The sequence below is a fragment of the Fenollaria massiliensis genome (assembly GCF_000312505.2).
GTDB lineage: Bacteria > Bacillota > Clostridia > Tissierellales > Peptoniphilaceae > Fenollaria > Fenollaria massiliensis.
In genome coordinates this window covers 191591-387835 of sequence record NZ_HG326225.1, presented here as the reverse complement: position 1 = coordinate 387835, position 196245 = coordinate 191591, and the positions used below count along the sequence as shown (strand labels likewise).

172 protein-coding genes, 5 pseudogenes, 1 CRISPR repeat array and 1 riboswitch (1 of these 179 running past the window's edge) are annotated in these 196245 nt (G+C 34.8%); of the genes and pseudogenes, 155 read left to right on the top strand and 22 right to left on the bottom strand.

Features of this window, described 5'->3' with window-relative positions:
• Window positions 1-67 precede the first annotated feature (67 nt).
• The gene (locus tag BN30_RS10010; protein ID WP_019214153.1) at window positions 68-1414 is read left to right on the top strand and encodes a primase; all 1347 of its coding nucleotides are present in this window, start codon (window positions 68-70) and stop codon (window positions 1412-1414) included.
• A gap of 117 nt (window positions 1415-1531) precedes the next feature.
• Here BN30_RS10010 and BN30_RS03625 read toward each other — a convergent pair whose 3' ends face one another.
• Entirely contained in the window at window positions 1532-2152 is a 621-nt protein-coding gene (locus tag BN30_RS03625; protein ID WP_019214152.1) for a DUF3841 domain-containing protein, read from the bottom strand.
• A gap of 221 nt (window positions 2153-2373) precedes the next feature.
• On the opposite strand from BN30_RS03625, the gene hutH reads away from it, so the two are divergent.
• From hutH to BN30_RS03575, 10 genes and pseudogenes are all read left to right on the top strand, one after another.
• Window positions 2374-3903 carry a histidine ammonia-lyase gene (gene hutH / locus BN30_RS03620; RefSeq protein ID WP_019214151.1) on the top strand — a complete coding sequence of 510 codons (1530 nt, stop codon included), beginning with the start codon at window positions 2374-2376 and terminating at the stop codon, window positions 3901-3903.
• A 22-nt stretch (window positions 3904-3925) separates the two neighbouring features.
• Complete coding sequence (locus tag BN30_RS03615; RefSeq protein WP_019214150.1) at window positions 3926-5965, top strand: urocanate hydratase; 2040 nt, start codon at window positions 3926-3928, stop codon at window positions 5963-5965.
• Window positions 5943-7205, top strand: a complete 1263-nt coding sequence (hutI, locus tag BN30_RS03610) for an imidazolonepropionase (protein WP_019214149.1) — start codon at window positions 5943-5945, stop codon at window positions 7203-7205. The genes BN30_RS03615 and hutI overlap by 23 nt, the downstream gene beginning before the upstream one ends.
• Window positions 7195-7833: a response regulator transcription factor gene (locus BN30_RS09580; protein WP_019214148.1), complete on the top strand. Its 639-nt coding sequence runs from the start codon at window positions 7195-7197 to the stop codon at window positions 7831-7833. The genes hutI and BN30_RS09580 overlap by 11 nt, the downstream gene beginning before the upstream one ends.
• A 993-nt stretch (window positions 7834-8826) precedes the next feature.
• Window positions 8827-9284, top strand: a pseudogene (gene tnpA, locus BN30_RS08910) (IS200/IS605 family transposase).
• 459 nt (window positions 9285-9743) lie between these two features.
• Window positions 9744-11300: an ABC transporter substrate-binding protein gene (locus BN30_RS03595; RefSeq protein ID WP_019214146.1), complete on the top strand. Its 1557-nt coding sequence runs from the start codon at window positions 9744-9746 to the stop codon at window positions 11298-11300.
• Window positions 11301-11381: 81 nt separating this feature from the next.
• On the top strand, window positions 11382-12311 hold the full coding sequence (locus BN30_RS03590) for an ABC transporter permease (RefSeq protein WP_019214145.1): 930 nt from the start codon (window positions 11382-11384) through the stop codon (window positions 12309-12311).
• A gap of 8 nt (window positions 12312-12319) precedes the next feature.
• A complete protein-coding gene (locus BN30_RS03585) occupies window positions 12320-13207 on the top strand; it encodes an ABC transporter permease (protein ID WP_019214144.1) in 888 nt (295 codons plus the stop codon).
• 9 nt (window positions 13208-13216) lie between these two features.
• On the top strand, window positions 13217-14239 hold the full coding sequence (locus BN30_RS03580) for an ABC transporter ATP-binding protein (protein ID WP_019214143.1): 1023 nt from the start codon (window positions 13217-13219) through the stop codon (window positions 14237-14239).
• Between the two features lie 12 nt (window positions 14240-14251).
• Complete coding sequence (locus BN30_RS03575; protein ID WP_019214142.1) at window positions 14252-15208, top strand: ABC transporter ATP-binding protein; 957 nt, start codon at window positions 14252-14254, stop codon at window positions 15206-15208.
• 492 nt (window positions 15209-15700) lie between these two features.
• On the opposite strand, the gene BN30_RS03570 is transcribed toward BN30_RS03575, so the two are convergent.
• Complete coding sequence (locus BN30_RS03570) at window positions 15701-16609, bottom strand: selenium metabolism-associated LysR family transcriptional regulator (RefSeq protein ID WP_019214141.1); 909 nt, start codon at window positions 16607-16609, stop codon at window positions 15701-15703.
• Window positions 16610-16788: 179 nt separating this feature from the next.
• Between BN30_RS03570 and BN30_RS03565 the strand changes: the two genes are divergently transcribed.
• The 10 genes and pseudogenes from BN30_RS03565 (at window position 16789) to gltX (ending at window position 31107) form a co-directional block, all read left to right on the top strand.
• Window positions 16789-18576 carry an ABC transporter ATP-binding protein gene (locus tag BN30_RS03565; RefSeq protein WP_019214140.1) on the top strand — a complete coding sequence of 596 codons (1788 nt, stop codon included), beginning with the start codon at window positions 16789-16791 and terminating at the stop codon, window positions 18574-18576.
• A complete protein-coding gene (locus BN30_RS03560; protein WP_019214139.1) occupies window positions 18557-20335 on the top strand; it encodes an ABC transporter ATP-binding protein in 1779 nt (592 codons plus the stop codon). The genes BN30_RS03565 and BN30_RS03560 overlap by 20 nt, the downstream gene beginning before the upstream one ends.
• A gap of 84 nt (window positions 20336-20419) precedes the next feature.
• Window positions 20420-21553 (top strand): cysteine desulfurase family protein, encoded by a 1134-nt coding sequence (locus BN30_RS03555; protein ID WP_019214138.1) that lies wholly within the window; start codon window positions 20420-20422, stop codon window positions 21551-21553.
• Entirely contained in the window at window positions 21550-21858 is a 309-nt protein-coding gene (locus BN30_RS10225) for a THUMP domain-containing protein (RefSeq protein ID WP_019214137.1), read from the top strand. The genes BN30_RS03555 and BN30_RS10225 overlap by 4 nt, the downstream gene beginning before the upstream one ends.
• An 11-nt stretch (window positions 21859-21869) precedes the next feature.
• A pseudogene (thiI, locus tag BN30_RS08905) lies at window positions 21870-22706 on the top strand (tRNA uracil 4-sulfurtransferase ThiI); the annotation flags it as partial.
• Complete coding sequence (locus tag BN30_RS03545) at window positions 22703-24316, top strand: MBL fold metallo-hydrolase RNA specificity domain-containing protein (RefSeq protein WP_019214135.1); 1614 nt, start codon at window positions 22703-22705, stop codon at window positions 24314-24316. The pseudogene thiI and the gene BN30_RS03545, both read left to right, overlap by 4 nt.
• Window positions 24317-24326: 10 nt before the next feature.
• The gene (locus BN30_RS03540; protein ID WP_019214134.1) at window positions 24327-26108 is read left to right on the top strand and encodes an ABC transporter ATP-binding protein; all 1782 of its coding nucleotides are present in this window, start codon (window positions 24327-24329) and stop codon (window positions 26106-26108) included.
• A 2-nt stretch (window positions 26109-26110) separates the two neighbouring features.
• Window positions 26111-27931 carry an ABC transporter ATP-binding protein gene (locus tag BN30_RS03535; protein WP_019214133.1) on the top strand — a complete coding sequence of 607 codons (1821 nt, stop codon included), beginning with the start codon at window positions 26111-26113 and terminating at the stop codon, window positions 27929-27931.
• Window positions 27918-29639 carry a proline--tRNA ligase gene (locus tag BN30_RS03530; RefSeq protein WP_019214132.1) on the top strand — a complete coding sequence of 574 codons (1722 nt, stop codon included), beginning with the start codon at window positions 27918-27920 and terminating at the stop codon, window positions 29637-29639. Before BN30_RS03535 ends, BN30_RS03530 begins: the two co-directional genes overlap by 14 nt.
• Complete coding sequence (gene gltX, locus BN30_RS03525; protein ID WP_019214131.1) at window positions 29632-31107, top strand: glutamate--tRNA ligase; 1476 nt, start codon at window positions 29632-29634, stop codon at window positions 31105-31107. Before BN30_RS03530 ends, gltX begins: the two co-directional genes overlap by 8 nt.
• Before the next feature lie 113 nt (window positions 31108-31220).
• On the opposite strand, the gene BN30_RS03520 is transcribed toward gltX, so the two are convergent.
• Entirely contained in the window at window positions 31221-31616 is a 396-nt protein-coding gene (locus BN30_RS03520; protein WP_019214130.1) for a hypothetical protein, read from the bottom strand.
• 237 nt (window positions 31617-31853) lie between these two features.
• Between BN30_RS03520 and BN30_RS03515 the strand changes: the two genes are divergently transcribed.
• The 13 genes from BN30_RS03515 to BN30_RS03460 all read left to right on the top strand — a co-directional run bounded on the left by BN30_RS03515 (window position 31854) and on the right by BN30_RS03460 (window position 44296).
• Window positions 31854-32072, top strand: a complete 219-nt coding sequence (locus BN30_RS03515; RefSeq protein ID WP_019214129.1) for a hypothetical protein — start codon at window positions 31854-31856, stop codon at window positions 32070-32072.
• 167 nt (window positions 32073-32239) lie between these two features.
• On the top strand, window positions 32240-32533 hold the full coding sequence (gene cas2, locus BN30_RS03510) for a CRISPR-associated endonuclease Cas2 (protein WP_019214128.1): 294 nt from the start codon (window positions 32240-32242) through the stop codon (window positions 32531-32533).
• A gap of 9 nt (window positions 32534-32542) precedes the next feature.
• Window positions 32543-34993, top strand: coding sequence for a CRISPR-associated helicase/endonuclease Cas3 (locus tag BN30_RS08900; RefSeq protein WP_019214127.1), 2451 nt, complete (start codon window positions 32543-32545; stop codon window positions 34991-34993).
• Between the two features lie 78 nt (window positions 34994-35071).
• Window positions 35072-35557, top strand: a complete 486-nt coding sequence (gene cas5c, locus BN30_RS08895; RefSeq protein ID WP_207636135.1) for a type I-C CRISPR-associated protein Cas5c — start codon at window positions 35072-35074, stop codon at window positions 35555-35557.
• 104 nt (window positions 35558-35661) lie between these two features.
• On the top strand, window positions 35662-35796 hold the full coding sequence (locus BN30_RS10390) for a hypothetical protein (RefSeq protein WP_278244158.1): 135 nt from the start codon (window positions 35662-35664) through the stop codon (window positions 35794-35796).
• Between the two features lie 4 nt (window positions 35797-35800).
• Window positions 35801-37747, top strand: a complete 1947-nt coding sequence (gene cas8c / locus BN30_RS03495; RefSeq protein WP_019214126.1) for a type I-C CRISPR-associated protein Cas8c/Csd1 — start codon at window positions 35801-35803, stop codon at window positions 37745-37747.
• 11 nt (window positions 37748-37758) lie between these two features.
• Window positions 37759-38613 carry a type I-C CRISPR-associated protein Cas7/Csd2 gene (cas7c, locus tag BN30_RS03490; RefSeq protein WP_019214125.1) on the top strand — a complete coding sequence of 285 codons (855 nt, stop codon included), beginning with the start codon at window positions 37759-37761 and terminating at the stop codon, window positions 38611-38613.
• Window positions 38614-38622: 9 nt separating this feature from the next.
• Window positions 38623-39279: a CRISPR-associated protein Cas4 gene (gene cas4 / locus BN30_RS03485; RefSeq protein WP_019214124.1), complete on the top strand. Its 657-nt coding sequence runs from the start codon at window positions 38623-38625 to the stop codon at window positions 39277-39279.
• Window positions 39276-40310, top strand: a complete 1035-nt coding sequence (gene cas1c, locus BN30_RS03480) for a type I-C CRISPR-associated endonuclease Cas1c (RefSeq protein ID WP_019214123.1) — start codon at window positions 39276-39278, stop codon at window positions 40308-40310. Before cas4 ends, cas1c begins: the two co-directional genes overlap by 4 nt.
• 145 nt (window positions 40311-40455) lie before the next feature.
• Window positions 40456-42715: direct repeats of the CRISPR family, unit length 32 nt; unit sequence GTCGCGCCCCTCATGGGCGCGTGGATTGAAAT.
• A 27-nt stretch (window positions 42716-42742) separates the two neighbouring features.
• The gene (locus tag BN30_RS10155) at window positions 42743-42916 is read left to right on the top strand and encodes a hypothetical protein (protein WP_195890967.1); all 174 of its coding nucleotides are present in this window, start codon (window positions 42743-42745) and stop codon (window positions 42914-42916) included.
• Window positions 42917-43045: 129 nt separating this feature from the next.
• The gene (locus BN30_RS03470) at window positions 43046-43609 is read left to right on the top strand and encodes a flavin reductase family protein (RefSeq protein WP_019214122.1); all 564 of its coding nucleotides are present in this window, start codon (window positions 43046-43048) and stop codon (window positions 43607-43609) included.
• A gap of 39 nt (window positions 43610-43648) precedes the next feature.
• Entirely contained in the window at window positions 43649-43825 is a 177-nt protein-coding gene (locus tag BN30_RS10005; RefSeq protein ID WP_019214121.1) for a hypothetical protein, read from the top strand.
• A gap of 123 nt (window positions 43826-43948) precedes the next feature.
• Complete coding sequence (locus tag BN30_RS03460; RefSeq protein ID WP_019214120.1) at window positions 43949-44296, top strand: Spx/MgsR family RNA polymerase-binding regulatory protein; 348 nt, start codon at window positions 43949-43951, stop codon at window positions 44294-44296.
• A gap of 45 nt (window positions 44297-44341) precedes the next feature.
• Here BN30_RS03460 and BN30_RS03455 read toward each other — a convergent pair whose 3' ends face one another.
• Window positions 44342-45511, bottom strand: coding sequence for a glycoside hydrolase family 3 N-terminal domain-containing protein (locus BN30_RS03455; protein WP_019214119.1), 1170 nt, complete (start codon window positions 45509-45511; stop codon window positions 44342-44344).
• Between the two features lies 1 nt (window position 45512).
• The gene (gene trmB / locus BN30_RS03450; RefSeq protein ID WP_019214118.1) at window positions 45513-46151 is read right to left on the bottom strand and encodes a tRNA (guanosine(46)-N7)-methyltransferase TrmB; all 639 of its coding nucleotides are present in this window, start codon (window positions 46149-46151) and stop codon (window positions 45513-45515) included.
• Window positions 46152-46233: 82 nt separating this feature from the next.
• Here trmB and ymfI point away from each other — a divergent pair, with 82 nt between their 5' ends.
• Window positions 46234-46959, top strand: coding sequence for an elongation factor P 5-aminopentanone reductase (gene ymfI / locus BN30_RS03445; RefSeq protein ID WP_019214117.1), 726 nt, complete (start codon window positions 46234-46236; stop codon window positions 46957-46959).
• 29 nt (window positions 46960-46988) lie between these two features.
• Here ymfI and BN30_RS03440 read toward each other — a convergent pair whose 3' ends face one another.
• On the bottom strand, window positions 46989-48623 hold the full coding sequence (locus BN30_RS03440) for a putative manganese-dependent inorganic diphosphatase (protein ID WP_019214116.1): 1635 nt from the start codon (window positions 48621-48623) through the stop codon (window positions 46989-46991).
• A gap of 146 nt (window positions 48624-48769) precedes the next feature.
• Here BN30_RS03440 and BN30_RS03435 point away from each other — a divergent pair, with 146 nt between their 5' ends.
• From BN30_RS03435 to BN30_RS03390, 10 genes are all read left to right on the top strand, one after another.
• Entirely contained in the window at window positions 48770-50128 is a 1359-nt protein-coding gene (locus tag BN30_RS03435; protein ID WP_019214115.1) for an MATE family efflux transporter, read from the top strand.
• Window positions 50129-50253: 125 nt separating this feature from the next.
• Window positions 50254-50347, top strand: a riboswitch (SAM riboswitch).
• Window positions 50348-50450: 103 nt separating this feature from the next.
• Window positions 50451-51641, top strand: coding sequence for a methionine adenosyltransferase (gene metK / locus BN30_RS03430; protein ID WP_019214114.1), 1191 nt, complete (start codon window positions 50451-50453; stop codon window positions 51639-51641).
• 338 nt (window positions 51642-51979) lie between these two features.
• On the top strand, window positions 51980-55822 hold the full coding sequence (gene rpoB, locus BN30_RS03425) for a DNA-directed RNA polymerase subunit beta (RefSeq protein WP_019214113.1): 3843 nt from the start codon (window positions 51980-51982) through the stop codon (window positions 55820-55822).
• A 21-nt stretch (window positions 55823-55843) separates the two neighbouring features.
• Window positions 55844-59563, top strand: a complete 3720-nt coding sequence (rpoC, locus tag BN30_RS03420) for a DNA-directed RNA polymerase subunit beta' (RefSeq protein WP_019214112.1) — start codon at window positions 55844-55846, stop codon at window positions 59561-59563.
• Between the two features lie 145 nt (window positions 59564-59708).
• The gene (locus BN30_RS03415; RefSeq protein WP_019214111.1) at window positions 59709-59951 is read left to right on the top strand and encodes a ribosomal L7Ae/L30e/S12e/Gadd45 family protein; all 243 of its coding nucleotides are present in this window, start codon (window positions 59709-59711) and stop codon (window positions 59949-59951) included.
• Window positions 59952-59974: 23 nt separating this feature from the next.
• A complete protein-coding gene (gene rpsL, locus BN30_RS03410; RefSeq protein WP_019214110.1) occupies window positions 59975-60397 on the top strand; it encodes a 30S ribosomal protein S12 in 423 nt (140 codons plus the stop codon).
• Between the two features lie 126 nt (window positions 60398-60523).
• Window positions 60524-60994: a 30S ribosomal protein S7 gene (rpsG, locus tag BN30_RS03405; RefSeq protein ID WP_019214109.1), complete on the top strand. Its 471-nt coding sequence runs from the start codon at window positions 60524-60526 to the stop codon at window positions 60992-60994.
• A gap of 18 nt (window positions 60995-61012) precedes the next feature.
• Window positions 61013-63079: an elongation factor G gene (gene fusA / locus BN30_RS03400; RefSeq protein WP_019214108.1), complete on the top strand. Its 2067-nt coding sequence runs from the start codon at window positions 61013-61015 to the stop codon at window positions 63077-63079.
• 20 nt (window positions 63080-63099) lie between these two features.
• Window positions 63100-64293 carry an elongation factor Tu gene (gene tuf / locus BN30_RS03395; protein ID WP_019214107.1) on the top strand — a complete coding sequence of 398 codons (1194 nt, stop codon included), beginning with the start codon at window positions 63100-63102 and terminating at the stop codon, window positions 64291-64293.
• Between the two features lie 229 nt (window positions 64294-64522).
• Entirely contained in the window at window positions 64523-64819 is a 297-nt protein-coding gene (locus BN30_RS03390) for a hypothetical protein (RefSeq protein ID WP_019214106.1), read from the top strand.
• Here BN30_RS03390 and BN30_RS10000 read toward each other — a convergent pair.
• Window positions 64767-65273: a hypothetical protein gene (locus BN30_RS10000; RefSeq protein WP_154648831.1), complete on the bottom strand. Its 507-nt coding sequence runs from the start codon at window positions 65271-65273 to the stop codon at window positions 64767-64769. The genes BN30_RS03390 and BN30_RS10000 overlap by 53 nt on opposite strands.
• 76 nt (window positions 65274-65349) lie before the next feature.
• Here BN30_RS10000 and BN30_RS09570 point away from each other — a divergent pair, with 76 nt between their 5' ends.
• Window positions 65350-69396: a Cna B-type domain-containing protein gene (locus BN30_RS09570; RefSeq protein ID WP_019214104.1), complete on the top strand. Its 4047-nt coding sequence runs from the start codon at window positions 65350-65352 to the stop codon at window positions 69394-69396.
• A gap of 98 nt (window positions 69397-69494) precedes the next feature.
• Here BN30_RS09570 and BN30_RS03375 read toward each other — a convergent pair whose 3' ends face one another.
• A complete protein-coding gene (locus BN30_RS03375) occupies window positions 69495-70292 on the bottom strand; it encodes a hypothetical protein (protein ID WP_019214103.1) in 798 nt (265 codons plus the stop codon).
• 100 nt (window positions 70293-70392) lie between these two features.
• Between BN30_RS03375 and BN30_RS03370 the strand changes: the two genes are divergently transcribed.
• The 27 genes from BN30_RS03370 (at window position 70393) to BN30_RS03240 (ending at window position 100863) form a co-directional block, all read left to right on the top strand.
• Window positions 70393-71556, top strand: a complete 1164-nt coding sequence (locus BN30_RS03370; protein ID WP_019214102.1) for an amidohydrolase — start codon at window positions 70393-70395, stop codon at window positions 71554-71556.
• A 189-nt stretch (window positions 71557-71745) separates the two neighbouring features.
• Window positions 71746-73815 carry an elongation factor G gene (gene fusA / locus BN30_RS03365; RefSeq protein ID WP_019214101.1) on the top strand — a complete coding sequence of 690 codons (2070 nt, stop codon included), beginning with the start codon at window positions 71746-71748 and terminating at the stop codon, window positions 73813-73815.
• 805 nt (window positions 73816-74620) lie between these two features.
• Window positions 74621-75079: a CtsR family transcriptional regulator gene (locus BN30_RS03360; RefSeq protein ID WP_019214100.1), complete on the top strand. Its 459-nt coding sequence runs from the start codon at window positions 74621-74623 to the stop codon at window positions 75077-75079.
• 4 nt (window positions 75080-75083) lie between these two features.
• Window positions 75084-75647 (top strand): UvrB/UvrC motif-containing protein, encoded by a 564-nt coding sequence (locus BN30_RS03355; RefSeq protein WP_019214099.1) that lies wholly within the window; start codon window positions 75084-75086, stop codon window positions 75645-75647.
• Complete coding sequence (locus BN30_RS03350; protein WP_019214098.1) at window positions 75631-76644, top strand: hypothetical protein; 1014 nt, start codon at window positions 75631-75633, stop codon at window positions 76642-76644. Before BN30_RS03355 ends, BN30_RS03350 begins: the two co-directional genes overlap by 17 nt.
• A gap of 43 nt (window positions 76645-76687) precedes the next feature.
• A complete protein-coding gene (locus BN30_RS03345) occupies window positions 76688-79162 on the top strand; it encodes an ATP-dependent Clp protease ATP-binding subunit (RefSeq protein ID WP_019214097.1) in 2475 nt (824 codons plus the stop codon).
• Window positions 79131-80492, top strand: a complete 1362-nt coding sequence (gene radA / locus BN30_RS03340; RefSeq protein ID WP_019214096.1) for a DNA repair protein RadA — start codon at window positions 79131-79133, stop codon at window positions 80490-80492. Before BN30_RS03345 ends, radA begins: the two co-directional genes overlap by 32 nt.
• Window positions 80493-80972: 480 nt before the next feature.
• Window positions 80973-81449 carry a CarD family transcriptional regulator gene (locus tag BN30_RS03335; RefSeq protein WP_019214095.1) on the top strand — a complete coding sequence of 159 codons (477 nt, stop codon included), beginning with the start codon at window positions 80973-80975 and terminating at the stop codon, window positions 81447-81449.
• Between the two features lie 8 nt (window positions 81450-81457).
• Complete coding sequence (locus BN30_RS03330; RefSeq protein ID WP_019214094.1) at window positions 81458-82522, top strand: PIN/TRAM domain-containing protein; 1065 nt, start codon at window positions 81458-81460, stop codon at window positions 82520-82522.
• Window positions 82523-82536: 14 nt separating this feature from the next.
• On the top strand, window positions 82537-83265 hold the full coding sequence (gene ispD / locus BN30_RS03325) for a 2-C-methyl-D-erythritol 4-phosphate cytidylyltransferase (protein ID WP_019214093.1): 729 nt from the start codon (window positions 82537-82539) through the stop codon (window positions 83263-83265).
• A complete protein-coding gene (ispF, locus tag BN30_RS03320) occupies window positions 83265-83741 on the top strand; it encodes a 2-C-methyl-D-erythritol 2,4-cyclodiphosphate synthase (RefSeq protein ID WP_019214092.1) in 477 nt (158 codons plus the stop codon). The genes ispD and ispF overlap by 1 nt, the downstream gene beginning before the upstream one ends.
• A 98-nt stretch (window positions 83742-83839) precedes the next feature.
• Entirely contained in the window at window positions 83840-84304 is a 465-nt protein-coding gene (locus BN30_RS08880) for a rhodanese-like domain-containing protein (protein WP_019214091.1), read from the top strand.
• A gap of 262 nt (window positions 84305-84566) precedes the next feature.
• On the top strand, window positions 84567-84707 hold the full coding sequence (locus BN30_RS09995; RefSeq protein ID WP_019214090.1) for a hypothetical protein: 141 nt from the start codon (window positions 84567-84569) through the stop codon (window positions 84705-84707).
• A 196-nt stretch (window positions 84708-84903) separates the two neighbouring features.
• On the top strand, window positions 84904-86046 hold the full coding sequence (locus tag BN30_RS03305) for a YibE/F family protein (RefSeq protein WP_019214089.1): 1143 nt from the start codon (window positions 84904-84906) through the stop codon (window positions 86044-86046).
• 44 nt (window positions 86047-86090) lie between these two features.
• The gene (locus BN30_RS09565) at window positions 86091-88898 is read left to right on the top strand and encodes an S-layer homology domain-containing protein (RefSeq protein WP_019214088.1); all 2808 of its coding nucleotides are present in this window, start codon (window positions 86091-86093) and stop codon (window positions 88896-88898) included.
• A gap of 171 nt (window positions 88899-89069) precedes the next feature.
• Window positions 89070-90182, top strand: a complete 1113-nt coding sequence (locus BN30_RS03295; RefSeq protein WP_341348921.1) for an ABC transporter ATP-binding protein — start codon at window positions 89070-89072, stop codon at window positions 90180-90182.
• Window positions 90169-91101 carry a carbohydrate ABC transporter permease gene (locus BN30_RS03290; protein WP_019214086.1) on the top strand — a complete coding sequence of 311 codons (933 nt, stop codon included), beginning with the start codon at window positions 90169-90171 and terminating at the stop codon, window positions 91099-91101. Before BN30_RS03295 ends, BN30_RS03290 begins: the two co-directional genes overlap by 14 nt.
• Before the next feature lie 5 nt (window positions 91102-91106).
• Entirely contained in the window at window positions 91107-91934 is an 828-nt protein-coding gene (locus BN30_RS03285; protein WP_019214085.1) for a carbohydrate ABC transporter permease, read from the top strand.
• Between the two features lie 24 nt (window positions 91935-91958).
• Complete coding sequence (locus BN30_RS03280) at window positions 91959-93314, top strand: ABC transporter substrate-binding protein (protein WP_019214084.1); 1356 nt, start codon at window positions 91959-91961, stop codon at window positions 93312-93314.
• A 55-nt stretch (window positions 93315-93369) separates the two neighbouring features.
• Window positions 93370-94776, top strand: a complete 1407-nt coding sequence (locus BN30_RS03275) for a CehA/McbA family metallohydrolase (RefSeq protein ID WP_019214083.1) — start codon at window positions 93370-93372, stop codon at window positions 94774-94776.
• Window positions 94766-95461: an HAD family hydrolase gene (locus tag BN30_RS03270; RefSeq protein ID WP_019214082.1), complete on the top strand. Its 696-nt coding sequence runs from the start codon at window positions 94766-94768 to the stop codon at window positions 95459-95461. The genes BN30_RS03275 and BN30_RS03270 overlap by 11 nt, the downstream gene beginning before the upstream one ends.
• A 77-nt stretch (window positions 95462-95538) precedes the next feature.
• Complete coding sequence (locus BN30_RS09560) at window positions 95539-96255, top strand: TIGR04282 family arsenosugar biosynthesis glycosyltransferase (RefSeq protein ID WP_019214081.1); 717 nt, start codon at window positions 95539-95541, stop codon at window positions 96253-96255.
• Entirely contained in the window at window positions 96233-96928 is a 696-nt protein-coding gene (locus BN30_RS03260; protein ID WP_019214080.1) for a TVP38/TMEM64 family protein, read from the top strand. Before BN30_RS09560 ends, BN30_RS03260 begins: the two co-directional genes overlap by 23 nt.
• The gene (locus tag BN30_RS03255; protein ID WP_019214079.1) at window positions 96897-97571 is read left to right on the top strand and encodes a TVP38/TMEM64 family protein; all 675 of its coding nucleotides are present in this window, start codon (window positions 96897-96899) and stop codon (window positions 97569-97571) included. The genes BN30_RS03260 and BN30_RS03255 overlap by 32 nt, the downstream gene beginning before the upstream one ends.
• A complete protein-coding gene (locus BN30_RS03250; RefSeq protein ID WP_019214078.1) occupies window positions 97543-98229 on the top strand; it encodes a TIGR04283 family arsenosugar biosynthesis glycosyltransferase in 687 nt (228 codons plus the stop codon). The genes BN30_RS03255 and BN30_RS03250 overlap by 29 nt, the downstream gene beginning before the upstream one ends.
• A complete protein-coding gene (locus BN30_RS03245; RefSeq protein WP_019214077.1) occupies window positions 98219-99175 on the top strand; it encodes a heterodisulfide reductase-related iron-sulfur binding cluster in 957 nt (318 codons plus the stop codon). The genes BN30_RS03250 and BN30_RS03245 overlap by 11 nt, the downstream gene beginning before the upstream one ends.
• 104 nt (window positions 99176-99279) lie before the next feature.
• Window positions 99280-100863, top strand: a complete 1584-nt coding sequence (locus BN30_RS03240) for an ATP-binding cassette domain-containing protein (protein ID WP_019214076.1) — start codon at window positions 99280-99282, stop codon at window positions 100861-100863.
• Window positions 100864-100925: 62 nt separating this feature from the next.
• Here BN30_RS03240 and BN30_RS08860 read toward each other — a convergent pair whose 3' ends face one another.
• Window positions 100926-102188 (bottom strand): DUF1576 domain-containing protein, encoded by a 1263-nt coding sequence (locus BN30_RS08860; RefSeq protein WP_019214075.1) that lies wholly within the window; start codon window positions 102186-102188, stop codon window positions 100926-100928.
• Window positions 102189-102324: 136 nt separating this feature from the next.
• Here BN30_RS08860 and BN30_RS03230 point away from each other — a divergent pair, with 136 nt between their 5' ends.
• The 8 genes from BN30_RS03230 (at window position 102325) to BN30_RS03200 (ending at window position 110914) form a co-directional block, all read left to right on the top strand.
• On the top strand, window positions 102325-102894 hold the full coding sequence (locus BN30_RS03230; RefSeq protein WP_019214074.1) for a redoxin domain-containing protein: 570 nt from the start codon (window positions 102325-102327) through the stop codon (window positions 102892-102894).
• A gap of 162 nt (window positions 102895-103056) precedes the next feature.
• On the top strand, window positions 103057-104472 hold the full coding sequence (locus BN30_RS03225) for a C69 family dipeptidase (RefSeq protein WP_019214073.1): 1416 nt from the start codon (window positions 103057-103059) through the stop codon (window positions 104470-104472).
• Window positions 104473-104654: 182 nt separating this feature from the next.
• Entirely contained in the window at window positions 104655-105317 is a 663-nt protein-coding gene (locus BN30_RS10220) for an ABC transporter ATP-binding protein (protein ID WP_207636134.1), read from the top strand.
• Entirely contained in the window at window positions 105265-106428 is a 1164-nt protein-coding gene (locus BN30_RS08855; protein WP_207636133.1) for an ABC transporter ATP-binding protein, read from the top strand. Before BN30_RS10220 ends, BN30_RS08855 begins: the two co-directional genes overlap by 53 nt.
• 109 nt (window positions 106429-106537) lie before the next feature.
• Window positions 106538-108016 carry an ABC transporter transmembrane domain-containing protein gene (locus BN30_RS03215; protein ID WP_019214072.1) on the top strand — a complete coding sequence of 493 codons (1479 nt, stop codon included), beginning with the start codon at window positions 106538-106540 and terminating at the stop codon, window positions 108014-108016.
• 78 nt (window positions 108017-108094) lie between these two features.
• Window positions 108095-108991, top strand: a complete 897-nt coding sequence (locus BN30_RS03210; protein ID WP_019214071.1) for a DUF7916 family protein — start codon at window positions 108095-108097, stop codon at window positions 108989-108991.
• Window positions 108991-110100: a M20 metallopeptidase family protein gene (locus BN30_RS03205; RefSeq protein ID WP_084691353.1), complete on the top strand. Its 1110-nt coding sequence runs from the start codon at window positions 108991-108993 to the stop codon at window positions 110098-110100. Before BN30_RS03210 ends, BN30_RS03205 begins: the two co-directional genes overlap by 1 nt.
• Window positions 110101-110110: 10 nt before the next feature.
• On the top strand, window positions 110111-110914 hold the full coding sequence (locus BN30_RS03200) for an Mrp/NBP35 family ATP-binding protein (protein ID WP_019214069.1): 804 nt from the start codon (window positions 110111-110113) through the stop codon (window positions 110912-110914).
• Between the two features lie 284 nt (window positions 110915-111198).
• Here the strand turns inward: BN30_RS03200 and BN30_RS03195 are convergent, their stop codons facing one another.
• The 3 genes from BN30_RS03195 to BN30_RS03185 form a co-directional block, all read right to left on the bottom strand.
• The gene (locus BN30_RS03195; protein ID WP_019214068.1) at window positions 111199-112407 is read right to left on the bottom strand and encodes a glycosyltransferase family 4 protein; all 1209 of its coding nucleotides are present in this window, start codon (window positions 112405-112407) and stop codon (window positions 111199-111201) included.
• Between the two features lie 124 nt (window positions 112408-112531).
• On the bottom strand, window positions 112532-113029 hold the full coding sequence (locus BN30_RS03190) for a GAF domain-containing protein (RefSeq protein WP_019214067.1): 498 nt from the start codon (window positions 113027-113029) through the stop codon (window positions 112532-112534).
• Window positions 113030-113160: 131 nt separating this feature from the next.
• Window positions 113161-114738: an ATP-binding cassette domain-containing protein gene (locus tag BN30_RS03185; RefSeq protein WP_019214066.1), complete on the bottom strand. Its 1578-nt coding sequence runs from the start codon at window positions 114736-114738 to the stop codon at window positions 113161-113163.
• A 113-nt stretch (window positions 114739-114851) separates the two neighbouring features.
• Between BN30_RS03185 and BN30_RS03180 the strand changes: the two genes are divergently transcribed.
• The 3 genes from BN30_RS03180 to BN30_RS03170 all read left to right on the top strand — a co-directional run bounded on the left by BN30_RS03180 (window position 114852) and on the right by BN30_RS03170 (window position 118525).
• Window positions 114852-115097 (top strand): GlsB/YeaQ/YmgE family stress response membrane protein, encoded by a 246-nt coding sequence (locus tag BN30_RS03180; protein ID WP_019214065.1) that lies wholly within the window; start codon window positions 114852-114854, stop codon window positions 115095-115097.
• A 190-nt stretch (window positions 115098-115287) separates the two neighbouring features.
• The gene (locus BN30_RS03175; RefSeq protein WP_019214064.1) at window positions 115288-116979 is read left to right on the top strand and encodes an ATP-binding cassette domain-containing protein; all 1692 of its coding nucleotides are present in this window, start codon (window positions 115288-115290) and stop codon (window positions 116977-116979) included.
• Window positions 116966-118525: an ABC transporter transmembrane domain-containing protein gene (locus tag BN30_RS03170; RefSeq protein ID WP_019214063.1), complete on the top strand. Its 1560-nt coding sequence runs from the start codon at window positions 116966-116968 to the stop codon at window positions 118523-118525. Before BN30_RS03175 ends, BN30_RS03170 begins: the two co-directional genes overlap by 14 nt.
• A 118-nt stretch (window positions 118526-118643) precedes the next feature.
• Here BN30_RS03170 and BN30_RS03165 read toward each other — a convergent pair whose 3' ends face one another.
• From BN30_RS03165 to BN30_RS03155, 3 genes and pseudogenes are all read right to left on the bottom strand, one after another.
• A complete protein-coding gene (locus BN30_RS03165) occupies window positions 118644-119216 on the bottom strand; it encodes a YdcF family protein (RefSeq protein WP_019214062.1) in 573 nt (190 codons plus the stop codon).
• Entirely contained in the window at window positions 119213-120046 is an 834-nt protein-coding gene (locus BN30_RS08850; protein ID WP_019214061.1) for a 3D domain-containing protein, read from the bottom strand. The genes BN30_RS03165 and BN30_RS08850 overlap by 4 nt, the downstream gene beginning before the upstream one ends.
• A 69-nt stretch (window positions 120047-120115) precedes the next feature.
• Window positions 120116-120870 (bottom strand): annotated as a pseudogene (locus tag BN30_RS03155) (exodeoxyribonuclease III).
• Window positions 120871-120965: 95 nt separating this feature from the next.
• On the opposite strand from BN30_RS03155, the gene BN30_RS09555 reads away from it, so the two are divergent.
• The 15 genes from BN30_RS09555 (at window position 120966) to BN30_RS03080 (ending at window position 132648) form a co-directional block, all read left to right on the top strand.
• Window positions 120966-122519 carry a S1C family serine protease gene (locus tag BN30_RS09555; RefSeq protein ID WP_019214059.1) on the top strand — a complete coding sequence of 518 codons (1554 nt, stop codon included), beginning with the start codon at window positions 120966-120968 and terminating at the stop codon, window positions 122517-122519.
• 130 nt (window positions 122520-122649) lie between these two features.
• Window positions 122650-122880: a Veg family protein gene (locus BN30_RS03145; protein WP_019214058.1), complete on the top strand. Its 231-nt coding sequence runs from the start codon at window positions 122650-122652 to the stop codon at window positions 122878-122880.
• Window positions 122881-123099: 219 nt separating this feature from the next.
• The gene (gene ispE / locus BN30_RS03140) at window positions 123100-123909 is read left to right on the top strand and encodes a 4-(cytidine 5'-diphospho)-2-C-methyl-D-erythritol kinase (protein WP_019214057.1); all 810 of its coding nucleotides are present in this window, start codon (window positions 123100-123102) and stop codon (window positions 123907-123909) included.
• A 9-nt stretch (window positions 123910-123918) separates the two neighbouring features.
• A complete protein-coding gene (locus BN30_RS03135) occupies window positions 123919-124596 on the top strand; it encodes a hypothetical protein (RefSeq protein WP_019214056.1) in 678 nt (225 codons plus the stop codon).
• A gap of 11 nt (window positions 124597-124607) precedes the next feature.
• Window positions 124608-126020, top strand: a complete 1413-nt coding sequence (locus BN30_RS03130; protein ID WP_019214055.1) for an aminotransferase class I/II-fold pyridoxal phosphate-dependent enzyme — start codon at window positions 124608-124610, stop codon at window positions 126018-126020.
• The gene (gene tmk, locus BN30_RS03125) at window positions 126020-126646 is read left to right on the top strand and encodes a dTMP kinase (RefSeq protein ID WP_019214054.1); all 627 of its coding nucleotides are present in this window, start codon (window positions 126020-126022) and stop codon (window positions 126644-126646) included. The genes BN30_RS03130 and tmk overlap by 1 nt, the downstream gene beginning before the upstream one ends.
• 1 nt (window position 126647) lies before the next feature.
• On the top strand, window positions 126648-126974 hold the full coding sequence (locus BN30_RS03120) for a cyclic-di-AMP receptor (RefSeq protein WP_019214053.1): 327 nt from the start codon (window positions 126648-126650) through the stop codon (window positions 126972-126974).
• 10 nt (window positions 126975-126984) lie between these two features.
• Window positions 126985-127902, top strand: coding sequence for a hypothetical protein (locus BN30_RS03115; RefSeq protein WP_019214052.1), 918 nt, complete (start codon window positions 126985-126987; stop codon window positions 127900-127902).
• Between the two features lie 4 nt (window positions 127903-127906).
• A complete protein-coding gene (locus tag BN30_RS10150; protein ID WP_019214051.1) occupies window positions 127907-128797 on the top strand; it encodes a PSP1 domain-containing protein in 891 nt (296 codons plus the stop codon).
• Complete coding sequence (locus tag BN30_RS10145; RefSeq protein ID WP_019214050.1) at window positions 128798-129439, top strand: class II aldolase/adducin family protein; 642 nt, start codon at window positions 128798-128800, stop codon at window positions 129437-129439.
• Window positions 129426-130484, top strand: coding sequence for an S-methyl-5-thioribose-1-phosphate isomerase (locus BN30_RS03100; RefSeq protein WP_019214049.1), 1059 nt, complete (start codon window positions 129426-129428; stop codon window positions 130482-130484). The genes BN30_RS10145 and BN30_RS03100 overlap by 14 nt, the downstream gene beginning before the upstream one ends.
• A gap of 1 nt (window position 130485) precedes the next feature.
• Entirely contained in the window at window positions 130486-131571 is a 1086-nt protein-coding gene (locus BN30_RS03095; protein WP_019214048.1) for a hypothetical protein, read from the top strand.
• A gap of 83 nt (window positions 131572-131654) precedes the next feature.
• Window positions 131655-132230 carry a sulfurtransferase-like selenium metabolism protein YedF gene (gene yedF, locus BN30_RS03090; protein ID WP_019214047.1) on the top strand — a complete coding sequence of 192 codons (576 nt, stop codon included), beginning with the start codon at window positions 131655-131657 and terminating at the stop codon, window positions 132228-132230.
• The gene (locus BN30_RS03085; protein WP_019214046.1) at window positions 132230-132445 is read left to right on the top strand and encodes a putative Se/S carrier protein; all 216 of its coding nucleotides are present in this window, start codon (window positions 132230-132232) and stop codon (window positions 132443-132445) included. The genes yedF and BN30_RS03085 overlap by 1 nt, the downstream gene beginning before the upstream one ends.
• The gene (locus BN30_RS03080) at window positions 132445-132648 is read left to right on the top strand and encodes a DUF951 family protein (RefSeq protein WP_019214045.1); all 204 of its coding nucleotides are present in this window, start codon (window positions 132445-132447) and stop codon (window positions 132646-132648) included. The genes BN30_RS03085 and BN30_RS03080 overlap by 1 nt, the downstream gene beginning before the upstream one ends.
• 83 nt (window positions 132649-132731) lie before the next feature.
• Here the strand turns inward: BN30_RS03080 and BN30_RS03075 are convergent, their stop codons facing one another.
• Window positions 132732-134378, bottom strand: a complete 1647-nt coding sequence (locus tag BN30_RS03075) for a tryptophanase (protein WP_019214044.1) — start codon at window positions 134376-134378, stop codon at window positions 132732-132734.
• 190 nt (window positions 134379-134568) lie between these two features.
• Between BN30_RS03075 and BN30_RS10140 the strand changes: the two genes are divergently transcribed.
• The 20 genes from BN30_RS10140 to BN30_RS02975 all read left to right on the top strand — a co-directional run bounded on the left by BN30_RS10140 (window position 134569) and on the right by BN30_RS02975 (window position 159732).
• Window positions 134569-135300 carry a DDE-type integrase/transposase/recombinase gene (locus BN30_RS10140; RefSeq protein ID WP_019214043.1) on the top strand — a complete coding sequence of 244 codons (732 nt, stop codon included), beginning with the start codon at window positions 134569-134571 and terminating at the stop codon, window positions 135298-135300.
• Window positions 135301-135605: 305 nt separating this feature from the next.
• Window positions 135606-136232 (top strand): TetR/AcrR family transcriptional regulator, encoded by a 627-nt coding sequence (locus BN30_RS03065; protein WP_019214042.1) that lies wholly within the window; start codon window positions 135606-135608, stop codon window positions 136230-136232.
• 4 nt (window positions 136233-136236) lie between these two features.
• The gene (locus BN30_RS03060; protein WP_019214041.1) at window positions 136237-138402 is read left to right on the top strand and encodes an ATP-binding cassette domain-containing protein; all 2166 of its coding nucleotides are present in this window, start codon (window positions 136237-136239) and stop codon (window positions 138400-138402) included.
• An 18-nt stretch (window positions 138403-138420) separates the two neighbouring features.
• Complete coding sequence (locus BN30_RS03055) at window positions 138421-139002, top strand: MptD family putative ECF transporter S component (RefSeq protein ID WP_019214040.1); 582 nt, start codon at window positions 138421-138423, stop codon at window positions 139000-139002.
• Between the two features lie 9 nt (window positions 139003-139011).
• On the top strand, window positions 139012-140733 hold the full coding sequence (locus BN30_RS03050; RefSeq protein ID WP_019214039.1) for an ABC transporter ATP-binding protein: 1722 nt from the start codon (window positions 139012-139014) through the stop codon (window positions 140731-140733).
• 14 nt (window positions 140734-140747) lie between these two features.
• A complete protein-coding gene (locus BN30_RS03045) occupies window positions 140748-142478 on the top strand; it encodes an ABC transporter ATP-binding protein (RefSeq protein WP_019214038.1) in 1731 nt (576 codons plus the stop codon).
• A gap of 234 nt (window positions 142479-142712) precedes the next feature.
• On the top strand, window positions 142713-142913 hold the full coding sequence (locus BN30_RS10570) for a hypothetical protein (protein WP_019214037.1): 201 nt from the start codon (window positions 142713-142715) through the stop codon (window positions 142911-142913).
• Window positions 142914-143174: 261 nt separating this feature from the next.
• A complete protein-coding gene (locus BN30_RS03035; RefSeq protein ID WP_019214036.1) occupies window positions 143175-143786 on the top strand; it encodes a class I SAM-dependent methyltransferase in 612 nt (203 codons plus the stop codon).
• Between the two features lie 237 nt (window positions 143787-144023).
• A complete protein-coding gene (locus BN30_RS03030; protein WP_019214035.1) occupies window positions 144024-145307 on the top strand; it encodes an L-cysteine desulfidase family protein in 1284 nt (427 codons plus the stop codon).
• Window positions 145308-145326: 19 nt separating this feature from the next.
• The gene (locus BN30_RS03025) at window positions 145327-146472 is read left to right on the top strand and encodes a CD0519/CD1768 family membrane protein (RefSeq protein WP_019214034.1); all 1146 of its coding nucleotides are present in this window, start codon (window positions 145327-145329) and stop codon (window positions 146470-146472) included.
• A 12-nt stretch (window positions 146473-146484) separates the two neighbouring features.
• Window positions 146485-150651: an AAA domain-containing protein gene (locus tag BN30_RS03020; RefSeq protein ID WP_019214033.1), complete on the top strand. Its 4167-nt coding sequence runs from the start codon at window positions 146485-146487 to the stop codon at window positions 150649-150651.
• Window positions 150652-150662: 11 nt separating this feature from the next.
• Entirely contained in the window at window positions 150663-152099 is a 1437-nt protein-coding gene (locus BN30_RS03015) for a 4-alpha-glucanotransferase (protein WP_019214032.1), read from the top strand.
• Window positions 152100-152291: 192 nt separating this feature from the next.
• The gene (locus BN30_RS03010; RefSeq protein WP_019214031.1) at window positions 152292-154076 is read left to right on the top strand and encodes a peptide ABC transporter substrate-binding protein; all 1785 of its coding nucleotides are present in this window, start codon (window positions 152292-152294) and stop codon (window positions 154074-154076) included.
• 76 nt (window positions 154077-154152) lie between these two features.
• Window positions 154153-155082, top strand: coding sequence for an ABC transporter permease (locus tag BN30_RS03005; protein ID WP_019214030.1), 930 nt, complete (start codon window positions 154153-154155; stop codon window positions 155080-155082).
• 13 nt (window positions 155083-155095) lie between these two features.
• Window positions 155096-156028, top strand: coding sequence for an ABC transporter permease (locus tag BN30_RS03000; RefSeq protein WP_019214029.1), 933 nt, complete (start codon window positions 155096-155098; stop codon window positions 156026-156028).
• Between the two features lie 10 nt (window positions 156029-156038).
• Complete coding sequence (locus tag BN30_RS02995) at window positions 156039-157064, top strand: ABC transporter ATP-binding protein (RefSeq protein ID WP_019214028.1); 1026 nt, start codon at window positions 156039-156041, stop codon at window positions 157062-157064.
• The gene (locus tag BN30_RS02990; protein WP_019214027.1) at window positions 157064-158083 is read left to right on the top strand and encodes an ABC transporter ATP-binding protein; all 1020 of its coding nucleotides are present in this window, start codon (window positions 157064-157066) and stop codon (window positions 158081-158083) included. Before BN30_RS02995 ends, BN30_RS02990 begins: the two co-directional genes overlap by 1 nt.
• Window positions 158084-158151: 68 nt before the next feature.
• A complete protein-coding gene (locus BN30_RS08830) occupies window positions 158152-158598 on the top strand; it encodes a VanZ family protein (RefSeq protein ID WP_019214026.1) in 447 nt (148 codons plus the stop codon).
• A gap of 261 nt (window positions 158599-158859) precedes the next feature.
• Window positions 158860-159294 (top strand): LytTR family DNA-binding domain-containing protein, encoded by a 435-nt coding sequence (locus tag BN30_RS02980; protein WP_019214025.1) that lies wholly within the window; start codon window positions 158860-158862, stop codon window positions 159292-159294.
• A 9-nt stretch (window positions 159295-159303) separates the two neighbouring features.
• Complete coding sequence (locus BN30_RS02975; RefSeq protein ID WP_019214024.1) at window positions 159304-159732, top strand: DUF3021 domain-containing protein; 429 nt, start codon at window positions 159304-159306, stop codon at window positions 159730-159732.
• Window positions 159733-159952: 220 nt separating this feature from the next.
• Here the strand turns inward: BN30_RS02975 and BN30_RS02970 are convergent, their stop codons facing one another.
• Together BN30_RS02970 and BN30_RS02965 are read right to left on the bottom strand one after the other, a co-directional pair.
• Window positions 159953-161149: a D-alanyl-D-alanine carboxypeptidase family protein gene (locus tag BN30_RS02970; RefSeq protein WP_019214023.1), complete on the bottom strand. Its 1197-nt coding sequence runs from the start codon at window positions 161147-161149 to the stop codon at window positions 159953-159955.
• Window positions 161142-162566, bottom strand: coding sequence for a UDP-N-acetylmuramoyl-L-alanyl-D-glutamate--2,6-diaminopimelate ligase (locus BN30_RS02965; RefSeq protein ID WP_019214022.1), 1425 nt, complete (start codon window positions 162564-162566; stop codon window positions 161142-161144). The genes BN30_RS02970 and BN30_RS02965 overlap by 8 nt, the downstream gene beginning before the upstream one ends.
• Window positions 162567-162709: 143 nt before the next feature.
• Between BN30_RS02965 and BN30_RS02960 the strand changes: the two genes are divergently transcribed.
• The 8 genes from BN30_RS02960 to dcm all read left to right on the top strand — a co-directional run bounded on the left by BN30_RS02960 (window position 162710) and on the right by dcm (window position 171338).
• Window positions 162710-163906: an FprA family A-type flavoprotein gene (locus BN30_RS02960; RefSeq protein ID WP_019214021.1), complete on the top strand. Its 1197-nt coding sequence runs from the start codon at window positions 162710-162712 to the stop codon at window positions 163904-163906.
• 34 nt (window positions 163907-163940) lie between these two features.
• Window positions 163941-164126, top strand: a complete 186-nt coding sequence (locus tag BN30_RS02955; protein WP_019214020.1) for a DUF1858 domain-containing protein — start codon at window positions 163941-163943, stop codon at window positions 164124-164126.
• A gap of 39 nt (window positions 164127-164165) precedes the next feature.
• A complete protein-coding gene (locus BN30_RS02950) occupies window positions 164166-164816 on the top strand; it encodes an acyl-ACP thioesterase domain-containing protein (protein ID WP_019214019.1) in 651 nt (216 codons plus the stop codon).
• Between the two features lie 10 nt (window positions 164817-164826).
• Entirely contained in the window at window positions 164827-165708 is an 882-nt protein-coding gene (gene ftcD / locus BN30_RS02945; protein ID WP_019214018.1) for a glutamate formimidoyltransferase, read from the top strand.
• A 33-nt stretch (window positions 165709-165741) separates the two neighbouring features.
• Entirely contained in the window at window positions 165742-167115 is a 1374-nt protein-coding gene (gene mgtE, locus BN30_RS02940) for a magnesium transporter (RefSeq protein WP_019214017.1), read from the top strand.
• Window positions 167116-167130: 15 nt separating this feature from the next.
• Window positions 167131-168246 carry an MGDG synthase family glycosyltransferase gene (locus BN30_RS08825; protein ID WP_019214016.1) on the top strand — a complete coding sequence of 372 codons (1116 nt, stop codon included), beginning with the start codon at window positions 167131-167133 and terminating at the stop codon, window positions 168244-168246.
• Complete coding sequence (gene rlmD, locus BN30_RS02930) at window positions 168236-169585, top strand: 23S rRNA (uracil(1939)-C(5))-methyltransferase RlmD (RefSeq protein WP_019214015.1); 1350 nt, start codon at window positions 168236-168238, stop codon at window positions 169583-169585. Before BN30_RS08825 ends, rlmD begins: the two co-directional genes overlap by 11 nt.
• Before the next feature lie 250 nt (window positions 169586-169835).
• Window positions 169836-171338: a DNA (cytosine-5-)-methyltransferase gene (dcm, locus tag BN30_RS08820; protein ID WP_019214013.1), complete on the top strand. Its 1503-nt coding sequence runs from the start codon at window positions 169836-169838 to the stop codon at window positions 171336-171338.
• A 21-nt stretch (window positions 171339-171359) separates the two neighbouring features.
• Here dcm and BN30_RS02915 read toward each other — a convergent pair whose 3' ends face one another.
• The 4 genes from BN30_RS02915 to BN30_RS02900 are packed head-to-tail and all read right to left on the bottom strand — an operon-like array spanning window position 171360 to window position 175043.
• A complete protein-coding gene (locus BN30_RS02915) occupies window positions 171360-172016 on the bottom strand; it encodes an NgoBV family restriction endonuclease (protein WP_019214012.1) in 657 nt (218 codons plus the stop codon).
• A gap of 33 nt (window positions 172017-172049) precedes the next feature.
• The gene (locus BN30_RS02910) at window positions 172050-173711 is read right to left on the bottom strand and encodes a DUF2326 domain-containing protein (RefSeq protein WP_019214011.1); all 1662 of its coding nucleotides are present in this window, start codon (window positions 173709-173711) and stop codon (window positions 172050-172052) included.
• Complete coding sequence (locus BN30_RS02905) at window positions 173702-173926, bottom strand: ABC-three component system middle component 7 (RefSeq protein ID WP_019214010.1); 225 nt, start codon at window positions 173924-173926, stop codon at window positions 173702-173704. The genes BN30_RS02910 and BN30_RS02905 overlap by 10 nt, the downstream gene beginning before the upstream one ends.
• Window positions 173913-175043: an ABC-three component system protein gene (locus tag BN30_RS02900; RefSeq protein WP_019214009.1), complete on the bottom strand. Its 1131-nt coding sequence runs from the start codon at window positions 175041-175043 to the stop codon at window positions 173913-173915. The genes BN30_RS02905 and BN30_RS02900 overlap by 14 nt, the downstream gene beginning before the upstream one ends.
• A gap of 408 nt (window positions 175044-175451) precedes the next feature.
• Here BN30_RS02900 and BN30_RS02895 point away from each other — a divergent pair, with 408 nt between their 5' ends.
• From BN30_RS02895 to BN30_RS02760, 28 genes and pseudogenes are all read left to right on the top strand, one after another.
• Window positions 175452-176039 carry an RNA polymerase sigma factor gene (locus tag BN30_RS02895; protein ID WP_019214008.1) on the top strand — a complete coding sequence of 196 codons (588 nt, stop codon included), beginning with the start codon at window positions 175452-175454 and terminating at the stop codon, window positions 176037-176039.
• An 85-nt stretch (window positions 176040-176124) separates the two neighbouring features.
• On the top strand, window positions 176125-176340 hold the full coding sequence (locus BN30_RS02890; RefSeq protein WP_019214007.1) for a hypothetical protein: 216 nt from the start codon (window positions 176125-176127) through the stop codon (window positions 176338-176340).
• Window positions 176319-176609 (top strand): hypothetical protein, encoded by a 291-nt coding sequence (locus tag BN30_RS02885; protein ID WP_026880634.1) that lies wholly within the window; start codon window positions 176319-176321, stop codon window positions 176607-176609. Before BN30_RS02890 ends, BN30_RS02885 begins: the two co-directional genes overlap by 22 nt.
• Window positions 176609-177721 (top strand): DUF2800 domain-containing protein, encoded by a 1113-nt coding sequence (locus tag BN30_RS02880; RefSeq protein WP_019214005.1) that lies wholly within the window; start codon window positions 176609-176611, stop codon window positions 177719-177721. The genes BN30_RS02885 and BN30_RS02880 overlap by 1 nt, the downstream gene beginning before the upstream one ends.
• Before the next feature lies 1 nt (window position 177722).
• Entirely contained in the window at window positions 177723-178271 is a 549-nt protein-coding gene (locus BN30_RS02875; RefSeq protein WP_019214004.1) for a DUF2815 family protein, read from the top strand.
• Window positions 178272-178282: 11 nt separating this feature from the next.
• Window positions 178283-178438, top strand: coding sequence for a hypothetical protein (locus BN30_RS09990; protein ID WP_019214003.1), 156 nt, complete (start codon window positions 178283-178285; stop codon window positions 178436-178438).
• A complete protein-coding gene (locus BN30_RS02865) occupies window positions 178419-180350 on the top strand; it encodes a DNA polymerase (protein ID WP_019214002.1) in 1932 nt (643 codons plus the stop codon). The genes BN30_RS09990 and BN30_RS02865 overlap by 20 nt, the downstream gene beginning before the upstream one ends.
• Window positions 180351-180362: 12 nt before the next feature.
• On the top strand, window positions 180363-180704 hold the full coding sequence (locus BN30_RS02860) for a DUF7768 domain-containing protein (protein WP_019214001.1): 342 nt from the start codon (window positions 180363-180365) through the stop codon (window positions 180702-180704).
• Entirely contained in the window at window positions 180705-181010 is a 306-nt protein-coding gene (locus BN30_RS02855) for a hypothetical protein (RefSeq protein WP_019214000.1), read from the top strand. It begins immediately after the preceding gene.
• The gene (locus tag BN30_RS02850) at window positions 181011-183239 is read left to right on the top strand and encodes a phage/plasmid primase, P4 family (protein ID WP_019213999.1); all 2229 of its coding nucleotides are present in this window, start codon (window positions 181011-181013) and stop codon (window positions 183237-183239) included. It abuts the gene before it with no gap.
• Between the two features lie 132 nt (window positions 183240-183371).
• Window positions 183372-183659, top strand: coding sequence for a PDDEXK family nuclease (locus tag BN30_RS02845; RefSeq protein WP_019213998.1), 288 nt, complete (start codon window positions 183372-183374; stop codon window positions 183657-183659).
• A pseudogene (locus tag BN30_RS08815) lies at window positions 183656-185004 on the top strand (SNF2-related protein). The gene BN30_RS02845 and the pseudogene BN30_RS08815 overlap by 4 nt, the downstream one beginning before the upstream one ends.
• 12 nt (window positions 185005-185016) lie before the next feature.
• Window positions 185017-185445 (top strand): DUF1492 domain-containing protein, encoded by a 429-nt coding sequence (locus tag BN30_RS02835; protein ID WP_019213995.1) that lies wholly within the window; start codon window positions 185017-185019, stop codon window positions 185443-185445.
• 100 nt (window positions 185446-185545) lie between these two features.
• Window positions 185546-185902, top strand: a complete 357-nt coding sequence (locus BN30_RS02830; RefSeq protein WP_019213994.1) for an HNH endonuclease — start codon at window positions 185546-185548, stop codon at window positions 185900-185902.
• A 133-nt stretch (window positions 185903-186035) separates the two neighbouring features.
• A complete protein-coding gene (locus tag BN30_RS02825) occupies window positions 186036-186608 on the top strand; it encodes a P27 family phage terminase small subunit (RefSeq protein ID WP_026880633.1) in 573 nt (190 codons plus the stop codon).
• 3 nt (window positions 186609-186611) lie between these two features.
• Window positions 186612-187394 carry an S-adenosylmethionine synthetase N-terminal domain-containing protein gene (locus tag BN30_RS02820; protein ID WP_019213992.1) on the top strand — a complete coding sequence of 261 codons (783 nt, stop codon included), beginning with the start codon at window positions 186612-186614 and terminating at the stop codon, window positions 187392-187394.
• Window positions 187391-188626 (top strand): site-specific DNA-methyltransferase, encoded by a 1236-nt coding sequence (locus BN30_RS02815; RefSeq protein WP_019213991.1) that lies wholly within the window; start codon window positions 187391-187393, stop codon window positions 188624-188626. The genes BN30_RS02820 and BN30_RS02815 overlap by 4 nt, the downstream gene beginning before the upstream one ends.
• A complete protein-coding gene (locus BN30_RS02810; protein ID WP_019213990.1) occupies window positions 188619-189902 on the top strand; it encodes a DNA cytosine methyltransferase in 1284 nt (427 codons plus the stop codon). The genes BN30_RS02815 and BN30_RS02810 overlap by 8 nt, the downstream gene beginning before the upstream one ends.
• 49 nt (window positions 189903-189951) lie before the next feature.
• Window positions 189952-190170 carry a DUF4314 domain-containing protein gene (locus tag BN30_RS02805; protein ID WP_019213989.1) on the top strand — a complete coding sequence of 73 codons (219 nt, stop codon included), beginning with the start codon at window positions 189952-189954 and terminating at the stop codon, window positions 190168-190170.
• A gap of 86 nt (window positions 190171-190256) precedes the next feature.
• A complete protein-coding gene (locus BN30_RS02800) occupies window positions 190257-190631 on the top strand; it encodes a DUF7698 family protein (RefSeq protein ID WP_019213988.1) in 375 nt (124 codons plus the stop codon).
• Window positions 190632-190717: 86 nt separating this feature from the next.
• Window positions 190718-190909: a DUF6900 domain-containing protein gene (locus BN30_RS02795; protein ID WP_019213987.1), complete on the top strand. Its 192-nt coding sequence runs from the start codon at window positions 190718-190720 to the stop codon at window positions 190907-190909.
• Window positions 190910-191010: 101 nt separating this feature from the next.
• The gene (locus BN30_RS02790; protein ID WP_019213986.1) at window positions 191011-191205 is read left to right on the top strand and encodes a hypothetical protein; all 195 of its coding nucleotides are present in this window, start codon (window positions 191011-191013) and stop codon (window positions 191203-191205) included.
• Between the two features lie 91 nt (window positions 191206-191296).
• Window positions 191297-192892 (top strand): terminase large subunit, encoded by a 1596-nt coding sequence (locus tag BN30_RS02785; RefSeq protein ID WP_019213985.1) that lies wholly within the window; start codon window positions 191297-191299, stop codon window positions 192890-192892.
• 45 nt (window positions 192893-192937) lie between these two features.
• Complete coding sequence (locus BN30_RS02780; RefSeq protein WP_019213984.1) at window positions 192938-193420, top strand: hypothetical protein; 483 nt, start codon at window positions 192938-192940, stop codon at window positions 193418-193420.
• 62 nt (window positions 193421-193482) lie between these two features.
• A complete protein-coding gene (locus BN30_RS10385) occupies window positions 193483-193617 on the top strand; it encodes a hypothetical protein (protein ID WP_019213983.1) in 135 nt (44 codons plus the stop codon).
• A 323-nt stretch (window positions 193618-193940) separates the two neighbouring features.
• Window positions 193941-195178, top strand: a pseudogene (locus BN30_RS08810) (phage portal protein).
• The gene (locus BN30_RS02765; protein ID WP_019213981.1) at window positions 195168-195851 is read left to right on the top strand and encodes a head maturation protease, ClpP-related; all 684 of its coding nucleotides are present in this window, start codon (window positions 195168-195170) and stop codon (window positions 195849-195851) included. Before BN30_RS08810 ends, BN30_RS02765 begins: the two are co-directional and overlap by 11 nt.
• 4 nt (window positions 195852-195855) lie before the next feature.
• Window positions 195856-196245, top strand: partial view of a phage major capsid protein gene (locus tag BN30_RS02760; RefSeq protein WP_019213980.1) — the start only. It continues 801 nt past the right edge of the window; only the first 390 of its 1191 coding nucleotides appear in the window; its start codon is at window positions 195856-195858; its stop codon lies beyond the right edge, outside the window.

The window sequence follows — 196245 nt, the reverse complement described above, 5'->3', positions numbered from 1 at the left end:
ATGTTGATTTTATATTTCTTTAGTAGTATAATGAAATTACTCAATCAAATTAAGGAGGAATAATATTATGAAGAAGAAAATTTCATTGTTATTAGCAATTTTAATGCTTGTAACACTTATCCCAACAGCATTTGCTGAGTCAAAAACAGTAGATGCAGTTAAAAACACTAAAAAAGTGACACTTGACGGAGAAGAAGTAATGGTTGGCGCATACGACGTAGAAGGATTCAACTACCTAAAATTAAGAGACGTAGCAGCAATTTTAAATGCTAAAAAATGTCAATTCAGCGTTGGATACGATGAGCCAACAAAGTTAATTTCAGTAGAACTAGCAAAGGCTTATGAAAAAGTTGAAGGCGACCTAGCTGAAATTAAAGACGAAAAAGCAAAAGCAATCGTATCAGTTAAGAATATTCTTGTTAATGGTGAAGAAAAAGAAATAAAAACAGCACTTATTAACGAGTATAACTACATGCAATTAAGAGACCTTGGTTCATTAGTAGGACTAGACGTTAAATATGACGCAAAGAACAAAGTTATCATGCTAAAGAGTGATGCAGAAGCAAAAGAAGAAGAAAAGAAAGAAGAAAAGAAAGACGAAAAAACTGATGATAAAAAAGAAGAAAAGAAAGACGAAAAAACTGATGATAAAAAAGATGAAAAGAAGGAAGAAAAAACTAAAAATGAGAAATCTGATGATAAAAAGTATTCTGAAGAAGAAAATAAAGTATTTAACTTTCTAATATCAATGATAAATCAAAGGATTGAGAAATTTAAAAATTTTGCTAATGTGCCTTTTACAGGAAACGAGGAAGATGATTTTCAAGCTCAATTAATTAACATGTCTATATTACACGGAAGAAGACTTTATATGGATGGAGCACGTATAGAAAAGAAGATCACTATGGAAGAAGGTAAAAAGTGCTATGTTGTTGAATTCACTTATCCTAGTGGTGGAAAAAATACTATCAAAGCTGCTATAGAAGAAGGCAAAGAAGGTGCAGTAATAACTGAAAGCCTTTCTTATTCTCCAATAATCGGTCTTATTGATAAAAGCAAAGATATACGTAAATTATCAAAAGATGAATTAAAAGAAAAGTTTACTAAGGTACATGATGCTTTTGGCGCTAATGATTACAAGAAGGCTGCAGAGTTATTAAGAGAGCTTAACTATGATGCTAATGAAGATAAAGTAAAAGAGCTTGTAGAATTAAAAAGAGCTGATGCAAAGAGATTTGGTAGAGAGATTTTCTCAAAGGATTACAAAGTAAGCGTTGAAACAAAGGATTTAAATGGAGCAGATTACGTGCTTGTAGTGTTTAGATACAACAACGGAATGGCTTTCAGATTCGATATATATCCTGAAGCAATTGAAGGCTTAGGAACTATGTTTTTATATACTGATCAATATTAGAATATGTATTTGCATTAGTGTAATTAAAGCTAATAAACAGTTCACAGATAAAGAAAGGGCCAAGCAGTATTGCTCGACCCTTTTCATGTTTATAGTATTTGCCAAATAGACACAAAATTAGTTTTTCCAAGTCTCTTCCATATCCTTAACTATTTCAAAAAAGTCATCGCCTGGATAAATTATGTGCTTAATCCATTCTTCCTTAATTTGCCAAAGATTTGCCTGAACAACAAATTCACTTTTATCAGTAATATCAAAGATTCTTTCCCAGCTAGTGACAATTTCTTCTCTTATGTCATCAAAAATACCGTTGTATTTTTTCTCAAACAAGTTATACACTTTATCTGCGCTGCATTTTTTTAGAGAATTTTCAAAGCGTTTCGCATCATTTTCATCAAGTGGCACATATTGATTGTTTAAAACTAGATCCCACTTTGCTCCATCGAAGTAAATAACTTCATCTTTTGGAACTGTGATTGCATAAACGACTTCTTTCTCGATTGGCTTTAAGCAGTTTCTCTTTGAGACGCTGCACCAAATTGGGTAGCTTATATCATCTGGCTTAGGAACTCTTTTCGATGCCATCTTAACGAAATAATCATATTTTTCTAAGAAAAAGTCTGAAATATCTCTCATATGTAAGCTTACATAGAGCCTTTTGTTTTGTATAATGCCTTTATTTTTTAATTCGTAGAGGCTATTCTCATGCTGTCTTGTATATAAATTTACATATTCCATAATATCACCTATTTATTCATACCCAATATTTCGGATTTGAAATTTTAATCCTTGACTATAAATTTTATCTATGGTATAATATCTATGGATGAGGTGAAAGGTATGATATTCATACATAATTATTTATTTACTCACAATTTTAATAAAAAATAGATTTAAGGAACGCCATGTGCGTTCCTTTTTACTTTATCAGAGTACTAACTTAGTAAAAGGAGGACATTATGGAAAAGATCGTAATCAATGGCAAAGATCTAACAATTGAAGATGTGGCAAAGGTAGCAAGATGCCACGCAGAGGTTGAAATTTCAAAGGATGCAAAGGAAAAAATCATTGCGTCAAGAAAACTTGTTGACAAGTTTGTTGAAGAAGAAAGGGTTATCTACGGAATCACAACTGGTTTTGGAAAATTCTCTGAAGTACATATCTCAAAGGATATGACTAAAAATTTACAAAAGAATTTAATTATGTCTCACTCATGTGGCGTTGGCGAGCTTTTTGACGAAGACATCGTTAGAGCCATCATCCTATTGAGAGCTAATTCATTATCTAAGGGCTATTCAGGTGCAAGACTTGAAACTATAGAAACACTTGTTGCTATGCTAAACAAAGGCGTTACACCATGTATTCCTGAAAAAGGTTCGCTAGGTGCATCAGGTGACTTAGCTCCTCTTGCTCACATGGTTCTACCTATGCTTGGTCTAGGCGAAGCTTTCTATGAAGGCAAGAAAATGACTGGCAAGGAAGCTATGGATAAGGCTGGTATCGAAACTATCGAATTAACTAGCAAGGAAGGTCTAGCTCTTATCAATGGTACTCAAGTTTTAACTGCTGTTGGCACATTAACTTTATATGATGCTATTAAGCTTTCAAAATTAGCTGACGTTGCTACATCTCTTACAATGGAAGCTATGGGCGGAATTATCGATGCATTCGATGAAAGAATCGCTGATGTTAGACGTCACCAAGGCATGTATGACACTGCATATAATGTTAGAGCGATTCTTGAAGGATCAAAAAATATTACTCGCCAAGGTGAATTAAGGGTACAAGACGCATACTCACTAAGATGTGTTCCGCAAATTCACTGCGCACCAAAGGATACACTAAATTATGTTAAGAGCAAAGTTGATATCGAAATCAACTCTGTTACTGACAACCCAATCATCTTCCCAGATGACGAAGCAGTTATCAGTGCTGGTAACTTCCACGGCGAACCAATGGCTCTACCATTTGACTTTTTAGGCATTGGTATCAGTGAGCTAGCTAACGTATCTGAAAGAAGACTAGAAAGACTTGTAAACCCAGCATTATCAGAAGGTCTACCAGCTTTCTTAGTTAAGGAAGGCGGAGTAAACTCTGGCTACATGATAGTTCAATACGCAGCTGCAGCTCTTGTTAGCGAAAACAAGGTGCTAGCTCATCCAGCAAGCGTTGACTCAATACCATCATCTGCTAACCAAGAAGATTTAGTATCTATGGGTACTATAGCTGCTAGAAAAGCTAGAGAAATTTATTTAAACGCAAGAAAAGTTATAGCTATGGAAATGTTTGCTGCATGCCAAGCTATTGATATAAGAGGAGATAAGGGTCTTGGTAAGGGAACTAAGGCTGCTTATGACGAAGTAAGAAAAGTAATAGACTACATTGACAAAGATAGGGTTATGTACTTTGAAATCAATAAAGCTGAAGAATTATTAGCTGATGACAAGGTTCTTAACGCTGTTGAAAAAGCTGTAGGAGCACTTAAATAGTTATTAAGTAGGGAGGTTAATTATGAAATTTGATCTTAAAGACGCTATGACAATCAAACTTGATCCGGTTTTACCACCGATGCACAAGATTGATCCAAAGGTTAGAAGAGCACCTGTCAGAGACTTAACTCTTTCAAAGCATGAGATAGAGCTAGCTTTAAGGAATGCACTTAGATATATTCCAGAAGAGCTTCACGCTGAACTAGCTCCTGAATTTATGGAAGAGCTTATGACTAGAGGAAGAATTTATGGCTATAGATTCAGACCTGAGGGTAATATCAAGGCTAAACCTATCGATGAATACAAGGGTAAATGCATCGAAGGTAAGGCTATACAACTAATGATTGACAATAACCTAGACTTCGACGTAGCACTATATCCTTATGAACTTGTTACTTACGGTGAAACAGGACAAGTTATGCAAAACTGGATGCAATACAGATTAGTTAAAAAATATCTTGAAAATTTAACTGATGAACAAACACTAGTTATGGAATCAGGTCACCCACTAGGCTTATTCAGAAGCCATAAGACTTCACCAAGAGTTATAATTACAAACTCATTAATGATAGGTGAGTTCGATAATCAAAAACATTGGCACAAAGCAGTTGCCATGGGCGTTGCAAACTATGGACAAATGACTGCTGGTGGCTGGATGTACATTGGACCACAAGGTATAGTTCACGGCACATACAATACAGTTCTTAACGCAGCTCGTCTAAAATTAGGTGTTCCACACGATGGCGACTTAAGAGGCCACATCTTCATTTCATCAGGATTAGGCGGAATGAGTGGTGCTCAAGGTAAGGCAGCTAAAATTGCAAACGGCGTTGGTATCATCGCAGAAGTTGATATTTCAAGAATCAATACAAGACTTGAACAAGGCTGGATCGATGAATGTTCAGACGACCTTGACCAAGTATTCAAATGGGCTAACGAAGCAAGAGACAGCAAAACTCCTAGAGCAATCGCTTATCATGGCAATATCGTAGACCTACTAGAATACTGCGTTAAAAATAACGTTCACGTAGAACTTCTTTCTGACCAAACATCATGCCACGCTCAATACGACGGAGGATATTGCCCACAAGGCTTAACATTTGAAGAAAGAACAAAGATGCTTGCTGAAGACAAAGAAGGCTTCTGCAAATTAGTTGATAAAACATTAAAGCATCATTTTGAATTAATAAAAACACTTGTAGATAGAGGAACATATTTCTTTGACTATGGTAACTCCTTCATGAAATCAGTTTTCGATGCAGGCGTTAAGGAAATAGCTAAGAACGGCGTTGACGAATCAGAAGGATTCATCTTCCCAAGCTATGTTGAAGATATCATGGGACCAATGCTATTTGACTATGGTTACGGACCATTCAGATGGGTTTGCTTATCAAATAAGGAAGAAGACCTAATCAAGACTGACCACGCAGCTATGGAATGCATTGACAAGGACAGAAGAGGCCAAGACCTTGATAACTACATCTGGATCAGAGATGCTGAAAAGAATAAATTAGTAGTTGGCTCACAAGCAAGAATACTTTACCAAGATGAAATCGGTAGATTAAAAATTGCTCTTAAATTCAACGACATGGTAAGAAAGGGAGAAGTAGGCCCAATCATGCTAGGCCGTGACCATCACGACGTATCAGGAACTGACTCACCATTTAGAGAAACATCAAACATCAAAGACGGATCAAACATCATGGCAGACATGGCTACACAATGTTTCGCAGGTAACTGCGCTAGAGGTATGTCCATGGTAGCTCTTCATAACGGAGGTGGCGTTGGTATAGGTAAATCAATCAACGGCGGCTTCGGTATGGTTCTAGACGGATCAGACAGAGTAGATACAATACTTAAGGCAGCTATGCCTTGGGACGTTATGAGCGGTGTAGCTAGAAGAAGCTGGGCTAGAAACGACCACTCAATCGAAACAGCAATACAATATAACAAGGATCACAAAGACACTGACCACATTACTATTCCTTATCTAGTAGACGACAAAATTATAGAAAAAGAAATGGCAAAGGTGGATGAATATGAAGCAAAGCGTCATAATTAAAAATATTTCTTCGCTTTTAGCAACAAAGGCCCACGGTAAAGTTAGAGCAGGTAAAGCGCAAGGCGAAGTAGAAATAATCAAAAACGCATATTTAATAACAGAAGACGATAAAATAAAAGCCTTAGGTACTATGGATGAGTATAAGGCCATGGGAGTAGATGAGAGTAAATCTACAGTCATCGATGCTACAGGCAAACTAGTTACACCAGGCCTAGTAGACTCACATACACACCTTGTTCATGGGGGCTCAAGAGAAAATGAGCTCTCCATGAAACTTCATGGCAAGACATACATGGACATAATGAACGCAGGTGGCGGTATACACGCAACACAAAGACATACTAAAGAAGCAAGCTTCGAAGAGCTTTATGAAAAGGCAAAAAAATCACTTGACATAATGCTAAGCTATGGCGTTACAACAGTTGAAGCAAAGTCAGGCTATGGTATAGAAGACTTCGATACAGAGCTTAAACAATTAGAAGTAGCTAAAAAATTAAACGAAGATCATCCAATCGATTTAGTATCAACATTTATGCCATGTCATGCTATGCCAGATGAGTACAAAAACGACAGAGAAGCCTTTATAAATAAGGTTATCAATGAATATAATCCAAAAGTTATGGAAAAAGGACTTGCAGAATTTGCCGACATCTTCTGTGAAGACGGCGTTTACACTATAGATGAGTCAAGAAGAGTGCTTGAAGCATCAAGAAAAACTGGCTTTAAGCTTAAAATACATGCAGACGAACTAATTAGCTTCGGCGGCGCAGAATTAAGTGCCGAGCTAAAATGCGTTTCAGCAGACCACTTGATAGGCGCATCAGATGAAGGTATTAAGGCCATGGCAGCTAATGGGGTTATAGCAAACGTGCTTCCATCAACAGCATTTAACCTAAACACAGGTAAATACGCTAGAGCTAGAAAGATGATAGAAGAGGGCTGCCCAGTAAGTATATCAACAGACTACAATCCAGGTTCATGCCCATCTGAAAATATTCAATTAGCAATGCAAATAGCTTCAATCAAAATGAGAATGACACCAGAAGAAGTATTTAATGCTGCTACCATAAACGCAGCAGCAAGCGTACTTAGAACACAATCCATAGGTTCGCTTGAAGTAGGTAAGAATGCCGATATCGCCATCTTTAACTGTGAAAATATCGATTACTTCATATATCACTTCGGTATAAACCACACATATAAAGTAATTAAGAACGGAACAATAGTTTATGGCGCTTAAATCATTTAGAGTATTAATAGTTGGCGGTTCAGAAATATACGCCCTAGGCATAAGAGCCTCTCTTTCAGCTTTTAACGATATGCACGTCGTTGAAAGCTTTAGAGATGCCTCAGATGCTCAAGAATATTTAAGAATAAAGAGCGTAGATTTTCTCATCTATGTAGATGATGAACTAAATGAAAGAAAAAAGATACCCGAGCTACAAATGATAGCAGTTAAAGACAGGCGCTATAGAATACTCTTTATGACTAACAAGCCAAACACAGAAATGATAATTTCGCCAAAAGACTTTTATCTCGACGGCATCATAGACAAAGAACTTAGCGGAGCAAGTCTCAGACAAGCTCTTCTCGACATGAGAAAGGGGATAGTAGTCGTATCAAAGCAAAGGAACTTCAGTATACAGACGGAACAAAAATTGGGGGACTTTTTGGACCGTAAGAAGATCTACGACTCACTAAGCTCACGAGAAAAGCAAATCCTTCTAAGCATAAAAGAAGGCCTAAGTAATCAAGAAATAGCCAACAGATTTTTCATCACACTATCTACATCCAAAACACACATCTATAGATTGTATAAGAAGTTGGGGGTTAAGTCGCGCTCTCAAGCAATCAACTTCCTCAATTAGTTTTGCATTCAAGCGAGCCCTTGAGCTCGTTCCTTCCTCAGCAATGCTCACGTACCATTAGTACGCTGCGCTTGCTTCGTCGGTCCACATCGCTCAATCATCTCGCTTGCTCTGCAAAACTAGTGAATAAAGATAATTTTATCTAATAAATTTGTGAATAAAGTTAATAAGATTTAATAAATACTTTTTTGGAAATGCTCGAGTACTTGTATGTACGCTCCGCTTGCCTCAAAGCTACACTTCGCCTAATCCATGCTGGTGTAAAGGTTCTCGGACGTACACGGACGAGGTTCTTCTTTTCTCTTCAAAATTTATGAATACAAATAATTTTATCTAATAAATTTGTGAATAAAAATAGTTTTATTATTAGTAAAATTTTAGCTATGCTTATTTACTATTAGTGAGAATCGCTTGCTTCGTCGGTCCACATCGCTCAATCTAGCTCAAGTGCGAAGCACCAAGGTTCTCGGGACCCATTCAAAGCGAAGCTTTGTAAATGGGTGAGGTTCTTCCTTGCTCTGCAAAACTAGTGAATAAAGATAATTTTATCTAATAAATTTGTGATAAAGATAATTTTATATAATAAATTTACGAAAAAAATGATTTTATCTAATAAATTAGAGAAAAAAGATAGTTTTATTTATTAAATTTATAAATAAAAATGAATTCATCTAATAATTTATCGAAAAAAATTGCTATGCAGACTGAAAATTACTTCATACAATCATTACACTTGAAAATAAAAAACAAAAAATCTTAATTAATTTACGCAAGGCAATATATGATCGGAAAGAGCTTTGCGTAAAGTCATTTCAAATCCTTTTTGATGCACCTAAATATTGGGTGCATCTTTTTGTATTAGAAAACCCCCAGTTAGACTGGGGGTTCAGTTTAGCTTTAGCGGTGATAAACAAACAAAAAACCTCCCTATTGATATAATATAATTGTAATCTGTCAATTGCAATATAAAATCAAATAAGGGAGGAATTAAAAATGTCATTGAATGACACACATAGTTTATCACATACTAAATGGAATTGCAAATACCACATAGTGTTTGCACCCAAGTATAGAAGGAAAGAATTTTTTGGAGATAAAAGACTTGAAATAGGACAAATTTTAAGAGAATTATGTAGTTGGAAAGAAGTTAATATAATAGAAGCAGAAGTTTGCCCAGATCATGTACACATGTTGGTAGAAATACCACCCAAATTAGCAGTATCAAGCTTCATGGGGATTTCTTTAAAGGAAAAAGCAGTATAATGATTTATGAAAAATGGGGCAATTTAAAATATAAGTACAGAGGACGTCAATTTTGGTGTAGAGGTTATTATGTAGATACAGCAGGAAAAAATACAAAAATCATACAAGAGTATATACAAAATCAATTGAAACAAGACCAGCTTAGTGAACAGCTGACATTCGATACAATAGACCCTTTTAAAGGGTAGCTAGTATAATTTGCAAGTGACAGATTAACCAACGTCCTTGAGGCGTGGCTAGTAATACAGGCCCTTTGGGCCGCATGAGAAAAACCCCCGGCTAGGCCGGGGGATATTTATTTATATTTTTTATTATCAAGTATATTTTTTATTATTAAGTATAATTAGGCTTTCATTTATAATATTAATATGATTAATAAGTATTAATTATTTCTATTTTCGAAAAAAGTTTTACGTGTAAAGTAGTATTTTGATCAAAATACTTGTAATCTTAAATAAGTAGTGGTATAATATATAAAAGAGCTTTAATTAGGTAGAGCATATCGCTGTTAACACGAGCTAATGAAGAATTAGTAGACCAATTCCGATTAGCAAGAACATAGCATTTGTACCATACATACGGGGCTCTTAGACTATAGCTAGGACCACTTAGGTCTTAAGCACACGCAGAAATGCAAGGAGGTTTTTATGAAGAAGTTTATTTCACTCATCTTGGCACTAGCGCTTGTTATGACAGTACTTACTGGTTGTAAGGGCGGCGGCAACAAGTCAACTGGAGAAAAGAAGGGCGACAAGGACACACTTGTAATCGCTAACGACTCAGATGCTATATCACTAGACCCTATGGGAACTAATGATAACGCATCTTCTAAAGTTTTAGTTCAAATCTATGAAGGTCTATTCGAACTAAACGACAAAGCAGAAGAAGTTCCTTTACTAGCTGAAAGCTATGACAAGGTATCTGATACTGAATACGTTTTCCACCTAAGAAAGGGCGTTAAGTTCCACAATGGTGACGAAATGAAGGCATCAGACGTTGTATTCTCATTAAAACGTGCTTGTGAAGCACCTAACGTTAAGCACTTGTTCAATACTATCGATGAAGATTCTATCAAGGCTGACGATGATTACACAGTAAGATTCAATCTTAAGTTCCCATATCCTGGTATCATTGCATCATTAATGCATCCAGGTGGAGCAATCCTTTGCCAAAAAGAAGTTGAAGCAGCTGGAGACAGCTACGGTACTTCTACTGATAAGGTTTGCGGTACTGGTCCTTTCAAGCTTGATGAATGGTCTAAAGCTAATGCTATCAAGTTAAGCAGATTCGAAGATTATTACGGAGAAAAAGCTAAGATGGCTAAGGTTGAATACAAGATTATCCCTGAACCAACTAACAGACTAGTTGAACTTCAAACTGGTGGAGCAGATATCATTTATGAACTACAACCACTTGATGTTGAAAAAGTTGAAAAAGATGAAAATCTTGTTATGTTAAGATCAGCTGACTATGGTACAACTTACCTAGGATTCAACACTCAAAAGGCACCTTTCGATAATCCAAAGGTTCGTCAAGCTGTAGCATACGCTATCGATATGGACGACTTAATTCCAAAGGTTTGGTTAGGTCTAGGAAAAACTGCATCTAACTCAATGCCACCATCATTAAAATATTCTATCGGTGGAGAAACTAAGGCTAGAGCAAGAGATGTTGAAAAGGCTAAGGCACTTCTTGCTGAAGCAGGATATCCTAACGGCTTTGATACAACTATCTCTACTAACGAAAGAAAACAACGTGTTGACATGGCAACTATCATCAAAGAACAACTTAAAGAAGTTGGTATCAACGTAACTATCAACGTTATGGAATGGTCTGCATTCAACGATGTATTAAAGAATGCTAAACAAGATATGTTTGAAATCGCTTGGAATTCTGATACACCAGACCCAGACGCATTCTTATTCCCTTGCTTCCACTCAAGTGCAAAGGGCGAAGGCGGTAACTACTGCTGGTTAGAAGACCCAGAAATGGATAAACTACTTGATGACGCTAGACAAGAACTTGACGAAACAAAGAGAGGCGAAATCTACAGAAAAGCTCAAGAGTACATTCTTGACAATCAAATTTGGATCCCTGAATACTGGTCAGAATTAACTGTAGCAACATCTAAGAATGTTGAAGGTTTTGAAATGAACTGCTTTGGTTACTACAAATTAAACAAAGTAGAAGTTAAGACAAAGTAGTAAAATATTAGAATATTACAAATAGTGAAGGGGGAGGAGGATATCTTCCCCCTAGCATAGTTCAATTATATCGGAGGCATTATGATAAAATACGTTATTAAGAGAATCCTCTATTTAATACCTGTTATCTTGCTTGTAAGTCTCTTCGTTTTCTGGTTATTATACATAACACCTGGAGACCCTGCTCGTAACATCTTGGGCCCATCAGCCACAGAAGAGCAAGTAGCAGAACTTAGAGAAGAACTTGGCTTAAACGATCCATTCTTCACGCAATTTGGTAGATACATATCTAACCTAGTGTTTAAAGGTGACTTAGGTCGTAGTTACAGAACAAGAATGCCTGTTGTGCAAGAAATTGGCAACAGAGCAGGCGCAACAATTAGACTAGCATTTTTAGCTATAACATTCGCAGTTTTACTAGGTATACCTATAGGTATCATATCAGCAGTAAAACAATATAGTATATTTGATAACTTGACAATGATATTTGCCCTAATTGGTATCTCGATGCCAGTATTCTGGTTAGGTTTACTACTAATCATGCTATTTAGTGTGCAACTAGGTTGGCTACCTGCATCAGGCTTTGATATGCCTAATCAATGGGTTCTACCAGCGATAGCATTAGGAGCTCAATCTGTTTCTGTTATCACAAGACAAACAAGAAGCTCTATGCTTGAAGTAATTAGACAAGACTACATCAGAACTGCTAAGGCAAAAGGTCAAGATCAAAAAGTTATCATCAGAAAGCATGCTCTTGCAAATGCCCTTATCCCTATCACAACAGTTATCGGTACACAATTCGGACAACTTATGGGTGGAGCGCTAATGACTGAAGTTATATTTAGTATTCCTGGCATAGGCAGACTTATGGTAGATTCAATCAAGATGAGAGACATACCTCTTGTTATGGGATGCGTATTGTTCGTTGCAGTTACATTTGCCCTTGTAAATCTAATTGTCGACATACTATATACATTCATAGATCCAAGAGTTAAGAGTCAATATATGTAGGTGATGATATGGCAGAAAAAAATATGAATAAAGAACAATCAGTTAAAAAATCAAAAAGACAAACAGGTCTTAGTGAAGTTTTAAAGAGAATGAAGAGAAACAAACTTGCTATGGTAGGTCTACTTATACTTATCATACTTGTTTTGGTTGCGATATTCGCAGACGTAGTTGCTCCATATACATTCAATGATATGGTTGGTCCAACATACCAAACACCTAACTCACAATTCATTTTCGGTACAGACCACTTGGGCCGTGATATATTCTCTCGTGTTGTTTACGGGTCTAGAATCAGTTTAAAGGTTGGATTCATATCAGTATCCATCGCCTTAGCACTAGGTGTAACACTAGGAGCTGTTACTGGTTACTACGGCGGTAAAGTCGACACACTAGTTATGAGATTTATAGACGTGCTTCAAGCTATACCAGATATACTTTTAGCTATCGCCATCATGAGTGCGCTAGGCACAGGCCTTGCAAACCTTATGATTGCCGTTGGTATAGCTTCGGTTCCAGCATATGCCAGAATCGTTAGAAGCTCGGTTTTAACAATAAAGGATAATGAATTTGTTGAAGCAGCTAAGGCCAATGGTTCAAGTGACCTTAGAATCATCTTCAAACACATAATTCCAAACTGTATGGCACCTATCATAGTTCAAGCAACTCTTGGTGTTGCCTATGCAATTATTAACGCGGCAGGTCTATCCTTCATAGGATTAGGACTTGAACCACCTACACCAGAGTGGGGCGCTATGCTTTCGGATGGTCGTTCATATATCATGGACTTCCCACACATTACATTGTTCCCAGGTTTAGCCATCGTTATTACCATCTTTGCTCTTAATGTTATGGGCGATGGTCTTAGAGATGCACTTGACCCTAAGCTTAAGAGGTAGGAGGTTACTATGGAAAAAGGAAATTTACTTAATATAAGAGACCTATCTGTTGAGTTCAATACAGATTCAGGTGTTGTTAAAGCCGTTAATGGCATGAACTTGTCTCTAAATAAGAAAGAGACACTTGGCCTTGTTGGAGAAACAGGTGCCGGCAAGACTACTACTGCTCTTGCAATACTTAACTTAGTTCCTGATCCACCTGGAATTATTACTTCAGGAGAGATTGAGTTCGAAGGTAATGACATATTACAAACTAAAGAAAAAGACATGAGAAAGATTAGAGGGGAAAAGATCTCCATGATCTTCCAAGACCCAATGACAAGTCTTAACCCTGTTATGACTATAGGTAAGCAAATCGAAGAAGTTCTTGCTCTTCACACTAAACTTGACAAGAACGGAAGAAGAGAAAAGACCCTTGAAATGCTTGATCTAGTTGGTATCAGACGTGAAAGAGTTAATGACTATCCTCATCAACTTTCTGGTGGTATGAAACAAAGAATAGTTATCGCCATGGCTCTTGCTTGTAACCCAGAGATAATCATTGCGGACGAGCCAACAACTGCTCTAGACGTTACTATACAAGCTCAAGTTATGGAGCTAATGAAGGAACTTAAGAGCAAGTTTGATACATCCATCATCATGATTACTCACGACTTAGGTGTTATCGCTGAAATAGCCGATAAAGTAGCGGTTGTTTATGCTGGAGAAGTTGTTGAAAGCGGTACTACTAAGGATATATACACAGACAAGAAGCATCCATATACAGTTGGACTTTTCTCGTCAATACCAAAATTAACTGGAGATGTTGAAAGACTTCAAGTTATTCCTGGTATGACACCAGACCCAACAGATTTACCATGTGGCTGTAAGTTCCACCCAAGATGCACTAAGTGCATGGAAATGTGCAAAACTGAAAATCCACCAGTATACGAAGTAAGCCCAGGTCACTATGTTAAATGCTTCTTATATAAAGACGCAGCCATGGGTGTAGAAGGCGAAGCTCATACAGAGAATGAGTCAGAAGAAAAGTAGAGGAGGAAAGTTATGAGCGATAATTTCATTGAAGTAAAACATTTATGTAAGTACTTTCCGACTAAGAAGGGCGTTCTACATGCAGTTGAAGACCTTAACTTTGAAATAAAGAAAGGCGAAACACTTGGCCTTGTAGGCGAATCAGGCTGTGGTAAGTCAACTGCTGGTCGTGCAATAATTAGATTACATGAGCCAACTAGTGGAGAAATATGGTTTAACGGTGAAAACATCATGAATCGTCACACTAAAAAGGAAATGCATCAATTAAGACGCGAAATGCAAATTGTTTTCCAAGACCCATATTCATCACTTAACCCAAGACTAAACACATTTGATTTAATTGCAGACGCACTTTATGTAAACAAAATTTACGATAGTAAGAAAGAAATAGAAAAAGTAGTTCTTGAAATGATGGAAACAGTAGGTCTTGAAAAAAGACTTATGAACTCCTACCCACATGAACTAGACGGAGGAAGAAGACAAAGAATTGGTATAGCTAGAGCCCTAGTAATGAGACCTGAGTTCATAGTACTTGATGAGCCAGTATCAGCACTTGACGTATCAATACAAGCTCAAGTACTAAACCTTCTTCAAGACATACAAAAGGAAAAAGGACTAACATACTTATTTATATCACATGACCTTTCAGTTGTTCGTCACCTTTCAGACAGAGTTGCAGTAATGTACCTTGGTCGTATGGTTGAACTAGCAGACTACAAGCAAATATTTGAAAACACATTGCATCCATACACAAAAGCACTTCTTTCAGCAATTCCAGTACCTGAATATGACTACAAACAAGAAAGAATTATACTTAAAGGCGACGTTCCAAGCCCAATCGATCCACCAGATAGATGCGTTTTCTATGGTAGATGCCCTATGAGAGACGAAGGCATTTGCAATGGTACACATCCTACGCTAAAGGAAGTGGAGCCGGGACACTATGTTGCCTGTCATTTAGTAAAATAAAATTTTTTGCTAAAACAAGCCCTTATGCTTGTTCGAATTTATCTTCGCTCCACGTACGATAAAGTACGTGATCGCTCGATAAATTCTCCACTTCGCATAATCATCTTGTTTTATCTAAAAAATTTATGAATAAAGAGAATTAAGATTATGCCTTGACTAAATATCGCCTAATCCATGCTGGCGTAAAGGTTCTCGGACGTACACGGACGAGGTTCTTCTTTTCTCTTCAAAATTAGTAAAAAACAATATGGTTCTGAAGGTTGATTTACTTTGCATAATCATCTTGTTTTATCTAAAAAATTAAAATTTAAGATCTAATTTAAATAAATTAGTGACTACAAAAGCAGATGCATAATACGTGCATCTGCTTTTACTTGTCTATAAAAAATGGAGCTACATAAGCGTAACTCCAAAATAAATTGTTAAATATATTTAAAATTTTTAATTTTATCTAAATCAAATTCTATGGATTTTATAGATTTAAAAAATAATTTATTTATGTTTCTTTACATAATCCAAAACAAAATCCTTAAATCTCTTGCCAAGTGGGCTAAGTGGCTTTTCTCTGTGGTATAAGAAATAAAAATCTCTTGAGAAGTCTACTCCCTTTATATTTAAGTACTTAAATCTATTTTCTTTAATATCTCTTTCAATCGCAATCTTGTTCATAAAACTTAGACCAACACCTTTACTTACCAAAGACTTGATCGATTCATTGTCATCACAAGTGCCAACTATCCTAAGTTTTCTAGCATCTTTAGAACTTTGGTAAATAGCGTTGATTATTGTTTCAAGCGAGGCAGAACCATATTCTCTTAAAATAAAATCTTCATCAAGAATATCTTCAAATTTAACTGAATCGCCATTTTTAAGATTTTCAAATTTTTCATTTGGAACTATAAGTACGCTGGTATCTTTAACAAGTTTAACAAAGTCAAGTTTTGGGTTACCAGTCATCTTTCCGACGATTGCAAAGTCATTTTCATAAGATATGATTTTCTTAATCGCTTCCTTTGAGTCACTTCCTTGAAGCGAAAAACTAATCTTTGGATGTTCATTTAAAAATGATTTTATAAGATCAGGAAGTATGTACTCTCTTGGGATGGAACTTGACAAAATGCTTATCTTGCCCTGAAGACCTTGGTCGTAGGCGTCAATCTCATACTTAGCGTTATTAATCTGGTCAATAATCTTCTCCGCATGCTCGTACAAAATTCGTCCAGTTGGCGTAACTCTAAAGAGTCTGCCGCTTCTGTCAATAAGCTCGCTACCGACTTCTTTTTCAAGAGCAGTTATGTGATTGGAGACTGTTGGTTGCGTGATAAACAGCTTTTCTGCAGCTTTCGAGAAACTTTCAAGTCTAACGACTTCAACAAAAGTTTCTATTTGTCTTATGTCCATATTCTTCCCTCCTCATATATAAAGATATTTTATCACAAGTATTGATTTTTTTCAAGCTAAATATATAAATATTATGATTATTAAAATAAAATTTACGCAAAACTTGACGTAAGAACAATTATGTTTTAAAATATCTTTGAAGAATAAAATTTATTGAATAAATATATAAGAGGATGTAAATGAAGCATAGTTTTTCTAGCAATATCAAATTTTTAATTAAAAATTGGTTTAAGAAAGATAGTTTTGGGACTATCCTTGTATTTTTGTCGGCTATTGTTACAATAATAATACCGCTTTTTGATGCATATATACTTAAAACTATAACAGCAGCGATTATCGAAGGTCTTGACGCTGAACAATTTATCTTAAGTTTAATCAGTCTATTTATTTTTTACATTTTATTAAAAATTTTAAACACCTGGATGGATACTAGAAATGATTTTTTCCAAACTAAGGTTAGTATGCTCTACGGTGTAGACCTTATCTCTGCTCTTATGGATAAGGATCTACTTGATTTTAAAACAGCAGAGCAAAAATCTTTATTCGAAAGATCGAAGTCCTTTGCTTTTGAAGGAGAACAAGCTGATGGCGCTTGGTCTGCGATTAGACTTTCTAAGCTTATCACATCTTTTTTAGGGTTTTTCGCTTATGCAATTATTTTTTCTTTTCTTAGCTATAAATTAGTTTTAATTATCTTAATTTCAGCACTTATTACAGCCTATTTCCAAGATAGGCTTATGCTTTATGGAGACGCAATCACTGATGAGATGGCTCAGGAAGAGTCAAGGCACTACTATATGTATAAAGTTTCTTTAGATGATGGTGCACAAAAAGAGATTCGCTTAAACAATGCTATTTCATGGCTAGTCTATCACGTAGATAAGATATCAAAAGCATATTACGCACTTCTTCGTGGATGGACTAAAAAAGCTAATCGAGTCTCTTTAGTCGAAGGCATCTTTGGCTTCATCAGAGACTTATTTACATACGTTTTACTTACAAAGAGCGTTCTTAATGGAGAGATAAGTGCAGCGAATTTTATCTTTTATCTAAGCTTAGTACTTGGTTTTTCAGAGTGGCTAAATAATTTCTCGGGTCATATAAGGTCGCTTAGGAGAATTTCTCTTGTTTGCGACAAGTACAGGACTTTTGTTCAAGACAAGGCAGATCTTAATACTGATAAAATTATTTTAAAGTCAATAGATGAGATAAAACTAGAAGATGTTTCTTTTGCATATGATGAGGATAACGAAATTTTAAAGAATATTAATCTTACTATCAAAAAAGGTGAGTCAATCGCCATAGTTGGGGAGAATGGCGCTGGCAAAACAACTCTTATTAAGCTTATTACAAAGCTTTTTGATGCTAGCAGCGGCAGGATTTTAATCAATGGCATCGATATTGATCTTTACGATAAAAAGTCTATTTACAAGAGGATAAGCGCTCTCTTCCAAGATTACTTTTTGATGCCGACTACGCTTATTAATAATTTGGACGATAAGCAGCAAGATATGCTTCAGGCAGAAAAGTTTATTGATGAGATGGGTTTAAGTAATAGAGTTACTTCACTAGAAAACGGCTTGGATACTGAGCTAATAAATATCGAAGATAATAAGATAGAAGGTTTTTCTGGCGGCGAAACACAAAAGCTTTTATTCATCAAATCTCTTATGAAAGATAGCGACTTATTGATACTTGATGAGCCAACATCAGCTTTAGATCCGATTGCTGAAGAAAAACTTTATCTAAAGTACAAAGACTTTACTAAGGACAAGATGGCGATATTTATCTCACACAGAATCACTTCAACGAGGTTCTGCGACAGAATTATTTACTTAGATGACAAAAGCATTGCCGAACTTGGAACTTATGATGAGCTTATGAACTTAGGTGGAAAATACAAAGCTATGTTTGATATGCAAGCTAAGTATTATAAGGAGAATAAAAATGAAGAAGCAAGTTTATAAAGACATCTGCAAAATTAAAAAAAGTATATTGCCAACAGTTTTTCTAAATGCTTTATTATGTGCAGCTGAGCCTTTTATCTTTGTCTACATCTCTGGCTACTTACTAAAATTTATAATCGAAGCTAGAGAAATTAGCTTTATAATAAAATTTTCTGTGGCAGCAGCGGCAATATCCTTTGCACTTCACTATATTAAAAACATCACTGAAAACTATAAGTTAGAGTATGGCGACTATTTAAATACTAATGAAAAAAATATTCTTATTAAAAAATTGTTTTCGCTAGATTTTAAGGACCTTGAAGCTAAAGATACAAAGGACAAAATTTTAAGACACAAAGAAGAAAGTGACGGCATGAGCACCATTTACATGGAAGCGATGTATCAATTTTATAATTTTACTGTTAATATAATTAGCATTATTATAGCAATAGTATCATTAATTAGCTTTTATCCAGCACTATCAAAATCTGTCGATATTAAAGTTTTTGGATCAAAATATTTTCCTTTACTAATAATATTTTTAATGCTAGCAGTTACTTATGCATTAATCAATTTTAGGAAGAGGGCAGAAGAAAAGAACGAAATCGATAGAGAGACCTATGCGAAAAAATATAAGATTTACGATTATTACATGAGGTTACTCTCTGATTATGAGTCGTTAAAGCAGATTAAAATTTATGACGAGAAGGCTTTTATACTTGACGATATAAACGAGAATTTTGTAAAGAGTGGTCTTGGATTAAGAAAGAAAATTGCAAGAAGAACAGGTTTTAGTGAAGGCATAGATGATCTTTTGCTATCGACGCTTGGAATCTTGTTCTTAATTATGCTTGCCATTAAGGCAAAAGGCGGTCTCTTTGGCGTAGACAAGATTATAATATACTATGGTGCTTTTAAAGCACTTTGTGAAGCAGCAAAGGAGCTTATCAAAACTATTGGCGAAGAAAAAGCACTTGAGCCTAAAATAGCGATTTTGTATGATATACTTAATTTGAAATCTGATAAAAATTTTGAAGTAAAGGAAAAAGATTTTACAGAGACTTTGATTAGTGTAAAGGATTTAAGCTTTTCCTATCCAGATTCAAAAATTACTCAGCTAAAAAATCTTAATCTTGAAATAAGGCGAGGCGAAAAAATTGCAATAGTTGGAGAAAATGGTTCAGGTAAAACGACTTTTGTAAATTTGCTAACAGGTTTATACAAAGCAAATGAAGGTAGCCTTCTTATTGATGGTGATGTACCTTCACTTGATTTTACTGCGAAAAATATTGGAGTAGTGAGTCAAGACTTTTATCTATTTTCATTTAAGCTTGGAGAAAATATTGCCACAAGTGAAAATTATAATGCTGATGAGTGCGAAAGAGTTTTAAAGCTCGCTAATTTTGAAAAAGCTTATGACTTAGAACAATATATATACACAGACATTGACGAAGATGGTGTGGATATCTCTGGCGGTGAAAGCCAAAAAATTGCACTTGCAAGAGCTCTTTACAATGATAAGGATATCTTGATATTTGACGAGCCGACATCGAAGCTTGATCCAAAGTCTGAGATGAAAATTTTCGAGAGCTTCAATGAGGCAGCTAAGGGTAAGACAGTCATATTCATTTCTCACAGGATGAGTGCTTGTAAATTTGCAGACAGAGTCATATTATTCCACGACGGCAAGATTATTGACAGTGCACCACATGACGAATTATTAAAACGAAATGAAAAGTACAAGGAAATGTGGAGTGCACAAGCAAAATATTTTAATTAATTTATATAAGTGATTAAGCAAGTCTTAGTCACTTTTTTATTGCTATTTACTCAGCTTTATAATATAATAGAATTGGTGAGGTTTATGATTTATTTAGATAATTGTGCAACAACAAAAGTATATAAAGAGGCGATGGAAGCGGCGCTTCATGCCTTTGAAGCGACTTATGCGAATCCATCGAGCATACATAAGGCTGGATTTTTACTAAGAAATGATTTTGAAGAGGCAAGGGAATGTATCAAAAAATTTCTTAATATCAAGTCTGGTGAGATAATTTTTACGTCTTGCGCGAGTGAAGCGGACAACATTATTGTAAATTCAATTAAGGATATAAAGAAGAAGAAAATTTTAACTACAGCGGTCGAGCATCAAGCGATGAACAAGCCTATTGACAATCTTGTGGCCAATGGCTTTGAGGTCGTAAAAATTCATCCACAAGATGGTCAAATCAATTTGGATGATGTTTTAGAAAATCTTGATGATAGTTTTGGCTTCGTTTCACTAATGTATGTTAATAACGAAGTGGGCAGCATCACCCGCGTAGAAGGCATTGCTCGTGAAGTAAAGAAGCTGTATCCCGATATAATTTTTGCGACTGATGCGGTTCAAGCCTTTGGCAAGCTTCGCATTGATTTAAGTGAAGGAAACATTGATTTCCTTTCTATGTCAGGTCACAAGGTTCACGCGCCTAAGGGCATTGGCTGCCTTTACGCACGCGATGTTAATTTAGTTAAGCCACTTATCTATGGAGGCGAGCAAGAATTTTCTCTAAGAGCAGGAACTGAGAATGTTCCGAGCGTTTTAGCTCTAGCTGAAGCGGTTAAAATTTTGGATAAAAATCTTGAAGATAATTATAAATATGTAAATAATTTAAAAAATAAAATGATAGAGAGCCTAAAAGAGCTTGATGGCGTTAACGTTCACTCAGAGGGTAAGGGCTATTCGCCATATGTCTTGTCAATTGCTTTTGACAATATCAAGGCAGAGGTACTAGTTCATATCTTGGAGCAAGATGAGGTCTACATTTCAACGTCTTCTGCTTGCTCATCGAAGCAAAAAAAGCACATGCGCGTACTTGAGGGCTATGGCTACAGCGAAAAAGAAGCTGAAGAGACGGTTAGAATTTCATTTTCTGAGATGAATACTGAAGAAGAGGTCTTAAAAGCGGCGGAACTTATTAAAAAAGCGGTTAAATTTATTAGGAGTGTTAAAAAATGATGATGGATAAAGTGTATTTAATCATAAGTGAGGGCGAGATGCACCTAAAGGGCGGCAACAGAAGGTACTTCGAGCAAAAACTTATTTCAAACATCGACAAAAACTTAAAAGATATCGGTTACGATAGCCTTTATAACGATATCGGCAAAATTATTATAGAAGTGGACGATGCAAAATCTGAAAAAGCAATTGAAGCACTAAAAAAAGTTTTTGGCATAGTTTGGATCAGAAAAGCTTATAGATGCGAAAAAGATATTGAAGTGATCAGGCGCCTTGCTATAGATCTAGTTAAAGAAAAAATTTAAAAGGCACTTTCAAAGCGTCATCCACAAGAGCGGACAAGAAATTCCCGCTTAACTCGATGGAGCTAGCAAGAGATATAGGCGCTGCCGTACTTACAAATACAGAAGGACTAAAAGTTGATGTGCATAGGCCTGAGCACGAGGTTTATGTCGATATCAGGAAGTTCGCCTACGTTTCAGTAGAAAAGCACAAGGCACTTGGCGGCATGCCAAAGGCGACTAACGGCAAGGCACTTTGCCTACTATCTGGCGGCATAGACAGTCCAGTCGCATTATACATGATGGCGAAGCGCGGCGTTAAGGTAGACGCAATACATTTTCACTCATATCCATTCACCTCGCTTCAAGCACTTGACAAGGTTAAAGGCCTCAGAGACATAGTCGCTGCCTATACTGGAGACATAAAATTATATTCATATAATATGCTTGACGCTTACACAGCCATCAATCAAAATATGAATGTTTCGTACACAACAGTCGTTTCAAGAAGGATAATGATGCGCGTTGCGAAAAAGCTTGCTCACGACAAGGGTTACGACGCCATCATCACAGGGGAGAATATCGGTCAAGTCGCATCTCAGACAATGTATGGTATTAAAGCGATAGAGGACGCGACAGACATGATTATCTTTAGACCGCTCATAGCCTTTGATAAGCTTGACATCATTGACATAGCTAAAAAAATAGGCACTTACGATAAGTCCATAGAGCCATTCGACGACTGCTGCTCAGTATTTTCGCCAGACCATCCACAAACGAGACCGCTTATAGCTGACGTTAAAAGAGAAGAAGAAAAGGTAGATATAGACGCAATTGTAGAGGATATTTATAAAAAAGGAGAATTACTATGAAACTAAGTTTTTTAGGCGCAGCACAAGAAGTAACTGGCTCCAACTATTTGCTTGAAGCCTGTGGTAAGAAGATAGTCATAGACTGTGGCATGTTTCAAGGCAGTAAGGACCTTGAAGAGCTGAACAAAAGGCCCTTTGACTACAATGTTGGGGACATTGACAAGGTGCTCATCACTCACGCACACATAGATCACATAGGAAGGCTACCTAAGATGGTTAAGGACGGCTACGACGGCGAAGTTATCATGACTAAGGCGACTATGGACCTAGCTCCAGTCATGCTCTACGACTCAGCCAAGATTGGTATGCAAGACGCCGAGACTGAGACTAAGAAGAATCTTCGCCAAGGACTTGACCCAGTTGAACCTCTTTACACAGATGTAGATGTTGATGAGACCCTTAAACTACTTGGGGGCTATGCTTATGGTGAAGAGATAGAACTCTTTGATGGCATCAAAATCATTTTCAGAGATGCAGGTCATATACTTGGCTCAGCCATTATAGAAATTTATATAAATGAAGATGGCAAAGAGACGAAACTTGTTTTTTCTGGTGACCTTGGTATGCCAGATAGGCCTCTACTGAAGGATCCGACATTCATCAAGGACGCGGACTACGTCATAATGGAGTCAACTTATGGTAATCGCAATCACGAAGAACTTACGGACAGCACTCAAAAACTTATTGATATTATAGATAAGACTGTTGCAAGAGGCGGAACCGTTCTAATACCAAGCTTTGCAGTTGGCAGGAGTCAAGAGCTTATATACTTATTAAACAAAGAGTTCGAGAAGAGAAAAAATAATAATATAAGAGTTTTTCTTGATTCGCCAATGGCGGTCGATGCGACAGAAGTTTTTATGCGTAACTACGATATTTTGGACGAAGAGACACAAAAGCTGCTTAAGTCGGGCGACGACCCACTTATGTTTAAGCACTTAAAGTACATCCGCGAGACAGAGGACTCAAAGGCGCTTAATGTGGACGAAGGACCAAAGGTTATCATCGCATCGTCAGGCATGATGACAGCAGGCAGAATAAGGCATCACTTAAAGAACTGTCTGTGGGATAAGAGAAACTCGCTTGTTATAGTTGGTTACCAAGCAGAAGGCTCTTTAGGTCGCATCATTCTCAGTGGCGTGAGAAGAGTTAAGCTCTTTGGTCAAATGGTGGACGTAGGTCTAGAAGTTTATGACTTACAAGGCTTTTCTGCACATGCCGATCAAAATATGCTATTAAAATGGCTAGATGCCTTTGAAAGAAAGCCTAAAAAAGTTTTCTTGGTTCATGGCGAGAGCGATGCACAAGAAATTTTAAAGCAAAAGATAATTAGAGACGAAGGCCTTGATGTCTACGCACCAAAGCTTGGCGAAACAATTGACCTAGTTACAGGTGAAAGCGCAAGGATAGAAGTTCATAAGAACAAGCTCGCTGGTGAAGAAGAGCTTAAGAAGAGTTTTGACAATCTATTAGCTGCTTTCTCAAACATAGTTATGAGTTCAAATAAATTATATACGAAGGAAAATTTAAAGAAGAGTAAAAAGCTTAAGGACGCACTTGACGAGGCGGAGCTTGTCTTAGTTAACGTTAATAAAGAGCTTAATTCGTAGGAGGAGAGAAATGAAGTACACAAAAACACTGAAGCGCCTGCTTGGGGACGCGATCAGAACAGACAGGAAGATGATTCTTTACATCTTATTCGCCTGCATCTTAGGGGCCTTTGCTCCACTAGTATTATCACTAATGCCTAAGCTAATAGTTGGAGTAGTAGAAAATCCCGGTACAGACGCGATTAGAAGGATTTTACTAATCTCACTTGGCTTTTTTGTCTTGGAGTTCTTAGTTGAGGGCGTGAGCCTTTACTGCTCAAATCAAGTACTAACAGTTGCCAATAAAACTAGGTTTGAGTTAATGCACGAGCAAAATAAAAAGATGGCGGCTGCCGACTTTAAATACATAAGTGATAGATCCATCTTTAAGATGTATGGTATGGCATTTGAAGCAACAAGCGGCGACTGGGGAGGTGTTACTGGTATGCTCAGAGCGTTTGCCAGCACCGCACCAATAATTTTATCACTAATAATTATTGGTGGAGTCATCACAGCACTATCACCATTAACAGGAGCTCTATTACTTTTATATGCAATTACTTATGCCTATGCACAAAGGCAAGCAAATAAAGAAGTGACAGACAACGATGCCGAGATAAATAAAATAACTGATGAGATCAGATATTACAATAAAACTGCTGGCGATTTCAAAGCTGGTAAAGAGATTAGGCTTTTTAACTTAAAAGACATGATACTTAATGCTTACAAAAACGTTATCAATAAGAGAAAGAGTTTTAGCCTAAGTGGCGTGCGTAAAACATTTAGAAAGAGCCTTTTATCAGTTTTAATCTTAATTCTTGCACAGGGCATTTTTGCTTACACACTTATACTTAGCTTTAAAAATGGCTCAGTTGATACTGGTAGCTTTTTAATGTATCTAACACTTATGCTACAATTTGTATTATTGGCCGACAGAGCCATAGAAGACTACGAGTTTTTTGTTGTTAATCAAACTATTTACGTAGAAAATCTATATGACTTACTTGAAACAGATAAGTTAAATTCAGACCATGGCACTAGAGATAGACTTAGTGGTGCTGTTGATATTGAGTTTAGAAATGTTAGCTTTGCTTATCCAAATACAGACAAGAAAGTGCTTGATAATCTAAGCTTTAAGATAGCTAAGAATGAAACCATCGCCCTAGTTGGTAACAATGGCGAGGGTAAGTCAACTATAATAAATTTATTAGTAAGATTATATAGACCGGACGAAGGCGAGATACTTCTTAATGGCGTAAACATCAATGAATTCAAGGAAGAAGAGCTATATAAGATGTTTGCCTGCATATTCCAACAAGTAAATATCTATCCATATACACTTGGTAATAATATATCGATGCATGAAACTTATGATTTAGAAAGAGCCAAGAGAGCAATTGAGGACGTTGGTCTTAAGGAGCGTATCGAAGAAGAGAAAAACGCTTACGAAAGAAACATGTCTCATGAAGTTACTAAGGACGCTCTTGAGCTATCGGGCGGACAAGAGCAAAAACTTGCCATCTCGAGAGCTGTGTACAAGGACTCACCTATACTTATACTAGATGAGCCAACAGCAAACCTCGATGCGCTTGCCGAGCACGAAATTTATTCCAAGCTAAATGACTTAAGAGAGGACAGAACCTCGATATACATCTCACACAGACTTTCATCGACAAAGTTTTGCGATAGAATCATCTTATTAAAGGGAGGAAAGATCTTCGAAGAGGGTACTCACGATGATCTTATGAAGAAGAAGGGTGAATATTACGAAATGTTCACTATACAAGGTAAATACTATACTAAGGAGGCCTAAATATGAAGAACTTTAAAGAACACATGAAGATATACGGCTTCATGATTAAATCAATTTGGGAATACTCCAAGAAAACAGTATTTTTAATCTTACTAGCCTCACTGTCATCAGCAGGACTTTTACTAATAAATGTATTCTTGCCAAAACTAGTTATTGACTCAATAATGAATGGCGGAGGTTTCGAGATAGTGACTTATGTAGTACTTATGGTGCTTGCAAACGTTGTCTTAGCGAAAATTCCTGGCTATGTCAACAACTACATCAACAACGTAGACCTTCCTGGCGTGCAACAAAGAATTCGTTACAATATATGCGAAAAGACTATGAAGCTTGATTATTCAATGCTTGAGAACAAAGACTATATGAATCTTAAGGACCAAGCGGACTTCATCATGAGCACTCAATCACCTCTAGCAAACTTCACTCAAGTAGCGGCGGAAGTCTTTGTTTCATTCGTTGTTGTAATCTTCTTAGCAGTCATTGCTTTTAGCTTCTCCTGGGTTTTAGGTCTAATACTTCTTCTAGTAGCTTGCCTAAACTTTGTCATAGGCGCTTGGGCTAACAAGAAGATGGGTGACTTCCTAGCTTCACTTGAAGATATAAACAGAAAATTTTCTGCTTACATGAATATTATTTATGACAATAGTAAGATGATGGATGTAAAGCTATTCTCCATGCATAACTTGGTCAATGGATCTATATATAAATTAATGAAGGACATAAGCGCAGGTATAGCGAATATGTATACCATAAACTCACTTTCATTCTTCTTTAGCGGTATCTTAGACGGCGTATCGAGAGCTTTAAGCTACATCTATATATCAGTAAGAGCCGTATCTAATGTTTTCGGCCCACAAATCTCAATCGGTTCCTTCGCTCTATACACATCGGCCTTTGTTAATTTTAACCAAAGAGTTAGAATCATCTCGCAAAACTATGTCAACATGATTATGATGAGAAACATGACAGAGCCGTACTATAGATTTATGATGCTACCTGAAGAAAAGGCGAAAGAATATGAATATGAAATGCCTAAGTCCATTGATACGATTGAGTTTAAAGATGTGTGGTTCAAGTACCCAAGCTCTGAAGACTACGTACTAAAGAATTTATCCTTTAATATTAATAAGGGCGAAAAGATTTCTATAGTAGGTCTTAATGGTGCTGGTAAGACTACCATCATCAAGTTAATGACTAGGCTATATGAGCCAACAAAGGGCGAGATACTGCTTAATGGCCTTGAGATAAATAAGATAAAGATGGATGAGTACCAAAAACTTATCTCAGTCGTATTTCAAGACTATAACATATACAATTTCCCTGTGGCAGAGACTGTTGCATCAACGACTGACTACGACAGAGAAAAAGTTACTAAAGTATTGAAAGATATTGACATATATGATAAAATAAATTCGTTAAGTAGCGGTATGGACACTAAGGTCTCCATGGGCTACTCTGAAACGGGAGAAAAACTATCGCAAGGACAGTTCCAAAAGCTAGCAATTGCAAGAAGCTTGTACAAGGACAGCGAGCTAGTTATACTTGACGAGCCAACATCGGCACTTGATCCGAAGAGCGAAGCGGAGATTTACGAGAACTTCAACTACCTTGTTAAAGAGAAGACATCGATATACATCTCACACAGAATGAGTTCGTCGATATTCTGCGATAGAATTTTGTTAATAAATAACGGTACTGTAGAAGATTTTGACACGCATCACAATCTAATGCAAAAGACAGACAGCCTTTACTATAAGATGTTCAACGCACAAAAAGAAAACTACGAGTACCAAGAGGAGGAAAAAAGCTATGAGAATGAGTAAAATGTTTTTTAAAACATTGAGAGAGGATCCTAGCGAAGCAGAGATTGCATCACACAAGTTACTATTAAGAGGCGGCTTTATCAAGAAGAGCGCCTCAGGAATTTATTCATACATGAACCTTGGCTACAGAGTAATTAGAAAGATCGAACAGATAGTTAGAGAAGAGATGGACTCACACGACGCTCAAGAGATCAACATGAGTGCTGTTCAGCCAAGAGAGCTTTGGGAAGAGTCAGGTAGATGGGATACCTTCGGACCAGAGATGTTCAAGCTAAAGGACAGAAACGACAGAGAATTTTGCCTTGCGCCAACAGCAGAAGAGTTTTTCACAGACCTTATAAGAAGCGATGTGAACTCATATAAAAAGCTGCCAATAAATATCTACCAAATCAAAACTAAGTACAGAGACGAGAAGAGACCGAGATTTGGTATCAATAGAGCGAGAGAGTTCCTTATGAAAGACGCTTACTCCTTTGACAAGACTCAAGAGGACATGGTAGCCAGCTACAAGAACATGTGGGAAGCGTACGAAAATATCTACGACAGACTTGAACTTGATTACAGGATAGTTAGAGGCGACTCAGGCGCCATCGGTGGTAATGAGTCACACGAGTTCACTGCTTTATCAGATGTTGGTGAAGGCGTGATCACATATTGCGATAGCTGCGATTTTTCAGCGACTGATGAAAAAGCTGAAGTAGCTTATAAATATGACAATAGCAGTGAAGATATAAAAGAGCTTGAAAAAGTTGAGACAAAGGGCTGTAAAACTATTGACGATTTAGCAAAACTACTAAAAGTTGATAAAGATAGATGCCTTAAGGCAGTTGACCTAATGGTTAAGGGAGAAAGAATCGTTGTATTCATACCAGGATCAAGAGAGCTAAACCTAACAAAATTAATAAAGCACCTTGGCTGCGCAGAGCATGAGATTGAGATGATGGGCGATGAAGACATCAAGTCCATGGGCTCCTTCCCAGGCTATACTGGTCCTATCGGTCTAAAAGCAGATAGACTTATAGCCGATGAAAGAATTAAAAATATTAAAAATGCTATTATAGGCGCTAACGAAGAAAATTATCACTATATGAACTATAATATTAGTGATAATGAAAAATTTGAATTCGTCGATGATTTACTAATGATAGCTGAGGGAGACCTATGTCCTAAGTGCAGCGGCAAACTTGAGTTCAAGAGAGGCATAGAAGTCGGAAACATCTTCCAACTTGGTCAAAAATATTCAAAATCGATGAAGGCAACATTCTTAGACGAGAATGGCAAGGACGAATACTTCTGGATGGGCTGCTACGGCGTTGGTATTTCAAGAACAGTATCTGCCATAGTTGAGCAAAACAATGACGAAAAGGGCATCATCTGGCCGATATCATCATGTCCATACGAAGCCATCGTAACAATAGTCAATGTAAAAGACGAAGAGCAAAATAAACTTGCTGAAGAAATTTATCAAAAACTATTGGCGGAGAAGGTCGAAGTGCTTCTTGATGATAGAGCAGAAAGAGCCGGCGTTAAGTTTAACGACAGAGACCTAATCGGTATACCTCTTAGAATTACAGTAGGTAAGCTTGCTAGCGAAGGCAAGGTTGAGTATTCAACTCGTCGTGAGATGGAAAATGAAGAGATAGATGCTAGCGAAGCTATTAACAAGATCATTGCATATATAAAGGAAAGGAAGAATAATCGTGGATAAAAAAGTTAGAGTAAGATTTGCACCGTCGCCAACAGGTTTTGTGCACATAGGCTCATTAAGAACAGCGCTATATAACTACTTATTCGCTGAAAAGATGGGTGGCGACTTCATCTTAAGAATTGAAGACACAGACAGAACACGTTATGTCGAAGGCGCTATAGAAAACTTGATAAACTCACTTCACTGGGCAGGCATACACTACAGCGAAGGCGTTTTTATTGAAGATGGCAAGGTAGTTCAAAAAGGTGACTACGGTCCATATATACAATCAGAAAGACTTGATATATATAGAAAATATGTTGATCAGCTAATCGAAGAAGGCAAGGCATACTACTGCTTCTGCGATAAGGAAAGACTTGACAGAATCAGAGAAGAAAGACAAATAAAGGGCTTAATACCAAAGTATGATGGCTTCTGTAGAAATATTCCTCTTGATGAAGCAAAGAAAAGAGTGGCAAATGGCGAGCCATATGTAGTTAGACTAAAATTACCAAAAGATACAGACATAACATTCCACGACGTAGTTAGAGGCGACATCACCATTAACACAGAAGATATAGATGATCAAGTACTATTAAAATCAGACGGCTTCCCAACATATCACATGGCAGTCGTAGTCGACGACCACCTAATGGGCATAACACACATTGTTAGAGGTGAAGAGTGGCTACCATCTACACCAAAGCACGTATTTTTATACGAGGCACTTGGCTGGGAAAAACCAGAGTACGTTCACTTACCAACAGTACTTAACAAAGACAGAAAGAAATTATCAAAGAGACAAGGTGACGTATCAGTAGAAGACTTCAAAGACAAAGGCTATTTGCCAGAAGCATTAAATAACTACTTAGCACTAGTTGGCTGGTCACCAGAAGATAATAAAGAAATATTTACCATGGATGAGCTAATCAAAGAATTCTCTTTCGAAAGAGTTTCTAAAACAGGCGGTATTTTTGATAAGGACAAACTTGATTGGGTAAACGCACAATTCTTAAGAAATCAAGATATAAATGTATTAAGAGAAGAAGCGAGCGAAGAACTAATCAAGGCAGGATTAATTACAGAAGATTTTGCAAAAAATAATAAAGAGTATATGGAAGTTTTAATCGATACACTTAAAGACTCCATCTCACTAATGACAGAATTGCCAGAAAAGGCAAAATTCATATTTGAAGAGCTTCCACTTGCAGATGAAACAAAAGAGTTCTTAGAAGGCGAAAACGCAGAGAACGCAAAAGTACTTGCTAACGCAATCGAAGAAGAGCTTTCATCAGTAGACGAAATCACACTTGATTATGCCAAAACATTCATGAAGAGCATACAAAAGAAGACAGGCATCAAAGGCAAAAACCTTTATATGCCAGTTAGAGCGATGATTTCCTTCTCAGTACACGGACCAGAAATGGATAGAATACTTTACTTATTAGGTAAGGAAAAAATATTCAAGAGATTAGATAAATTTAAATAATAGAATAGAAAAATGATTGTGGGCTTTGCGCAATGCAGAGCCCATTTGCATAAAAGAAAAAGTTTTAGCTGTGGATCAATTGACCCTAGGCTAAAACTTTTTTATTGCTTTATTTACTTTACTTCAAATTCAATGACGCCTTGAGCATCAACGGCTTTAATAATTACTTTGGTCTTAATACTTTGACCCTTTTCTACATATCCAATAATTGTTTCCTTATGTTCGTTGCCATCAAAGTCAGTGTATTTCATCATTAAACTTCCCTCATGAAATGTATCATTATAACTTATCTTTATAGTTTTCTTTTCATTAGCTTCTAAACTAACTTTATAAAATGACTCTTCATTTGATAAATATAAATTTAAATCATTTAGCTTTTCTGTACTTTCATTTTTGATTGTAAGTGTAATAAGTTCTTCATGTTTAGAATTCATTAAGTAATATGCTAGCAAAACTAAAACAATTAAGACTAGAATTAGTAAAATTTTGTACTTTGAATTTTTATTCATATAGCATCACTCATATTGATTTATTATATCATAGAATTGTTAATATAGAGTAAAGAAAGTATTACAATTTGTTAATTTTTAATATTTTAAGAGACCAAGAGTGATAAACGAAATAATTTAGGCGAATGGATGGGCTTGATAAATAAATATAAAACAATTATAATATAATTATATCCGCAAGAAAAGCTACAAAGAATGAACGAATGTTATATATCAATGGTATTTAGGAGGTATAAAATGAGAGAAGAATACGATATAAAGAATTTAAATCCAAGAGAAAACATTTATGCTGAGCAAATTGCAAAAAAGCAAATAACAATCAATCTTAATGAAACAGTTATATGTTATTTTAAAGGCCAAGCTAAAAGCACAGGTATACCATATCAAACTTTAATCAATTTATATCTTGAAGATTGTGTCGCAAATAATAAAAGCTTAAAAATGACTTGGAAGTAAAAATTAAATTATAGAAAGAAGTAGGAGAGACTCTACTTCTTTTTTTCTTTATACTACTATTTAATTTATTATAAAAATATTTGTATACATAGTTTCAATGAACAATCACTCTTTTAATGTGGTATAATATTATTAAGGATTTAATTTTAATATATAGAGGTGATTTTATGTTAATACTAGCCACTTATGATGTTGAAACTATGGATAGTGAAGGAAGAACTAGATTAAGAAGGGTAGCTAATGTATGTAAAGACTATGGACAAAGAGTTCAAAATTCAGTTTTCGAATGTATTGTGACACCTGCCGAGTTCGAAGAACTTAAGCATAAATTAAAGAAAGAGATAGATGAAGAAAATGATAGCATAAGATTTTATCATCTTGGAAGCAATTGGAAAGCAAAAGTAGAAATGATGGGCAAGAAAACAAGCTTCAATCCAGAAGAGGATACGTTTATATTTTAGGAGGAAGAAATGAAATACGCACATATTGACCATAGTGCTGATCAAATTAAAATGCAAGAGCTTATAGATCACTTAAGCAATACTGCAGATAAAGCTAAATCATTAGCTAGTGAAATAGGATTAGGCAATATTATGTATCTTGTAGGTATACTTCATGATGCTGGCAAAGCTAGCGAAGCGTTTCAGCATAAAATAATAAATAACACAGATGAGAGAGTAAATCACTCATCAGCAGGAGCATTGTATTTATTATCTTTATATAATAAATGCGCTAAGCAAAGCCTATTCGATACAGATATATTACAAGAGTACTTTTATATCATGGTTTATGTTATAAGTGCTCACCATGGTTTATATGATATTCCTTATTATGATAATATCGATAATAATTTGTCAAACAGATTGAAAGATAGAATTAGATTTGATAAAAACGAAATGGAGTGTTTTAAAAGAGAAGTAGTTCCTTACATTGAAGAGCTCGAAGAAAAACTAAATTTAGATTTATTAGATATATTCAAGAAAGGATATTTTGAATATAAAAATTCTAAAGATAAAATAAAATATATTGATGATAAAGCTAATTATTATTATTTATCTTTATATATGAGACTATTCTTATCAATACTAAAAAATGCAGATATTGTTGACACTATAAATGCATATGATTTAATCATAGACGATAGCGTTACTTATGACGCTCAGAAAAAAGCTACAGTATATAGCGCAAATTTAAAAGAAAAATATGATAGTTTTCCTAAGCCAAAAAATGAACTTGATAGAGTAAAAAACGAATTAAAGCACATTATTGATGATAGGGGGCGCGAAGATGAAAGCGGTATATACAAACTCGATCTTGCGACAGGAGCTGGAAAAACCTTATTAAGTATGCTATATGCTACAAATCAAATGAAGTTTAAATCAAAGAAGAGATTTTTCTACATAACTGCATTTTTATCCGTATTAGAACAAAATGCAAATGAGGTCAAGGAAGTGCTAAAAGATAAAAGTATACTAGAATACCACTCAAATATTGTTGATCAATCATCATTTAACAACGCTAATGATGAGAGCGCTGATGAGAGTAAAGATAAGATGTGTAGAGAATACTTAATACAGAGTTTTGATGCGCCTGTAGTTTTGACAACTTTAGTTCAATTTATAAACACTTTATTTAAAGGCAAGTCTGCAAATATCAGGAGATTCTCTTCGTTAATTAATTCTGTAATTATTCTTGATGAGGTTCAGTCTCTTCCTATAGAGATGACTTATTTATTTAATCTTGCGATGAACTTTATATCTTCAGTAATGAAGGCTAATATAGTTTTATCAACAGCTACTCAGCCTAAGTACGATGAAAATAACATAAAATATAGAATTAACTATGCAGATAAAGCCAATCTTGTAAAACTTAGTCAGAATCAAATAAAACCTTTTAAAAGAACTAAGGTATATAATTTTAATGAAGGTAAAAAAAGTAGTTTAAAAGATATTAAATTAGAAATATTGTCATATAAAAACGATTCATTTCTTACAATATTAAATACGAAAAAAGCAGCAAGAAATTTATACGAAATGCTAATTGAAGATATAGGAAATGCAAAAGACACATATTTATTAAATACAGATTTTTGTCCGGAGCATAGAAAAGACATACTCGAAGAAATAAAAATAAAGCTTTCAGAAGGAACTGCTGTGAAGCTAGTGGCTACACAGCTTATAGAGGCGGGAGTAAATGTTGATTTTAAAAGACTTATTAGGTCCTATGCAGGCATTGACTCCCTTATACAAGCAATCGGGAGATGCAATAGATATGGCTTGCAAAAAGAAGGCATAGTGAAGCTAGTAAACATGGGTTTTGAAGAAAATCTTAATTACTTGGAATCTATTGGCTATAAAAAAGACATCACTGAAATTATACTCAATAATAAATCTGGTGAAATTGATATAGATGAACTAAATGATGAGTTTTTTGCGCGTTATTACACAAAGTACGAAAACTTAATGACATATCCTCTTGAAAAAGATATGCCAAGTGCTTTTGATTTGTTAAGTGATAATCTTGATAATATCAGTGGTAAATCAGAAGTTTTCCCTGTTTTAAGACAAAGTTTTAAAACAGCAGCTGATGAGATAAATTTAATTAAAAATGATACAAAAACTATGATAGTATGCTATAAAAATCTTAAGACAGGCAAATCAAACGAAGCAAAGTATGATGAATTAAAAGAACTTTTAGATAATAAAGATAATATTGTTTACAATATATCAAAGATAAAAAAACTTTTAAAAGAAATGCAAAGCTACACAATAAATGTATATGAAAACGAAAAGCTAAATGATTTTGTTGATTTTTACATGGATGGAGATATACTTATGCTTAAGAAAGAATACTATGGTGATGATGGATTCAACATAAATCAAGAAAAAAATAAAGAGCAAATGCCCTTTATTATAATGTAATAGTAAGTTTTTCAATCCGCGTAGTTATCACTACGATAATATAATAATAAGTGAAGATAAAAAGAAGGAGGTAATACTATGGATGGTCCAAATGAAAAATCTAAATATTTTTACATTAGATTGACAGGAGATTATGGTTTAATAACATCACCCGAAACAAAGGGCGGTGGAGAAAAAGCGACATATCCAGTTATAACTAAGCAAGCTGTCTTAGGTATACTTGATGCATGCTACTTTAAACCTGTACTTAAAAATGTTGTGGACGAAGTAAAAGTAATTAATCCAATAAGGACTCATACTATGGGAGTTAGAGTACCGAAAGATGATTACAAACAAGACAGAAGCAACATAACATACTTAGTCAACCCAGAGTATTTAATTAAGTACCATTTTGAATGGAATTTATTTAGAGACGACTTGAAAAAAGACAGAAACATGAAAAAACATGAGGCAATTATGCAGCGCTCCATCGAAAGAGGAGGAAGGAGATCAATCTTTATTGGAGCAAGTGAGTGCCAAGGATATGTTAACGCTATTGCAGAAGAAGAGTACAAAAAAAGCTAAGTTACTATGAAGGACAAACACTATCCTTTGGTCTAATGTTTAACAGTTTTAAATATCCAAATAAGCCTGGAGATAAACTTTACTCTTACTTTGGAAGTGTAATTATGAAAGACGGTGTAATTAAGTTTAAAGAACAAGAAGATTGTGAGGTTAAAAACGAACTTTCAACATATGATTTCAAATATCCAGAGCAAGAGCTTTCAGTTGATGAAGAATATGCAAAATTAGAAGGGAGATGATTAAATGACACTGATTAATTCGCTTGTAAAGACATACGATAAATCCCTAGAGGCGGGTTTAGTTGATGACTACAATGGCAGTGATGCAGTTATACTTCCTTTATATCATAACTCAGTTACATCTACAGGAGATAATATATTAAAAATAAGCATAGATAAAGATTCTAACTTTGTTAAAAGCTCATTTCTAGCTAAAGATGATAAAATAATCTTTCCAGTTAGCTTGGACTCAGTCAATAGAACTAGTAACTCTATGCCACACATGTTAGTAGATAACTGCTCGTATATTGCTTCTTATAATGAAAAAAGACATAAAGATTATCTGGATGCATTAAAGATTTGGGCAGATGAAGAAAAAGATGTTGAGGTAAAAGATTTTATTTCAATTATATATAAGTATATTGAAAGTGGAGAAGTTATAAATGAAGCTCTAAGATACGCTTTAGGTATTGACATTTTAAAATTAACTGATAAGGCCTCTATACTAGAATATACAATTATTAATGATAAAAATAAGGAAATAACAAAGAAACTTGAATTAGACAAGATATACTTAGAATTTGAAATAGTAAACCTTAAAAATCATGAAGATTATTCGTTAACAAAATATAAAAAACTACATCAAGTTCATATTAATAACGTCAGAAAATCTATAACAAAAAACGGAGTTTGTAATATAACAGGAAAAGAAGATTATATTGTTTATAAACACCGTGGTATTTTAGGTAACTCTAAACTAATTTCTTCAGTTAAACAATCTTATATAGGAAGATTTAAAGAAGGCAGTGATGTAATTAGTATAGGATATGAAACATCAGAAAAAGCCCATTTAATGCTTAAATATTTAATGGATAATAAAAATTCATCCAAATGGCTTGGCGGTCAGCAGTATATAGTTAACTGGTTTTCAGATGATGTTAAGAATGAAAAGAAGCTTTTTATTACATCTGCAAATCCAAATTTAGCGGGTATAGACGAGGCTGATGAGTTTGATATTGACAAGATTGAAACAAAAAATGATACAAAGGATACTTATAGAGCAGTATATAGCGAAAATAAAAAAGTTGCAGATTCTTTTATAACTGGTGTAAATACAGTACCTAAAGATTCAATATATAGTGCTTTGATAGTAGAAAAAGTAAATGATGGAAGATCATCAATTAGATACTTTAAAGAGCTTCAAACATCACAGCTATATAAAAATCTTGAAAAGTGGTCAAACACATACTATTATTATACACTTAACAGTAATGATAATTTAATTAAGAAGACACCTAGTATATTTTCAATACTAGATGCTGCTTATGGAACAGAAAGAGATAAAAAACTAGTTAATGATAATGATAGTTTTAAAAAAGATCAATTGCAAAAAATGATTATTTCAATTATCGAAGGCAAAGAGATGCCTAAAAATATAGTGAAAGCAATCGATATGAACATTAGAAAAAAATTAAATTATAAAAACACATGGAATATTTTACAATCAATAGCCATTGCGGTTTTAAGAGATTCATCAAAGGAGGAGAATGAAGATATGTTAGATAGAGATAACTTAGATAGGTCCTACCTTTTTGGTAGACTTCTTGCCGTTTATGAAATGATTGAAAGATTAACTTTTGATGCGGACAAGAGCGGTAAAGATGAAGTTTCACTAAATAAAGACTCAATACGTATAACAAACTCAGATAGATACTGGACATCATTTACAAATAACCCAGCACATATCATGAAAGTATTAGATGATAAGACTAAAACTTACATGGATAAGCTAAAGACAAGTAAACCTGGCTTAGCGGTTTTGCTTGACAAAGAAAAAGCAGATATTATAATAAAACTGGCAGATAACCATATGAGCACAAAAAATGAAAACAAAACATTAAGCCACGAATTTTTATATGGTTACTACTTAGAAAAAAGTTATGGATTAAAAAATAAAGAAAATAATAATTAGGAGGAAGCAAAATGAGTAAGGTAATTGAAAAAAAGATTGACTTCATAATGACAATTGAAGTAAATAATGCAAATCCAAATGGAGACCCACTTGCGGGCAATATGCCAAGAACTGACTCTTTTGGATATGGAGAAATTTCAGACGTTTGTATAAAAAGAAAGATAAGAAATCGCATGCAAGACAAAGGATACAACATTTTTGTAAAGAGCAATGAAAAATCAGATGACGGATTTACGTCACTTGAAAAAAGATACAGCAGCGTTGTAGATAAAAAGGCTACAGATGAAGAAGCATATAATTTATGCTGCGAAACATGGTTAGACGTTAGAAGCTTTGGACAAGTTATCACATATGATAAAAAAGCTGTCGGCATAAGAGGACCAGTTAGTATATCCATCGCAAAATCACTTGAACCAGTTGATATTACAACAATGCAAATAACTAAAAGTGTAAATAGTATGGAAAAAGAAGGTGGCGGAAAATCTTCAGATACTATGGGATCAAAGCATTATGTTAATCATGCTATCTACGTGGTTAACGGCGCAGTAAATGTAAATTTTGCAAAGAAAAATAAATTTACCGATGATGATTTAGCCGTCCTAAAAGAATGTTTACAAGAGCTATTTATAAATGACTCTTCATCAGCTAGACCAGATGGATCAATGATAGTAAGAGATATTTACTGGTTTGTTCATGATTGCGAAATAGGCAATGTATCAAGCGGTAAAATAAAAGAATTACTAGAATTTGACATACCCGAGCTAGATAATCAAGATTATAAGTCATATAACATAAGATTAAACAAAGAAAAATTAAAAGAATATGAAGGAAAAGGCCTAAAAGTAGAATATTTAACAGGTATATAAATTAGATATATGGATGAAGAAGACTATTTAAGCTTAAGTAGAATACAGCACTTCGTATTTTGCAAGAGGCAGTGGGCCCTTCTAGAACTAGAACAAATTTGGCTTGAAAATAAAGACACAACACTTGGCAAACTTATACATGAAAACGTAGATGATCCATATTTTTTTGAAAAAAGAAAAGACAGAATATATGAAAGATCCTTACGTGTTAAGTCAGACGAACTAAAGATAGTTGGTGTCTGTGACCTGGTTATATATGAGAAAAATGAGAACGGAGTAGAAATAGAAAACTACAATGGATTGTGGCTACCTTATGTAGTTGAATATAAAAAAGGTAGAGCAAAAAAGACAAATGCAGATATTTATCAGCTAGTTGCAGAAATAATGTGTTTAGAAGAAATGCACAATATTAAACTAAAAAAGTCAGCACTTTACTATAAAAGCCCAAATAAAAGGTTGGAAATAGACATTACAGATGAGTTAAGGCAAGAAGTAAGAGATATAGTGGCACAAATGTATGAGATATATACTCAAAACAAGATTCCTAGAGCAAGTAAAAACATTAACTGCAAAAATTGTTCCTTATTTGATTATTGCATGCCAAAACTCACGAAAAAGAAAAAGAGTGTTATAAATTATATTGATAGGATAGTGATGGAAGAATGAGAAAGCTGTTAAACACACTATATATTACAAATGAAAATATTTATTTAGCGAAAGATGGAAGCAATATAATAGTTAAAGATGAGGATAATTGTAAAGTCTTTCAATCACCAATACAAAACTTTGAAAACATAGTTTGTTTTAATTATGTTGGAGCAAGCCCAAAACTATTAGACATGTGCATGAAAAACAACGTCGGTATAAGCTTTTTAACACCAGGAGGATATTTTTGCGCAAGAGTATCGGGAAGAATCAATGGAAACGTATTACTAAGAAAAGAACAGTTTAGAATATCTGAAAATCAAGATAGAGCACTTTCTTACGCAAAATCGTTTGTAATAGGAAAACTGTATAATTCAATAAAAGTATTAGATAGATACCTTAGAGATTATAAAGATACAATCTATAAAAAAGAAGTAGAGGAATCCATAAACAAGTTAAAAGAAAGCAAAATAAAAGCATTTAATGCAAAAGACTATACAGAACTCTTGGGCATAGAAGGAGATGCGGCAAGAGAATACTTTAAAAATTTTGACTACTTAATATTAAACAATAAAGATTACTTTAAGTTTACAGATAGAAACAGAAGACCACCAAAAGATCCTGTAAATGCAATGCTTTCATTTTCGTACGGAATGCTTAGAGTGCTTGCACAAAACGCTCTTGAAACAGTAGGTCTTGATCCATACGTCGGATTTTATCATAAAGATAGACCCGGAAGACAATCATTAGCTCTAGACCTATCAGAAGAGATGAGAGCATATATGGCAGATAGATTTGTATTAAGCTTAATAAACAAATCTCAAATCGAAGAAAAAGATTTTATTGCGAAAGATAATGCTTCATACGAATTTACAGAAGAAGGCAAAAAGAAATATTTAGATTTATGGAACAAAAGATTACAAGATACAATTACACACCCATTCTTAGAAGAAAAAATAGAAGTCGGATTGTTACCATATGTACAAGCTATGCTTTTAGCTAGAACTATAAGAGGAGACCTTGAGGCCTATCCTCCATTTATAATAAATTAGTGCGAACCTTAAATGAACATAAAATTCAATAAGATTCGCAGAAAAAAATGCTTAAATATAAGTAAAAAAAGTGCATAAAATAAAAATTATGCACATATAAACACTAAATGTATGACAAAGATAAAAAAATTTAGCACATTTAGCTGTCGCGCCCCTTATGGGCGCGTGGATTGAAATACAGGATAAGTGGCGAAACAATCTATATTCGTTGCGTCGCGCCCCTTATGGGCGCGTGGATTGAAATTTGCTAGGAGTAACAAGCTTCTTCCTTTTTATGCGTCGCGCCCCTTATGGGCGCGTGGATTGAAATAAGGCAAGCGCCGAACTATTGGATATGAACCACAAGTCGCGCCCCTTATGGGCGCGTGGATTGAAATTCTATCGTCCTTGCATACTGCCTTGACTAGCTCTGTCGCGCCCCTTATGGGCGCGTGGATTGAAATGCAGAAAAAACAGAAAAGGAGAATTAAAAAATGGTCGCGCCCCTTATGGGCGCGTGGATTGAAATAACTAGCACGCCGATAGGCACTTACGGATGGCAGTCGCGCCCCTTATGGGCGCGTGGATTGAAATGTTATGGATAAAACAAAGATGGCGCTTGGAACTACAGTCGCGCCCCTTATGGGCGCGTGGATTGAAATACTTGAGGCATTAGTTCTATCTGTCTCTCAAAGAGGTGTCGCGCCCCTTATGGGCGCGTGGATTGAAATATTTAGCCACCTACCTTTCAAATTCTCATATTTTTCAGTCGCGCCCCTCATGGGCGCGTGGATTGAAATCTTTACGTTTTGAAAATCAATTTAATTATGACATTGTCGCGCCCCTCATGGGCGCGTGGATTGAAATATCGCTTCCTATGCATGCGAGAGCGTCCATCTCTGTGTCGCGCCCCTCATGGGCGCGTGGATTGAAATTCAACTGCAGCACGTGATATAGTGTAAGTCCATTGCTGTCGCGCCCCTTATGGGCGCGTGGATTGAAATAAAGGTGATGGTGGTAATGGAAAAGGAACGTTATTGTCGCGCCCCTCATGGGCGCGTGGATTGAAATTCATCAATCGGCGACAATGCGATTGACATTGATTTGTCGCGCCCCTCATGGGCGCGTGGATTGAAATTTTTCAATGGCGGAAAACGAGCAACTTTTTCGCACATGTCGCGCCCCTCATGGGCGCGTGGATTGAAATACTTATAAGTGAGGGAGAACACACATTTAAAGTAGATGTCGCGCCCCTCATGGGCGCGTGGATTGAAATAAGCATGTCTACAACACTCTTCTTACTGTCAAAATGTCGCGCCCCTCATGGGCGCGTGGATTGAAATAAGCTATATACAATGATTTTACCGGGTGGAGTATGTCGCGCCCCTCATGGGCGCGTGGATTGAAATACGACTGCAGAATTGTGGAGTTTGGCTTTCATCAAGTCGCGCCCCTCATGGGCGCGTGGATTGAAATGATAATCTAACCTCTCCCACAATAAAGCCTACTCCGTCGCGCCCCTCATGGGCGCGTGGATTGAAATTTAAGATGCTAGAAAGAGTTAAAGATATTAGTGATTTAGTCGCGCCCCTCATGGGCGCGTGGATTGAAATTTCACCCCCTAACGTGCCTACTAGCAGCATTAAATGTCGCGCCCCTCATGGGCGCGTGGATTGAAATAAAGCGGAGATAATAAAAGTATTTAGAAGCGGAATGAGTCGCGCCCCTCATGGGCGCGTGGATTGAAATAAAGCGGAGATAATAAAAGTATTTAGAAGCGGAATGAGTCGCGCCCCTCATGGGCGCGTGGATTGAAATAAAGCTTGCACCTTCGCTTGCTAGATTGTTTAATTGTCGCGCCCCTCATGGGCGCGTGGATTGAAATTGCTTGCTACACACACTAGCAGAGGACAGCCTAGGTCGCGCCCCTCATGGGCGCGTGGATTGAAATACTCTTAAAAATAACAAGCTTTATCAAGCACTAAAACGTCGCGCCCCTCATGGGCGCGTGGATTGAAATCAAGTGAATTAAAATCTTTAAAGCGTTGGGGTGTGTCGCGCCCCTCATGGGCGCGTGGATTGAAATTCTTTTTTCTATAGGCGTTTGTGCAAATGCTACAGTCGCGCCCCTCATGGGCGCGTGGATTGAAATCAGTGGGCTACTTTGTCAATCCAGAGCCTGAAATAGGTCGCGCCCCTCATGGGCGCGTGGATTGAAATTTTGTCTTTGCCCTATAAAATAAGATAAAGACTAATGTCGCGCCCCTCATGGGCGCGTGGATTGAAATTGCTGAAGATGCTAACGTAAGATTGAATACTATCCATGTCGCGCCCCTCATGGGCGCGTGGATTGAAATTGCCATACCTTCAAGGACTGATTCTAAAATAATGCCCGTCGCGCCCCTCATGGGCGCGTGGATTGAAGAATAAGACTAAAGGTGTGTGATTTATTTATGAAAATAAAGTATATAGGAGTAAGCGATCCAGTTTATATGATTAATGGCAAAACATATGAAGTACTTAGCGTTGAGAATGGCTGGTATCGAATCATTGATGAAGAAGGGGAAGATTATTTATATCCGCCAGAATTGTTTGAAATAGTAAACGATGAAGATATTGAAGATTAATTATAAAATAAAGACTGTGATATATGATATGCACCCTCTTTACTGGATAAACCAGTGAGGAGGGTATTTTAATAATTAGACAAGTATTCTAAAAAATTTTGGGTATATATCTACTAAGGAGTTGATATTATGAGGAAAAACTTGGGTGTTAAACCATACTTCATGCCGCTTCCTGTCTTGCTTGTGGCGACTTACAACGAGGACGGCTCTGCGAACGCTATGAACGCGGCGTATGGTACTTTGGGTGATTTTACTAAGGTTTCCATTTACATTGGCAAGGGCAAGAGGACCATAATCAATGCTATGCGTGAAAAGGCTTTTACTGTGTCTTTTGCGGATGAGGCTCACATGGTCGATGCGGACTATGTTGGCATGACTAGCGGAAACAAGGTTCAAAACAAGCTTGCGAAGACTTCTTTTGAAACGGCTAAGTCTGAGTTTGTTAACGCGCCTATCATCACTAACTTACCTATGACTATTGAGTGCGAGCTTATTGAATACGATGAAGTGAGTGAGAATCTTATTGGCGAGATTAAAAATATATCTATTGATGAAAAATATCTTCGTGAAGATGGCTCTATTGACACTGCTAAGATGAATCTCATTTTTTACAACGCTTGCGAGAACACTTATAATTTGATTGGTGAAAAGCTTGCGAAGGCTTATGATATTGGCAAGAAGTACTTAGATTAGATCTTAAATCAAGTTCAAACAATAAAAGGAGTTGCTACAATGGAAAAGAGGATTTATTTTATTTTAGGCCTTATTTTAATTCTAGTTGGAAGAACACAGAAATTTATAAATTATAAAGAATTTATTTTAGCGGGGGAAATAATTCTAGCAATATTAAGTTTATTTTTCTTTGCTGATTTTATTAAATTTATCGATAAAAAATTTTTTAAAAAATAAAATTTATTGATGAGCAAAAAGTGTTTTCGAATTAGGATTTTTTAGGAGATAATACTATATATTAAAGTAGAGACTAGTGATTTATTAAATATTTGGGTATATATCAATCAAGGAGTTGATTATATGATTCTTATTGGATACAAAAAATGCACTACATGTAAGGGCATTGAAAAGATGCTTGACGAAAAGGGCATAAAATACACTTACAGGGAGATTGACAAGGATGTTCCGACTAAAGTGGAACTAAAGAAATGGCACAAGGCATCGGGTCTTGACATTAAGCGCTTCTTTAACACTTCTGGTCTTGTTTATAGGGATATGAATCTCAAGGACAAACTGGGCGAGATGAGTGACGATGAAAAATACAAACTTTTATCGACTAATGGCATGCTTGTGAAGAGACCGATACTTATCAAGGATGATGGCTCTTTCGTGGCTGTGGGTCCTGATGTGAAAAAATATTTAGCGTAAAAAAATAAAAGCGGACTGAGATAAAATCAGTCCGTTTTTATATGCTTATTTAATTATTTCTAAATTTATTTTTGCTCTTAATACGCGCAAAACGTGTTCGTCCAAATCATTTTCATTTATCTCGCCATTTGCCACAGCTGTTTTTATGGCTTTGATGTCATTAATAAAATCTGTAGAGCAGAGCATGTCGGCGCCTGATTTAATCGCAAGCACTGCGGCATTCTTCTTGCCAACAAATTTTTTCACGCCTTGCATTGCCAAATCATCTGTGATGATGACGCCATCAAAACCAAGTTTTTCTCTCAAAATTTTATGAACTGCTGGGGATATGGATGCCGGCGCATCTTTATCCATCGCCTCTACTATGTTGTGTGAGACAAGTACCACGGGCGCTTTTGCCTCAATACCTGCCTTGAATGGAATAAAATCTTCTTTTTCAAATTTTGCCATCGGTCTTTTGTCGCGAACAAGATTTGTGTGAGTGTCTTTGTTATTGCCATAGCCTGGGAAATGTTTTAGGACGCTGCCCATGTGTGCTTCGTTCATCACGTTTACAACGCTTTTTACATATTCTGCAGTTTCTTTTGGGCTCTTCGCAAAGCTTCTTTTGTATATAAAGTCATTTTTATTCGTGGAAATGTCTGCGATTGGCGCAAAATTTAGATTGATGCCTATGCTTTTTAATAAATTTGATTTTTCTTTTGTATCTTTCTTAATTCTCTCCATGCCGCCATGTTTATATAGATACTGCGGTGAGGCAAATGGATACTTTCTGAAATTTTTATTAGTGCTCACACGATTGACTGTGCCGCCTTCTTCGTCCACAGCAATGAACATAGCAATCTTAGAAGCGTTTTGGCACTCTTGAATATTTTTTATTACAGAATTTTTTGTTTTGCCCTTAAAATCCCTTCCAAATAATATATATCCGCCTAAATTATATTTTTTTGCAAGTGCAGCCGCATTTTTATCTGGGCAGCGCGCGATAAATATTTGTCCAATCTTTTCATCAAGAGACATATTTTCTAATATTTCTTCTTCTTTTGTTTTTTCTGGCACTTTTTTCTCTTCAGCTTGTTTTTTCTCGTCTATGCTTTTTGTTTCATCAGAAATTTTTGAATTATTTACTGAGTTTTCTTTAGTTTTTGATTTACACGCTATAAGCACAGCCAATGCCATAATAAAAACTAAGCTCATTAAAATTTTCTTTTTCATCTTATTTCACATTCCTTACAAGTATTGCCTTGATCTTCACATCTTGCGAACGCCACTTAGTCTCGTACTCGCTGATGAAGTCATCTTGGAACTCATCTACAGCCAAATCATCTGTCTTGAAAATTATCTCGAAGCCTTCGCTTTCAAAATATTTTAGCGATGACTCATAAAGTCCTTGATCATCAGTCTTGAGCCTAATCGTTCCATCACTCTTCAGAATTTTTTTATACATTTTTAATTGATCTGGATAAGTCAGTCTTCTTTTGTGCTGTTTGTTTTTTGGCCAAGGATTAGGAAAATTTATATAAATTTCCTCGACCTCGTTCTCTTGGAAGTACTCGTCCACGTTTCTGATGTCAGCAAGGACTAGTCTTACGTTTGATGCATCCTCTTCTTCAAGCATGCGCTTTGCATAAACGAGGCAGCCCTCTTCCATATCGATGCCGACGAAATTTTTATTTTTAAATGTATTTTTTAAATAATTAATAAAGCTGCCCATGCCTGAGCCAAGCTCTAAATAAATTGGATTGTCATTGCCAAAATCTTCATGCCACTTGCCCTTGTTCTCCATGGGTCTATATCTAAAGATGGGGCTCTCTTTAAGTTCAGGTAGCGCCCACCATTTTTTTCTCATTCTCATTTTATCACCAAGATAAGTTTAGCATATGATGGCTAAAATTGCAAGTTTGTGATATAATATTTATATAAGAGGAGGTATAATTATGTTAGCTCTTGTAAGTGGCGCATCTCGAGGCATTGGTAGGGCCATAGCGATTGAGTTTGCCAAAAAAGGTTATGATGTCTGTATCAATTACCATGAGCATGGCGATGAAGCGATGGAAATTTTAGAAGAAGTTAAAAAATATTCGAACGGCTTTGTTTATGGGGCAGATGTGTCAAAATATGAAGAAGTTTCTAAATTAAAGGAAGAAATTTTTAAAAGATATAAAAAGATTGATGTGCTTGTGAATAATGCGGGAGTGGCTCTGACTAAGCTTGTGCAAGAAACGAGTGAAGATGAATATGATTATGTATTTAACACGAATATGAAGGGCGTCTTCAACATGACCAAGGCTTTTATTAAGCCGATGATACATGAGAGCGCAGGGGTCATAATTAACGTAACTAGCATGTGGGGCGAGACTGGAGCCGCGATGGAGACTGTTTATAGCGCATCGAAGGGAGCTGTCATCGCTTTTACTAAGGCGGTCGCAAAAGAGGTAGCACCATCGGGCGTTAGAGTGAACGCAATAAGTTTGGGCTGCATAGCAACTGACATGATGAAAGTGTATTCAGAGGCTGAAATTGATATGCTTCGTGATGAAACGCCGCTTGAGATGATAGGAAGCGCAGAAGATGCAGCAAAGGCAGCAGTTTTTCTTGCATCACAGGACGCAAAATTCATTACAGGCGAAGTACTTCGTGTGAACGGGGGATTTTATATATAATTTTACGCATAAACTAAAAAAGATAGGGACTATAAAGTCTCTATCTTTTTTGATATAGCAGGTATCATTTGTTTTTTTCTTGAAAGAAGTCCATCGACTGTAAACTCATTATCCACAAGCTCCTTGTCAAATGCAGCTGCGATATTTTCTTTGTATGAGCCTTGCACTAAAACTAGTGAATACTCTTTAAGTATATCAGTTATCATCAAAACAAAAGTATCTTCTTGATTTTTATCAATTGTTTCTCTCATTAAATTTAATAAATTATCTTTTCTCTTTTTTACTTCATCCATATCCATGGTCATGACTTGTGCTACACGAATTTTTTTCTTCGCGATATTAAATGATTTCACGTCCATCTTAAGCAAATCTTCACTCGCCACGTCCTTGATGCTTGCCGCTTCAGTAAACATCTCTATGGCGTAGACGTCTGGATCTATGCCGGCTATCGGAGCAAGAAAGTCTATCATTTTCGCGTCTGTCTTTGTACTCGTTGGCGATTTTAATAAAAGTGTGTCTGAGATGATGGCTGAGATTAAAAGACCAGCGATGTGCTTTGGTATGGCAATACCATTCTCAATAAACATCTTTGTAATTATGGTTGCTGTTGAGCCTAATGGTTCGTTCCTAAAGTATAGTGGAAGTTTTGTCTCAACGTTGGCAACTCTGTGATGATCGATGATTTCAAGTATTTCAGCTTCTTCGATGTCATCGACGGACTGAGTTCTTTCGTTATGATCGACTAAAATTATATTTTTTCTCTTGTCGCTTAATAAGTGATAGCGGCTAACTGTGTTTATAACTTTACCGCCATTGTCCAAAACTGGATAACAGCGGAATCTGTTTTTATTCATCTCTGCTTTAACGTCTGAAACAAAATCTTGTATGTGGAAGGTTTTGATGCCATCCTTTGTCATTGCATACGATACGGGCACGCTTAGTGGAAGTACTCTCGATGCCATGAAAGAATCATACTCAGTCGATATGATGCTGATGCCTTTTTCCTTCGCCATATTTAATATTTTCTCGCTTATTTTGAAGCCGCCAGTCACTATCATGCAAGAAACATTTCTCTTGATAGCGTCTTCTTGAGCATCCTCTCTGTCGCCGAGTATAACAACATCGTCTTCTTCAATCCTATCTTCAATCATCTTTGGATCCATAGCGTAGATAGCCATGCGGCCAAGAGGTTTTCTGTAGCCATCGTTAATTACGGTTCCTTTTAAAACTTCAACAACATTTTTAAATGGTGTATCAGCTTTGCTTAAAACAGTGTCGTCAAAAATATTGGTGTAAATTTCTGTAATATCTTTTAAACCGATGATGCCACTCATCTTGCCACATTTATCAACGACTATGAGTACATAAGCGTTTTTCTCACGAAGTAAATTTATCGCTTCGTATAGTGAGGCATCCTCAGCTATAAGCACGGCGTCATCAAGATCAACGTCCTTTAATTTTATTTTCATCGTTGTTAATAGTTTTGGCTCGTCTACGCCAAAATATTTTAAAACGAATTTTGTTTCTTTATTTAAATCTCCAAGCCTAACTGGTCTTGCATCATATTTAGCGAGGCTATTGACAAGATAAGCGTAGGAGATGGCACTTGCAATTGAATCCGTATCGGGCACCTTGTGACCTGAGACGTAAACTTTTTTATTCATTAAATCACCTTCCATATTATATTCATATACTATAACACATTTGAAAGAAAAAATAAAGGATTATGTAAAATATTTTGAAAAAAGTCTTGAAAAAATATTTCGATTGTAGTACAATTGATTGATATACACATAGAAAAGAGGATAATATGTCAAAATCGTATCAAATAAATATGACTGAAGGAAATATACTTCTTAAAATAATAAAATTTTCAATACCTTTGATGCTCTCGGGCATGCTTCAACTGTTTTTTAACGCTGCCGATGTTATAGTTGTCGGTAGATATGCAGGTGATGAGGCCTTAGCCGCAGTTGGATCGACTGGCGCTTTGATAAATTTACTAATAAATTTATTCATAGGTATATCGATAGGCGCGAGCGTACTTATGGGTCAAGCGATAGGTGCAAGAGATTATAACGATGCACAAGACTCACTACATACAGCGATGCTAACTGGTCTTATAGGCGGCATCATCATGATTTTTGTCGGTCAAGTCGTGTCAAGACCTATGCTTGAACTAATGCAAACGCCAGATGATGTCATTGAGCTTTCATCACTTTACATGAAGATATATTTTATGGGTATGCCAGGCTTTATGCTATACAATTTTGGTGCAGCGATACTTAGAGCAGCTGGCGACACAAAAAGACCGCTATACTATCTATTTGTTTCTGGTATAATTAATGTCATTTTAAATTTATATTTTGTAATAGTTTTAAAAATGAGTGTAGATGGCGTTGCCTACGCTACAATTATTTCCGAAGCAATATCTGCCATACTTATAGTTATCTGTTTAATGAGAAGCGATGGCTATTTAAATTTAAGTTTGAGAAAGCTTAAAATAGACGGCAAAAAATTTATAGAGATGCTTAAGATAGGTATACCATCAGGTTTTACAGGGATAGTTTTTAGCGTATCAAACATGCTTATACAATCATCAATAAACTCTTTTGGCAAGCTTGTAATGGCTGCGAACACTGCAGCATCTAACTTAGAAGGCTTTGTGTATAATGCGATGAACTCCATCTATCAAACAGCTCTTGCCTTTGCCTCACAAAATATGGGCGCGAAAAAACTTGATAGAGTTGACGATGTTTTGAAAAAGTCCTTGCTTGTAGTAAGCGGCGTCGGATTATTCTTTGGTGTGGGCGCATATTTACTTGGAGAAATTTTATTAAGATTATATACACCAAATCAAGAAGTTATAGACATCGCTATGCTTAGACTTTTGGTTATAAGCACATCATATTTCTTGTGCGGCATCATGGACGTTTACTCAGGTGTTATACGTGGCATGGGATTTTCATTTACGCCGATGCTAGTATCGATGTTCTTTGTATGCGCATTCAGAGTTTTTTGGATATATACAATATTTGAGCGTTTTCACGAGCAATGGGTTTTATACATCTCATATCCTGTATCATGGACTATAACCATAATCGCTTATTTCTTTACATATAAAATAGTAAGGAAAAAAGCAAAAGAAAAAATATTAAAGATGAGTTAATTTTAGGCAGTTTTATAGCTGCCTTTTATTTCGATTAGACAAAATATTTTAAGCTTTTAATATATTTTGAAAAAGTCCTTGACAAAGATTAATTTTATATATATAATAAGAAATGAACTTAATAAGTCTCATAAAGAGTGACGGAGGGAATAGGCCCTGTGAAGTCCGGCAACCTGCTAGCAAGGTGCCAAATCCTACAGCGCAGCTGAAAGATGAGAAGATTTAACCTTCAGCTATGAAGGTTTTTTTATTTTATAAGATGCGCCGCGAGATAAATATTTTAAGCGGCTTTATATTAGAAAATATTAAAGGGAGGAAGATTATGTATAAAAAACTATTTACATCTGAATCGGTAACAGAAGGACATCCTGACAAAGTCTGTGACCAAATATCAGATGCGATACTAGATGCGATACTAGAAAAAGACCCAGAAGCAAGATGCGCGATCGAAACAACAGCATCAACTGGATATATTTTAGTATCTGGACAAATAACAACAAATTGCTATGTTGATATACAATCAGTAGCTAGAAAAGTTATAGCAGACATAGGTTATACTAGAGGAAAATTCGGTTTTGATGCAGAAAATTGCGCTGTACTTGTATCAATCGAAGAACAATCTAAGGATATAGCACTAGGCGTTGACAAAGCACTTGAGACTAAAGAGCACTCAAAAGATAAATATGATTTAATAGGTGCAGGCGACCAAGGTATGATGTTTGGCTACGCTTGTAATGAGACAGAAGTTTATATGCCACTTGCAATTTATTTATCACATAAATTAGCTAGAAAATTAGCTGAAGTTCGTAAAGATGGCACGCTAAATTATTTAAGACCAGATGGAAAAACACAAGTAACTGTTGAATATGACAATGGCAAGCCAAAGAGAGTTCATACTATAGTTGTATCAACACAGCACAAAGAAGGCGTTAGTCTTGAAAAGATAAGAAAAGATATCATCGAGAACGTTATAAAACCAGTTGTTGATCCAAAACTTATCGATGACGAAACAATCATCTACGTGAACCCAACAGGCAGATTCGTTATTGGTGGACCAAAAGGCGACACAGGTTTAACAGGTAGAAAGATTATCGTTGACACATACGGCGGATACTGTAGACATGGCGGAGGAGCCTTCTCAGGAAAAGACGCTACAAAGGTTGATAGATCAGCATCATACGCAGTTAGACACGTTGCTAAAAATTTAGTAGCAGCAGGCCTTTGTGATAAATGCGAAATTCAAGTTTCATACGCAATAGGCGTAGCTAAGCCAATATCCATAAACGTAGATACCTTTGGCACAGGCAAAATCGAAGAAGCAAAAATATTAGAGATAGTAGAAAAAGTATTTGACCTTCGTCCAGCCTTTATCATCGACTACTACGATTTAAGAAGACCAATATTCCACAAGATTAGTAACTACGGCCACTTCGGACGTGACGATATAGATCTTCCTTGGGAAAGATTAGAAAAAGTTGATGAAATAAAAAAACTTGTAAAAGAATATAAATAATTAAAAAAATATTATATATATAATAAGAAGAGAACTATGAGTAATTGCTCATAGTTCTTTTTTGCGTTAAAAGTCTTAGTGCATTATGATTTTTATATATTTAATTTAAAAGTCGATTTATGCGTGCTTTGATTTTTATAAAAATATTCGCAAGATAATCGTTTTAGCAATAATATAAAAAATTTTTAAATATTTATAAAAAAATGCTTGACATTTGCCTTGACTTATTATATAATTATAAATTGCATAATTAGGATTTAAAATGGGTTTTTATTCTCAAAATCTTAGTTTAGGGTACGACATATAGTAGGTTATTTTTATAAGGGGTGAATATTTGGATGCTACATCCTGTTGAAAACGGAAAAAGAACTAGAATGAGTTATTCTAGAATAAAAGAAGCTTGCGAGATGCCAAATTTTATTGAGGTGCAAACTGCATCGTTTGACTGGTTCTTAAAAGATGGTTTAAAGGAAGCTTTTGATGACATATCACCTATTGATGACAATGGTGGTAGCTTAGTATTGGAGTTTGTCAACTATACTATAGGCAAAGAATTAAAGTATACTGAAGAAGAGTCCAGAATAAAGGACACAAACTACAGTGCTCCTCTTAGAGCAAAGGTTAGACTAATTAATAAAGACACTGGAGAGGTTAAAGAGCAAGAAGTATTTATGGGAGATATACCTATCATGACTGATAAGGGTACTTTCATAATCAATGGTGGAGAAAGGGTTGTTGTTTCACAAGTCGTTCGTTCACCAGGCTGCTACTATAAGAAGGAAATCAATAAGAACGGCGAGCTTGATTACAGTGCAACTATCATACCAAACCGTGGTGCTTGGCTTGAATTTGAAACTGATGCAAGTGGCGCTTTATATGTAAAGATTGATAAGAACAGAAAAGTTATCATCACATCACTTCTTAGAGCTTTAGGAATTGTTTCTGATCTTGAAATTGTTGAAACATTAGGCGAAACTAATGATTTATTGACAACTCTTGAAAAAGATACTGCAAAGACTCAAGATGAGGCTTTGATTGAAATCTACAAGAGATTGAGGCCAGGTGAACCTGAGGCTGTTGATAGTGCGAAATCACTTCTTAATAATCTTTTCTTCGACCCTAAGAGATACGACCTAGCAAAAGTCGGAAGATATAAGTTTAACAAGAAGTTATCTATAGCAAGAAGGATTGAAAATCATAAACTTGCAGTAGATGCAGTTAACCCTATCACAGGCGAATTAATCTATGAAAAGGGCACTCTTCTTGATAGACCTATGGCGCAAAAGATTGAAGACAATTTTGTCAATACTATCGACATAGTTTTGGACAATGGTGAAGAAATCAGAGTCGTAGGTAATAACTTTGTTAAGCCAGAAGCTTTTGATACAAAAGTTAATTTTGAAGAGCTTGGACTTAAAGATAAAGTTTATGCACCATTGATGCACGAACTTATGGAAGAAGCCAAGGACGATGAAGAGCTTAAAAACTTAATCATAGAAAATATAAAAGAAATATATCCAAAGAGAATTGAAATTGATGACATAATCAGTTCAATCAACTACCAATTCAACCTAATGCGTGGCGTTGGTCAATTTGACAACATAGACCACCTAGGTAACAGACGTGTAAGAAGCGTTGGTGAACTTTTACAAAACCAATTCAGAATTGGTCTTTCCAGAATGGAGAGAGTTATTCGTGAAAGAATGACTACACAGGACCCTGAAGCAGCTACTCCTCAAAGTCTTATCAACATAAGACCAGTAGTTGCCTCACTAAAAGAGTTCTTTGGTTCATCACAACTTTCACAATTCATGGACCAAACTAACCCACTAAGTGAACTTACACATAAGAGAAAGATGTCAGCTTTAGGACCTGGAGGACTTTCAAGAGACAGAGCAGGTTTTGAAGTAAGAGATATCCATAACTCACAATACGCTAGAATGTGCCCTATAGAGACACCAGAAGGACCAAATATCGGTCTTATCACATCACTTGCATCATTCGCAAGGATCAATGAATATGGTTTTATCGAAGCGCCTTATAGAAAGGTAGAAAAAGGTACAGGAAAAGTTACTGATGAGATTGAATACATCAGTGCTGACATTGAAGACGAGTGCATCATAGCTCAAACAAACGAACCAATTGATGAAAAAGGTTACTTTAAAAACGACATCATCGTTGCTAGAAGTAAGGCTGAAAACGATACTTTGATGGATATGTTCAGAAAAGAAGAAATCGATTACATGGACGTTTCTCCTAGACAAATAGTTTCGGTTGGTACAGCGATGATACCTTTCTTGGAAAATGACGACGCGACCCGTGCACTAATGGGTTCAAACATGCAAAGACAGGCAGTTCCGCTACTTATGACAGAAGCACCAATCGTTGCGACTGGTATTGAGTATAAGGCTGCTAAGGACTCAGGTGTATGTGTTGTTGCGAAAAACGACGGTATCGTTAAAAAAGTTGATGCAAAGAGCATAGTTATTGAAAATAAAGACAAAAACATTGATTCATATAAGTTAATCAAATTTACAAGCTCTAACCAAGGCACTACTATTAACCAAAGACCTATAGTTCAAGCGGGCGAAAAGGTTAAGAAGGGCGATGTAATTGCGGACGGACCAAGCACTAACCTTGGTGAAATGTCATTAGGAAAGAACATCTTAGTAGCGTTTATGACTTGGGAAGGCTATAATTACGAAGACGCGATACTAATTAACGAAAGACTTGTTTATGAAGATGTATTAACATCAATTCACATAGAAGAATACGAATCAGAATCAAGAGATACAAAGCTTGGACCTGAAGAGATTACTAGAGATATACCAAACACTAGTGATGAACTACTAAAGAACCTTGACAAAGACGGTATCATCAGGATTGGCGCTGAAGTTAAAGCTGGAGACATCTTAGTTGGTAAAGTTACTCCTAAGGGAGAAAAGGATTTACCTGCTGAAGAAAGACTGTTAAGGGCTATATTCGGAGAAAAATCAAGAGAAGTAAGAGATACATCTCTTAAGGTACCTCACGGTGAAGCAGGCATAGTAGTTGACGTTAAGGAATTTACAAGGGAAAATGCTGACGAGCTTGCTCCTGGCGTAAATAGAATGGTTAGAGTATATATCGCTACTAAGAGAAAGATCTCTGTAGGGGACAAGATGTGCGGTAGACACGGTAACAAGGGTGTCATCTCAAGAATACTTCCTGAAGAAGACATGCCATACTTACCAGACGGCACACCACTACAAATCCTACTAAACCCAATGGGTGTACCATCTCGTATGAACCTTGGACAAGTACTTGAAGTTCACTTGGGTATGGCAGCTAAAAAGCTTGGTATGTACGTTTCAACACCTGTATTTGACGGTGCTAACGAAAACGATATACTTGAAGCACTTGACAAAGCAGGATATCCAAAGAGCGGTAAGATTTATCTAAGAGACGGTAGAACAGGAAAATTATTTGATAATCCAGTAACAGTTGGTTACATGTATATGCTTAAGCTTCACCACTTGGTTGACGAAAAGATCCACGCAAGAAGCATTGGTCCTTACTCACTAGTTACTCAACAACCACTAGGCGGTAAAGCACAATTTGGTGGACAAAGATTCGGGGAAATGGAAGTTTGGGCTCTTGAAGGTTATGGTGCAAGCCATGTTCTTCAAGAAATACTAACTGTTAAGTCCGATGATATCAATGGCCGTGTTAAGACATATGAAGCCATAGTTAAAGGAAAGAATATTCCAGAACCAGGTATACCTGAATCATTCAAGGTATTAGTAAAAGAACTTCAAAGTTTACTTCTTGACGTTAAGGTCCTTGACCAAGATGACAATGAAATGGAACTTGATGATGAAGATGATTTCATGAACGAAAGAGAAATCATTGCTGGCGACTTCAAGAGCATGGATACTGATTACAAGGATGATGAAGAATTTGTTAACTTCTTCGATGAAGAATCATCAAAGGGCTTAAATGACGATGATGAAGAAGATTTAGACGAAGAAGATTTTGATGATGAAACAGATGAAGACCTTGAAGAAGATATAGAAGAAAATTTAGATGAAATAGACGATATAGATGAAGAGGATTTGGACATGGACGACGATCTAGACATAGGCAGCGACATCGACGAGATTGATGAAGACCTAGATCTAGATGACGATAGTTCTTTGTAGAAAGACAAGGAGGAAGGTAATTTGTTCGAATTAAATAAATTTAACAGTATTCAAATAGGCCTTGCATCAAGCCAAGACATCAGAGCATGGTCTAAGGGAGAAGTTAAAAAACCAGAAACAATAAATTACAGAACATTAAAGCCAGAAGCAGAAGGCTTGTTCTGTGAAAAGATATTTGGACCTGTAAAAGACTGGACTTGTCACTGCGGTAAATACAACAAGATTAGATATAAAGGCATGATATGCGATAAGTGCGGCGTTGAAATTACAAGAGCAAAAGTAAGACGTGAGAGGATGGGCCACATTGAATTAGCTAGTCCATGTACACATATTTGGTACCTTAAGGGAACACCTTCAAGGATAGCCATAGTACTAGACGTTTCACCAAAAGAGCTTGAACACGTTGTGTATTTTGCTTCATATATAGTTATGGATCCAGGCAAAACTGGCTTAAAATATAAACAAATTTTAAATGAACAAGAATATTCAGAAGCTATAGAAATGTTTGGATATGGTTCATTTGATGCTAGGATGGGCGCAGAAGCAATACTTGAGCTGCTTAAAGCCATAGACCTAGATAAAGAAGCAGAAGAATTAACAGAAGAGCTTGAAGGAGCATCCACACAAAAGAAGATCAAAGTTTTAAGAAAGCTTGAAACTATTGAATCATTCAGACAATCAGGAAACAGACCTGAGTGGATGGTTATCGAAGCACTTCCAGTTATACCACCAGATTTAAGACCTATGGTTCAACTAGATGGCGGTAGATTTGCGACAAGCGATTTAAACGATTTATATAGAAGAGTTATCAACAGAAACAACAGACTTAGAAGACTTCTTGAACTATCAGCACCAGAAATCATTACAAGAAACGAAAAGAGAATGCTTCAAGAAGCTGTCGACGCATTGATTGATAACGGTAGACGCGGTAGAGCTGTAACTGGCCCTGGTAACAGACCACTTAAGTCTCTATCTGATATGATAAAGGGTAAACAAGGTAGATTTAGACAAAACTTACTAGGTAAGAGAGTTGACTACTCAGGTAGATCTGTAATTGTTGTAGGACCTAAGCTAAAGTTCTACCAATGCGGCCTTCCTAAGATGATGGCACTAGAACTATTCAAGCCATTCGTAATGAGAAGACTTGTTGAAACAGGTAAGGCTCACAACATCAAGAGCGCTAAGAGAATGGTAGAGAGAGCTAAATCAGATATTTGGGACGTACTTGAATACGTTATCAAAGATCACCCAGTATTACTAAACAGAGCACCGACTCTTCACAGACTTGGTATTCAAGCCTTTGAACCAGTTTTAGTTGAAGGTAAGGCTATCAAGCTACATCCGTTAGTATGTTCAGCATATAACGCGGACTTCGACGGCGACCAAATGGCGGTTCACTTGCCATTATCAATAGAAGCACAAGCAGAAGCAAGACTATTAATGCTTTCAATTAACAACATTTTGGCACCAAAAGATGGTAAACCAATTTCAATACCATCACAAGACATGGTACTAGGCTGCTACTACATGACACTTGATATAGAAGGAAGTAAGGGCTCTGGCCACATCTTTGAAGATTATGATGAGATGATTAAGGCTTATCAACTTGGACTTATAGATTTGCATGCAAAAGTTAAGGTTAGAGTAAAACTTAATGAAGAAGACAGAGGTAAACTTGTTGAATCAACAGTTGGTAGATTCATTCTTAATAAGAAGATACCTCAAGACCTTGGTTTTGTAAATAGAGATAAAGATCCATACTCACTTGAAATAGATAAGGTAGTTTCAAAGAAGACTCTGGGAACTATACTTGATAAGTGCTATCAAAAGCACGGTAACATCGTTACTAGCAAGCTTTTAGACCATATTAAATCAACTGGTTACAAGCACTCAACACTTTCAGCAGTATCTATATCCATGGCGGACGTTGTAGTTCCTAAGGAAAAAACTGCTTTAATTGAAAAAGCTCAAAAAGAAGTTGAAAAATACGAAAAAGTTTATAGAGAAGGTTTCATGACTGAAGAAGAAAGATACGAAGGCGTTATCAATATTTGGAACGGCATCACTGATGAAGTTACTGAAGCGCTTATGAAATCAATAGATCCGCTAAACAATATCTTCATCATGGCTGACTCTGGAGCCAGAGGTAGTAAGAACCAAATCCGTCAATTAGGCGGTATGCGTGGTCTGATGGCATCATCAACTGGTAAGACAGTAGAAATCCCTATCAAGTCAAACTTTAGAGAGGGACTATCAGTATTAGAGTTCTTCCTATCATCACACGGTTCTAGAAAGGGTCTATCAGATATCGCCTTAAAGACAGCGGACTCTGGTTACCTAACAAGAAGATTAGTTGACGTATCACAAGATGTTATAGTTACTGAAGACGATTGCCATACTGATGAAGGACATACTGTTAGAACTATAAGAGATGGCAAAGAAATTCTTGAAGAGCTAGAAGAAAGACTTATCGGTAGATACGCTTTTGAAGATGTAATAAACCCTAAAGATGGTTCAATCATAGTTAAGAAAGACGAGCTTATCGATGAAGATACAGCTCACTTCATCCAAGAAATTGGTATAGAAGAAGTTAAGGTAAGAAGCGTTCTTACTTGTCAAACTAAGCACGGCGTTTGCGCTAAGTGCTATGGAAGAAACCTTGCTACAGGAAACAATGTTAATATTGGTGAATCAGTTGGTATCATCGCCGCTCAATCAATAGGTGAGCCAGGTACACAGCTTACAATGAGAAACTTCCACTCAGGTGGGGTTGCCAACGCAGATGACATCACTCAAGGTCTTCCAAGAGTTGAAGAGCTTTTCGAAGCTAGAAAACCAAAAGGACAAGCACAAATCGCTCAAATTTCAGGTATTGTATCAATAAATGAAGACGATCCACAACAAAGAATTGTTGTCATAACAGATGACAAAGAAGGCACAGCAGTTGAACATCCTGTTAATTATGCAGCAAGACTTAAAGTTCATGAAGGCGACTACATCGAAAAAGGTAAAGAAATCACAGAAGGTAACGCATCACCTCAAGAAATTATGAAAGTTCTTGGCGTAGAAGGTGTTGAAGACTATATAATAAAAGAAGTTCAAAGAGTATATAGAATGACAGGTATCGATATCAATGACAAACACATTGAAATCATCTGTAAACAAATGCTTAAGAAAGTTAGGATAGAAGCACAAAATGATTCTTCATTCTTGCCAGGAGCACTTGTAAATATATATGACTTCATTCACGAAAACAAAAAACTTAAAGAAGAAGGTAAAATACCAGCAGAAGGTAAGAGAATACTTCTTGGTATATCTAAGTCATCACTAGCGACAGATTCATTCTTATCAGCAGCTTCATTCCAAGAAACAACAAGAGTTTTAACAGAAGCAGCTATCAGAGGCAAGAAAGATGAGTTAGTAGGACTTAAGGAAAACGTTATCATAGGTAAGATCATACCAGCAGGTACAGGCATGCTTAAGTATAGAAACATCAAAGTTAAAGAAGACGAAACAGTTTTGAAAAAACAAATGGAAGAAGAACTTAAAAGAAAGAGAAGAGAGATAGACGACACAAACTTGTTTAAAGACTTTGATGAAGATGAAAGAGAAAAGAAATCTAAGAAGACAGAAGAAACTGGTGAAGAAAGCACAGATGCATCTGATACTATCGAACTAGATAAAATTATTAAAGATTTACTAAACGAAGAAAAAGAAAAAAAGTCTTCTAAAGACAATTAAATAATTAAATGATTAAATAATGCTAAGAAAGTCAAGATATTTTGTTAAAACGCACAAAAATATCTTGACTTTTTTCGTAATGCGTGGTACAATTCAGTTATGCGTGAAAGTTCACGCTATTAATAGAGCTAAAGGAGGATGCTTAATGGATACCGACACCTTGGGGCCTAGCAGTGTAGTTGGGTTTAAACAGGTAATAAGAGGGCTAAAATCTAATTTATTTAAACAAGTTTTTATCGCTCTTGATGCAGATAAGCATATTAAAACACTTATCGAAGAAGAGGCAGATAAAAAATCTGTAGATGTTGTTTATATAAACACAAAAGAAGAGTTAGGAAAGCTCTGTGGTATTGAAATAAATGCAGCTGCCGCTGCTTTATTAAAATAATTTTTATGTAAGGAGGTGCTTTGATGCCAACGATTAATCAATTGATCAGAAAAGGAAGATCAAAAGTAGTTTACAAATCTAAATCACCAGCTTTAGATACAACTTATAACTCACTTAAGAAGAGACAATCTTTAGTAAATGCTCCACAAAAAAGAGGAGTATGTGTTGCTGTAAAGACAGTTACACCTAAGAAGCCAAACTCTGCCTTAAGAAAAGTTGCTAAAGTTAGACTAGTTAACGGATATGAAGTTTCAGCTTACATCCCAGGAATTGGTCACAACTTACAAGAACACAGTGTTGTTCTTATAAGAGGTGGAAGAGTAAAAGACCTTCCCGGCGTACGTTACCACATAATTAGAGGAACATTAGATACTGCCGGAGTTGAAAACAGAAAACAAAGTAGGTCTAAATACGGTTCTAAGAAACCTAAAGAAGAAAAGAAGTAAAAAAAATTATTTAGTCGTTGAAATGCAAAGCATTAAATAGATGATGAGCATTTTGGCGCTAGACGGCTTTTAGAGATTTGCCGAGTACCAATGAATCTACTAAGATAGTTAAGGAGGGAAGAAAAAGTGCCAAGAAAAGGACACGTGCCTAAACGTGAAGTAATGCCCGATGCAAGATACAATGATGTTGTAGTTACAAAATTAATAAACTCAATCATGCTTGACGGCAAAAAAGGCTTAGCTCAAAGCATAGTTTACGGGGCATTTGATATAGTTGCAGAAAAGACAGGTGAAGACGCTCTTGAACAATTCTACAAGGCTATGAATAACATCATGCCAGTACTAGAAGTTAAAGCAAGACGTATTGGTGGTGCTAACTACCAAGTTCCGTTGGAAGTAAGACCTGAAAGAAGACAAACTTTAGCAATTAGATGGTTAGTACAATACTCCAGAGCAAGAGGAGAAAAGACTATGGTCGAAAGATTAGCTAAAGAGTTGATGGATGCAGCCAATGGACAAGGTGCTTCTGTTAAGAAGAGAGAAGAAGTTCATAGAATGGCTGAAGCAAATAAAGCATTTGCACATTATAGATATTAATAATAAGGGGGAAAACTTGTGCCAAGAGAAATTGCACTAAAAGATGTCAGAAACATCGGTATTATGGCGCACATTGACGCAGGTAAAACAACCACTACAGAAAGAATTCTTTATTATACAGGAAAGATTCATAAGATAGGAGAAACTCACGAAGGCGCTGCTACCATGGACTTCATGGTTCAAGAGCAAGAAAGAGGTATCACTATCGGTTCAGCAGCAACAACATGTTACTGGAAGAATCATAGAATCAATATCATAGATACACCGGGCCACGTTGACTTTACAGTAGAAGTTGAACGTTCCCTAAGAGTTCTAGACGGTGCGGTTGCTTTATATGACGCTAAGGGGGGAGTTGAACCTCAAAGCGAGACTGTATGGCGTCAAGCTGATAAATACGGTGTACCTAGACTTGCATTTGTTAATAAAATGGACGTTGTAGGTGCAAACTTTGACAGAACACTAAAGATGATGAGAGAAAGATTAAACGCTCATCCAATAGCTGTTCAATTGCCAATAGGCAAAGAAGATACATTTAAAGGTATCATAGACTTAATCTCAATGAAAGCTGAATTATACGAAGACGATCTAGGAACTATCATTCAAGAATCAGATATTCCAGAAGATTTAGTAGAAACAGCTCAAAAATATAGAGAAGAAATGATCGAAGAAATCGCTGATTTCGACGAGGAAGTTATGGAACTATACCTAGGCGGTGAAGACGTTCCTAACGATATGATTAAAAAAGTATTAAGAAGAGAATGTGTTGCTAACCAAGTAACACCAGTTCTATGCGGTAGTGCATACAAGAACAAGGGTGTACAATTCCTTCTAGATGCTATAATTGATTATTTACCATCACCTATCGATATACCACCAGTTACAGGTACAGATAGAGATGGAGAAATAATTGAAAGAGAATCAGCAGATGATGCTCCATTAGCAGCATTAGCATTTAAGATCGTTACAGACCCATTCGTTGGTAAACTTGCTTATGCAAGAATTTACTCAGGTGTTCTAAAGAGCGGTTCTTATGTATTTAACTCATCAAAGGGTAAGAGAGAAAGAATCGGACGTATCGTATTAATGCATGCTGACAAGAGAGAAGAAATTGAAGAAGCTTACGCAGGATCAATCGTTGCTATAGTAGGTTTAAAAGTTACAGGTACAGGTGATACACTATGTGCTGAAGACAAACCAATCATACTAGAAAACATGGAATTCCCAGAACCAGTTATCTCAGTAGCGATAGAACCAAAGACAAAAGCTTCACAAGATAAGATGACTCAAGCTTTATTAAAGCTTGCTGAAGAAGACCCAACATTTAAGACATATACAGATGAAGAAACAGGTCAAACAATCATCGCCGGCATGGGCGAACTTCACCTAGAAATCATTGTAGACAGACTTTTAAGAGAGTTCAAAGTAGAAGCAAACGTTGGTAATCCACAAGTTGCTTACAAAGAATCAATCAAGTCAACTGCAGAAGGCGAAGGTAAATACGTTAAACAATCAGGTGGTCGTGGACAATACGGTCACGCTAGAATCAGAATCGAACCTCAACCAGCAGGAAAAGGTTACGAATTCGTTAACGCAATCGTTGGTGGAGCTATTCCAAAAGAATACATTGGACCAGTTGATCAAGGTATACAAGAAGCATTACAATCAGGTATCATAGCTGGTTATCCAGTACTTGACGTAAAAGTAACTTTATACGATGGTTCATACCACGAAGTCGACTCATCAGAAATGGCATTTAAGATTGCCGGTTCTATGGCAATAAAAGATGCTCTTAAGAAAGCATCACCTACACTTCTTGAACCTATGATGAAAGTTGAAGTAACAACTCCTGAAGAATACATGGGAGATGTAATCGGAGACTTAAACTCAAGAAGAGGTAGAATTGAAGGTATGGAACTTGATAACGGAGCACAACACGTTAGAGCATTCGTTCCACTTTCAGAAATGTTTGGATATGCAACAAGCCTTAGAAGTAACACACAAGGTAGAGCTAACTACTCAATGCAATTCGATCACTACGATCCAGTTCCAAACAGCATATTAGAAAAAGTCATTGGAAATAAATAATTTTTTATAGGAGGTAAAAAATGGCTAAACAAAAATTTGAAAGAACAAAACCACATGTTAACATTGGTACAATCGGTCACGTTGACCACGGTAAAACAACATTAACAGCAGCTATAACATTAGTACTAAATAAGAGAAATGGTACAGGAGAATTTATTGATTATGCAAATATCGATAAGGCTCCAGAAGAAAGAGCAAGAGGTATAACAATTAATACTTCTCACGTTGAATATGAAACAGCTAAGAGACACTATGCACACGTTGACTGCCCAGGCCACGCCGACTATGTAAAGAACATGATCACTGGTGCTGCTCAAATGGACGGTGCTATCCTAGTAGTATCTGCAGCTGACGGTCCAATGCCTCAAACAAGAGAACACATTCTTCTTGCAAGACAAGTAGGCGTTCCTAAGATTGCTGTATTCTTAAACAAAGAAGACCAAGTAGACGACCCAGAACTTATCGAATTAGTAGAAATGGAAGTTAGAGAACTTCTTAACGAATACGATTTCGACGGAGATAACACTCCAATCGTTGTAGGTTCAGCTCTTAAAGCTCTTGAAGATCCAGACGGACCTTGGGGAGATAAGATCATTAAACTTATGGATGAAGTTGACGAATACATTCCTCAACCAGAAAGAGCTACAGATCAACCATTCCTAATGCCAGTAGAAGATATCTTCTCAATCACTGGTAGAGGTACAGTTGCTACAGGTAGAGTAGAAAGAGGTACAGTTAAGGTTGGAGATACAGTTGAACTAGTTGGTTTAACTACTGAAACTAGAGACGTAGTAGTAACAGGCGTTGAAATGTTCCACAAACTACTAGACCAAGCAGAAGCTGGAGATAACATTGGTCTATTACTAAGAGGTGTTCAAAGAAACGAAATCGAAAGAGGTCAAGTACTTGCTGCACCTAAGACAATCAAACCACACACTAAATTTAAAGCAGAAGTTTACGTTTTAACTAAAGAAGAAGGTGGACGTCATACTCCATTCTTCAACGGTTACAGACCGCAATTCTATTTCAGAACTACAGACGTTACTGGTAACATCACACTAGAAGACGGAGTAGAAATGGTAATGCCTGGTGATAACGCTAGATTTAACATCGAACTTATCACACCTATCGCTATTGAAAAAGGACTTAAGTTCGCTATCAGAGAAGGCGGTAGAACAGTAGGTGCCGGAGTTGTATCTGAAATTATCGAATAATTTCGAATAATATAATTTAGATATATTATTAAAGAGAGCTGAAAGGCTCTCTTTTTTATGCATTTTGCTTTATTAATTAAAAGTTTTATATTATTATAAGAAAAATGCCTAGAAACCTTGAAATGTATCTCTAAAAGGTATATAATAAAAGTGTATAGTATAAATATTTATTTATACCATACATAATGCAAAGAAAATTTGCAAATACTAAAAGAAAGGAGGGAGAGAAATGAAAAAACTAAATGTAATTTTGTTAACATTGTTTTTAAGCATAGTACTTTTAGCCCAAGTTAACCTTATGGCAATGGATGAAGACACAGTAAAGACAGAAGAGCCAAAGACAGTAGTTTCAGAAAGTACTCTCCAAGTTAATGAAGGAGGAAAGACAGCTGAAGAATTGCCAGCTGAAAAAACAGAAGAAATTAAAAAGGAAGGAAGTAAAGAAGCGAGCACTCCAAGTGAAGAAGAAACCACTAAAACAGTAGATGAAAAAGTCGACATGGGGGGGTACCAAGCTCTAATATAGATAAAAACAAGTCTGAAGAGCCTGAAGCTAAAAAACCTTCCGAAGTTAAAGAAGAAAAGGATGAAAAATCAGAAGAAAAGAAAGATGATGAAGCAGAAGTAAAGACAGAAGAAGAAAAGAAGCCAGAAGAAACAAAAGATGCTGAAGGCAAAAAAGAAGAAAAAGCTAAAGAAAGCACAGAAGAAAAGACTGAAGAAAAGAAAGAAGAAAAAGCAGAAGAAGGCAAAGGCACAGAAACAAATGCAAAAGAGTTAAAGGCTGGTGAAACACTAGAAATATCTGAATTAGCAGAAAACCCCATAGCTTTAGGAGCAGGACAAGGTAGTGGAGAAGAAAATGTTGTTGAAGTAAGTAGTTTTGACGATTTAAAAAGAGAAATAGAAAGTGCTAACAACGGAGTAAAAAAGACTATAATAATTACTACTACTATAGAAATTGAACGTACAATTATCATACCAGCAGGTGCTGATATTGTATTAACATCAGCAGATACTACAGAAGTAAAACCTATCGGTGAAGATAAAATTGAAATGCCGAATGATAGTGACGACATGGAGAGAAGACAAGAGCTTGTTAAAGAAGCAGAAGCTAAAGGTGAAAAAGCTCTTGAAGATACAGATTTAGAAAAGAATCCATTGCCAAATGTTAAGGTTATTTTAAAAAGGGCAGAAACTTTTTTGGCAACTTTATTTAAAGTCGAAAAAGGAGCTACGTTAACTTTAGGAAAAGATAACAAGGATCCATTATTTATTGACGGAAATAAAGATGTTAAAACAAATTTAAAGGCATCTTTTATCGAAGTTAATGGCGAACTTATTATGAACGGCGGATTTATTGCTAATGGAAATAATGAATGCGCTAATTCTGCACCTATTTATGTTCATGATAAAGCCACATTCACTATGAATGGTGGCCGGATTACCTCTAATAAGAATATTTGTTATGAGCGAAATAAAGATGGATCATGGTTAGGCGAATATTTCGCAACAGGTGGAGTTTATATAGAAGAAGGGGGATCTTATACTTTAAATGCTGGTAGTATAGACAACAATGTAGCTACTGTTGGAGGTGTATTTTTAGGTAATTTAAATACAGATAAAATTAACCATAAGGAAAAGGCAAAGTTTACAATGAATGGTGGACTAATTGCGAATAATAAGCTTGTTGAAGTTGACGGATTTGTAATTAAAAACTATGGCGGTGCTGTTCATGTGGATTCTAATTCTGAATTTATATTAGAAAATGGTATATTAGCTGGAAATGCTTCTTACCATGGAGGAGCTGTAGCTGTTAATGACAATTACAATAACGGTTATAGTTATAAAAAATATGCCAATACTAACACTGATTTATATGAAAATTATGTTAAGTATGCTGGAGCTTATTACACTCAAAAAGGCGGTTTAATTTATAAAAATATTGCCAAGTTAAAAGGTAATGACATGTTTACAGGTGCAGGCGGAGGTTTATATATAAATTCATCTACTGCTGAATTAAAAGGCGGATATATATTAAATAATAAGTCAGATCATGAGGGTGGAGGCATATACCTTTCATTAACACCATGTAAACTAACGCTAAAAAATACTTTAATAACAAAAAATAGAGCTGTTAATAATAATAAAACTCTGAATCTACTAAGCCCAGGAGAAGGCGGCGGATATTGGAACTGTCCAGAAGGTGATGATATAATTGAAGATTATCACTCACTTTACATTTTCGAAAATGAAGCACTTTATAATGGAGCAGACATCCATACAGGATATAAAGCAGATGATTTTAAACTAAATGGAGTCGATAAAAAGTTTATCTCTAGAATTTCACCAATTACTGAATATGGTAATATTATTAAGTATATCGATGATATCAAAAATGAAGATCCTAAGTGGATGTATAACACTAATGAAGCGATAAACATAAAAGCTCAATATGATGCTAAAACAAAAAATGAAGCTTGGACAAATTCTAGCCTATTTATTATGGGCAATGAATCTGATAGAGGAGCTGGTATTGGATCAAATGCAGATATTTATTCACCAGGAAAACCAAAAAACAACAAGGTCATTATTGAGAAGAAATGGGATAAGTCCGTTCCGGAAGATAAGATACCAAAGAGCATTTGGGTCGACCTATATATAGGTGATAAAAAGTACGCGGAAGTTGAATTAAGTAAAAAAAATAACTGGATCTATATGTTTGAAAATTTACCTTTTACATCTGAAGAACTTGCAGCAAAGGGACTTAAATATAAGCTTAAAGAAAGAAGCGATGATTTCTATTCAGTTATTGAAGAATCTGATAAAACTTTTTTAGAAGTGGAAAGAATTTGGGCTAATTATAGCAGCACTATTGATCCAAAGCCAAATGATGCAAACCACAGCGAAAAAATCATCTTTGTTTATAAAGATAAGAATGGTAAAGAGATTAAAAGAGAAGATATTGGAATAAGTAATTTAAAAAAAGATGGTAAAAAGTGGACCGGACTGTTAAATAATGATTTATTTGCAGGCCTTAAAAATCTTGATAATGTCACTATCACTTATCACAGCTTTTATAAACCTTATAAATGGCAAGGATATTATGGTTTAGATGGAAATTCTGACTGGGATGGCTCCGGCCCTTGGCATGAAGCGTATGTGCTTGAAAAAGCAGATGGAAGAATTGAAATTCAGCTTCCATATATCTGGACTCAATATCTGAATGGTGTGGGAAGAACACAAGATTCCTCTAAAAATAAATCAGGATATAGACTTAATTTAGTGACAAATCATACATTAACTCTTACCAACTATCCATATTCTGAAATACCAGTAGAAAAAAATTGGGATGAAACAGTTAAAAAAGAAGACATTCCAGATTCTGTTAATGTCTATCTATTAAAAGACGGCAAGAGATTTATTGACAGAAACGGCAAGGATCGTGTTATTACACTATCTAAAGCCAATGGATGGAAAGGTAAATTTGAAAAATTACCTTATTTTGAATTAGAAGGCATGGGCTTTGAGCATTACTGGGTAAAGGAAGATTCGGAAATCTTTATTCCGCTTGTTAAAGTTAAAGGAAAACCTTATATAGATGTTTTTGTTGAAAGAATACAAGAACTAGCTAACGGATATAAGATTAACGATGAGGACTATGCCGGTGGCGTTTATAGAATTGAATATATTCCTGTAGAAGTCCACCATGGAAATAAAGTTGATAAATTTAATCTTACATTCCATCCAAAAGATCCACAAGTTCTAATTCTTGGAGGTCCAGTTACAGGAGAGAAAAAGTTTTTAGCTGATCTGAAAATTCCTGAAGATAAAAATATAGTAATTAAGACATACTATGACAAGGATGGAAAACCATTCCCAAGGAATCTAGGAAAATTTGAAGCAAATTGGGAAAAACAATATAACAAAGGTGCGTACACTCTTAAGCTTGTAGAAGAAAATGGCAAACTAGTTCTTTATGTACCTAAGTTAACACCAAAAAATATGGATGAAAATTTACTTGATGTTAAAGCTAGAGTTGTTGGTAATCAACCATATTTTGAACTTACAAACTACTACCTACCAAAACATCGTATTGAAGTTGAAAAAGTTTGGGATACAGAAAACACTGAGTCTATCCCTAAAAATCTTAAGATCAAGATAAAAGGTAAGTATGTTGATAAAGAAATAACTCTTACACCTGAAAATTGGAAATATTTTGAAGAATTTTTAGGCAAAGGGGTTTTATCTACAAATAACTACGAATTTACCGAAGAAGAACTTGCAAATTTCAACGGTTCTCAAGCAATAGAAACAACCATGGAATTCGAGGCAAAAGACAAAACTGTAAAATTCTATGATGCAGACAAGAAAGAAATAACAAAAGATGAGTTTTTAGGCTTGATAAAAGGTAAAAAATATTCATTTGAACTTAAAGAAGCAGTCGAAGATAAAGCTGAAGTAGAAATAAAATACGATGCAGATGGAAACATGGTTATCGTATATCCAGTTGATGTAGTGATTACAGAAGTTGCTCAAGTTAAATTTACTAATACAGAAATACCACCTGAACCACCTACACCAAGAAAGACATTTGTCAGAGTTAGAAAAGTTTGGCAAGCTCTTGGCGAAACTAAAGATATAAAAGTTGAGCTTTATATCAATGGCGAAGCGAGCGGAAAATTCCTTACTTTAAATGAAGCAAATGACTGGAGCGCAAGCTTTACAAATCTTGACATTGAAGATGATATGGGTAACCAATACATCTATACTGTTAAGGAAGTAGGCGAAAAGGACAAGATATACACTATTGACGAAAGAAAGTTTGAAGTTAGCTACTCTGGTGATATGTACGATGGATTTACTATATTAAATAAAGAAGTACCACCGGAAGAACCACCAACACCAGAAGAACCACCAGAAAATCCTGAAGAACCTGAACCAGAACCACCAACACCACCAACACCACCAACACCACCAGAAGAACACATAATACCAAAGACTGGCGTTAGTGAAGATGTTTTAGGAATCTTCTTAGCTTTAATGATATTAATCGGACTTGTGTTTATCAAGAAAAAGTATATTTTGAAAAAAAGTAAATAGTTTAAACGATTTATTTAAAAGTATCTGTTAGGCGTGTCCTGGCAGATATTTTTTTATAAAAAATAGTAGGAAGCATTTCTTCCTACTATATCAAAATATTATTTAAATTCAAATGTAGTCGTCTTTTCTTCGCCGCCATCGCCTTTGTAGACTAGCTCGAACTTTTCTGCTTTGCCTTTTGCGTGATCGAAGTAAAATAATACATGTTCTGTTTTGCCGCTTGCGATATTTAGCTTAAACTTGGCTGCATCGTATTTACCTCTGTCTGTGTAAAGTATTGCACTAAGTAGCGATCTATCCCATTTCTCAGTGTTCATAAGCTTTGCTCTGACTTCCATGCCCTTAGTAACTTTGCCTATGGATATGAATTTTATGTTGATGGAGTCTTTTTTATAGTTTTCATCGCCCCAAGCGTGTGGCTCGTATATTGATGGCGAGAACTTGAATACATCGTTTTTGTCTTTGTATATATAGATGTATTGTACTGTTTTTGAATCGTTGTAGCTAAGTGTGTATCTAAGCTCTATTGCATCCTCGTCAACTTGTTTTGCCTCAACGTCTGATACATCAACTTTTATATCTTTCAAAGCTTCAGAAAGCTCTTTGTTATGCCCTCTGTAGGCATCTCTTGTGATATCAACCGCTGTTAAATACTCATCACAAACCATTTCTGAGAATGCTTCGTAATTTTTATCTTCAATGCTCTTTTTAATAAAGCGTTTAAGCTCATTAACGAAGTCATCGTTTATATCGTCAGCGTTTGGTTCTTTTTTCACGCTAACATTCCACTCTTTAATCATTTCTTTCGTAAATTTTTCGTGCTTTTCTGAGCATGCGCTTAAAAGCATGATAGCAGCTAGTGCCATAGTCATAAATAAAATAAATTTCTTTTTCATAATTCACCTCAACAGAGATATATTACTACATATAAGCCTTTTTGTCAAGCTTGACAAAAGCCGGCGCTTGTTGTAAGATTTAGCTAAGTAGGTGATGACTATGGATTTGATTTCATATAGAAGATTATTTCATAAAATTCCTGAGCTTGGCTTTGAAGAAGTTAAGACAACGAAGAAAATTATTAAAATATTAGAAAATTTAAATTGTAAGCTTTATTATGGTAAAGCCATCTATGAAGATGGTGCAGAAAGCGATATGAGTGATATTGACAAGGGCTATACTGGGGTTGTGGCTGAGTTTGGCAAGGCTCCATACTTTTTATTTAGAGCGGACATCGATGCACTTAAGATAAAAGAGACAGAGGATGTAACTCATATACCGAACCTTTTTGGATTTGCTTCGACTAATGGCAATATGCACGCCTGTGGACACGATGGGCACATAGCCTTGGCGCTTAGCTTATGCGAGCGTTTTAGTGAGTCTGGTGACTCTGTTAGAGTTTTATTTCAGCCAGCCGAGGAAGGTGTTGGCGGCGCAAGACGCATGGCGAACTTCATTACAGAGGATGTAAATGGATTTTTATCCTATCACATCGGTTTAGGCGAGAAAAAAGGCTACATTGGTGTTGGAACTACTGATTTTATGGCGACTACTAAGCTTGATACGAGTTTTTTTGGCAAGTCAGCTCACGCTGCGAATGCACCAGAAGAAGGCATCTGCGCTCTAACCATTGCCATGGCTTTTATAGACATGATTAAGGACTTAATAGTTGATGCGCATCACAAAAAACTTATCAACATTGGCATTATTAATGGTGGCGGTCAAAGAAATGCTATCATGGATAAAATTACTTTAGGCATGGACCTTAGAAGTGATAGTGACGAGGCGATGGATGAGATGCTTGAAGCGATGGAAAATATTGCAAGATGCGTATCTGAGGCGAAGGGCGCGAGCTATGAGATGAAGGTGCTTGCGAAGGCTAATGCATATAAGGAAGAAAATATCAATCTTGTTGATAGAATAATTAAAAAGCTTAATAAAAACGATGTAAAAACTGATAGAATGCCAAGTTTTGGCGCAAGTGAAGATGTAACCTCTTATCTTAAAAAGCTTAAACAAAAGAAAGTTCCTGCTATGCATTTAATGCTGGGAACAAATTTAAAAGGACCTCATCACAGCGATGTATTTGATTTTGATGAAGAGGATCTTGAATATTTTTACAAGGCTATAGGACTTGCGTATGATGAGATGAAAGAAGAGTGATGAGCTCTTCTTTTTTAATCTCTTTATAATTTTTGCATATCAGCACAATAAAATCATTGCAAAAAAAATCTATATATGTTATAATATTTTTGTGAAGGGATTTTGTCTTCACACTAAATTTTTTTACTCAAAACGCTTTTACAAAGTAAATTGATAAAATAACTATATTATATATGAGGAGGAAAAAATATGAAGGCTTACGATGCAAGCAAAATCAGAAACGTATCCCTTTTGGGACACAGTAGCAGTGGTAAAACTATGCTAGTTGAATCACTTTTATACGCAACAGGCGCTATCTCTAGGATGGGCAAGGTTGAAGACGGAAATACTGTTGGAGACTTCTCTATAGAAGAGAAACAAAGAAAGGTTTCTATTAATACAAAGGTTATTCCTGTAGAATATAATGATGTTAAATACAATTTTCTTGATACACCTGGTTACTTTGACTTTATTGGTGAGATGTACGGTGCAAAGAGAGCATCTGAAGGCTCTATACTAGTTATTGACGCACAAGCAGGTGTTGAAGTTGGTACTGAAAAAGCGTGGAAAAACTTAAATAAATATCACACTCCAAGATTTATCTTTTTAAATAAGATGGATAAGGAAAATGTTAAGTTTGATGAAGTTTTGGACGAGATAAGAACAAAACTTGGTGGACACATAGTTCCACTAGTTATGCCTATTGGCGAAGCTGAAGGCTTCAAGGGCATGGTTGACTTAATTCAAGATAAGGCATACAGCTATGAAAACAGAAAGAGAACTGAAATTCCTGTTCCAGCTGAGTGGGATGGCTACATTGAAAAGCTTAGAGGCGAATTAAATGAAGTAGTTGCTGAAACATCTGAGGAACTTATGGAAAAATTCTTTGCAGGCGAAAAATTTACTGACGCTGAATTTAAAGAAGGTATAAAGCAAGCTGTTAGAAACGGTGAATTAACTATACTTATGGTAGGTAGCGTTGAAAAAGGCATAGGCATGGAGCTACTTCTTCATAAGATTCAAAGATATTTCCCTGCTCCAAACGAAGTAGGCGCATACACTGGCACATGGAAAGATAAAGAAGAATTGAGAAAAGTTGACGCAAATGAACCATTCTCAGCAGTTGTTTTCAAGACTATAGTTGACCCATTCGTAGGAAAGTTATCGCTGTTCAAAGTTATATCTGGTAAGGTTACTAAATCAACACCATTATACAATGCAAGTCAAGAAGTAGAAGAAAAGCTTGGCGGATTATTCTACTTAAGAGGTAAGACTCAAATCGATACTGACACCATCACCGCAGGAGACATCGGTGCTACAAGTAAACTTGAACACGCTCGTACTGGCGATACGCTATGCGACAAGGCTAATCCTGTTATATTCGAGAGAATTAGGTATCCAAAGCCAACTCTATATATGTCGGTAAGACCTGTAAAACAAGGCGAAGACGAAAAGATAGGCGTTTCACTTAACAAGATGACTGCAGAAGACCCAACATTTGAAGTGCTTAGAAATCATGAGACTAAAGAGCTTCTAATCGGCGGTCAAGGTAATATGCAATTAACAGTTATTAAAGATAAATTGAAAAACACATTTGGCGTTGAGATTGAACTTAACGATCCAAAGATTGCTTATAGAGAAACTATCAGACAAAAGGCTGAAGTTCAAGGTAAGCACAAGAAACAATCAGGCGGCGCTGGTCAATACGGTGACGTTTGGGTAAGATTTGAGCCAAATGATGGCGATGACTTTGTATTCCAAGAAGAAGTATTCGGTGGAGCAGTTCCAAAGAATTTCTTCCCAGCAGTTGAAAAAGGTCTTAGAGAATCACTTGAACATGGCGTTTTAGCAGGCTACCCAGTAGTACATGTGAAAGCAACATTATATGATGGTTCATACCACGATGTTGACTCAAACGAAATGGCATTCAAGATCGCTGCACAATTAGCATTTAAGAAGGGTATGCAAGAAGCAAAACCAATCTTGCTTGAACCTATAGTTAAGGCAGAAATAAAAGTGCCAGAAAACTACCTAGGCGACGTTATGGGCGATATGAACAAACGTAGAGGCAGAATCTTAGGTATAGATTCACAAGATGACGGTACACAAGTAATTACAGCAGAAGTACCTCATTCAGAAATGTTTAGATACGCAATAGACCTAAGAGCGATGACACAAGCAAGAGGCTCCTTCCAAATGGACTTCGTTAGATACGAAGAAGTACCACAAGACCAAGCAAATAGGATTATAGAAGCAGCCAACGCAGAAAAAAATAAATAATAAAATAAAAGAAAATACAAATATTTAATTAAATTGCCGTAGGCAATTGCAAGGTTCCGGGGTACCCATCCAACACGAAGTGTTGAGATAGGGTCGGGTTCTTATATTTTTTCAAGCACGGAGTGCCAAGGTTCTCGGGACCCAATAGACGCTTTAGCGTCGTCATTGGGTGAGGTCCTTCTATTTATTCTCTTCCGCTGCTAGAAGCAGCGGTATGAGCAAGATGAAAATTTAATAAAAATATACAATATTTAATATATTTTTTCATATTTATTCTCTTAGAGAAACACATGGGTTACTACTCATGTGTTTTTCTTTTTTCAAGCACAAAGTGCCAAGGTTTAGTATTTATATTAGATCAATTTAAATTTATTAAAGGGGTTCTTCATTACATCGCCGAAGGCAATTGCAAGGTTGTTAAGTCCATGCACCAAGAGAACGAGTGAAACGAAGTTCGATTGGCAATGCATGCCTTATGCCAGAGATCACAAAGGTATCGAGCGAAGCGAAGATGGCTTTGATTGATCTTACGGCCGGGACCCAATAGACGCTTTAGCGTCGTCATTGGGTGAGGTCCTTATTTTTCTCGCTTATACGATCAATTTAAGTTTATTCTTTTAGAGAATGTTATTTTTATTTACAAAAAAATTTTCAATCAGAATTGATGAATAGTGCGAAGTGAAACGAACGAGCGCTAGGTGCAATTCTTATAAAATTTTAACAAAATAGTAACACTTAATGTTTATCCATTGCACATCTTGGGTACTTATGGTATAATAGTCAAAGAAGGTCAAAGGTGAGAAATATGTTAAGCGATGAAATTCAATATTTTTTAAATAATTTACTTGAAGAAGAAGGCGGCAGCATACTTATAAAGCGTAATGACATTGCCATAAGATTTAACTGTTCGCCAAGTCAAATCAACTATGTCTTAACGACAAGGTTTGCGCCTCACTTTGGTTACTACATTCAGTCAAGAAGGGGCGAGGGCGGCTATATCAAGATCGAGAAACTTGATCTTTTAGAGGATGAAGACGAGTACAAAGAGATACTTATGGACGCCATTGGTGATAGCATCACCATCAAAGAAGCTCATGACATCATCAGAAAGCTTTGTGATGACGAAATCATTACAAAAGACGAGAAAGAAATAATTCTTGCGTCTATTGATGACAGGGCTCTAACTATTGATATAGACAAGAGAAATGCACTTAGAAGTGATATATTAAAAAACATCCTACTAGTTTTACTTAAAAGGGGGTAGTAAAATGCTATGCGATGAATGCCACAAGAATGAAGCGATGATTAATTTAAAATTAATTTTAGATGGAGAAGTTATTGAAAAGCACTTATGCACTGAATGTGCACTAAGAGATTTTAATGAAATGAATCAAGGAGAATACGGAGAATATACGAATATGAATATAAATGAAAGCGATATAAGAAGTCTATTTGAGGGCTTGCAAAAGCTTTTTGGAACTTTTGAAACTGAAGAATTTGAAGAAAAAGAGTGCCCAAACTGTCACATGAAGTTTAGTGATTTCAAAATGAATAGAACGCTTGGCTGCGAGGAGTGCTACAAAACATTTGCCTACGAGATCAGACCGATTTTGAACTCATTAAGAGGCGAAAAAACTTATGAAGGCCTATTACCTAAGAGGTATATCGACGCAAATCCAATGCATACAGAGATACTTGCACTTAAAAAAGAGCTAGAAAATGCAATTCAAGAAGAAAATTATGAAAGAGCGGCTGAGCTTAGAGATGAAATCAAGGCTAAGACTTCAAATGAAAAAGTGAAAGATGGCGAGAACAATGACGATTTACAATAAATACATCTTAAACACCATAGTCTCGTTAAAGAGAAATATCAAGGGCTATAAGTACCCTGACATGCTGATGTGGTCAAAGCTTAACGAAATTTTGAACATGGTTTTAGAAGCGTTAAAAAACACTAGCTACAGTTTTATGCTTTATGAAGTGTCAAACATGGATAAGGAAAAATTTGAATATTTTTTAGCAAAGGGTTTTATGGATGAGTCAGTAAAAGAGAACATTACTAGAACTAAACTTTTGCTTGATGAAGACAAATCCATCGCTATAGTTATAAATAACAACGACCATATCGAGATTAGAGTGCTTGGAACAGCAAGTGCTGACGAGCTTGTAGACATCGCCATAGATATAGAGCGTGAGCTTGATAAGTCGATAGACTTCCAATTTGATGAAGACTACGGTTATTTGACTAGTGACCCTGTTAATATTGGTAACGGTATAAACATTGCTAAGATTGTGCATCTATACAGAAGAGACGAGTTTAAGAAGGATGAGCTAATAAGCGATGACATGGAAAAAATCAGACTTACTCCGCTTATTGGACCTGATGGTTCTAAGATAGAGGATATCTACATCTTAGACGCGAACATCAATAAATTTACTAATATCGAGTCATTTAAAAAGCTTTCCATGCTGACTGACCAAAATATCATTGTCTACGAGAATGAAAATAGACGCAGATATCTTGAGCAAAACTACATCTTGATGAAAGACAGAATTATGAAGGCTTTGGAGATGATTAAGGTGGCGAGCCTTATCTCTTACGACGAGGCACTAATATATCTATCAAATCTGATGTTCGCAAGAAGCATGGACCTTCTCGATCCAGTTGAAGCAAGCATTGATGCGAGTCTTTATCTAATGATAACGCCTGAAGCTATTGAGTATACTTACTCCATTAGCGACAAGTCAGAAATTGACCAAAAAAGAGCGACTATACTTAGAGAAAAGCTTGGCAAAATAAAATTTATTGACAAGGATATTAATGAATAAGAAAATAAAGATTTATAGAATTATATAAAGAAAGGAGATAAATATGGCAGTTTTTGGAAGATTTACTAGAAATGCAAGATTCTCATTTCAAATAGCCGAGGAAGAAGCTAGAAGGATGTTTAAAAGTGAAGTTGATCCTTCTCACGTTTTAATCGGTATTTTAAGCGCAAACACGACTAAGGCCTCCGAAATTTTAAGACAAAATGGTCTTGAGATGGAAGCTCTTAAAGAAATGGTTGAAAAACTATCAGTGCTTGACGTGAAAAAGCAAGAGGACATATATTATTCAGCAAGTTTAAAATATGTGATAGAAGAGTCCATCAAGATGGCAAATCAATCTGGTGCGCCAATTGTAACGACTGAGCACATTTTATATTCAATTGTAAAAATGAACGAAGCGCCTGTATCTATCATACTAGATAGATTTGGTGTAGATAAAGATAAGGTTTTATCATCATTATCAAGTTATCTCAATAGCCTTAGAAGTTTTAATCAAGTCGGCTATCAAGAAGATGATGGCTTTGATGAGGAGACAGAGGGTGATGGCGAAGCGCTTCAAAAGTATACATTGGACTTAAATGAGCTTGCGATTAAGGATAAGATAGATCCTGTAATTGGCAGAGCGTCTGAGATTGAAAGACTTATTCAAATACTTATGAGAAGGACAAAGAACAATCCAGTTCTAATCGGTGAGCCAGGTGTCGGCAAGACAGCCATCGCTGAAGGTCTTGCGCAAAGAATTGTTTCGGGAAATGTTCCTGAGATTATTAGAGATAAAAAGATATTCTCCCTTGACTTAACTAGCTTAATCGCTGGATCTAAGTACAGGGGCGAGTTTGAGAGCAGAATCAAGAATTTACTTGAAGAGCTTAGACAAAGAAACGATGTAATTTTATTTATTGACGAAATTCATACTATAGTTGGAGCTGGCTCGTCTGAAGGCTCGCTTGACGCGTCAAACATACTAAAACCATACCTTACAAGAGGCGAGATACAAATAATTGGTGCAACTACTGTTGATGAGTACAGAAAATATGTCGAAAAAGATGCGGCACTTGAAAGAAGACTACAAACTATCTTAGTTGAAGAGCCAAGTGAAGAAGATGCTATTAAGATCATAGAAGGTCTTAAAGACAAGTACGAAGCGCATCACAGAGTTTTAATCTCAAACGAAGCCATCGAAGCGGCTGTGACATTATCAAAGAGATATATTTCGGATAGATATTTGCCAGACAAGGCCATAGACCTAATCGACGAGGCTCAATCACTTGTTAGAATGAAAAATTATGTAAGACCATTATCCCTTAAGGAGATAGAGGACGAGCTTAAAGAAATTTCATCCGAAAAAATTCAAGCGATACAAGCCCAAGACTTCGAGAGAGCAGCTCAATTAAGGGACAAGGAACGCGAACTTAAGGACAAGATGGACCTAGACAGGACTGAGTGGAAGCAAAAATCAGAGCTAAACAGCATGAAGATAGGTTTTGACGATATAGCAAGAGTTGTCTCAAAATGGACTGGTATTCCTGTTGAAAAACTTAGTGAAGAAGAAAAAGAAAAACTTTTAAATCTTGATAAGAATTTAAAAGCAAAAGTAATTGGTCAAGACGAGGCTATAGACGTACTTAGTCACTCGATTAAGAGAGCGAGAGTTGGGCTTAAGGACAAAAACAAGCCTATAGGAAGCTTTATCTTCGTTGGACCAACCGGTGTGGGTAAAACTTATCTTGCAAAAGCACTTGCAGAGAGCTTATTTAACGATGAAAACGCAATGATACGTATAGACATGAGTGAGTACATGGAAAAGTACAGCGTATCTAAGCTTATAGGTCCGCCACCAGGATACGTTGGATACGATGAAGGCGGACAGCTAACTGAAGCGATTAGAAAAAAACCATTCTCAGTAGTATTATTTGATGAGATTGAAAAAGCACATCCAGATGTTTTTAACGCTTTATTACAATTACTTGACGATGGCAGATTAACTGACTCAAAGGGCAGAACTGTAGATTTTAAAAACGCAGTCATAATCATGACAAGTAATGTTGGTGCAAATAGATTCAAAAAGCAAAATACTTATGGTTTTGGCGATGCATCTAGTGAAGAAAAAAGCGAAAAGAAGAAAATTTCTGAAATTGCAAACGAAGAGCTTAAAAAGACATTTAGACCAGAATTTTTAAATAGGGTGGACGACATCGTTGTATTTAATCAATTAAAAGAAAATGATATAGAAAAAATTGTTCATTTGATGGCGGAAGACCTTAAGGCAAAACTTAAGGAGATGGGTATAGTTATCGAGATCGACAAGTCTGTTGAAGACGAGATCGCGAATAAGGGCTTTGACCTTGAATATGGTGCAAGACCTTTAGAGAGAACATTTAAGAAGATGATAGAGGATAGATTGTCTGAAGAAATTTTGAAAAATAATGTTTCTAAGGACAAGAGCATCACTATTTACTACAATGGCAAGGAATTGGAATTTAAAAATGGCAAAGAAGAAGAGCTTGTACAAGTGTAGCGAGTGCGGCTACGAATCCAGCGGCTACTTAGGTAAATGTCCTGAGTGTGGTTCTTGGGGCAGCCTAAAAGAAGTCATGGAGGATACGAAAAAAGCGGTAAAAAAAGAAAAAAGCATAAAAAGTAAGGCAATGCAGTTAAAAACTGTAACTTCGTCAAACTCAGATAGGCTCAAGACAAGTTTCGAAGAGTTCAATAGAGTTATGGGAGAGGGCATAGTTAAGGACTCAGTTACTATACTTACAGCAAAACCGGGCGCCGGCAAAAGTACACTACTTTTGCAAATAGCGAACGATGCTTGTAAAAAAGGACTTAAAGTTTTATACGCATCAGGCGAAGAGTCTGAGAGCCAAATAAAGCAAAGGGCAGACAGGATACTTGATACTATCGAGGATGACTTATATATAATTAGTGATATGAGTCTTGACAATATTAAGGAAGAAGTCCTTAGAGTCGACGCTGACATGGTAGTTGTTGACTCGATACAAACTGTCGAGCTTGATGAGTACAAGCCATCTAGACCAGCTTCACCAACGCAAACAGTTGAGTGCGCATATGAATTAGTTAATCTTGCAAAAAATATACAAAGGCCTCGTATAGTCTTTATTGTTGGTCAAATGACAAAAGATGATGAGCTAAGAGGTGTGAGAACCCTAGAACACCTTGTAGATACCGTTTTAATTATGGATACTTATCAAAATGATTCACTAAGGACCATTGTTGCGAGCAAAAACCGTTATGGAGCCACAGGCGAGATGGGCTTTATGAATATGCAAGAAAAAGGCCTTGTATCTATCGATAATCCAAGCGAGTATTTTGTTTCTGCGAGAAAAGAAAATAATTTTCCTGGCAGCGCCATCACCGTAAATATGGAAGGCACTAGACCAGTCATACTTGAGGTAGAAGCACTTGTAACTAAGTCATATACACCATATCCATCGCGTATAAGCGAGAATATGTCTAGAGAAAAACTAAATACACTTCTTTCAATCATGGAGAAGAGATTAAATGTTGATATGTTTGATAAAAATGTCGTAATCAAGTCAATGGGTGGACTTAAGCTTAAAGAAGACGCATCGAATCTTGCGTTAATCGCGGCAATTTATTCACAGCTAGTAAATAAGGTATTAAGCTCGGACACTGTGTATATAGCTGATATATCATTAACGGGCGAATTAAAAAAAGTGCCTCAGCTCGAAAGAAGACTCAAAGAAGCTGAACGCATGGGCTATAAAAGGGCAGTGATTAGCAGCGAAGCAAAATTATCAACAAAATTCACAAAATTAGAGTTAATTAAGTGCTCTTCGCTAATAGATGCACTAAAATTATAAGAACCCGACCCTATCTCAACACTTCGTGTTGGATGGGTACCCCGGAACCTTGCCATCGCCTTTGGCGATGTAAAAGAACCCGACCCTATCTCAACACTTCGTGTTGGATGGGTACCCCGGAACCTTGCCATCGCCTTTGGCGATGTAAAAGAACCCGACCCTATCTCAACACTTCGTGTTGGATGGGTACCCCAGCCGTAAGATCAATCAAAGCTATCTTCGCTTCGCTTGATACCTTTGTGATCTCTGGCATAAGGCATGCATTGCCAATCGAACTTCGTTTCACTCGTTCTCTTGGTGCACGGACTTAGCAACCTTGCCATCGCCTTCGGCGATGTAAGAAATATTTAAAAAAAATCAATAAAAGGCTTGACAAAGATTATATAATATGATATTATAAAACTTTACTTTTTGTCTCTCTTGTGATATAATATACTATAGGTATGAAATTATCATCTAAAGGAAGGGGAGGCGAAAAGTATGTATGAAGTAGGAGATATGGTTTGTTATCCAATGCATGGAGCAGGCATCATAGTAGACATAGAAAAAAAGGAAATCTTAGGCAAAAAAGAAGATTATTTTGTTGTGAAATTACCTATTGGCGCTATGAAGGTTATGATACCTGTAAAAAATGCGGAAAAAAGAGGGATAAGATCAATCATTGATAAAGATAAGTTAAAAGATGTCATTGAAGTATTAAAAGAAGAACCGACAAAGATGAGCACTAACTGGAACAAGAGAGTTAGGGATAATACTGAGATTTTGAAGGGCGGAGACATCTTCGAAGTCGCTAAAGTTTACCGTAACTTAAAAAGTTTAGATGATAAGAGGAATCTTTCCACCGGAGAAAAAAAGATACTTCATGACACAAAAAACATTTTGATTAGTGAAATGATACTCTCTTCCGGCAAATCATACGAAGAAATTGACAAAATTATCTACGAGGCAGTAGAGTAGGAGGAAAAATGTTTAAAAAAATTATGAAAGCTGTCATGTTCCTCATAGGAGCAGCAGCAGGTTATGGCGTAAGTTTATTAGCCACAAGCCTTGTCCCAGCATTTCATGATTACAGTATCTATGTATCGGTATTTTTATCTGTTTTATTTGCAATTATTTTTTATTTATTGTCAGATACTGTATTCGACAAAATTATAAATGTTGGTGACAGGGTTGAGATTGAACTAAGAAGGTTCACCAGCTTGGACCTTATCTTAGGTTTAGTAGGTTTATTAGTTGGACTTGTTATAGCATTTTTGCTATCGCAGCTCGCTATGAACATAGGCATACCAGTACTTGGACCGGTTTTATCCGTTATATTCTATATACTTTTCCCATATATAGGGATTATAGTTACAACTAGAAGAAAGGATATCTCAAATATTGGTGAGAAATTTACTCAAAAGAGTACTGTAAAAAAATCAAAGAAAAAAGACACAGAACTATATAAAATTCTTGATACATCTGTTATAATAGATGGTAGGATTAAAGACATCGCTAGCTCAGGTTTCATCGAGGGTACACTAGTTATACCAAAGTTTGTCTTGCAAGAGCTTCAGCACATAGCTGATTCGGCGGACGATCAAAGAAGAAAAAGAGGTAGACGTGGCCTAGATATACTTAAGCAAATGCAAAATGAAGCAAAAGTTGATATAGAAGTTTCTAGTGAAAAGATAGATAATGTAGAAGAGATTGATGACAAGATACTTGAACTAGCATCTATGATGAACGCAAAAGTCCTTACTAACGACTACAATTTAAATAAAGTAGCTCAAGTAAGAGGCATAGAAGTTCTTAATATCAACGAGCTTGCTAATGCAGTTAAACCAGTGATACTTCCAAGCGAAGAGCTTGAAGTTGAGATAGTTAGAGCAGGTAAGGAAAAGAATCAAGGCCTTGCTTATCTATCTGATGGAACCATGATAGTTGTTGAAGAAGCTAAGAAGAGGATAGGCGAAAAGCTTAAAGTCGAGATAACAACAGTGCTTCAAACAGCTGCTGGTAAGATGATGTTTGCGAAAATTAAAGAATAGTTGGAGGAAATTTCATGATAGAGAATAAGTTCGTCTCGGTTATAATTGCCGCTGCAGGCATGAGTAACAGGATGGGCTCTAAGATCAACAAGGCTTTTCTGCGCATAAATGACAAGCCAATACTTGCTCATACCATAGAAAAGTTTGAAAGATCAAAGTACATCGACGAGATAATTATTGTCTGTAAAAAAGACGAGATAGATTACACAAGAAAAGAAATTGTTAATAGATATAAATTTACTAAAGTCGTTAACATTGTTAAAGGTGGTAAGGAAAGACAGGATTCTGTTTATAACGGCATCAAAGCCATTAGTGTTAATGCCGATATAGTTTTAACACACGATGGAGCAAGGCCATTTATAAGGACTGAGACTATTAACAAGGCTGTTGAAACTGTTCTAAATTGTGACGCCTGCGTTGTTGGAGTTAGAGTTAAGGACACGATAAAATCAGTTAACGAAGACGATACAGTTCATCATACGCCAAAGAGATCACTTTTGTGGCAAGCGCAAAGCCCGCAATGCTTTAAAAAAGACGTTTTGCTTAGAGGCTATGAGCACGCGATAAAAGAAAATATCTTAGCTACAGACGACTCGGCACTCGTTGAATTTGCTGGAGTTGAGGTAAAGATGCTTGAAGGTCACTACGATAACATCAAGATAACTACACCAGAAGATTTAGTTATAGCTGAGATCTTCAATACTAATTGGAAGAAAAAGCTGAAGAGCACAGGAGCGTTCTAATGGATATAAGAATTGGTAATGGCTTTGACGTTCATAAGCTTGTCGAAGGCAGAGATTTAATACTTGGCGGCGTAAAGATAGAGCACGAAAAGGGCCTACTTGGTCACAGCGATGCAGATGTCTTGATACACGCGATTATGGATGCCATCTTAGGAGCTATGGCTAAGGAAGATATAGGCTACCACTTTCCGGACACTAGTGATGAGTACCTTGATATTGATTCAAGAGTACTACTTAGAAGGGTTTATGCCATGGTCAAGAAAGAAGGATACACTATTTCAAATATAGACGCGACTATAATGATGCAAAGGCCAAAATTAAGACCACACATAGATGAGATGAGAGCGAATATTGCAAAAGACCTTGAATTAAACATAGATAGAGTGAGTGTAAAGGCTACAACTACAGAAAAACTTGGCTTCGAAGGAAGAGAAGAAGGCGTTAGTTGTATGGCAAGCACTATACTACTAAAGTAGTATTTATTAAGAAAAAATCAAGATAATGTTAAATAATTTTACAATTATACTTAAAAGTGGTATAATATCTATGGTAAAAATTTAAGGGGGTAATACACATGAAAAAATTATTATCATTAGCTTTAGTACTTGTACTAGCATTTTCACTAGTAGCTTGTAAGAAAGCAGAAGACAAACCAGCAGAAAATGCTGATGCAACTGAAAGCGTTCCAGCAGACCAAGCTGATAGCGTTCAAACAGGAGAAAAAGCAACTATGACAGGTGATGAAGTAGTAGCACTACAAGCAGATGCTGAACAAGAAGGCAAATACGTTATCGTTGACGTAAGAAGCGCTGACGAATACGCTGCAGGTCACATCAAAGATGCAAAGAACGTTCCACTAGATGACATCAAAAACGATCCATCAGTTCTAGACGCTGACAAAGACAAAAAGATCGTTTTATATTGCAACTCTGGTAAAAAATCTGGAGAAGCTCAAGATGCTTTACTAGCAGCAGGTTACACTGACGTAGTTAATGCTGACGGCGTTAAGACTTATGAATACGAATTAGTAACTGAATAGTATTTAAAAATCAAATGAGAAAGAGCGAGTGATCGCTCTTTTTTTGTGGGAATTTTTTATATGCGCCCTCTTTACTTGATGAATGAGTAAGGAGGGTATTTCTTTGTAAATAGTAAATGAAAATTCAATTGTACTTATAAATATGGTAAAAACACATTTATCTTCTGAAAATTTATATTATTTTTACATCTATATATTCTTACTATAATATTTATCTCATAGAATAGGTCTCGTAGAAAATATTTATTAACTGGAGTTAAAAATGAAGAATTTATTTAAAAGAACATTATTGCTACTTATGGCGATACTTATGTTTATCTCTCCACTCAATGGAGTCATAGCAGAAAGTAATAATGAAGCTATCGTACTTGATAGCGGTGAGGCAAATAGCGAAAATAATTAATTAAAATATATTAAGTTATACTGCCCCTCTTTATTGAACACATAGTAATGAGGCATTTATTTACAAGTAATTTACAAATAGCTGATGTATCCATTATATTTTCATAGTATCATGAACAGGAATTGCGTAGAAAAAGTAGCAATTTCAAAATAAAAATGTTAAATATTTTGATATTGCTAATAATAGGGAGGATAAATTGAAAAAACTAATTAATACAGTACTTGTAATTATATTAATAGCAATATATATTTTTTACAGAAAAGTCGATTTTGGAGAAGTAAGGTGGGATAACAAAAACGTCCACTACGTTAAAGCTAAAGTTCTAGAAGTTTTAGAAGAAGATTTAAGTAAAAAGTATAACTACTTAAATGTTGGAAGTCAAAAACTAAAAGTTAAGATACTAGAAGGAAAAGAAGCTGGAGAAGAGAAGATTATTGATAACACATTGTTCAACACTAGCTCTATACTTGCTAAAAAAGGAACAAGAATTATTTTATTGATAGATTCACCAGAAGGCGTTGAACCATATTATACAGTGTATAACTATGACAGAAGCATTGCTATAGCCATATACATAGGACTTTTTATACTCCTACTTTATGCTGTAGGCAAGAAAAATGGACTAAAGAGTGCATTAGCCCTGATTATTAGTATATATATCATAGCACTTTATATGCTTCCTTCTATATATATAGGAAGACCAATAATACTAGTTACCTTAGTGACTATCTTATTAGCAAGCATATACTCAGCAGTAATAATATTTGGTTATTCGCTAATAGGTTTGGTTAACATAATTTCGATATTTATATCTTTTATAATAGTCGCAGTTTTATCATATTTGGTATCGATAACGGCACATCTAACAGGCTTTGTTGACCCAAATGCTGAAGGCTTATTTTATATAGTAGAAAAAACTGGGATGCAATTACAGTATATTTTCTTTGCAGGCATTACAATATCGACATATGGAGCAGCAAAAGACGTGTCCGTGTCAATAAGTTCAGCTTTGCTAGAAATAAAAACTTTGAACAAAAATATGGGCTCTAAAGACTTGTTTAAATCAGGAATGAATATAGGTAAAGACATAATCGCTACCATGGTGGATACACTTATATTTGCTTTTATAGGTAGCTCTCTTACAACAGTACTTTCACTGATGTCATACGGCGTGCAATTCAACCAGCTTATTAGCAGTAACTTCTTTAGCATGGAACTTGCCAATGGTTTGATTGCTACAAGTGTTGTAGTTATGATGGTACCTATATCGGCATACATTTCGAGTCTAGTATACAACATTGAAGATAAGAGCATGATAAGGAAATTTTTAACAAAATAAATCAATTCTATTCAAATTCATATCAAGTTTTAAGGAGGAAAAAAATGAAAACAAAAAGAATTGTAAGCTTAGTATTAGTTTTTCTAATCTTATTAAGTACTTTTTCATTCGATTTGAAAGCAAGTGATGCTGTCACAAATGAAGAAGTCATAAGAGAAGATAATGAAGAAAAGCTTTCAAATGAAACAAATGAAGAAGAAGCAAATTCACCAGTAGATGAAAGTCTATCAGAAGAAAAAGAGGACGAATCAAGTGAAGAGACTAGTGATGATACTGTTTCTTTCAATGATAATTGGACATATTTTGAAGATGGAGTAGATCCATCATCAGATCCAGAACATAATACGTGGGCATTTGGTCAATACAATAAAGATGCTGCTGCTGCCAAAACTGGACAAGCACCTTTTGGAGCAAAAGAAGGAAAAGAGTACGTTAAAGATGGATTTACAACAAAGACTTTATTAAGACACTATCTTGATGATAAAAAAACAGTTCCTACATATTTTTTTGTTAAGAAATTTAATGTAGATAATACAATGTCATTATCGAATAAATCTTTAAAGTTTGACTTAGCTTATGATGACGCAGTCATCGTTTACTTAAACAGAGATGTTATATATAAAGCCAATGTTCCTGATGCTGGATATACACAAAGTGTTGAATATGGATGTAAAGAAAAAGTAGGTAAGCCCAAAAAAGTAGAAGTAAGTATTGCGTTTTCAGACTGGCAAGAAAAGCTAACAAGTGGAGAAAACTATCTAGCTGTAGAATTGCACCAATACTCTAATAAGAGTTCAGACATCTACTTTGACATGCAAAACATCAGATTTGAAGATGAAGCACAAAAAGCCACATCTGAGAATGAATTTGCTACACCAGTATTGACTATAGGAAGCAATCCAAGTGAGAGAAATTTCACATGGTACAACAAAGTTAATGCTACTGGATATGTAGAAGTAAAAGAGTCTGGAGACAGCGAAGGCAAAATATTTACAGCAGAAGCTAACGAAAACAATCGTAAAAAAGGCTTTGTTAACTACAAAGCAAACATTAAAGGTTTAAAAGCAGATACAGAGTATGAACTAGTATATTGGAATGGAGAGAATAGCACTAAGTCAGAAGCAGTAAATTTCAAGACAGCTAAAGAAGGAGACTTCTCGTTCTTCTTAGTAGGTGACCCACAAATTGGTGCGGGCGGCAACAAAGAAAGCGATGCACAAGGTTGGGACAAAACATTAAACATCATGAAGAAAAGAATGACTGATGAAGGAACAAATTTTGCCTTCCTACTAAGTGCTGGTGATCAAATTAATAGCTACTCAAGTAATGAGGATGAATACGTGGGCTTTACCGAAAGAGACGGATTAAAGGGAATGACGTTAGCACCAGTTATTGGCAACCACGATGGAGAAAATGCTACTAGAAATGGATTTTTTGAACACTATACACTTCCAGAATTCGGTAATGAAGGTAGAGCAGATTATGCTTATGTATATAATAATACTTTATTTATTTCGCTAGACTCTACTTATGGAGTGCATCAAGCTGAACATAGTGATTTTGTAAAGAAGACAGTTGAAAAATACAAAAACAAAGTAGACTGGAAAGTATTAACATTCCACCATGCAATCTATTCAGTCGCAACACATGCAGTTGATAAAGACATACTAAATAGAAGACAATATATTCCAAAGCTAGTTAAAGATAATGGTATAGATGCAGTTCTTATGGGTCACGATCACGTATATGTAAGAACACACTTAATGGATGGAACAGAGCCATTAGTTAAGTGGGAAAATAACGTAGAAGGAAAGGCACCAAATGAGTATATAAACCCTAAGGGAGCGCTATACATTACAGCAAACTCTGGCTCGGGATCAAAATTCTATACAATAAAAGATGAAAAATTTGATTATGCAGCAGTAAAAAACCAAGAAAGAGTTCCTAACTACTCAGAAATATCTGTAACTGATAATACTTTTAAAGTAGTAACATATAGGACAAGTGATAACTCAGTAGTTGATGAAGTGACATTAAAGAAAGAAAAAGAAAATCCAAATCCAGAACCAAATCCAAACCCACAACCAGAACCAAATCCAGAACCAAATCCTGATAACGACAATACTATAATTATACCGCCATATGAACCTGATACTAGAGATGAGCACAGCTATAGACCAAGAAGACCAAGAACAGACAAAACAGAAGAAAATAAAGAAGAAACAAAGACTATTGAAACAAATACAAAACCTATAGAAAAAACAAAACTTAGTCCAATAGAAGTAGCTGATAAAGTCTTACCAGTTAATTTTACAGACATAGTCAATGAAAAAAGAAGAGATGCCATCATCAATCTTGCATCAAGAGGTGTTTTAGCAGGCATTAAAAAAGATAAGTTTATGCCAAACACAACAGTTACTAGAGCCATGGTAGCTGCAGTCTTCATGAGAATATCAATAGATAAGTTTATAAACACAAGTATGAGCGCAAAAGATATCACAATGAAAGACTGGTACTTCAATTCAGTTAAGTGGGCAATGACACATGGTATTGTAGCCGGATACTCAGACGGATCATTCAAGCCTATGAAAAAAGTAAGTAGACAAGAACTAGCCGTTATGCTTGAAGGACTTCTTAAACTATATAATATTAATATGCCTAATGTAGTTGACGTTGACTATAGCGCATATAGCTATCTACCAGCATGGAGCCGCGATGCAGTTATAGACGTAGTTAGAAAAGGCTTGTTAGAATTAGATCAAGATGGCAAACTTGGATACGATAAAGAAGTTAGTCGTGCTGACTTTGCATACGCAATTGATAAGATAGTTGAGTTTGCACTAAACAATTAGTTTTTAATAAAGATATAGCTAAGAATAATTGATATCTACCCTCTTTACTTGATGAATGAGTAAGGAGGGTATTTTTTGTAAAATTATATTAAATAAAAACCAAATACTTTACTCACACTTAACATATTGCACATACAACATTAACAAAGCTCATGTATTATAAACAAGTAATTGAGATATGAAAATTATTTAGGAGGATGTATGAGTAAGATTTCTTTAAGACATGTATATAAAAAGTATGAGAATGGAATCGATAACGCTGTTAAAGACTTTAATCTTGAAGTAGAAGACAAAGAGTTCATAGTCTTTGTTGGACCATCAGGTTGCGGCAAGTCCACAACGCTTAGGATGATAGCTGGACTTGAAGATATTAGTGAAGGCGAGCTACTAATCGATGGCAGGAGAATGAACGAGGTAGCGCCAAAAGACAGAGGCACCGCAATGGTCTTTCAAAATTATGCTCTATACCCACACTTAAATGTTTATGACAATATTGGTTTTGGGCTAAAGATTCGTGGCGTTGACATGGATATTAGAGATAAAAGTATTAGAGAAACTGCCGAAAAGCTTGGTTTAACTGAGTACCTAAAGAGAAAGCCGTTTGAGCTATCAGGAGGACAAAAGCAAAGGGTAGCTTTAGGCAGGGCCATAGTTAGAGACGCTGAAATCTTTTTAATGGATGAGCCGCTATCGAACCTTGATGCTAAGCTTAGAATACACATGAGAGAAGAGCTTGTTGAGCTGCAAAGGGAGCTGGGCTCAACTGTTATATACGTAACTCACGATCAAACAGAGGCTATGACTATGGCTACAAGGATAGTTTGTTTAAAAGATGGCGTGATTCAACAAGTTGGCACTCCAAAGGAGCTTTATGAAAACCCTAGCAATGTCTTTGTTGCGGGCTTTTTAGGAGCACCGCCAATGAATTTTATCAAAGGAAAAATTAGATACGGAAAACTTTATAATAGCAAAGGAAGGGCTCTTGCAAATTATTCTAAAGTTGACAATAAAGATGTAATCATGGGCATTAGGCCTGAGCACATTAGAATTACTGATAATGAAGATGACTTAGCATTAAAGATTAAGATGGTAGAGCTATTAGGAGCAGATTACCATATACATGGCGAGCTAGATGGAGATGAGATAACTCTTAGAGTAGATGCAAAGCTTGAAATCGAGTCAAAAAGCGAGATACACATTGCTTTTGTGACAGAAAATATCTTGCTATTTGATGCTAAGACAGAAAACAGAATTTTCTGGGAGGCAATAGATGGAGTTAAGTAGAGAAGTAAGCAAAGCAAAAGATAAAAGCAAAGTAAAAAGAGTTCGTGGAATAAAAAGTATAAGCTTTTCAGGCTTTCTTGTCTATATAGTTTTGCCACTAATACCAATTTTGGTGTTTTGGTTCATCCCAATGATAGCGTCATTCTTACTAAGTTTTACAGATTGGGACTATATCAGCCCGACATTTAATGTTGTTGGCGCACAAAACTACAAGGACATACTTAGTAGCGATGCCTTTTGGCAAGCACTTAAAAATACTTTGTTATTCGGTCTAGGAACAGTAGTTCCGACACTTATCTTTGGTTTTTTGATGGCAATACTCATAGATAAGTTTAGACGCAGCAAAGAGCTTATACAAGGCTTTTTATTCGCACCATGGATTACACCGATGGTTGCTATGTCTATAGTATGGAGTTGGATGTTTAGACCAGATATCGGCCTTATCAATAGAGGGCTAGCTATTTTTGGCATAAGTGGACCAAACTGGTTAACAGACTCAAACACAGCGCTCATCGCTGTAATGATAGTAACCGTATGGAAGACATCGGGCTGGTGCATGCTTTATTACGCAGACGCTATCAGCAAGATACCAAAGGATTTATTCGAAGCATATGAGCTTGAAGGCTCAAGTGTTTGGCAAAAGATAAAGTACATCTATACGCCGATGACAGCAAAGACAACACTGTTCTTAGCGGTTATAAGCCTAATTAACTCAATACAAGCCTACGACCAAATCAGTGTACTAACACGTGGCGGTCCAGCAGGATCAACAAGAACACTGCTTTATTTATTCTATCAAATGGCATTCGAGCAATTCAACATGGGGAAGGCGACAACGGTAACCATGATTATGGTCGTCATTACTGGTATACTCGCTGGACTTATGTTTATCTTGCAAAAGAAGTTTGCAAATAGGTGATAAAGATGAAAAAACAAATTAAATCAGTAAATATAATAATAGTTACAATAGTAAGTATTATTACCTTCTTCCCACTTTTATGGATGTTCTCAAACTCATTTAAGAGTGCGGAAAGCATAATCAGAGAGCCGATGAAATTAGCTCCAGAATTCTTTGACTTAAGAAATTTTAGAGGAGTTTTAGAGCAAGCACCATTTGACCTATATATTTTTAACAGTATAATCACATCCATCGCGATAGTTGTACTTCAAATGCTAACTTCTATACTCATGGGATATGGCTTGTCACGCTTTAAGTTCAAGGGAAAGAAAGTTTTATTTGGGGCAATACTATTAACGTATATGCTGCCAGCTGCGGCGACTTATGTACCGAGCTATGTAATACTTGCTAAGATGAATTTAATAGATACACTAACTGGCATCGTAATATCAAACGCGGCGAGCGTCTTTGCCATATATATGATTTATCAAACATTTTCATCCATACCAAAGGAGCTTATCGAAGCGGCTGAGATGGACGGAGCAAATAACTGGCAGATTCTTTGGAGAGTTTTGGTACCAGTAGCAAAGTCTACAATACTTACAACTGCTTTAATTCAGTTCGTGGCGATGTACAATAACTACATGTGGCCATCACTTATAACTAACAGCAAAAAGAATTATCTAATAAGCGTTGGCTTAAATATATTCTTTAATTCAAGAGGAAATTTCACTCAAAACCTACCTATGCTCATGGCAGCTAATGCGATTGCGGTACTTCCGCTGTTAATATTATTTTTAGTATTACAAAAGTGGTTTATCAAAGGCATCAGTGACAACGGCATAAAAGGCTAAAATTATCATTATAGGAGGAAAAAAATGAAAAAATTAAGAAGTTTAGCTGTAATACTTTTAGTATTATCACTAGTATTTACAGCATGTTCACCAGCTGCTAAGGAAGCTATGGACGAAGGAGATAAGACTACAAGTTCTGAAGCAAATGAGTCGAAGAGCGAAGAAAAGAAAGATGAAACAGCTAGCGATAAGCCAGTTGAAATTCAATTCTGGTATGGATTAGGTTCTGTAGCTGGAGAAACTATGGAAGAAATTATTAATGATTTTAACAATTCGCAAGACAAGGTAAAGGTAACAGGCGTTCAACAAGCCGACTACGACGAAACTTATCAAAAGGTTCAAGCAGCTATTGCAGCTAATCAAGCACCAGCAGTTTTCATAGGTAGCAAGATTAAAGAAATGAGTGAAGCAGGTCTATTGGCTGACTTAACACCATATATCGACGAAAGAACACCTCTTGATGATTATCTAGATGTATTTATGAAGCCAGATCAAATCGATGGCAAAGTATATGCCTTCCCAGCTTATGGCACAACTCAAGTTATTTACTATAGAAAAGATTTACTTGAAAAAGCTGGATTAGATCCTCAAGATGTATACTCATCTTGGGACAAAGTTTTTGAAGCATCAAAGACAATGCAAGAAAAAGGCATAGCTGACTGGGGTCACCTAGTTATGTGGGGTCCAGATAACCTATCAGACATTGCTTATAGCAATGGCGGTACTGTATTGTCAGAAGATGGTAAGACAGTAACTATCAACTCGCCTGAATGGGTTGAGGCTTGGGACTTTGTTAGAAAGCAAATTTTTGACGATAAAACTACTAAGATTGAATCAGGCGGACAAGGCTGGGAATATTGGTACAGAACTATCGATAACGTTATGAATGGTACTGCAATGAGCTATACTGGCTCATCAGGAGATAAGGGCGACCTTGATTTTACAAAGATTGACTCAATTCCTCAACCATCATTACACGATAAAAATGGTAAAGCTCAAGCAGGCGCACACAGCTTATTAGTTCCAGAAGCTGTATCAGAAGAACAAAAGAAAGCTGCTTATGAATGGATAGCATACTTCACAAGTCCTGAAATATCTGCTAAGTGGTCAATGAAGATTGGTTATATACCTGTTAGAAAGAGTACTATGGATATCGAAGAGTACAAGAAGTTTATAGAAGAAAGTCCATATGCAAAGGTACCATATGAACAAGCACTTACAGCTACACCAGTGTTTGTAGACCCGACTAAGGGACAAATCATAGACGCTTTAAAGATAGCTGCAGATAAAGTTGAATTACAAAACGTTCCAGCTAAGGAAGCACTTGACGAAGCACAAAAAGTAGCTCAAAAAGCACTTGATGAAGTACTAAATAAGTAAGATTATAATTTGGGCGTCTCTATGTGAGGCGCTTATTTTTTAGTGAGAGGTATATATGCAAAGAGAGAAATTCTTAAATATAAAGTTAAATAAGGCTTATGACGTAGTAAATTTCACTATTGATAAAGATATCAAGGCCCTAACAATTAAGTGGAGCAATAACAAACAGTTTTTTAGCGCCTACGTTTTCGGCCCAGATAAGAAGCTTTATGCACAGGTAATAGCTGCGAAGGATAGCGGCGAAAGGCACATAGCAACTATCCAATCTAGCTGTTCGCCTTGCTGCCAAAGCTTTAAGCCTAATATAGCTAAGGGCGTTTGGAGTCTTGAATATGGCGTTCTAAATATGTGTGACGCAGATGATATCAGTCTTGAAATTTATGAAGGAGATTTAGATAGTGAAGAAAATAGATTTAATGAAGTAAATTTATTTGATAGCATAATGATGAAGGACTATGGACCTAAGAAAACTTCTTATGCGGCGGACTTCCACACTCACACCATATATTCAGACGGTAAAATGTCTAGAGAAGCCAATAATGATGTAGCGATAAAGCAAGGACTAGACTTCTTTGTGCCTACGGATCACAATGTCTATCACTACACATGGCCAAAGCATGAGGGCTTAAAAGTTTACCCAGGTATAGAGATAACATCTAGCCTTGGTCACATCAACTTATTATTTACAGAAAAAACGCCATTTGCAGAGCATGCAATATATGAGATTGAAGACGAAGAAGCACTTGTAAGGATAATAAAAGAGGCAAAGGATTACTCACTGATTTCAGTGAACCATCCATGTATGCCGCCATGGGATTTTCATGCAAAATCATTTCCGCTTGACTTAATCACATTTATGGAAGTGATCAACGACCCGACGTATATGACATCTAAAAAGGCAATCAAAGACGCCATAAAAGCCTGGAACTACTTATTGAACGACAGCTACAGAGTCATATCCATAGGCGGAAGCGACTCACACTTACTTCCAGAAGAAAAATATGAGGGTTCAGCATATCCATCGCTCTTAGGAGATCCAAAAACCATAGTTTACGCAAAAGAAAACACAGCCGAAGCTCTTAAAGACGCGATGCTGGCTGGAGAAGTGTCTGTGACTAGATCAAAAGAGATAAAGCTTAGTGCCAATGGCTTAGCAAGAGAAAATGAAAACTTCACTGGAAGAGCAAGCCTAAGAGCGGAGTTACTCGAAAATAATTTTCATTCATCAGCTCTTCATATATCTTGGCTAATCGATGGCGAGTGCATTAAAGATGAAAAGGCTAAAGAGTCGATGTTCAGTATTGAAATAGACAGCGCTTACCACTGGATAAGAGTAGATGTTTGGGACGAAGATGGCAATCTTTATGGATACACTAATCCCATTTTCTTTAATAGAAAGACTAAGGAGCACGAGATGAAAGTCTGGGGCGATTTGATGGAGAAGATGTCAAATGAAAAATAATATAAAAGGCGTAATATTTGATAAAGATGGAACGCTTTTAAAATTTACTGACATTTGGAGACTTAGCTTAGAAGATCTCTTTGATTATTATGAGCTTAGTGAAGCTGATAAGATAGAGATAAGACAGGTAGTAGGAGTGAATGAAGACCGCAGTATTAGAGAAAATTCTATACTTGCCTCAGGCACTATAGCTGATTTAGCAGAAGTATTTAGTAAATATGTTAACAAAAGTGAAGAAGCTCTTGATAAAGAGATAAGTGATTTCTTTTTAGCTTACTTAGCTAAGCATCAAGAATTGATTGTGGGGACGTGTGATGTTAAAAAATGTTTTGACGCGCTAAAGAAACTTGATATCAAAGTAGCTGTCATAACAGCTGATAGCTTTAAGCAAGCAAAACTAAGTTTTGAGATGCTTGGCGTATATGATGAAATAGATTTTTTAGCAGCAGCTGATTTTTATCCAAATAAACCAGATCCATCATCATTAGATGCTTTTTGTAAAAACTTTAGACTAAGTAGAAAAGAAGTAGCCGTTGTAGGCGACTCACTAATAGATTTAGAGCTAGGTAAAGTAGCTGGGCTTGCTATTGGCGTCACATGCGGCGTAGGCACAAAAGAGATGCTCATGAAGGATGCAGATATTGTTTTGAATACGCCACTTGATTTAATAAGTGAATTAAGATAAGTAAAAAATACTATTTGGGTATAAGAAAAGTGTAGAGAATAAATCTTTACACTTTTTTATTGTTTAGGAGATATCAATTGAAAAATTTACTTATTATATTTACAAGAGTGCCTATTGAGGGGCACACAAAGACGCGTCTAGAGGACTTTTTATCTAAAAAGGATATAGTTTTATTTCACAAGAACTTGATAAAAAGACTTCTTTCTGAAGTTATTTCAGATGAGTGGGATATTGAAGTCCATGCGACTCCTTTTGAAAAAGTTAATATACTAAAAGAATTTTTGCCTAATGAAAGATACAAGGCTCAGGCTGATGCGAATCTATTTGAAAAGATGGAGATTGTCATTGATACGGCTCTTAAGACTTATGACAAGGTCGCTATCATCGGTTCAGACATATATGACATCAGCGCAAAAGATATAAAAAATGCCTTTGATGCACTTGATGATAACGATATAGTTTTTAATCCGTCATCAGATGGGGGCTATTCGCTAGTTGCATCAAAGATAAATATTGACGGCAAACTTAATATAGATTTTAAAAATAAATCAATGATACTTGATGAAACTATAAAAAATTCTAATAGTTCACGTATAAAGTGCCTTAGAATCATCGATGATATTGACACTAAAGAGGATCTATTATATAATTACTTTGGCAAAAATGTAGAATTTTTAAGTGAGGATGAGATTATCTTAGATGGCAAAAAAATTAGGCTAGACGAGAAAATATTTCATGACTTAATAAATATTAACAATTGGAGGAATAATAATGAAGAAAAAAACAATATCTAAGATAGTGCTTATTGCAATCATTGTTTTAACAGTAGTACTATACTTTGTAATACCAAGTTTTAACGCGACTATGAACAATTTCGTTTCAAAATTAGGCAGCTTGAACCTTGAATCGGTTATAGAGTTAATCAGGGGTTACGGTGCTTATGCAGCAGTCATATCCTTCTTTTTAATGATACTTCAATCAATTTTGTCACCAATACCAGCACTACTAATTACACTTTCAAATGCAGCAGTATTTGGCTGGTGGAAGGGCGCTTTGCTATCATTCTGGTCATCAATGGTAGGAGCCGCACTATGCTTCTACATCGCTAGAACACTTGGTAGAGACGTTGTTGAAAAGATTACGACTAAGACAGGACTTGCTAAAGTTGACGAATTTTTCGAAAGATACGGCAAAAACTCAATACTTATCTGTAGACTACTACCTTTCGTTTCATTTGACATAGTTAGTTATGCAGCAGGCCTAACACCTATAAAGTTCTGGGACTTTTTCATCGCAACAGGTCTTGGACAATTACCAGCAACTATCGTTTACTCATACTTAGGTAACTTAGCTGGCTCTACAAAAACTATATTTATTTCTATAGTGTGTGTAGTTGCTCTAAGTGCCTTAGTTTACATGATAGGTAAAATTTATAATGACAAGAAAAAAGCAAATAAATCCAATTAAGATACTGAGCCTATTAATTATAATAATAGGCTCGGTTCTAGTTATAAAGTACGTGCCCATGGCGAAACTTAAAGCCTTTATCGAAGAGCGAAGAGAGCTTTCAGAAGTTTTATACGTGGCAGCTTTTGCGATACTTCCGGTATTTTTCTTCCCAGTGCCAGTCCTTGCACTTATAGCAGCTGCACTATTTGGATTTGTGAAGGGAAGCCTTTTGACCATGGTCGGAGCGATTTTAAATATGTCAATTATGTTTGTCATCGCAAGATACATTGGCAGAGACTTTGTTAGCGCTATGGTGCATAAACATGTGAGCAAAAAAACTTACGATAGATATTTTTCAAAAGACGCTAACATCGCATCAGGACTATTCTTAGTGAGACTTACGCCAATAATTCCATACAATATACTTAATTATGCCTATCCATTAACAGATATAGGTTTTTGGAAATATTTGATAGTTTCATTCGTAGGCATTGCACCAGGAACGCTTGTTTACTTAAACCTAGGCGACAAGATTAAAGATTACAAATCAAAAGAGTTTTTGATTGCAGTTTTAATCATGCTTGCTCTTGTAATTATTTCCATTCTGCTTACAAAGTACGTTAATAAGAAAAATGATAGCAATAGTAGTTCCAGTATATAAGGAAGAAAGGAGCATAGAGCGCTTCATTAGGCATTTATATAGCCTAGATGGAGACTTCAAGGTCTATATAGCTTATGCCGATGGTGGAGACGCTACGCTTGATGTGCTTCATAAACTAAACAAGGAATTTCCATTTAAGGTAGTTATGAGCGAAAAATCACGCTCAATTCAGATGAATACAGGCTTTAAAGAAAATACCGAAGAAAAAATAATGTTTTTGCACGCAGACTCTTATTTAGATAAGGATGCCATAGTCAAGATGGATAAGGCACTTGATAAATACAGCGCCGCAGCCATTAAGATAAAATTTACTAGCAAAAGATTTTTAATGAAGGTCGTTGCCTTTAGATCAAATCTAAGACTAAAGCTATATAATATTGCCTATGGAGATCAAGTTATGTCATTTAGGCGCGAAAAATTCATTCAGATGGGCATGTTTAAGGAACTGCCACTTATGGAAGACTACGAAATGTCAAGAAGACTCAAAAAAGAAGGAACAAGGATAAAGGCTATAGACTCATACGTTACGACTGACGCGAGACGCTTTGAACAGACGGGTATACTTAAGACCATAATACTAATGAAAAAATTAAAATTTATGTTTTTGCTCGGCTACTCGATTGAAGAGATCACAAGGAGATACAGAGATGAAAGATGATAAGAAAAAATATTTAGAATACGTTAAAGAGACCTGCCTCGACTGCTCGCTATGCACACAAAACTGCGATTTTCTAACGAAGTATGGACTTGACCTAGCAGATTTTGCGACTAGAGATGACTTAGCTTACTCATGCTTTTTATGCGGCCGCTGCTACGAGGTCTGTCCCGTTGATTTAGATGGCAGAGAGATCTCACTAATACATAGGAAAAATGAGGGCTTCGGCATGATGAAGTTTGAGAAGTCCCTATATAAATTTAGAAATAACTCCAATAAAGAGACCAAGGATTTATTGTGGCTTGGCTGCGCTTTTCCAAGAGCTTTCCCAGAAACAACAAAGAAGATGATAGAGATATTTAGAGAAAATGGATGCGATTACTCAATCGACTGCTGCGGTAAGCCAGTTTTTGAGAGCGGTGACAAAGACAGAGCACAAAATAACATAGACCACATCAAAATGCTTCTACTTAAGAAAAAAGTAAAGAGAGTCGTTACATGCTGCCCAAACTGCTACCACTTCTTTAAAGATTACACAGACATAAACGTAATAACAATATATGAAAAGCTTCACGAGCTAGGCGTAGGCAAGGTTTTGGAAGATGAGTTTCACATATACCACCCATGCCCAGACAAAGTTCATAAAGAGATGTTTAAAGATTTAAAATATTTTATGCCAAACGCCAAGAGCGACTACAAAGACGTTCTTTGCTGTGGCCTAGGCGGTCTTGCGAGCCGCGACGAACCCGAGATAGCGAAAGCCTTTTTAGATAGACTTAAAAATTATGAGAGCATGGTCACAACATATTGTGCGAGCTGCTCGATACAGTTCACAAAGAATCAAATACTTAATCAGCACGCACTTACCATGATACTTGGAACAGATGAAAAAGTTGTTCCAACAAGCCTAGCTAGATTAATAAAGATGAAATTTTATGGTGGAAGATAAATAGAAAGATAAGTTCAATTGAGCTTATCTTTTTTTGTGCAAATCTTGATAAAATTAGATCTAAGGTATATAATTAAATTAATTCACATTAAGAGGTGATTTATATGAAGAAAAATAATATACTTCTTAAATATTTATATTACATATTTCAAAGCATAAATATGCTCACATCACTTGCAGTACCTATCTTTATTAAAAAGATAGTTGATGCAGTCAGCGATAAAGATTATACTTTATTCAAATTTAATGCTATAATATTTACAATTTTGATATTAGCTTTCATAAGCACATTAGCTCTTTCATATTACTTCATGATTTATTATGAAGAGAAGGAATTAAGAAGGCTTAGAAGCAAGTTTTACAATTATCTTGGTTTTGAAAGTTTAAACAATTTAAAGAGCAAATCTTTAGGATCCATCATACAGCTTTTCAATTCAGACATTGAAGGCATCAGAAGCTTCATAATAGAAATACCGTACAAGAGAGTAGTTAAAGCGATTTATTTGGCTTTAATTATAATACTTATGCTTAGAGAAAATATTTATCTGAGTGCATCTATACTTATAATACTACCAATATTTTATTTCATACAAAACAAGATGAGTGAGAAGGAAGCTGTAGTTAACAAGGACATAGAAGAAGCAAATGAAAAGCTCAATGGCAATATCGAAGAATTTTATAATTATAATTACACGATAAAAGCCTTTAATTCGAGTGAAGATACTATTTTAAAAAATGAAGCGGGCCTAGATAAGTATCTAGAAAAAGTTTTTGAAAGACTCAAGATTGATATAGTTTATGATTATTTTATGTCGAACGGACTTTTAAATATACTCGACCTAATCATATACATCTTCGGCGGCTTTTTAGTTTTTAAAGGCTCAGTCAGCATAGGTACCTTGATTTTATTCAGTCAATACGTATCAAAGCTATGGAACCCAATTGAGTTTTACATGTCATATCCAAGAGAGAAGTCCTTGTATGAAATGCACAAAAAAAGATTGGATAGCGTAATTAATTTTGAAAGCAAACTTATAGATGAAGATGCAAAAGATTTTGAAAGTTTAGAGCTAAAAGATTTATCCATAACTTACAATGAAATTATTTTAGATAAAATTAATTTAGAGATAAAAAAAGGCGAGAAGATACTGATAAAGGGAAGCAATGGTTCAGGCAAGACAAGCCTACTTAGAGCTATATCAGGTCTTGAAACTGATTATAGTGGAGAAATATTTTTAAATGGCTGTGAAGTGGATAAAGAATCAAACATATTAAATAAAATTATAAGGCTAGTTCCAGACAAGGCAGATATATTCTATGGAAATATAGAAGAAAATATCAATATGTTTTCAAATAAAAGTGTAAATAAAGATACTAAGATAATTAAAGCCTTAGAGAAAAATAATCTTAGCTTAGATACAGTTCTTGCTTCAAGCATGAACAATCTATCTGGTGGAGAGAAGAAGCTTATAGAGCTTGAAAGAGCTTTTCAAAGCACAGGAGAAATATTTATCTTTGATGAGCCACTTAATTATATAGATAAAAATAATTCGGAACTAGTTATAGAATGTATTAAAGATTTTACAAAAGATAAAACAGTAATTTTAGTCTCACATAATGAGAGCATAGAAAAAATTGCTGATAAAGTATATGAGATAAAGAATAAAAAATTGATAAGAATTAAATAAATTAGTTTAATACAAAAGCAGATGCACATCATAATGCATCTGCTTCTTTTATATCTCATATACTATTGTTCCTTATTACCCTGCAAATACTTTGGTCTTTTATAGAATGTATCTAGTAGTGGTACCATGAAGGCAGCTATAAATCCGCCTGAGAAGCCATTGTTATAAAGGTTTAGTCCTGCATGAAGGCCGCCAACGTTGTTTATAAGCGCCATGTGCAAGAAGCCTGCCAAGAAGCCTGCGAAGCTACCGTAGTAGTTTGAGATTGGGCAAAGTGTTGTGCCGAAGAGGCTTGCAAGTAGAAGTGCTGTGTCATGCGGGTTGTAGACGTTGATCAGGCTCGCGACGTATATGCCTAAAAATATTGGTAGGGCATTTCTTATGTCTTTACCGATGAAGGCAAAGCCCATGATTGTCAGTATACCGCCGATGATTGGCCCGTTTAGCTCGCCGCCGACAAGTAGAACATAAAGTGTTGAGACTATACCTAGGGTACCTGCGTTTATTAGGCAAGCACCGATACCAAATTCTGCCTCGTAATTTTGAAGCATGGGTCCAGTTCTTTTAAGCAGTTTAAAATAATTTATTAGTGCATCTTGTTCACAAAGTCCCAAGGCTATGAAAAGTATTGATGTTAGCATGATTAGTGGCATGAATTTATCGTTGTAGCCGCTTAAGATTATACTTTTTTGTGGGAGATTTATATTTATGGTTTTTAAAAATCCTGAGTAAAACATAGCGATGATACCCGCTGTGAAGCCGCCATTGTAAAGGTTAAAGCCTTTATGAAACTCTTTGAATGGTTTTAAAAGCGGCGTAAATATAAAGCCAACTAAAAAACCTGCGAAAAAGGCGCAGACCACGCCAAAGACTCCGCCGACTAAGAGGTAGACGTTTGTCACCATAGGGGCAAGTGATGTAACGAATAGAGCATTTGCGATATTGTCCTCGACCTTTATCTTATATAGCCTTGTAAATGTCATGACTCCAAACATAAGCGGTACTGAGTTGAATAAGTTTTTACCGAACAAAGAGAAGCCTGATACAACGAAGACTGCTGCTATATGTATCCCTTTTAAATCTATCTTTCTAATATTCATCATCATGATTGAAAATAGTGTTACGATGGAGCTATTAACAAGGGCGGCGCCGATGTTTGCAAGCTTCATATAGTCTGTCACAAGCGATGCGGATGAGACGGATATTAGTTTTAAACCTGCATAAATTTCATCGGGTGTATTATAGGCAAAGCCTGTTATAAATAAAAATATGGCGTATATATATAAAATTAAGTACTTATATTTGTAATCACTAAGATTAATCATTGTATGCGCCTCCTTAAAATTCTTATATATATTTTATCATAAAATGGATAAAGTTGATATAATATTTTTGTTATTTATTTATATCTTTTGGGTATATATGAACTGAGCGAAAAAAGCTTATAATAAGGAGGTAAAAATGACAAATTTAATAGGTAAAAAATTAGACGAATTTAAGGTAAATGCATTTCAAGCTGGTAAGGACTTCTTTCAAGTAACAAATGAAGACTTAAAGGGTCACTGGAGCGTACTTTTCTTCTACCCAGGAGACTTTACATTTGTATGCCCAACAGAACTAGAAGCACTTGCTGAAGAATATGAAAACTTTAAGAAAGCTGGCTGCGAAGTATATTCAGTTTCAACTGACTCTGAATTTGTTCACATGGAATGGCAAAAAACATCTCCAGCAGTTTCAAAAGCTAAATACGTTATGCTAGCTGATAGAGCATTTGAACTTTCTAGAATGCTTGGAGTTTTAAACGAAGAAGAAGGTCAAGCATACAGAGGATCTTTCGTAATCAATCCAGACGGCGTTATCACTGCTTATGAAATCCATGATATGGGTATAGGCAGAAGCCCTAAGGAATTACTAAGAAAGGTAGAAGCTTCAAAATTCGTTAACGAACACGGTGACAAAGTTTGTCCAGCAAACTGGATGCCAGGCGAAGACACACTTACACCAGGCATGGATCTAGTAGGTACAATATAAGATATTTACAAGAGTAGGCGCATCTATGCCTACTCTTTTTACGTCTAGGCCATTTTAAAAAATTATCAAGATAAAGGGATAATTCGCTTGACGTATTAATATATTTGGTTGTATAATAAATATATAGGCAAAACTATGTGTGTAAATAAAGGAGGTTATTTAATGAGAAAAACAGAGTGTACAACTATATTAGTTGGTAAAAAAGCGTCTATAGATGGAACTATCATCATCGCGAGAAACGAAGATTATCATGACGCTATAAACTTAAAGAAATTTGTGGTTCATGAAGATAAACCAAATGGAAGCACTTATGAATCAGATAACACAAAGGTTAAAGTTAAATTGCCAAAGGGCGCAATGAGATATACAGCTATCCCATCAGATGATAAGAACGAACCAGGCCAATATGCTGAAGCAGGTTTTAACGAACTAGGCGTTGCAGTTAGCTCGACTGAAAGCTTATATGGCAACGAAAGAGTTTTAGCTCTTGATCCACTAGTACTTGATGGTATCGCAGAAGACGCTATAAATGATTTAGTTACACCATATGCAAAATCAGCTCGTGACGGAATTAAATTCTTAGGTGAACTTATCAAGAAATATGGTTCAGCTGAAGGCAATGGTATATTATTTGCTGATAAGGACGAAGCTTGGTATATGGAGATACCTACAGGACATCATTGGGTAGCAGTTAGAATACCTGATGATTGTTACGCTGTTGCTCCAAACCACGTTTGCATCGAACAAATAGACTTTAATGATAAAGAAAATTATATGTGGTCAGAAGGCATGGAAGAATTTGTTAAAGAAAATAACTTAAATCCAGACTTCGAAGGATTTAACTTTAGAAAAGTTTTTGGCACATATAGAGAGCTAGACAGAGTTTATAATACACCTAGAGCTTGGTACGCACATAAATTATTATCCTCATGCGACTTGGGCCCAACTTGCGGCGACATACCATTTATAAAGAAAGCTACAAGAAAGATTTCAGTTGAAGACTGCGCTAAAGTTTTAGGCTCACACTATAACGAAACAGAATTTGACCCAATAGGCTGGCAAGGAACAGAGCAAGAAAAGAAGAGATTCAGATGCATCTCACTATCAAGAACAGCTCACTCACACATCTTACAAGTATATCCAGATCTAGATGAAAAACTTAGAGGAGTAACTTGGTTATCCTTCGGAACAACAGCATTCAACCCATACGTACCATTCTTTAACTACGTAGAAGACACACCAAAAGAATACAGAACAGTTCCTGAAAAGATGGACATCGACAACGCTTACTGGCTAGCAAAAGTTTTCGCATACTATGCAGAAGAACATTACAAGCTATTCAATAGAGATACACATGAGTTCTTACAACGTATGGCAGTCTATGGCAGACAAAGAGTTATGGAAATTCAAAAAGGAGCAAAGGGCTTAGACGACAAAAAACTTATGAAATATTTGACAGAAGAAAACCAAAAGACAGCAACTTACTTCATCGAAGAAACAAAGAAACAATTACAAGATTACGCAACAAGAGCTTTGTTCACTTCAAAATTAACTTTCCAAATGGATAAGAATTTATAGAAAAAGTAAATAAATTGATTATAGGTGGAGAGAAATCTTCACCTATTTTATTGAATAAAATATTATTACGTAGTATAATTAAGATGTAAATATAATTTTACAAATTTCACAGGAGGTATTACGATGAGGGTAATTTTACATGATGTAAGAAAATAATATAATTATATCATGAGGTGAAACAATTGAAAAAATATAATGTGAAAAATTACTTGAGTTTATACTTTAAAAGCTTCAAGTATCTTTGGCGTGCGTCTAAAAGCAATGTCTTCGTGCTGCTTTTAGTGATTCCTTTACAAGCTTTGCTGCCATCGATAACTTTGTATATTGCAAATTACTTGATTGACAATGTCTTCAGTTTAAGTAATAAAATTTTATACATCGTTCTTGCTGCATGGGGACTTAGTTTTCTTTTGAATAACGTTTTTGCCCCACTAGTAACATTGGTACAAGGCAAGCTAACAGATGATTTAACATTTAAGCTTAACTATGACATAATGAAAAAGTCAGAAGAGATAGAGACCATTGATTATTATGAAGATCATAATTTTTATAATGACATTGAAATTTTAAGCTCTGAATCGAGCTGGAGGCCAGTAAATTTATTGGTTTTTGGAACGAGTATCATTTCTAATGCGATACTCTTTGTATCAATGTTATTTATATTCGCTAGCTTTCACGTGCTCATAGCTTTGGCGATGCTATTTGTTTTAGTGCCACAAGCCATCATAGCTTACTCATTGCAAGCGCAAGCCTTTGAAACACTTGTTTCTAATAGCGAAGAGTCAAGAAAGCTTGAGTACTATAGTCAAACTTTGTTATCTTCAAAAATCTATAAAAGAGGTTAGACTGTATAATCTATATAAATTTTTTATAGATAAATATACAGCTTCTTTTAATAAGATTAAAAAGGGTGTACACAAGGAAAGAAAGAAAAAATTTAGAAATTCTCTTTTCTTTTTGATAGTAACAGCTTTAATTAGTGTTGGAACATTTATCTATATAATTTACTCGATTAGAAAAGGTAGCCTTGGACTTGGAGCTATAATGCTGTTTGCATCAAGCGTTGTTTATGCGATGAACAGTATGTCAAGGCTTATTGAAGATTCTTCATTGCTTTACGATACTTTGCTTTACATGGAAAAGTTTTTTAAGTTTAATGAAATAAAAACTGATTTTGAGTGTGGCAATCTTGAAATGCCAGAAAATATAGACAGTATTGAGTTTAAAAATATTAGCTTTACTTATCCTAATGGCGATAAAAAAACACTTAATAATATTAGCTTTAGTGTAAATAAAGGCGAAAAAATTGCCATTGTTGGTGAGAATGGTGCTGGTAAAACTACTTTGGTAAAGTTATTATCAAGATTTTACAAGATTGACGATGGCGCTATCTTAATTAATGGAGTGCCTATAAGTAATTACAGCTATGAAGCATATAGAGAAAAGATTGCAGCTATATTTCAAGATTTTGCGAAATTTGATTTAAGTATAAGAGAAAATATTGTGATATCTGACTTAAATAAAAAAGAAAATATTGATGAGATAGAGCTTGCTCTTAAGAAAAGTGGATTTGATAAAGATTTTACAGCTAATTTAGATAAGGTGCTTGGACAGAGGTTTGAGGACAGCACGGATATATCAGGCGGTCAGTGGCAAAGACTTGCTTTAGCAAGAGCTTTTTATTCAGGGGCGCCCATACTTATCTTAGATGAGCCAACAGCTGCACTTGATGCAAGGATTGAGTATGAAATATTTCAAAAGTTTTTAGAACTAACAGAAGGAAAGACTGTATTTTTTATTACACATAGACTAGCAAGTGTGAGACAAGCTGATAAAATACTTGTTTTGAAAGAAGGACGAGTTGAAGCCTTTGATAATCATGAGACCTTGATGAAGAACGATGCATACTACAGAGAGCTTTATGAGATGCAGTCATCTTTGTATTATAAAAAATAAATTGATTATAGGTGGAGAGAAATCTTCACCTATTTTATTGAATAAATAAAGGTATTGCACTTTATTTAAGCTCATGATATCATATATATAACTTTGGGGGTGATAAATTATGTGGAAATTAAGAAAATATGTTTCGAATAAAGATTTCTTTAGCTACATCATCATATATATACTATATAAAATAACTTTTCTTTTAAGTCCATATCTATCTGGTATATTTATAGATGCATCAGTTGCGAAGGACTTTAATAAGATGATTTTATACGCTATATACAATATAATTTTGTTTGTGGCAGGTCAAGGAGTTATGTACTTTTTTGACATCATTGAGGGAGAGGCAAGTACTCGCTCGACCATTAATATATATGAAAAGCTTGATGATAATCTTTTAAGATACAATCTCAAAACTAATAATATTAGTCGTGACAAGATCAATCAAGAGATCACACATAATCTCGATGCTGTTAGTAAATACATATTCAAGACGCCAGTCAATGTAGTCTTTCAATTCATCACGATGGTCTTCATCTTTGTGATAATGCTTACTATATCGGTACCACTTGCATTTGTCATGCTTATAAGTGTGCCAGTAGGTGCTTACGTTTCATACAAGCTTGGCGATAAAATTTCTGATTACTCAGAAGAAAATATTCAAAACACACAAAATATCAACGGCTACATCTTGGATAAGTACGAGATAAACAAGTCTGAAAGGCTTTTAGATAAGAAGCAGCTATTTAATATAAAAGATTATTTAGAAAAGTATAAGAACACTTTGTTTAAAAAATTCAAATTACAATCCTTAGTTGAAAATTGGATGATATATTTTATTTTAAATGGCGTTATACTTATGATGACTATACTTTCAGGCTACTTTGTTTTCAATGGCAGTATAAGTATAGGTGCATTCTTTGCTTCACAGCTCTATGTTTCTCAGTTTTGGGGACCAGTGCAAGAGCTATTTGATATAAGAAATGAATATTTAAGCGATAAACCAGCCATCAATAATTTTGCTGAATTTTTAGAGATAGAAGCAGCTAAGTATAAAGATGATAAGATAAAAACTATTGAACTAAAAGATTTTGAGTGTTTAAGTAAAGATAATACTATTTTGAACGAAAAAGTCAACGCTTGCTTTGATGCGTCACATATCAATATTATCTGCGGTGACAATGGTACTGGCAAGACAACTATAGTCGAGGCAATACTTAATTATAACAAGAGATATAAGGGCAAGATATATATTAATGATGAAGAATTAAAAGACCTTTCATACTCAGACATAGTTTATATACCAGCAGATTACTTGATATCAAAGTTTGGCGTGCTTGAGGACAAATCTAAGATGTCATCAGGACAAAGGAAAAAGGCGCAATTTGATCTATCACTATTAACAGATAAGAGTGTGTATATTATAGATGAGCCAACAAACTTCTTAGACCTTGAGAATAAAGAAGCAATTTCAAGGCTTATATCTGATTTATACGATAATGGCAAGATAATTATAATGATTACACATGATAAAGACATTATGAATAAATTAAATAATGTAGAGACTATATATTTAGAAAGAAAAGTTGCAATATAGATAATATTACTGTAGGTGGAGATAAATCTTCACCTATTTTTTTATCATAATGGGTACATATATATAAGAGGTGATTATATGCTAAAGAGATTTTTTGATCTTAGTGGTGACGAGATCATTAATTTAAATAAAGATGAATTGAAACAAGCGATTAAGTCTTGTGAAGCGAGGATAGTTTTGTCTGAGAATGTTGTGGTTCAAGAGCCTGCGACTTATGGCGTGACATCGTCTGAGCTTGCTAAGGCTTTTGGCGCTGACCTAATTTTATTAAATTTCTTTGATGTAAATGAAAAGAAGATTAAAGGCCTTGATTATAGTGGTGATGACATCATTAAAAAGCTAAAAAATCTTGTTAAGAGACCTATCGGTTTAAATCTAGAACCAGTTCAAGACAAGAATATGTTTAGTGAAAAGAAAAATATTAGCGAGGGAAGAAAGGCGAGCGAAGAAAATATTAAAAAGCTTGATGAGATGGGCTTCGACTTCGTTATGTTTACTGGAAACCCTGGTACTGGCGTTGACAACGAAGGTATTAACGAGGCGATAAAACTTGCGAAAAAATATTTCCACGGACTTATCTTTGCTGGCAAGATGCATTCATCGGGCGTTGATGAAAAGATAGCTGACCATGATGTTTATGAAGGCTTTTTAATTGCCGGCGCTGATGTACTTTCTGTACCGGCTGTTGGCACATGTCCAGGTGTTTTCGATGAATACGTAAGAGCTATAGTCGAGCTTGCTCACAAAAACGGCGCTCTTGTGATGACTACCATCGGCACTTCGCAAGAAAGTTCGCCAAAGGAAGTCATTAGGGACATTGCACTTAGAAATAAAATTTTAGGCGCTGACATTCAGCATATAGGCGACTCTGGTTACGGTGGCCTTGCCATTTGCGAGAATATTTTTGAACTTTCAAGAACTTTAAGAGGAGATAGACACACATTTAAACTTATGGCTGCGTCTATAAATAGATAATGGATATAGAAAAGTTTATTCGTTTTAGAAAAGAGCTTCACAAGATGCCCGAAGAGGCTTTTAAAGAGGATAAGACTAGAGCTTTTATTAAAAATGCTTTAAAAGATGTCAATGGTCTTGAGCCTCTTGAGGACAAATCTTATTTATTCTATAGATATTTTAAGGGCGAGGACAAAAAGTCAATAGTTTTGCGCTGTGATATGGATAGCATTGTAAATAGCAAAAAGACACGCTTTCACGGCTGTGGTCACGATGGACACATGGCGATAATGCTTGGCACTATACTTTCAATGGATATGGCTAAGCTTGATAAGAACGTTTATTTTTTGTTTCAAGCGGCTGAAGAGACTGGTTACGGAGCGCTTGATGCTCTTGAGATTTTTGATAAATACAAAATTACTGAGGCTTACGGTCTTCATAATTACGCTGGAATCAAGACGGGAACTATATCTACAAAGAAGGGACTCTTGTTTTTATCGTCATTCGGCTTAAAATTAAATATACTTGGCAGGCAGTCTCATGCGTCCATACCAGAAAATTCGCTAAATCCGATATATGCTTGCAGCGAAATTATTAAAGATATAGAGCCATTTATTAAAAAAGACGCTTACAAAGATTTTACTCTTCAAGGAGAAAAATTTTCTGATAACATCTTCATAACCGTTGTTGGTGTAAAGCTTGGCGGAGAAAATTTTGGCGTATCGCCAGCAAATTTAGAGCTAGATTTAACCTTGAGAGCATATAACGACGATGACCTAGCAAAACTTAAAAATATTTTTGAAAATAAATATAAAAACACTTTAGAAGAGAAGGGTTTTGTGGTAGAATTAAATAGTACGGATGAGTTTCTATCGGTCGTGAACGACGAAGAGCTTTATGATTCTTTTACAAAAGCTATAGCAATGGATGGACTTCCATTTGAAGAGAGAAAAGAGATAATCAGAAGCAGTGAGGACTTCGGCTACTATAGGCGCAAGGCGAGAGAATTATTCTTCCTACTTGGTGTGGGAGAGGATCATAAGGACATTCACGACGAGGCGTATGAATTTAATGACGAGGCTATAGAGAACGGCGTAAAAGCGTTTTTATCTATAGCGTATAGACTATAGGAGGGATTAGATGAGCTGTGATAGTGATTGCAAGGCATGCAAAGATAAATGCGCATTTGAAAAATTACAAGCGAATGATAAATCAAAGATAAATAAGGTAATAGGTGTTGTGAGTGCAAAGGGCGGAGTTGGCAAAAGCTATGTAACAACGCTACTTGCGAACGCTTTAGCCAAAAAAGGCTACAAGGTTGGTATACTTGACGCGGACCTTACAGGACCGTCGATACCAGCATCCTATGGCCTTCATGGCATGATTTATTCTGAAGATGGCGTGAACATTGAGCCGGCTGAAGCGGCTAATGGAGTAAAAGTCGTATCAATGAACTTACTTATGGAGCACGAGACAGATCCGCTTATTTGGAGAGGACCTATGCTGATGGGTGTTCTAAGACAATTCTACCAAAACGTTAACTGGGGCGAACTTGATTATCTTTTAGTTGATATGCCGCCAGGAACATCAGATATACAGCTAAGTATATATCAATTGTATCCATTAAACGGACTAGTTATAGTTACATCTAGCCAAGAGCTTGTTGATATGATAGTTCAAAAAGCCTTTAAGATGGCTGGCTTAATGCACATCAAGGTATATGGCTTAGTTGAGAACATGGCTTACTTCATCTGCGATGAGTGCCAAAAGAAGCACTACATCTTCGGCGCGCCAAAGGCAGCGGCACTAGCTGAGAAATTTGGCGTGAAAGATTATGCGGCACTTGCTTTGAAACCAGAAAACACAAGGTACATAGACCTTGGTCAAGCAGATATACTTATCGAGAATGAATTAGATGGCATAGTAAAAGCACTAGAAGAATAATTTTTCAAAGGAATATAAAAGAAAAATAAAAATATTTATATATAAAAAGTTTATAAAGAAATTTTATTAAAACACATAGCAGAGTATGATTTTCGTACTCTGTTTTTTTGTTTTGATTTGAAATAAGAAAGCAAAAAATGATTCTTATTTCAGAAAATGATGATTATTTGAAATAAGGAATGGAAAATATATTTATTATTTCAGAAACTAGCGTTTTTTTGAAATAAGAAAAAATTAACGCCTCGATAATGAGGCGTTTTTATCTGTGAGTAATTATTTAATTATTATTTAATTATCCCAAGAATTCTTTTTCCTAAATTTGCCCATGAATATTCATGCAAATCTCTTGAAATTTCTTCTGTGAATAAATTAGCATCTAGTCTAGCTATCTGCTTTTCTATATTTGCGGCAAGTCTCTCGACATAGGCATGTATGTCCTCTGTATATGGCTTATCTACGTCACGTATACGAGGAAGCTTTGTAAATTCGATTATTCCGCTGTTTACAAGTTTTTCACCAAGCAATTGTCTTAGTCCGTCTATCTCTGAAGCGACTACTAATTTGTGGCAGGCAAGTGCTTCTATCGCAACTAAACCAAGGGCTTCAAAGTATGACGGCAAGATGAATATATCTGAGCGTCTTAAATCTTTTGCCATAAGCAATTGATTTTCAGCGTCTCTTATATATAAATTTTTGGAGTAATTTGCCTCCATCATCATCTTTTCTTTATCTTCATCTGATGCGTTTCCTATGATGTGCATCTCAACATTGTCATGATTTTTTTCTAAATATGGAAGTGTCGCTGCTAGGGCAAAAATGCCTTTTGATTCAACGATTTTGCCAGCGAACATGAGTCTTATCTTGCCATCATTTTTATGATTTTTATTAGGGTAGAAGACTTTGTCGTTATAAGCGCCGCCAACTAAGTGAATTTTTTCTTTAGCTATGCCAAGTATTTCTTCGATTTGCTCGTGCTCAGCTGGTGTTACGGTCAAAACTTGATCAAGGTCTTTAAGATGAGTAAGCCTATTTAAAAATCTTTCGTGCTGCATAATTTGTCTCATGTCAGTTCCGTGACTGATTCCAACGACTTTCACATCGTCAAAGATTTCACGAACTAGGTCTGTCAAAAACATTAGGTGGTGAGAGATAACTAAGTCTGGCTTGAATTCATTTTTCACTTTAACAAGTCTCTTGCGAAAGGCTTCTAGCATTGTATCTATCTCATCTTCACTCATCTCGCTGTATACAGTCGACCTATATGGCATGATGTCGCTCATGCCGCAGATGTGGAAAGGCACTTCATCTGTGTCATATAAAACTTCTTCTATCACGTCCGCATCTACATCGATTAAGTCTCTGTGCTTTTCTTCAGCGCCGTATATGGCAGCGTTTTGAGTGCCAGCCGCCTTAAAGGCAGATATTAAATTTGCAAAGTAAACACCACTACCAGTTTTAGCAGGAAGCTGTGTCAAGACGTGTAGTACTCTCATCTATGTCCTCCATTTCATATTTAAGCTTTCTAAAGCAATTGTAACAAAAAGCTAATAATTTATCAATACATATAAAATATTATAATAAAATTGCCTATACCAATAAGATAATTCAATATTAATTTTATCTAAGTGACGTGTCACTATGCTTTACAATATAGTCAACAATTTTTTCTAAATACTCTTTGTCAATAGCATCAAAATTACTATATTCATACGAGTCGATGTCCAAAACGCCAACGCCGCGAGTCATATTATATATAGGTACGACAATTTCACTTTTGCTCAGAGAATCACATGCAATATGGCCAGCAAAGCTATTAACATCATCGACGACAATAGTCTTTTTATTTGAGTAAGCAGTGCCGCAGACACCCTTGCCAAGCATTATCCTGTTACAAGCAGGTTTGCCTTGAAAGGGTCCAAGCACTAGATTAGTTCCGTCATATAGGTAAAAGCCAGACCAAGACACGCCATCAATCAAGTGATATATGATGGCAGCCGTATTCGCAAGATTGGCTATAAAATTAGTTTCCTCTTGAAATTGGCGCCTAATCATTTCGATCGCAAGCTTATATTTATCCTCTTTACTTAAATTATTTGCTCTACTTATGTCAATCATTTAATCACCTCAAGAAAATATTATCATAAATATAGTATTTTGTAAATTAAATTTTACATTAAAATACCCTCTTATCTCCATATTTGGATTAAGGGGGTACTTACATTTACTTTTTACTAATATATGATGATTTACAATCTAATAACTTCGTCAAATTTATTTAGTGTTTCCTCATAATTAGTATGTGTTATAACTATAACTATCTTATTACTTATTTTAAATATTAAATCAAAAATAGTTTTACTTGTTTCTCTGTCTAGGTTTGATGTTGGTTCATCAAAAATAAGGACATCATAATCTTTTACTAGAAATCTAAGTATATCTATCCTTTGCTTTTCACCAGTTGAAACTAAATTTCTACTTCCATCTTCAATGTTTTTATTTAAAAATTCTTCAGTAAATTTTAGTTGATTATATAAGTTTTGTTGAATATTTAAGTTTCTATACAGTTCAATATTATCTTTTATGGTTCCATCCACATAGAAATCATTTCTTTGAATATAAGCAATTTTATTGAATAGACTTTTTGTATCAATCTTATTAATGTTTGTTTCGTTTATTAAAACTTCACCACTGTATGAATCGGATGAGTAATACTTCATTATTAGTTTTACTAATGTTGACTTACCTCTACCAGACTCGCCAACTATAGCATACTTTTTATTACATTCAAAATTAACATTATAATTGTCAAATATATGCTTATCTTTAAAATCCATGCTTAAGTTTTTAATGGCTATGCTATTAACATTATCATTTAGCTTTATGTCAAGGCTTTCTTCGCTATCTGTACTCATTATATCTTCAAAGTTTTTAACGATATCTTTAACTGTACCCATTAGATTTTTGTTTTGAGCAAATTCTTGAACTGGACTAAAAACTCCATTCAATAAGTTTATAGAAGATATTAAGAGACCTACTGTTAAATCTCCACGCAATACAAACCAGATGCCTATAGACATACAGGCAAGTTGAGCAAAGAAGCTGAAAAATATTCCCAAAGTATTTGCAAAACGAGAGGCAAACATGTACTCTAGTCTTACGTTTTCAAAATCATTATCTTTTTTCTTGAAGATATTTTGAAAAATATCAAAGAGATTAAGGAGCTTTATTTGCTCAAATCCTGATAAATTATTATTTATAAGCTTTAGATTATCTGCATTTCTTTCTGAAAACTTAACAGTTTTCTTTGCCATAATTACACCAGGTAGCTGTGATAAAATAATTGTTACTAAAGTAACTGCTACAAAAGAAAGACCAAGTTTCCAATTAATAAAAAATATAGTACCTACACTCACAATTGCACTTATAATGTTTGAAACAATATCGCACTTTGGTCCTAAGTAGTTATCATTATAAAAATCAATGTTTTTAGTTAGATTATTCAAATAATACTCATTGGATACACTCATATAGTCTGATATTTCCTTCTTTCCTATTGAGTTGTATAGATGCATTTTTAGATCTTTTATTACATCAGATGCGTATTTACTTTTAACATAACTAAAGATACTAGAAAGAACAAACCATAGAAAAATAATAAGAATACAAGATAAAATTTTATCTTTAAGTGAGCTATTCTTATTAACAACTACGTCAATAACTTTACCTAGCCTTATAGCAAAAACAGAAAATAAAAACGATGTAGCTATACTTAATATTATTGTTAATAAATATTTAAAGCTATGTTTTTTTAGAATTCGATTCATATATATCACTCCTTTAACTAATTATATCATTTATGGGGGGGGTTGCAATAAAATTTTTATATTATTTTAATATTTTTTTGTTTTGGGTAATAGTATAAAAAGGGGGAGATATTATGTATTCAATTATAGTAGGAGCTTTATCAGGATGGATTGCTTCATTAATAATGAAAACTGATAAACAAATGGGCTGGATTAAAAATATATTAGCTGGACTTATAGGCGGCGGCATTGGTAGATGGATTGCCAAAATCGCACGCTTTGAGGCAAAGGGAGGCTTCGTTAATGATGTAATCGTTGGCGTTGTCGGCGCAGTTGTACTAATTTGGATAGTTAATATGTTTTTTGGAAGAAGAAGATAATAGATTTAATTATATGAAAAAACTCTTGGGCCGTGGCTCAAGAGTTTTTTTGCATGCGCTAAATAAAGCTAAGTGACGTTTAATAAATTTAAAAAATAAGTAAAATATTGTTTTTGAAAAAAATGTGTTATAATATATTTATTATAATGAGAATTAGTAAGCAAAACATTATATATAATAGGAGGCAATTATGAAATTTAAAATCAAAATTTTGGAAAAAATAAAAACATCAACTATAATAGAACTTATTTTTTCACTATTATATACTATGTGTATAGCGTTAATACCATATGTTCAAAAAGAATTGTTTAACAGTATAGGTAATAACACTAAAAATTTATTAATAAACTTGGGATTTACATATTTGGCGTTAATATTAGGTAGCGCTATATTTCAATTTATATCACAATACAATGAATGGAAGAGGGATAAGGAATTCGTTAAGTATACGAAAGACATTATTTTCAAGTCAATTTTCGGAAGACCTAATTATGTGTTTAAAGAAAAAAGCGTTGGTGAATATTTAACCATAACAAATAATAATGTTGAAATCATAGAAGATGAATACTTGTCAACATATGTCGATATAATTAAATCTATTGTTCAATTACTTATATATACAGTTTCCTTAGTTGTTTTTGTGGACTATAGGATAGCCATTGCTATTATTTTAGCATCGCTTATAAGTGTAATAGTCCCTAAAATAACTGCTAAGAAATTAGCAGAAAAAAGAAAATTTTATCAAGATAGTTTTGGTAATTATACAGACATTTTAAATGACTTCTACTTGGGGCATATGGGACTGGATGAAGCATCAAAACGTGGAATAAGAAAATATCATTATCAAAGACTATCTGAAACAGAAGATCAAAAATTAGCATTTGGCAAATTTAAAACTTTTGTTAATATTGTTAACGGTTTTGTTATGGATTTAGTCAGTCTTACAGCTTTTATAATGGTAGGCTATTTACTTATTAGTGGTGAAATTACCATTGGAGCAGGGGTTGCAACATTTGCTTATATTGAAAGTTTTATTTATCCTATTAAATATATTTTAAATGATGTAAATGCAATAAATTCTTGCAAGGAAATTGTTAGAGAAGCAAAAGAAATAGGAAATGAGTATTTAGAAAATGAAAAAGAATGTAGCTGCATACTGCCTAAATATAATGAAATATCTTCTTTGAAATTAGAAAATTTAGAATATGCAATAAATGATTTTTATTTAGGACCGGTAAATATTGAATTTAAATCAGGAAATAAATATCTAATAATAGGTGAAAGCGGCAGTGGCAAGTCAACACTACTAAAGACCATTGTTGGACAAATTGAGCGCGATAGAGGGGACATATATATAAACAATGAAAGCATAAGTAATAATTTATCTGAATTTGCTTCAGAGAAAGTTTTTTATATCACTCAAAACTCACATGTTTTTTCAGTACCTTTTCTTGAACAACTTACACATTTTAATGCATACGATGAAAAAGACATTTGTTCTTATTTGAACAAATTACCTAAGACTATTGTTAATAGGTTAGTAAATTCAAATAATTGTAATGAACTAAGCGGTGGCGAAAAGCAAGTAGTAAACATCTTGACCTGTGCCTTAGCTAAAAAAGATATTATTTTAGTCGATGAAGGATTGTCAGCTATTGATATTAATACTAAAAAACTTGTTCGTGATGAAATTATTTCTAATTATAATAGTAAAATTTATATTGAAGTATCACATGATATTGGTACAGATAATATTGACTATTTTGACTATATAATTCGAATAAAAGGAGGCAAAGTTTTAGATGTATATACCAAGCAAGAATATATTTCGAAAAAAATAGTTAATGAAATATATATAGGAGGCAATTATGATAAGAGATAAATATAAAAAGAATTTTCCTAAAATCTTATTGCTATTTATTACAGGTATAATCGTAGGTAGTTTGAGCATATTTCCTATGGTTTTTATTCAAAAAGTTATAGATTATTTAACATTGGGAAATCAGAGCGAATTTATTAAATACATAATACTTTATTCGCTTGTTTATATTTTAGTCAATATGTTTAAAATAGCTCTTGTAAATTTCGGATCGAAATTTGAATTGAATTTGAATAGAGATATAAAAGATGAGATTGTTGAAAGTATTCTTAGTACAAAGATTGAACAATTAGAGCAAGCTGGACGCAGTAACGTCTTTAATGTAATTATCGACGATTTAAAATCGCTTGATGATAAACTAATACCATTAATATTTGATTTAGGCTTTTCAATATCAAGCTTTATAATTGGTTCAATCATAATTATAAATTATGATTACATAATGCTATTTGCGATGATTATAATATCTGCCATATCGACACTGGTGATTCAAAAGATTTTACACAGTTCAGAGATGGCATCTGAAAAGAGCCAAATTCAAAGACTTAACGTAATTAATAAATTTTTTGACATTATTGTTGGAGCTAGAGATATAAAACTATTTAATAAAGAGAAAGTTTTTACAAGTGAGTTTCACGAAGAGAATCATGAATTAACTAAGCTTGACAAAAAAATTGTAAATATTAAAAATGTTTCTCAAGCACTTGTAAGTTTATTGTTTAATCTGATTATGGCAACTCTAATTTTTATTGGAGGTATGCGTGTTAGCCAAGGCAGTCTCTCTGTCGGAGCGCTAATCGCCATCATATTATATGCATCGATGATCACTGATCCAATATTTAATATCATAGAAAATCAAAAAGAAATATCCGCTTTTAAAAACTCAGTTAAAAGAATAGATGAGACTTTCAACAGCATAGATAGAGAAAATATTGATTTAATCGAAGACTTTAACGAAATTCAATTTAAGGACGTTTCACTAAAATATGGCGACAATCAGATTCTAAATAATTTTAATTTGATTATAAATAAAAATGATAAATTAAAGATTAACGGCAGAACTGGTTCGGGTAAGTCGACCATCGCAAAACTAATTACTAATATGTATAAGCCGACTTCTGGTCATGTTTATGTCAATGGCAAAGAAAATCAAATGATATCTTTATCAGCAGTTTTTCAGGAGAACAAATTGTTTAACATGTCAATCATTGATAATATCACATTCAAATCTAAAGTTGACGAGGACAAACTCAATGAGATTATAAAGATATGTAGACTAAATGAAGTTATTGAAAAATATGGCTTAAATAATATTGGTTTTGATAGTAGCACTCTATCTGGCGGCGAGAAGACGCGAGTATTACTAGCAAGGGCCTTATACAAGGACTGCGAGCTATATATCTTTGATGAGATAAGCACAGGACTTGACGAGACGCTATTCTATGAGATATTTGATGATATTATGAAATATTTATCATCAAAAACAATTATTACTATTGACCATAAATACATTGACGAAAAGTATTTTACAAAGAGCATTGCTATATAAATTAAATATTTTTGACAAGTAATAATATTTGAGATTTATAAATGGATAGGATCTACTTTTCTATCCATTTTTTGCATGAAAAAGGCAGAACCAAATCGTTCTGCCTAATATAATCTTATTAAACTTTTCCTGTCACTATTTTAAACGCTAAATAAAATATCGATGCGACTTCTTGTAAATAGTTTTTGACTAGTATATCTTGTGGTGTTTTGGCTGAGTACAGCTCGTGCTTGATGCCGATGTATTTACTTATTAAATCGAGCCTAAACATGTGAAAGCCATTTGACACGATTAAATAATTTTTATCTTTGCCAGCTATGTCGCTTGCAAACTCAAGATTTTCTATAGTATTTTTAGAGTTCTCTTCGGTGATGACGTCACTTTCATCAACTCCAAGTGATACAAGATAGTTTTTTGCTATCATCGCCTCGCTTATGCTTTCGCCCTGACTCTCAGCGCCTGTAGTGATTATCTTTGCGCCTCCATTTATAGTATAGTACTCATACGCTGCGTCAAGCCTATACTTTAGTGCGAGCATCGGCTCATTGTTCTTGCATCTTGCTCCTGGTACTATGATGTACTCAGGCGAAGTAGTAGGTCTCTTGCTGTTATTAAAAATAACTAAGAGCTCCAAAACTATTGCCAAAGCTAAAAATATTTTTATTAATAGCTTAATTAGTTTTTTTATCATTTTAATATATACACCATTACTGGTCTTCTACCAAATTGCATGCACTCCCAAACTGTATCCATGAAAAGGTCAACTCTCATGCCCTTGATAGCGCCGCCAGTATCTTGAGCGATTGCAAAGCCATAATCAGGAATACCTGGTGTTAAGCTCTTGATATATAGCTTAGTGCCTAGAGGTATTACACGCGGATCAACAGCAACTGTGCCTCTTTTAGCTCTTGCGCCTGAAGCAGTTATGCCGTAGCCTTTGTCACCAGGCCTCTTGCCAGTTGATTGGAAGCCAGCTTCATAAGCGGTTGCTACCATTTTAAAAGATTTTCTTGCGACAAAGTCACCTCTATCGTTAGTGAAAACATCTTTTGTGCCTTCTTCAAAAACTTGGTCGATTGGCTTGATTATTGTCTCAACGTGAATTATTTCTTCTTTAATAAGTTTGTCACCTGCATAATACTCTTTGCATTTGACTTTGTTCTTGCCGTTTACTCCTTGAACTAAAATTTTGCTTTGATTATGGTTTAGTTCTTTGTTTTTCTTCTTAATAGTTTTAAAAGGTGCATCTACTTCTTTTTCAACGACTTTAATCTCTACCTTTATTATACTAATCTTTCCTTCACTTTTAAGCTCTGTTTCTAAATCTGGTATGACGATGTCATCATCATTAATTTTAATCTTTAGATCATCTAAAAGCTCTTTAACTGTAGTGCATGAAGTTTTATACGTCTTAATGACTCCATTGTTATCAATCTCATATACGTGATTTTTAGCATCTTTAGCGAAAGAAAGACTTGATACTATTAATAAGAATAAAATAAAATTAATTAATTTTCTCATAGTCTTCTCCTTTCATTTTTTTAATATATGCTATTATAACAAAATTAAAGCACTTTTGTCAAATCGAGGCTAAAATTCTATATCAAGTGAGACTGGACAATGGTCTGAACCCATGACATCATCAAGGATTGCTGCGTCTTTGATATTGCTTTCAAGCTCTTTTGATACTAAGAAGTAATCAATTCTCCAGCCAGCGTTTCTCGATCTTGCTCTTGTTCTGTATGACCACCATGAGTATTTATCTTCAAGATCAGGGTAGAAGTATCTAAATGTATCGATGAAACCCGAATCAAGTAGCAAATTAAACTTTTCTCTCTCTTCGTCAGAAAAACCTGCCTTGCCTCTGTTTTCTTTTGGATTCTTAAGGTCAATTTCGTTGTGAGCCACGTTTAAGTCGCCGCAAACAACAACGCCCTTAGTTTTTCTTAAACCATTAAGATATTCTCTAAAAGCATCTTCCCACTCTTGTCTGTATTTTATCCTTTTTAACTCATTTTGAGCATTTGGCGTATAAACATTAACAAAGAAAAAATCATCATACTCAAGAGTTATAACTCTTCCTTCAGTATCATGCTCAGCTATGCCAAGACCATAAGTCACATTTTTTGGCTCAGTCTTAGTAAGTATCATGGTTCCTGAATAACCTTTCTTTTCAGCGTAGTTCCAATACTCGTGATAGCCTTCACGCTCCATCATAAGTATTCCTTCTGATATTTTAGTCTCTTGAAATGCGTATATATCAGCCATAGTGTCATCCAAAAACTCATTAAAGTTTTTTTAAGGACGGCTCTTATACCATTAACATTCCACGAAATAAATTTCATTTAATCACCTCTTTTAAAATTTTCACATCCTTATCACCATTCTATCACAAAAGACGTTTATAATAAAGACAGAAAAACAAAAGGAGGAATAAATTATGAAATTTGATGAATTTGGCAATGAAATTATTGACGATGAAGAAATTATTGCTAATAATGATAATTGTGATGACAATTGCAATGACAACAGCAATAGCAATAGCAATGATAATAATAATGACAATGATTTTTCATCTGATGATGATTTTACTTATGAAAGAAAAACTTATAGGAGGGCAAATCAATATGATAGGCCTCAAGCAAGCAGAGCAAAATTTTCTTATAACGAGGTAAATAAAAAAGAAAAGAAGCGTTATGGAACAGGTGTTCTTATCTGGTCAATAATATTTTCAATTTTCTTTGGTACGCTAACAGGCTTTGGTGGAGCTTACATGTTTAACAAGGCAAATGATGTATATAACTATATGCACAGCGAAGCGAAGAATGATACACAAAAGATTACAATTGATCAACCGACTGAAATAGTTGAAGCAGCTACTAAGAAGGCTATACCATCTGTTGTAGGTATAACTACTCAGGTTATTTCTAGAGACTTTTTTGGTAGACAAGCTTTAGGAAAGGGCACTGGCTCAGGCGTTATAGTTAATTCAGATGGATATATCATCACAAACGCTCACGTTGTTAACTCAGAAGTTCAAGAAAAAAATAACGCTTTTGATGATTTTCCATTTGGAAATGAATTTCCTTTCGGTGGCGGATCAAAGGGCGATAAGCAAAGAAAAACTGACGATGAAGATATAGATGAAGATGATGATGACGAAGAAAATAATAACAATGACAATGACAACGCTTATGATTACAATAGCAAAAATAAAGATAATAAAAAGCAAAGTAAAGGCGGCAAGATAAACGTTTTACTTGATGACGGCTCAACACATAAGGCAAAGATAGTTTGGATGGATAAGGACATGGATCTTGCCATAATTAAGATAAATGCAAAGAATCTTCCAGTTGCTGAACTTGGTGATTCAGACAAAGTACAAATCGGTCAAATCGCTATCGCCATAGGTAACCCACTAGGTCTTGATTTTAACAGAACAGTTACTTCTGGTGTTATCTCTGGTAAGGATAGAACTATAAAAGTAGAAAATCAAGTTATAAATAATCTAATTCAAACAGATGCATCCATCAACCCAGGAAACTCTGGTGGACCGTTACTAAACTCAAAAGGCGAAGTCATAGGCATTAACACAGTTAAGCTTACTAACGCAGAAGGCCTTGGCTTTAGTATACCTATCAATATGATTAAAGGCGTTTTGAATTCAATCTTAAAGACAGGCAAGGCACAAACAGCTCAACTAGGCGTTTCTATCTATAATGCAAAAGATTATGAAGCAGCTTTAAGAGTCAAATTAAACACAAATAAGGGCGTTATCGTCTTAAGCGTTGCAAGTGGTACTGCAGCTGACAAAGCTGGCATCATGGCAGGCGACATACTACTAAAGGTAGATGACAAAGAAGTTACAGATGTTAATACACTTAAGTCAATAATGTTCGGCTACAATCTTGGTGACGAAGCCACTCTTAAGATTAATAGAAATGGCAAGGAAATGGACGTTAAAATCAAGTTTACGAGCATGAACAAAAACTAATTACTGTAATTACTTTAGTACAATTATAAAATAAATATATATAAATGATTGACAAAATTTATTAATTATGCTATACTATATATAGATGTAGATAAAATCTATGAAGTATATGAAGGGTGGGATTCATCTTATGAACGAGATTAAGAGAATTAGAAGAAGTGTTGAGAGTATTTTAGGTAAAAAAGTGCATCTAACGACAAATGTTGGTCGAAATACCTTTGTCGAGGCACAGGGGGTAATTACTTCAGCATATCCAAATCTATTCACAGTTACTCTAGAAGATGGACAAAATAACGATCAGGTTATATCGTATACTTATTCAGATGTACTAACATCGACAGTAGTAGTAAAAATAATCTAAAAAATATCCTCACAGCGATGTGAGGACTTTTTTTGCCTTTTATGGATTATGATTAAATTTTTATAAATATATTTTTATAATTATTATGACGCTTAAAATATTTTTTATAAGATTAATTTCGCGTCAATATCATGAGCAATATTTTAAATAAAAATAAAACTATACATTGAATTTAAAATGTGTTATAATGAATGTAAGAGTGGAGGAGTATGTAAGGTCATGTTAAAAACAAAATCTTATGCGAAAATTAATTTGCATCTTGAAGTCATATCCAAAAGGGACGATGGCTTTCATGACATCATCACTCTTATGTCTAAAATTAATCTTTATGATGAGATAGTTTTTGCTAAGGCAGAAGATTTTATTATCAATAGCAATATTGATATAAAGGATAATATCATGAAGAAAGCTTATGATTTAGTAAAAGAGATAAGAGATATAAAAGGATTAAGTATAGAGCTTAAGAAGAATATACCTATGGGCGCTGGTCTTGCTGGTGGCAGTTCAAACGCTTATGAAACAGTTAGGGCGCTTGATGAGCTTTATGATTTATCCTTGACAAAAGAAGAATATTTTGATATTCTTTTAAAGCTTGGTAGCGACTGTAATTTTTTTACTGCTAGGTCGGCTGCCATTTGCACAGGTAGAGGCGAAAAAATTAAAGAAGTAGAAGGACTTAAAAAATATAATGTACTTTTAGTTAATCCTGGCATAAACATTAGCTCGAAAGATGTTTACGAAGGCATGTCCTTTGATGGAGACTACTTAAGTAGTGAAGCTATTGAAGATCTTATAAAAAAAGATGATTTTAAAAGGGTTAAAAACAATATGCAAGACTTTGTTTTTGCTAAATACATAGCTGTTAAGAAGCTTTTTGATGAAATGAGTGCTTTGGGCGGTTTCAAAACCATGATGAGCGGCTCAGGATCGAGTGTCTTTAGTCTATTTGAGAATGAAGAAGAGCTTCAAAAGGCTTATGATTTAATGAAAAACCGCTACCAATTTGTGATTAAAACTCACTTGATATGAGGTGATTTAATGCTACAAAAAATATTAGAACCAATATTTACATTTTTATATATAGTAATAATATTTGTTATGGACAATTTTATAAATAAATATAATTATGCTGACAAAGATTTTAAGCTGCAAAGCATATTTACCAAGACGTATGTGGTCTTTGTCACCCTTTTCTTAGGTATCAGGACTTATGCTTTGTTTTTATCGGATGATGAGAAGATTATAAGGCTTACAAACATCTCTTTATTTATAAGTTCACTTATGATACCAATACTTTTGATAATATTTTATTATCTAGCGGCAAGAACACTAAAAAAGAGAAGGATGCCAGATGCATCAAACATAATTTATTTATTAAGTGCGATACTGATGATACTAACACTGCTTCCGCAAAATGGCTGGTTCCAAGACAGAATCAGTACCTTTATGGAAGTATTTAGAACCATAATCGCTTTAATACTTAATGTATTAATTTTCTTAAGCGTTTTTAAAAATGCTGTCAGAAGAAGAAATGTAAATATACAGAGGGCATCGCTTTTATTCTTTTTAGCGGGATTATTCTATTGCCTTGCAAATATTTTAAGAATAGCTAGAGCAAAGAACATTCTTTATGTGCTTAGCTTAATATTGATATTAATTATGATATACACATGGTACAGAACCATTCGCAAAAAAACTGAAATATATAGAGTGTAAAGGAGTTTTTAATGAAAAGACCTGTTTTTGAAGCATTATCAAAATTAAAAGACGAAAATTCGGTTTCTTTCCACATGCCTGGACATAAGGGAAAGAACACACTATTTAACTGGGGCGATTACATCCCAGCTATTGACACGACAGAAACTTATGGCATGGACAATTTGCTTGAGCCAAGAGGAGTTATTCTTGAGAGTCAGCAAGAAGCTGCTAAAGTATTTGGTGCTATGAGCACTTACTACGCTGTTAATGGTTCTACTGGTAGCATATATATTGCTATCTCAACTATAACTAAGCCAGGTGATACCATCATTGTTCAAAGAAACTGCCATAAATCAGTATATAACGCTTTGATACTAAATAGGTTAAATCCTGTTTATGTATATCCAAAGTATAACGATGACTATCATGTTCTAACTGGGGTTGATCCAGATGAGATAGAAGACTTAATCCTTGACAATCCTGAGGTAAAGGCTGTTGTAGTAACTCACACTAATTACTACGGAATCGCTTCAGACCTTGAAAGGATAGCAGAAATTTGTCATAACTATGGCAAGATACTTATGGTTGACGAGGCTCACGGACCTCACATGAAATTTGATGACAGACTACCTAAGTCAGCTCTTGAATGCGGCGCGGACATAGTTATACACTCAACTCATAAAACACTTACTGGTTTTACACAAACATCTATGATTCATGTTGGTTCTGAAAGAATTGATACAAATAAACTTAGAGATAGATTCCAGCTATATACAACAACTTCACCATCGTATCTATTTACACTATCAAACGAAACAGCTTGTGCATACATGGACGGTGAAGGCAGAGAAAAGCTTCATCACAATGTAACTAAGTGTCTAGAATTTATCGAAGAGCTTAAAAAGATTGACAGAGTTGAAGTTTTTGAAGGCGATGACTTTGATAAAACTATCAAATCAAAGGACAATACTAAAATATTATTCAAGCTTGAAGGCGTTAAGGGCTCAAGACTTAGAAAAGAGCTTTATGAAAGACACAATATTAGACTTGAAATGAGTGATTATTACTACGCTCTAATATTTGCAACGCTTATGAACGAAGACGAAGACTATGAAAAGCTTCTTGAAGCAATTAGAGACCTTTCAAAGAATCTTTCTTATGAAGAGGTTAAGCATATAAGAGTTAATATGCCTGATCCAAAGATTATTATTAGACCAGCGGATGCATATTACTCATCAAAGAAGATAATTAGCTTAAAGGATTCACTTGGAGAGATAGTAACATCACCAATAATCCCTTATCCACCTGGAGTACCTCTACTTGTTCCTGGCGAAGAGATTACTGAAGAGATACTTGATCACATACAATTCCTTAAGGAATCAGACTTAAATATTGTTGGCCTACTTGGCGAAGACCAAGACTCATTGGTTGTAGTTGACTAATGAAGGGACTAGTAATAGCTCTTGAAGGACAAGACGGAACCGGCAAGAGCACTGTTATAAACGCAATCACAGGCTACTTCGATGAGATGGGCCTTGATTATATAAATGCGCGAGAGCCTGGCTCGACTAATATTGGCGAGAAGATAAGAGATATCTTAGCTGACAAAGCTAATAAGGATATGGATTATCATACAGAGGCACTTTTATTCGCAGCATCAAGATCTGAACTATATGACAAAGTGATTAAGCCAAATGTACGTAAAGGCACTTCTGTCATACTAGATAGATTTTTATTGTCATCACTTGCTTATCAGGGCATAGTGAGAGGACTTGGTGTAGATGAGGTTATGAAGATAAATGATTTTTTCTTAGAAGGCTTTAGACCCGACCTAACTATACTTATGGATTTGGATGCAAAAAAATCTTATGAAAGACTTAAAAAGCTTGGTGAACTAGACAGGATAGAGTCTTTGGGAGAGGACTTCCAAGAAAAGGTTCACCTAGCCTACTTAAAGCTTTATGAAGAAAATCACATGAAGCTAATCAAATTGGATGGTACTAAGGATAAAGAGAGCCTTGCTCACGAAGCCTTAGATGAAGTAAAAAAATTAATGAAGGAGTGGTAGTATGAAACTAATTGTAGCAATTGTTCAAGATCAAGACGTAAATGCACTTATGGATTCACTTACAGAAAAAAAGTATAGAGTGACAAGATTATCTTCAACAGGCGGATTTTTAAAATCTGGTAACACTACATTACTAATAGGTGTTGAAGACGATAAAGTAAATGAAGTTAAGGAACTTGTTGATCATAATTGCAAAACAAGAGAGATAACTACATCTTTACTTACTGTTACTATGCCTGGAGATACTTTTGTACCTTATCCACTTGAAGTAAAAGTTGGTGGAGCAACATTATTTGTATTAAACGTAGAAGAATTTTTAAGAGTATAGGAGAAAATTTGTGTTTGAGAAAATATTTGGGAATGATGAAGTAAAAAAAATACTTTATAACGATATCAATAATAAAAAAATTGTATCATCCTATATTTTTGAAGGCAAAGACAGTGATTATCTAGAAAGCCTTGCGATGGAATTTGCAGGGCTTCTTCTTAATTCTAAAATCCCAGATAAAAAGGCAGATTTTGCCTTGTTTGGCAAGGGCGAAAAAATCAAGAAAGAGGATGCTCAGTCCATAGCAAAAGACGTTTATATAAGACCTTTTGAGCTAGACCGAAAAGTTTATATGCTCTTAGGAGCAGAAGACATTCAAGTCGAGAGCCAAAACGTTCTTTTAAAAACACTTGAAGAGGCACCAAGTTATGTTGTAGTCATCTTAGTTACTAAGAGCCTTAACATGATACTTGACACCATCATCTCAAGAAGCAAAGTGATTAGAGTTATGCCTCTTAATAAAAATGAGCTTATGGATTATATCAATGAAAATTATCCAAAGCTAGACAATAAAGAGCTTTACGCATCCATATCCATGGGTGATATAAGCGCGCTTAAATCTTTTATAGAAGATGAAAAAGAGATGACTCTTAGAAAGATGAGCATAGATGCAGCCATTAAAGTATTAAAGAAAAAGCGTTATGAGAGCGTTAAAGAAATTGATTTTTTTGAAGAAAATAAAGAAAATATTGAAAAAATACTTACATACTTTGAAATTTTTATCAAGGATATAGCCTCGAGTGCTGATAGGATAGTTAATCTTGACTATAAAGATGAGATTAAAAATCTTAAAGGGCTTGCGCTATATGATTTGGTAGATAGCATTGACATGATAGAAGAGACTAAGAGATATTTAGGTAACAGCGGTAATTTTAGGCTGCACCTAGAGACTTTAGTTTTAAATATGATAGAAAAATTTGATAGGTGATTATATGAATAAAAAAATAATAGGCGTTAGATTTAAGCCCATAGGAAAAATATTTTATTTTGATCCGATGGAGCAAGAATTTACTACTGATGACAAGGTCGTAGTCGAGACAGTTAGAGGACTTGAGCTAGGTGATGTTGTCGTCGCTAATAAGGAGATAGACCTTGACGAGTTTGGTATACCTCTTAAGCCAATCATAAGAAAGGCTACTGAAGAGGACATCGCTCAAAAGAGGGACAACGACATAAGAAAGGCAGAGGCAAGAGAGATATTTATTCAAAAGAACGAAGAATATGGCCTTGGAATGAATTTACTCGATATTGACTTCACTCTTGATTTGAATAAAGTTATATTTTTCTTCACGGCTGAGGGCAGAGTTGACTTCAGAGAGCTAGTTAAGGATTTAGCAAGAATATTTAGAATGCGTATTGAGCTTAGACAAGTTGGCGTTAGAGATGAAGCCAAATGCATACCATCAGTTGGTAAGTGCGGCAGAAAAACATGCTGCTCATCATTTTTAGGTGAGTTCTCACCTATAAGCATAAATCTTGCTAAAAACCAAGACTTGACTCTTAACGGAAGTAAATTATCTGGTCTATGCGGAAGACTTATGTGCTGTTTAAATTATGAGGCTGATCAATACAATGAATTAGTTGATAAAATGCCAAAGATAGGCGCAATAATTATAACTGAGCAAGGCAAAGGCGTTGTCATCGATAGATTCATTCTTAAGCAATCACTAAAGGTTGAGCTTAAGGAAGGCGAAAACCTTGGTAAAGTTATATTGACATTCGCTGATGAAGTTAAAGACACAGGTAAGATTGATAGGAACTATGTACAAGAATCATACACTGACGATGATCAAGAAGATATTAAAAATATAGAAGGTGACTAGATGTTTATACAAGATAAAAAATTACTTATAGAATACGCTAAAAAAATGATTAAAGATGAGTTAACAGTCGGTACAGCAGGCAATTTAAGTATATATGACCCGGATGAAAAGGCGATGGTTATCACACCATCGGGAATTGCTTATGACAATATGAATTTCGATGATCTTGTAGTTATGGATCTAGATCTAAATATTTTAGAGGGCAAGAATAAGCCATCAACAGAATCATTTTTACACGCGCTTGTTTATAAAAACAGACCTGATATTAAGAGCATAGTTCATACGCACTCGATATATGCAACTAGCTATAGCACACTTAGAAGACCACTTGAAGCACTTCACTACATCATGGCTGATCTTGGCGGAGAAGATATAAAATGCGCTGAATATGCTGTTTTTGGCACACAAGATTTAGCTGAGAAGGCTCTTTGTGCACTTAAAGATAGAAAGGGCTGTTTACTTGCTAATCACGGCGTTTTAGCGCTTGGTAGTGATTTGAAAGAAGCTTACTCTAATGCAAGAACCATTGAATATATCGCAAAGATGTATCACATAGTACGCTTTGAAGACGATGTTCATGTATTAAAGAAAAGCGATATAGATGCAGTAATTGAGAGGATGAAGTCCTATGGACAAAAATAATAGGATGGACAAAGACCTTGGTTTCATGCTTAAGTATGAGAACGTTGCTTGGTTTGAAGACGGCAAGGTCAAGATACTTGATAGAAGAATATATCCAATTGAAACGCGCTACGAAATTTGCTCTAATTACAAAGAAGTGAGAGACGCCATCAAAAATATGGTGACTCAAAGCGCTGGACCGTATACTGCTGCTTTTATGGGCATGGTACTTGCTGCTTATGAAGCAAAAGATTTTACTGAAGGTAAATTTATTAAGCACATGAACGAAGCAAAGCTTGCTCTTGCCAATGCTAGAGAAACAACATCATTTAGAATGATGCAAGTAACTGAAAGGGCCTATGACATTGCCAAGGATGCGATTGAAAAAGGTTTAGTTCCTTACGAAGAAATATTTAAAGGAGCACTTGAGTCCTTAGAGAGAAGATACTCAGCCATAAACGAGGTGGCAAAAAATTTAGCAAAGCTAATGCCAGACGAAGGCGCCATCATGACGCAATGCTTTGGCGAGACCATAGTCGGCTACATGATGCTTAGGGCAAAAGAGCTTGGTAAAAAGATAAAAGTTTATTGTCCAGAGACAAGACCATTCTTACAAGGAGCTAGACTAACAGCTTCAGTACTAAGAAGTCAAGGCGAGGACGTTACAGTCATCACTGACAATATGGGCGCGTGGACGATGAAAGAAAAAAATATAAGTTTATTTACTTCGGCAGCCGATAGCATTACAAAAGAAGGCTATGTTGTGAATAAAGTTGGCACTTTGCAGCTAGCAATTTGCGCAAAATACATGGGTATACCATATTTTGTAACAGGCATACCTGATTTAGGCAAATCGATTGACGATATAAGTATAGAAAAAAGAGATCCTCATGAAGCGACATCCTTTATGGGCAAGAGCCATGTAATGAAGGGCGTTAAGGGATATTATCCAGCCTTCGATGTGACTCCTCCTGAACTTGTTTCGGCAGTTGTTACAGATAGAGGCGTTTTTGCGCCTTATGATTTAGCTTCATACGGCAAGATGGGAGAAGTGGATTATTATTAAAATGTTTAAGGAAATGAATATTTACAAAAGAATACTCATAAGCATTGCCATAGTTTTAATTTTAGTGCTTGCGGCGACATTTGCCTTTCCTCAAAAAATTGTGGATCTAATGATGAAGCTCAATTTCAATCGCGAGAAGACACTTAGTCTTGATAAAGTGTATTCAAGAAATTTAACCTCTGATATGAGAGTTTGTTTCAGAAATGGTCATATTTATTATCATAAAGATGGTACACTTGTTATGACAGGACTAAGCGACGAAGACGTTATGAGAAGAGACTTTGAGGCTAAAACTGCAAACGTACTTTTTAAGGACAAGTACATTTATTCAACTGACGCCCCTAATGGTGTTGTCAATATTTTGAGCTATGATGACCTAAAAGATGTGAAAAGCTTTAATTTTGATGAAGCTATTTCTTTTATCGATGAAAAGGATGGCAGATTCACAGCTTGGCTAAGCGATAATTTCAATGAAACGCTTCGTACTTACGACGATGAGTTTACTGAACGCTTTAGATATAAGGCATTGAACCCAATCTTGACATACAATGTTGATAAAGATTTTAAAACTATGCAGATAGCGTCATTTGACCCTTATTCGAGCGATATCAAAGCATCTTTGTACAAAGAAATTAACAGAAAAGGCGAGAATAAACTTTATTATAAATTTAACGACGAAGTCATTGCCTTTATCGGCAATCTTAAAGATATGAAGATAGTCGCAACAAACAAGGGACTTTACTATATGCAAGAGTCATCCATAGTTTTTAAAAAAGAGTATAACACTCTTAAAGACATTGCCATAGATGAAGGAAAAGTTTATCTTCTTTGTGATGACAAGCTTATGACGCTTAATAATAAGGCAGAAGTTTTGGAAGAACACACATTTAATCAAAATGTAAGAAGCCTACTTAAGCATAATAATGATTATATCGTTTATTCAGAAAGAGAAATTTATATTCCGTTCAAGGGCAAATACTATATGAAGGACATGCAAGAAGACATCAGAAATATTTATATGAGTGGTGACTTTATCGCAATAGTGTCTGACGAAAATATAACAATTTATTCAATGAAAATAAGATAAACTATTAGATTTATTTATAATAGATGAATATATCTTGACATAAGAGAATTTTAAGTATAAATTATAATTAGGAGGCGGTATTTATGAAGGAAATAGATGCAAGAAAATTAGAATGTCCAAAACCAGTTATATTAACAAAGAAAGAATTGGACGCAATGGAAACAGGAGTAGTTTGCACACTTGTTGATAATAAAGTTGCTACTGAAAACTTATCAAGATTAGCTGAGTCCATGGGCTTAAAGGCTACAGTTGAAGCAGTTGGCGAAGATTACAAGGTAACTATCAACAAAGATCATGCAGTTGAACTAAAATCTGATGACGAAACATTTGTTATAGGAGTAGGCACAAACGTTATGGGTCACGGCGATGAAAAACTTGGTGCTATACTAATCAAGAGCTTTTTATACACAGTTTCACAAACAGCTCCACTACCAAAAACTATTGTATTTTTCAATGGTGGAGTTAAATTAACTTGTGAAGGAAGCGAAGTACTTGACGATATTAAGAGCATGGCAGACAATGGCGTTAAGATTATCTCTTGCGGAACTTGTCTTGACTTCTACGGCTTAAAAGAAAAATTAGCAGTTGGCGAAATTTCTAATATGTATACTATTTACGAAACATTAGAAAAAGCAGATAGAAATATAGTTTTATCATAATGAAAAAATACGTTTTAAGCTTTAACTCGACTCACCACGCAATACTTGCAGAAGGAGTTTTTAAGAGTGAAGCTATAGAGTACAAGATGATACCAACACCAAGACACGTTAGCTTATCTTGCGGCTTGTCGATAGTTTTTAGCAAAGACGACCTTGATAGAGTCAATAAACTTATCGAAGACAAGAAAATTGAAGGCGAGGTCTTTGATTACTAATGCTTGAGTATAGGCTAGATGACATTGTTAAGATGAAAAAGTCTCATCCATGTGGAAGTGATGAATTTAAAATCATTTCAGTGGATGTAGGAATAAGGCTCAAGTGCATAAAATGTGAAAGAGTCTTAGACTTTAGCAAAAAAGACTTTGAAAAATATGTGAGAAAAATTTTTAAAGAAGGAAAATTTATAAGCATAAGATAAAGAGATGTGATTTTTATTCACATCTCTTTTTTGTATGTACACAAAAAGGCGAAAAGATAAAATTTTCGCCTCTTTTATATAAATTATTTTTCTTCGTTTTTATATGGTTCCAAAAATGCGTGGAAGTGTCTCATTGGTAGGTTCTTGCCCCAAAGTATCCTCATATTTGGAATGCTTTCTCTGTCTTCATAAAGTGCTTTAACAGCGGCTATAACATAATCAAGGTGCTCTTGACTAAGTCTGCTTCTATCAATTGCAAAACGCACAACGTTAGCTAGCTCAGCTTGTTGCTCAGGAGTTTTTAAATCATATTCCATAGAGAAATCGCCAAGTTCAGCAACTCTTATGCCGTAGCGCCTAATAAGTTCAAGTGAAAATCCTTGGCCAGCAAAAGTATCGTGACCGCGCTTGCCATCGAAAAATTCATCCATGTTGATGTAAACAGCATGACCACCAGCAGGAAGCACAACGCCCTTAACGCCTGCTTTGTAGAAGCCTTGAGCAAGATACTCTACTTGCTTAACACGGCTGTCCATGTAATTAAAATCGCAGCTTTCATATAGACCAACAGCTAGTGCCATGATATCGTGACCGCTCATGCCGCCGTATGAGTCATTGCCGTAGCAAGAAATTTGTTTAACTTTAAGTCTTACGCCGACATCCATCTTCATGGAGCCATCTTTATTAAAATCAGAGAATTTTTGCCAGAATAAACCCTTGTCTCTAAAGGCAAGCATACCACCCATATTAGCGTGGCCATCTTTTTTAGCTGACATACAGAAGCCGTCGCAGTATGAGAACATTTCACTTGCTATCTCGGCTATGGACTTATCTTCGTAGCCTTCTTCATTCATCTTGATGAAATAAGAATTTTCTGCCCAACGAGCTACGTCAAAAATTAGTGGTATATTATATTTGTGAGCGATTTTATTAACTTCTCTAATGTTCGCCATAGAAACAGGTTGACCGCAAACAGTGTTATTTGTTATGCACATAAATATCAATGGAACATTTTGGACGCCAACGCCATTGATTAGCTCTTCAAGTTTTTCTAGGTCCATATTGCCCTTGAATGGATTCTTATCATATTTGCCGCCCTCAGGTATTTCATATAAAAGTTTTTTATTATATAAATTTCTTGGGATGGAACCCATTTGCTTGATATTGCCTTCAGTTGTATCGAAGTGACCGTTTGATGGTATAGTGAAGACTTTACCAGGATGACGCTCAGTCAATATATTTTTAACTATCTCCATAAGAACCGATTCAGCCGCACGTCCTTGTTGAATGATAAAGGAGTTAGGTCTTTCCATTTGAGCAGCGCCGCCATTAAAGAGGCCGCCCTCGTATTCACATAGATAAACCTCGTTCATCATCTTCTCAACATCTCGGCAATCAGTTCTAACTAGATCTAAAGTTTTTTTCCAGTTCTTTTCTCCGCCGCGTTCAAAGATGTCTCTAAAAGTATCAAGAAGAACGTAGTAGCCAGTATTTCTGCCATAAGCCTCGTCGCCTAAAAATAAAGATGCCCATTGAGTGTTAGTCATGGCAGTTGTACCCGAGTCAGATAGCATATCAATAGTTAATAGCCCCGATGGAAACGCAAACTCGTTGTAGTGAGTAGCCTTAAGAGCTTTTTCACGCTCCTCAACTGTAACTTTTGGTAGGTCCTTTACCACGTATGTGAAATGCGTTGGAGTAGGAACATTTAATGGATATTTTTCGCTCATAATATACCTCCTTTAATTTTATATAAAGCATAGTCCACTAATTACAGTATAAGCTTTTAGCACATGAAAGTCAAGAGCGTAAATTTTATTTGTTATGTGGTATAACATATGTTACAAAAACAATAAAAAAAGAGAGGTATTCTGATATAATAGGTTTGACAACAAAAAAAACCAGAAAGGAACCTCTCTCATGATAAATATAACAGAAGAAATGCGTTTTCGCAAGAGATTATGTGATTATGCCTTAAAATATGGAGCAACAAAAGCCGCAAGACGCTACCATACAAATCGCCAATTCGTTTACAGACAATTAGCAAAATACGATGGAACAGTTAGAAGCCTAGCACTTAAGTCAAGAAGACCACACAATAGCCCAAATGCGCACACAGAAGAAGAACTTAAACTGATAAAAGATATGTATAGAAGAAACGGTATCTACGGACTAGCAGAAGTATACGTTAGATGCTTAGCAAAAGGCTATGCAAGAAGTTTTTGGAGCATGTGTAGACAAATACGTGTAAAAGGATACAAAAACGTGGAAAAGCGCCGTAAAAGCTATACAAAGTATATAAAACTAGACGGCAAATATCCAGGAGATAATGTACAAGTAGATATAAAATACGTTCCACAAGAGTGTATAAAGTTTCCAGTATATGGATATAAATACTATCAAATAACAGCAATAGACGAATTTAGCAGAAAAAGAATACTAAAAATAGTTAAAGAAAAAAGCACATACGAAACAAGTAAATTTTTAATAGAACTAGAAAACAAATTAGGATTCAAAATAAACACAATACAAGTAGATAACGGATATGAATTTGTAAACGATGGTGACAAGACAGACAAAACAAGCACATTTGAAAAAGTTGCACAAAAACTAGGAATGAAGATTAAAAGAATAAGACCATACTCACCATAGCAAAATGGAAAAGTAGAAAGAAGCCATAGAGAAGATAGTAAAATAGTGTATAACAGAAAAATATTTACAAGAGAAAAAGATCTAATTAAGCAAATAAATAAGCATCAAAATAGATATAACAATACAGCTAAAATATCATTAAATTTTAAGATACCAAACCAAGTTGTAAAAGAATATTTCTCTAAGTGTAACATATGTCTTGACAACTAAGACTAACTGATGTATAATCAATAATATCATTATTGATAATTCAATTATTGATTATATTATTAAAATTAAAGTTTTGTAAGAATGGAGGAATGGACATGGCAAATAGAAACCATGAACTTGATAAACCAATTATTGAAGCTGCTAAAATAGAGTTTTTGAAATATGGATTTCAGGCTGCTTCAATAGGCAATATTGCTAAAAGAGCGGGAGTTACAACGGGAGCAATCTATACAAGGTATAAAGGGAAAGATGAACTTTTTTATAGTTTGATAAAAGAATTTTTAGAAGCTATAAGTGTGAAAAGAAAAGAGAACGAATACTCATATATGGAATATTGCGTAGATAAAAACTTTGATCATTTTTTGCGTAGCATTCAGAAAGAAACCAAAGGATATGTAGATGTGTTATTTAAATATTACGAGGAGTGCAAACTAATACTTTGCTCAAGTAAAGGCAGTTCTGTAGAAGCAATATTTCGTGAAATGATGAATAATAAAATTTCCATAACAAAACAATTTATAAGGGAAAATATAGACCCGAATATAAGTGAGATGAAATTAGATTTGGTAGAGCTTTTAATGAATCAACAATTTAGTGCTTTTAAATTAGTGATTGAAAAAGGATATAGCAAAGAGGAGACAATCGAATACATAAAAATGCTCGGAGAATTTATTGTGGCGGGTTGGGAAAAGGTATTTGATGAAATTATAAATAGGTATTGAATTTATGTACGATAAAGGCAAGAAGGACGAAAATATTTTAGATTTTAAAATAGATTTTTCCTATGAAGGCAAAAAGGAAAAGTCGTTAGATGATGTAATTGGCAGCATATCAAAAGGAGATTGCATAGTTCTTTGTGGCGAAAGTGGATGTGGAAAATCAACATTACTTAGGTGCTTAAACCATTTAATACCGGAGTTCTATGATGGAATATTTAATGGCTATATCTTGGTAAATAGCAAAAATATAGAAAACAAGAACATTGGAGAAGTTGGAGAATTAATTTCGTCCGTTTTTCAAGATCCAAGAAGTCAATTTTTTACAATGGAAAGCGATACGGAAGTATCTTTTGGACTTGAAAATAAAGGGTTAAGCCATGAAATAATAAAAAGAAGAACAGAAGAAGCTTTTTCAAAATTTGGCTTGGAGTATTTGAAAAATAGGGAAGTATTCAAACTTTCAAGCGGAGAGCGTCAACTAATAGCGATTATGTCTGCTTGGGCAATGGATACGGATATTATTTTACTTGACGAGCCAACTGCAAACTTAGATTATTTAGCCATAGAAAAACTGAAAAATATCTTATTGCTTCTAAAAGAAGATGGAAAAACTCTAATAATCAGTGAACATAGGCTTTACTATTTGAAAGAGTTGGCTGATGAATATTGGCTAATAAACAATGGAAGCTTTTATGAAAAGTATGATAAGGACGATTTTAAGATGTTTTCTAAGGATGAATTAAATAATTTGTGTTTGCGAGTTACGGATTTGAAGCAGATTGAGGTTCAGAAGAAGTGTTCTAATGTTGTCGATGATAAATTAGAGGTAAAAAATATATCCTTTGGATATAAAAAACAACATATTTTAAATGATTTGTCGTTTACAGCTTATTTGGGAGAAGTGACTTGCTTGATTGGCAAAAATGGTTCAGGTAAAACCACCTTAGGAAAATGTATATGTGGACTATTGAAACCAAAAAAGGGAAGAGTTTTTCTAAAAGGAAAAGAAATGAGCCATAGGCAGCTATCGCAGGATAGCCTCTTTATTATGCAAGAAGCTGAATTTCAATTTTTTACAAATTCTGTATTATCTGAACTGAAGTACGGTGTAAATCGAAACAAATATGATGAGATAGAAGCTCTACTTAAAAAGTTTGATATGTGGAAATATCGTGATAGACATCCATTTTCTCTTTCAGGTGGGCAAATGCAAAAATTAACCTTAATGATGGCGTATCTTTCGGGTAAAAGTGTGGTTATTTTAGATGAACCAACCTCAGGAATGGACAAAAAAAGTTTAGATACTGTAGTGGGATTGATAAACGATATGAAAAAGAAAAAAATCGTGATAACAATTAGCCATGACTTAGAATTTATTTCATCAGTTGCGGATAAATGTTTGGAACTTGATGATGGAACGATACAAAGGATTTGTGAAGTAAAAGAGAATAGAGATATTGAAAGCATTAAAAGTATATTTGAAAAAGATTTAGAACATCAACCTCTGGCAAAAAGAGAAAAAAATCTTTTAGATCCGAGAACAAATATTTTGTTTTGGCTTCTTTGTATGGTTGCAGTAGGAATCGACAATAAAAGTTTGATTTTTGAATGCAATTTATTAGCTCTCGTTTTTTCTCTTGCAAATAGAAGATACAAGACTTTAGGAATTACTTCTGTCATTATAGGGCTTATTTACGGTCTTGAAATCATATATCCGAATGAAATTACAATATTTACGGCAAATTTGTTTCCTAGATTTATTTTAATATTTCTACTATTTCCTATTATTCTTGGAGGTAGAGGGGCAACAAATATGCTTGCGGGACTTAGAAAAATAAGAATACCTGAGAAGTTATTATTGATTCTTGCAGTTTCTTTCAGGTTTTTCCCAGTGCTAAGGAATGATTTTAAATTACTTAGACAGGTGCTTAGAAATAGAGGAAGATGCAAGCATAAAAATATAATAAAAGAAAGAATAGAGTATCTTGAGGCTCTGATTGTATCACTCATTTTTCGAGTGGTAAGAATAGGCGAAACTTTATCAGCTTCAGCAGAAACAAGAGGAATTGCTTTAAATCATAAAAAATCATCTTATGTTACTTTACAGTTCAATTTATGCGATTACATATTGATGATTGTAATGATAGTAATTTTGATGATAAATATTTTATAAAAATAGGAGGACTTAATCATGCACAAAAACAAATTGAAAGCGAAAGATATCATTACAGTTACTTTATTATCATTGTGTAACATTTTGATATTTTCGATAGGAACATTCATGTATGCAACACCAATTACCATAGTTTTAACACCGGTGCTTTACTCATTATTACAGGGTATTGTTTTCTATGTTATCGGAGTGAAAGTAAAAAAAAGAGGAGCATTTTTTATATATTCCCTTATTCAAGGAGTGATAGCATTCTATCCACCATATATTTTGATGTTTGTAATTTCAGGATTGATAGCAGAGTTTTTATTATATAAAAAAGGTTATGGTAATTTAAAAGTTATTGGAATCAGCTATGTTATTCAGCAAACTTTGGCTTCAATTGGAAGTGTAATTTATCCATATACAATAGCCTTGAATAAAACTATAGGAGCCATGAAACAAAAGGAGTTAGCTTCAAATATTATAGCGGCAGGCAAAATGATTTCTTCTTGGGGAACGTTGATTTTACTTGCCTTAGTTATAGTTTCAGCAATTGCAGGAGCTTATATAGGTAGCAAGGTCGTAAGGAAACATATTTTAGAAAAAGAAGCTATTTCATAGGGTAAAGTCATGAAAAAAGAGAAAGAACCAAACTTTTTTAAAGAAATGGATTCGTTTATAAAGCCATACAAAAAAAGATATATTTTATCTGTTATGCTAAGTATGCTTTCTGTTCTATGCGAACTGTTATCCTATGCTTTTGTTGGAATTTTAGCGGGATATATCTTTAAAGGATTTCATGGAAACAACATGATATATGTCTTGATTTTCACTATAATCTGCAAAATATCAGGGGTGATGCTTTCAAATATTTCAACGCTTATATCTCATAAAGCAGCATACTTAACACTAAAGGACTTAAGATATGCAATTTGTGATAAATTTGTTAGATTGCCGATGGGATATTTTGATATGAATCCTAGTGGAACATTAAAAACTATATTGGTAGACAGGGTGGAAGATATAGAAAAAACATTAGCACATCTACTTCCTGAGATGACTGCAAATCTATTGATACCTATTGCCATGATTGTTTGGATGCTTGCAGTTAATATTAAGCTTACCGGGATTATATTTCTTTGGGTTATATTTGGACTATCAATCGGAATGCTTATTATGATTGGATATAAGAAAAAATATGAGGGACAAGTACAGGTACAAAAGAATATGAATCAAGCGGTTATAGAGTATGTCAAGGGGATTGAGGTAATTAAAACTTTCAATATGGAAGATAGTTCTTATGCTAAATATAAAAATGCAGTCATACGCCATGCGGAGTATGCTATAAACTGGATGAAAAGCTCACAGATTTATGCGTCTCTTTCCTATAGCATAGCTCCTGTATCTATATTTCCAACAATTGTTGTGGGATTGATATTTTTTAATAATGGGTTTCTTACTGAGCAAAGTTTATTTTTGTTTATGATGATTTCTCTTGGTATATTTAAACCGATTGTTAAAGCATCCAGTTATGTTGACCAATTGGCACAGATGGGAACTGTTACTAAGGAAATAAAAGGAATCTTAGATTATCCGGAACTTAAGAGAAGTGAGAATTCTAATTTAAAAGAAAAAATGACATACGACATAGTGTTTGAAAATTTACAATTTTCTTATGATGGGACAAAAAATGATGTTGATGATGTGAATTTAACCATTAAAGAAAAAACTATGACTGCAATTATTGGTCCTTCAGGTTCAGGAAAATCAACTCTAATGAAACTTTTAGCCGGATTTTGGGATTTTGAGAAAGGAAAAATAAAAATAGGTGGTATAGGGGTAAAAGACCTTTCAATGAATGACCTGAATACTCTTATCTCCTATGTGGATCAAAATACATTTTTATTTGATGATACTATTTTGGAAAATATTAGAATAGGTAAAAAAGATGCAACGAATGATGAGGTGATAGAAGCTGCTAAAAGAGCCGGTTGCCATGAATTTATTGTAACTTTGCCTGATGGATATGACACTATCGCAGGGGATAGGTTATCCGGCGGAGAAAAGCAAAGAATAGCTATTGCCAGAGCAATTCTCAAAAATGCTCCAATTATCATATTAGATGAAGCAACTGCAAGTACAGATATTGAAAATGAAGAAAAAATTCAAGGAGCGTTACTGGAATTTACCAAAGGAAAAACACTAATTGTTATTACACATAAAATTAAAACTGTCATAAATGCAGATAAGATCATATATATGGAAAATGGGAAAATCATTTGCGATGGAAAACATGAAGAACTTATTAAGTCGTGTTCTGCGTATAAGCATTTATATGAAATAGCAAATTGATTGGAGGTGAGAATATGTTTGAAGCTCTAAAAAGTGTATGGAACTTTAGTGAGAAAAGTCAAGCCAGTTTAGTCAAAATTTTAATTCTATCATTTATAGAAGGCATATTCGTTATGCTGAAAATGATAGCAATAATTTTAGCGGTAAATGCCATGTTTAATAGCAATTTAATGGACAATTATATTTATAAGGTAATGATACTCGGAATTGTATGTATCATCGGAGTATTTGGCCTTGGTTATTTCACACAACTGGGTTCTGTATCCGTTGGATTTGAGATGGCGAAAGATAAAAGGTTATATTTTGGCTCATTATTTAAAAAGCTCTATTTAGGGTTCTTTAGTAAAAATTCAGTAGGAAATATAAACTCAACACTGACTACATCTATTTCAACTGTAGAACAAGTTGCACCAATCATTTTAATTCATGTGATAGGTGGAATTTTATCTGCTATATCAATAGTTTTAGGATTTGCTTACTATGAAATGCGAGTTTCAGTTGTAATATTTGCAGGTATATTAACATATTTGTTTGTAGTTAATTATCAAATGAAAATTTCAAGAAGCGAAGCTCCCAAAAGACAATTAGCACAAACAAAATTAACGGAAAGTGCTATTGAATTTATACAGGGAATAAGCGTAATTAAGGCTTTTGGTATGGGAGAAAAAGATGAAAGAGTAAAAAAAGATATAGATGGTAGTTGTGTTAATAATATAAATTTATCCGAAAAATCTATTCCCTCAAGCATATGTGCCGGTCTTACGATACAGTTGTTTGAAATTATGATTATTAGCTATGCGTTTTTTATGTGGAATAGTGGAGAAATTTCTCCTCAAAAAGCCATTAATTTATTGATTATGAGCTTTGTAATATTCCAGTCTGTAAGTCAAGCAGGTTCTATTCTTTCTATGATTGGGCTTTTAGATAGCTCACTAAAGGATATAAGCAGTATGGAAAATGCTGAAGAAATAAAGGTATTATCACCTATTCAAAATATAAAATCCAATGAAATAGAATTTAAAAATGTAAGTTTTTCTTACGGAAAAGGAGAAGTTTTAAAGGGAATATCAGTAGCTCTTAAACCGAACACACTTACAGCTATTATCGGACCTTCAGGTTCAGGGAAAACAACGTTTTGCAAGCTTATACCGAGATTTTATGATGTAAGCGAAGGAGAAATTCTGATTGGTGGAGCAAAAATAACAAATATCTCCACCGAAGAATTGATGAAAAATATAAGTATGGTATTTCAAAATGTGTATTTGTTTGAAGATACAATTATGAATAATATTCGTTTGGCAAAGCCAAATGCCAGTGATGAGGATGTTATATCCGCTGCAAAAAAAGCACGCTGTCATGACTTTATAAAAAGCTTGCAAAAAGGATACGAAACTAAAATTGGCGAAGCGGGTAGCACTTTATCCGGTGGAGAAAAACAAAGAATAGCGATAGCTAGAGCAATACTCAAAGATGCTCCCATTGTGATTTTAGATGAATTTACCAGTGCTTTAGATGTAGAAAATGAACGCCATATTTTGCAAGCCATCGATAATTTAGTACAGAATAAAACAGTTATTATGATTGCACACAGGTTAGAAACTGTTAGGAAAGCAGACAACATCATAGTTTTAGATAAAGGGGAAATAGCACAAGAAGGAACGCATAATGAGCTTATAACTCAAGATGGGATATATAAATCATTCATTTCAATAAGAGAGCGAGCAAATAAATGGAGTTTTAAGTAAATACATCCATTTTGATATTTGACTAAATAAATGAGTATTTAATGGGAGATGACGATGTTTTTTTGATAATAAAAGTTTTTGAAAGTAACTTTTCACACAAAAATTAAATAATTCAATAACAATAAGAGTTAATTTGATTGTTATTTTCGGAGGACTTTTTACGCCAAAGTGTAGAAGTCCTCCTTTTTTATTCTCAAAAAGCAAAACAGAAAAAAAGAAAAGAAGGATAACACAATGGCTAATAAAGAATATTACCTTTATGTAAAAGGCAAAGCCGTACCTGTAAGCGAAGAAGTCTACAAAGCCTACTGGAAGATAACAGAACATGAAAAGTATTTCCAAAGAAAGGAGTGGAAGCACAATGACAAATCATTTTTAGCACTGGATCATGACGGACATTTTGTAGACAACATTATAGATGAAAAAAAGTCTTAGAAAAAATTGTAGAAGTAAAACCAAGCAAAAAAGATATGACCAGATAAATCTAAGGGGGATAACGAAAAGTTACACCCTTAGATACAAAAAACAAGACTTCCGAAAAGCAGAAGTCCAGAATTCCGAAAATCGGAAATCAAGAATTTCGATTATCGAAAATCTGGCAAATATCAAGGCGGATAGGATATATTATTGAATAAACGTAAAATTTATGATAAAATTACACTGATAATAGTTATCAACGGGAGGCAGGAGATAAAAATGTTAAAAAAATTTTTTGAAAATGTAAAAAATCCTAAAAATAATTTCGGCGGTCGCTTCATGGTGAAAGGAATGAACATTGGTCATGAAAAATTGGCTAAATGGGGCAGATCCTTTCTGAATATTAAAACCTCGGATGTAGTTTTAGATCTAGGATGTGGCGGTGGACGTAATGTTCAATACTTCTTAACAAAGGCTAAAAAAGTATATGGAATGGACTATTCTAAAACAAGTGTAGATATCGCAAGTTCAGTAAATAGCGAAGCTATAAGAGATGGTAGGTGTAAAATTATTGAAGCAGACGTGTCTAAACTACCTTTTGAAGATGAATCCATAAATATAGTTACTGCCTTTGAAACAATTTATTTTTGGAAGAATATAGAAGTATCTTTTAGGGAAATCCATCGTGTTTTAGTTAAGGACGGTCTGTTTCTAATATGCAACGAAGGAGCATATAGAGAGCATAAAAACATAAAAAAATGGGCGGATATGCTAGATTTTGAAGTTTATTCTCCCGAATATCTCACAGAAACATTGAATAAGATAGGATTTAAATGCGAACACCATCTAGACGAGAAAGAGCATCTAGTATTTTTAGCTAGAAAATTATAAAAAAATTTGTGAATAATGAAAAATAAATTTTTAGGAGAAGTAGAGAAAAAATCTACTTCTTTTTTGCAATTTTATATACTTTTATAGCAATATTTTTTAAGATGCTCGGTTCTAATTAAAATTGTTTTTTGCAAAAATTTATTTATAAAAAAACTATTTTCTCCTTTTTAAAATCATTGAACTAAAGAGTTTTTTGTGTTATAATCATTTTGGAGATTATTTTTTAGGAGTGATACTATGACTTATGAGGAAAAAGAGCTTCTTGATATTATCAAAGAAGACACGATGCCTGCTCTTGGCTGCACTGAGCCTATCGCTGTGTGTTACTTAGGAGCTTTCATGAATGATTACATAAAAGAAGACATCGCCAAGGCAAAAGAGATTGATGTAATTGTTAGCAAGAATATTTATAAGAATGGCAAGAGCGTTACTATACCAAATACTGGCACTTGCGGTCTTGATCTTGCTGCTATACTTGGTCTTAGCGGAGGCAATAAGGACGATGGTCTTCTTGTTTTAACTAAATTTAATGATGAGATGATATCTAGAGCAAAAGAACTTAGAGAAGCTTTAAATATCAAGCTAAGCTACGATGAAAAAACACCCGACATCTATGTAAGGATGCTTGTTAAATTTGATGATGCATGCGTAGAAGGACTTTTGCAAAAGGGTCACACTAACGTAGAATACATAAAAGTGGATGATAAAGTTCTTTATGAAAATAAACTAGAAGAGTCAAGTAATGAAATGAAGGAGTTCATGTCAAAACTTACTCTTAAAAAGATTAAAGAGCTTGTTTTATCGACACCACTAGAAGAATTAGACTTCATTGAAGAAGGCGTTGAAATGAATATGCACGCTGCTAATGAAGGATTAAAGCTTAAAAATTCAAACCTTCTTGGTCAAAGCCTTAAGAAGATGGAAAATAAAAACATAATTTCTAATGATGCTTACACTAAAACTAGGATATTAACTGCGGCAGCTGCTGATATGAGGATGAGTGGAGGAAACTGCATGGTTATGACTAGCGGCGGCAGTGGCAATCAAGGCATAAACGTTATCATACCTATATATTTAATATATGAAGAATTTAATCTAAAAAAGGAAGACATGATTAGAGCTATATACTTTGGTCATGCGATTAACAGATTTGTTAAGACATTCTCGGGAAAATTATCGGGCATGTGCGGATGCGCTATAGCGGCTGGACTTGGCGCTGCAGCTGGCATCACCATGATGATGGGTGGAACAGATGAAGAGATTGAGGGCGCTTGCTCAAATATGTTTGCAAATCTAACTGGACTTATCTGCGATGGAGCAAAAAATACTTGTGCATTAAAGCTATCGACATGCGCAGGTGAAGCAGTACTTAGCGCGTTTCTAGCGCTTAACGGATGCACTCCAAAAGAAAATGTCGGAGTAGTTTCAGGTAATATTGAAGACACAATCAAAAATGTTGGCTTATTATGCAGAAGTGCATTTAATAGAGTTGACGACGTGATGCTTGACATCATAAAATAAATTTTAACAGGAAAAAATTATGGAGAGAAAATTTAAAAAAGCTATTAGCTTAGAAACATTTATCTTTTTGGCAGCACTATTTGCCTTTTTCTACTATCTTTCATCAAAGATGGGAGCCATCAATTTAATCAATACCTTTATGAACACGGCTTATGCCTTGCTTATGGAAGTTTGTTTCTATATCATGGCGATAGCTGTTGTGGCTGGAGGATTATCTTCAATACTTAGCGAGTTTGGTGTCATATCCTTAATTAATAAACTTCTTTCAAAACTGATGAAACCAATTTATGATTTACCAGGAGCGGCATCTGTAGGCGTTTTGACATGTTATTTATCAGATAACCCATCGATACTTGCACTAGCTAAGGATAAAAACTTTCTAAGGTATTTTAAAAAATATCAAGTACCAGCGCTAACAAACATTGGTACAGCCTTTGGTATGGGCTTTATCACGACTACAACTATGATGGGCTTAAAAATTAATGGCAGCATAAAGGCGGCACTTATAGGTAATTTAGGAGCTATAATTGGCTCAATTGTCAGCGTTAGAATCATGATGCTATTTACAAAGAAAAAGTTTGGTCTTGAAGCAATGGCTGTGGGCGAAGCTGACGCAGAAAAAACTACCATGGACCTAAGACCAGTTAGAGATGGATCAACATTCAATAGATTTATTGACGCTCTACTTGATGGAGGCAAAATTGGCGTTGACATGGGTATGTCAATAGTTCCAGGCGTTATACTTATTTGTACCGTGGTACTTATATTAACGAACGGACCTGGACCAGATGGCCTTTATACAGGAGCTGCAAAGGAAGGAGTAAAGCTATTACCATTAATAGCTGATAAACTAAGTTTTATAATTAAACCGATATTTGGTTTTACATCAGGCAAGTGCATAGCTGTTCCAATCACAGCACTTGGTTCAGCTGGAGCTGCCATAGGTCTAGTACCTGAACTAATCAACACAGGAGCAGCAAGTGCCTCAGACGTAGCAGTTTTCACAGCTATATGCATGTGCTGGTCAGGATATCTTTCTACACACATAGCGATGATGGATGCACTTGGATATAACGATTTAGCAGGTAAATCAATATTCGCACACACTATAGGCGGCTTAGTAGCCGGATTTTCAGCACATTTATTATTTGCAATATTAGCATAGATAGGAGAAGAAATGGACGAGAGACAAAGAGTAATTTCATTATTTAAATACATTAGGCAAACTATTGATGATAAATACAAGCCTATACTAAATGTTAAGGACGAGCTTTGGAACAAGTATTTGGATGAGATCAATCTTAATAATAAATTCCTTTATTTTTCTTGCGGCACGGATTCGACAAGTGATGTGATTCTTAGAATTACTAGACCTTATTCGCAAAAAACGCAAGAGGATATTAGGGTACAAAATTTATTCAAAGAGTTCAGAGAGCTTTACTACAAGCTTGAGAACGAATCTCATTTATATGAATTAGTCTTTGCTAATGGTATTTTAATATCAAAATACGATAAGAACATTTATCATCCTATATTAATAAAGAGGGCGGCAATTGATTTTGACTCAAGAAAAGATAGTATAGCTATACGCGATACAAACAGAGACATGACGCTTGATATAAAGCTAATATCTTTAATTGAAAATATAAATCATTTAGAGCTAAAAAATATCATGGAGCACATATCCATGAACTATTACCACCCATTTGATACAGCGTCAATGGGTGAGTTAATGAAATCTATGGCAAAAAGGCTGCATACGGACTCATCTTATGAAGAGACAAATTCGAGTGAAACAGATAAAGCCTTTACCATAATCAATAGACCATTATTATATTTAAGAAATAAAGAAACTGATTTTATACAAAATCTTGATGAAATGATTGAGTCCATAGAAAAAGGTTCAGAAGTAAACAAGAGCCTACTTAATCTATGCGGCGTAAACATCAAGGAAAAGGAAGCAGAAGAGAGAGCTGAGACGCTTGATGACAAGATCAGAAACATCGAAGGCATCTCGCAAAGCGTTTTATTTACAAAAGAAGCGAACAAAGAGCAACTTGAAGTAGCTGAAAGAATTGCTAACTACGATACTGTTTTGGTGCAAGGACCTCCAGGAACAGGTAAGACTCATACCATAGCGAACCTATTGGGCGATATCTTAGCTAGAGGTAAAACTGTTTTAGTCGCATCACAAACGAAAAAAGCTTTATCGGTACTAAAGAGCATGACTCAAGAAGAGATCAGAGCCCTTTGCGTATCAACTATTGACGATAATAACGAGGACATGGAAAAATCCATCGACTCAATCACTGATTATATAAGCAATCACTCCATTGAAGAGCTTAAAGAAAAAATACAAAAGCTCAATATGGATAGAAATATTCTTATAGAAAGACTTAATGAAACAAGAAAGAAAATCTTTAGCATCAAATCATCTGAGCTAAAGAGCATTACTATTGGAGAAGAAGTTTTTAGTCCTATAGATGCGGCGAGATTCTTGCATGACCACGTGGGCCTAAACAAGATACCGGGCGAGGTGAAGCTATATGAAGAGCTTCCTATACAAAAAGGCGACATAGACTTTTTATACTACTCAAACGAGGCTCTTACGAGAGAGGACGAAAAAGAACTAAACATTGGTCTACCTGATCCAAATACTATACTTAATCCAGAGGATTTAGAAAAGACTATAGATGCGATGGATGCTGCACTTCTTAGAGCAAAGACTCTTAAGGAAGAGATTAGAAGAAATATCACTTTAAAGGAAAAAGTCTACCTTGATCAAAACGCTCTTTATAGTGGCAAGGCAGATGAAGATTTTAGAGATATATATGAAAAAATTGATTATATCAATAGCCTTGACAAGCTAGAAGATTGGCAGATAAAAGTAATTGTTAGCGCCAAGGCAGGCAATGCTGACAAGAAGAGCTATATTAGATTAACAGAATTAATCACAGAGCTTGATGATTACTACGACAGAAACATTGATCACTTAAGAGGCAAGAGACTTATATACCCAAGTGATATGAATCAAAAAGAGCTAAGACAGTCACTCGAAGAGATGAGAGCAAGACTTGTTGAAGGTAAAAAGATCAAGGGTATATCCGCCATGTTTAAAAATTCGTGGAAAAAAGTTTTGGCAAGCGTTAGTATTAACGGCCAAGGCCTAGTAACTGTCGAGGATATGGATGACGCTATAGTAAATATAAACCTAGATATAAAGATTTCCGAGCTAAAAGCACTTTTCGATGAACTGATATATAAGACAAATGCTGATTTTGATAGAGAAAAGCTAATTGAAAATAAAGAACTATTAAGCTATTTGCCACTAATCACAAAGCTTATGAAATTCTATGACGAAAACATTCAGTCTTTGTTCAAGCTAATGCAAGACAAGGGCATCAATGTGAACAGCATCTTTGTCAATAACAAAGTTTTATCACCACATGATTCATTTATCAAAGAGATGAATCTAATTAAAAACGATTTAAGAAAATACATTGAGCTAGCTGATGAATATGATTTAAAATATATTCCAGCTAAGGCAAAGCTTGATGATACACTTGATAAATTAAAAGTAGATGAAGATAATAAGTCTGATTTACTTTTACTAATGAATACGGCGATTGAGACTAAGTACTACGATAGCTATAGAGATAGTTTTGAAAATCTTAAAAAGACTTACGAAAAAATTAAAATACTTAAGAAGAGAAACGAGCTTCTTGACAAATTAGCAGCTGTTGCACCTACATGGAAAGAGTTTATATATAATCGCTTTGATATTCATGGCCTTAAGGACGCACCTGAAAATATCGAAGAAAATTGGTATTACAAGCAATTTGATGGCATTATAACAAAGATAAATAGAACGCCTTATGAAAAATATCAAAAGATGATGACTTGGTACAAAAAGCAGCTTTATGACATAACTAAAGAGCTCGCTTCAAACATGGCATGGCACTCATTTATGCTTAAGATTAAGGACGATATAGAGAAAAAGCAAGCATTACAAGGCTGGCAGCTAACTATGAAAAAGATTGGCAAAGGTACAGGCAAGCAAGCGATTGGCTTAAAGAAAGAAGCAAAGGAACTTCTTAAGAAGTGCCAAAGAGCTGTTCCTGCTTGGATCATGACTATTGACAAGGCACTTGAAAGTCTTGATTACAATCAAAAATTTGACTATCTGATCATTGATGAAGCATCTCAAGCAGATATCTCATCTATACCTATACTTCAATTGGCGAAAAAGGCAATCATAGTTGGTGACGATGAACAAGTTAGTCCACAAGCAGTCGGCATTGATCAAGACAAACAAAGAAATCTTATAGATATGTACATTAAAGACAAGGTGGCAAACAGCCATTTATATGATTTAAACTCATCTCTATACGATATACTTAAGACAAGCTTCCCAGTTTTGACTCTTAAAGAGCACTTTAGAAGCGTGCCAATGATAGCCGCTTACTCAAATTTTATTTCTTATGATGGTATAATAAAGCCACTAAGAGAGTCATCGTCGACAAAAGTTCAACCTGCACTAAAATTAGTCAAACTAGTTGGCATTAAAAATGAAGATAGAGTGAATGAAGCAGAAGCAAATTATATTGCAGATGAAATACTAAGGATAAAAGATGAGCCTGATTATGAGGGCAAAACAATCGGCGTTATATCACTTGCTAGCGAGGATCAAGCTAAGTTTATAGATAAGCTTCTTATAGAAAAATTAAGTCTACAAGATTATGACAGGCTAAATATTTTATGCGGTAGACCAGCTGCTTTCCAAGGCGATGAGAGAGATATAATATTCTTAAGTACAGTTGATTCAAACGATAAAGATGAAACGCTTAAAGTTTTAAACGAAGGCGCCTACGATGTGAACAAGAAAAAATACAACGTAGCAGTATCAAGAGCCAAGGACCAAGTAGTCTTAGTGACATCGCTTGATTACAAGAAAGATCTAAAACTTGGCGACATCAGAAGAACTTTAATCGAATTTTTCATAAATCCTGAGGACAAGATGGTCTTTGACAAGAGAAATAGATATGAGCTGTCATCATTTGAAGAAGACATAAAGAAAGAGCTTGAAGAAAGAGGCATAGAAGTAAAAACTAATGTTGAGGCAGGTCTTTATAATATAGCACTACTTGCTATAAAAGATGATAAGAAATTTATAGTAGAAGCAGAAGGATCAGAATTTGATATAGACGACGAAACAATCATCGACCAAATGGAAAAGAGAGATATTTTGGAAAGAGTTGGCTGGAACTTTGCTAGCATCAGAAGCACAAAATATTATTTCGATCCGTCAAAGGCGATAGATGATTTAATTAACGATATGAAGTAGAAGGTGATTTTTTGGACGCACTTAGAGAAGCAGGCGTACTATTACCAATAAGTATGCTTAAGAGCAAATATAAGCACGGCACATTTAAAGACGCCATGAAGGCAGTAGATTTTTTACATGGCTCAGCTCAAAAAATTTGGCATATAGAGCCAATCATGTATATGGATTCAGATTTGAGAAATTATAAAACCATATCCCAGTTTGCCATCGACCCAATATATGCAGACCTTGATGAATTCATTAACATGGGGCTACTTAGCACGGCAGAAATATTTAAGCTAGACGAAGAAGGCGAGAAAAAATTTGACGCTCATGACAAAGAGCTCATAAAGACAGAAAAAATTAAAGCGCTTAGGCTTGTATATAAAAGAGCTTATCAAGACTTTACTAAAGAAGCCATATATCAAGAATTTATTAAAGAAAACGAGTATTGGTTAAAAGATTTTGCTTTATTTATGACTATATATAATAAGAAGAATTCTTTCGAAGAATTTTCTGAAGAAGAGATAAATATTAATAAGTATAAGGATAATTTGGATGCGGATATAGAAGAAGAAGCAAAATTCCAAGAGTTTCTTCAGTTCCTTTTATATAGACAGTATTTAAAATTAAAAAATTATGCTAATGATTTAGGCGTGAAAATTTTATGTGATTTATCATTTTATCTAAACGAATTTTCTTCAGACGCTTGGGCAAAGAAGGACTACTTCGAGGTTGATAACAAGCTAAGACCGCTTAATTATGCCATAAAAGCAATCGAAGAGGATAAGGACCTAAATAAAATTGACAAAAGATTGGTTTATAGCTTTGATTTCATAGCTTTTGACAGCTATGAGTATATAAAAGAAAAATACGGATACTACTCAAAATTATTTGATTACATTAGATTAGTTGACATAGAAGATTACGAAACAACAATAAAAGTTGATGCAAAAACCATGGACCTGGGCACTATAAGCGCAGATAAAAACCCTATAGAAGAAATTTTTGCTGTTTTGAAAGAAAATGATATAATCGATAAAGTTTTTACTGATTATATTAGATGCAATTCAAAAATTATTAAAAAAATAATGAAAGAAGGCAAAGTTTTTGAGTCAAAAACAATACAAGATGCCTTTGATATAAATGCAGATGAAAAGAGTTTGCCTCTTAACCTTGACAAGACTACTGTATATTACAGTTCAGACTTTGATATGAAAGAGCTAGATAAGTATTTAAATTCATCGAGCGATATGAAGCTAAGGATAGAAGACTACACAATGAAGAAAAATTTCACAACACTTGATATCGTTGAAAGAATGTACAGCTCAAACGCATCCAAGGTAATCATTGCTATATGGGACCTCTTAGATGATGTAAACAAGAGGACTAGAGAACTTGATCTAGATGAAATAAAACACAAATTAGAAACAATTTTAAAACAATACATGGTACAATTCTTACGCTAGACGAAATAATATTTACGGTAGACGAAATATTTTTATAGAATAAGAATGTCTATAAAGCCTTGATGTATGAATTTATTAGTTCAATATCGAGGCTTTATTTATTTATAATTATTCAAAAAACTTGACTTTTATATTAATAAAGTTTATAATAGTCAATGTAGATACTAATTTTATTTTAAGGAGGAAATTAAAATGAAAAGCAAAAAGTTTTTAGCTTTATTACTAGTTTTAGTAATGGCTATAAGCGTACTAGCAAGCTGTAAGCCAGCTGAAGAAAAACCAGCTGAAGAACCAGCAGCTACAGAAGAAGGAAAAGAAGAAGGCAAGGAAGAAGCTCCTGCAGAAACAGGCGCTGTAACTGAAATGCCAACAGACGGTGAACCAGACGCTGATCAATATATCAACACATTTGATACAGCTCATCCAAACACATTAGACCCTGCAAAGGGAAGCGATATGTATGGTAACGGTATATTACTTAACATCCTTGAACCACTTGTAAGAATTCAAGACGTAAAAGGACAAATGGGTTCAGTTGAATATGTACCAGCTGGAGCTGAAAGCTGGGATCTTTCTGAAGACGGTCTTACTTATACATTCCACATCAGAGAAGGAAACGTATGGAACGACGGTACTCCAGTAACTGCAAAAGACTATGAATATGGTATCAAGAGATGTATTGATCCAAGAACTGCATGTCCATTTGCTAACAACACATACTATATCAAGGGAGCTGAAAAAATTAACACTACTGAATTAGCTGAAGGTCAAGAACCTGATTATTCAGAAGTAGGCGTAGTAGCTAAAGATGACAAAACTCTAGAAATCACTCTAGAACATCCAGTTCCATTCTTTATCGATATTGTAACAACAAGAATTTTCTTCCCACAAAGACAAGACTTAGTTGAACAATACCAAGACACTTACTCAACAAGTCCAGAAACTGCTCCACAATGTGGACCATTCATTCTAAAAGACTGGGTTATCAACTCTGAACAAAACTATGTTAAGAACGATAACTATTGGGATAAGGACAATGTAAAATTAAGTAAATATAAAGTATCTATAATCAAAGACTCAAACACTATTTTTAACGCACTTAAAGCAGGTCAAATCGACTACGCAGGTGTAGGCGATCCTAAGTGGAAAGGCGAATTCTTAAATAACCCTGCCTACTACAGCACAGTAAGAGCTAACCCTGATACAACATATTTCATGTTTAACTGCAATGCAGATTCAAACACTGCAAATAACAAGGTTAGACAAGCTATCTCTATAGCTCTTGACAGACAAGAATTAATCGATTCTTGCTACAACGGTGTTCCAACAGCTGCATTTGACTTCGTACCACCAGCAGTAACTGTACAAGGTAAAGAATTCAACAAGCTTGGTGAAGGTTGGGTTAAGAAATTAGCTGAAGACAATCCAGATCCAAAGGCTTTATTTGAAGAAGGCGTTAAGGAAGCAGGTTTAGGAGATCCATCAAGCGTTACAATCAAGCTAATGGGTTCAGATACATCTCAAGAAGGAAGAACTTCTGGAGAATTCATACAACAATGTCTAGAAGAAGCATTAGGATGCAAAGTAGAAGTAGATAACCAAGACTGGTCACAATTTATCAATATCGTTCAAACTGGTAAAGGTTGGGATATTGCATGGTTAGCTTGGGGTGCAGACTTCAACGACCCATCAAACTTCCTAGAAACTTGTCATTCACAAACAGCTGCTTATCCTACAGGATACAAGAACGAAGAATATGATAAGCTATTAGACGAAGCTAAAGTTGAACAAGACGCTGATAAACGTGTTCAATTATTCCACGATGCAGAAAAGATTCTTCTATATGATGACGCAGCTCTAAGCCCAGTAATTCACAGAATTGCTAACGTATTTAGAAGATCATACATCAGAAACGCTAACTACAGCTTCTTCTCAACAATGGGTATGTCAAGAATATTCACAAGCGGAAGAAAGTAATTTTGACAAAATTTAATTTAGGAAAAGGGGAGTTCTCCCCTTTTCTTAGATTATAAGAAGAAATTAGGAGGATAATATGATAAAGTATATCGTAAAAAGAGTTATTTACTTATTCATCACTCTTTTTATAATCACTACTGCAACATTTTATCTAATGCATACTATTCCTGGAGATCCTTTGACAGCAAGAGTACAAAAGAATTTACCAGAACAAGTTAGAATTAACTTTGAGAAGAAGTATGGTTTGGATAAGCCGTTGTATGAACAATACGGATTGTTCCTTAAAAACATGACTCAAGGAGACTTTGGCGAATCAATTACATATCCAGGTGTAAAGATTGCTGACAGAATTTTTAAAACTGCACCTATATCAGGTGCTTTAGGCGGAACTGCCTTAGTTATAGGCTTTGTTTTAGGTATGGTTTTAGGTATAATTGCCGCTTTAAATAGAGGCAAGTGGCCTGACTACCTAGTAATGTTCCTTGCAATTATAGGTATAGTACTACCTTCATTCGTACTAGCAACATTATTACAATATGTTTTTGCAAATAAATTAGCATTATTACCAGTTATGGGCTGGGGCTCAGTTAAGAACGCGGTTCTTCCTGTTATAGCTCTAAGCTTTGGTACTATAGCTACTTATGCAAGATACATGAGATCTTCTGTACTAGAAGTTATCAACTCAGACTATATCTTGACTGCAAGAGCAAAAGGCGTAAGTGAATTTAATATAGTAAGGAAACACGTATTTAAAAACGCCTTCATTCCGTCATTAACTATACTTGGACCACAAATCGGCGGTATCTTCGCTGGTTCATTCGTTATTGAAAAGATATTCTCTATACCAGGACTAGGTTTCTTCCTAGTAACATCAATTCAAGATAGAGACTATCCAATGATTATTTCATCTACAATATTCTTTGCATTCTTATTTGTTGTTGCAACACTTATTGTAGACGTACTATATGTTATAGTCGATCCAAGAATCAAACTTACAGAAGATTAATCAGGAGGTAAACATGGAAGAAAAAGATTTAAAACTTACTCCTGAGATGTTCAAAAGGATACCAAAAAACGATGAAGAAGCAGAACTTATTGCTAGACCTTCAATATCTTTTTGGCAAGATGCATGGAGAAGATTAAAAGAAAATAAAGTAGCTATGCTAGCACTTGTGCTACTAGGATTACTTATATTTTTAATTATATTTGGACCATACTTTAACAGCTATAGTCCTACAAAAATTCAATCAAAATTAAAAGATATAACACCAAATTCACAATTCTGGTTCGGTACAGACAGCTCTGGTCGTGATATATTCACAAGAGTTTTCTTTGCTGGTAGAACATCACTTATAGTTGGTGTTGCCGGTGCTTTGATATCAACTATAGTTGGTTTATTATATGGCGCTATATCTGGATATCTTGGTGGAATTGTAGATATGGCTATGATGAGAATACTAGAAATTCTAGCATCTTTACCATATTTGCTAGTTGTTATCGTATTACAAATCAGACTTGAAACAAGAAACTTATGGACTTTGCTTTTAGCCCTTACTATAACAGGCTGGACAGGTACAGCTCGTATGGTTCGTGCTGAAGTTTTAAGAATAAAAGCACAAGAGTACGTTCTTGCAGCTAGAACACTTGGTGTTAGCTCATGGAAGATAATTACTAAGCACTTAATACCAAACGCAATGCCTATACTTATAGTAGGTATTACATTTGACGTTCCAGGATTTATATTCTCAGAAGCCTTCCTATCATACTTAGGTATAGGTCTTCAATCACCTGCAACATCATGGGGTATTATGTGTTCTGAAGCGACAGCTACTTTCATGTACTTACCACATCAAATGTTCTTCCCATCACTAATGATAGCTATAACAATGTTATGCTTTACACTTCTTGGTGATGGACTTAGAGACGCACTTGATCCAAAACTAAGAAAGTAGGAGGCTAATGATGGAAAACAGAGAAAAACTATTAGATGTTAAAAATCTTAACGTTTCTTTCCATACTTACGCTGGAGAAGTAAAGGCTGTTAGAGGTTTAGACTTCCACCTTTATCCAGGTGAAACATTGGCTTTCGTAGGTGAAAGTGGATGCGGAAAGAGCGTTACAGCAAAATCACTAATGAGACTACTTCCAAAGGATAGTAGTGAAATAAAAAAAGAATCACAAATTATATTTAACGGTAAGAATGTCTTAGCTATGAACTCAAAAGAGTTAACAGACCTTAGAGGTAACGATATATCTATGATATTCCAAGACCCAATGACTTCTTTAAACCCAACAATGAGAATTGGTGACCAAATTAAAGAAGCATTAAAGATACACAGACACTTAAGCGGATCTGAAGCTGACAAGGTTGCTACTGATTTGCTTGAGCTAGTTCAAATACCAGAAGCAAAGAATAGACTTAAAGCTTATCCACACGAATTATCAGGTGGTATGAGACAAAGAGTTATGATTGCGATTGCACTTTCATGTAATCCAAAGCTTCTTCTTGCAGATGAGCCAACAACAGCTCTTGACGTAACAATTCAAGCGCAAATCCTTGATTTACTTCAAGATCTTAAGAAGAGATTAAATACAGCCATCATACTTGTAACACATGACCTTGGCGTTGTTGCTAACTTTGCTGAGAGAATTCAAGTTATGTATGCTGGTGATATCATTGAAGAAGGAACTACAGATGAGATCTTCTACAATGCTAGACACCCATACACATGGGCTCTACTTAACTCAATTCCAAAGGTTCACGCAAAAGACGTTGAATTAAGAGCATTAGGTGGTACACCACCAGATTTATTATTACCATTACCAGGATGCCCATTTGCAGCTAGATGCTCTAGAGCTATGGAAATCTGTAAAAAGGTACATCCTCCAAAGACTGAACTTTCTCCAACACATCACAACTGGTGCTGGCTAGAACATGAATTAGCTGGAGATATTGACTGGGATGCAATGAGAGGAGGGGCATATTAATGGCTAAATTTACTGAAAAACTTATAGAAGTTAAAAATTTAAGTAAACACTTCAACGTTGGTAAGGGTAAAGTTCTTAAAGCTGTTGATAATGTTAACTTTGATATCTACAAGGGCGAAACATTCGGTGTTGTAGGTGAATCTGGTTGCGGTAAGACAACTTGCGGTAGAACAGTTCTTGGTATGTATAGAGCAACTAAGGGACAAGCTTTATTTAACGGTAAAGACATTCACTCACTTAGAGGTAAGGAAGCTATTGATTTTAAGAAGAATGCTCAATATATCTTCCAAGACCCATATGCATCACTTGACCCAAGAATCACAGTTGGCGATATCATTGCTGAAGGTATGGATGTTCACTTCAACTATAGTCATGAAGAAAGACAAGCTAAGATAAATGAATTACTTGACAAAGTAGGTCTAAACAAGGAACACGCTCTTAGATACCCACATGAGCTATCAGGCGGACAAAGACAAAGAGTTGGTATAGCAAGATCACTTGCTGTAGAACCATCATTCATTGTCTGCGACGAACCTATCTCAGCTCTAGACGTATCTATTCAAGCGCAAATCGTTAACCTACTAAACAAGCTTCAAGACGAACTTGGTTTAACATACATGTTCATTTCACACGACTTGTCCATGGTTAAGCACATTTCTGACAGAATCGCAGTAATGTATCTTGGCTCAATCGTTGAACTTGCAGAAAGCTCACAAATTTATGAAGCTTCACTTCATCCATATACACAAGCTTTAATGAGTGCTATACCAGTTCCAGACCCACATGCAGGATCAGCAAAGAATAGAATCAAGCTTGAAGGAGAAGTGCCTTCACCAATTAATACTCCACCAGGATGTAAATTTGTTAACAGATGTAGATATGCTATGGACATCTGCCACAAAATTGAACCTGAACTTAAGGAGTTAAAGCCTGAACACTTCTGCGCATGCCACTTGTATGACAACGGTTTGATAGACTTAAAAGATGCAAAGGTAACACAAGATTTAGGAAATAAATAATTCAATAAAGAATATGATTAAAGGGGGAAGAGATTTTCTTTCCCCTTTAAAATATTAGGAGCATAAAAATGAAAAATAAAAAATTAATAAAAATATTATTTTATATCTATATTGCTTTTTTGATTTTATTTGTAGTTCTTAAATTTAACGGAAATTTTGAAAGGATAATTTCATTGCATAATAGTATAATTGAAAATGAAAAAGATGGGATAAGAAATATAAATTTAATTCCATTTAGAAGCATGTCTCCATACCTAAAAAATATTACAGAAACCTTTGCTTTTAAAAATATTGCGGCTAACATTGTAGCCTTTATTCCTTTGGGATTTTTTATTTCGAATAAGAACCCCAAAAATGTATTTAAAGCACTTATAATTTGCCTAGGAGTAATACTTTCAATTGAGCTTATACAATTATTTTTTAAAATAGGATTTTTTGATGTAGACGATATAATTTTGAATTTTATAGGATCATTACTTGGAGTATTTATGAGTTTATTTGTACGAAAAATGTAGCTAGCAATTTGCTAGCTACCTTAATTTATCTAGATACTTACTTTATCAAAGCTCCAAACATTCATAAAGAACTCATATATCCTGTAAAAAATGGTCTTTGGTGACAAAAGATTAAAAAATAAACAAGTATATAGATTTAGCCATGAAGTAATTCAGGGCTTTTCTTATGCATCTTAAGCACTGATAAATGCATCTTAAGTTAAAAACAAATTTATATTAGTAAACCTATAGTATAATTAAGACAAGAAAGGGGGATATAGTGTGAAAGTTAATATAGAGCTCTCAAACGAATACAAAGAGCCAGAGATACTTATTCGAACTGATAAAGTCACTGACGAAGTCAAGAGACTAGTAGCATTATTAGATAGTGCCAGTAAACCAATCATCGTGAAAAAGGATGATGTAAAAATCATAATAAAGGCAGAGGAGATTTATCTCTTAAGAGTGGAGGCTGAGGGGCTAGCGATATATCTTGAAAGTGATAGATACCTATCTAAGGACAGTTTAAAAAGCTTTGAAGAGAGGCTTCCCAAGAATTTTATACGCATTTCAAAGCAGGTTATAATCAATGCAGAAAAATTAAAGCGTGTTGAGGCTGGTTTTAGTGGAAACTTTACAGTCTTTCTTGGAAACTCATTGAAAGATTATGTAACAAGAAACTATATAACCGATTTGAAAAATTATTTAGGAATATGAGGTGTTATTATGAAATTTAAAAAATTAATTAAGTCTACGTTATATGCTATATCAGTATCTTTATTTTTTACAGTCTTTGGTCTTATAGGCAAAGAGCAAGTTTCAGGTGGAGTGCTTGAGCTTGGATCATATGGCTTTACTAAGGCGATGATTGCAACATTATTAATAGGTCTTGGATACGGCATACCTTCGCTTATATATGATCTTAAATCTATGAGCATAGCGCTTAAGTCAGTCATATATATGTGCACAGGGGTAGGGATAATGATACTAGTTTTTCTTAAGTTCGGCTTTATACAAGAAGGCTACGGACTAGGTGACATACTTAAGATGCTTATAGTACCTGTTGGAATTGCTTTTTTATTATGGTATGCGCAATACATGAAATATAAAAAGGTGGCAAAGTTAATGAATGAAAAATTAAAAGATAACAAATAGTTTTGACACGAAAAAGGTAGCTAGCAATTTGCTAGCTACCTTAATTTTATTTATCGGTATAAATATTTTTCTATATAATTATCTTTTTTTAAATAAATATATTTTTCATCATAAATACTTTTTTCTACATCTATTTATTTTTCATTGCATATATATTTTTGACTATAATTTTATTTTTTATTACAAATATATTTCATCTTAATTTTATTTTTTATTAAATTTATTCAGCTGTACTTACTTTATCAAAGCTCCACACGTTCATAAAAAACTCATATATCCTATCGAAGATGGTCTTCTTTGTTAGGCTATTCATAGCGATGGCATCTGTCTTAAAAACTTCTTCACCATCGATGTAAACTTTATATTCGCCAACTTTATCATCTTTTTTTATGCGGCTATAATCAAGATCTGCGTCCATAATAAATTTTGTCTCGGTATTAATACCGTTGTTAAGCGAACGAACGAAGTCCTCTTTTGGTTCTATCTCAAGCATTTCTTCCTTATAATCATCAAGACCATATTTTGCAATTTTACTTGATTTTTTTGAAAGAAGTATCTTTTTTGAATAATTTTCTAAAGCATATTCATAGGCTGTGGCTGAATTTTCTTCTCTTAGTGCCTTTGTCTTGGCGCCAAGCATAACAAAGATAAACTCGTTGTCTTCGGTTTTTACTCCATCGCCAAGGCTATGAAAAGTTGCCACGAAGCAAAAGCCTGCATCACGCGTAGTTCCTGTCTTAAGCCCAGTAACACCATCTCTACCAAAAAGCGGATTGGTGTTGTCATCGTGATAATCTTTTTCTGGATAATCGATCGCTTCGGTCATGGTATAGTCAATATAATTTGGATGTTCTTTAATTATTTTTTTTGTTAAATCCAGTACGTCCTTTGCACACATTGAATTTTGCTTAAGATCTGGTAGGCGAGGTAGGCCGTGAGCATTATAAAATATTGCTCCCTTGTATCCAAGTTCTTTTGCTTTTTTATTCATCATAGTCACGAAAGCTTCTTCGCTTCCGGATATATGCCTTGCAATTGCTGCTGTGACATCATTACACGAGTTTGTCATCATTATCTCAAGCATTCTATGAAGAGTGTATTTTTCGCCAGGTTTCACGCCAAGTCTGTTGCCAGTTGGGTAGCAGTCTTCATTTTTTATCTCAATCTCGTCACTTTCATGAATTTCGCCGCTCTTTAATTTGTTTAGTGCTATATAAAATGTCATTAGCTTTGATACGGAGGCTATGGGTACTACTTCATTGATATTTGCTGTGCTCGCTATGACGCTGTCAGTTTCAACATTGTATAGTATATATGCTCTTGTATTTTTTATGTCTAAATCTTTTGCAAAGCTCGCGTTTGTAAATAGCATTAGCGCTATCAATAAACTTATAATGCTTCGTTTAAATTTATGCATCATGCGCCTCCTTTAATTTCAAAATGCACTCCTTGTCAGAGTAGTGGACCTTTTCGCCCTTAATTAGCTGATAAGTTTCGTGACCCTTGCCAGCTACGACTATGATGTCTCCTATCTGAGAAAGTTCATAGCTTAATTTAATCGCTTTTTCTCTATCTGGCTCAGTATAGTGAATTCCTTTTATAAAAGAAGCAATTTCATTACAGATTTTAGCTGGGTCTTCAAAATTTGGATTGTCCGATGTAACTATGCTTATATCAGCAAGTTCATCGCTTACTTCAGCAAGTTCTTCACGTCTTTTTTCACTTCTTCCACCGACAGAGCCGAAGACAGTAATTATTTTATTTTTCTTAAAATGTTTCAAAGTCTCAAGAATTGACTTTAAAGAGATATAATTGTGAGCGTAATCAATGATGTAGAGCCTATCATTAACATTTATCTCTTCAAAGCGGCCGCGAATTGAAATATTTTTAACCGCGTCTATAATTTCGCTCCAATCGTATCCTATCTCCTTCAAAACACTGATGGCTGCGAGATAATTATAGATATCATATTTAGATATGCTTTTTACTTCAAAAACTTTGCCTTTTATATCAAAATCGCTTTGAATTTTAAATATATCGTCAGAAATAACTATATTTTCGGCTTTATAATCACTTTCTTCATTTATTGAAAAATTAATTCCGTTTTTTATAGTCTCTCTAAGTTTTTCATCGTCTTTATTATAAATAAATTTTTTGGAAATATCTTTCAAAAGCATCTTGCTATGGAAATAATCATCAAAGTTTGGGTGCTCGATGCCGCCTATATGATCGTGCGAAATATTTGTAAATACGCCGATGTCAAAATTAATTCCATAAAGCCTTTTCATCTTAAGGCCAATGGACGAAGCTTCTAAAACGCAGTGAGTGATTTTTTCTTTGCGCATATTATTAAGAATTCTATAGACTTCATAGCTCTCTGGCGTAGTATTATCAACAGCTTCATCTTTATCTGCGTAAAAAACACCGTTGGTGCCAATGATTCCAGGCTTTGCACCCATCTTTTTAAGCGCTTCATATATGATGTTAGCTGTAGTAGTTTTGCCTTTAGTTCCAGTTATTGCAATCATTGTGATATCTTCATCTGGTTTATTAAAAAAGTTTCTTGAGATGATGGCGAGAGCCTTTCTTGTGTCATTAACTTTTATAAAAGTGGCATCAGCATAAGCATGAGCCATGCTATCGTCCTCGACGACAAAGACGCGAACACCTTTTTCATAAGCATCTTTAATGTATTTGTGGCCGTCACTAAGAGCGCCTCTAAGCGCAACGAAGAGAGTGCCTTTTTGGGCATATTTACTATTGTAGACGATGTCTTCTATAAATTCATCGCCAGTATAATCACAAATGCCCAATAATATATCTTTAAGTAACATAATTTTACTCCTAACAAATAATCTTTCTATTATTATATAACGAAGGCTTTCTTTTTTCAAGAGCTATGACAATAATAGCTTAAAGCTTATAAAGTGCTTGAAAAAATTCTTCCTTTATTATATAATGAATTGGGGTGATATTAATGAACACGTTATCAGTAAAGATAAATGATTTTTTATATTACATCGGAGTTAATGACAGACAAACTCAATTATTTGAAAATCAATGGCCACTTGAAAGAGGCGTTTCATATAACTCTTATGTAATTAAGTCAACAAAGACCGCCTTACTTGACACAGTAAAAATAACAAAGGTAGATGACTTTGTGACAAAGCTAAAAGAAGTGCTTGAGGGAAAAGACCTTGATTATTTAGTTATTCATCACATGGAACCAGACCACTCTGGTGCGATTGAAACTATAATCGATCTTTATCCAAATGTTAAACTAGTTGGTAACAAGAAAACTTTTGAACTTCTTGAAAACTTCTATAGTGTTAAGGACAATCTAATCCTTGTTGATGATTTCGATACTCTTGACTTGGGCGAAGTATCACTTAAATTTATCAAGACACCTATGGTGCATTGGCCAGAATCAATGGTTAGCTACGAAGAAAAATCAGGCATATTATTCTCACAAGATGCTTTCGGCGGTTTTGGTGCGCTTGATGGAACAATTTTCGATGACGAGATAAACTGGGATTTATATAGATCTGAGACAAGACGTTACTATTCAAACATAGTAGGAAAGTTCTCAAGACAAGTTCAAACAGCTCTTAAGAAGCTTGCAGATCTTAAGATAAACATGGTTTGCCCTGTTCATGGACCGGTTTGGAGAGAAAATCCAGATAAGATTATAGCATGCTATGACAAATGGTCTAAGCAAGAAACAAAAGACGGCGCAGTAATTGTTTATGGATCAATGTATGGCAATACTGAGATGATGGCTGAGGCTGTAGCAAGAAGACTTGCTGAAAGAGGCGTTAAAAACATAAAGATGTTTGACGTATCAAAGACACACAAGTCCTACATCCTAAACGAGATTTGGGAGTATAAAGCGCTTATACTTGGCTCATGCACATACAATAACGATTTGTTCCCACTAATGAGTGATTTAGTCAACGTTTTAGATATGAACAAATTACAAAATAGAATCATAGCTGTATTCGGCTCATATAGCTGGTCAGGTGGAGCATTAAAAGCACTTGAAAAATTCAGAGATGCATCAGCTATGGATAAAGTTGAGACAACAGTTGAAACAAAGAGTGCGCCTACAATGGATGATTACATGAAACTTCGTCAAATAGCAGATGAAGTTGCTGATAAATTAGAAAATAAATAGACAGATTTGGGTATATACAAAGAGAGGTGATATTATGGAAATAACAAAAGACATGCTAATAGGAGATTTACTAAGAGCAAAACCAGAAGCAGCATACATCCTAATGGAACACGGTATGGGATGCGTTGGATGCCCTTCAAGCCAAATGGAATCAATTGAAGAAGCTTGCCAAGTTCACGGACTTGATCTAGAACGTTTGATGAAAGCTTTAAATGAGTAATTAAGAGCCCTTTTTTAAGGGCTTTACATAAGGAATATCATGGAAGTATATACAAAAGATTATAAATTTAAGGAAAAAAGTATAAAAAAAGCAGTTGAGTCTATGGTCGATGCGGCCTTTGCTCAGCTTTATGCCCATGGGATTAAAGACGATAAAGTAGCTTGGATGATATATAAGTGGCGTATTGATTTTATGGATGAATTCTATAATATGGACTATGACACTATCACAGTGCATACAACGCCATCTGGAGTCAATCGCTTCTTTTCATATAGACAATTTATCGTTGAAGCGAGTGGAAAGAGCATAATCAAGGCGACATGCGAGATTATCTATGTGGATAAATCCAGCATGAGACCCATTAGGACAAATGATTTTGGAGATGATTTTCAAAAGCTTTTTGATGATGAGGACCTTGAGCTTGAAGAATACGATGGAAAAGCTAATATATCAAGCTTTTGCATAAAGAAAGAATATATTGACTCATACCACCATGTTAATAATGCGGTATATATAGATGAAATTATAAAAATATTAAATCAAGATATAAAGAGCATAAGACTTAAGTATGTAAAGCAGTGTCTTTTAGGAGAAGAAGTTGAAATTGCCTACGAAATCAATGATGGTGAGGCAAATTTTAGATTTTTCTCTAAAGATGAGACTAAATTATATGCTAGTCTTAAATATTAGGAGGTAAATTATGAAAACAATTATGGCGGAAATCAATGTTTCTGAAGGAAGAAACATGGATACTATCGAAGCAATCAAAGAAGCCGTGCTAAAAGATAACAAGGTAACTATGGTTGACCTTAACTACGACAGTGACCACAACAGAAGCGTATTCACTTTTAAGGGTTCAGTTGAAGATACTCTAGAAGCAGCTAAAAGACTTGTAGATGTTGCTTTTGAAAGAGTTGATATGACTACTCAACATGGATCACATCCTCGTCAAGGAGCTGTTGACGTAGCAGCTTGGGTACCAGTTAAGGACATGAGTACAGATGAAATGAACGAAGTAGTTCATGCATTTGGTAAATATGTTGGCTCAAAAGGCGTTCCAGTATTTTACTATGAAGACTCAGCTACTAGAGAAGATAGAAAATCACTAGTTAAGCTAAGAAAAGGCGAGTACGAAAGCCTTGAAGAAAGACTTAAAGACGCTGAAAATTGGACACCAGACGAAGGCGAAAGAAAATTCAATCCAAAGAGCGGAGCAACAGTAACTGGAACAAGATTCCCACTTATTGCTTTTAACGTTTATTTAAATACTGAAGATATGGAAATCGCTAAAGCTGTTATGAGATCAGTTAGAGCAAAGACTGGCGGATATACAGCAGTAAGAGCTATAGCTCTACCAATCGAAGATCAAAAATGCACTCAAGTATCAATGAACTTAGTTAATTATGAATTAACACCTATCCACAGAGTTTTTGAAACTATCAAGAGTGAAGCAGAAAGTTATGGCGTTACAGTTAAGTCATCAGAACTAGTTGGACCAGTTCCAGCTTATGCATTAGAAGAATTATTAAGATTCTATATTAGATTAGGAAACGGCTTTACAGCTGATCAAATCTACAATTAATATTTAAAAATACTATAAAAGGAGGTATTCATCATGGACAACGACAGAAGAGAAATAGAGCTTGAACAAGATAAAAATGAAATATTAGACTTATACAAAGGAAAAAAGCCAAAAGCCCTGATTCAAAAGCTCTCTAGCATGAATGCCGCCGATGTAGCTGAAATTTTGGACGAGTTGAAGGTAACTGATGCGACAGTTATCTTCAGACTCCTTCCTAAAGATCAAGCAGTAGATGTATTTACATACTTCGACTCAGAGCAGCAACAAGACATCATTGCGACAAGTACTGATGCGGATGTAGAGTACATTCTTAAAGAGATCTTCTTTGACGATAAGATTGACATGCTTGAAGAGATGCCAGCCAATATCGTTGATAGGATTCTTGAAAAATCTACTCCGAGTGAGAGAAAATTAATCAATCAGTTCCTAAACTATCCAGAAGATTCTGCTGGAAGTATAATGACAATTGAGTACTGCTCGGTTAAGAAGACATTAACAGTAAAAGAAGCTATGGCAAGACTTAAAAAAGTCGGCCTACAAAGAGAAACTATCTATACTATATATGTAGTTGATGATAACAGAAAGCTAGAGGGCATCGTCTCACTAAGAGAATTAGTTATAGCAGATGATGACAAAGTTATTGCAGATATCATGAACACAGATGTTGTTTATGTCAATGTTTATGAAGACCAAGAAATCGTTGCAGGAGTAATACAAAAGTATGACTTCGTTGCCGTACCAGTAGTTGATAACGAAGAAAGAATGGTCGGCATCATCACAGTTGACGACGTTATCGACATCATCGAACAAGAAGCAACAGAAGACTTCCAAAAGATGGCTGCCTTAAGTCCATCCGAAGAAGAATATCTTGATACACCACCTATAACGCTAGCAAAACACAGGATAGCGTGGCTACTGTTCTTAATGGTGTCAGCTACACTAACTGGATCAATTTTGCAGCGCTTTGAAGATTATATCGCAGCGATACCATCACTACTAATATTTATCCCGATGCTGATGGATACAGGTGGTAACGCTGGTAGCCAAAGTGCTACATTAGTTATTCGTGGTCTAGCAGTTGGCGAGATAGAGCCAAAAGACGCGCTTAAAGTTCTTTGGAAAGAATTTCAAGTATCAATCATGGTTGGTGTAGTTTTAGCTATAGTTAACTATGGACGTATAAAACTACTTCATCCAAGCCAAGATCCCAAAATTGGCATCACAGTATCCATATCAGTTATGTTTACAGTAATGCTAGCTAAATTAGTTGGTGGACTTCTTCCAATTGGCGCGAAGAAGATAAAACTTGACCCAGCCATCATGGCATCGCCACTAATCACGACTATAGTAGACGCCACATCATTAATTGTTTACTTTGCTGTAGCAAAAATGATGTTGGGCATATAGATTAAGGAGAAAGATTTGAAAACTATTATATTAACAGCTACTGCTGGTGAAGGACATAACTCAGTAGCTAGGAGTTTAGACAACGAGCTTAAGAGCCGCGGTTTTGAAAGCGCAATCATAGACATTTGCCAAATCAATAGCAATTGGCTTAAAGATGTTGCCAATGGTTTTTACAATATGAGCATAAACTATTTCCCGACGCTTTATGGAGCTGCTTATGACTCAGCGGATAAAAAAGTTCAAGAGACTAACAGTGCTCAGCCGCGTAAATTAGCGCAAAAAACATTAACTGGCGAGATAAAAAAGTTTATAGATGATTTTAAGCCAGATGCCATCATAGCAACACATGTATTTGCAGCGAACATATTAAGTGACCTAGTTCTTGATGGTTTTTATACTGGCCTAACAGTTGGCATCATCACAGACTTTACTGTACATCCGTTTTGGGAAGATAGTGAGGGAATTGATTATCTAGTACTGCCTCACAAGGACCTCGATATACAAATGCAAAGAAAAGAGATACCTCTAGAGAAGGCTCTTCACTTTGGTATACCTATACACAAGAAATTTTTTGAGCATCTTGATAAAAAAGAAATGCGCAAAAAGCTTGGACTAGATGAAGACAAAGAAACGGTTTTACTTATGAGTGGATCCATGAGCCACGTTAGAGTTGACAAGGCTCTAAAGAGGATAGACAAGCTCTCAAATGATTTTCAAGTAGTAGTCTTTTTAGGAAAGAGAAAAACACTTCTTAAGAAGATTGAAAAAATGAAATTAAGACACAAAATAAAGATAGTTGGCTTCGTATCAAATATCGAAGAGTACTATAGTGCAGCAGACATCATAGTTACAAAGCCAGGCGGACTTACTACAAGTGAGTGCATCGCCAAGGGTCTACCGATGATAGTTGTTGATCCAATTCAAGGACAAGAGGCAAGAAACGTTGAATTTTTAACAAATCATCAGCTTATACTTGCTTCATCAAAAACTTATCGAGAGGTAGAAGCACTAAATACATTTATGAACAATGACTTTGTTAGGGACAATATCCTTAGAAGCTTGGAACAAAACTATTTGGACGATCCAGCAAAGAAACTTATAGATTTTATGGTGAAAGAATTTGAAAAATAAAAGAGAAGAATTAGATTTAATCATACAAGAGCAAGAGTATCCAAACCTTGCTTTTGCTTTTTATGAAGATAAAAAATATGTCGTGAAAAATGAAATATTAGGACGAAAGCTTCGCCTAAGAACTAAAAGAAAAAAGAATGGCGCCTACATCTGCGATGTAATCGAAAAGCTTGAAGATAGTCCGCTTGAGACTGGCACTCCATGCGCTTCTTACAAAGAGTGCGGCGGCTGCCTTTATCAAACGCTCACTTATGAAAATGAAGATAAGATAAAAAAAGATATGCTTCAAAAATTATATAAAAGCGTTTTTAGTGGAGATATAGTTTTTCATCCATCACTTGAAGTAGAAGGCTATAGAAACAAGATGGAATACACTTTTTCGGATAATGGCGACGAGGCAAGGACCTTAAGCCTTGGACTTCACAAGAAAAAGCGCTTTTACGAAGTCGTGGAGACAGACGATTGCAACATAGTAGACGCTGATTTCACAAAAATTCGCGTAGCGACACTAAATTATTTTAAAGAAAAAGGCTTAAAATATTATCATAAAAAGCTTCACGAAGGCGTTTTAAGGCACCTTGTTATAAGAAAAGCTTATTTTACAAAGGAAATACTTATAAATTTAGTAACGACATCGGATTATAATATTGAAGAAGATTTTATAAATATGCTTCTTGATTTAAACTTGGATGGCGAAATAAAATCCATTTATCATACAAAAAATGACAGTTTATCAGATGTGGTTCAAGCAGATGAATTAATTCTTGTTTATGGCAAAGAAGATATAGACGAAAAACTTCTTGGACTAAAATTTAAGATAGGACCATTCTCATTCTTCCAAACTAATTCAAGAGCAGCTGAGAGAATGTACGGACGCATCCAAGAGCTTTTAGACGAGGAAAAACTTGACGTGCTTTTTGATTTATATTCAGGCACAGGAACCATAGCGCAAATACTTGCGAAAAAAGCAAAAAAAGTTTATTCTATAGAAATAGTCGAGGAAGCATCAAAAAAGGCGCGTCTAACATGTGAGTTAAATGACATAGATAACGTAGAAGTAATTAACGGAGACGTTTTAAAAGTTATAGATGAATTAGACGAAAGACCAGACGCCATAGTTATAGATCCGCCGCGTGAGGGAGTTCATCCAAAGGCTTTAAAAAAGCTAATTGATTATAAGGCAGGAAAAATAATTTATGTCTCATGCAATCCAAAAACTCATGTAAACGATTTGAAAGAATTCATCGAGGCAGGCTATAAGATAAAATTAGTCGAAATTTTTGATAATTTTCCAAAGACAAGCCACGTTGAGACTATAGCATTGATGTCAAGAAAATAAGATAAGAGGTCATAAGACTGTTGAAATCAATGGCTTTTGGGATTTTAGAAGAAATCCTAAAAGCCATTTTTCTATTAAAAAACACCTTGTGGGAACATATTAATAGCAAAAATCGTAGGGGTGTGTGGACACAATAGATATTTATAGGAAAGTGGACAGGATGATTAAAATATAATTAATCAAAAGGTTTAAAAAAACTTGAAAAAACAATGTACAAGTGTTATAATACTTTTAACAAGGAGGTGATCTTATGCATGGTGGAACACGTGAAGGGGCAGGGAGAAAATTAGCTGAAGATAAAAAACAAGCGATTTCTGTATATATTAATTCCGAAGAAAAAGAAATTATTGAAGACCTACCACTTCCTAATTGTACGAGTTTTTCTAGTAGAATTAGAAAATTAATAAAATTAGGAGTAGATTCAATAAAGTTAGAAATTCAAGATAATAAAGATCAGATAACATATGTAGATTTATTTAGTGGACTTGGAGGAATAAGAATAGGATTCGAACAAGCATTAACGGAGAAAGGATTATCAGGAAAATGTGTTTTTTCCAGCGATATTAAAGAAACCGCTATACAAGCGTATAAAGATAATTTTGGAGAAGATTCTAAATGCGATATTACTAAAATAAATCCTTCTAATTTACCAAATTTTGATTTCTTGTTAGCTGGATTTCCTTGTCAAGCTTTTTCGCAAGCAGGTTTAGGATTAGGTTTTCAGGATACAAGAGGAACATTATTTTTTGATGTTGCTAAAATATTGTTAGAAAAAAAGCCTATAGGATTTGTACTAGAAAATGTAGAGGGATTAGTAAATCACGACAAGGGTAAGACATTTAAAGTTATAAAAAACACATTAGAAGAGTTAGGATATGATATTGATGCAAAAGTTTTAAATGGAAAAGACTTTGGACTTGCACAATCAAGGAATAGAATTTACATTATTGGAATTAAGACAGGAAGAATAAAGAAGCTTGATGGATTCCAAAAGAATTATTCAGTTTTAAGAGACATCATTGATGATGAGGTTGAAGCTAAAGATACAGGTTTCACAAACAAACTTTTATCCCATTATGACATAGAAGAACTGTATGGTAAAGCAATAAAAGACAAAAGAGGAGGAGATAATAACATTCATAGTTGGGATATCGAGTTAAAAGGAACAGTTACCCCAGATCAGAAAGATTTACTTGAAAAATTACTAAGGCAGCGTAGAAATAAAAAATGGGCTGAACTTATAGGAATCGATTGGATGGATGGAATGCCTTTAACTGCCAATATGATAAAATCATTTTATCCACATGACAACCTACAATATATGCTTGACAATTTAGTAGAAAAAGGATACTTAGTCTACGAATACCCTAAAAAAAAGGTTGGAAATAAAAGGGTTAAGGATGAAACTCTTGAAAAAGGATATAATATTGTAACGGGCAAGTTATCATTTGAGTTTTCAAAAATTTTAAATCCAAATGAAGTTGCACCTACTTTGGTGGCTACTGATGTCCATAAGCTAGGAGTACCAGTAAGGAATGGAATACGATCACTAACAGTTAAAGAGTGCTTACAATTGTTTGGATTTCCAGAAAATTACTCGCTTGATAATATAAAAACATCTGATGCACTTGATTTACTTGGAAATACAGTTTGTGTTCCTGTAATAAAGGCTGTATCTAATAAATTAATAGAGTCTTATATGGAAGCATTAGAAACTGATCAAATTAAAAAAAACGTCAAAGTTGCTTATTAGCAGCTTTGACGTTTTTTTTAATTAATAAGAAAGAACTCGATTAAGCCATTCTTCTGATGTGAATTTTAAACTTGTACTCGGAAATAGGTCATAAGCTTTTTTAACAGCATTAATGAATTCTTCTTTTGATTTAAAAGCTTTATCAGGGTTTTTATTGAATGATGTTGGCCTCATTGCATAGGGTTGACTTCTCTTTACTTGAAGGCCTATCGGATATTTCGTAGATGGAGCAGTTATTTCCCATATATTTTTCAAATACACCTTTTCAACTTTAAAACCTTCTGAAAAACCATCATCCATGGGTTTATATCCAAGTATAAAATAGTATGCATCAAGTTTTCCTGGAGTATCAAATGTTGTTTCAAGAAAACTTTGAAAATTGGCTAAATCAAATGCTGGATTGTTATTGCAATTCCATGCCTTCACCTCAACATCATAACTAATATTATTAAAAATAGCTACAAAATCTGGAAAAGCCTGTGTGTGTTCACCAGGCACAATATTTACTCCTAAATATTGAAACCAATTAGGCAGCCATTCTTGCAGACAATTTCCTATTACATCATTTCCAGAATAGACGTGACTTCTGTTGGCAAAATTTATAGTTATTGTTCCATGTTGACCTTCTAGTTTATCTTTCGTTATCTCAAATAACTCAAAAATATTATTAATTTCCATAAATTAATCCTCCTTTACTATTTCCATAATTTGTTATAGCTTAGTTTCATTATTCACCTCTCTATTCCATGAGTTACCATAAAGCTCACCGCCACCTGCATATAGCTGAAGAACTTTATTATTTTGAAGAATTTTATAAGTTTCTTCGCTATATGAACTTTGTTTGTCAAAGGCAATGAATATCTGTTTATTGAGCTTTTCAGTTTCTGTATATAATTTCATAATTCCTTCAATTCCCTCATCATCGATATTTTTAAAAAGTAAAGAATCATGGGCAAGGGCAGGAAGCGATGAAAGATAAAGAATGGCTAAATCTAAAAGGATTAGACCTTTGAAATTTGTACCAGTCCCCGTATCCTTAGGTGTAAAAAACTCATAGCTGTTATAATTTTTCAAAGTAATTGTAGGTGAATTTTTCTTTTCTTTATATAAGGTATTATTAAATTCATGCATTTTACTATTTAACAAGGATGATATCTCTGATAATATATTCTCTATATTTTTTTCCAGTTTTACTAATGAATCATTTTTAGACTCTTTAATAGCATTCTCTTCTAAAAAAGCTTTATTTTGTTCTTCTAGTGCTGATATCTGTTTTTGCAACTCAGAATGTTTGTCTAAGAATTCTTTAGAGAAACTATTTTTTATCTTATGTTTAGAAAGCTCCCCTGATATATTCTTAATAGTATTTTTAATTTCGCTTATCGAAACATTTAAAAGCTCTTTTTCTTTTTCAAACTCAGTGTTTAAAATACTTGATAGTTTTTTGTGATAGTTTTCAACTTCATATATTTTCTTTATATTTACATTGGGAAAAAACTCCATCAAAGCTTCTAAATCTGCTCCAGTAGGCATGAGTCCATATTCCATACTTATATCAATAAGGCTTGATCTTCTTTGTAATCTTGTTAGCTGAGTTTCGAGCAAAAGTTTATTTTCTTTTAATAATTCATATCTTTTTGAGTCTTCTATTTCCTCTTGAGTAGTATTTTCGCTGGTAGTATAAGTTAGCGATTCTAACTCAGCTTTCAAATCAGAAATTCTAATAAGATTTTCTTCATACTGCTTTTTGCCACCAATTAAGTTAGATATAAAGCTGTATTTTCTTGCGTTTTTAAATGTCTTGAGTTTATCTGTCTCTAATTCATACCTTTTATGAAAAGGCTCTATATCTTTATAATAATCAAAAAGGCTTAACAATATTTTAACGGATTCTTTAGTGCTTTGATTTCGATAACCTTGCAAGGGGTACTTTTCATCTCTATTATTCTTTCCATAAATTCTAAAGTAGGTACTTATTAATTGTCTAAAAGTAAGGTCTGTTTTGTTGGCATCATATTTTTCCATTAAAAAATTCAGAAAATCTTTTTTTGATATAGATTCGTTGGTTTTGGCATAATCATTATTACATATGATGATTGTATCAGGGTTTTCAGTTGATCGACCAAAATAGTATTTTTTATCAAATTCAAAACAAGAATATATTGTATGATTTCCAAGGTTGCGAACACCGTCACTATCAAGGTAGGTATCCCCACCAAAAACAAAGTCTATAGCTAATAAAGCAGATGACTTACCTATTGAGTTTGAGGCCTTTTGAGTACCTTGAATAACGTTTAGTCCTCTTGAAAACTTTATAGGTGGTCTTACATTACCATTTTCTTTAAAAACTGGAGAGTAGATTTCTACAAGCATTTTATCACCTTACCTTTATCGGATATCTCAATCGCATTTAATGCATACAGTAAATCCATAGCGGATAAAAAATCTGAAGGATCTTCAAGTTTTTGATTAATTGCATGAAAAAGTTCTATTACGTTAGTAGTTCCTTTATTTACTTCTTCAAGCAATATAGGTACCAATGCTAGAGTGCTTTTTTGGTATGAATATAATTTATTAGGTAATTGCATCGAACACCTCACAACTTTGAATAAAGTAGCACACTATTACTTGGCAAAAAATAATCTCTTGGAGTGTAACTTTGTGTAGCTTCTCGGAAAGGCTATAGAAAACTTCGGATTTATTTTTATTCCCACTTTTTATTTTTTTGTAAGCTGACTTCATTTGATGCTGTAACTCCTCGTAATCAATAATTTTGCCTTTATCTAAACTCTTCATTATTTCCCTGATTTTAATAAAATATGTCGTTACCGTTGTCTTAACTTGGTTATATAGTAAGAAGTTTTCATCAGGGTCAATTTTTTCATTTATTTCTATAGGATTCATAGTTAAATCGTAAAAATCTTTTTGTTTTAACTTACTTATTCTGATAATAACTTCGGTTAATCCCTTTTCTAAATCTATGGTGCTAAGTTCAAGCATATTTTCCATATGAATAGATAGAGATTTTTTAGTAGCTTTTAAATTTCTTAATGTCTTTGCACTATTGTCTAACTGATATGTAGCGAAACACATAGGACATAGTGCAATTAAATTATCAACAGATGTTTCTCCCTTTTTATCTATGTGAGTTATTTCATAAACATTAGATATATTTGCATCTTTAGAAACATAAAGTAATTTACCGCAACCAGGCATAGCACAGTGGTTGTCACATTCTTTTAGTAAATATCCACCATATTTAGACTTTAAGTCTGATGAACTTTGTAATTGCTTCTGTTCATTCAGTTTATCAGTTGAAGTAAGACCTGCGGCAGTTCTAATAATATTAATAAGAATATCAGTAATGATAACGGCTACATTATCGGCATTGGCAGCAGGATCATAAGGATGTATGTCATCAGCCAACAACCTTCTGACATCAAGTGGTTTTTCTGAAATCTCATTAATAAAGTTATCTTTATTCAATCTATAAACAATACTTCTAGCTAATTTTTGCGAGATTCCTTTCTTCGAGTAGTTTCTTAAGGTATTCTCCTTAACTTTATTAGTTGGATCTTTTGGAGCATTCCAATCAGCTTCTGATAATTCTGTAATCATGGCGATGATATACCTCATGAATGAAGGGATATCATCGCCATCACTTATTCTATTTTTCAATATTTTAAAAAGAGTTTTAAAGTCCAAATTTCTATACCTCCTTTCAGTTTTAACCACCTTTAACCACGATTAACCAAACTGTACCCATTTAAAAAATGGCATCTTGTAAAATTGATTTATCAAAGGAAAAGATTTGTCTTTATATATATTATAACACAAAAACACATCTTTGATAAAATCAAAATTTCGATAAAAGATATTTTGCTTAAAAAAAAGAGATGAAAGTCTCTATTAATCTACATAGATATATCCCTTAGCTAAGGATTGATTCGGAGTCTGCGTAGAACAATTTAATAAAGTCAGCTTTCTTACCGAATAAGGCAAGCTGCAAGTCACAATGAAGGAATTTTTCATATAAGCTTGTGGTCTTTTTAGTGTGCCTTATTTTAGCTGAAATCATGAGATTCCTTCATAGAAAAGAATGGAGGAATTTTAATGAAAATTCGTAAGACAAAAAGTTGTGAGAGAAGAACCTACATTTATAGGTTCTCTGATGGAACAAAAGTAGAACTAACTCCAGGAAAATATGGGGTTACAGAAGTAGATATTAAGAAACTTCATTCATTAGATGATAGTGAAGTTTACTATAATAATAAAAACTTAAGACAAGAGAAAACGGAAGAAGAAAAAACTGAAATAGATAAGTGGAAACAAGAATTTATAAGTGACTTTAGAAAGAGTAATGGATATGAGCCTAATGAAGACTTTGTGGAATGGGCAACTGAGGAAAAATTCCCAAGAAACTATAATTTATCTCTTGATTTCGATAACGATGGCGTAATTGATCCAGATAAAAGATTAATAGCTTCAATTAAATCCAAAGACTTAAATGAAGAATTTGAATGGTCTGAGCATATGGAAGATGTATTAGCTTTATTAACAGATAAACAGAGATTAGTTATTAAGCTAATGTATGTAGATGGATATAAACAGTCAGAGATTGCAGATTTAATGAATATATCATCTGCTGCAGTTAAGAAGCATTTAGATAAGGCAAAAGAGACAATCAAAAATAATTTTTAAAGATTTTAGGGGGGAGGTTAAAAAATCCTCCTTTTTCTTTGCCTGTGATTTGTAAGGGATATGACCCTTATAGAAAGGAGGAAGGATGAAACATAAAGTAGTCATCAATATTAAAGATGAAGACGGACAAAAGACACATGTGATTAAGGGTGCTATTAGATGTCTTCCAAGTAGAATTATTAAATTCTTATTTGGAGAATATCGACAAGTTTATCTTTTAGACCCTGGTAAGACGGTTGATTCAGTGAATATTGAGGAAATTGAGAAAGGAGCAAATAAGTGTCAAGAATCAAACTATTAATGGAAGTAAAGGAAGATGCAGAGAATCTTGCATCTAGTGTAGGCTCTCTTCTGGCCGCATTAGAAAGCGATGAAGAGAAAGAAGAAGTGAAGGATGAGGACAACAAAAGCTACAAGCTTGAAGAAGTTCGTAAGGTGCTAGCAGATAAATCAAGACTAGGTCATACGACTAAGATAAGAGAACTCTTAGAAAAGCACGGAGCTACAAAGCTATCCGAGATTGATCCAAGTAAGTATAAAGACTTACTTGCTGATGTGGAGAAACTATAATGGCTACTCACGCTATATTATCGGCTTCATCATCAAATAGGTGGATTCATTGTCCACCGAGTGTAAAACTCTCAGAGAAATATTTAGATGAAGTAAGCAGCTATGCACTTGAAGGCACGTGTGCTCACTCACTTTCAGAATTTAAGCTAAAAAAATTATTGAATCTAGATACTACAGATCCAAGGGATGAGCTAGAGTTTTACGATGAGCAAATGGAGGAAGCTACAGATAACTACGCCTCGTATGTTATGGAAGTCGTTGAGAAATACCAAGATCCACAGGTCTATATAGAAGAAAGACTTAATTTATCAAAGTATGTTAAAGAGTCTTTTGGAACAGCAGACTGTGTCATTGTAGGAGATAAAGATCTCCACATAATAGATTTAAAATACGGTCAAGGCATTTTAGTTGATGCTAAGAAAAATTCACAGCTTATGCTTTATGGACTCGGTGCATTGGTGTTGTTTGATAATATCTACGACATAGAAAAAGTAGTCCTTCATATATATCAACCAAGGAGAGAAAACATTTCTGTCTTTGAGATTGATAGTAAAAAGCTATATGAATGGGGAGAGTCAATTAAGGCTATTGCAGAGCTTGCATATAGTGGAGGTGGAGAATATTCCTGTGGACCATGGTGTGTGTTCTGTCCATCAAAAAGCGTTTGTAGAAAGAGAGCTGAGGAAAGCTTAAAAGTAGCTAGAGAAGAGTTTAAAATTCCACCAGAATTAACAGATGAAGAAATTCAAGAACTACTACCTAAGCTCGATGAATTTGAGCAATGGGTTCAAGACATCAAGACATATGCCTTAGAGAAAGCACTTAAAGGCTACAGGTGGGATAATTTTAAGCTGGTAGAAGGAAGGTCAAATCGGAGGTACAGAGATGAAGATGAAGTAATAAGGAAAGTAAAAGAGTTGGGCTTCAACCCATTTGAAGAGAAATTGCTAGGAATAACTGCCATGAGCAAGTTATTAGGCAAGAAAGTATTTGAAGAAAATATTGGTGGCTTATTAGAAAAGCCAGTAGGCAAACTCACACTTGTAAGTAGTGAGGATAAAAGAGAAGAAGTAAAAATTGACAATGTTAAAGAAGAATTTGGAGGTATGTAATATGTCAAACGAAAATAAAACAAAAGTAGTAACAGGTGAAGTTAGATTATCATATTTTAACGGATGGGAACCAAAGTCAATCAATGGTGGCAAGGAAAAATACTCTGTGTCAATCATAATACCTAAGAAAGACCAAAAGACTATTGAAAAAATTGAAAAAGCAGTTGATGCTGCTATAGAAGAAGGACTATCAAAGTTTAATGGCAAAAAGCCTAATAAGAGTGCTATTAAGCTTCCACTTAGAGATGGAGACATTGAGAAAGACGATCCAGCATATGCTGATGCATATTTTTTGAATGCTAATTCATTAACAGCACCTCAGATTGTTGATAAAAATGTAGAACCAATACTTGATAGAAGTGAAGTATATTCAGGTGTTTATGCTAGAGTATCAATCAACTTCTATGCATACAATGTAAATGGCAATAAAGGTGTAGCAGTTGGACTTGGAAATATACAAAAAATGAGAGACGGACAACCGTTAGGCAATAGATCAAACGCTTCAGATGATTTTGATGCAGTTGATGAAGATGATGACTTTTTAGCATAAGAGGTTGAAATATGGATGTATTATTAACAATTCTAGAAGTAGCAACTTTTGCACTTGTTTTCTACACAATTGGCTATGCTCAATCTGATATAAAGCACTTAAATAGAAGCTTAAAAGAAATGAAGAAAACAATTGAAAAGAATAACAATGAAAAAACTATCAATTGATATTGAGACTTATTCATCGGTAGACTTAGCTAAGTGTGGAGTATATAAATATGCTGAGAGTGAGGATTTTGAAATCCTCCTCTTTGCATATGCTATAGATGATGGTGATGTTAATATAGTTGATTTAGCACAGAAAGAAGAATTGCCAAGCAACATAATATCTGCATTTGAAGATGAGTCTATAGAAAAGTGGGCATTTAATGCTAACTTTGAGAGAGTTTGTTTATCTAGATATATAGGAAAGAGGCTAAAACCAAAAGGCTGGTACTGCACTAGAATTTGGTCTGCATATCTCGGACTTCCTCTATCGCTAGAAAAAGTAGGTGAGGTTCTTAAATTAGATAAGCAAAAGATGAGTGAAGGTAAGGCTTTAATAAAGTATTTTTCTTATCCATGCAAAGATACAATTGCTAATGGCATGAGAACTAGAAACTTAGCAAAAGATGACATAGAAAAGTGGACAACTTTTAAGAAGTATAACATACGAGATGTTGAAACTGAAAGAGCAATACAAAAAAAGCTATCACCATTTCCAGTGCCAATAACGGAGTGGGAGAATTACTGGGTGGATCAAGACATTAACGATAGAGGCATATTAATTGATGAAGACTTGGTTAAATCAGCTATAAGCTTGGATGAAACTTTAAGAAAAGAAAATATGCAAAGAGCTATTGATATTACAGGACTTGAAAATCCAAACTCACCACTTCAATTAAAAGAGTGGCTGAATAAAAATGGATTAGAAATTGAATCACTTTCTAAAAAAGATGTTGACTCAGCTTTAGAAAATGCTAGTGGAAAAATAAGAGAAGTCTTGGAGCTTAGGCAGGAACTTTCTAAATCATCTGTAAGAAAATATGATGCCATGGAAAATGTAAAAGGCAAAGATGATAGGGCGAGAGGCTTAATTCAATTCTATGGAGCAAACAGAACAGGAAGGTACTCAGGCAGGCTTATTCAAGTGCAAAATCTAAGAAGGAATAATATAAAAGACTTAGAGCTTGCACGAGAGCTAGTAATAAATAAAGACTATAAAACTCTTTCTATGCTTTTTGATTCATCATCAGATGTTCTTTCACAGCTTATAAGAACTGCCTTTATAGCTAAAAAAGGCACACGATTTATAGTTTCTGACTTTTCAGCCATTGAGGCTCGTGTGTTAGCATGGCTTGCAGGAGAGAAGTGGGTCTTAGATGCTTTTATAAACGGAGAGGATATTTATTGCAGAACTGCAAGCAGAATGTTTGGAGTGCCAGTTGAAAAGCACGGAGTTAATGGCGAATTAAGACAAAAAGGAAAAATAGCTACACTTGCTTGTGGCTACCAAGGAGCTCTTGGAGCATTAAAAGCTATGGGTGGAATTGAAATGGGACTAAGTGAAGATGAATTACAGTCCATTGTAGCATCATGGAGAGAAGCAAATCCAAATATTGTCAGTCTATGGTGGGACATAGATTCTCTTGTAAAAAGAGTTGTCAAGACTAAAGTTAAAGAGACTTACAAAAACTTAAGCATAAGCTATGAGAAAGGAATTCTGTTTATAGAATTACCATCAAAGAGAAGACTAGCTTATCCAAAGGCTAAGATTGGAGTCAATCGTTTTGGTGGAGAGTCAGTTATATACGAAGGTTTAAGCACTGGAAATAAGTGGGAAAAGATAGAATCCTATGGAGGAAAATTTGTAGAAAATATAGTGCAAGCAATAGCAAGAGACATATTAGCTGAAGCTATGAAAAGATTAGAAAATAAAGGACTTCATATCGTTATGCATATACATGACGAGGTTGTTATCGAAACAGATTCATCGAGCTTAGATGAAGTAAATAAAATTATGTCCATAGTTCCAAAATGGGCAGATGGTCTCGTTTTAGATGCAGATGGATTTGAAGCAAACTTTTACAAGAAAGATTGATGGAGGTTTTATATGAATAAAAAATATGTACGAGAAAAAAAGCCATATCTACCATTGGTGTATATATGTAGCCCTTATGCTGGCGACACACATAAAAATGTAAAGAATGCAAGAATTTATTCACGTTTTGCTATTGACAACGGATGCATTCCATTAACACCACATCTTATGTATCCACAGTTTATGAGTGAAGAAAAAGAAAGAGGGCTTGCCATGCACTTTAGCTATGTCTTATTAGGTAAGTGCGATGAGATATGGGTCTTTGGAGAAGATTTAAGTTTTGGAATGTTAGAAGAAATCAGAATAGCAAAGAAAAGAAAGATGAAGATTAAATTTATCAAGGAGGTAATTTAAATGAGGATTATAAATGAAAAAACAGTAGAAACATTAACTAAAGAGTTTCTTGCAGCAAATGCAATTTCAGTTGAAGTAGGTACTAATGGATTTAAAGGTGGAGATAGTGGACACGGATCAAGAACCTATTTTAAATTAAAAGACTTAGGTGGAACTGATTTGGAGATGAGAATAAGACCTGCATATGTAGGCGATATTATAACTCAAGAAGTAGAGTTGATTTTTGAAGGAGACTCTGAGCTGATGACATTTATTAAAGCTCTAAAATTTGCGGTGAAAGTTTTAGAACTTCAAGCTGGTGAGTAGATGAAAATATACACTTCGAACTGTATAGCTAATCAATCAAATTGTATTTATCCAAATGAAAACGATGTAATAGATATAAGGTCATTTGAAAAGGTAGCATCTTTTGACCATGTAATGGCAAAATATAAAAATAACTATCGCTCTAACGATAATTTTATAGAGTCAAACTGCATTGCTATGGATATAGACAATGACGAATCTGAGGAACCAAATGAGTGGATAGACATAAATGAAGTAAAGAGAATATTCGATGGTGTTAATTTTGCTGTTGTTTATAGCAGACATCATAACAAGCAAAAGCATGGAAAGGCAGCAAGACCAAGAATGCATATTTACTTTCCTATACCAATTGTAAATTCGCTGGATGAATACGTTTCCATAAAAGAAGCAATAGCAGATAAGTATTCATTCTTTGACAGCAATGCACTTGATGGAGCAAGATTCTTCTTTGGAGTTACTAATCCTGTTGTGGAAATTGTAAGAGGTACTAAATTTATTACAGAAGTAATAAAGGATGACTTTGCTGAGCTTGACAACTTATCAGACATTATAGAAGAAGGATCAAGAAACTCAACTATGAATCATTTTGCTGGTAGAGTTCTTATTCGCTATGGAGAGACAGTTGAAGCTAGGGAGCTGTTTGATAAAAAGGCAGCTCTTTGCTCACCACCTCTTCCTGAAGATGAACTGGAACAGATATGGAAGTCAGCGTGTAAATTCTATAAAAAGGTCTCTAGTAGCAAAGAATACATCCCTCCAGATGAATACACAGATGGCATAAGCTTAAAGCCTAGTGAGTTTTCTGATATAGGTCAAGCGGAGGTATTTGTTAACGAATATAAGGATAGACTCAGATTTGCTACATCGACAGGCTTTTTAGTATATAACGACTCTTACTGGGAAGAATCTGAACTTAAAGCTCAAGGCTACTCTCAAGAATTAGTTTTGAGACAAACTGAAGAAATAAATAATGAGCTTATAAAAATACAAGACGATCTTAAAAAGTCAAATGTCAAGGAAATACTCTCAAGCATGTCGGAAAAGAAAGCTCTTAGTGTATTTGATGATAAGCAAAAGTTTTTATATTATAAATTGATTGCACTTGAGTCATATAAGAATTATGCTGTTAAGAGAGGCGACACGAGAGCTATACATGCGACATTAAAAGAGTCAAAGCCTATGCTTGAAATAAATCAAAGCGAAATAGATAAAGATGAGTTTTTGCTGAATACACCATCCTTTACTGTTGATTTAAAAACAGGAGAATACAGAGAGCATATCGCAGAGGATTATATCACAAAAGAAACGCTGACTGATCCAAGTGTAGAAAATATGAATCTATGGTTAGATGCACTTGATACTTTTTTTCTAAAAGATAAAGAGCTTATTGAATATGTTCAGAAAGTAGCTGGTATTTCTCTTATTGGAAAAGTATATATCGAAGCACTAATTATAGCCTATGGGGATGGTAGAAATGGGAAGTCTACTTTTTGGAACACTATCTCTCGAGTCTTAAACCTATATAGTGGTTCAATATCTGCTGATATATTGACAGTCAATTCAAAAAGAAATGCAAAGCCAGAGCTTGCAGAAACAAGAGGTAAAAGACTCCTTATAGCAGCAGAGCTACAAGAAGGACTTAGACTAAATACTTCCAATGTAAAGCAGCTCTGTTCGACAGATGAAATTGTAGCAGAGAAAAAGTATAGAGATCCATTTAAGTTTGTCCCTTCTCACACCCTTGTCCTATATACCAACCACCTACCAAAGGTGAGTGCTTTAGATGAGGGAACGTGGAGAAGACTTATAGTAATTCCTTTTGAAGCAAAAATAAAGGGTAGTAGTGATATTAAAAACTATACAGATTATTTGGTTGACAAAGCTGGAGGAGCGGTTCTTAGCTGGTTAATTGAAGGTGCTAAAAAAGCTATTGATGAAGACTTCAAGTTTACTCTTCCTAAAAAAGTCTCAGATGCAATTGATGAATATAAGGAATCTAACAATTGGTTCAAGCATTTTTTAAATGAGTGCTGTGAGCTTGATTCATCATATGAAGAAAAGTCTGGAGATTTATATCAAGAATATAGATCTTATTGCTTAAGGACAGGAGATTATGTAAGAAGTACTGGCGATTTTTATGCTGCTCTTTCATCCAATGGATTTGTTAGGAGGAAAATAAGTCAAGGAATTGTCATAAGTGGACTTAAGTTAAAATCTGAATTTGTGTAAAAATACACATTGTGCAGGTCGTGAAGGTCATATCTATATGTTTTATATAGTAAGTAAAAAAATTTAGTATATATATAGAGGTTATAGAAGAGAGTTTCACGACCTGCACAATGGCTAAAAATAGAGGTTTATATGTTAGAGAAAGATATAGAAAAAGCATTAGTTAAAAAAGTTAAAGCATTAGGAGGTCTTTGCATAAAGTTTACATCTCCATCAATGATGGGAATACCAGACAGGATAGTTCTTTTACCTAAAGCTAAGCTTGGTTTTGTAGAACTTAAAAGACCAGGCGGCAAAGCAAGACCTATTCAAATAAAAAGAATAAAAGATTTAAAAAAATTAGGATTTAAGGTTTTCGTACTGGATGAAAAAGAAAACATAGATGAAGTAATAAAAGCTATAGGAGGTGATCTTTATTGAAGTTCAATCCACATAATTATCAAAGCTATGCTATTGAGCAAATAAAAAATAATAAGATTACAGCATTATTCTTGGATATGGGCTTAGGTTAGGTAAAACAGTTATAAGCTTAACAGCCATTAATGATTTACTATTTGATTCTTTTGAAATCTCTAAAGTCCTTATTATTGCACCACTAAGAGTAGCAAGAGATACATGGAAAGAAGAGATAGATAAATGGTCTCATCTAAAGATGCTTAAGTACTCTGTGGTTATTGGAAGTGAAAAGGAAAGGCTAAATGCACTGAATAAAAAAGCTGACATATATATTATTAACAGAGAAAATGTTGACTGGCTCGTTAATAAAAGTGGCAGTGATTTTAATTTTGATATGATAATAATAGATGAGCTTTCTTCTTTTAAGTCTCATAGGTCTAAGAGGTTTAGAGCACTGATGAAAGTTAGAGCAAAGATTAAAAGAATTGTTGGATTAACAGGAACACCCTCATCAAATGGCTTAATGGATTTATGGGCAGAGTTTAGACTTTTAGATATGGGAGAAAGGCTTGGAAGATTTATAGGACAATATAGAGAAATATACTTCAAGCCAGATAAAAGGAATGGAGCAATTATCTATTCATATAAGCCACTACCATTTGCTGAGGATGCAATATATAAAAAGATATCTGACATAACAGTATCGATGAAAGCTGAAGATTATCTAACAATGCCAGAAAAAATAAACAACGAGGTATTTGTAAATCTTTCAGATAAAGAGAGAGAAACATACGATAGCTTTAAAAAGGATCTAGTAATAAGCATAAAGGATAAAGAAATAGATGCAGTCAATGCTGCAGCTTTATCTAACAAATTACTTCAAATGGCATCTGGTTCTGTCTACGATGAGGATAAGAATACTGTTCATATTCACGATAGAAAGCTTGATGCCTTAGAAGATTTAATTGAAGGAGCAAATGGCAAGCCAGTCTTAATAGCTTACTGGTATAAGTCGGATTTAAAAAGAATTAAAGATAGATTTGATGTGAGAGAGTTAAAAACAAGTGCTGATTTTAAAGAGTGGAATCAAGGAAAAATACCAATTGCAATTATCCATCCAGCATCTGCTGGACACGGACTAAACCTTCAAGCAGGAGGATCAACACTTATTTGGTTTTCATTAACTTGGTCCTTAGAGTTATACGAGCAAACAAATGCAAGGCTGTACAGACAAGGACAAAAAGAAACAGTTGTGATTCATCATATACTTAGTAAAAACACTATCGATGAAGATGTGATGAAAGCATTAGAAAATAAGAATAAAACACAAGCTGCACTAATTGAAGCAGTTAAAGTTAATTTGATATAAGGAGTGATATGTATGAATACAAAGGAATACTTACAACAGGCGTTTTATCTTGACAAACGAATCAACTCAAAGCTAGAACAGGTAGAAAGCTTGAATGCTTTAGCAACAAAAGCTAATTCAACTCTGTCTGATATGCCAAAGAATCCAAACGGAGAAACGTCACGACTTGAAGATACTATAGTTAAAATTATTGACTTGCAAGAAGAGATCAATAAAGATATAGATAAATTAGTAGATTTAAAAAGTGAAATTGTAGCTGTGATTAATAAGATTGAGGATAAAGAGCTTCAAGTTATTTTAGAAAAAAGATATCTTTGTTTTGAAACTTGGGAGAAGATTGCTGTTGAGCTAAACTATGACATTAGACATATTCACAGATTGCATAATCAAGGACTAAGAGAAACTTCAAAGATAGTTAATCATGTCACTAAATGTCATTGAATGTCACTATGTATCTGTAGTATCATTATAATAGAAAAAGAATAATAAAACGAGCCTTGGAGATATTTCTTCAAGGTTTTTGTTTTAAGAGGAGAGTAAGATGCCAAGAAAACCTAAAAGACCATGTTCTTATCCAAACTGTCCAGAGTTAGTTGAGGGAAGATTTTGTAAGAAACATGAAAAGGAATACAACAAGAACTATGAAAAGTATAAAAGAAACACAGAAACATACAAACGTTATGGAAAAGCATGGAGAGTCATTCGCAAAAGATATATCTCTGAGCATCCACTTTGTGAGAAGTGTTTGGAAGAAAATAGAATGACTAAAGCAGAACATGTTCATCACATAAAACCTTTATCTCTTGGTGGAACAAATGACGAGGAGAACCTTATGAGTTTGTGTAAATCTTGTCACTCAAAGATCCATGCAAAGAGTGGAGATAGGTTTCGTAGGTAAAAAAATCTTTGAGGGGGAGGGGGAGGCAGCTTCTCTACTGTAAAGTCCCACACCAACGGTGCCGCCCTCTTACGCACAAAAAGGCAGGTTCAAAGGGGGTATTAAAGAATATTATATATTAGGAGGTGATATTATCGCAAAAGATGGAACATATAGAGGCGGACGAAGAGTTCGTGCTGGTGGAAAACCAACGCCTGCTATAGAAAAAATACAAAAAGGAAAAGAAGTAGAGGTTATCCTAAATAATATACCAACATTTAGTCCAGACGAACTTGATGCTGAAGACTTACCTGACGGAGTTGAGCTGGAAGGTTATGATATGCCTAAGCCAAGCGACTATTTGTCAGCACAGCAAAAGAATGGTATACCACTTGGAGCGGATGAAATATATAAAGAGACATGGCAGTGGCTAAAAGATAGGTCTTGTGAGAAATTAGTAAATCCAAGACTATTAGAATCATACTCACAAGCTTTTGCAAGATATATTCAATGCGAAGAAGCAATAAGTCAGTTTGGTCTATTAGGTAAGCACCCTACAACAGGAGGAGTAATAACCTCACCATTCGTTCAAATGTCTTCTCAGTTTCAAAAGTCAGCTAACCTTTTATGGTATGAAATATATGATATTGTAAAAGAAAACTGCACGGAGGTATATGAAGATTACGGAGAAGATATGATGGAAAAACTACTAAGACAAAGGAGGTAGAAAATGTTTGAAAAAGTAAATCCAAAGCATCCTGATAAAATTGCAGATTGCATTGCAGGTGCTATTGTTGACCTAGCATACAAGAAACAAGACAAAGCAAAAGTAGCTGTTGAAGTTTTATTAGGTCACGGCAATTGCCATGTCATTATAGAGACAGATTGCAAGTTTGAAATAAAAGAAATAGAAGCAATTATTAAAAGAATAGCAGGAGATGTAAATTGTGATATAAAGATTGTAAAACAAGATACAAAGCTTGCTAAAAATCAAGAGGATAAAATAAGATGTGGCGACAATGGAATTTTTAAAGGTGTGCCAAGATCAAATGAAGAAAGAAAGCTAGCAGAAATAGCTAGAGAGATTTTTTCTAATCACCCATACGATGGTAAGTACATTTTAGATGGAGATAAACTTATTATTTGTCAATCAAATGTAGAAGCAGAAATCTTACAAGACATTTATCCAAATGCAATAATCAATCCATTAGGTGATTGGACTGGTGGAACAGATGTCGACACAGGAGCTACAAATAGAAAAATAGGCTCAGATATGGGTAGAGCAGTAACTGGTGGAGGATTGCATGGAAAAGATCTATCTAAAGCAGACGTTTCTGTTAATATCTATGCTTATCTAAAGGCTCAAAAGGAAAATAGAGTGATTGAGCTCTCGTGTGCTATTGGCGATGATGAAATAGATGGAAAGCCATACACAGAAATTGTAGCAATTGCAAAAGGGTATATTGATTCTATTGGTGGTTTTGAAGAATTTGCTAAGTGGGGGTTAATATGATAACGACAAAAGAGATGAAGCTTGTCGATATTGACAAATTAGTACCATATATAAATAATGCTAGAACTCACTCACCAGACCAAATAAGCAAACTAAGAGCATCTATAAGAGAGTTTGGTTTTATAAATCCCATTATAATTGACAAAGACTACGGAGTAATTGCAGGTCATGGAAGAATTATGGCAGCTAAGGAGGAAGGAATAAAAGAAGTTCCTTGTGTTTTTGCAGATCACTTAAATGAAGCTCAAAAGAAAGCATACATTCTAGCTGATAATAGAATGGCACTCGATGCTGCTTGGGACGAGGAACTTTTAAGAGTTGAAATTGAAGCTTTAGAAGACTATGGTTTTAATCTTGAGCTTACAGGCTTTTCAAGTGAAGAGCTATCTAATATATTTGATTTAGATAATGAGACAAAAGACGATGACTTTGATGTAGATAAAGAGCTAGAAAAACCTACCTTTTCAAAAGCTGGGGATATATGGACCTTAGGAAGACATAAATTGATATGTGGCGATGCTACTGATGAAAAAACTTATGAAAGATTAATGGAAGATACAAAAGCTAATCTGATAATTACAGATCCACCATATAATGTTAATTACGAAGGGTCTGCTGGAAAAATTAAAAATGATAACATGGAGCAAAGTAAATTTTATGAATTTTTACTAAGCTCCTTTTTAAATATGGAAAAATATTTAGCTAATGATGGATCAATATATGTGTTTCATGCAGATACAGAAGGACTTAACTTTAGAAAAGCGTTTCAAGATGCTGGTTTCTATCTTTCTGGCACTTGTATTTGGAAGAAACAGTCACTGGTTCTAGGAAGAAGTCCATATCAATGGCAACACGAACCAATACTTTACGGTTGGAAGAAAAAAGGTAAACATAACTGGTACACTGGCAGAAAAGAGTCTACTATTTGGGAATTTGATAAACCAAGAAAGAATGGCGATCATCCTACAATGAAGCCGATTCCACTTTTATCATATCCAATTAAAAACTCATCAATGGTTAACTCAGTAGTACTCGATCCATTTGGTGGCAGTGGAAGCACCCTTATAGCTTGTGAGCAGACAGATAGGGTATGCAGAATGATAGAACTTGATGAAAAGTTTGTTGATGTAATTGTAAATAGATACATTGAGCTTGTTGGCAGTGATGAAGATGTAAGTCTTTTAAGAGATGGAAAAATATATAAATACACAGAGGTTGTAAAAGATGAATAAAGAGCTAACTCTAGGCTCACTTTTTGACGGTAGTGGAGGATTTCCTTTAGCCGCTATTTTATGTGGAATAAAACCTATATGGGCATCTGAAGTTGAGCCGTTTCCAATACGAGTCACACAGAAAAACCTAGCTTGTGTTAAGCATTTAGGTGACATAAAAGATATAAACGGCTACGAAATAGAAACTGTTGATATAATATCTTTTGGTAGTCCTTGTCAAGATTTATCTCTTGCTGGAAAGAGAGCAGGTCTTGAAGGCAAAAAGTCTAGCCTATTTTATGAGGCAATAAGAGTTATTAAAGAAATGAGGTGCAGAACAAATGGCAAATATCCAAGATACTTATTATGGGAAAATGTACCAGGAGCATTCTCATCAAACAAAGGAGAAGACTTTAGATCTGTCCTCGAAGAAATTACAAAAATCAACGAATCAAAAGTTAAACTTCCTAGACCTAAGAAATGGAACAATGCAGGAGAAATCTTGGGAGATAATTACACCATTGCTTGGAGAGTCCTTGATGCTAAATATTTTGGAGTGCCCCAACGAAGAACTCGCATCTTCCTTGTCGCAGATCTTAATGGAACAAGTGCCAGTCAAATATTATTTGAGCAGAAAGGCTTGTCTTGGAATACTATCAAGAGCAAAAAGGAAGGGAAGACAAATACCAAAGCCACTGAAAGATGCACTTCTAAAACAGATAACTTAAGTTGGGTAAATGCGAGCAAGAAAACTTTTCTTGCTTATGATATTCGTCAGACATCTGTAAACACTAAAAATGAACGACACAATATTTATGAATGTGATACTTCAAGAACTATAGATACAAGTGGAAACACTCCAATTAGAAATCAAGGTGGAGTAGCAATAATTGAAGAAGTTTACTCAATGAGCAAGAACAATCATTTTACTAAAGCTGATAAAAATATCTCGTCAGCTCTTGTAGCTACAGATTACAAAGACCCACCACTTGTTAATCAAAAAATTATTAGAAGACTAACGCCAAAAGAATGTGGTAGGTTACAAGGCTTTCCAGATTACTGGTGTGAAGATTTAGGAATAGACAATCCAACGGACAAAGACCTTTTATTTTGGAGGTCTGTTTTTGATAAAGATGCAGAACTAAGAGGCCTTACATTTAGGAAAACAGATAAGCAAATTATTAAATGGCTTAAAAATCCTCATACCGATTCAGCTGAATACAAAATGTGGGGCAATGGTATCGCTCTTCCATGTGCGATATTTATTTTTAAAAGATTAGTAAATATTGATAAATAGACTTGACTAAATAGAGTGTTTGAGCAATATATGTATGTGAGGTGATTAGATGATTTCAAAGGAAATTATAAAAGATTTAAGAAAAATATATCCAGTAGGTGCTAGAGTAAAACTTCTAAGCATGGAAGATGAGCAAGCACCTCCTACTGGAACTTTAGGAACAGTATGTGGAGTTGATGATATTGGATCGATTTTAGTTAAGTGGGACAATGGATCAACACTTAATGTTTTGTATAGGGTTGATAGGGTTAAAAAGATTGAAAAATAGCCATTTATATTGAAAATATAGCTTGACTTATAGTGATTAGTACGGTAATATGTACACAACAAAAAAAGGAAAAGGAGATAAAGAAAATGAAAAAAATTGACATTTTAGAAAACCTTGAAACAAATGAAGATTTCAAAGAAAACAAAATCAACCACAGATTTTATTGGGCCTACGAAAAAGCTAAAAGAGTAGGACTTGAAAGATTAGACTTTGAAGAATTGGGATTTGAAAAGGACTACAAAGAAATTATAGAAAACCTTGAGAGATTTGAAATTAAAGAATTTACAATTTCAGACCAATCTACAGCACTTATGAATGAATTGCAAGCCTTCAAAAATAATGGATATTCCATAGTTGACCTAATCGAACAAGAAACAGGAAGAATAGACTGGAATTTTGAAACACAAGAAGATGAAAAAGAAATAAAACCTGCTTTAGTTTTAAGAAAGATTGAAAAATAGCCATTTATATTGAAAATATAGCTTGACTTATATCGATTAGTACGGTAATATGTACACAACAAAAAAAGGAAAAGGAGATAAAGAAAATGGCAAAGAAAGAATTAAAAAAGGAAAATTTACAACTTTTAGAAATCGCTAAGAAACATTCATACGCAGTAGAGAATAGAGGAGATTTAGAAAAAAGAAATAACGACTCAGAAGACTTCTTAGACATTTCAGTATGGTCTTTAAAAGAAATGCTTAGAGAAGCTTACGAACTAGGCAAGCAAAGCAAATAAAAAGATTGAAAAATAGCCATTTATATTAAAAATTATACTTGACTTATTCCTAGATGTACGCTAATATGTACACAAGAAAAAAGGAAGAGGTGGAAAACAAAATGACAAGTTTTGAAAAAGATTATAAGGCAGCATTGGAAGGAGACGAAATTGAGGTATTAACAAGAAGAAAGAAAGAAATATACGATTTAGAAAAGAAGCTAAGAGAAACAAGAAACAATTTTAGAGCTCAATGCATATATCAAGAGCTAAATCAACTAAAAGATGAATATAATAAAATAGACGATTTATTTTAAAATAAAAGACAAAACGAGTTAGGCTCTATTTGTCGTAGTGAACTAGCTAAAGGCTAGTATTTTTTATGCCCATTTTCAGAAAGGAGGACCAATGAAAAAGAAATACACACCAAGTAAATTCATGCTAGCAAACTCAAGATATGATAAAAAGAAGGCTGACTATGCTGTTACCTTTATAGAGTGTCTTAAGCACACAAAAGGTAGATGGGCAGGCAAAGATTTTAAGCTTATAGATTGGCAAGAAGAAATTATTAGAGATTTATTTGGTATTGTAAAAGAAACTGGTTACAGACAATTCAATACAGCATATATAGAAATTCCAAAGAAGATGGGAAAGTCAGAACTTGCAGCAGCTGTAGCTTTACTTCTTACATGCGGCGATGGAGAAGAGAGAGCAGAAGTATATGGATGTGCTGCAGATAGACAACAAGCAACTATCGTTTTTGATGTCGCAGCAGATATGGTAAGAATGTCCCCTGCACTTTCTAAGAGAGTAAAAATACTAGCATCACAGAAGAGAATGATATATAAACCTACAAATTCTTTTTATCAAGTATTGTCGGCAGAAGCATATTCAAAACATGGATTTAACATTCACGGAGTTGTTTTTGATGAATTACATACGCAGCCTAACAGAAAACTATTTGATGTAATGACAAAGGGATCTGGAGATGCTAGAACTCAACCCTTGTATTTTTTAATAACAACTGCAGGAACAGATACGAAATCAATCTGCTATGAAACACATCAAAAGGCAGTAGATATTCTTGAGGGCAGAAAGACTGATCCTACATTCTACCCAGTTATTTATGGAGCTCATAGAGATGATGACTGGACCGATGAGAAAATTTGGTATAAAGCTAATCCCTCGCTTGGTATAACTGTTCCAATAGAAAAAGTAAGACAAGCATTCAACTCTGCTAAGCAGAACCCATCGGAAGAGAACTCATTTAGACAGCTAAGACTTAATCAATGGGTAAAACAAGTTATTAGATGGATGCCAATGGATAAATGGGATTTATGTAATTTTGCTGTCAATGAAGACGAAATAAAAGGTAGGGTCTGTTATGGTGGTCTAGACCTTTCGTCTACAACGGATATAACAGCCTTTGTTCTAGTGTTTCCACCACTAGATGAAGACGATAAATTTCAGATACTACCTTACTTTTGGTTACCAGAAGACAATCTTGATTTAAGAGTAAAAAGAGACCATGTAAACTATGACTTGTGGAAAAGGCAAGGTTTCATTCAAACAACAGAAGGTAATGTAGTTCACTATGGATTTATAGAAAAATTTATTGAAGATTTGGGAGAAAAGTATAACATAAGAGAAATAGCATTCGATAGATGGGGAGCAGTTCAAATGGTTCAGAATCTTGAAAATATGGGTTTTACAGTAGTGCCATTTGGACAGGGTTTCAAAGATATGTCACCACCTACAAAAGAATTGATGAAGTTAACACTCGAAAGGAAAATAGCTCATGCAGGACACCCAGTTTTAAGATGGATGATGGATAACATATTTATACGAACAGATCCTGCAGGAAATATAAAGGCAGATAAAGAAAAATCTACAGAAAAGATAGATGGAGTTATTGCTACAATCATGGCTCTTGATAGGGCTATAAGATGTGGTAATGATACAAGTGAATCTGTTTATGATGATAGAGGTCTATTAGTATTTTAAATTGGGTATACTTATATAGAAGTATTAACTGAATGGAGGAATACTATGGGAGGAATGGGTTGTAGCGTCTGTGGAAATATAATGAGGGATCACGATGGCTCTATTGTGTATAATGTTTACACTAAGACTGAACTTATCGATTATATAAAAACTAATTTGAATAAAGAGAATCCTGAACTTTTAGATATAATATATTATGGAGAGGCTATATTACAAAATGATTATTTCTGGAAATGCAATAAATGTCAAACAGTATATCTATGGGATGGTAAAACAGAAAAATGCATAGGGAAATATTTAAAAGTGGATGATTTTAGTGTGGATATAGATTTGAAGAATATTGAAAAATTAGATGAAATATTTATAATAAACTCAAATGACAAGACAGACGATTTGTTGATAAAAGATTTATTTAACAAGAATCCATTTAGACCATTTAAATATTATGTTACTAAAGATTTAGAAACAGCATACGTTATAAATACAGATAAAAACAGTCTAGATAGAATATACAAATTAAAAAAATAAATATTATTTGTGAAGGTTATTAGTTTTTATATTATGCTTTCATATTTAAAGGAGAATGCTATATGAGTAGAGGATATGGTGCATCTTGCCGACTAATATCAAAAGATGATGAATGGTATACTTATGAGTATACATCATATAATGTAAATTTAGATAATTATAAAAAAGCTTTAGATACTTACGATGGAATACATTAATAAGCAAAGATTTCTTTCCAGAACCAACTATCGAAAGAAAAAGAAAGAAAAAACCAAATGGAAAAAAAGAATGGATAGAAAAGAAGAACTATCCAGAAGTTGACTGCTGGGAATTTTGCAGTAGAGGTAAAATCAAAGTTGAGAACTCAAGTTATTGTTGGAGTTTAACAGAAAGTGGTATAGATAGCCAAGCGTTGAAATTATTATTTTATTTAAATATAGAATATCAAAAGACTGGAAATGTTCCAGAAAAATATGGCATATATTCTTAGCATCTACGAAAGTAGGTGCTTTTCTTATGACAAATTTAAGGAGGTGCTAATATAGGAATTTTAAATTTAATCTTTAAGTCGAGAGACAAACCAAGAGACGGGGAGAGAATATCTTCATCGTCTTTTTTGTTTGGCAGAACAATTGTAAATAAGGAAGTTAATGGATTTACAGCTATGCAGATGACAGCAGTATATTCGTGTGTTAGAGTTCTTGCAGAAACTTTAGCTGGACTACCTTTACATCTTTACAAAAAAGAGAATTCTAGTTCTAAAGAGAAAGCAAAACAACACACTTTATATTTTTTATTACATGATGAACCAAATAGTGAAATGACTTCATTTGTATTTAGAGAAACACTAATGACACATCTTTTGCTATGGGGTAATGCATACGCTCAAATAATAAGAAATGGAAAAAATGAAATTGTTGGTCTTTATCCTTTGATGCCAAACAAGATGACTGTTATGAGAAGTGAAGATGGAGAAATCTTCTATAAATACAAGTATAAGTACGAAGATGTCTATTTATTAAAAGAAGATGTTCTTCATATACCAGGACTTGGATTTGACGGACTTATTGGATATTCGCCAATTACAATGGCAAAAAATGCTATAGGCATGGCTATGGCTTGTGAAGAATATGGTGCCTCATTCTTTCAAAATGGAGCCCAACCAGGTGGCGTTTTAGAGCATCCTGGTATAATTAAGGATCCTGAAAGAGTTAGAGAATCTTGGAATGCTGCATTTCAAGGACCAAAGAATGCTAACAAAGTAGCTGTACTCGAAGAAGGGATGAAGTATCAACCAATAGCGATTGCTCCAAGTGAGGCTCAATTTTTAGAAACTAGAAAGTTTCAGTTAAATGAAATAGCAAGAATTTTCAGAGTTCCACCTCATATGATAGGAGACTTAGAAAGGTCGTCTTTTTCAAATATTGAACAGCAGTCACTTGAGTTTGTTAAATATACTCTCGATCCTTGGATAATTAGATGGGAGCAATCTCTAGAGAGATCACTATTAACAAAAAAGAAAAAGAAGACTATTTCATTAAGTTTAATCTTGATGGACTTCTAAGAGGAGACTATGAATCAAGAATGAATGGTTATGCTGTTGGTAGGCAGAATGGTTGGATGAGTGCAAACGATATACGAGAGCTAGAAAATCTTGATAGAATTTCAGCTGAAGAAGGTGGCGACTTATATCTTGTTAATGGAAACATGCTACCACTTAATAAGGCGGGAGCTTTCTATGAAAAGAATGGAGGTAATGATTTAGAGGATGAAAAATAAAATATTTTGGAACTGGAAAGAGAATGAAAATGAACTCTATATAGATGGGGTTATAGCAGAAGAGTCTTGGTTTGATGATGAAATCACACCAAGGCTCTTTTTTGAAGAATTAAAAAATAAGAAAGGAGACATAACGGTATGGATCAACTCACCTGGTGGCGACTGTATAGCAGCATCAAGAATTTACACAATGCTTTTAGAACACAAAGGCAATGTAACTATAAAGATTGATGGACTTGCAGCATCAGCTGCATCAGTTATCGCTATGGCAGGAACTGAAGTTTTAATGAGTCCGACATCTTTAATGATGATCCATAACCCTTTAACTGTAGCCATTGGCGATTCTAAAGAAATGCAGAAAGCTATTGAGATGCTTAACGAAGTCAAAGAATCAATCATAAACGCTTATGAAATCAAGACAGGACTTTCTAGAGAAGAGATTTCTAATCTTATGGATGGAGAGACTTGGTTTGACAAAAATAAAGCTATAGAGATGGGATTTTGTGACGGCACTCTAAGCGATAAGAGAAAAGATGAAAAAGTAACAAACATGGTCTTTTCTAGAAGAGCAGTAAGTAATTCACTTATGGCAAAAATAAAGAAAGAAGTAAAGCACCACTCAATAAACGAAGTGGAAGAACGACTAAGTCAAATAAAAAATAAATGGAGGTAATTATATGACTTTAAATGAACTAATTGAAAAAAGAACAGAGGCATGGAATAATGCAAAGAATTTTGCTGATTCCAAAAAAGATGAGAACGGCTTAATGTCTGACGAGGACTTTAAGACGTACGAAGAGATGGAGAAGACAATCGAGAACTACTCTCGTGAAATTAACAGAAAAAAGAGGGAGGAAGAAATGGACAAAGACCTTGCAAAACCTACCACTCAAGCTTTAAAAAACGAGCCTACAGTAGGTAATGATGAAGAAATACCAATGAGATCTAGAAACGTTTATAAAAAATCAATGATGAACGCTCTAAGATCAAACTTTAGAGATATTTCAAACGAACTAAAAGTTGGAGCAGACGAGAGTGGTGGATATTTAGTTCCAGATGAACTTGAG

What these genes read in the sequence shown, in the direction of transcription:
- BN30_RS02850 (WP_019213999.1), top strand. Translation starts at nt 181,011, where the DNA reads ATGAAAATATACACTTCGAACTGTATAGCTAATCAATCAAATTGTATT.
- BN30_RS10155 (WP_195890967.1), top strand. Translation starts at nt 42,743, where the DNA reads ATGAAAATAAAGTATATAGGAGTAAGCGATCCAGTTTATATGATTAAT.
- BN30_RS03225 (WP_019214073.1), top strand. Translation starts at nt 103,057, where the DNA reads ATGAGAAAAACAGAGTGTACAACTATATTAGTTGGTAAAAAAGCGTCT.
- BN30_RS02880 (WP_019214005.1), top strand. Translation starts at nt 176,609, where the DNA reads ATGGCTACTCACGCTATATTATCGGCTTCATCATCAAATAGGTGGATT.
- BN30_RS10140 (WP_019214043.1), top strand. Translation starts at nt 134,569, where the DNA reads ATGATAAATATAACAGAAGAAATGCGTTTTCGCAAGAGATTATGTGAT.
- BN30_RS03030 (WP_019214035.1), top strand. Translation starts at nt 144,024, where the DNA reads ATGACTTATGAGGAAAAAGAGCTTCTTGATATTATCAAAGAAGACACG.
- BN30_RS03615 (WP_019214150.1), top strand. Translation starts at nt 3,926, where the DNA reads ATGAAATTTGATCTTAAAGACGCTATGACAATCAAACTTGATCCGGTT.
- cas1c (WP_019214123.1), top strand. Translation starts at nt 39,276, where the DNA reads ATGAGAAAGCTGTTAAACACACTATATATTACAAATGAAAATATTTAT.
- BN30_RS03055 (WP_019214040.1), top strand. Translation starts at nt 138,421, where the DNA reads ATGCACAAAAACAAATTGAAAGCGAAAGATATCATTACAGTTACTTTA.
- rpoB (WP_019214113.1), top strand. Translation starts at nt 51,980, where the DNA reads ATGCTACATCCTGTTGAAAACGGAAAAAGAACTAGAATGAGTTATTCT.
- BN30_RS10390 (WP_278244158.1), top strand. Translation starts at nt 35,662, where the DNA reads ATGAAAGACGGTGTAATTAAGTTTAAAGAACAAGAAGATTGTGAGGTT.
- BN30_RS02990 (WP_019214027.1), top strand. Translation starts at nt 157,064, where the DNA reads ATGGCTAAATTTACTGAAAAACTTATAGAAGTTAAAAATTTAAGTAAA.
- BN30_RS03075 (WP_019214044.1), bottom strand. Translation starts at nt 134,378, where the DNA reads ATGAGCGAAAAATATCCATTAAATGTTCCTACTCCAACGCATTTCACA.
- tmk (WP_019214054.1), top strand. Translation starts at nt 126,020, where the DNA reads ATGAAGGGACTAGTAATAGCTCTTGAAGGACAAGACGGAACCGGCAAG.
- BN30_RS02790 (WP_019213986.1), top strand. Translation starts at nt 191,011, where the DNA reads ATGACAAGTTTTGAAAAAGATTATAAGGCAGCATTGGAAGGAGACGAA.
- cas5c (WP_207636135.1), top strand. Translation starts at nt 35,072, where the DNA reads ATGGATGGTCCAAATGAAAAATCTAAATATTTTTACATTAGATTGACA.
- BN30_RS03135 (WP_019214056.1), top strand. Translation starts at nt 123,919, where the DNA reads ATGCTACAAAAAATATTAGAACCAATATTTACATTTTTATATATAGTA.
- BN30_RS10385 (WP_019213983.1), top strand. Translation starts at nt 193,483, where the DNA reads ATGAGTAGAGGATATGGTGCATCTTGCCGACTAATATCAAAAGATGAT.
- BN30_RS09555 (WP_019214059.1), top strand. Translation starts at nt 120,966, where the DNA reads ATGAAATTTGATGAATTTGGCAATGAAATTATTGACGATGAAGAAATT.
- BN30_RS03595 (WP_019214146.1), top strand. Translation starts at nt 9,744, where the DNA reads ATGAAGAAGTTTATTTCACTCATCTTGGCACTAGCGCTTGTTATGACA.
- BN30_RS03165 (WP_019214062.1), bottom strand. Translation starts at nt 119,216, where the DNA reads ATGATAAAAAAACTAATTAAGCTATTAATAAAAATATTTTTAGCTTTG.
- BN30_RS03585 (WP_019214144.1), top strand. Translation starts at nt 12,320, where the DNA reads ATGGCAGAAAAAAATATGAATAAAGAACAATCAGTTAAAAAATCAAAA.
- BN30_RS02835 (WP_019213995.1), top strand. Translation starts at nt 185,017, where the DNA reads ATGAATACAAAGGAATACTTACAACAGGCGTTTTATCTTGACAAACGA.
- BN30_RS03215 (WP_019214072.1), top strand. Translation starts at nt 106,538, where the DNA reads ATGTGGAAATTAAGAAAATATGTTTCGAATAAAGATTTCTTTAGCTAC.
- radA (WP_019214096.1), top strand. Translation starts at nt 79,131, where the DNA reads ATGGCAAAGAAGAAGAGCTTGTACAAGTGTAGCGAGTGCGGCTACGAA.
- BN30_RS02785 (WP_019213985.1), top strand. Translation starts at nt 191,297, where the DNA reads ATGAAAAAGAAATACACACCAAGTAAATTCATGCTAGCAAACTCAAGA.
- BN30_RS02890 (WP_019214007.1), top strand. Translation starts at nt 176,125, where the DNA reads ATGAAACATAAAGTAGTCATCAATATTAAAGATGAAGACGGACAAAAG.
- BN30_RS03520 (WP_019214130.1), bottom strand. Translation starts at nt 31,616, where the DNA reads ATGAATAAAAATTCAAAGTACAAAATTTTACTAATTCTAGTCTTAATT.
- BN30_RS02805 (WP_019213989.1), top strand. Translation starts at nt 189,952, where the DNA reads ATGATTTCAAAGGAAATTATAAAAGATTTAAGAAAAATATATCCAGTA.
- BN30_RS03280 (WP_019214084.1), top strand. Translation starts at nt 91,959, where the DNA reads ATGAAAAAATTAAGAAGTTTAGCTGTAATACTTTTAGTATTATCACTA.
- BN30_RS03005 (WP_019214030.1), top strand. Translation starts at nt 154,153, where the DNA reads ATGATAAAGTATATCGTAAAAAGAGTTATTTACTTATTCATCACTCTT.
- BN30_RS03370 (WP_019214102.1), top strand. Translation starts at nt 70,393, where the DNA reads ATGGATTTGATTTCATATAGAAGATTATTTCATAAAATTCCTGAGCTT.
- BN30_RS03185 (WP_019214066.1), bottom strand. Translation starts at nt 114,738, where the DNA reads ATGAATCGAATTCTAAAAAAACATAGCTTTAAATATTTATTAACAATA.
- BN30_RS09995 (WP_019214090.1), top strand. Translation starts at nt 84,567, where the DNA reads ATGAAGAATTTATTTAAAAGAACATTATTGCTACTTATGGCGATACTT.
- BN30_RS03460 (WP_019214120.1), top strand. Translation starts at nt 43,949, where the DNA reads ATGATTCTTATTGGATACAAAAAATGCACTACATGTAAGGGCATTGAA.
- ftcD (WP_019214018.1), top strand. Translation starts at nt 164,827, where the DNA reads ATGAAAACAATTATGGCGGAAATCAATGTTTCTGAAGGAAGAAACATG.
- BN30_RS03200 (WP_019214069.1), top strand. Translation starts at nt 110,111, where the DNA reads ATGAGCTGTGATAGTGATTGCAAGGCATGCAAAGATAAATGCGCATTT.
- trmB (WP_019214118.1), bottom strand. Translation starts at nt 46,151, where the DNA reads ATGAGAATGAGAAAAAAATGGTGGGCGCTACCTGAACTTAAAGAGAGC.
- fusA (WP_019214101.1), top strand. Translation starts at nt 71,746, where the DNA reads ATGAAGGCTTACGATGCAAGCAAAATCAGAAACGTATCCCTTTTGGGA.
- ymfI (WP_019214117.1), top strand. Translation starts at nt 46,234, where the DNA reads ATGTTAGCTCTTGTAAGTGGCGCATCTCGAGGCATTGGTAGGGCCATA.
- BN30_RS03060 (WP_019214041.1), top strand. Translation starts at nt 136,237, where the DNA reads ATGTACGATAAAGGCAAGAAGGACGAAAATATTTTAGATTTTAAAATA.
- BN30_RS03145 (WP_019214058.1), top strand. Translation starts at nt 122,650, where the DNA reads ATGAACGAGATTAAGAGAATTAGAAGAAGTGTTGAGAGTATTTTAGGT.
- hutI (WP_019214149.1), top strand. Translation starts at nt 5,943, where the DNA reads ATGAAGCAAAGCGTCATAATTAAAAATATTTCTTCGCTTTTAGCAACA.
- tuf (WP_019214107.1), top strand. Translation starts at nt 63,100, where the DNA reads ATGGCTAAACAAAAATTTGAAAGAACAAAACCACATGTTAACATTGGT.
- BN30_RS03000 (WP_019214029.1), top strand. Translation starts at nt 155,096, where the DNA reads ATGGAAGAAAAAGATTTAAAACTTACTCCTGAGATGTTCAAAAGGATA.
- BN30_RS03535 (WP_019214133.1), top strand. Translation starts at nt 26,111, where the DNA reads ATGAAGAACTTTAAAGAACACATGAAGATATACGGCTTCATGATTAAA.
- BN30_RS03330 (WP_019214094.1), top strand. Translation starts at nt 81,458, where the DNA reads ATGTTTAAAAAAATTATGAAAGCTGTCATGTTCCTCATAGGAGCAGCA.
- cas8c (WP_019214126.1), top strand. Translation starts at nt 35,801, where the DNA reads ATGACACTGATTAATTCGCTTGTAAAGACATACGATAAATCCCTAGAG.
- BN30_RS02960 (WP_019214021.1), top strand. Translation starts at nt 162,710, where the DNA reads ATGAACACGTTATCAGTAAAGATAAATGATTTTTTATATTACATCGGA.
- BN30_RS10000 (WP_154648831.1), bottom strand. Translation starts at nt 65,273, where the DNA reads ATGATAATTGTACGTTCAATTTCTATAGTAGTAGTAATTATTATAGTC.
- BN30_RS08860 (WP_019214075.1), bottom strand. Translation starts at nt 102,188, where the DNA reads ATGATTAATCTTAGTGATTACAAATATAAGTACTTAATTTTATATATA.
- BN30_RS03285 (WP_019214085.1), top strand. Translation starts at nt 91,107, where the DNA reads ATGAAAAAACAAATTAAATCAGTAAATATAATAATAGTTACAATAGTA.
- BN30_RS10570 (WP_019214037.1), top strand. Translation starts at nt 142,713, where the DNA reads ATGGCTAATAAAGAATATTACCTTTATGTAAAAGGCAAAGCCGTACCT.
- BN30_RS02950 (WP_019214019.1), top strand. Translation starts at nt 164,166, where the DNA reads ATGGAAGTATATACAAAAGATTATAAATTTAAGGAAAAAAGTATAAAA.
- BN30_RS02815 (WP_019213991.1), top strand. Translation starts at nt 187,391, where the DNA reads ATGATAACGACAAAAGAGATGAAGCTTGTCGATATTGACAAATTAGTA.
- ispE (WP_019214057.1), top strand. Translation starts at nt 123,100, where the DNA reads ATGTTAAAAACAAAATCTTATGCGAAAATTAATTTGCATCTTGAAGTC.
- BN30_RS03130 (WP_019214055.1), top strand. Translation starts at nt 124,608, where the DNA reads ATGAAAAGACCTGTTTTTGAAGCATTATCAAAATTAAAAGACGAAAAT.
- BN30_RS03555 (WP_019214138.1), top strand. Translation starts at nt 20,420, where the DNA reads ATGATTTATTTAGATAATTGTGCAACAACAAAAGTATATAAAGAGGCG.
- BN30_RS03515 (WP_019214129.1), top strand. Translation starts at nt 31,854, where the DNA reads ATGAGAGAAGAATACGATATAAAGAATTTAAATCCAAGAGAAAACATT.
- BN30_RS08830 (WP_019214026.1), top strand. Translation starts at nt 158,152, where the DNA reads ATGAAAAATAAAAAATTAATAAAAATATTATTTTATATCTATATTGCT.
- metK (WP_019214114.1), top strand. Translation starts at nt 50,451, where the DNA reads ATGTATAAAAAACTATTTACATCTGAATCGGTAACAGAAGGACATCCT.
- BN30_RS02875 (WP_019214004.1), top strand. Translation starts at nt 177,723, where the DNA reads ATGTCAAACGAAAATAAAACAAAAGTAGTAACAGGTGAAGTTAGATTA.
- BN30_RS02845 (WP_019213998.1), top strand. Translation starts at nt 183,372, where the DNA reads ATGTTAGAGAAAGATATAGAAAAAGCATTAGTTAAAAAAGTTAAAGCA.
- BN30_RS03010 (WP_019214031.1), top strand. Translation starts at nt 152,292, where the DNA reads ATGAAAAGCAAAAAGTTTTTAGCTTTATTACTAGTTTTAGTAATGGCT.
- BN30_RS03045 (WP_019214038.1), top strand. Translation starts at nt 140,748, where the DNA reads ATGTTTGAAGCTCTAAAAAGTGTATGGAACTTTAGTGAGAAAAGTCAA.
- BN30_RS03095 (WP_019214048.1), top strand. Translation starts at nt 130,486, where the DNA reads ATGTTTAAGGAAATGAATATTTACAAAAGAATACTCATAAGCATTGCC.
- rpsL (WP_019214110.1), top strand. Translation starts at nt 59,975, where the DNA reads ATGCCAACGATTAATCAATTGATCAGAAAAGGAAGATCAAAAGTAGTT.
- BN30_RS03170 (WP_019214063.1), top strand. Translation starts at nt 116,966, where the DNA reads ATGATAAGAGATAAATATAAAAAGAATTTTCCTAAAATCTTATTGCTA.
- BN30_RS09570 (WP_019214104.1), top strand. Translation starts at nt 65,350, where the DNA reads ATGCCGAATGATAGTGACGACATGGAGAGAAGACAAGAGCTTGTTAAA.
- cas2 (WP_019214128.1), top strand. Translation starts at nt 32,240, where the DNA reads ATGTTAATACTAGCCACTTATGATGTTGAAACTATGGATAGTGAAGGA.
- BN30_RS03440 (WP_019214116.1), bottom strand. Translation starts at nt 48,623, where the DNA reads ATGAATAAAAAAGTTTACGTCTCAGGTCACAAGGTGCCCGATACGGAT.
- yedF (WP_019214047.1), top strand. Translation starts at nt 131,655, where the DNA reads ATGAAGGAAATAGATGCAAGAAAATTAGAATGTCCAAAACCAGTTATA.
- BN30_RS09580 (WP_019214148.1), top strand. Translation starts at nt 7,195, where the DNA reads ATGGCGCTTAAATCATTTAGAGTATTAATAGTTGGCGGTTCAGAAATA.
- BN30_RS03350 (WP_019214098.1), top strand. Translation starts at nt 75,631, where the DNA reads ATGACGATTTACAATAAATACATCTTAAACACCATAGTCTCGTTAAAG.
- BN30_RS02780 (WP_019213984.1), top strand. Translation starts at nt 192,938, where the DNA reads ATGGGAGGAATGGGTTGTAGCGTCTGTGGAAATATAATGAGGGATCAC.
- BN30_RS03205 (WP_084691353.1), top strand. Translation starts at nt 108,991, where the DNA reads ATGGATATAGAAAAGTTTATTCGTTTTAGAAAAGAGCTTCACAAGATG.
- BN30_RS03470 (WP_019214122.1), top strand. Translation starts at nt 43,046, where the DNA reads ATGAGGAAAAACTTGGGTGTTAAACCATACTTCATGCCGCTTCCTGTC.
- BN30_RS03545 (WP_019214135.1), top strand. Translation starts at nt 22,703, where the DNA reads ATGAAACTAAGTTTTTTAGGCGCAGCACAAGAAGTAACTGGCTCCAAC.
- BN30_RS03250 (WP_019214078.1), top strand. Translation starts at nt 97,543, where the DNA reads ATGATAGCAATAGTAGTTCCAGTATATAAGGAAGAAAGGAGCATAGAG.
- BN30_RS02955 (WP_019214020.1), top strand. Translation starts at nt 163,941, where the DNA reads ATGGAAATAACAAAAGACATGCTAATAGGAGATTTACTAAGAGCAAAA.
- BN30_RS03255 (WP_019214079.1), top strand. Translation starts at nt 96,897, where the DNA reads ATGACAAGAAAAAAGCAAATAAATCCAATTAAGATACTGAGCCTATTA.
- cas4 (WP_019214124.1), top strand. Translation starts at nt 38,623, where the DNA reads ATGGATGAAGAAGACTATTTAAGCTTAAGTAGAATACAGCACTTCGTA.
- BN30_RS03590 (WP_019214145.1), top strand. Translation starts at nt 11,382, where the DNA reads ATGATAAAATACGTTATTAAGAGAATCCTCTATTTAATACCTGTTATC.
- BN30_RS03275 (WP_019214083.1), top strand. Translation starts at nt 93,370, where the DNA reads ATGCAAAGAGAGAAATTCTTAAATATAAAGTTAAATAAGGCTTATGAC.
- BN30_RS02820 (WP_019213992.1), top strand. Translation starts at nt 186,612, where the DNA reads ATGTTTGAAAAAGTAAATCCAAAGCATCCTGATAAAATTGCAGATTGC.
- BN30_RS08900 (WP_019214127.1), top strand. Translation starts at nt 32,543, where the DNA reads ATGAAATACGCACATATTGACCATAGTGCTGATCAAATTAAAATGCAA.
- BN30_RS03050 (WP_019214039.1), top strand. Translation starts at nt 139,012, where the DNA reads ATGAAAAAAGAGAAAGAACCAAACTTTTTTAAAGAAATGGATTCGTTT.
- BN30_RS02965 (WP_019214022.1), bottom strand. Translation starts at nt 162,566, where the DNA reads ATGTTACTTAAAGATATATTATTGGGCATTTGTGATTATACTGGCGAT.
- BN30_RS03540 (WP_019214134.1), top strand. Translation starts at nt 24,327, where the DNA reads ATGAAGTACACAAAAACACTGAAGCGCCTGCTTGGGGACGCGATCAGA.
- BN30_RS03120 (WP_019214053.1), top strand. Translation starts at nt 126,648, where the DNA reads ATGAAACTAATTGTAGCAATTGTTCAAGATCAAGACGTAAATGCACTT.
- BN30_RS03020 (WP_019214033.1), top strand. Translation starts at nt 146,485, where the DNA reads ATGGACGAGAGACAAAGAGTAATTTCATTATTTAAATACATTAGGCAA.
- BN30_RS02860 (WP_019214001.1), top strand. Translation starts at nt 180,363, where the DNA reads ATGAATAAAAAATATGTACGAGAAAAAAAGCCATATCTACCATTGGTG.
- hutH (WP_019214151.1), top strand. Translation starts at nt 2,374, where the DNA reads ATGGAAAAGATCGTAATCAATGGCAAAGATCTAACAATTGAAGATGTG.
- BN30_RS03335 (WP_019214095.1), top strand. Translation starts at nt 80,973, where the DNA reads ATGTATGAAGTAGGAGATATGGTTTGTTATCCAATGCATGGAGCAGGC.
- BN30_RS08850 (WP_019214061.1), bottom strand. Translation starts at nt 120,046, where the DNA reads ATGAGAAAATTAATTAATTTTATTTTATTCTTATTAATAGTATCAAGT.
- BN30_RS02865 (WP_019214002.1), top strand. Translation starts at nt 178,419, where the DNA reads ATGAAAAAACTATCAATTGATATTGAGACTTATTCATCGGTAGACTTA.
- ispF (WP_019214092.1), top strand. Translation starts at nt 83,265, where the DNA reads ATGGATATAAGAATTGGTAATGGCTTTGACGTTCATAAGCTTGTCGAA.
- BN30_RS03530 (WP_019214132.1), top strand. Translation starts at nt 27,918, where the DNA reads ATGAGAATGAGTAAAATGTTTTTTAAAACATTGAGAGAGGATCCTAGC.
- BN30_RS10145 (WP_019214050.1), top strand. Translation starts at nt 128,798, where the DNA reads ATGTTTATACAAGATAAAAAATTACTTATAGAATACGCTAAAAAAATG.
- BN30_RS03025 (WP_019214034.1), top strand. Translation starts at nt 145,327, where the DNA reads ATGGAGAGAAAATTTAAAAAAGCTATTAGCTTAGAAACATTTATCTTT.
- BN30_RS08880 (WP_019214091.1), top strand. Translation starts at nt 83,840, where the DNA reads ATGAAAAAATTATTATCATTAGCTTTAGTACTTGTACTAGCATTTTCA.
- BN30_RS09990 (WP_019214003.1), top strand. Translation starts at nt 178,283, where the DNA reads ATGGATGTATTATTAACAATTCTAGAAGTAGCAACTTTTGCACTTGTT.
- BN30_RS02895 (WP_019214008.1), top strand. Translation starts at nt 175,452, where the DNA reads ATGAAAATTCGTAAGACAAAAAGTTGTGAGAGAAGAACCTACATTTAT.
- BN30_RS03415 (WP_019214111.1), top strand. Translation starts at nt 59,709, where the DNA reads ATGGATACCGACACCTTGGGGCCTAGCAGTGTAGTTGGGTTTAAACAG.
- BN30_RS03435 (WP_019214115.1), top strand. Translation starts at nt 48,770, where the DNA reads ATGTCAAAATCGTATCAAATAAATATGACTGAAGGAAATATACTTCTT.
- cas7c (WP_019214125.1), top strand. Translation starts at nt 37,759, where the DNA reads ATGAGTAAGGTAATTGAAAAAAAGATTGACTTCATAATGACAATTGAA.
- dcm (WP_019214013.1), top strand. Translation starts at nt 169,836, where the DNA reads ATGCATGGTGGAACACGTGAAGGGGCAGGGAGAAAATTAGCTGAAGAT.
- BN30_RS02830 (WP_019213994.1), top strand. Translation starts at nt 185,546, where the DNA reads ATGCCAAGAAAACCTAAAAGACCATGTTCTTATCCAAACTGTCCAGAG.
- BN30_RS10225 (WP_019214137.1), top strand. Translation starts at nt 21,550, where the DNA reads ATGATGATGGATAAAGTGTATTTAATCATAAGTGAGGGCGAGATGCAC.
- BN30_RS03575 (WP_019214142.1), top strand. Translation starts at nt 14,252, where the DNA reads ATGAGCGATAATTTCATTGAAGTAAAACATTTATGTAAGTACTTTCCG.
- BN30_RS03355 (WP_019214099.1), top strand. Translation starts at nt 75,084, where the DNA reads ATGCTATGCGATGAATGCCACAAGAATGAAGCGATGATTAATTTAAAA.
- BN30_RS03195 (WP_019214068.1), bottom strand. Translation starts at nt 112,407, where the DNA reads ATGAGAGTACTACACGTCTTGACACAGCTTCCTGCTAAAACTGGTAGT.
- BN30_RS03080 (WP_019214045.1), top strand. Translation starts at nt 132,445, where the DNA reads ATGCTTGAGTATAGGCTAGATGACATTGTTAAGATGAAAAAGTCTCAT.
- BN30_RS03065 (WP_019214042.1), top strand. Translation starts at nt 135,606, where the DNA reads ATGGCAAATAGAAACCATGAACTTGATAAACCAATTATTGAAGCTGCT.
- BN30_RS03390 (WP_019214106.1), top strand. Translation starts at nt 64,523, where the DNA reads ATGAAAAAACTAAATGTAATTTTGTTAACATTGTTTTTAAGCATAGTA.
- BN30_RS02855 (WP_019214000.1), top strand. Translation starts at nt 180,705, where the DNA reads ATGAGGATTATAAATGAAAAAACAGTAGAAACATTAACTAAAGAGTTT.
- BN30_RS03085 (WP_019214046.1), top strand. Translation starts at nt 132,230, where the DNA reads ATGAAAAAATACGTTTTAAGCTTTAACTCGACTCACCACGCAATACTT.
- BN30_RS09565 (WP_019214088.1), top strand. Translation starts at nt 86,091, where the DNA reads ATGAAAACAAAAAGAATTGTAAGCTTAGTATTAGTTTTTCTAATCTTA.
- BN30_RS03260 (WP_019214080.1), top strand. Translation starts at nt 96,233, where the DNA reads ATGAAGAAAAAAACAATATCTAAGATAGTGCTTATTGCAATCATTGTT.
- BN30_RS02915 (WP_019214012.1), bottom strand. Translation starts at nt 172,016, where the DNA reads ATGGAAATTAATAATATTTTTGAGTTATTTGAGATAACGAAAGATAAA.
- BN30_RS03270 (WP_019214082.1), top strand. Translation starts at nt 94,766, where the DNA reads ATGAAAAATAATATAAAAGGCGTAATATTTGATAAAGATGGAACGCTT.
- BN30_RS02810 (WP_019213990.1), top strand. Translation starts at nt 188,619, where the DNA reads ATGAATAAAGAGCTAACTCTAGGCTCACTTTTTGACGGTAGTGGAGGA.
- BN30_RS02765 (WP_019213981.1), top strand. Translation starts at nt 195,168, where the DNA reads ATGAAAAATAAAATATTTTGGAACTGGAAAGAGAATGAAAATGAACTC.
- BN30_RS03100 (WP_019214049.1), top strand. Translation starts at nt 129,426, where the DNA reads ATGGACAAAAATAATAGGATGGACAAAGACCTTGGTTTCATGCTTAAG.
- BN30_RS03360 (WP_019214100.1), top strand. Translation starts at nt 74,621, where the DNA reads ATGTTAAGCGATGAAATTCAATATTTTTTAAATAATTTACTTGAAGAA.
- BN30_RS03345 (WP_019214097.1), top strand. Translation starts at nt 76,688, where the DNA reads ATGGCAGTTTTTGGAAGATTTACTAGAAATGCAAGATTCTCATTTCAA.
- BN30_RS03570 (WP_019214141.1), bottom strand. Translation starts at nt 16,609, where the DNA reads ATGGACATAAGACAAATAGAAACTTTTGTTGAAGTCGTTAGACTTGAA.
- BN30_RS03035 (WP_019214036.1), top strand. Translation starts at nt 143,175, where the DNA reads ATGTTAAAAAAATTTTTTGAAAATGTAAAAAATCCTAAAAATAATTTC.
- BN30_RS03210 (WP_019214071.1), top strand. Translation starts at nt 108,095, where the DNA reads ATGCTAAAGAGATTTTTTGATCTTAGTGGTGACGAGATCATTAATTTA.
- BN30_RS02800 (WP_019213988.1), top strand. Translation starts at nt 190,257, where the DNA reads ATGAAAAAAATTGACATTTTAGAAAACCTTGAAACAAATGAAGATTTC.
- BN30_RS03560 (WP_019214139.1), top strand. Translation starts at nt 18,557, where the DNA reads ATGAAGAAGCAAGTTTATAAAGACATCTGCAAAATTAAAAAAAGTATA.
- BN30_RS03580 (WP_019214143.1), top strand. Translation starts at nt 13,217, where the DNA reads ATGGAAAAAGGAAATTTACTTAATATAAGAGACCTATCTGTTGAGTTC.
- BN30_RS03290 (WP_019214086.1), top strand. Translation starts at nt 90,169, where the DNA reads ATGGAGTTAAGTAGAGAAGTAAGCAAAGCAAAAGATAAAAGCAAAGTA.
- BN30_RS02970 (WP_019214023.1), bottom strand. Translation starts at nt 161,149, where the DNA reads ATGCATAAATTTAAACGAAGCATTATAAGTTTATTGATAGCGCTAATG.
- BN30_RS02995 (WP_019214028.1), top strand. Translation starts at nt 156,039, where the DNA reads ATGGAAAACAGAGAAAAACTATTAGATGTTAAAAATCTTAACGTTTCT.
- BN30_RS10010 (WP_019214153.1), top strand. Translation starts at nt 68, where the DNA reads ATGAAGAAGAAAATTTCATTGTTATTAGCAATTTTAATGCTTGTAACA.
- BN30_RS03625 (WP_019214152.1), bottom strand. Translation starts at nt 2,152, where the DNA reads ATGGAATATGTAAATTTATATACAAGACAGCATGAGAATAGCCTCTAC.
- BN30_RS03190 (WP_019214067.1), bottom strand. Translation starts at nt 113,029, where the DNA reads ATGATTGACATAAGTAGAGCAAATAATTTAAGTAAAGAGGATAAATAT.
- BN30_RS02910 (WP_019214011.1), bottom strand. Translation starts at nt 173,711, where the DNA reads ATGCTTGTAGAAATCTACTCTCCAGTTTTTAAAGAAAATGGTAATGTA.
- BN30_RS02795 (WP_019213987.1), top strand. Translation starts at nt 190,718, where the DNA reads ATGGCAAAGAAAGAATTAAAAAAGGAAAATTTACAACTTTTAGAAATC.
- ispD (WP_019214093.1), top strand. Translation starts at nt 82,537, where the DNA reads ATGATAGAGAATAAGTTCGTCTCGGTTATAATTGCCGCTGCAGGCATG.
- BN30_RS03245 (WP_019214077.1), top strand. Translation starts at nt 98,219, where the DNA reads ATGAAAGATGATAAGAAAAAATATTTAGAATACGTTAAAGAGACCTGC.
- BN30_RS10005 (WP_019214121.1), top strand. Translation starts at nt 43,649, where the DNA reads ATGGAAAAGAGGATTTATTTTATTTTAGGCCTTATTTTAATTCTAGTT.
- BN30_RS03180 (WP_019214065.1), top strand. Translation starts at nt 114,852, where the DNA reads ATGTATTCAATTATAGTAGGAGCTTTATCAGGATGGATTGCTTCATTA.
- BN30_RS03565 (WP_019214140.1), top strand. Translation starts at nt 16,789, where the DNA reads ATGAAGCATAGTTTTTCTAGCAATATCAAATTTTTAATTAAAAATTGG.
- BN30_RS03375 (WP_019214103.1), bottom strand. Translation starts at nt 70,292, where the DNA reads ATGAAAAAGAAATTTATTTTATTTATGACTATGGCACTAGCTGCTATC.
- BN30_RS02975 (WP_019214024.1), top strand. Translation starts at nt 159,304, where the DNA reads ATGAAATTTAAAAAATTAATTAAGTCTACGTTATATGCTATATCAGTA.
- BN30_RS10150 (WP_019214051.1), top strand. Translation starts at nt 127,907, where the DNA reads ATGAATAAAAAAATAATAGGCGTTAGATTTAAGCCCATAGGAAAAATA.
- BN30_RS03455 (WP_019214119.1), bottom strand. Translation starts at nt 45,511, where the DNA reads ATGAAAAAGAAAATTTTAATGAGCTTAGTTTTTATTATGGCATTGGCT.
- mgtE (WP_019214017.1), top strand. Translation starts at nt 165,742, where the DNA reads ATGGACAACGACAGAAGAGAAATAGAGCTTGAACAAGATAAAAATGAA.
- BN30_RS03230 (WP_019214074.1), top strand. Translation starts at nt 102,325, where the DNA reads ATGACAAATTTAATAGGTAAAAAATTAGACGAATTTAAGGTAAATGCA.
- BN30_RS03175 (WP_019214064.1), top strand. Translation starts at nt 115,288, where the DNA reads ATGAAATTTAAAATCAAAATTTTGGAAAAAATAAAAACATCAACTATA.
- BN30_RS02905 (WP_019214010.1), bottom strand. Translation starts at nt 173,926, where the DNA reads ATGCAATTACCTAATAAATTATATTCATACCAAAAAAGCACTCTAGCA.
- BN30_RS03240 (WP_019214076.1), top strand. Translation starts at nt 99,280, where the DNA reads ATGAAGAAAAATAATATACTTCTTAAATATTTATATTACATATTTCAA.